General features: G+C 38.5%; 194 protein-coding genes, 7 tRNA genes and 15 pseudogenes (2 of these 216 only partly in view). 89 read left to right on the top strand and 127 right to left on the bottom strand.

The annotated features are described in order from the left end of the window. From IPK31_13790 to IPK31_13760, 7 genes are all read right to left on the bottom strand, one after another. Positions 1–492, bottom strand: partial view of a TonB-dependent receptor gene (locus IPK31_13790; GenBank protein ID MBK8088921.1) — the start only. Its footprint begins 1,026 nt before the window's first position; the window shows 492 of its 1,518 coding nt (coding positions 1–492); it begins with the start codon at positions 490–492; its stop codon lies off the left edge, out of view. Further along, positions 375–1,922 carry a TonB-dependent receptor plug domain-containing protein gene (locus tag IPK31_13785; GenBank protein MBK8088920.1) on the bottom strand — a complete coding sequence of 516 codons (1,548 nt, stop codon included), beginning with the start codon at positions 1,920–1,922 and terminating at the stop codon, positions 375–377. Before IPK31_13785 ends, IPK31_13790 begins: the two co-directional genes overlap by 118 nt. A gap of 62 nt (positions 1,923–1,984) precedes the next feature. Further along, positions 1,985–2,125 carry a carboxypeptidase-like regulatory domain-containing protein gene (locus IPK31_13780; protein MBK8088919.1) on the bottom strand — a complete coding sequence of 47 codons (141 nt, stop codon included), beginning with the start codon at positions 2,123–2,125 and terminating at the stop codon, positions 1,985–1,987. A gap of 61 nt (positions 2,126–2,186) precedes the next feature. Continuing rightward, entirely contained in the window at positions 2,187–2,558 is a 372-nt protein-coding gene (locus tag IPK31_13775) for an STN domain-containing protein (protein ID MBK8088918.1), read from the bottom strand. A 106-nt stretch (positions 2,559–2,664) separates the two neighbouring features. Then, complete coding sequence (locus IPK31_13770) at positions 2,665–3,231, bottom strand: DUF4974 domain-containing protein (GenBank protein MBK8088917.1); 567 nt, start codon at positions 3,229–3,231, stop codon at positions 2,665–2,667. Between the two features lie 31 nt (positions 3,232–3,262). Further along, entirely contained in the window at positions 3,263–3,886 is a 624-nt protein-coding gene (locus tag IPK31_13765; protein MBK8088916.1) for a hypothetical protein, read from the bottom strand. 232 nt (positions 3,887–4,118) lie between these two features. Further along, on the bottom strand, positions 4,119–4,724 hold the full coding sequence (locus tag IPK31_13760) for an RNA polymerase sigma-70 factor (GenBank protein ID MBK8088915.1): 606 nt from the start codon (positions 4,722–4,724) through the stop codon (positions 4,119–4,121). A gap of 583 nt (positions 4,725–5,307) precedes the next feature. On the opposite strand from IPK31_13760, the gene IPK31_13755 reads away from it, so the two are divergent. Next, positions 5,308–6,315, top strand: a complete 1,008-nt coding sequence (locus tag IPK31_13755; GenBank protein ID MBK8088914.1) for a hypothetical protein — start codon at positions 5,308–5,310, stop codon at positions 6,313–6,315. Between the two features lie 98 nt (positions 6,316–6,413). Here the strand turns inward: IPK31_13755 and IPK31_13750 are convergent, their stop codons facing one another. Further along, on the bottom strand, positions 6,414–6,632 hold the full coding sequence (locus IPK31_13750; GenBank protein ID MBK8088913.1) for a hypothetical protein: 219 nt from the start codon (positions 6,630–6,632) through the stop codon (positions 6,414–6,416). 132 nt (positions 6,633–6,764) lie between these two features. Here IPK31_13750 and IPK31_13745 point away from each other — a divergent pair, with 132 nt between their 5' ends. From IPK31_13745 to IPK31_13735, 3 genes are all read left to right on the top strand, one after another. Then, entirely contained in the window at positions 6,765–6,983 is a 219-nt protein-coding gene (locus tag IPK31_13745; protein MBK8088912.1) for a helix-turn-helix transcriptional regulator, read from the top strand. A 55-nt stretch (positions 6,984–7,038) separates the two neighbouring features. After that, positions 7,039–7,560 (top strand): hypothetical protein, encoded by a 522-nt coding sequence (locus IPK31_13740; GenBank protein ID MBK8088911.1) that lies wholly within the window; start codon positions 7,039–7,041, stop codon positions 7,558–7,560. Between the two features lie 152 nt (positions 7,561–7,712). Next, a complete protein-coding gene (locus IPK31_13735; protein ID MBK8088910.1) occupies positions 7,713–7,988 on the top strand; it encodes a helix-turn-helix domain-containing protein in 276 nt (91 codons plus the stop codon). A gap of 248 nt (positions 7,989–8,236) precedes the next feature. Here the strand turns inward: IPK31_13735 and IPK31_13730 are convergent, their stop codons facing one another. Then, entirely contained in the window at positions 8,237–8,374 is a 138-nt protein-coding gene (locus IPK31_13730) for a hypothetical protein (protein MBK8088909.1), read from the bottom strand. Here IPK31_13730 and IPK31_13725 point away from each other — a divergent pair, their 5' ends adjacent. From IPK31_13725 to IPK31_13685, 9 genes and pseudogenes are all read left to right on the top strand, one after another. Then, the gene (locus IPK31_13725; protein ID MBK8088908.1) at positions 8,375–9,121 is read left to right on the top strand and encodes a hypothetical protein; all 747 of its coding nucleotides are present in this window, start codon (positions 8,375–8,377) and stop codon (positions 9,119–9,121) included. It abuts the gene before it with no gap. 114 nt (positions 9,122–9,235) lie between these two features. Next, complete coding sequence (locus IPK31_13720; GenBank protein MBK8088907.1) at positions 9,236–9,439, top strand: hypothetical protein; 204 nt, start codon at positions 9,236–9,238, stop codon at positions 9,437–9,439. After that, positions 9,429–9,872 carry a hypothetical protein gene (locus IPK31_13715; protein ID MBK8088906.1) on the top strand — a complete coding sequence of 148 codons (444 nt, stop codon included), beginning with the start codon at positions 9,429–9,431 and terminating at the stop codon, positions 9,870–9,872. Before IPK31_13720 ends, IPK31_13715 begins: the two co-directional genes overlap by 11 nt. A gap of 98 nt (positions 9,873–9,970) precedes the next feature. After that, a pseudogene (locus tag IPK31_13710) lies at positions 9,971–10,302 on the top strand (type II toxin-antitoxin system HigB family toxin). Positions 10,303–10,312: 10 nt separating this feature from the next. Next, positions 10,313–10,759 (top strand): transcriptional regulator, encoded by a 447-nt coding sequence (locus tag IPK31_13705; protein MBK8088905.1) that lies wholly within the window; start codon positions 10,313–10,315, stop codon positions 10,757–10,759. A gap of 336 nt (positions 10,760–11,095) precedes the next feature. Beyond that, complete coding sequence (locus IPK31_13700; GenBank protein ID MBK8088904.1) at positions 11,096–11,365, top strand: hypothetical protein; 270 nt, start codon at positions 11,096–11,098, stop codon at positions 11,363–11,365. Between the two features lie 793 nt (positions 11,366–12,158). Further along, the gene (locus IPK31_13695; protein ID MBK8088903.1) at positions 12,159–13,196 is read left to right on the top strand and encodes a hypothetical protein; all 1,038 of its coding nucleotides are present in this window, start codon (positions 12,159–12,161) and stop codon (positions 13,194–13,196) included. 878 nt (positions 13,197–14,074) lie between these two features. After that, positions 14,075–14,515, top strand: coding sequence for a hypothetical protein (locus IPK31_13690; GenBank protein MBK8088902.1), 441 nt, complete (start codon positions 14,075–14,077; stop codon positions 14,513–14,515). A 279-nt stretch (positions 14,516–14,794) separates the two neighbouring features. Then, the gene (locus tag IPK31_13685; protein MBK8088901.1) at positions 14,795–15,031 is read left to right on the top strand and encodes a hypothetical protein; all 237 of its coding nucleotides are present in this window, start codon (positions 14,795–14,797) and stop codon (positions 15,029–15,031) included. A 348-nt stretch (positions 15,032–15,379) separates the two neighbouring features. On the opposite strand, the gene IPK31_13680 is transcribed toward IPK31_13685, so the two are convergent. The 5 genes from IPK31_13680 to IPK31_13660 form a co-directional block, all read right to left on the bottom strand. Next, entirely contained in the window at positions 15,380–16,816 is a 1,437-nt protein-coding gene (locus IPK31_13680; GenBank protein MBK8088900.1) for a hypothetical protein, read from the bottom strand. Positions 16,817–16,936: 120 nt separating this feature from the next. Further along, positions 16,937–17,119: a hypothetical protein gene (locus IPK31_13675; protein MBK8088899.1), complete on the bottom strand. Its 183-nt coding sequence runs from the start codon at positions 17,117–17,119 to the stop codon at positions 16,937–16,939. Beyond that, positions 17,119–17,328 (bottom strand): hypothetical protein, encoded by a 210-nt coding sequence (locus IPK31_13670; protein ID MBK8088898.1) that lies wholly within the window; start codon positions 17,326–17,328, stop codon positions 17,119–17,121. The genes IPK31_13675 and IPK31_13670 overlap by 1 nt, the downstream gene beginning before the upstream one ends. Continuing rightward, complete coding sequence (locus IPK31_13665) at positions 17,328–17,729, bottom strand: hypothetical protein (protein ID MBK8088897.1); 402 nt, start codon at positions 17,727–17,729, stop codon at positions 17,328–17,330. Before IPK31_13665 ends, IPK31_13670 begins: the two co-directional genes overlap by 1 nt. An 85-nt stretch (positions 17,730–17,814) precedes the next feature. After that, positions 17,815–18,573: a hypothetical protein gene (locus tag IPK31_13660; protein ID MBK8088896.1), complete on the bottom strand. Its 759-nt coding sequence runs from the start codon at positions 18,571–18,573 to the stop codon at positions 17,815–17,817. 138 nt (positions 18,574–18,711) lie between these two features. Between IPK31_13660 and IPK31_13655 the strand changes: the two genes are divergently transcribed. After that, complete coding sequence (locus IPK31_13655) at positions 18,712–18,915, top strand: hypothetical protein (protein MBK8088895.1); 204 nt, start codon at positions 18,712–18,714, stop codon at positions 18,913–18,915. A gap of 78 nt (positions 18,916–18,993) precedes the next feature. On the opposite strand, the gene IPK31_13650 is transcribed toward IPK31_13655, so the two are convergent. The 3 genes from IPK31_13650 to IPK31_13640 are packed head-to-tail and all read right to left on the bottom strand — an operon-like array spanning position 18,994 to position 20,244. Continuing rightward, entirely contained in the window at positions 18,994–19,644 is a 651-nt protein-coding gene (locus tag IPK31_13650) for an integrase catalytic domain-containing protein (protein MBK8088894.1), read from the bottom strand. Further along, positions 19,595–20,014, bottom strand: a complete 420-nt coding sequence (locus IPK31_13645; protein MBK8088893.1) for a phage integrase SAM-like domain-containing protein — start codon at positions 20,012–20,014, stop codon at positions 19,595–19,597. The genes IPK31_13650 and IPK31_13645 overlap by 50 nt, the downstream gene beginning before the upstream one ends. Before the next feature lie 26 nt (positions 20,015–20,040). Further along, positions 20,041–20,244 (bottom strand): hypothetical protein, encoded by a 204-nt coding sequence (locus tag IPK31_13640; GenBank protein ID MBK8088892.1) that lies wholly within the window; start codon positions 20,242–20,244, stop codon positions 20,041–20,043. A 509-nt stretch (positions 20,245–20,753) separates the two neighbouring features. On the opposite strand from IPK31_13640, the gene IPK31_13635 reads away from it, so the two are divergent. The 3 genes and pseudogenes from IPK31_13635 (at position 20,754) to IPK31_13625 (ending at position 23,261) form a co-directional block, all read left to right on the top strand. Continuing rightward, on the top strand, positions 20,754–21,146 hold the full coding sequence (locus IPK31_13635; GenBank protein ID MBK8088891.1) for a hypothetical protein: 393 nt from the start codon (positions 20,754–20,756) through the stop codon (positions 21,144–21,146). An 8-nt stretch (positions 21,147–21,154) separates the two neighbouring features. After that, on the top strand, positions 21,155–22,006 hold the full coding sequence (locus IPK31_13630; GenBank protein MBK8088890.1) for a tyrosine-type recombinase/integrase: 852 nt from the start codon (positions 21,155–21,157) through the stop codon (positions 22,004–22,006). An 80-nt stretch (positions 22,007–22,086) separates the two neighbouring features. Beyond that, positions 22,087–23,261: pseudogene (locus tag IPK31_13625) on the top strand (DUF1016 family protein). 272 nt (positions 23,262–23,533) lie between these two features. Here the strand turns inward: IPK31_13625 and IPK31_13620 are convergent. The 23 genes and pseudogenes from IPK31_13620 to IPK31_13510 all read right to left on the bottom strand — a co-directional run bounded on the left by IPK31_13620 (position 23,534) and on the right by IPK31_13510 (position 54,675). Next, on the bottom strand, positions 23,534–23,965 hold the full coding sequence (locus IPK31_13620) for an HNH endonuclease (GenBank protein ID MBK8088889.1): 432 nt from the start codon (positions 23,963–23,965) through the stop codon (positions 23,534–23,536). Between the two features lie 63 nt (positions 23,966–24,028). Then, a complete protein-coding gene (locus IPK31_13615) occupies positions 24,029–24,847 on the bottom strand; it encodes a hypothetical protein (protein ID MBK8088888.1) in 819 nt (272 codons plus the stop codon). Further along, entirely contained in the window at positions 24,844–25,728 is an 885-nt protein-coding gene (locus IPK31_13610; protein ID MBK8088887.1) for an AAA family ATPase, read from the bottom strand. The genes IPK31_13615 and IPK31_13610 overlap by 4 nt, the downstream gene beginning before the upstream one ends. Further along, a pseudogene (locus IPK31_13605) lies at positions 25,728–26,236 on the bottom strand (hypothetical protein). Before IPK31_13605 ends, IPK31_13610 begins: the two are co-directional and overlap by 1 nt. Positions 26,237–26,241: 5 nt before the next feature. Continuing rightward, positions 26,242–27,234, bottom strand: a complete 993-nt coding sequence (locus tag IPK31_13600) for a nucleotidyltransferase (protein ID MBK8088886.1) — start codon at positions 27,232–27,234, stop codon at positions 26,242–26,244. Between the two features lie 262 nt (positions 27,235–27,496). Continuing rightward, positions 27,497–28,672 carry a hypothetical protein gene (locus IPK31_13595; protein MBK8088885.1) on the bottom strand — a complete coding sequence of 392 codons (1,176 nt, stop codon included), beginning with the start codon at positions 28,670–28,672 and terminating at the stop codon, positions 27,497–27,499. Further along, the gene (locus IPK31_13590) at positions 28,669–32,079 is read right to left on the bottom strand and encodes an ATP-dependent exonuclease SbcCD, C subunit-like protein (GenBank protein MBK8088884.1); all 3,411 of its coding nucleotides are present in this window, start codon (positions 32,077–32,079) and stop codon (positions 28,669–28,671) included. The genes IPK31_13595 and IPK31_13590 overlap by 4 nt, the downstream gene beginning before the upstream one ends. A gap of 17 nt (positions 32,080–32,096) precedes the next feature. Then, positions 32,097–32,663 carry a DUF4194 domain-containing protein gene (locus IPK31_13585; protein MBK8088883.1) on the bottom strand — a complete coding sequence of 189 codons (567 nt, stop codon included), beginning with the start codon at positions 32,661–32,663 and terminating at the stop codon, positions 32,097–32,099. 4 nt (positions 32,664–32,667) lie between these two features. Further along, positions 32,668–34,092, bottom strand: a complete 1,425-nt coding sequence (locus IPK31_13580; protein ID MBK8088882.1) for a DUF3375 domain-containing protein — start codon at positions 34,090–34,092, stop codon at positions 32,668–32,670. A 54-nt stretch (positions 34,093–34,146) separates the two neighbouring features. Then, positions 34,147–35,238 carry a Fic family protein gene (locus IPK31_13575; GenBank protein ID MBK8088881.1) on the bottom strand — a complete coding sequence of 364 codons (1,092 nt, stop codon included), beginning with the start codon at positions 35,236–35,238 and terminating at the stop codon, positions 34,147–34,149. 1,080 nt (positions 35,239–36,318) lie between these two features. Further along, positions 36,319–38,163, bottom strand: coding sequence for a glycoside hydrolase family 97 catalytic domain-containing protein (locus IPK31_13570; protein ID MBK8088880.1), 1,845 nt, complete (start codon positions 38,161–38,163; stop codon positions 36,319–36,321). A gap of 413 nt (positions 38,164–38,576) precedes the next feature. Further along, complete coding sequence (locus IPK31_13565; protein ID MBK8088879.1) at positions 38,577–39,782, bottom strand: glycoside hydrolase family 27 protein; 1,206 nt, start codon at positions 39,780–39,782, stop codon at positions 38,577–38,579. 198 nt (positions 39,783–39,980) lie between these two features. Next, positions 39,981–40,794: pseudogene (locus tag IPK31_13560) on the bottom strand (SDR family oxidoreductase). A gap of 12 nt (positions 40,795–40,806) precedes the next feature. After that, the gene (locus tag IPK31_13555) at positions 40,807–41,961 is read right to left on the bottom strand and encodes a DUF4861 family protein (GenBank protein ID MBK8088878.1); all 1,155 of its coding nucleotides are present in this window, start codon (positions 41,959–41,961) and stop codon (positions 40,807–40,809) included. Between the two features lie 9 nt (positions 41,962–41,970). Then, positions 41,971–42,813 (bottom strand): 5-dehydro-4-deoxy-D-glucuronate isomerase, encoded by an 843-nt coding sequence (kduI, locus tag IPK31_13550; protein ID MBK8088877.1) that lies wholly within the window; start codon positions 42,811–42,813, stop codon positions 41,971–41,973. A gap of 25 nt (positions 42,814–42,838) precedes the next feature. Beyond that, positions 42,839–44,005 (bottom strand): glycoside hydrolase family 88 protein, encoded by a 1,167-nt coding sequence (locus IPK31_13545; protein ID MBK8088876.1) that lies wholly within the window; start codon positions 44,003–44,005, stop codon positions 42,839–42,841. Between the two features lie 22 nt (positions 44,006–44,027). Further along, the gene (locus IPK31_13540) at positions 44,028–45,881 is read right to left on the bottom strand and encodes a heparinase II/III family protein (GenBank protein MBK8088875.1); all 1,854 of its coding nucleotides are present in this window, start codon (positions 45,879–45,881) and stop codon (positions 44,028–44,030) included. Positions 45,882–46,019: 138 nt separating this feature from the next. Further along, complete coding sequence (locus tag IPK31_13535; protein ID MBK8088874.1) at positions 46,020–47,234, bottom strand: glycoside hydrolase family 88 protein; 1,215 nt, start codon at positions 47,232–47,234, stop codon at positions 46,020–46,022. 12 nt (positions 47,235–47,246) lie between these two features. Further along, positions 47,247–48,428, bottom strand: a complete 1,182-nt coding sequence (locus IPK31_13530) for an exo-alpha-sialidase (protein MBK8088873.1) — start codon at positions 48,426–48,428, stop codon at positions 47,247–47,249. Between the two features lie 56 nt (positions 48,429–48,484). Continuing rightward, positions 48,485–49,522, bottom strand: a complete 1,038-nt coding sequence (locus IPK31_13525) for an acetylxylan esterase (GenBank protein ID MBK8088872.1) — start codon at positions 49,520–49,522, stop codon at positions 48,485–48,487. A gap of 177 nt (positions 49,523–49,699) precedes the next feature. Next, positions 49,700–51,931, bottom strand: a complete 2,232-nt coding sequence (locus IPK31_13520) for a hypothetical protein (GenBank protein MBK8088871.1) — start codon at positions 51,929–51,931, stop codon at positions 49,700–49,702. Positions 51,932–51,934: 3 nt separating this feature from the next. Next, positions 51,935–52,744 carry a hypothetical protein gene (locus tag IPK31_13515; GenBank protein ID MBK8088870.1) on the bottom strand — a complete coding sequence of 270 codons (810 nt, stop codon included), beginning with the start codon at positions 52,742–52,744 and terminating at the stop codon, positions 51,935–51,937. Between the two features lie 14 nt (positions 52,745–52,758). Beyond that, positions 52,759–54,675, bottom strand: coding sequence for a hypothetical protein (locus IPK31_13510; protein ID MBK8088869.1), 1,917 nt, complete (start codon positions 54,673–54,675; stop codon positions 52,759–52,761). A gap of 440 nt (positions 54,676–55,115) precedes the next feature. Between IPK31_13510 and IPK31_13505 the strand changes: the two genes are divergently transcribed. From IPK31_13505 to IPK31_13455, 11 genes are all read left to right on the top strand, one after another. Further along, on the top strand, positions 55,116–56,975 hold the full coding sequence (locus IPK31_13505) for an alpha/beta fold hydrolase (protein ID MBK8088868.1): 1,860 nt from the start codon (positions 55,116–55,118) through the stop codon (positions 56,973–56,975). A 76-nt stretch (positions 56,976–57,051) separates the two neighbouring features. Then, a complete protein-coding gene (locus IPK31_13500; GenBank protein MBK8088867.1) occupies positions 57,052–57,987 on the top strand; it encodes a hypothetical protein in 936 nt (311 codons plus the stop codon). A gap of 44 nt (positions 57,988–58,031) precedes the next feature. Then, positions 58,032–59,123, top strand: a complete 1,092-nt coding sequence (locus tag IPK31_13495; protein MBK8088866.1) for an electron transporter RnfD — start codon at positions 58,032–58,034, stop codon at positions 59,121–59,123. A 143-nt stretch (positions 59,124–59,266) separates the two neighbouring features. Then, positions 59,267–60,460, top strand: coding sequence for an Nramp family divalent metal transporter (locus tag IPK31_13490; GenBank protein ID MBK8088865.1), 1,194 nt, complete (start codon positions 59,267–59,269; stop codon positions 60,458–60,460). 45 nt (positions 60,461–60,505) lie between these two features. Then, on the top strand, positions 60,506–61,522 hold the full coding sequence (locus IPK31_13485) for an NAD(P)-dependent oxidoreductase (protein MBK8088864.1): 1,017 nt from the start codon (positions 60,506–60,508) through the stop codon (positions 61,520–61,522). A 9-nt stretch (positions 61,523–61,531) separates the two neighbouring features. Beyond that, entirely contained in the window at positions 61,532–62,620 is a 1,089-nt protein-coding gene (locus tag IPK31_13480) for a dihydrodipicolinate synthase family protein (GenBank protein ID MBK8088863.1), read from the top strand. Between the two features lie 49 nt (positions 62,621–62,669). Continuing rightward, positions 62,670–65,798, top strand: a complete 3,129-nt coding sequence (locus IPK31_13475) for a VCBS repeat-containing protein (protein MBK8088862.1) — start codon at positions 62,670–62,672, stop codon at positions 65,796–65,798. A 234-nt stretch (positions 65,799–66,032) separates the two neighbouring features. After that, on the top strand, positions 66,033–66,596 hold the full coding sequence (locus IPK31_13470) for an amidohydrolase (protein ID MBK8088861.1): 564 nt from the start codon (positions 66,033–66,035) through the stop codon (positions 66,594–66,596). Continuing rightward, entirely contained in the window at positions 66,597–68,123 is a 1,527-nt protein-coding gene (locus IPK31_13465) for a tagaturonate reductase (GenBank protein ID MBK8088860.1), read from the top strand. It begins immediately after the preceding gene. 15 nt (positions 68,124–68,138) lie between these two features. Next, entirely contained in the window at positions 68,139–69,782 is a 1,644-nt protein-coding gene (locus IPK31_13460; protein MBK8088859.1) for an altronate dehydratase, read from the top strand. A gap of 237 nt (positions 69,783–70,019) precedes the next feature. Then, positions 70,020–71,204: an amidohydrolase gene (locus tag IPK31_13455; protein MBK8088858.1), complete on the top strand. Its 1,185-nt coding sequence runs from the start codon at positions 70,020–70,022 to the stop codon at positions 71,202–71,204. Positions 71,205–71,455: 251 nt separating this feature from the next. Here IPK31_13455 and IPK31_13450 read toward each other — a convergent pair whose 3' ends face one another. From IPK31_13450 to IPK31_13380, 15 genes are all read right to left on the bottom strand, one after another. After that, entirely contained in the window at positions 71,456–72,406 is a 951-nt protein-coding gene (locus tag IPK31_13450; GenBank protein ID MBK8088857.1) for a hypothetical protein, read from the bottom strand. Between the two features lie 78 nt (positions 72,407–72,484). Next, positions 72,485–73,774 (bottom strand): hypothetical protein, encoded by a 1,290-nt coding sequence (locus IPK31_13445; protein ID MBK8088856.1) that lies wholly within the window; start codon positions 73,772–73,774, stop codon positions 72,485–72,487. A gap of 76 nt (positions 73,775–73,850) precedes the next feature. Continuing rightward, a complete protein-coding gene (locus IPK31_13440) occupies positions 73,851–75,089 on the bottom strand; it encodes a hypothetical protein (GenBank protein MBK8088855.1) in 1,239 nt (412 codons plus the stop codon). A 270-nt stretch (positions 75,090–75,359) separates the two neighbouring features. After that, complete coding sequence (locus IPK31_13435; GenBank protein ID MBK8088854.1) at positions 75,360–77,585, bottom strand: Ig-like domain-containing protein; 2,226 nt, start codon at positions 77,583–77,585, stop codon at positions 75,360–75,362. A gap of 91 nt (positions 77,586–77,676) precedes the next feature. After that, on the bottom strand, positions 77,677–79,263 hold the full coding sequence (locus tag IPK31_13430; protein MBK8088853.1) for a Gfo/Idh/MocA family oxidoreductase: 1,587 nt from the start codon (positions 79,261–79,263) through the stop codon (positions 77,677–77,679). 8 nt (positions 79,264–79,271) lie between these two features. Continuing rightward, positions 79,272–79,772, bottom strand: coding sequence for a DoxX family membrane protein (locus tag IPK31_13425; protein MBK8088852.1), 501 nt, complete (start codon positions 79,770–79,772; stop codon positions 79,272–79,274). Between the two features lie 37 nt (positions 79,773–79,809). After that, the gene (locus tag IPK31_13420) at positions 79,810–81,441 is read right to left on the bottom strand and encodes a Gfo/Idh/MocA family oxidoreductase (GenBank protein MBK8088851.1); all 1,632 of its coding nucleotides are present in this window, start codon (positions 81,439–81,441) and stop codon (positions 79,810–79,812) included. 37 nt (positions 81,442–81,478) lie between these two features. Next, positions 81,479–81,961, bottom strand: a complete 483-nt coding sequence (locus IPK31_13415; protein MBK8088850.1) for a DoxX family protein — start codon at positions 81,959–81,961, stop codon at positions 81,479–81,481. A 38-nt stretch (positions 81,962–81,999) separates the two neighbouring features. Then, positions 82,000–83,007, bottom strand: a complete 1,008-nt coding sequence (locus tag IPK31_13410; protein MBK8088849.1) for an FAD:protein FMN transferase — start codon at positions 83,005–83,007, stop codon at positions 82,000–82,002. Between the two features lie 119 nt (positions 83,008–83,126). Next, a complete protein-coding gene (locus tag IPK31_13405) occupies positions 83,127–84,497 on the bottom strand; it encodes a Gfo/Idh/MocA family oxidoreductase (protein MBK8088848.1) in 1,371 nt (456 codons plus the stop codon). A gap of 181 nt (positions 84,498–84,678) precedes the next feature. Continuing rightward, positions 84,679–85,611, bottom strand: a complete 933-nt coding sequence (locus tag IPK31_13400; protein MBK8088847.1) for a PmoA family protein — start codon at positions 85,609–85,611, stop codon at positions 84,679–84,681. A gap of 267 nt (positions 85,612–85,878) precedes the next feature. After that, on the bottom strand, positions 85,879–87,393 hold the full coding sequence (locus IPK31_13395; protein MBK8088846.1) for a SusD/RagB family nutrient-binding outer membrane lipoprotein: 1,515 nt from the start codon (positions 87,391–87,393) through the stop codon (positions 85,879–85,881). 24 nt (positions 87,394–87,417) lie between these two features. Beyond that, positions 87,418–90,579 carry a SusC/RagA family TonB-linked outer membrane protein gene (locus tag IPK31_13390; protein MBK8088845.1) on the bottom strand — a complete coding sequence of 1,054 codons (3,162 nt, stop codon included), beginning with the start codon at positions 90,577–90,579 and terminating at the stop codon, positions 87,418–87,420. Positions 90,580–91,222: 643 nt separating this feature from the next. After that, positions 91,223–92,008 carry a DeoR/GlpR transcriptional regulator gene (locus IPK31_13385; GenBank protein MBK8088844.1) on the bottom strand — a complete coding sequence of 262 codons (786 nt, stop codon included), beginning with the start codon at positions 92,006–92,008 and terminating at the stop codon, positions 91,223–91,225. A gap of 278 nt (positions 92,009–92,286) precedes the next feature. After that, the gene (locus IPK31_13380) at positions 92,287–93,642 is read right to left on the bottom strand and encodes a Gfo/Idh/MocA family oxidoreductase (protein ID MBK8088843.1); all 1,356 of its coding nucleotides are present in this window, start codon (positions 93,640–93,642) and stop codon (positions 92,287–92,289) included. 167 nt (positions 93,643–93,809) lie between these two features. Here IPK31_13380 and IPK31_13375 point away from each other — a divergent pair, with 167 nt between their 5' ends. From IPK31_13375 to IPK31_13350, 6 genes are all read left to right on the top strand, one after another. Then, positions 93,810–94,673 carry a DMT family transporter gene (locus IPK31_13375; GenBank protein ID MBK8088842.1) on the top strand — a complete coding sequence of 288 codons (864 nt, stop codon included), beginning with the start codon at positions 93,810–93,812 and terminating at the stop codon, positions 94,671–94,673. 205 nt (positions 94,674–94,878) lie between these two features. Then, the gene (locus IPK31_13370; protein MBK8088841.1) at positions 94,879–96,033 is read left to right on the top strand and encodes an SIS domain-containing protein; all 1,155 of its coding nucleotides are present in this window, start codon (positions 94,879–94,881) and stop codon (positions 96,031–96,033) included. Positions 96,034–96,038: 5 nt separating this feature from the next. Further along, positions 96,039–96,992 (top strand): hypothetical protein, encoded by a 954-nt coding sequence (locus tag IPK31_13365; protein ID MBK8088840.1) that lies wholly within the window; start codon positions 96,039–96,041, stop codon positions 96,990–96,992. A 9-nt stretch (positions 96,993–97,001) separates the two neighbouring features. Then, entirely contained in the window at positions 97,002–97,955 is a 954-nt protein-coding gene (locus tag IPK31_13360) for a carbohydrate kinase family protein (GenBank protein ID MBK8088839.1), read from the top strand. Next, positions 97,945–98,787, top strand: coding sequence for a class II fructose-bisphosphate aldolase (locus IPK31_13355; protein MBK8088838.1), 843 nt, complete (start codon positions 97,945–97,947; stop codon positions 98,785–98,787). Before IPK31_13360 ends, IPK31_13355 begins: the two co-directional genes overlap by 11 nt. 4 nt (positions 98,788–98,791) lie before the next feature. Beyond that, entirely contained in the window at positions 98,792–99,919 is a 1,128-nt protein-coding gene (locus tag IPK31_13350) for an amidohydrolase family protein (GenBank protein ID MBK8088837.1), read from the top strand. Between the two features lie 266 nt (positions 99,920–100,185). On the opposite strand, the gene IPK31_13345 is transcribed toward IPK31_13350, so the two are convergent. The 6 genes from IPK31_13345 to IPK31_13320 form a co-directional block, all read right to left on the bottom strand. Continuing rightward, on the bottom strand, positions 100,186–100,782 hold the full coding sequence (locus IPK31_13345) for a winged helix-turn-helix transcriptional regulator (protein ID MBK8088836.1): 597 nt from the start codon (positions 100,780–100,782) through the stop codon (positions 100,186–100,188). Between the two features lies 1 nt (position 100,783). Next, positions 100,784–101,047 carry a DUF2024 family protein gene (locus tag IPK31_13340; protein MBK8088835.1) on the bottom strand — a complete coding sequence of 88 codons (264 nt, stop codon included), beginning with the start codon at positions 101,045–101,047 and terminating at the stop codon, positions 100,784–100,786. 110 nt (positions 101,048–101,157) lie between these two features. Continuing rightward, a complete protein-coding gene (locus IPK31_13335) occupies positions 101,158–101,736 on the bottom strand; it encodes a protogloblin ApPgb (protein ID MBK8088834.1) in 579 nt (192 codons plus the stop codon). Positions 101,737–101,813: 77 nt separating this feature from the next. Next, positions 101,814–103,781 (bottom strand): YWFCY domain-containing protein, encoded by a 1,968-nt coding sequence (locus IPK31_13330; protein MBK8088833.1) that lies wholly within the window; start codon positions 103,779–103,781, stop codon positions 101,814–101,816. A gap of 17 nt (positions 103,782–103,798) precedes the next feature. Next, on the bottom strand, positions 103,799–105,079 hold the full coding sequence (locus IPK31_13325; GenBank protein ID MBK8088832.1) for a relaxase/mobilization nuclease domain-containing protein: 1,281 nt from the start codon (positions 105,077–105,079) through the stop codon (positions 103,799–103,801). Next, entirely contained in the window at positions 105,064–105,411 is a 348-nt protein-coding gene (locus IPK31_13320) for a mobilization protein (GenBank protein MBK8088831.1), read from the bottom strand. The genes IPK31_13325 and IPK31_13320 overlap by 16 nt, the downstream gene beginning before the upstream one ends. A gap of 316 nt (positions 105,412–105,727) precedes the next feature. Between IPK31_13320 and IPK31_13315 the strand changes: the two genes are divergently transcribed. After that, positions 105,728–105,997 (top strand): hypothetical protein, encoded by a 270-nt coding sequence (locus tag IPK31_13315; GenBank protein ID MBK8088830.1) that lies wholly within the window; start codon positions 105,728–105,730, stop codon positions 105,995–105,997. Between the two features lie 85 nt (positions 105,998–106,082). Here the strand turns inward: IPK31_13315 and IPK31_13310 are convergent, their stop codons facing one another. Next, a complete protein-coding gene (locus tag IPK31_13310; protein ID MBK8088829.1) occupies positions 106,083–107,921 on the bottom strand; it encodes a DUF262 domain-containing protein in 1,839 nt (612 codons plus the stop codon). Between the two features lie 102 nt (positions 107,922–108,023). Beyond that, a pseudogene (locus tag IPK31_13305) lies at positions 108,024–108,496 on the bottom strand (JAB domain-containing protein). 117 nt (positions 108,497–108,613) lie between these two features. Between IPK31_13305 and IPK31_13300 the strand changes: the two are divergent. Next, complete coding sequence (locus tag IPK31_13300) at positions 108,614–109,711, top strand: hypothetical protein (protein MBK8088828.1); 1,098 nt, start codon at positions 108,614–108,616, stop codon at positions 109,709–109,711. A gap of 96 nt (positions 109,712–109,807) precedes the next feature. Here the strand turns inward: IPK31_13300 and IPK31_13295 are convergent, their stop codons facing one another. The 3 genes from IPK31_13295 to IPK31_13285 all read right to left on the bottom strand — a co-directional run bounded on the left by IPK31_13295 (position 109,808) and on the right by IPK31_13285 (position 112,355). Then, positions 109,808–110,842 carry a DUF945 domain-containing protein gene (locus IPK31_13295; protein MBK8088827.1) on the bottom strand — a complete coding sequence of 345 codons (1,035 nt, stop codon included), beginning with the start codon at positions 110,840–110,842 and terminating at the stop codon, positions 109,808–109,810. 65 nt (positions 110,843–110,907) lie between these two features. Next, a complete protein-coding gene (locus IPK31_13290; protein MBK8088826.1) occupies positions 110,908–111,309 on the bottom strand; it encodes a single-stranded DNA-binding protein in 402 nt (133 codons plus the stop codon). Positions 111,310–111,851: 542 nt separating this feature from the next. Then, on the bottom strand, positions 111,852–112,355 hold the full coding sequence (locus IPK31_13285) for a gamma-glutamylcyclotransferase (GenBank protein MBK8088825.1): 504 nt from the start codon (positions 112,353–112,355) through the stop codon (positions 111,852–111,854). Positions 112,356–112,823: 468 nt separating this feature from the next. Between IPK31_13285 and IPK31_13280 the strand changes: the two genes are divergently transcribed. The 7 genes from IPK31_13280 (at position 112,824) to IPK31_13250 (ending at position 122,683) form a co-directional block, all read left to right on the top strand. After that, positions 112,824–113,393, top strand: coding sequence for a GNAT family N-acetyltransferase (locus tag IPK31_13280; GenBank protein MBK8088824.1), 570 nt, complete (start codon positions 112,824–112,826; stop codon positions 113,391–113,393). Positions 113,394–113,706: 313 nt separating this feature from the next. Next, positions 113,707–114,402, top strand: a complete 696-nt coding sequence (locus tag IPK31_13275; GenBank protein MBK8088823.1) for a response regulator transcription factor — start codon at positions 113,707–113,709, stop codon at positions 114,400–114,402. Between the two features lie 112 nt (positions 114,403–114,514). Then, on the top strand, positions 114,515–115,723 hold the full coding sequence (locus IPK31_13270) for a hypothetical protein (protein MBK8088822.1): 1,209 nt from the start codon (positions 114,515–114,517) through the stop codon (positions 115,721–115,723). A 97-nt stretch (positions 115,724–115,820) separates the two neighbouring features. After that, positions 115,821–116,285: a hypothetical protein gene (locus IPK31_13265; GenBank protein ID MBK8088821.1), complete on the top strand. Its 465-nt coding sequence runs from the start codon at positions 115,821–115,823 to the stop codon at positions 116,283–116,285. 110 nt (positions 116,286–116,395) lie between these two features. After that, entirely contained in the window at positions 116,396–116,728 is a 333-nt protein-coding gene (locus IPK31_13260) for a DUF4134 domain-containing protein (GenBank protein MBK8088820.1), read from the top strand. A gap of 11 nt (positions 116,729–116,739) precedes the next feature. Next, positions 116,740–117,225, top strand: a complete 486-nt coding sequence (locus tag IPK31_13255) for a hypothetical protein (protein MBK8088819.1) — start codon at positions 116,740–116,742, stop codon at positions 117,223–117,225. Next, complete coding sequence (locus IPK31_13250; GenBank protein MBK8088818.1) at positions 117,194–122,683, top strand: DEAD/DEAH box helicase family protein; 5,490 nt, start codon at positions 117,194–117,196, stop codon at positions 122,681–122,683. Before IPK31_13255 ends, IPK31_13250 begins: the two co-directional genes overlap by 32 nt. A gap of 105 nt (positions 122,684–122,788) precedes the next feature. Here the strand turns inward: IPK31_13250 and IPK31_13245 are convergent, their stop codons facing one another. Continuing rightward, entirely contained in the window at positions 122,789–123,523 is a 735-nt protein-coding gene (locus tag IPK31_13245; GenBank protein MBK8088817.1) for an ABC transporter permease, read from the bottom strand. After that, complete coding sequence (locus tag IPK31_13240; protein ID MBK8088816.1) at positions 123,520–124,386, bottom strand: ABC transporter ATP-binding protein; 867 nt, start codon at positions 124,384–124,386, stop codon at positions 123,520–123,522. Before IPK31_13240 ends, IPK31_13245 begins: the two co-directional genes overlap by 4 nt. 203 nt (positions 124,387–124,589) lie before the next feature. Here IPK31_13240 and IPK31_13235 point away from each other — a divergent pair, with 203 nt between their 5' ends. Genes IPK31_13235 through IPK31_13220 form a run of 4 tightly spaced genes read left to right on the top strand, consistent with a single transcriptional unit; the run spans position 124,590 to position 128,426 of the window. After that, positions 124,590–124,913, top strand: coding sequence for a DUF4133 domain-containing protein (locus tag IPK31_13235; protein MBK8088815.1), 324 nt, complete (start codon positions 124,590–124,592; stop codon positions 124,911–124,913). Further along, complete coding sequence (gene traG / locus IPK31_13230) at positions 124,910–127,354, top strand: TraG family conjugative transposon ATPase (protein ID MBK8088814.1); 2,445 nt, start codon at positions 124,910–124,912, stop codon at positions 127,352–127,354. Before IPK31_13235 ends, traG begins: the two co-directional genes overlap by 4 nt. Before the next feature lie 4 nt (positions 127,355–127,358). Continuing rightward, a complete protein-coding gene (locus IPK31_13225) occupies positions 127,359–127,739 on the top strand; it encodes a hypothetical protein (GenBank protein MBK8088813.1) in 381 nt (126 codons plus the stop codon). A 6-nt stretch (positions 127,740–127,745) separates the two neighbouring features. After that, positions 127,746–128,426, top strand: a complete 681-nt coding sequence (locus IPK31_13220; protein ID MBK8088812.1) for a conjugal transfer protein TraI — start codon at positions 127,746–127,748, stop codon at positions 128,424–128,426. A gap of 275 nt (positions 128,427–128,701) precedes the next feature. Here IPK31_13220 and IPK31_13215 read toward each other — a convergent pair whose 3' ends face one another. The 9 genes from IPK31_13215 to IPK31_13175 all read right to left on the bottom strand — a co-directional run bounded on the left by IPK31_13215 (position 128,702) and on the right by IPK31_13175 (position 136,273). Further along, positions 128,702–129,460: an SDR family NAD(P)-dependent oxidoreductase gene (locus tag IPK31_13215; protein MBK8088811.1), complete on the bottom strand. Its 759-nt coding sequence runs from the start codon at positions 129,458–129,460 to the stop codon at positions 128,702–128,704. Continuing rightward, positions 129,454–130,149, bottom strand: coding sequence for an SDR family NAD(P)-dependent oxidoreductase (locus tag IPK31_13210; protein MBK8088810.1), 696 nt, complete (start codon positions 130,147–130,149; stop codon positions 129,454–129,456). The genes IPK31_13215 and IPK31_13210 overlap by 7 nt, the downstream gene beginning before the upstream one ends. A 21-nt stretch (positions 130,150–130,170) precedes the next feature. Beyond that, the gene (locus IPK31_13205) at positions 130,171–131,115 is read right to left on the bottom strand and encodes an NADP-dependent oxidoreductase (protein ID MBK8088809.1); all 945 of its coding nucleotides are present in this window, start codon (positions 131,113–131,115) and stop codon (positions 130,171–130,173) included. 40 nt (positions 131,116–131,155) lie between these two features. Further along, positions 131,156–132,169 carry an alpha/beta hydrolase gene (locus IPK31_13200; GenBank protein MBK8088808.1) on the bottom strand — a complete coding sequence of 338 codons (1,014 nt, stop codon included), beginning with the start codon at positions 132,167–132,169 and terminating at the stop codon, positions 131,156–131,158. A 100-nt stretch (positions 132,170–132,269) separates the two neighbouring features. Next, positions 132,270–132,746: a hypothetical protein gene (locus IPK31_13195; protein ID MBK8088807.1), complete on the bottom strand. Its 477-nt coding sequence runs from the start codon at positions 132,744–132,746 to the stop codon at positions 132,270–132,272. 152 nt (positions 132,747–132,898) lie between these two features. After that, positions 132,899–133,594 (bottom strand): NAD(P)-binding domain-containing protein, encoded by a 696-nt coding sequence (locus IPK31_13190; GenBank protein ID MBK8088806.1) that lies wholly within the window; start codon positions 133,592–133,594, stop codon positions 132,899–132,901. 22 nt (positions 133,595–133,616) lie between these two features. Then, a complete protein-coding gene (locus IPK31_13185) occupies positions 133,617–134,630 on the bottom strand; it encodes an aldo/keto reductase (protein MBK8088805.1) in 1,014 nt (337 codons plus the stop codon). A gap of 15 nt (positions 134,631–134,645) precedes the next feature. Beyond that, positions 134,646–135,275 (bottom strand): SDR family oxidoreductase, encoded by a 630-nt coding sequence (locus tag IPK31_13180; protein MBK8088804.1) that lies wholly within the window; start codon positions 135,273–135,275, stop codon positions 134,646–134,648. A gap of 98 nt (positions 135,276–135,373) precedes the next feature. Further along, positions 135,374–136,273, bottom strand: coding sequence for an AraC family transcriptional regulator (locus IPK31_13175; GenBank protein MBK8088803.1), 900 nt, complete (start codon positions 136,271–136,273; stop codon positions 135,374–135,376). A gap of 383 nt (positions 136,274–136,656) precedes the next feature. On the opposite strand from IPK31_13175, the gene IPK31_13170 reads away from it, so the two are divergent. From IPK31_13170 to IPK31_13110, 13 genes are all read left to right on the top strand, one after another. Beyond that, positions 136,657–136,824, top strand: coding sequence for a hypothetical protein (locus IPK31_13170; protein ID MBK8088802.1), 168 nt, complete (start codon positions 136,657–136,659; stop codon positions 136,822–136,824). Then, positions 136,805–137,071 (top strand): hypothetical protein, encoded by a 267-nt coding sequence (locus IPK31_13165; GenBank protein MBK8088801.1) that lies wholly within the window; start codon positions 136,805–136,807, stop codon positions 137,069–137,071. Before IPK31_13170 ends, IPK31_13165 begins: the two co-directional genes overlap by 20 nt. Continuing rightward, entirely contained in the window at positions 137,071–137,301 is a 231-nt protein-coding gene (locus tag IPK31_13160; protein MBK8088800.1) for a hypothetical protein, read from the top strand. Before IPK31_13165 ends, IPK31_13160 begins: the two co-directional genes overlap by 1 nt. Further along, positions 137,298–137,924 (top strand): TerB family tellurite resistance protein, encoded by a 627-nt coding sequence (locus IPK31_13155; protein MBK8088799.1) that lies wholly within the window; start codon positions 137,298–137,300, stop codon positions 137,922–137,924. Before IPK31_13160 ends, IPK31_13155 begins: the two co-directional genes overlap by 4 nt. 14 nt (positions 137,925–137,938) lie before the next feature. Continuing rightward, a complete protein-coding gene (traJ, locus tag IPK31_13150) occupies positions 137,939–139,129 on the top strand; it encodes a conjugative transposon protein TraJ (protein MBK8088798.1) in 1,191 nt (396 codons plus the stop codon). Between the two features lie 104 nt (positions 139,130–139,233). Beyond that, the gene (traK, locus tag IPK31_13145; protein ID MBK8088797.1) at positions 139,234–139,851 is read left to right on the top strand and encodes a conjugative transposon protein TraK; all 618 of its coding nucleotides are present in this window, start codon (positions 139,234–139,236) and stop codon (positions 139,849–139,851) included. A gap of 1 nt (position 139,852) precedes the next feature. Then, positions 139,853–140,344, top strand: coding sequence for a hypothetical protein (locus IPK31_13140; protein MBK8088796.1), 492 nt, complete (start codon positions 139,853–139,855; stop codon positions 140,342–140,344). Positions 140,345–140,435: 91 nt separating this feature from the next. Further along, entirely contained in the window at positions 140,436–141,554 is a 1,119-nt protein-coding gene (traM, locus tag IPK31_13135; GenBank protein MBK8088795.1) for a conjugative transposon protein TraM, read from the top strand. A gap of 82 nt (positions 141,555–141,636) precedes the next feature. Beyond that, positions 141,637–142,401, top strand: coding sequence for a conjugative transposon protein TraN (gene traN, locus IPK31_13130; protein ID MBK8088794.1), 765 nt, complete (start codon positions 141,637–141,639; stop codon positions 142,399–142,401). Further along, on the top strand, positions 142,398–144,026 hold the full coding sequence (locus IPK31_13125; protein MBK8088793.1) for a hypothetical protein: 1,629 nt from the start codon (positions 142,398–142,400) through the stop codon (positions 144,024–144,026). Before traN ends, IPK31_13125 begins: the two co-directional genes overlap by 4 nt. Positions 144,027–144,168: 142 nt before the next feature. Further along, entirely contained in the window at positions 144,169–144,933 is a 765-nt protein-coding gene (locus IPK31_13120; GenBank protein ID MBK8088792.1) for a hypothetical protein, read from the top strand. Between the two features lie 2 nt (positions 144,934–144,935). After that, positions 144,936–145,235 carry a hypothetical protein gene (locus tag IPK31_13115; GenBank protein ID MBK8088791.1) on the top strand — a complete coding sequence of 100 codons (300 nt, stop codon included), beginning with the start codon at positions 144,936–144,938 and terminating at the stop codon, positions 145,233–145,235. A gap of 3 nt (positions 145,236–145,238) precedes the next feature. After that, entirely contained in the window at positions 145,239–145,547 is a 309-nt protein-coding gene (locus tag IPK31_13110) for a helix-turn-helix domain-containing protein (protein ID MBK8088790.1), read from the top strand. 229 nt (positions 145,548–145,776) lie between these two features. On the opposite strand, the gene IPK31_13105 is transcribed toward IPK31_13110, so the two are convergent. Then, positions 145,777–145,850: transfer RNA gene (locus IPK31_13105), tRNA-Asp, on the bottom strand. 178 nt (positions 145,851–146,028) lie between these two features. On the opposite strand from IPK31_13105, the gene IPK31_13100 reads away from it, so the two are divergent. The 8 genes and pseudogenes from IPK31_13100 to IPK31_13065 all read left to right on the top strand — a co-directional run bounded on the left by IPK31_13100 (position 146,029) and on the right by IPK31_13065 (position 153,825). Continuing rightward, positions 146,029–146,997: a Gfo/Idh/MocA family oxidoreductase gene (locus tag IPK31_13100; protein MBK8088789.1), complete on the top strand. Its 969-nt coding sequence runs from the start codon at positions 146,029–146,031 to the stop codon at positions 146,995–146,997. Between the two features lie 4 nt (positions 146,998–147,001). Continuing rightward, complete coding sequence (locus IPK31_13095) at positions 147,002–148,417, top strand: sugar transferase (protein MBK8088788.1); 1,416 nt, start codon at positions 147,002–147,004, stop codon at positions 148,415–148,417. A 43-nt stretch (positions 148,418–148,460) separates the two neighbouring features. Further along, a pseudogene (locus tag IPK31_13090) lies at positions 148,461–150,030 on the top strand (M1 family metallopeptidase). Positions 150,031–150,072: 42 nt separating this feature from the next. Then, entirely contained in the window at positions 150,073–150,597 is a 525-nt protein-coding gene (locus IPK31_13085; protein ID MBK8088787.1) for a hypothetical protein, read from the top strand. After that, entirely contained in the window at positions 150,542–151,678 is a 1,137-nt protein-coding gene (locus tag IPK31_13080) for a M1 family metallopeptidase (GenBank protein ID MBK8088786.1), read from the top strand. Before IPK31_13085 ends, IPK31_13080 begins: the two co-directional genes overlap by 56 nt. An 89-nt stretch (positions 151,679–151,767) precedes the next feature. Then, positions 151,768–152,907 carry a hypothetical protein gene (locus IPK31_13075; GenBank protein MBK8088785.1) on the top strand — a complete coding sequence of 380 codons (1,140 nt, stop codon included), beginning with the start codon at positions 151,768–151,770 and terminating at the stop codon, positions 152,905–152,907. Next, positions 152,907–153,056, top strand: coding sequence for a hypothetical protein (locus IPK31_13070; protein MBK8088784.1), 150 nt, complete (start codon positions 152,907–152,909; stop codon positions 153,054–153,056). Before IPK31_13075 ends, IPK31_13070 begins: the two co-directional genes overlap by 1 nt. Before the next feature lie 10 nt (positions 153,057–153,066). Next, the gene (locus tag IPK31_13065; GenBank protein MBK8088783.1) at positions 153,067–153,825 is read left to right on the top strand and encodes a hypothetical protein; all 759 of its coding nucleotides are present in this window, start codon (positions 153,067–153,069) and stop codon (positions 153,823–153,825) included. 33 nt (positions 153,826–153,858) lie between these two features. Here the strand turns inward: IPK31_13065 and IPK31_13060 are convergent, their stop codons facing one another. From IPK31_13060 to rplK, 13 genes and pseudogenes are all read right to left on the bottom strand, one after another. After that, positions 153,859–154,524 (bottom strand): 2-C-methyl-D-erythritol 4-phosphate cytidylyltransferase, encoded by a 666-nt coding sequence (locus tag IPK31_13060; protein ID MBK8088782.1) that lies wholly within the window; start codon positions 154,522–154,524, stop codon positions 153,859–153,861. Positions 154,525–154,619: 95 nt separating this feature from the next. Beyond that, positions 154,620–155,581, bottom strand: a pseudogene (locus IPK31_13055) (isoaspartyl peptidase/L-asparaginase). Between the two features lie 6 nt (positions 155,582–155,587). Further along, positions 155,588–156,583, bottom strand: a complete 996-nt coding sequence (locus IPK31_13050; protein ID MBK8088781.1) for a carbohydrate kinase — start codon at positions 156,581–156,583, stop codon at positions 155,588–155,590. Between the two features lie 2 nt (positions 156,584–156,585). Continuing rightward, a pseudogene (locus tag IPK31_13045) lies at positions 156,586–157,996 on the bottom strand (amino acid permease). 54 nt (positions 157,997–158,050) lie between these two features. Further along, complete coding sequence (locus IPK31_13040) at positions 158,051–158,341, bottom strand: OmpH family outer membrane protein (protein ID MBK8088780.1); 291 nt, start codon at positions 158,339–158,341, stop codon at positions 158,051–158,053. Positions 158,342–158,364: 23 nt separating this feature from the next. Then, positions 158,365–158,637, bottom strand: coding sequence for a hypothetical protein (locus tag IPK31_13035; GenBank protein ID MBK8088779.1), 273 nt, complete (start codon positions 158,635–158,637; stop codon positions 158,365–158,367). A gap of 150 nt (positions 158,638–158,787) precedes the next feature. After that, positions 158,788–163,075, bottom strand: a pseudogene (gene rpoC / locus IPK31_13030) (DNA-directed RNA polymerase subunit beta'). A gap of 88 nt (positions 163,076–163,163) precedes the next feature. Further along, positions 163,164–166,975, bottom strand: a pseudogene (gene rpoB / locus IPK31_13025) (DNA-directed RNA polymerase subunit beta). A 236-nt stretch (positions 166,976–167,211) separates the two neighbouring features. Next, positions 167,212–169,224: a gliding motility-associated C-terminal domain-containing protein gene (locus tag IPK31_13020; protein ID MBK8088778.1), complete on the bottom strand. Its 2,013-nt coding sequence runs from the start codon at positions 169,222–169,224 to the stop codon at positions 167,212–167,214. A gap of 165 nt (positions 169,225–169,389) precedes the next feature. Beyond that, entirely contained in the window at positions 169,390–169,764 is a 375-nt protein-coding gene (gene rplL, locus IPK31_13015; protein MBK8088777.1) for a 50S ribosomal protein L7/L12, read from the bottom strand. Positions 169,765–169,907: 143 nt separating this feature from the next. Beyond that, entirely contained in the window at positions 169,908–170,426 is a 519-nt protein-coding gene (locus tag IPK31_13010) for a 50S ribosomal protein L10 (protein MBK8088776.1), read from the bottom strand. 28 nt (positions 170,427–170,454) lie between these two features. Next, positions 170,455–171,147 carry a 50S ribosomal protein L1 gene (locus IPK31_13005; protein MBK8088775.1) on the bottom strand — a complete coding sequence of 231 codons (693 nt, stop codon included), beginning with the start codon at positions 171,145–171,147 and terminating at the stop codon, positions 170,455–170,457. Positions 171,148–171,172: 25 nt separating this feature from the next. Further along, positions 171,173–171,616, bottom strand: coding sequence for a 50S ribosomal protein L11 (rplK, locus tag IPK31_13000; GenBank protein ID MBK8088774.1), 444 nt, complete (start codon positions 171,614–171,616; stop codon positions 171,173–171,175). A gap of 279 nt (positions 171,617–171,895) precedes the next feature. Here rplK and IPK31_12995 point away from each other — a divergent pair, with 279 nt between their 5' ends. After that, positions 171,896–172,369, top strand: a complete 474-nt coding sequence (locus tag IPK31_12995) for a hypothetical protein (GenBank protein MBK8088773.1) — start codon at positions 171,896–171,898, stop codon at positions 172,367–172,369. 77 nt (positions 172,370–172,446) lie between these two features. Here IPK31_12995 and nusG read toward each other — a convergent pair. The 11 genes and pseudogenes from nusG to IPK31_12940 all read right to left on the bottom strand — a co-directional run bounded on the left by nusG (position 172,447) and on the right by IPK31_12940 (position 177,168). Beyond that, positions 172,447–173,012 (bottom strand): annotated as a pseudogene (nusG, locus tag IPK31_12990) (transcription termination/antitermination factor NusG). Positions 173,013–173,015: 3 nt separating this feature from the next. Then, positions 173,016–173,213 (bottom strand): preprotein translocase subunit SecE, encoded by a 198-nt coding sequence (gene secE / locus IPK31_12985; GenBank protein MBK8088772.1) that lies wholly within the window; start codon positions 173,211–173,213, stop codon positions 173,016–173,018. Between the two features lie 35 nt (positions 173,214–173,248). After that, positions 173,249–173,319 (bottom strand) — tRNA-Trp (locus IPK31_12980). Between the two features lie 98 nt (positions 173,320–173,417). Further along, a complete protein-coding gene (gene tuf, locus IPK31_12975) occupies positions 173,418–174,608 on the bottom strand; it encodes an elongation factor Tu (protein ID MBK8088771.1) in 1,191 nt (396 codons plus the stop codon). Positions 174,609–174,760: 152 nt separating this feature from the next. Beyond that, positions 174,761–174,832, bottom strand: a tRNA-Thr gene (locus IPK31_12970). A gap of 49 nt (positions 174,833–174,881) precedes the next feature. Beyond that, positions 174,882–174,954 (bottom strand) — tRNA-Gly (locus IPK31_12965). A gap of 59 nt (positions 174,955–175,013) precedes the next feature. Beyond that, positions 175,014–175,096, bottom strand: a tRNA-Tyr gene (locus tag IPK31_12960). Positions 175,097–175,158: 62 nt separating this feature from the next. Further along, positions 175,159–175,231: transfer RNA gene (locus tag IPK31_12955), tRNA-Thr, on the bottom strand. Between the two features lie 283 nt (positions 175,232–175,514). Then, positions 175,515–175,817: an HPF/RaiA family ribosome-associated protein gene (locus tag IPK31_12950; protein ID MBK8088770.1), complete on the bottom strand. Its 303-nt coding sequence runs from the start codon at positions 175,815–175,817 to the stop codon at positions 175,515–175,517. A gap of 187 nt (positions 175,818–176,004) precedes the next feature. Beyond that, positions 176,005–176,904, bottom strand: a complete 900-nt coding sequence (locus IPK31_12945; GenBank protein ID MBK8088769.1) for a tyrosine-type recombinase/integrase — start codon at positions 176,902–176,904, stop codon at positions 176,005–176,007. A 63-nt stretch (positions 176,905–176,967) separates the two neighbouring features. Beyond that, on the bottom strand, positions 176,968–177,168 hold the full coding sequence (locus IPK31_12940) for a 30S ribosomal protein S21 (protein MBK8088768.1): 201 nt from the start codon (positions 177,166–177,168) through the stop codon (positions 176,968–176,970). 213 nt (positions 177,169–177,381) lie between these two features. On the opposite strand from IPK31_12940, the gene IPK31_12935 reads away from it, so the two are divergent. From IPK31_12935 to IPK31_12920, 4 genes are all read left to right on the top strand, one after another. After that, positions 177,382–177,978 (top strand): riboflavin synthase, encoded by a 597-nt coding sequence (locus tag IPK31_12935; protein MBK8088767.1) that lies wholly within the window; start codon positions 177,382–177,384, stop codon positions 177,976–177,978. Positions 177,979–178,111: 133 nt separating this feature from the next. Next, on the top strand, positions 178,112–178,288 hold the full coding sequence (locus IPK31_12930; GenBank protein ID MBK8088766.1) for a hypothetical protein: 177 nt from the start codon (positions 178,112–178,114) through the stop codon (positions 178,286–178,288). After that, complete coding sequence (locus IPK31_12925; protein ID MBK8088765.1) at positions 178,219–178,869, top strand: glycosyltransferase family 2 protein; 651 nt, start codon at positions 178,219–178,221, stop codon at positions 178,867–178,869. The genes IPK31_12930 and IPK31_12925 overlap by 70 nt, the downstream gene beginning before the upstream one ends. Next, entirely contained in the window at positions 178,850–179,029 is a 180-nt protein-coding gene (locus tag IPK31_12920) for a hypothetical protein (GenBank protein MBK8088764.1), read from the top strand. Before IPK31_12925 ends, IPK31_12920 begins: the two co-directional genes overlap by 20 nt. On the opposite strand, the gene IPK31_12915 is transcribed toward IPK31_12920, so the two are convergent. Then, entirely contained in the window at positions 179,026–179,730 is a 705-nt protein-coding gene (locus IPK31_12915; GenBank protein ID MBK8088763.1) for a class I SAM-dependent methyltransferase, read from the bottom strand. The genes IPK31_12920 and IPK31_12915 overlap by 4 nt on opposite strands. A 171-nt stretch (positions 179,731–179,901) precedes the next feature. On the opposite strand from IPK31_12915, the gene IPK31_12910 reads away from it, so the two are divergent. From IPK31_12910 to IPK31_12900, 3 genes are all read left to right on the top strand, one after another. Then, positions 179,902–180,129, top strand: coding sequence for a hypothetical protein (locus IPK31_12910; GenBank protein ID MBK8088762.1), 228 nt, complete (start codon positions 179,902–179,904; stop codon positions 180,127–180,129). A gap of 46 nt (positions 180,130–180,175) precedes the next feature. Further along, a complete protein-coding gene (locus IPK31_12905) occupies positions 180,176–180,649 on the top strand; it encodes a hypothetical protein (protein ID MBK8088761.1) in 474 nt (157 codons plus the stop codon). A 171-nt stretch (positions 180,650–180,820) separates the two neighbouring features. Next, the gene (locus IPK31_12900; GenBank protein ID MBK8088760.1) at positions 180,821–181,885 is read left to right on the top strand and encodes a hypothetical protein; all 1,065 of its coding nucleotides are present in this window, start codon (positions 180,821–180,823) and stop codon (positions 181,883–181,885) included. Here IPK31_12900 and IPK31_12895 read toward each other — a convergent pair. The 3 genes from IPK31_12895 to IPK31_12885 form a co-directional block, all read right to left on the bottom strand. Further along, positions 181,869–182,885: a sulfatase-like hydrolase/transferase gene (locus IPK31_12895; protein MBK8088759.1), complete on the bottom strand. Its 1,017-nt coding sequence runs from the start codon at positions 182,883–182,885 to the stop codon at positions 181,869–181,871. The genes IPK31_12900 and IPK31_12895 overlap by 17 nt on opposite strands. A 536-nt stretch (positions 182,886–183,421) precedes the next feature. Beyond that, the gene (locus IPK31_12890) at positions 183,422–188,485 is read right to left on the bottom strand and encodes a hypothetical protein (protein MBK8088758.1); all 5,064 of its coding nucleotides are present in this window, start codon (positions 188,483–188,485) and stop codon (positions 183,422–183,424) included. Next, entirely contained in the window at positions 188,482–189,618 is a 1,137-nt protein-coding gene (locus IPK31_12885) for a PorV/PorQ family protein (GenBank protein MBK8088757.1), read from the bottom strand. Before IPK31_12885 ends, IPK31_12890 begins: the two co-directional genes overlap by 4 nt. A 216-nt stretch (positions 189,619–189,834) precedes the next feature. Between IPK31_12885 and IPK31_12880 the strand changes: the two genes are divergently transcribed. After that, on the top strand, positions 189,835–191,112 hold the full coding sequence (locus IPK31_12880) for a tyrosine--tRNA ligase (GenBank protein ID MBK8088756.1): 1,278 nt from the start codon (positions 189,835–189,837) through the stop codon (positions 191,110–191,112). Here IPK31_12880 and IPK31_12875 read toward each other — a convergent pair. Together IPK31_12875 and IPK31_12870 are read right to left on the bottom strand one after the other, a co-directional pair. Beyond that, positions 191,109–191,771 carry an SGNH/GDSL hydrolase family protein gene (locus tag IPK31_12875; GenBank protein MBK8088755.1) on the bottom strand — a complete coding sequence of 221 codons (663 nt, stop codon included), beginning with the start codon at positions 191,769–191,771 and terminating at the stop codon, positions 191,109–191,111. The genes IPK31_12880 and IPK31_12875 overlap by 4 nt on opposite strands. A 43-nt stretch (positions 191,772–191,814) precedes the next feature. Then, the gene (locus IPK31_12870; GenBank protein MBK8088754.1) at positions 191,815–192,711 is read right to left on the bottom strand and encodes a cyanophycinase; all 897 of its coding nucleotides are present in this window, start codon (positions 192,709–192,711) and stop codon (positions 191,815–191,817) included. 124 nt (positions 192,712–192,835) lie between these two features. Here IPK31_12870 and cphA point away from each other — a divergent pair, with 124 nt between their 5' ends. After that, positions 192,836–195,457: a cyanophycin synthetase gene (cphA, locus tag IPK31_12865; GenBank protein ID MBK8088753.1), complete on the top strand. Its 2,622-nt coding sequence runs from the start codon at positions 192,836–192,838 to the stop codon at positions 195,455–195,457. A 96-nt stretch (positions 195,458–195,553) separates the two neighbouring features. Next, positions 195,554–195,624: transfer RNA gene (locus IPK31_12860), tRNA-Gln, on the top strand. Positions 195,625–195,679: 55 nt separating this feature from the next. Here IPK31_12860 and IPK31_12855 read toward each other — a convergent pair. The 10 genes and pseudogenes from IPK31_12855 to IPK31_12810 all read right to left on the bottom strand — a co-directional run bounded on the left by IPK31_12855 (position 195,680) and on the right by IPK31_12810 (position 209,460). After that, a complete protein-coding gene (locus tag IPK31_12855; GenBank protein ID MBK8088752.1) occupies positions 195,680–197,167 on the bottom strand; it encodes a calcineurin-like phosphoesterase C-terminal domain-containing protein in 1,488 nt (495 codons plus the stop codon). Between the two features lie 24 nt (positions 197,168–197,191). Further along, positions 197,192–198,658: a SusD/RagB family nutrient-binding outer membrane lipoprotein gene (locus IPK31_12850; protein ID MBK8088751.1), complete on the bottom strand. Its 1,467-nt coding sequence runs from the start codon at positions 198,656–198,658 to the stop codon at positions 197,192–197,194. A gap of 28 nt (positions 198,659–198,686) precedes the next feature. Beyond that, a pseudogene (locus IPK31_12845) lies at positions 198,687–201,889 on the bottom strand (SusC/RagA family TonB-linked outer membrane protein). Between the two features lie 198 nt (positions 201,890–202,087). Beyond that, complete coding sequence (gene rfbD / locus IPK31_12840; GenBank protein MBK8088750.1) at positions 202,088–202,954, bottom strand: dTDP-4-dehydrorhamnose reductase; 867 nt, start codon at positions 202,952–202,954, stop codon at positions 202,088–202,090. 11 nt (positions 202,955–202,965) lie between these two features. After that, on the bottom strand, positions 202,966–203,520 hold the full coding sequence (gene rfbC / locus IPK31_12835) for a dTDP-4-dehydrorhamnose 3,5-epimerase (GenBank protein ID MBK8088749.1): 555 nt from the start codon (positions 203,518–203,520) through the stop codon (positions 202,966–202,968). A gap of 51 nt (positions 203,521–203,571) precedes the next feature. Then, on the bottom strand, positions 203,572–204,639 hold the full coding sequence (gene rfbB / locus IPK31_12830; protein MBK8088748.1) for a dTDP-glucose 4,6-dehydratase: 1,068 nt from the start codon (positions 204,637–204,639) through the stop codon (positions 203,572–203,574). Next, positions 204,636–205,892, bottom strand: a complete 1,257-nt coding sequence (locus IPK31_12825; protein MBK8088747.1) for a nucleotide sugar dehydrogenase — start codon at positions 205,890–205,892, stop codon at positions 204,636–204,638. Before IPK31_12825 ends, rfbB begins: the two co-directional genes overlap by 4 nt. 83 nt (positions 205,893–205,975) lie before the next feature. Next, positions 205,976–206,959, bottom strand: coding sequence for an SDR family oxidoreductase (locus tag IPK31_12820; protein ID MBK8088746.1), 984 nt, complete (start codon positions 206,957–206,959; stop codon positions 205,976–205,978). Positions 206,960–206,980: 21 nt separating this feature from the next. After that, complete coding sequence (locus IPK31_12815) at positions 206,981–208,294, bottom strand: UDP-glucose/GDP-mannose dehydrogenase family protein (GenBank protein ID MBK8088745.1); 1,314 nt, start codon at positions 208,292–208,294, stop codon at positions 206,981–206,983. Positions 208,295–208,308: 14 nt separating this feature from the next. Further along, the gene (locus IPK31_12810; protein MBK8088744.1) at positions 208,309–209,460 is read right to left on the bottom strand and encodes a DegT/DnrJ/EryC1/StrS family aminotransferase; all 1,152 of its coding nucleotides are present in this window, start codon (positions 209,458–209,460) and stop codon (positions 208,309–208,311) included. A 117-nt stretch (positions 209,461–209,577) separates the two neighbouring features. On the opposite strand from IPK31_12810, the gene IPK31_12805 reads away from it, so the two are divergent. Further along, the gene (locus tag IPK31_12805) at positions 209,578–210,804 is read left to right on the top strand and encodes a 3-deoxy-D-manno-octulosonic acid transferase (GenBank protein ID MBK8088743.1); all 1,227 of its coding nucleotides are present in this window, start codon (positions 209,578–209,580) and stop codon (positions 210,802–210,804) included. Here the strand turns inward: IPK31_12805 and IPK31_12800 are convergent. Then, positions 210,797–211,588 carry a hypothetical protein gene (locus IPK31_12800; GenBank protein ID MBK8088742.1) on the bottom strand — a complete coding sequence of 264 codons (792 nt, stop codon included), beginning with the start codon at positions 211,586–211,588 and terminating at the stop codon, positions 210,797–210,799. The genes IPK31_12805 and IPK31_12800 overlap by 8 nt on opposite strands. Before the next feature lie 74 nt (positions 211,589–211,662). On the opposite strand from IPK31_12800, the gene IPK31_12795 reads away from it, so the two are divergent. From IPK31_12795 to IPK31_12770, 6 genes and pseudogenes are all read left to right on the top strand, one after another. Further along, on the top strand, positions 211,663–212,229 hold the full coding sequence (locus IPK31_12795; protein MBK8088741.1) for a thymidine kinase: 567 nt from the start codon (positions 211,663–211,665) through the stop codon (positions 212,227–212,229). A 12-nt stretch (positions 212,230–212,241) separates the two neighbouring features. Continuing rightward, entirely contained in the window at positions 212,242–212,904 is a 663-nt protein-coding gene (locus tag IPK31_12790) for a heme exporter protein CcmB (protein MBK8088740.1), read from the top strand. 157 nt (positions 212,905–213,061) lie between these two features. Further along, on the top strand, positions 213,062–213,736 hold the full coding sequence (gene ccsA / locus IPK31_12785; GenBank protein MBK8088739.1) for a cytochrome c biogenesis protein CcsA: 675 nt from the start codon (positions 213,062–213,064) through the stop codon (positions 213,734–213,736). Continuing rightward, positions 213,729–213,935, top strand: a complete 207-nt coding sequence (locus IPK31_12780; protein ID MBK8088738.1) for a CcmD family protein — start codon at positions 213,729–213,731, stop codon at positions 213,933–213,935. Before ccsA ends, IPK31_12780 begins: the two co-directional genes overlap by 8 nt. Positions 213,936–213,969: 34 nt before the next feature. Continuing rightward, entirely contained in the window at positions 213,970–215,388 is a 1,419-nt protein-coding gene (locus tag IPK31_12775) for a Glu/Leu/Phe/Val dehydrogenase (protein MBK8088737.1), read from the top strand. A 277-nt stretch (positions 215,389–215,665) separates the two neighbouring features. Continuing rightward, positions 215,666–217,170 (top strand): annotated as a pseudogene (locus IPK31_12770) (trypsin-like peptidase domain-containing protein). A gap of 54 nt (positions 217,171–217,224) precedes the next feature. Here IPK31_12770 and IPK31_12765 read toward each other — a convergent pair. After that, positions 217,225–218,505 carry an alpha amylase C-terminal domain-containing protein gene (locus IPK31_12765; protein MBK8088736.1) on the bottom strand — a complete coding sequence of 427 codons (1,281 nt, stop codon included), beginning with the start codon at positions 218,503–218,505 and terminating at the stop codon, positions 217,225–217,227. A gap of 102 nt (positions 218,506–218,607) precedes the next feature. Here IPK31_12765 and IPK31_12760 point away from each other — a divergent pair, with 102 nt between their 5' ends. After that, on the top strand, positions 218,608–219,834 hold the full coding sequence (locus tag IPK31_12760; protein ID MBK8088735.1) for a 4-hydroxy-3-methylbut-2-enyl diphosphate reductase: 1,227 nt from the start codon (positions 218,608–218,610) through the stop codon (positions 219,832–219,834). Here IPK31_12760 and IPK31_12755 read toward each other — a convergent pair. Next, positions 219,831–220,508 carry a (d)CMP kinase gene (locus IPK31_12755; GenBank protein MBK8088734.1) on the bottom strand — a complete coding sequence of 226 codons (678 nt, stop codon included), beginning with the start codon at positions 220,506–220,508 and terminating at the stop codon, positions 219,831–219,833. The two genes, IPK31_12760 and IPK31_12755, sit on opposite strands and share 4 nt — an antisense overlap. A gap of 71 nt (positions 220,509–220,579) precedes the next feature. Further along, positions 220,580–223,115, bottom strand: a pseudogene (locus tag IPK31_12750) (ATP-dependent Clp protease ATP-binding subunit). 84 nt (positions 223,116–223,199) lie between these two features. On the opposite strand from IPK31_12750, the gene IPK31_12745 reads away from it, so the two are divergent. Further along, positions 223,200–223,574, top strand: a complete 375-nt coding sequence (locus IPK31_12745; protein MBK8088733.1) for an STAS domain-containing protein — start codon at positions 223,200–223,202, stop codon at positions 223,572–223,574. A 71-nt stretch (positions 223,575–223,645) separates the two neighbouring features. After that, on the top strand, positions 223,646–224,548 hold the full coding sequence (locus tag IPK31_12740; GenBank protein MBK8088732.1) for a ribonuclease Z: 903 nt from the start codon (positions 223,646–223,648) through the stop codon (positions 224,546–224,548). Here IPK31_12740 and IPK31_12735 read toward each other — a convergent pair. The 5 genes and pseudogenes from IPK31_12735 to IPK31_12715 form a co-directional block, all read right to left on the bottom strand. Further along, complete coding sequence (locus IPK31_12735) at positions 224,536–225,690, bottom strand: alpha/beta hydrolase (protein ID MBK8088731.1); 1,155 nt, start codon at positions 225,688–225,690, stop codon at positions 224,536–224,538. The two genes, IPK31_12740 and IPK31_12735, sit on opposite strands and share 13 nt — an antisense overlap. 20 nt (positions 225,691–225,710) lie before the next feature. After that, entirely contained in the window at positions 225,711–226,598 is an 888-nt protein-coding gene (locus IPK31_12730; protein MBK8088730.1) for a 4-hydroxy-tetrahydrodipicolinate synthase, read from the bottom strand. Positions 226,599–226,632: 34 nt separating this feature from the next. Further along, a pseudogene (locus IPK31_12725) lies at positions 226,633–227,606 on the bottom strand (acetyl-CoA carboxylase carboxyltransferase subunit alpha). Between the two features lie 260 nt (positions 227,607–227,866). Beyond that, a complete protein-coding gene (locus tag IPK31_12720; GenBank protein ID MBK8088729.1) occupies positions 227,867–229,303 on the bottom strand; it encodes a SusD/RagB family nutrient-binding outer membrane lipoprotein in 1,437 nt (478 codons plus the stop codon). Positions 229,304–229,350: 47 nt separating this feature from the next. After that, positions 229,351–230,686: the 3' portion of a TonB-dependent receptor gene (locus IPK31_12715; protein MBK8088728.1), read on the bottom strand. Its footprint extends 758 nt past the window's final position; only the last 1,336 of its 2,094 coding nucleotides appear in the window; the start codon falls outside the window, past its right edge; it ends in the stop codon at positions 229,351–229,353.

The raw sequence follows: 230,686 nt of genomic DNA, 5'->3' as shown, positions 1-230,686 counted from the left end.
TCTGGAATTAAACATTGCAAAGTCGATCCCTGCATCTTTCTGTAAGGTAGTTTCCCATTTGATTCTATCGTTACCTAGTTGAGTTGGCATAAGTGCATTGGTACCACCATATGCGCCAGGAGTATAAAGTGTGTAAAATAAATTATCGCCCAAATTTTGTGTACCGGTATAACCTGCGCTTACACGCAGTTTCAATTCATTAAGCCAACTCACATTTTGTAGGAATTTTTCATCGCTCGCTCTCCATGCTAAACCAAAAGATGGGAAATAACCTATACGATTGCTTTTGGGAAATTTCGACGACTCATCTGATCTACCGGTAAATGTGAGTAAGTATTTTTCTTTGAAAGCGTAATTAGCACGAAGATAAAAACTCAATAAAGAGCTTTGAAATTCACTCGCCTTTGGTGGCAAAGCCAAAGCTGCGGAAGAGAGACCGTTGAGGAAATAATCATCCGGAAATCCTTGGCCAGAAGCAGAGAAGCTTTGCATATTTGTTTTTGCCAAGAGGTGCCCACCAAGAGATTTAACCTGTTGTTTTGATCAAATTGCTTATCCCATGTGAGTGTATTCTCGTAAAATGCACCCACTTGTTGTGACTGACCCTGTGTACCAATGCCTCCCTGTGAACTTACTCCTACCTGTCCCGAAGCTGAATACACATCTACTGTTGCGGGAACATAGTTCAACTGATGATAGTTTGTGTAATTGAGAGATGCTGTACTTCTGAATTTCAACGACTTTAAAATATCATATTCCAATGCCAATGAACCCAGCAATAATAAATTCTTAGAGCGGTTTATTCCTTTCAGCAAGGAAAGAGGATTTTGGATACCAGAAGATGTTCCGATACCAAAAGTTACTTGATCAAAATTTGCCGGTGATCCATTAGCATTATATGGATTAAGTGTTGGTGGTGCATAAAGGGCTGATGAGTAGATTCCGTTCGTTATATTGTTTTTAGTAAACCCGTAATCCAGATTTGTAATTAACCTTAATCTGTTGGTTATTTCATTGTCAAGATTTATTTTGCCAGCTAGACGGGAAAAATCAGTTCCCAACAATGTTCCTGTCTGCTTCGTATAGGAAAGCGAAGTATAATAACGTGAACCAGTACCACCGCCACGAATGCTTAGATCAGCATTGTTTGTTACACCAGTTCGTGTAACTATGTCCATCCAATTAGTATTTGCAGAGCCTAAAAAGCTTGGATTATTAATAATGTTAGTGGCAATTGCATTTGCAGGACGGTTTTGTGACGCCAGAAAGGTATTCAAGTTTTTTGCACCTTCAAGCATAACTGCCCTGTATTGGTCGGCACTCAACAATTTTTCTGTTATTGCATTACTTATTCCTGTGTAATAATTAGCTTCTAAAATCGGCTTTTCATTTTTCTTTCCTTTTTTAGTAGTTATTATCACTACTCCATTGGCAGCCCTGGATCCATAAATTGCAGTAGCGGAAGCATCCTTCAGGATATCTATACTTTCAATATCATTAATATTGAGTCCTGCCAGCGTGTTTAAACCTCTTGCAAAGGAAGATCCTACAGCAGTATTTGCATAACCTCCATCATTACCAAGTTGTTCAACTGGATTAATTACATCTGCAGCACTTTGAATGTATTGGTTTTGAATTGTTACCTGCACACCATCGATGATATAAAGAGGATCATTACCTCCAATCAATGAAGAACCGCCACGTATGCGAATTCTTGCCACACCACCGGGTGAGCCATCGGCCTGTATTACTTGAACACCTGGTGCTTTACCTGACAAAGCCTGATCAACACTAGTAAATGGAATGTTTTTAATTTCACCAACGTCAATTGAAGCAACAGATCCCGTAAGATCTTTTCTTCTTACTGCACCATAACCAACTTCAACAGTTGCAAGTACACCTACTTTTGTTTTTACTTTCACTACACCAATATCTGTTTGGCCTGAAAGTTTTACCTCAAATGTTTCGATGTTTGTGGCACTAATTACAAGTGTTGCTTTTCTTCCACTCCACGAAGTACAAACTTACCTTGTGCATCACTCACTGCTCCTGCCGTTGTACCTTTTACACGAACACTCGCTCCCGCAACTGGCTCATTGTTTTCATTCACAATGCTGCCACGCACATCAATATTCTGCGTTTCAACTGTTATAGATTCAGAAGTTTGAGGATTGACTGGTTTAACTTTAACAACAATGGTGTTTTTGTATAATGGTATAGGTAAGCGGCTGGCCTGAAAAAATTCTGTTCAAGACATCTTTCAGATCTTCATTTTGTGCATCGATCGTGATCTTCTTTGCATTCTGGAGATCCTTATCGAAGTAAAGAAAGGAGTACCCGGTCTGCCGTTGTATTTCATTAAATACTTTCTTTAGAGTAAGGTCTTTCCCCGATACAGAAATGTTCTGTCCGAAACCGGAGGCGCTTACTTGCAGGCATGCCGCAACAAGAAAAATGGTTACTAGTTTCACGACCAAAAGAGTTTTGGTTTTACAGAAACGGTGTACGTGTTTAGAAAAAGTACCGTGCACTGTTTCAAAATGAGCAGTCAAATGCATAGCTTTGGTTGTTGGGTGAAGAAATAAGGATTCATGTCAAGAGTTTTTATGTTTGCTCAACCAGCCGGTAGTGTTCGAGCACTGCCGGCCTTTTTGTTTTAATATTCTAATTCGCTCTTACAACGATTTGTTTGCCGTTTACCTGAAATTTCACTTTCCCCGTAGCCTCCAGTACATTCAGGAGTTGTTGTACATTCTCCGAACGTCCTAACCCTCCCGTTATCGGTTCGTTAATTTTTTGCTCATAAACAATATCCACATCATACCACCTTGCTACCTGCCTCATGATGGCTTCAACATCAGCTCCATTAAACATGAATCTTCCATTCTTCCATGCTATCGCTTCTTCAATATCTACATCAGGTAGAATCCTAATATTCTGTTGTTCCGGTAAAACAACAGCTTGTTGACCGGGATTCAATAAAACAAATCCATCAGCTTTTTTCACCATCACTTTTCCTTCGAGTAAGGTTGTTTTTACGGATGGTTCATCATTATAACTGTTGATATTAAAATGTGTGCCCAATACAGCTACTTCCATATCATTCACCTTTACATGAAATGGTTGTTTTGTATTATGTGCAACTTCAAAGTAGGCCTCACCAGTTATCTCCACTTTTCTTTCATTGCCTACAAAAGCAACGGGATAAGTGATTGATGAGCCAGCATTCAACCATACACGACTTCCATCTGTTAGCTTTATATCAATTACCGTACTTCCTCTTGGGTTGCTTAAAAGTACTATAAACTATCTCGTCGCCAACTACATTCGATTCAAAACTATATTCAATTTTCCCATCTGCAGTCTTCACCAACTTCACTCCATTTATGCTACCCAATTCACCATTACTCGCACTATCTAGAAAAATTGTTGTTCCATCTGGCAGCTTAATTTGTGCACGGTTTTTATCGGGTGCTTGCACATCCTGAACGATAGTCAAAGGGCCGTCCGTAGTCCTGAGCGTAGTCGAAGGGCTATTCAAGAAACCAATAGCCTGCAAAAATAATACTCCAACAATCGAAGCAGCCACCGCAATACGTTTCCATAGTTGAATACTTTTTGTACCCTGAACGTCAGTCGAAGGGTCACCATTCACCCTTTCCTCCAGTTTCCCCATCAAATATGCCCTGTTCTTCTCAATATCGTAACGGTCAAATTTTTTCAGTTGTTGTTTTACAAATGCATCGTTATGCAATTGATCAAACAACGTTTTGTTAGCAAAAGAATTGTTTACCCATTCATCTAATACCCTTGATTCATCAACAGTAATGTCTCCGTTCAACTCTTTACCAATAAGCTCACTGATATAAAATAATCTTCCCCGCATGTATGATATTTAACAAAAGGATGGTCAAAACTTTACAAAACAATAACCAAAAAGTAATGCTCACTTTAAATAGAACGTTTCAAGAACAAGTTTGTACTTGCCGGGAGCAAAAGAATGATTCAGTAGAAGATTGGACGCCCTGTTTTGCATAGGTTATGGAAGTTTTTACCGTATCGTGGTAGCTTATAGAGCAAGAACCGAAAAGAATGAAATCAAACATTCAATCTGTTTCCTATTGCAACTTCTCACCAAAATAAACCAGGCTGCAGAAAAGGACAAAGGAACTGATGCTGCTATTCTTAAATAGTGAAATACGTAACAGTTTGATCGCTGCCGATTTGTGATTCCGCACCGTTTGGTAAGCTATCCCGGTTTGTGCCACAATTTCATCATTACTCAATCCTTCGATCAATGCCAGTTTAAGCACGGCTTTATATTTGTCAGGCAACTGATCAATGGCTGTATAAATAGCCTGTAATACTTCAGCCATAATAACGGCCTGTTCTGTTTCTTCCTCACTTATATCAGCGAGGTACTTCATTTCCGTGTGGGTTTGCTCATGCCGCTTTTGCATACGCAGGTAATCATAGCAGGCATTCTTTGTAGTAGTGTAAAGAAAAGATTTTAAATGCTGGAGCGTTTCAAAGTCGGGGTTCTTTTGCAACAGCTTCACAAAACTTTCGGTGGCAATATCTTCGGCTTGAGAACTGTCGCCGGTAATTTTTTCAGCAAAGTAACACAGGGGTTTATAGAACAAACCATACACCTCATTAAACGCATGGCTTTCGCCTTGCTTCAATGCATCAAGTAATTCAGTATCCCCGGTTAGTACCCTCATGTTTAAGTTTAGTGGCTTTTGGCAGAACTTGCTTGCTGCAAGTGATGATAAAATTATCAAATTAAAATAGAATCTGCCAAACTACATCAAAATCAAGACTATAAACAAACATCTGTCGCTGCATACAAAACAAATCCATTGTACAGGCTGTACAAATTGTCAAGTACAAAAACTGGTTCTAAACGTTATATTATATTGACATTTTTTTGGACACTCGATACCTATCGGGCACACTGAAAACAAATGCTACTTATGACAATTAAATCACTGCTATTCTTCTTTGAGCTGATGGGAAAGAAGATAGAGAATAAAACACTATGGCGCTACCTTACGAATTGGAATCGTTAGATACAATGATTTCAGAAAACCTTCATCCAAAACACTGGCTGCATGAAACAACAACACCCGAACTCGAAAAGCAATTGCTAATAATTGGACAACAGGCGCATGATGAAAATAACAGATTCCGGAAACGCATTAAACCTGTTGCTTATAGTTTAGAAAAGAGAAACATCGGGAACTGTTTATACGGCAACATATATCGGCTTTAATTCATTTGCTCGATACACTTACACATTTCCTGATGCCCGGCATACATGAAACCTTTGCCTCAAGCCCCGGCGATACACAGCTTTCCAAAATTTACAAATCCCTCTATCTTTCCTTCCGTGAAACTTTAGAGGAGCTTCAAACCTGTTTTCCGCAATATGTTAACTACGATCACAAAGTACCCGATCATGAATGGGCCTTATTACAAAACAAATGGAGCAATGAAATAAAAAACATCAAACAAAAACTCTCAAAGTTAAAAACAGACAAATCGCTTATCGATATGCTGCTGGCCTACCTCTACAACATTACTGATTCCACAATACAACCAACCATCTCATACCGCAAAATGCGGTACCTGAACGATCTGTTAATAGGCATCAGCAATCTGAAACAAACAAAGCGTATTGCAAACCAGTGTCCGCCTATCACAACCTTGCTCATTTATTTAGATTTCAATACAACAGAGTTTAAAGATTATCTCGTCGATTTCATTTGTGAGAATGCAGCGAGTTTGGTTGATCCCAAAGCAAGAATAGAACGTCTTTCATTTTTCTACAAACAAATCAGTCAATTACACATACGTCCCGGAGCAACCTTACGTCCTGCATCGAAATCAGTAAAAGAAGATCTGAAAGATTGGTTGGCACGGGAAATAAAATACCAGGAAAAAACACATACCATTGGTTTTATTACACCCGCCAACTTCAACCAGGATGTTTACAATAAAGGCATCTGGTACAATTACAGCATTGAAGAACTCGCATTGTTCAAACGTATAGAACACGAGGCAGGCTTGATCAGCAATAAAAAAATACGTCCTATGATTGATGACTTTGCAAAAATTGCACACACATCAACCCAACACAATATTTCTCCCAAGAATCTCTACAACCTTTTTTACAACATCGATCTTTCCACTATTAATTCCCTGCACGATAAATTATTCCTACTCATCAATCACCTGCAGAGAATAAAATCGGAAGTAGTACAGAAACAAAAAGACAAGATTACTACGAAAAGAAAAGTGAATAAATCCTGAGTAAGCCTGTGCTGAGCGAAGTCGAAGCATCGAAGGGCATTGAATCCTGAGCGAAGTCGAAGGATTCATCATCGACCACTCACTACTCACGGCTTTCCTTAACCCTTCCACAACTCCTTCAATCCATACTCGTTCACCAGCTTATAAAGCTCCAGTTCATCATGCAACGTTAACCCGTTCCGGTTACGAAGAAAACTAACTTCTTTCTCCAGCACATCACCGAGTGTATGATAGCCATGGAAAGTCAATAACTCCTTCAAGTCGTCATTGATTGAAAGTTGTTTGATTGGCATTTGCAAATAAGCTTGATGTTCCATTTCAATGCAGTATTAACGAAAGTCACTTTAATTTGGTTCTATCGCAGATACTTTGCCAAAAATAAAGAAAAGCTAACACTGGTATAGAATTATACACCAATAAATCTTCTGCTACTGCACACCTTGCCTTTCATGACCGAAAGACAAAAGGCACAAAAGGAGTTTGCAGATAACCTGCAGAAATGGCTGAAGAAAAAAGGCATGAGCCTTCACCAGCTTGCCGCAGCATCCGGCTTAGAATATGCCCAGGTCCAAAGAACTGCAAATGCCAAGGTCAATCCAACGCTCTACACCATCATTCGCCTCGCCGAAGGACTTGACATTCATCCTTCGGAATTGTTGAAATATTAATCTTCCTTCTGATTTTTTTAAAGAGCATGAAGCCGTTTCGTTTTAACTTTCCGAAATGGCAAATGATTCATCTGTTTATGCAAGAATTGGCATGGCATTAGTTTCAGCGCAAAGGGTTGAATATCTTACCAGAAGCCTTGTTACATTTTTGATTGATTTTAATAGCGACTTTAAATACATTACAACAGAAGACTTTTTAGATGAGTCCAGAAAATTCATAAAACTTAAAAAGCCAACTCTTGGCAACATATTTAACCAACTTCAAACTACTCCTAAATTAGTTTTAACTGATGACCTTGATACCTATTTAACCAAAAGGAATATATTGGTTCACCATCTTTGGAAGGATTATATGTTTGAAAGAACCTCCGGCCAGGCGGAGGCAGTCACTGAGTTTTGTAATGAATTCGGTAAACTCTCAGATAACCTGGAAAAATTTTACAAAGGATTTATCTATTTTCTTAAACTTCGATACAAACCTTCGCTTGAAACAATTGATACAGACAAAGATATTTGGGCAAATGAGTTCGAATACTTTCTGCAGGCGATAACACGTAAAAGTTTATTTACAGAATAATCCACTTTTGCACCACATTTTCAAATTAGCATATTCTCAAATTTTCAAATCAAAATCCTTATCCCTGCTACATTTCAACCAACTTGTACAAGGCTTGCAGTTTTGAAATCTGCAAACATCCTTCTCTTTTTGCTGTCATAAAATTTCACCACATGGCAGTAAACATTCTCACCAAAGAAGATCTTCAGCAATTCAAATCAGAACTACTTACCGACATCAAAGCACTTCTGCAGGAAGCACCCAACAAACCCAAGAAATGGCTGAAGTCCTATGAAGTCAGGGAGCTGCTCGGTATTTCACCCGGCACACTACAGAACATGCAGGAAAACGAACTACTCATCGGTTCTAAAATCGGCGGCCTCATGTTCTTCGATCACGACGACATCATGCAACTCATGGCCAAAAACAAAAAGCCCATTCGCCGCTAACAAGTCCTGAGCGCAGTCGAAGGACCTGAGCGGCCCTGAGCGCATTCGAAGGGTCGAAGGATGGATTTTGTTTCCATTAGCACATCAGCAAATTTTCAAATTATGTTTTCTCCTTACCGTGGCCGCAACCATACCAAAAAGCAAAAGTGTAACTGCAAGCCAGCACTATCCATTGCAGAAAAGAAAAAACGTAAACAACAAAAGCAGTTTATAAAAACATTCCCAACATGGAAGCACCTGTTACCATGTTACTCAATGAGAATGTTCAAAGCAGGTAAACCCAATTCACCACTCACCATTGACCATTCACCATCATGAACTATGTAAGGCACCTCAACGCCTTCTTTGCGCTTGTTCGTAGTGATCAAAGGCTTACATCTTCGCATGTGAGCCTTTATATGGCTTTATTCCAGTACTGGAACTTCAACCGCTTTCACAATCCTTTCTCCATTTACAGGGATAATATCATGCAGCTATCAAAGATCGGCAGCAAGAACACCTATCACAAATGCATCAAAGAACTGCATGAAGCCAAATACATTTTCTATCATCCCTCGATTAACAAGTTTCATCTGGTCCGTATCAGCATTATTCCTTTAGATGTTCAACCCGAACAGCCAACCAGGTACAAACAACTCGATCTCTTCGGTACCGATAATGATACCGGCAGTGTCCCAAAATCAGTACAAGCCAGTACCAATATCGATACTGCACCAGTCCCAAAATCGGTACACATTATAAAACCAAACAGTACTAAACAAAAAACAGTGTGTAACACACCCGCAAATTTTTTGAAGGAGAAAGGAAGAAATGAAGAAAAAAACAGTGACTTCCGCCGTGTCCCAAAATCAGTACACCAGTCGGGCAGCACCCTGAGCGTAGTCGATGGGGCGGTAGATGGCAGTATTGAGCACAGTCGAAATACACCATCGCTCTCAGCAGCCGAAGAGTTCTTTAATCAGCATTCATACCCACCAGACGAAGCAAAGAAATTCTTCTTCTACAACCAGGGGAAGAACTGGATGCTTACCGATAAACTAAAGATTAAAGATTGGCAAGCCTCTGCACAAGTGGATGCTCAACATAAAAATAAAACCAAACCAAGTAAACACAACAGATCAAACAAACATTGACTTGGTAAGAGATATACAGTTTCTCTATGAAAGCTTTTAGATGGCAAGAAAATCTTTCAGCACGTCACCGTACAACATTTTGAACAACTAAAACTTTTACTCGATGAAGAAACAATGCAACAGGCAAAACAGCAACGCATCAAAGACATTGAATGCTCAAATCAATATTCCATCGGACAAATCTGGCAAGCCTATTTAACCAATGATCCAAACAATCCACTTGTAAAAAAAGATGAACCCAATGTAATCGATCTGGCAAAACGAATAGCAGTAATAAAACATTTTCAATCACAAAAAAATCAAACCAATGAACATTAAGAACTATACCTCAAACATCGAAGCAAGTAAATCAATGGCACGTATAGAAGAATTGTTAGTTGAGATAGGAGCAACCAACATCAACAAGCAATACGCAAACAAAGTCTGCACCGGCATCACCTTTCTGCTGTATGATCAGCAGTTGCAACAAACCTTACCGTTTCATTTAAAAGCCCAAACCGAAGAATGTTTCCTGGTACTTTGGAAAGACGTAAAACGTCCCCGTCCCGATACCAAAGCAACACTGCAGGCCCAGGCAAATAAAACAGCTTGGAAAATCCTCAGTGATTGGACAGAGATTCAATGCAGCATGATTCTGTTAGGTCAGGCGAAGCCGTTACAAATGTTTCTGCCATTTATGTACGATACAAAGAATGATGAAACTTTGTTTGATAAAGTAACAAATGGGAAGGTGAAACTACTAATGCCATGAATTCCTATATTCGTAAACTATTGATTTATAAGAGAGTTCTCAAAATATGAAAAAGTTCTCATTTTGAGAACTTTTCAATAATTAATCTTATCTTTGTTATGAAAGTTCACCTGATTAGAAAAGAAACAATTGAGGAATTTGTCCGGCATAACCCACAAAGCAAACTGCCATTTGGTGATTGGTTGTCAAAATCAAATATGCAGATTGGGAAAAACCAACAGATATACAAAACACTTTCCCCAGTGCAGATTTATTGGGAAAAAGTTCAAACAGAGTAGTCTTTGACATTGGAGGCAATAATTACCGGATGATTTGTGGGTATGCCTTTGGAGATAAACAGGTGCACCTTTTTGTTTGTTGGATAGGAACACATGCAGAGTACGATAAACTTTGCGACAGCAACAAGCAATATACAGTTAGCATTTATTAAAATAGTAATCATGACAACATTGAAATACAAAGTTATCACAAGTAAGATGCAATACAAAGAGTATAGCAATGCATTGGAAGAGCTTGTTTTTTCCGGAGCCAAAGATCGTAATACAAAAGACGAGATTGCTTTGCTTACTTTATTAATTGAAAAGTGGGATGCAGAGCACAATAGCTTTGATGAGTTGGATCCAATTCAGATTCTTCATTCATTGATGGAAGACCACAATTTAAAAGCAAAAGACCTTGTTGAAATTTTAGACATCAGCAAAGGTTATGCTTCTGATATTCTCAACTACAAGAAGGGTCTTTCAAAAGAAGTCATTAGGAAACTTGCAACTCATTTCAAAATCAGTCAGGAAGCGTTTAACCGTCCGTATAAATTAGTTGTTCCTGAGAATACTCATTTTAAAAATGCAAGTGTGATGAATACAAGAAAGAAATTGGCCGTTGCATAGCAAACATGGGATTTTTCATGTTGATCAATTCGACATAAAAAATCTCTCATGTCGAAAAATCATTGAAAATTCGACATCAAATCACTTCCATTTATTTGCAAGGGTAGATATTTTACATGTTTCCGCAGCATTAGACTGACTATTAGAAACTTCGGCGGCATCGTTCCAAAGCATGGCGCTGTAAACGTTGCCATGCAGAAACTCAGCTGCCTACGCACCGCCAGGCCGTTTGCTTTATCCTGTACAAATACATAGTTGATTAAAATGCATACAGGATAAACCAAACCGCCTTCCGTCTATTAATCTTTTCCTCTCAATTGCCACTCCCGGCAGTACTTGCCCGGCCGCAGTGACGGCAACCCGATCAGCAGCGTCCGTGCAACAACTGCCGAAACCCAAGCTTCTTCGCCAGCTCACAATGCCAACCCTTCTTTTTCCATTTTGTCCCGCATGGCGGGAACTTTATTTAGTTGCCAGCGCCGTTTCTCTTTGCTGTCAAAGACCGGTAAAATGGTGTTCGTTATTCGTCGTCGGCAAGCAGATATGCCAAACCATTGCAGCAAAAAAAATGAATACAATGGTTATTCCTTACAGGCATTTTTATAGCTGCAATGCCCTTCGCATTCTTCGTTCCTCATCATGTCTTTGGGTGCTCCGTTTCACTTCGCAGTTTGTCATACTGCTTGCAGCTCCTCCTCATTCCTCACGGCAGCTCCTGTGTCCTTCACAGCCCTTCACTCAACCACTCCTTCATTACGTTTCATTCCACCTCGTTCGCTTCAACTTTACTGCTTCAGTGCCTTGCATCCTGATCTAACCACAAATCCACAACACGGCAGGATGCAAATGCACTTCCGCAAGCCAGCACACACCGCTCACCGGGTTACATTTCACTCCATTCCGTCGGGTTTCATTCAGTACTGTTCAGTCCACCCGCTGCCACACTTTTTTGCTCGCCGGCCGCCCCTTCAGGCTGCGTTCGCTGTGCGCTGCTAATTGCTTCTGTCGTACCTCCAGTTCGCAAAGCTGCACATCAGTTCACTTGCATACGTCCGCCGCCTCCGTACCCTGACGGGTAAATTACTACGGCGGCTTCCTATGTAGCCAGCATCTGCCGCTTGAAGGCGGCATTTACTACTGGCCCCTTTCGGGGGCTCGCCGTCACCTCCGTTCGTTCCTCTCTCCGGCTCCTTATGGCTCGCTTTGCTGCCCACCCTTCTCCGCCGTTACTACCGGCGGGCTATGCTTCTTTTTTGCCGCAGGCGCTTTTACCGGCAATGCGATAAACAATGCCTTTTTATTTTTCGTAAATACGAATTACATTAGCTTGATTTGATAAATCTGTTAATACGATTTCGTAACAAAAATATTACAGCTTACTTTTTACACTCTTCTTTAGATGAAAAATAATTTTACAATTTTTTATTCCTGGCAATCTGATATAAAATCTAATAGAAATTTTATCCTACAGTGTATTGAGAAAGCTATTAAAGAGCTTACAAGAAAACACAAGGCAGTTCTTAATTTGGAAATCAACCTTGATAGAGATACTAAAAACAAAAGCGGCAGTCCTGCTATAACTAAGACAATATTTGACAAGATTGATTTAAGTGACATTTTTATCTGTGATGTTTCAATTGTAAATAAATCGTTACTAAATATCTTCTCGAAAAATAGGGAAACACCAAACCCAAATGTTTTAATTGAATTAGGCTATGCAGTTCAACTTTTGGGATGGGAAAGGATTATTTGTGTGAACAACCTTAATTATGGAAAGACTGAAGATCTGCCGTTTGATATTAGAGGACATAGAATATCCACTTTTAATGGAAGTAGCAAATTTGAAAAAGATAAACTGATTCAAACTTTGATTCTTGCAATTGAAACTATCGTTATCAATTATGACAAAATAACTGTTGCTCAAGCAAAGAATGATCACAGAAAACACGACAAGGAAATATTTCACAGTTACACAGAAATATGCTCAGAACAAATTCTTTTTGATAGTATTTCTTTAGCTGTGAATAGCTTGTTCACAAACAAATACTATTTAGACATTTGGGATGACTTATCTGAATTTTACGACAGCACAGCTAATTATTTCATTGACTCCGAACTGGACAATTTAATTCGATTATTTATTATTGAATTAAATTCCTTTAATAGTATCTGCTCCACAAAATTTCATTTAAAAGACAGAAGTGGCACAGGCTATCCTTCTCAAATTATGACTGGTGAAGAACTGACAGAAGAAGAGTCATTTTCTTATAAACAAAGTCAAGTTTATACTATTCATAAAGATCCCTTTCAGAATGAAACTTGGCGAGAAGCTGACAATAGAGTTCTTAAGGTACAAGATCAGTTATATCTGCAAGGTGAGAAAGTCAAAGCCAGTTATAGAAACCTGGTAATGGGCGTTAAGAAAAACACACTATAACATACATTGCCGCTAATATTATGAATTTAAATATTTTCGAAATCTGGGATAAAATAGGTCGCCAAACCCCTTTTGCTGTAAGACGAGCGAACTGGACTGAAGAGTATTATACTATTGTGGAAAAGGTTGAGTGTGATAAAATGCCCTATGGGAAAGCATATGGCTACCCAACTATAAGAGTGATATAGTCTACTCACTATGAGTATGATAAGGAATGGATTTCTGAAAAACTGATTCCATGTTGTGGAAATTACCAGTGGTCACTTGCTGAAGATGCTGAAATAAATAAAGGCATAACAATTACCGCCCCGAAAAAGAAACCAAATAAATCTATTTACACTTTTAATTCAAAATTCATCTTTGGTAAATATAAGGGCGAAACAGTTGAAGCAGTCTTTCTTCAAGATCAGAACTACATTGAATGGGCATTGTGTAGTGTAGATAAATTCTGTTTAACTATAGATTCTATCGCTCATTTGCAAAATATAATTGTTGGCTTCCAATTCAACGAAGGAACTAAACAAATGAATGAATACAAGTTATCGGTATTCTTAAAATCCTGATAGCTCATCCTGTCAATCCTTTTAAGCTTTAGTAACCTTTCCGTTTCTTCTTAAATCACCCTGTCCAGCGAATAGGCAAGTTATGCTCCTTTAGTCGGCAAGGTCTGCACTACACTTCGTTCCGTTTGCCTTAAGGTTTTTGCAAAAAAATCTCCAGCCCTTCATTTCGTTTTTTGCTTCGCTAATTTATACTCACTCCGGGTAGTATTTTTTATGCAAAAAACCTTGCCTTCCTGCCCACCCTGCATTTTGGTTGCCTATCGCTGGCCAAATGTGGTGTCTTGCCGCATAGCAAAAAACAGCGTTACAAAATTTATGATGTATCCAATGGTTCGTTGCTATCATCAAAATGCTTCCATTCCGCAACACTCGTTTTTTATTCTTTGTAAAGGCAACAATGCTGGCAAACCTTCTTTAACTCCATGGCCTAATTCATTTATTGCCACTTGCTCAAATGAAGAGTATTACAAATTCTTCTTTTGGCTTGTTTATGGTTTACATCAATCAGGTAAGTTTAAAGTGTATCAGCGGGGTTCTGTTATTCCTTACATCAATTTGGAAGATGTCCGCACTTGCATCAGGGAGGTTGCCCAACTCATTCATCCAAATTGGAAACGCTTTCAGGAAATTCTTTCCTCACTTGAAAAGTGCAGCAAATTAAAAGCAACTCTCTTGCAGCAGGTTGCAGCAACAGAACACCTGCAAAAAACTTTGTTGCAACAGTACTTTCAGCAAATTAAAAATGCCCCTAAATAAGGGGCATACTTTGCTGATGTATGAGTACCTGACAACCGGACCTGGAAAGCAAATGAAGAAGGAGCAACCATACTGACTAACGGTGTGCCATAGTGCTTTTGCTGTGACCGTGTTTTTATTCAGCTAAGATAGTTTCGGCAGGCTGATAAACATACCCTGATAACAAAACAAAAAGACTACGGCATAAACACTGACCTATTCTCTGACCCTTCTTTTATTCCGTTTCCTTTTGGTTTTCGTTGCTGCCTTCACTGTGATATGCTTCTAAAAATCACTTTTATGCAAAAGCAACTTCGCATCATCACACGTCGCCGCATGTCGGTTTGTCCATTCAGCATTGCTTACATTCCGCTTCCTGTTCCTGCGGTTCCGGCCATTGCATTCAGCAGGCATTTTCAGCGGCATCCGGTTCACTATCGCCCATTGCCATTCATTAAGGTTTACCAGTTGGCATCAGGCTGGTTTATCTGGTGTTATCCTTCTGGCCGTCGTCAGCTTGCAGCCTTGCCATTTTAAGGCTGCAAATAAAAGTGCCCCATATTTTGGGCACTTTTATATTGTTGATATAATGATTTTGCTGGATACTCTCTCAAGAAGCTTTAAATCCATTTGTAGATATTGGGTCCAAATCCAATTCAGTGACAAGTGTTCTGAAGCTTTCTCTCGTTGGATAATCTTTAGTAATGACCCGCAAAAAATCACCGAATGTATTGCATGAATTATAAAACTGATTCGGATCACCTGAACGTTTAAAAGATTTTTTATTTGAAGAACACCTTCTCCAATAACTCCTAATCCATTCTTTAAGTATATGAGGGTTCTCTTTTATAACTGCCATTTTCTCAATTAATGTCGAAATGCTGATTAATGTAACTGGATGTATTTTATCGAATTTTTCGGTAATGTTTTTCGCTTCATTTTCAAAACATCTTGTAAATAACTGTTTACGCCTGCTATATCAATTGCCTTTTCTGTATGTATGATTATTGGGTATATCCTGTGTTTTCTTTTCTTCGTTGGATAGGTCAACAATGAATCATATTTATTGCTGTTAGCAATATCATCTAATGCCTTTGCAATTTGACAAACACCAAAATTTCGAAGTCCGTTTTCTTTGCTGGATGCAAAATTTTTATCCAGAAAATCCTTAAATCCATTCTCATCAATTTCCTCTAATACAATTCGTGGCAGGTCACTGCTTTTTACTTCTATAAGATAGATATCCCTGTCATTAACAATCATGAAATCAATTGGAGATCCTTCCTTATCATTCCATAATATAAATTCAGGTTCTTTAAACATACCCTTAAGTAATAATTCCGAAACAAACTCTTCGTAATATTTCTTCCCAAGCCAGCCCTTAAAATCACCAAATGTTTTCCACCTTTTTTCTTCCCGTATAGAAGTGTGTTTGTGAAAGTTGTAGGTTAAGGAGAGTTCAGCGATATAGGAAAGAAAATTAAAATCTAATATTACAGGATGTTCGTCCAGGATAAAGTAGATAGGATGAGTCATGATGTGTTTATGTATTGTAAACTCATCATTATTCGCCGGAAGATTACTTCTTCTATATGAAAATGCCTCCATTATCTTCTGCTGCTGCTCATTAAGTTCTAAGGACCATTTGGCGTTCTCATCCTCTTTAAACTGGTCCATACTTTGTTTCAAAATCTTCATAACTATTTTAGCATACTGAAAAAAATCACTGAGGCCAAGGTTTTGGATAAATTCACCAATAAATCTGCTGCCATTTGGAATTTCCCTTCTGATAAACTTATAAAATAGAAGAACCTCAACATTTCCGATATAATGCAATACAATAAATCTCCTGATATAAAATTGCTGCATCATCCCGAGTTTCCAAATTCCAGAGTAACTACAGATGTCATCGGAATCTGTTAGTTGGTCATAATAAATTTGATTTGCTAAAAGAATATTATCCCACAGATCGTTTTGCAAGTTACTTTCATCCGCTTCCTCATCAGGATATTCAGCTCGATAATTAGATAAACAAATACCTATTAATTTTGATATAGCTTGAGGTGAAAAGAAATGTGAGCCATCCTCCAATGATTCACTATCCTTCATCAATTCGGCAAGCCGGTTTCTTCTTTTATTATCTAAAAACGGGAAACACTGTAGAAGAATTTTCTTTAATGTTGATAAATTACTATCGCCATCCAGGAATATTAGCGCATTAATTTTCGATAAGTATAGAATAATAATATCTGTTGGATATTTTCGAATAAAGGCTAAACTGTCGGAAGGTGGTTGCGAATTGTAAAATTCTCGGTAACTCAAATACTACGGGCATTCATCATTGATTGGCTTTTTGTCTAAATTAAAACAGACATTTCGGAATACAAAAAGCCTCCTGAAGAATCAGGAGGCCATCACTTCAGATCACCACAATAGAAGCAATTATTTTTTCAGTCGTTTTGCAAGAAGCTTCAATAACAAAGTGACCGCAAAACTCACTACTGCACCAACTGCAGCTAACACTGCAGTCTTAATAAGATCTTCGCTGTTGATATTTGCGAAGATTGAAAGCAACGTTCCAGCGGCAGTTCCAGCTTTCGTTGTATTATCAAAATACTGTTGCATTATTCTCCCTCCACTGCAGTCTGACTAACTGCACTCAATACACCACTTGCCACAGCTAAGTAACCAGCTACTTTAATAATCACCGCTGGCAGCGCCACAGGTGCTGCAACAATTGTTGTGGCCACTGCAGCCAATGTAATCCCGATTGTTCGAAGCTTCTTGAAGAATTTTGGTGTTGGTGCTTGCACACGTTGAATAAGTTGTTTCATCAGTTTACAGATTTTATAGTTAGAAATACTTTGTTGCCTTTCTCAAACTCAATGGATGTAACTGCAAGCAGCTTTTTTAGTGCAAGCATTGAGTTGTTCCCTTTTCCTTCGCCGGTACAAACAGAAACCGGAGCGATACAGCCTTGCAGTTCTTTTAATGCATCATTTGCGGCATGCAGTAAAATCAAATGACGTTTAGCTACATTATTCACAAGTAAATGATGCCCGAACCTTGGACTGTATCGCTTAGTCAGTTCATATCTTCCTTCCGGAATACACGATGCTCTTTGTTTATGCGCAAGCCAGGGCAGTTCAATTGTAAAACATACCCGCTTGTTATTATGGAGCAACTCTCCGTTCGTGCCGTCAGGAAAATATGTTCTGATCAATTCCAGTTCCATCTTTCATAGGATTTTAAGATTAAAAAACGGACGGCTTTCATTCGCCACTCACGACTCACCATTCACCCTGAGCGAAGCCGAAGGGTTAAACACCACCATCCACCTTCACAAGGTTCAACGCATTGAATGCACCGTTTTTCAACGCATACATTTGACCATTCACTTCTTGGTAAAACTCAATACCAAGCGCAAGGAAAAGCGGCTTTGTGCTGTTTGGCGTTACTGCATTGCTCAGGTTGATCACGGCAGTAGCAACAGCATCCCATGGAAGGATTGCAGTTGATTGTGTATCCACCACAAACACTTCGTTTTCAAAATCAACTTCTGAACCGGCAGAAATAATTTTAAAATGTGTTGCACCGCCCGGTGCAGCAATCATGTTCAAAGGAACGAATGAAACCATGTTCACTACAAGTGTACCGGCCGCACGATCAATCGTTGATGTGAATGGTGCATAAATGGTGGTGCCAAGTTTACCATTTGCGTTGAAATCAAAACCTTGTAAGAGTTCTGCTTCACCATCGATCACATTGCGCATACCACGAGGGTTCGTTGCATCTTCCTGGATCACTTTTACAAATGCAGTTGTTAACCTGCTCACCATGCGACTGTCGGCAGTGTTTTGTAACAATGCACGTAATGAAGTCCGTAACATTTTTCCTGCTTTACCTGCACGGCCAAATTCAGCACCGTTTTCACGGGTCCGCTGAAACGCAGGATCATTGGCGATACGGTCAGCAGGTACACCGCCTTTCTCCCTGGCCAAGTAGCCATCCTTCGATTTGTAAAAAGTCAAGTCTCCGATCGTACCGTCGAGCTTGATAATTCCTTTTTGTCTTGCAATAAGATTTGGATTGTTTTAGTTTGATACATTTTGCAATTCATTTACCCGACGCCTGATAAATAACTTTGCATTGTTTACAACACAAGAATAGAATGAAGCTTTCAACTTTAAAAGCAAGCGTTCCGAACATGCAGGGTTATGCAGCAAACGATTCCCAATCGCATAGTCATTTATGCAAAAGACATTATGAATATCACCGGCCGTAAAGAACGGGCGGCCAGAAAACTCATTGCCAAAATCAGGAAGGAATACAACAAGCCAAATGGCACTTTTATTACAATAAAGGAGTTTTGCACTTATACGAAAATCGATGAACAGTTGGTCAACTCCTTTCTGATTTGACAATACAAAGCCATGTTCTAAGTATAGATAAAGCATGGATAGTGTATGGATGGTGCATGAAATATTAAAATGACTGGCCTATGAGCCAGTCAGTTCTTTTACTACTGAAGTTGATTTGAACTTATCACGAAGCGGCTGCATATCTGCACTCACTTTCTTGTCCAGAATCTTCGCATAATGCTGTGTGGTCTGAAGTTTCTTATGCCCAAGCATTTTACTTACACTCTCAATCGGCACACCATTCGTCAAGGCAACTGTTGTTGCAAATGTGTGCCTGGCTATATGGAAAGTCAGTTGCTTTTTGATCTCACATAAATCAGCTATCTCTTTCAGATATGCATTTACTTTTTGATTAGAAGGAATCGGTAACAGCTTCATTTTGTTACATGCTTGCGGATTGGCTTTGTATTTCTCAATGATTGCAAGTGCCGGAGGCAGGAGAGGTATCCTGCTGGCAGTTTTTGTTTTCTGTCTGCTTGTATAAATCCATCTTTCTCCATCAATCCCTATGGTGATTGAATCTTTCGTAAGATTAGATACGTCAATAAAAGCAAGCCCGGTATAACAACTGAATACAAACATGTCACGTACATGTGCGAGCCGCTCAATTGTAAATTCTTTCGCTTCAAGATTTTTTAATTCAGTTTCAGAAAGGTAAGGTCGCTCTGTTTGTTTTGTTTTAAGCTTGTATCCAAGGAAAGGATGTTTCTGTAACCAGTTCTTTTGCAACACATTCGTTAATGATCTTCTTTAAATTCTTTATGTACTTCGCATTGGTATTGAGATCAATCTTTTTTTGGGTTTTGAGATAGAAATCGAAGTCAGAGATAAATTCAATATTCAATTCCTTTAAACTGATGTCTGCACGTTTGTATTTGTGCTGCAGAAAGTCTTTGACATGCTTACGGGTAGTTTCATATTTCACCCAGGTAGCACGGGAATATTCCTGCCCGATTAAAGCTGCTATATCCTTGTTGTGTTGCGTAATGATCTCTAACAGCATCCGGGGCTTTTCAACAACACCGGTATAAGCTCGTTTAATTGCTTCAGCAGAAACAAAACTCGCTGGCAGATAACAGCCTGCTATAACAACCAACAAGTTTGCCTTTTATAACAGCAAGAAAGTTATTCAACTCTTTGCTTCAGAACCTTTGCGGTGCTGAGTTGATTTTTTGCATCCCATTCAAATGGCGATACGGTTCGATGTGTAGAGATTTCTGCTCGTTGCCCGTTGACAGTAATACGGACAGAGATGGGTGCTTTCCCATTTTTTGTTCTTGCTTTAGCAACCCGAAAAAGGATGCTGAAAGTCTGTGGTTGATTGGACATGTGGTGAACATTTAACTGTGAAAAAATTGGTTAAATGCACCTCAACTATTTGCGCTTGTTAGGTAGGATTGCAAACTGAAAATCGGTTAACTGTATCTGGTTTTTTAGTGATCAGCTCAACCAGCTATTTTGTCAGTTTCTCTTTTCAATTCGGGAGCAAATATATTTATCTGCTTTGCTCCCTCGATTGCTCCCTTTTAGAATAGCAGGTATTAGGTTGTAATTACAGTATAAAAGCAGAAAAGCCACTTAAAACTTGCGCTTTAAGTGGCTTTTGAACTGTTTGTAGTTCTTTCAGCGGACCGGACGGGAAATAAGAATCCAATTTCCCACAATCCTAATCTTATCTAACCTTATTCAACTTTATTTTAAGGCTTTGATTTTCAAAATACTGTAACAGTTTTGAAATTTAAGGCTTTCTACCTTACTCTCCCTGACTGCCCTTTAATAGAATAAAAATAGAATAAAGTTATGGGACAGCCTATTAAACTTATCATCAAAAAGGAGCAATTCGTAAAGATGGAACTGCATTAATTTTTCTGCAGTATTGCCACAATTCTGAACAAAGAATTTTATTAAACACCGATGTTGGTATTCCTCCTCAATTCTGGAATAAAAGACTAAACCGGATTAATGAAACGCTACCACTCCAGTTTGGCAATGTGGATAAACTGCAATCCATCCTCACCCAAAAACTCCGCAAAGCAGAAGATATGGTGAGCTATGCTTTAAAGCAAAAGAATACATGCCCCATGAAGTTCTTGAAAGAAAATTTCACCCTGGATGGTAAATGGGGTTTTGAACAAATGAGTGATGAAAAGAAATCATTAGATGTATTTTGGAATATTGATGAGTATGCAAAAGCCAAACGAGGTTCTGTAAAAAATGCACCCTCAATGTAATTAATGCAATGAAAGCGCATTTACAATTGTTTCAAGAATATAGAAATGAGCCCATCACATTTGATTCATTTGATGCACGGTTTTATGAAGATTTTGTTTTTTACTTGACTTATGAAATTCCGCAGGTAAGAAGAATTGATTTAATTAAGGGATTAAAAGCAAATAGTGTTGGTAAAACTATCAAGCACCTGAAATCATTTTTGAAAGACAGAATGCGGAAAAAGGTTATTCCCTTTATGGATTTAAGCGCTTTTAAAGTGATGGAAGAAGAAGTGGATGCTGTTTATTTAAGTTGGAAAGAACTGTCTGCCATTTATCATCTTAATTTATCGCAACAACCCCTGTTAGAAAAATACCGTGACTTATTTGTATTGGGTTGCCTAACCGGTTTTCGCTTTAGCGATTACTCTGATATCAAACCAGAAGAAGTAAGAGATGGAATGTTATACGTTAATCAAACCAAAACACTTTCAACAGTTGTAGTACCATTAAAGAAAGACGCAAAGCATATCCTTATTGAAAAATACAAAATGCAAATGCCACAGGTAAGCAATGTAAATTTCAACTACTACATTAAAGAAGTAGCAAAATTGGCTGGCGTTGACGAGCAAATTAAAATAACTCACAAACGAGGCAACAGTGTTACTGAGAAAATTAAACCTAAGTATGCATGGGTTACTTCTCACACCTGTCGCCGCAGTTTTTGTACCAACGAATTTTTGGATGGTACACCTACAAATTTGATTATGGCCATCAGCGGTCATAAAACCGAAAAGGCATTCAGAAGATACATTAAGGCTGACCAGGTGCAGAAGGCACACATGATTAAAAAACTGTGGGATAAAAGACCGGGGTTATAAAAATCAACACAGGTTTTGGCTGAGTATAAAAAGCCATACTCAGCCAAAACTCACTTTTTTAAACAAATAAAAGAAGCAGTATGAACACCGTGAAGAATCTGGAGCAATTAACCACCACCATTCAGCAAACCAATAAATATTTTCTTGCACAGGCGCAGAAACAGGTAAACACTGCCCTTACCCTGCAGAACTGGTTGATTGGGTACTATATTTCTGAGTATGAACTATTGGGGAAGGACCGTGCCACTTATGGTGAGGGACTGATAAAAGCCCTTGCTAAACGGCTTGCCGAAAAAGGAGTAAAGTCGCTACAGGAACGTAATCTTTACTTGTGCAGGGATTTTTGCTGTGCATACCCTCAAATTTTGCAGACACTGTCTGCAAAATCGTATTTAATTGATTTTCAACAGCCTGAAATTCTGCGGACAGCGTCTGCAGAATTACCAGACCCACAGAAAACAACCCAACTAAACAAGTTGCTTACCCAACTCAGCTTCTCCCACTTTATAGAATTATTAAAGGCTGAAAAGGGGGTAAAAAGACAGTTTTACGAAGCGGAGTCTATCCGAAATAATTGGAGTGTACGAACCTTAAAACGGGCTATTGAAAGCCTGTTATATGAAAGAACTGGGCTAAGTGTTGATAAGGCCGCAACTATGCGAGACTTTAGTAAACAAACCGACCCCTTGCCCGAAGCTGTATTCCGAAACACCTACCTGCTGGAGTTTCTGGGGTTGGAAGATAAAGCCCCTTATTCCGAAAGCGATTTGGAAGAACGCATTATTACCAACTTGCAGCAGTTTTTGCTGGAACTTGGCCGGGGTTTTTGTTTTGAACACCGGCAGCGCCGGATTACGTTTGACAATAAGCATTACCGCATTGACCTGGTGTTTTATTACCGTATTTTAAAATGCCATTGTTTACTGGATTTAAAAATTGGCGAATTTGACCATGCCGATGCCGGGCAAATGAATATGTACCTAAACTATTATAAAAAAACGAAAGCCACAATGGCGATAACCCACCTATTGGTATTATTTTATGCAGCGGCAAAAATGAAGCCTTGGTTAAATATGCTACTATGGGTTTGCCGCAGCAGGTTTTTGTGAGCAAGTACTTGGTGAATTTGCCGAGTGAAAAGGAATTACAAACTATTGTAGAAGCCGAAAAGAAATTTTTTGTAAGTTTTTTTGATACCAGCTTTAGTATTTCATGGCAGCATCGTTGTGTCGCAATCCTTTCATCTGTTAGTTAGAATGGCAGCAAAGTAAAGTATATAAATCTCACTATTGATGATTACAAAATTCTTGAAATGTTGAAAAAGTTTTAACCCTTTTGATTTATTAATTCTTCCAAGTTTAGTTTCTCCAATTCTTTTTTGCAAATAAAAACTAAGCGATTGAAACTGTTCAATTGGGATTTGAAAGGTACTTGCTTTAAATTCTTTCTTTATCATACCATGCACAGCGGCATAATTGGCATTCCCTTTTCCCAAATCATATTCTCTAAAAGTTATATACCGGTCAATTAAATGGTTGACATAATTTTTTTGAATGCATCATTCCCAATAGCGTTTTCAGCATAACTAAGTTTAGGCTTTTTACCATTGATTATTATTCTACTGGCCTGAATATTATTTGCGATTGTTGAGTTATTAACTGAACCATTTATTTTTATAATCTTAGCTGCTTGTGGAGACCTTCTCAATTTCGCCTTTAAAGTTATTGTTTGTTTAATTGCTGCTACTTCTTGTGGTGATATATCACCTTTTGTAATTCTTGAATGACAGATGGGGCATAGCATCAAAAGATTTGCTTGCTCATTATTCTCAGGATTTTCGTCCATGTGATGAAGTTCAAAATGGTCAACATCTAAGCTGTCGCATACAGGGCATTTGCTATCAATTTCCTGTTGAAGTAATGCCTTAGTTTTATTTGGAATTGTAATTCGCTTTTTCATATAGGAAACAATTTATTCAAAAATCTATTACGACATCTCCAAATTATCTAATCCATTTCATATTCAAGACCCATTTTGTATGCTGCCCAATTTTATAAAGAGATTTTTTTGTCTGTTATCATGCCCAAGGCAATTGATAAGTTCTTCATCAGCCCATTTTATATATTCGGTATCTCCTTGTACTAAAAGATTCTCTAACTCAATTTTTTGAGCTGATGTTGGGATTAAATCTAAAACGTCATATTGCAGTATTTCAGAACAATCCCAGCCTGGAGTTTTTTTGATGGGTGTGATAACTGTTCCTATATAACTATAGTTTACATAAGGGAAATTTTGTGATAATAATACTTTTGCTTTGCCATCAATTAGCTCCTCATAGAATTCTCTCCAATGAGAAATTTCTCTGTCTTTTCCTGTATTAAACCAATCAATAAATTTGATTGCCTTTTTTGCTGGAATAAACAGAGCAAAATCATCTTTCATTAATCCAGTTGTTTGTAATTTAAAATCGTCTCTTGCATCAAATTCTCTTTGTAAAAAAGATTGTGTCTGTTTTAGCCTCTTATACTTACCCCCTACAAACTGATAGTGGCTCCAATTTGAATTTTTAACTAAAAGATATTTATCGTTTACTTTTATTCTGTACTGATATGACATTGAGAAACGAATAGTTTTATTCAGAAGCCCCAGATAGAAGCAATGAGTCACAAGTTTTAACCGCCTCCAGTTCTTATATATATCGTATCCTAATTCAACGAAAATAAGGGTTATCAATAAAATAAGACCATTGCCTACAAATTCCGGCCTTAATTCATCACTTGTAAAATTCTTTCCTACAACGATGAAAATTATTGCTGCTATTATTTGTAAGAGATATTTCATTTAATTCTAGGGCTTGGTTTAATATTTTTAATAGTTTCGCATAAAATTTCAAATGTCAAAGGGTTATCTGGAAAACTTGATGCAATAGCTTCGGGCAAAATTTTTAGACGAATATCTGAAAATGAGTGACCAATTTCGTTATTTCGCTCTGGGCTCGTTAAATCTGCAAGCTCCTGTAATTCTTTCTTAGAAAATTCAATCCCTACAAGACTTTTTTCGAAAAGATCTTTTCTCTCTTGTTCAATTGGTCTTTCAAATTCTAAAATTACCGCAGCTCGTCTTACAATTGCTTCATCAATAAAATGTAGCCGGTTAGTGGACATAAAAATAATTGCTCTTCCTTTTAGTTCTCTAATTTCATCAATTTTCTGAATAAGAGTATTTACAGCAGCTTTTTCCTCTTGGTGCATTTGCGTAGTTGAACGAGTTGTTGCAATAGCATCAGCTTCGTCAATAAGTAAAAATGCTAACCGATTTTTACCAGCTTGCTTTTTTACTTCAGCAAAGGCATCATTCACCAAATTTCCCATTTGTCCATGTAAACCTTCACCTCTAACTCTTGTACTAAGTTTAAGGAAAAAGCCTTCTTTCTTTAACTCTCTTACCATTCTATCCGCAATTGCTTCCGCAGAAACAGTTTTTCCAGTTCCTGCATCACCAGCAAGAATAATTAAGGGATACCTTTCTGTAAGTTGGCTTATAACAGGCAGTTCTTTTTTATGATATTTTTTACTCCATACTATTAACCCTTCCTGATCAAGAAGCAGTTTTAGATTTCCGTAAATTCTTTGGAATTTTGCTTCAAATCCAATAAGATTTTCAGTTCTTTCTCTAATTGCTGAGTTGGGTAGTTCAATTGTATTATCAAAAATAGCTGCCATTATTTAAAATTTTCTTTTTGTAGTTCGTATCCTTTACTTGTATAAAGTTGTGCACTATCTTTAGATAGATGATTATATGAGTTATCAATTGGCGAAGGTCCCCAACTTACTTTAAAGCCATTAGCTTGTTTAAATTTACCTTGCTCCTCTGATGTCATATTATTCCAAGCACTTTTATTTTCTACAATAATCATCAATTTTGTATTGGGTATATTTTGCCAATCATTGTTACCTGCTCTGGCACTTTCAATTGCATTGCCATTTTCATCCACAGAATATCTTGCAGCTTTTACTGGCTTATTGTTTAGGTCAATCAGGGTGATATCTACATATTTTAAAAATTTGTTTTCAGCCCATACCATTATATCATGCAAGTAATTTTCAACTTCGGTGGTAGTTTTTTTCCTGTTCTGGCGGCAATCATTCGAAAATCTGCGCTAAAACCTTCAAAAGTTTTTCTAATATCTACCACAGTGTAGGTAGATGTATTTGTAACTGTGTTAAACATAATTATTATAATTTTGAAATATTAAAAGATGGGCCAAAAACATGTTTCCACTCCTCAATGGTTTCTCCTTCACCAGACTTTGATTGAGCAATGTATAAAGAATCAAAAGCATCATTCGCTTCCTTGATAATCTCTTTCCATACTGGCGCATCTATTTTTTTTGCAGCATTATTTTCATTATTTGTAGGGTCTGCTGCATAAACCGCTGTGTCAAAGGTTGCAGGAACAGAATTAATAGCATTTTTGAATTTAACAATAGGAAAATTCGGGTCACTGATAAAGCGGAAGAACCTGATTATACCTGCTTCAATTTCATTCTCAATTTTTTCCTCAATTTCAAGATGAGAAACAATTAGTTCAATTACAAAGGATGAAAGTCCAGGTTCATCATCAATTGGTTTCAATTCTTTATAATTTCTCCACCATTTGATTGCCCTAACAACAGAAGTGAAAGAAGAATTTCCATCTTTCCTTTCTTGTGCAAATTCTAATTGCTTTGCGACACTGGTAACGTACCGTTTTCCACCTCCGCCACGTTGAGGTTGCCAAACATAATCTTTGGGGGATGACACTGGAACAACTGGTACTATATCTAATTCAAGGCCAGTTCCTGTAAATTTTATTTTTATTGACTTTGTATTACCTTCGGCATCCACATCACGATTAATATTCTTGGTTGGATATATTTCTTCAAGATATTCAACAACAAAATCATGCAGTTTTTTTAAATCATCTTTTAGACTTTCGTCACCTTCAACAAAAAGAACCAAGTCAACATCAATCGGGTTTTCCCCTGTTGGTCGTAAAATTGTTTTTTTCTTCCATGAACCTGCAAGAATAAACTTGGTAACTTTTATTCCCGTTCGCTTATCATCTTTAATTTTAGCTTCTAATTTTTCTTTCAAATTAGTTATTTGGTCTCGGTACTTAGGCATATCTTCTTGCCTTAGTTTAATCCTATCAATAAAATTCTGGAGCTGGTAGTTAGTTAAACGCATCTACTAAAATATTTAGGATTTCTTTAGCAAATACCTTTCCAATACAAGAAAAAGAAAAAATGGCAGTTTAGCCTTTCAATTTGGGCTTAATATGACATACTATTGAGTTGCCACTTTGGCAGTATTAAATCAATTTCATTGAAATTCAGGTGTTTGTATTGTTTTACTAACCGGTAAAACAAGTTGCTCAATTAGCAGAATTTACTTTCTCCCCTTAACCTCCCGACCTCCTCCCCAATCCACCTTTTAATATTCATCTTTATTAGTGGTGACATTCTCCCCCAACTACACTCCGCAAAACCCCATCCACATACTCCTGCCTAATTTTTTCCTGCTCTAATCTGTAATTGTTTGTTTTTAAAAACTGAAACATTTCCAATTCGGTTTCTGTTAATGTGCTTAAATTTTCGGAGTTTATCTTTTCACCACTAACCAAGCCTTCTCCTTTAAATAGTTCAAAAGTGTTCATGTTCATCATTATCGCTTTGGTTTGTGGAAAGTAAGAACGCATTTGATGCAGTATTAAAAAACCATGTGCATCCAAATCGCCCCAATAAAAAATGTTTTTCATCTTAAGCCAATCAGTATTTTTTAAATGACTAATCATAAAACCACCGCCACTCCAGATGGCTATGGTAGAAAGCAACTCTGGCAAGGCAAGGAAGTTCATTTTATTTTCTGTAAGCAGTATATTACTACATTCAATAGAAAGTTTTCTAAACTCACTGAGTGGCAGTCCAACGTCAGATAAATTATCAATCAATAAACGGTTGTCTAAAATTCTTATCCGCATGGTGGGTTCATCAAACCGAAGATGGTATCGTTTGCTCAATTGCTTTTCCGTTGCATCTTTTATGTGCTCCGGGATAAGATAGTCAAGCAGTGATTTTAATAAAGCCTCATTTTGCTCAATGAATTTTGTATGCAAGTCAATTGGCAATTGCCTGATATATAAATCCGGCTGTGGATTTGCCAAAAAATACTTACATACTTTCAGTAAATCCTCCCACTTCTTATCATTTTCAACAACCAATAAAGGATTAATAACAACCCACTCAGTAAGTTGAGAGATTTGATGATGAATTAATGAACTGTTTTTCAGAAAAACATTCCAATCTTTCTTTTTGCCAATAAATTCAATATAATCTTCTGCTGTTTCAAAAGTGATTGATTGGGGTAAAGTATGACTTCCTGTTCTTCTGAAATTAACGTCTGCTTTATTTATTACATAACCGAAGCCAAGTTTTTCTTTTGAATTTGCATACAACTCATTTAGCTGAGTTTGCAGTTCCGTTATTTTTTCCCGTATAGCGGATGAGGTTATTTTTCCAATACGGTCAATCGTTTTTGGAAAGAAAGGTTCGTTTCGCAAATGACTTTGCAAAAATGGCTTCCACCATTTTATGGCCTGTGCTTTTATTTCCTGCGGACTAATCATTGTTCATTTATTTCAGATTTATCAACAGGCTGAAAAATAATATTTCGCTTTGCTTTTTCGTCTTTGTATTGCTGAACGGTAAGGTTACTTATTTGAGAATTGTTGCCATCCCGGTTGCTGATAAAATGAAAAGCGTTTACATGATTTTCGATTATATGGATTTTTTGAAGTGGTGTTACTATTAGTAATTGCAAATTGAGTTTGCGAAACAATTCAAGCCCATAACGGGTACTTTCATCGCTGCCCCTTCCGAATGCTTCGTCAATAACTACAAAACGAAAACTTCTGCTCTTATCCTCCCCAAACTGCAAACCAAACTGGTAGGCTAATGCAGATGCAAGAATTGTGTAAGCCAATTTTTCTTTTTGCCCACCGCTTTTACCTCCTGAACCTTCGTAGAATTCTTTCTCAGTGTTGTCGGACGAATATCGTTCGCTGGCATTAAACTCAAACCAGTTTCTTACGTCAGTTACAGTACTTGTCCATTCCCTGTCAACATTTTCCATACTGGCAAAACGGTCTAATATTTTCTTTACCTGCTCGTATTTTGCTTCATTGTATAATCCGCTTTCATCACCAAGGGTGTTGATGTAACATAAACGTAAATCCTCTTTAAACTGCCTGATGTCTTTATTAGTTGTTGCATCAATCAGTATAGTGATATACGTTCCTTTTGCTGAATCATATACTATTTCATGAAGGTGCTGATTGATATATATTATTTTTTGCTTGATATCTTTTTCATGTTTTTCCAACTGATTGTCAAAAACTGAAATACTGTTTATCACATTCCGGTTCAGTTCTTCTTTAAACCTGTCTTCATGCCGCTTTAAATCCTCATTTGCCAATTGCTCAAACTTTTTAATGTACTCCGGCCTTGCCTCCACATCTTCCGAAAATTCGCTGTATTCAGCTTTTGAATGGTCTTTAATATCCCTCATTTTCCTGGTTATTTTATTCCCCAGGATTGAAAGATTTGTACGCATTCTCTTCAGCTCCCCTGTGTCGCCCTCAAACTGTTTTTTAAACTGCTCCTGGAAAGAATCTGCATTGCTCAGCTTAAAGGTCTTATCACCAATTTTGTCCTCAATAACAGTGTAATACTTCTCTTTCCTAATTTCATCAATTGAACCTTTTAATGTATTTGCAACATTTAACTGATTGCTATAATTCTCTAATGTTTTCTGAAGCCCCCCTATATGCTGGTTCTGAGATGTTTCTTTTTCCTTCAGCATTTTTAATTCACTTTCAACTTCTCCCAAACTAATTTTTAATCTGTTTAACTGGTCATTTTTATCCAATAGTTCTTGCTGTTCCTTTTGAAGATCAAAGATTTTTCGTACTTCTGCCTGCCAGTCAATGATATTATAATCTCTCTGTTCAATTATTTTAGTTACGGCTGTTTTAATGTTAGTGTTAGTTTCCTGCTGTTTCTCAACACTGCTTTTTTGATTCCTTATTGAATGAATAGCTGATTGTATTTCAATAACATTTTCCTCCAGTGCTTTTATTTTGTCAACATTAGACCATCCTAAAATAAAGTTTCTTCTATCATTAATATTCCACCTGTCATCTTTGGTGTGTCTTATTTTGCCCCGTTTAATCAATCCTTGTTTTGTTATCGCATTGGGGATTTGCATTAACTCTTCCTGCTCTACACAGGCAAATTCAGCATAGTTGCGGTGCAAATAATTTTCCATCCATGATTCAAAAGCGGTATCCGGCTTTGTTTCAATTTTATGCAGTACACTATCGTGTGTTAATTGTTTAGTATAGTTATCAGAGCGATAAATATCAGCTTCCAGATAATTAAGTTTTCTACCTTTGCCATCTATGCTTCTTAATGTTTTAGCATTAACGTACCTGCTTACACTCCTGTAATGCGTGGAAGATACAAGCAGGTTCATTCCAAAATCGTGTAATAGTCTTTCAATGGCACCTTCCCATTCAGTTTCATCATCATGCACTTTTAGCAACTCACCAGCAAAAGGCAATTCGTCTTCTTCAATTTGCAAATCGTAACAAATTTGATTTCTTATTTCAACCAGCCAGGATGGTATCTGGCTTTTTCTTGCCTTTAAAGAATCTAATTCTGCCTGCTCATCTTGCAGTTCGTTTTCTTTTTCCCGAAGTTGAATAACGGTTTTGTCTCTTTCCTCCCTCAATTCAGTTTCTTTCTTTTCGCAATTTTCAAAAATGACTTGCCCATCTTGTAAATTCTTAGAAAAGCCTGTTTCATTTTCTACACTCATCAGACCACTTCGTTTTGCCAGCAAATCATAGTTATCCCATTCTTTCTTCTTCAGCACTTTAGCTTGTGACCGGTTTGAAATCTCATCAGCAATTTGTTCTAATCTTTTACCTCCATTATTATCTATATCCTGCTTTAAGCCAAACTTTTTATTTTCTAAACGCTTTAACTCATCCTCAATAGACTTTAAAGTATAATTTGCCTGTTCTAACTGGTTAGTAGTTTCAGCAATGGCATTTTCTATCAGGCTAATTTTCTTTTCAGCAAACCATGCCGGCACGGCGGTTAACATTTCTTCAATCTTTTCAATTTCGGAACTCAATTCTCCATACTGAACTGCAAATTCAACAAGTGGTTTCAGGTGGTTATATTGTTCCCTTGCATGTACAACAGCAGCATGTGCTTTATTCAATTCATCAAACCGTTTAAGCAGAATTGCAATTTGCTCTTTTACATCAGTTTTTTCCAGCATCTGCTCCCTCACAAAATCTGTTAAGCTACTAACGGATTTCATAGATACCGTTTGATAAAACAAATCAATCGCTTTATCACTCGTCATTCCAAACCTGTGACGGAAACTTTCACTATACCTGCTGAAATTATCATCAAATAAGCTTACTCCTTGTAAATTTCTGAGCCGCTTTTTTAACTCCGTAATTTCACTAAATCTACTCAGGTGCTGTTTAATATCAAGAGGCAGGCTGCTTCCAATCAGTAATTTTTCAACCTTTCCATCTTTTACCCAAAACACCTGTGCAAGGCAAACATTTTCCTGATAGCCTTCATTAAAAAAATTTGCAACTATAACGGTGTGTGTATTATCATCAGGCCGCAGGTAAATCTTTTTTGCAGTCTTGGTTATTTCTTCCTTTTCTTTTTTGTATTCACCCCGTACATAAGTCAGTAAATTTCTTTCTTTGCCTTCTGCCCCTGCGGCTTTATTGAAAGTTATTTTATATGATGGCACCAATAGAGTAGTAAGTGCATCAACCAGGGTAGATTTTCCAGAACCAATATCACCTGTTAATAAAGAATTAAACCCTTTAGGTTCTATCCTCCAAATATTATTATTAAAAGTACCCCAATTCAGTACTTCAAGGTATTGAAGCCTGAACCCGGCGTTTACAATAACAGTATCAAAGTTTATTTCATTCATTATTTAGCAAAGTCTTTTTATTCGGTAAGTTTTTTTTCTGCGGCATAACTTTCTAATCGTTTTAGTGCTGCATCTATTTCATCGGCATTTACAAAGCCTTTAATAATTCTATGTATTTCATAATTATCTGTATTGCCCTCTACCTTTCGCAGAAAACCAATATCAATAACCTTATTAATGGTAGTAATTATTTTGTCCTGCTGTTTTGCTTCATCTGGTGCAGAAGGCATAAATAGTTTTACCCTTGTTACAATTTCCTGCTGTGGTATTATTGCTCTTACCGTTCCTCCCTGTGCATCTATTTCTAATAAGTACTTACGCAGAACAAGGCAAAGCAGAGATGTGTAAAAATCCAATTGCCGCTTTTCAGCCAGCTTTGGAACATCTACTTCTTCTTCAAACTCTGTTTGTTTTAAAAAAGCATACCCTTCACTTTTATCCATGAATAATTCAAGCCCGATAGTTGAAAAATATTTTTTCACATCGGCTTCATGGTCAACAAGATTTGTCCATGCCGGTTTTTGATGGTCGTAAACCACACCTTTTAATAGTGAAATCAGCGAAAGTGAATATTCCTTTAGCATAATCTTATCTGTTAAATACCACTACAGGTACTTGTACTGTAAATTGTTTTTCTGTTTCAATGTTTTCAATAATTAATTCCTGGCTTCTTTCAAAATCAATCAGGTGTTTATTTTCTCTTGAAGCAATTTGCATATACCCCAAAACCTCTGCAATACCCTTCACCGGCTTATAATGCCGGAATACCTCATTTAATGAAACTTGCGATTTGTTTTTCAGCAACAGTCGGATATTTTCCTTCAATAATTCTATGTCAATAAAAAACTGTTCATAAAGTGCATCCGTTTCAGCATTCGATTCGCCTTCTGTTATTTCAATATCCTGAAAAATTACTTTGACAGGTGGTTTGAAAAGCGGACGTTCCATAATGAAAGACGGCTTAAATAAGCCATCAATTGTAAGCAAGGGAAAATTTGTATCTATGCTGTCTTTCAGTTCCAGTAAATGTGTTTCTATCCATTCTAAACCATTTAGGATTCTTTTACTTTCCAGCAAACTTTTCTGCTCTACAAATTTTCGTAGTTGTTCCAGCAACCCATCATTTGTGCGGTTTACTTTATCCCCGGCTTCTACCAGGTTTGTTTTTAACCTGTCAATCGTAACATCGCTTTTCAATTGTTTTATAGCAGGGAGTTCATTGATTTTTGTAATAAGCAACTCCAATTCTTCCTGCATGTTTCTGCTCATTAAAAACTCCCAAAAAGCTTTAAAACTTTTTCCCTGGTCGGTACTCCACAAAAAATCCTGTTTGCTGAATATATCATCCAGTAGTTTGCCTTTAGTAAGGCTGCTTTTAATAATGGCCTGCCGGGTATCTTTATCTAACTCCCTGAAGTTTTGTTCCACCTGCCTGAAATCCGCCAGTAACCTTTTAGCAGTTTCTTCTGCTAAAAGATAATCTTCTCTTATTCTTGTATCATCTGTTTTTTCATAAATACCTCTTTTCGCATCTTCAATTTCTTTATCCAGTTTTATCCTGTCTTCTTCCAGTTTTTTTACCCGGTCATATGGAGAGGCTGTGTTATTTACCAGTTGTTTTAAAATAGAAAACAATTGCAGCAACCGGCTGTGTGTACCAACAAATTGTTGTTTAGTCAAATCGTCTAACCACTTTAAAGCATTTTCGGTGGCAGGAGTAAGTTCATACACTGGTTCATCACCTACATCATAATATCGCCTTAAATAACCTTGCTTGGCCCATTGTTGCAGATAATCCAATGGGTCGTTCCTGAAGTCGTCAATTCCCTGTTGCTCTAAGGAATACAAGAAATCACTTAAAATATTTCTCAGGTCTTGCTGTTGATAGAATATTCTGTCCTGCTGCTTAAAAGCCAAATGAAAAAAACTAATCAATAATGGAAAATGCTCCGCCCTCAGTATCTGAAGGGTTTTATCATTTTTATAAAGCGAATATGCTTTTGCAAAATCCATAAGTAAGGGTTTAATACACTCTGTAATCTATAGCTATTATTACGAGTTCCATCATTAGTCGGTTGATAATACTTCCATCAACCGGTAATTAATATAATAAGTAGTTCTTCCTATTTTTTGAGGTTTAACAATATTCGCTTCCGTCATTTTCTTTAACCATACAGAAGCTGTTTGCCGATGGGCAATTTCTCTTTTTTCCAGCAATTCAATCTTTAGATAAGGTAGTGTAAACATCAACTGCAGCAATTCATAACTGAACGACGCACCTAATGTTTGCTTCATCTGTTTTTCATATTCATCTTTTAAAGCCAGCATACTTCTTATTTTTTTAGTGGTAAGCTGTGCAGTTTCTATTAATGCGGTAAGTATATACATTACCCAATCATGCCAGTTGTTTTTTTCTGTTATGCCTCTTAATAATTGATAGTATTCTGTTTTATATTTTACAATATAAGAACTTAGGTAGAGTACCGGCTGCGATAATAATTCCTGTTGTACCAGATACAGAGCATTTACAATTCTTCCTGCACGGCCATTACCATCAGCAAATGGATGTATGGCTTCAAACTGGTAATGGATAAAGGCCATTTTAACCAAGGGGTCTAATGCTGATAAATCGGGGTCGTTGATAAATTGTTCCAATGCAGCCAGTTTTTCCCTTAAAACATCTTCACAACATGGCGGCGTGTAAATTACTTCTCCGTTGATAGCATTTTTCAACGCAGTACCAGGTGTGGTACGAATGCCCGATTTATTCTGCTTGATGGTTTGTACAATGTCAACCATTGTATTTGTAAGTAGCAGGTTCTTTTGTGATGTCATTTTCTCCAACCCCACATATAAGGCTTCCCGATAACTTAATACTTCTTTAGCAGCATGGCTGGCCGTTCCTTCTTCGCTGGCGGCTTTGTATAGTTCATCTTGAGTGGTAACGATATTTTCAATGGCAGAACTATCTTTACTTTCCTGAAGAACGATTGTGTTTATCAGCAGTTGGGGGTTTGGTAAGGAAGCACAAAGACCATTTAATTCGCCTAAATGTCGGGCTGCCCTTGCCAGGTGCCGGAGTATTTCCGGTGACTCTGTAAAGTCTGCCGGGGGAAGATTCGGAAGGTCATTAAATGGTTGATTTTTATTGTAAGCCATTGATGTTGAGTTTTGCCTTTATTTTCACTATTCCCATAAACCTCATGCCTATGTTTCGACATGAATTTCTTTTGATGATGAAAATAGGTCATTTTTCCGACATAATATAATTTTAATGTCGAACTTGATAGTTAACCCAAGTTGTTAGTCAAAAAGAGCATCAAATAAAGAATAATTTTGAGTTACCCTTAAAACCCTCCTTACCGATATTCAGCTAAGATAAGATTACAGGTGTTTTCTGTTTTGTTGACGATTTATTAAAAGGCATTGGTCATTGTGAGGATACCAGAAAAAAGTAAGCAATAGTGAGGTTATCAGCACGGCGATTGTTTTCGCATTTTATTTTGGAGGCCATATAAATCAAGGCCGCCAGATGATGAAAATGAAAAGAATAATTCCGCAGATACTGCATAAAAGTCTTTTTTTCAGAAGGTTGCATCAGTTGGAGTATTTGCTTTGTAGCCTTTTTTTCAACTTGACCAGTAAATCAAATCAATTGCCGGAGCCAGTGATTATGTGATTGATTCTTTTCCGGTTGCAGTATGTGGTAACATCCGCATCAGTCGCAGTAAATTACTGAATGGGGAATAATGGATAGGGAAAAAGAGCAGTATGTGGCGATATTTTTCTGGAATAAAGGTGCATGTACTCACTACAAGTAGTAGCATTCCAGTGGAGTTTTGCTTTGTACCCGACAGCGAAAGTGATGTACAAGCTTTAAAATAATTACTCATGACTGTAGCACCCGAAAGTAAAATATATGGCGACAGTGCTTATACCGATTATACAATAGAAGATGAAGTAAGGTAAGCAGACTTGATTGAACGGATGATTAAGCGAAAAAGTAACAGCAAGAGACCGGATGAACCCTGGATAAGGTTTTTAAACCTGTAAATGAGAAAAGCTATCGAAACAACCTTCTCCCTGCTAAAAGGATTGCTTCTTCTAAAAATTCATGCAGTAACTTTTGAAGGGTTCTTGCTTAAAATTAGGATATTTATTATTGACTTTACCTTAAATAAACTTGTTTAATAACCAGCAACTTGAATTAAATAATAATTTGAAAGCAAATCACAACCTTTACTCTACGAGGGTACAAAATCCTCCGTTTTCCAACATTGTCACTGTTAAGGCAGCTCCGGATGCAATTGTTTCTTTACGAATGTGGAGGTTGGTCATTTTTTCGTTTGGATTATCTTCATATATTTCAATAGAATATTTTCCCGATGTGATAAAATTCAGCGGAATTGTAACTGTCCTTTCTTTTCCTGCATTAATTCCGGCAATAAACCATTTATTTGCTTTTCGCCGGGCTAAACATATAAATTTCCCGGGATAACCGTCAATAAAACGGGTCTCATCCCAGGCTGATTCCAATTTTTTCAGGAATTCCTTTGCAGGTGAATGGAGATATTCCTTCGGCCGATCGGCCATGACCTGCCATCCCGATTCAAATACCACAGATAAAGCCAGTTCATGCGCATATGTGGTTATCCGGGGATTTTCAGGCCGGATGGTAAAAGTAACCGGGGTATAATCCATGGGGCCCACTACATTCCTTGTAAAAGGAAGTGTACAATTATGTGCGGGGGTAGGTGCGGGTGAAAATATGTAAAACTCTGCTCCCCTTACTGCTTCCAGGGTTAATACATTCGGGTATGTCCGGCGCTGGCCATGCGGCAAGGTTTCACCATGAAAGCTAACCGCCAGTTTTTTAAGGGCAGCATCCTCCATGGCTTCTTTTCGAAAACGCATGGCATATTGTTTATCCGAATCGATATAATCAATTTTAATGCCTTTAATCCCTAAGCCCACATATTTCCCAAAAACATGCTCCCTGCCTTTGGAACTGTTCAGTACATTAATTTCATCCCAACCGTAAACACTTATCCCTTTTGCCTTTGCATAAGCTGTAAGTTCCGGTAACCATGCCGTAGTTTCCCATAGCTTAGAAGTCCTTAAAGGGGAACCAACCAGTGAAACATCAAACTCAATCCATTCCCAATTCATTTCTGAAGCAAGGTCAACATATGTTTTTAACGTATCAAGGTAACTGTTGGCCATAAAATTACCCCACCAGGGAAATACCGCTACACCCGGTCGGATCCAGCTCATATCAGAAATAACTGAAGGCGGGTTTAGATTTTCTACCATAACGGTTTCCACAATGGTAGCCAGCCTGGTACCTATAATGAAGGTTCGCCAGGGAGAAACCCATTTAGATTCAACAGAAAACTGTGGCTCCGGAAACTCAATTTTCAGTTCATTACCTGAACCGGCTTTCTGAATATGGGTGGCAGGCTGGTCGTAAACACTTGCTTCTGTAAATAAAACCCAGAGTTTTTTATCATTAAGCAGCAATGCAGGAAATGACAGGGGTCGAATGCCAATGGTATCGAGTGTTCTTTCGGGGTAAGAATTTTCATAATCCGGCCGGTAATCCATCATCCAGCTTTTTGTATTCTTCGGAAAGTTAAACCGTGTATTCTCCTTCTTGATGGTGATCTTCCCCGGATTCTCCACGATATAGCGGAATGCAACACCATCATCATAAGCACGACAGGTAACGTGCAGCAGCTTGTTGTGCTTATTTTTAAAAATGAAATCTGTTTCATTGGCTTTATTAGTGTAAGAAGAAGTCTTACCCGTGGGCAACGTATAGATTTCATTGATCACTGTTTTTTCTGCTTTCAAAAACTCTATTCCTGAATTAAAGTCAAGTGCCGCATCTTCAATATCCATACCCAACAATGACTTTTCTACCGCTGTGATGCTATTTGAATAAATTGAATAATATAATCTTCCCTGCTCATCCAATTCAAGTGAAATCCGGTTATTTTTTCCGGGTGAAATTACAGTCATGCTGCTTGTACAGGATGCCCCCATCAATATAATCAAACCGGCTTGAATAATTTCTTTGATCATCTTCTATGGTTTTATTTAAGGTAAATTTAATTCTACTTTTACTGGTTTGATAATTGCTTTAGATAGGCAAGGTTTATATCACTTTGTCGTCGTATATAACGGGTAAATAATCAATTGAATCATTACCTATTCGCTTTGCTCCCTTGCCAATACAAAGCACAACTGTCCAGGAGAACGGGTGCTATGATAAATTCGGCATGCACTTGTCAGATTGACTAAATTGAAGTGCTATCTGCTTATCTTGTAACAAAACATTTTCTATACATAGGATACTTTACCCTCTGCTCTTTCCCGCAGCTGGTTTTATGACTTCAATCTTCAAAGGGTTGTTCATCTTTTCTCTGTATTCTTTAACTATTCAACTTGTCTGGCGAAAAAGATATTGTCATGAAATCTTACAAGTGAATAACAATTTATTTATTCAATCTCAACATTAATATCTCATGAGAGGGAACAACTGTCATTAACGTTTTTTCAGTTGTTCCAATGTTTCGTTTATTCCAAATATCGAACAACTTGAAATTTTCTTGTGTCATAGCCAGTGATCTGCCGGTAAACGGATCTTTTACATTCTCCTTTTTCCACTCGAAATAAATTTTTTGTGCCCGGCTGCTGCGGTTTAAAAAACAAACTGCCCAATTACCATTTTGTAAAGGCCTGAGCCACGTTTGCACGCTGTCCCTATCGGAATATTTAAATGTCTGAACTCCTAAAGCATCTTGATTGATATCTATAGCATCTTTATTAGTAAGAATAGATAAAATTTCCTTGCTCATTTTCCGGATATCATTTCCTGCCATTAGGGGTGCTGCGAGCATACACCATATAGAGAAATGGGTACAGTCTTCGTTAACACTCATACCATTCCCCACTTCAAGCATGTCCGGATCATTCCAATGATCAGGTCCTGCATATTTTTGCAACGTATCCTGCTTGTCCACTATCGTCATTACTCCATTTGAATGCCAGTTCGTATATTGTTTAATTCCATCAAATACATTTCCGATATCACCGGTAGTGCGCCACAAGTGACCAACATTTTTTGCCCAGAGCCATGGTTTGTTATCACCCCATTCACACAAACTAAAAATGATGGGATGACCTGCTTTGCGCAATGCCTTACTCATTGTAGTATAAGCTTCTTTTGCGTTAATCCCTTCGGTATTGCAAAAATCAAATTTCAGATAATCAATACCCCATGATGCATAGAGTCGTGCATCCTGGAATTCATATCCCCTTGTTCCGGGATAACCTGCACAGGTTTTTGTTCCTGCACAATTGTATAAGCCGAATTTCAAACCTTTGGAATGTATATAATCGGCAACAGCTTTCATTCCGTTAGGAAATTTAACCGGATCGGCAATTAGATTTCCCGTAATACTATCCCTTTCCATTGCCATCCATCCATCATCGAGTACAATATATGTATAGCCGGCATTTTTCATTCCTGATGAAATAAAATAATCGGCTGTTTGCTTCACTAACTCTTCATTAATCTTTGTCTGAAAAGTATTCCAGCTATTCCAGCCCATTGGTGGACTCAGGGCAAGATCTTCAAACTTTTGTGAAAGTGATTGGACTGAAATAACCAATAATACAGCGACAAAAAGTTTTTTCATATTTACATTTTTAATTTGATCTCAGGGGATCGCCTTGCGTTTTATATCAATTGACTCTTATTTTACACTGATGCCATATATTCTACAGATGAAAGGAGCACCGCAAGAAACGATCATCCGTGTTAATGTCGATGGTATCAAGAATGTTTTTATCATATCTAACTAGTATTATTTATACGCTGCAATTTTTTATTCATTCTACACCCCCCCAAAAATGGAAAAGCCTCCGTCAACACATATCATTGCACCAGTTACAAATTTTGATGCATCACTAAGAAGCCAAATCAAAGCCCCTTTTAATTCAACCGGGTCTCCAAATCGTTTAAAAGGAGTTTGCTGAATCGCCTTGCCACCTCTTTCGGTATAACCACCAGCTTCATTTATTAGTAAACTTCTATTTTGTTCTGTAAGAAAAAAACCCGGCGCAAGAGCATTCATCCTTATTTTATCTCCATACCGGTTGGCTAATTCTACTGCAAACCATTGTGTATAGCAATCCACAGCAGCTTTTCCCATATTGTAACCTAATACTTTGGTGATAGCCCGTTTGCTATTCATAGATGAAATATTTACAATACTACCTGTCCCGGTAGCTGCAATAGATTTACCGAAAACTTGTGTGGGTAAAATCGTTCCCCATAAATTAATATCCATAGTTCTGCGCATGCCTTCTATGTTCATTTTGAATATATCTTCATGTGGTTGCAATACTCCTTCCGGTATATTTCCGCCTGCGGCATTAACCAAACCATCAATCCGCCATACTTATTCATTACCGCTTCTTTTGCTATGGCCAATTATCTTCTTTCAATACATCTGCCACTAATGGCATGGCATTTCCTCCGCTTCGATTTATATTTTCCGCCCTCTCGGCAGCAATTTTTTTGTTTCTTCCAAGAATTCCGACTATTCCACCAGCTTCAGCAATTGCATCAGTAAATGCTTTACCCAGAATTCCGGTTCCTCCTGTTACTATTATTACTTTGCCCTTTAGCGAAAACATTTGATTCATATATTAATGATTTTACTGGCTGCTGTTTTTTCCAACAACTGGTTTTATAACATCAATTTTCAAAGGGTTCTTCAGCCTTTCTTTGTATTCCTTTAAATACAAAAACCATTGCTCCGGGTTAATAATTTCATTTGCTTTGTTCCACACGGCGCCGGTATAATATCTTAAGAGTTTACCTTTTTGTTGAAATGTCTCAGATAACAGGTGAACCGGCGTTACAGTCATTTTTCCTATACTATCAGTTAGAATAACTCCCACACCGGTAATACCGTCATTTCCATACTGCGGTTCCCAATATCCCATAATACCTTCCTGCTCATTTATTAGTATGATCCCATGATCTTTTCTTTTTGTAATACCAATTGCAATTGGAAGTACATCTTCGCTGAAGTGGTATTCGACAGTAACTTGACTCAATTGCTCTCCTGCATTTAGCAACATCGTTTTAGTAACTGTTACGGGAATGTCTCCGGCTTTCCATTCTTTATAAATAAGCTGAAATGCAGTTCGCAAAGGTCCGTTGTCAAGAATTCTATATGTATCATAGTTTCCCGAAAACCATATACTGTCTGCTATATAAGGAGCACTATTTCCAGCGCCTAATGTGTGGCCAACATGATAATAATCCAGGCCATCACCGTGGTCGATATGATAATCTCCTGTTTTATATCTTTTATCTAACACCATGTCGGAAGTTCTCTTAACCCAAACATCTATACCATAGGCATCTTCACTTGTTCCTTCCAATGCTTTACCATACATTCTGAAAGCGATTTTATCATTTTCCCATGCAAAATCATCTTTTCGCTCGGGAACATAGCGGCCATAAGTTTTAGTTGCAAACAGAGTATGTTTACCTTGTCTCATTTCCAACTTAACCGAGGACCTCGCGGGAACGGAAGCCTGAATTAAAAGATTATGAATCTCATTTTCCCCTTTACACTCAAATTGAAACGCTAATTCTTGTTTTGTCCAGGCCCTATAAATTTTGATCTGGCTTGTGTCGATGTTCTCCCATAATGATTTAACCTTTACCCAAGGAACTTCAATGACCTTATCTATAAAGGAAAACGAACTGTTATTCGTAACCTCTATAAATAAGGTTTGAGCTGTAACGGGCAGGCTGCTAATGATAAAAACAAAAAGAGAGATAGGTGCAATTTTCATTTGAATGAATTATTTTAATGATGTAACAGCGCAATGATCCATGTCACTGTAATCCAAATTTTCCCCTGCCATACCCCAGATAAAAGAATAATGACTGGTACCTGCACCAGCATGTATAGACCAGGGTGGAGAAATTACTGCCTGTTCCTGTTGAATCCAGATATGCCGTGTTTCCTGTGGCTGTCCCATAAAATGGCAGACAGCCTGATCATTACTGAAGTCAAAATAAAAATATACCTCCATCCTTCGGTCATGGGTGTGAGGTGGCATGGTATTCCATATACTTCCGGGTTTTAGTTCTGTGATGCCCATCTGTAACTGACAGGTTTGTATTACAGGAGCTACCAACAATTTATAAATGCTCCGATGATTGGCCGTATCGGTTGAACCGAGAGTAACCATTTCCACATCGCTCTTTTTTATTTTCCTGGCAGGATAACTAAAGTGAGCTAGGGCTGAATTCACATAAAACTTCGCAGGAACTGAAGCATCTTTACTGGCAAAACTTATTACTTTCCTTCCTCTGCCGATATACAAAGCCTCTTTATTATTCAATTCGAAACTTTCATCATCCACATTTACTACGCCTACACCCCCTATATTAATTATGCCTATTTCCCTTCGTTCCAAAAAGTAATCCGATTTTAACACATCCATTGTTTCCAGTAAAAGAACAGTTTGAATGGGCATAATTCCACCTGCCATATACCGGTCATAATGCGTATATATCCATTGTATAGTATCCCTCTTAAAAATCTGTTCAATTAAAAAAGCTCTTCTCAACTGTTCAGTATTCATCTGCTTCACCTCTGCCGGATTGCAGGCATATCTTGTTTCAAAAAAAGTGCTCATACTATTTCTTTCATTAAATAACTCATTATCTTTTTAATTTTTCATACCGGAGCAACGCTTCGACATAATAGTAATCTGCATAAACCAGTGGTACATCTATTTCTTTGTTGAAAGGTTTAGCACCTACAGAATGTTTAAGCAGGAAATTTCCATTTTCACCAAGTGCGTTTCTGTAAGCCGGACCTGATAAGCTTTCCAGCATTTTTTCTGCAACATCAAAATATTCTTTGCGCTTTTCTTTTCTTACATAATTGTAAAGCTCAAGTAAGGCGCTACATGCAATAGCCCCTGCAGAGGCATCACGTTCTTCGTTTGGAATATTTGGTGCATTAAAATCCCAATAGGGAATTTTATCTGCGGGTAAATTGGGATGGTGAATAAAAAAATCTGCGATGTCTGTTGCCTGCTGTAAATATTTCTTGTCTTTTGTTTCACGGTACATCAGGGTATAGCCATATAAACCCCATGCCTGGCCTCTTGCCCATGCCGAAGTATCGTTTGCACCCTGCGCCGTTTTTTTGGCAAGTACATTGCCGAGACTATCGTAACAAACTACATGATAACTACTATGATCCGGACGGTAATGATTTTTGATTGTATTATCAGCATGTGTGATGCAGATTTTGTAATAATCTTTATTGCCAGAAGCTTTTGCCGCCCAGAATAAAAATTCAAGATTCATCATATTATCAATAATGACCGGATAATTGTACCCCTTGAAGGTTTCCCATGATTTAATAACGCCGGTTCCCGGGTTAAATCTTGTAGCGAGGGATTGAGCGCCACGTAACATCACCTGCTTGTAATAAGAATTACGCGTTAACCGATAACCATTTCCAAATGGACAGTAAATCATAAAACCAAGGTCGTGTGTGGTTGTATTATACTGCTCTTTCTGCACAGCCATCGTCCAGAGATTGGCTGCGTTCTTCCACTTATTGTCATGTGTATATTGATATAGATACCACAAGGTTCCTCCATAGAAACCGCTGCACCACCACTCTGTTGGCATATCAATATATTTTCCGTCTGTAAAAGACTGTGGCGTTTTTGTTGTGTCAGGATGTGTTAAAAGCATTTGCTCATATTGTAGCAATGCCAGGTTCATCTGTTCTTTCACATTTACCTTTTGCTGACTTTGTACAATTAATGCAAAAAACAGCACTAACAACATGGCGAGACATTTTTTCATTACTTTTTATTTAAGTGGTTTCTTATTTATCTTCCAACCTGATGAACTTATATGTAAAACTTCCTTTAGCAGAAAGCTTTTTACTGGTTAACAATATGCGCCATATGGTACGGTGCTCCCAGTTATTTTCAAGCCTTTTTTCATCCGGTGTATGTGTCAACGCTTCCTCTTTCTTTATTTCCCATTGGTTGGCGTCATATTCCATCAAGACTTTTTTACCAGCTACATCAAAAAGCACTTTCCCTGGCTGCTCTATATCCGCGGGGCAAATAGTCATGAAAGTTTGTGTTATTTGCTTCAGTGAGTCATCCGAAACATAACTATCTTTTATAATCAGCCTGCTTAATTTTTTCTCTATACTTATTTTCCGTAGCCATTGTTTAATACCCGTTTCGGCAGGATAAGCCGCTGCAATATCCATCTGCAATTCTGTTTTGATGGCAGAGGTTTTGTAAAAAACATTCTTTGCTTCAAACTCTCTTCCCGCTTGTTGTTGAAAACCATTTACCAGGGGTAGGTTGTGATAAGCTGAAGTGTTATACCATAAAGTGTACCTCTCATTGGAAAAAGTTTTTGCTGTGTAGGTTCCGGAGCCAACATCAATAATCACAGGCTTACCATCAACATACAACATGATATCTCCAACGTCATTATGATTATGGCTTTCTGCGTTATGCCCCCCATGTGAAGCAACAAATAGTCCATCGTTGGTTCTTGCTATCATCATCTGTACATTTTTCAGCCAGATATCTTTCAGTAATGGTTCCTTCCCGGTTTGTTTTGCACAATCCCCCATTACAGAAAAATTCCAAAGCATATCAGCCATTGAAACATCTCTGTCAAACGGGATGTTATTTCGATGAAAAGCCCAGATGCCAAAATTTTGCATAACGGTATCGCCAACAGCTTTGCCAAAACGGTATAACAATAATCCATCGGGCTTTATGACAGGCGAAGCGTCCGCTACGGAAATAAAATAATCATCCGAAATATGCGCTTTATAGATATAGGAAGCCACTTCCCGGATAAATGGCTGCTTGAAAATGCTGATGCGTCCTCCTGTTGCACTTTCAATAATATTGAGCCCGGTAAATAATCTTCCCGCTGCATCAAACCAATACCCCGGGCCTTCATCAGAGGCGCCATCATCACCCAGCTTGTTTATATAAATATCCGTTAGTGTCATAGCATGATATAATTCTGACGCCCGTCGCTTTTCATCTTTCTCAATCAGCAAAAGACTTATTATCCAATTACTGGTTATCCATGGATTCCAGTTATTGGCGCGGTTGCTGAAATACCAATAGCGGCTGCTTTCTTTTTCCAAAGGCGTGAGTACTCTTCTGTTTATTTCATAATAGATGCGCTTACGTAAAAGTGGCGACACTATATCCAGCGCATTTCCGGTGAGATAATCTGTTAATGCAAGGGTGGCGGCAGTTTCCCCGGAGAACAGGTCAACTATCGGATCTTCTACGTCAGCCAGGCCCGTACCGGCTTTTTGCAAGCCGAGGTGCGCTGGAACACCCCAAAAACTTTCTTCGCAAATTGACCATATTCCATTCACGATGACATTTGTAAAACGCCCTTTCTGCTCAATTGATTCAGCAAGTGCCAGTTCAAATAAATGCTCACGTTTTTTAAAAGATACGGCTTCATAGCGGGAACGATTGCCGGTACGTACATATTCCAACATCAGCGAAGCGGGTAACGATTCAAACGGTATTTCTGCAATTTGCTCAGCATTCTCAATAAGTTTTTTACTTATACTATCGGGTAAGACTTTCTCCCATTCCTCCGTTGTTTGAGGAAATGGATGCCACTGCGACCGCTGTATCAACGCTTGTGCAATATCCTGTTCTGAAAACCTGCTCAAGAGATTTCTTTGTGATTGTGCGACGCAATTATTAATAATAAAAACTGCAATAGCTATTAACAAAAATTTCAAGGATTGCTTCACGTTGTCAGATATGTTTATTAAGAAATATTATGATCATTTTGTGTGGTCGGATTTTTAATGGTTCCTTCCGGTCATCATTATTTCTGTTCCGGCAAGAATTACTGCTCCTATGCCATGTAAGTCGTTTAATTCTGTCGGTCTGTCATAATAAAACTTCAGATTATCTTCAATCCCGGTACCAATACATATTTTCTCTACCTGCCCTTCAGGTTGAATCTTTGAGAGAAGTCCTTTCCAGCCATTTTGTGCAATAGATAAGTAACTTTTATCAATCCAACCCTGGTTTACAGCTCTTGCAATTGAATAAACAAACATGGCTGTGCAGGAAGTTTCAAGATATGAGTCCGGCTTATCCAGCAGTTGATGCCATAACCCTGTTGTATCCTGGTATCTCGATATGCCAGTAATTTGCTGCAACAATAATTTTATTAGTTCTTTTCTTTGGGGATGGTTTGAAGGAAGATGGTTCAATAATTCTGTTTGAGCCATCATTACCCATCCGTTGCAGCGGCCCCAGTGCGCCACTCCGTTAAGTTGCACATCACTATACCAGCAGTGATAGAATAAACTGCTGTTTTTATCATAGAGATATTTTGTAAAATTTTTCACCTGTTTGATCGCATCGGTAAAGTACTTCTGGTTCCCGGTAAGCTTTCCCATCCTGGCCAAAAAGGGAACACTCATGTATAGATCATCTGCCCATAGCGTCATCTTTCGGGGCTCAGGCCGGATAAAAGTACCATCGTTCAGCCGCTGTTGCTTAAAGGATACATAGTTTGCAGCCTTTTCAAGATAATTACTGTATTCTTTCTTCTGAGCAACCCTGTTTACATCAAAGAGCCCTGCACTCATAGCCCCATAATCGTCAAGCTTTCCAAGCCTGAAATATTGAAAGAAGGATGAGCCGGATACTTTTTCATCATATTGTCTTTTAAAATAATCAAGGTTGTTAAAAATAAATTCAATATTACGCAACGAATAGCTTGAATATTTTTTCTCGCCGGTGTAATCTGCCAATTGCATCATGGCAATATTAACTACACCATTCATATAATACCATTCGTTTTCCGGGCTTTGAACACTTACTGCCGGAGAATATTTTATATTTTTCGTTGATTCATAAATTTCGCTGGTTTCCTTATTAACGAATTTGTACGAAGTTGCTTTTATCAGGTTATCGGCAACCATCCTGGTTATTTCTTCTGTAGTTTGAGCATACAAACATACAGAGAGTATAGAAAAATATAAGACTGCGGTTAATTTTTTCACTTTATGTATCATTTAATTATTTGTAATTGCCTTAGCCGGTTTTAGTTTAATGCGCATGTTCCATTGGTCTACCTGGCAAAAAATAATATTCGGCTCTACTTCAATAATCGTAGAATAACATGTGCCGGAATTTTTAAGTACTTTATGATTTACCCAGCTTAATCCGCCATTGTCACTGATAGCAAGATTTGTATACCCTTCGCCTGGAAACCGAAATACACTCTTATCGCCTTCCCGTGTAATTTTTGACCAACCTTCGGGAAAACGCCTTCCCCAACTTAAAGCTACCCTGCCATCTTTCAATGTGATTAAGCAGGGATCGCAGCCTCTGTCGAAGCCTGTGTACAAAGGAGCGGTCCAGGTTTTTCCCAAATCATTACTCCACGATGCATATAAGGGGTAATGATGCCCCGTTCTCATTACACATAATAATCTGCCGTCTTTTAAAAGTGTAATCGCGGGTTCCACAAAACCTTCACCAATGGGCTCGCCGGCACGAGGTGTTGCAACAGTTGATAAATAATGCCATGTGCGGCCTTTATCTTTTGATGTAACAATAAAAGTTCGCATCATATACTTTAGTTCTTTTTGTGCATCCAGGTTGGCAGGAATAATAGTGTCATTGGTAAAATTGCCATACATGGTCATCAACCATGTTCCATCAGGTATTTCTATTATTGTTCTGTACACAAAAAGACCAAACCAGTCATCGGTTTTAATTCCATTTACGGGACCGTCGGGAACATAAATCGTGTCGTATTCCTCATGCATGGTTTTCAACCCATCGGTTGAGCGCCACGCTTTCACGCCATATATACCCGGCCGTATAATATCTGCAGTTCCGTTCAAAGCATAAAATAATTTGCCACGGGATACAGAAGCCCGTTCAGGCCTCCTGACAATCTCATCAACATCAATTTCGTTTTGATGAATAAAGGATTTCCCTTTATCAATGCTTTTGTACTTGCCATTAAGATATAGTGTTCCATCCGGAGCCTGGAAAGTACGTACCCACCGGCCATTGTTCAAACTGTCAAAAGAACTTATACTTGCTATTACATGTGGTTCTGCATGTTTATATCCTGTTCCACTGCTTTTTTGTGCATAGCCAGAAACATTAACTACCTGCAGCAATAAAACACTACACAATACATAATATGCCTTTATTAATCTGAAATCGAATCGCTTTTTCATACTTGCATTATAAATCTTTGCAGACATTTAGTTGCTACGAATAAACGGTAACCAATTTATTTAACCATTGCAAAGTTCCTTTTTATGAAAGGCCATGCACCCTCTTTGTAATATTGATGTCCTTCAGGGCCTTCATACAGCATCAGGTTTTCTGTTTTGTTTGCTGCATTATAAATTTCATTTAAATGAGCAAAAGCTTTCCTGGTTTCTGCAATCGGGAATATTTTATCTTTTATCCCATGTAGTACGCATAATGGACGAGGCGCTATCAAGCCTGCCACATCACCCATTTCACCCAAATCCAAAATGCCGGGAATATAATTGCAATCGCAATGCGGGATGCTGCCAATGCTTCCCTGGAAAGTACAGAAGTATGAAGATGGAACTGCAACGGTTATACGGGAATCGCAGGCTGCTGCAAACAATGAAACCGTTCCTCCTCCTGAATTACCCGTGATTGCAATTCTTTTTTCATCTACAGAAAAATTTTGAATAGCCCAGTCAAGTATCCTTTCCATGTCCCATACTCTGTCTCCAATGGGAGTTCTTCCTGTTAGCAGATCACGCATTAATTGCATATGGCATGAAAATGAGTTGTCATTTTTTTTATCATCTTCCGTACGTGTATCACCAAAGGCACGCATAGTAGGGGCTATAGCAATATATCCTTCATTTACTGCCTCCATGGCAATGCTCATTTCTTTTGTTAAAGGATTTCTTCCAAATACATTTGGGTAAATGCCGTCATACAAATCAGCATTCTTTCCATGACCATGCGTAGCAATAATCAAAGGAGTTTTTCCAGCCTTATTTTTGGGGATTAAAACTGATACTGGCAAAGGAACAGTCGGTTCAGTCCAAACTATCCATTTTTCAAAAATAAAACTCCCGCTATCTACAGTAGCCTTTTTTTCGAAGCGAAGTTTATAGTTGGCATATTGTACCCCCATTTTATCCAATCCAAGCGCTTGTTTTAATTGCGGCAGAAACGCTTTATGCCATTTACTGAAATCAGTTTTTGTTTTTCCTGCAAAGGCATATTGCTTTTTAGCAGATAGATATAACTGCCCAAAATACTGTGCAGAATTATAAATAGATGTATCCGATAAACTTTTATCAGCAGATGTGTTCTGATTTTGCACAAAGCCGTCGTAAGAAAATAAGATGAACTGTATAAAAAAGAACATGATAAGAATAATCCTGACGTTTCCTTTTGTATAACCGGCTCTATATATCATAAGATATTTAAAATTTAAGTTCAACTAAAAGCATTATTTTACAACACAGGTAATTTCCTTATTGCTGTCTAATACAATTTCTCTCTTGTAATCACCAATAGAAATTGTATAAGGCGATGAGGTTTTTCTCGACTTTCCATCTACTGCATATTCCGGTAACTCAGCTTTTAGTTTTCCCGTTTCATCTGTTTTTGTTTGCAGTACAACTGTATTGTTTTTATCAATAATGGTTATATCAGCATTTTTCACGGCTTCCGCTTTTGTATTAACAACCTTAATCTTCAACGTCCAGTAAATCGAATAACTATGATCCTGGTCCGTAACAGCTAAAGCAAACTTTTGATCTTTTATTACATTCGATCTGAACTCCACATTTTTTGCAACACAATCATCGCAACCTGCAAATCCCATCATGAATGTTTTAAACCTTGCTTTGTTTAACGGGATAATGGTATTTTCATAAAGCTTTGAATTGGATGCGCCGCCATAAATAGATGCTACCCATGCGGCAGGTACATTGGTTGTAATCTTGTTTTTATAAAATTGTCCCCCAAAATATTTCGGGCCGCCGCAGATATATAATGCAGCAGTTTTTACTTTGGAAATTGGTTCAACTTTATTGACTGTTATTTCATTATTGTAAACATAATTTTCCCCACCACTTGCACTGTAATAAATTCCCCAGGCCATAGGAATATATGCTTCCGGTGCAGCATGATTTTTTGCCGTGATATAAATTTTATTACCGTGTATGCGGTTACCAACTGAAGCCTTTGAAGAACCTGGTGCAGCATGATAATCGCCCAGCCTTATTCCTGCTACACTGTATTCCTCCCTGCCGTATTCACAGGTTGGTGGAGATGTTTCAATTCTAAAAATATTATTAAACACTTCAGTATATCTTGATACATAAATGCCCGATCCCTGTTTTGGTTCAAACCTGTTGTTATAAATTTTTGAGCTATCACCCGTACCCATAATACTGTAATGGTTTGTTACGGTTTGATGATTTACAAAAAAGTTATCATGTACAAGAGAATATTTTCCTTTAACAGATAAACAACCCTGCCCTCCATAAAATGCTGAACGAGCAACTTCCGAAGCATTCTCTCCTCTTGTAACAACAGCACAAAGATTCACATGCCGCTGAATAAGGAAAGGCATATCAACATCAAACCTGCAGTTATTGATTTTTACCCAGGATATATCAGCAGCGCCTGAGCTGATACCTCCCGTTTTTATTTTTACATTTTCTAAAATTACTTTAACGTTTGTTGCAGTTGACTGAATTCCCCATGAGAGTATGCCTGCAACACCACCTTCGATCACTCCGTTTTTTATAGTGATGGTTCCGGCGCCTTCCACCTGCGGCAAAGAAGATAATGGCTTTCCTGTTTTTACATCTTCAGTATAATCAAAGAAAGCGGGAAATACCGGTGGATAGGATTCACTGATTACATGATCGTAATGTGCAAGCGGAGTAGTATGCTCAATAATACTGATGCCGGCATCCATTGCAGGACGGATATCAATTTCATCAACAAGACAATCTGTATCAGCTTTAATTCTTACCCGGTATTTTCCTGCGGGTAAATTTGTAAGATGAGCATATACGAACCCACCGCCAAGCCGTGGTGATCTTTTTTCAACAGGGCAGCTTTGCATGGCAGTGTCTCCATACTTTGTGATGCACTTTACTTCGTTGCCCATTTCATCTTCTACATACACACTTACCTTCATCTCATCTTCAGGATATTTCTTCGCATCATGATAATATCTTCCTGTAATACCACACATAGCGAAATAAGAACGGTTAGCAACCGGAAGGTTGATGTATTGGGAAGTAACCTCGTCGCCTGCTTGTAAACTCAATAATTTTTTTCCAAGAAACACATGCACTTCTGCTGTATTTTTCAGCTTTGCTCCCGGAGCTTTCGAAATATCCCATCCTTTTAAACCCTCCTCAAATCCTGAATTGGGGATATGTTCATACCTGGCATCAGCATATTTTATTGCATACCCATTTAAATCAAGTATTACATCCTTACCAAGAAAAATTGTACTTGCTGCACTCGAAATATTATTCGCCAACACATACGTTGTTCCGGCTTTTGCATAGCTACCAGCAGTTTTTACAGCTACTTCATTTGCAGAAATTTTTCTATGAGGGACTATACGATACTGGCAGAAACAGTTTGCTGTTAAAACAAAGCAAACTGCTACGCTGATAAACCTGTAGATTGTTTTAAAATTATTCGTTACCATACGTTAGCGGCTTATTCTTTTCTTTCTTACATCAATTACAAAAGGTATCATCAACAGTACAGGTATAATCCATATAGCCCAATAAGAAAAAGATTCAAACCAGTTCTCAACGGTGTAAACATATTTTCTCTTCCCAAAAATCTCTACCATAAAGTTTGTAGTATAAGGATCCTTTGCATCAGGATAATACAGAGCTGCCATATTACTGTAGGGAGTTCTCACCAGTTCAGGATTGGAAGATATGGCGGCTGTATCATAAGGCACAACAACGCCAAAATCGGGATCGAGGATATAGGCTGATGTATCGCTGAGAACGGCCCTTACTACCACATGATGGCCGCCTACATCCAGCAGTTCTGCTTTCATTCCATTTTCCTTCAGCACACCCTGCACTACAAGGGAGTGACTTGAGCATAGTCCCACTCCCCTTTCAAGGTTTTTTTTGTAATTGCTGAATTCGTAACGCTCATACTTTTTTGGATTTATAAATGAAACTGTATATAACAGGTAATTTTCCCATACAGGCACTCTTAAATGATACTTCTGAATACCCTCAGGTTTCCAGTAATGAGCAAAGCCATCATTCACTACTTTATTTATTCTTACTGCAAAATCCTTGTTTGACTCCTGCTCTTTTTTTTTCAGTAATTCTTTTATTTGCGGGTAGTGAATCGTTACATCCCCTATCCGGTTTCTCAATGTATTTTCTTCTGTATAAATTGCAGGGTTCCGCATTGACCTGAACAGGCCATAAATAGTAATGAACAATAAAACAAGGCCGGTGAAAAAAATAATCTTTTTAAAAAGTTTCATAGCAAAAAAAATAGTTATTTAAAAGGAGTCGTCATGTAGTCTTCAATATCACGCCAATGATTGAGCATGATTTTTCTTTTTAGTTTTAGTTGCCCGATAATATTTGGACCCAATAAAAAACAATCTTCATGAGCAGCATCTTTTGCAAGACATAAAGCATTCACTCCACCCTTCTGTAAAATCGAAATCAGTTCGTCGGTATTATCCAGTTCATCTCTCATAACCGCATTGAATTTTAATAAATCCCTATCTCCCTCCCATGTTCCTTCTTTATCGGGTCGTTGTACAGTACCGTTCAGTTTTACTGCGTTACTGTCCCTGATTTGCTGTGCTTCTGCAAAATTGCCACAACTTTGCATCATACTTGCATGAACTCTTAATGCTATCGCCATTTTTTGTATGAACCCTTTTTTCGGCGCTGATACAGCTACGGCCTCAAGTTTCAAACATACCTGTTTAATTTTTTGTACATACCGTTTAACTGAATCGGGTAAGGTTGTCCATCGTCCTCCCTGTATATCCAAATAATCCATCCTTGCTTCTTCCAGCGAAACATTGAAAATGTATGGAAGAAAATAAGCCTCCTCCTCTTTTGTAAGCCGCTGCGGCACTGCTACCAGCGGGCGGTTTATCAATCTTGCAGCAACATTCCAGTTTAACCCAGATAAATTTCCGAGGTTGGTTTTTCTGAAACTATTTGCCTCATGTAAATTTTTAAATGCTTCGTATAAATTATCAGCATTTTTTTCGCCTGCCCAACCAGTACATATTTCATGAAGTTTTTTCAAAACAGGCAAACTGTCTTTCTCATTTGTTTTAAGATGATCGGCAAGCATACTCAGCAATAAATCTTCCACCTCAAAACTTTCATTTCCTCTTGCATAAGATGCATTGAAATTAATAAAAACGGCTTGTTCTTTCTGATGGTCAATCTTTCTTACATCTTTTATCATGGAAAGAATATCACTGGCACCTTTCACAGGATACATGGATGCGAAATCACCGCCAATAGATTTAATTTCATTGGCAGCAGTACTTCTGAAATAACAATTTTCAGGCAAATGATTTTGTATGTCTTCCCTTTCTGTATCTGAAAAATTAGAAGAACCCTGTGGATGCGAAAGATAAATTGCAAGATCATTGTTTGATTTTGCAGCGCCGGTTTTCATTGCACTCATTAACTGCTGTATTCTTTCTCCTGTTGATTCTGCCTTGCAATGCCCGGGGCCGTTTGGCCCGGCATACAGCCAGTCGGCCCAGCAATTGCCTGAGCCAGCATCGTTTGTTTTAAAATAAAATGTTTTAATTTCAGGCGCAGCCTTAAGCATTTCAGCCATCATATTAACATATATTCCCTGTGCTTCTTTTGTACTCATGCAGGGTGAAAATGCTTTTGCAATACTTCTTCGGGGATGATCAACACGGGGGCCAAGCAATTGGGGATATGCATCAAAAAAAGCAGCAGGCAAAAAGCCGGGTTCATTGGCAAAAAAAGCCGCCTCCATGCCATTTTCACGTAAGATTTTTGCTTTGTCTAAAAGCAATTGCCTGTTTTTTCTCACAAACTCAGCAGGTATAAAAGGAGCAACCTTAGCATCGGGAAAAAACTTGAATAAAGTAGCATTATTGCTCGCATATTCATTCCAGGGGTTACCTCCCTTTGGTATTTCATGAAAAGACTTATCAGCCAGTGTAGCAATATTGATCTGAACTTTGCCATACGGTTTCAAACGGCTGGCTGCTTTCACCAGGTTTTTAAACTCAACCAGGTCAGTAATACATACATTAAGAATAAAAACCTTTCCGTTGTTCTTTTCTTTTTTTACTTCGTAAGACCTTTCGCCTTTAGTTTCTGAATATTCACTTCCTGCTTTAGAAAATGACAGACTAAAAAGAGACACAATGAGGAACGAAATGCAATATTTGATCATTAGGAATACTGTTTTAAATGTTATTACTTCAGTTTTAGTTTTAACTGCATCTGGTACCGGCCGCCGTAATTAACCTTACAGATTTGCCTTTATGGTTGAAAACATATTTGTATAGCCACCTGGCACATTTTATTGGTTTTGCACAGAATGAAACATAACCGCCTTTCTTTATATTAACCAACTTTCTCTATCTATTAATTACAGATTTTATAAACCGCTTTTATCAAACTCCGCAGAAAATATAATCTGGCTTGAATGATTTTAAATTATTTTCATTACCTTTCTAAAAATAACTAAAAAGTTACACAACGAAAATAATATATTTACTTATACTTACAAAACTTTATTTTTGTAAGATTATTTTGCTAAAAGAAAGGTATTATATGTAAAGCCGGGTTTCTTAATTGGTTATTTTACCGGCAAAAGAAAACAACTCAGATATGAATGTAACGTACACAAACAGTCTCTTAGTAACTATTGCCCTTATATTGATCCTGGCGGGATTTACAGAAAAAACTTCAGCGCAAACTGATACGGCTCATTATAGCCAGGTATTCGGGGCGAAAAAACCTTACCGCATCTTTCTACCAGAAGATTATGCTTCTTCACAAAAAAGATACCCGGTCATTTATTTTTTACATGGCAACCAGGGAACCCACGAATTTACATTAGAAGGGATTCAGCAATGGGTAATTGAAAGCAATGTTATACTTGTAGCATGGAACGGAAGATCTGAACCTTCAGATATCCGGCCATATAATACAGGCTATCATTCAAATATTAAATACCAGGTTCAGTTTAAGGATTACTTTTTTGAGTTTGTGAGTCACATTGACAGTACCTACCGCACTTTAAAAGAACGTTCACAGCGTGCAGTAATGGGGCACAGCATGGGAGGATTCATGTCGTTTTACCTGGCTGGAAAATTTCCGCAGTTAATAGGTACTGCTGTAAGTACAAAGGGTTCATCTGAATTTTTTATCGGCTACCCAGATAATCATTCTTTATATCTGGTTAAATATATGTTCAAAAATTTTAATGGGGTAAGGGCGAGATTTCACAACAGTACAATTGACGAGCTGGTACATCTGAATACAGAAGTATATAACGGCGCTGTTCGTGAAAAAGACCTGAACCTCGATTACCATATTTACCCCGGAGGACACAGTTATTCACACGCCGAATTCAAAGATGCTTTTCAATATGTGATTGAATCATTCAAAAACCCATTACCTGATCCAACACGCTGGCACCATGCAGACTTGTATCCGAATTTTGAAGCATGGGGATACCAGGTCACCAGCACTCTCAATGAACCCGGTTATATTGAACTGAAGGGAGTAACAAAAGGCGGCCTGCATATAAGAACAAGAAAATGGCAACCCGATGGCCGTGAAATAAAAGGGGTAAACATGAGTGTGAAGACCGCTCCTGTTTATAAACCAAATTCGCCTTACACTCTTTTTGATTATAATGAAACAGAAGGCACAACCCAAACTTCGATGATAATAAGTGATGTAGCGGGATCAGTTAGTTTTACGGTGAATGGTCAACCCCATCAAATTGGAATTTATGAAAAGAAAAGCCCGCCAGAAATTGTATTTACTCAATACAAGGCAAATGATAACGGCAGCTTTCTTCTCCACAAAAAAGAAAACAATCTATCCATAAAATTATTAAACAGGGGCGCTTCAACAGCAAAAAAAATAAAAGTTACGTTAAGCTCCGAAGCAGAAGGAATACAGATTGCTAACCCGGTAATTGAATTGGAAACGCTTGCTCCTGGTGAGCTTTCCTGGCTGTCTGCAAACTTTAAAGTAACCGCTTCAAACAAACCAACAACAGATGGTTCGCCTTTCCGGGTAAGATTTAATCTTTCCATTTCTGATAGTAAAGGCAATATATGGAAAGATGAATTTGATGCGCCGGTGTTTTATGATGTACCTGAATTTTCCAATATCGGGATTGATGATGGCGATAGCGAAATTTTCGGCAGCGGGAATGGTGATAACATTGCCGATCCTGGTGAAACCATTATGATTTACCAGCACAGTAACCGTACCCGTTTATACTATGATGACCCCTACATTGACTGCGAACGTTTATATGATGAATTACAACCTGACAAATGGGGAGATGGTTATGCACTTTCATCCTTGATTCATATTTCAAAAGACTGCCCCGTTGGCCATCAAATCCGTTTCCTGGCCTGTTATGAAGTGAAAGAATGGAAAACAATCAAACGAAATGTAACATGGGGAGTTTTCACCATTACTGTTGGAAAAAATACGGATAAGTAGTTGGTGATCATCATGAATAAACTCAAGAATCTTTTGTTGAATTAAACTATTGAAAAAGTGAATAAACACAACAAACATGAAAATGATATTTATTATTCCAATAGCAATAAGCTGTTTAATCGCATGCAAAAGTAATAAAGACACATTGCCACCAACTCCTCCAGCCACTGACACAACAGTTTATGCCAGCACTGCATTTATTGCCGACACTGCCTGTACATTGGGATTAGTATTCTGCAGCAAGTTTGAAGAAACTACCTGGAGAAGCGTTTGGGATGATTACGATGGTAACCCGGCACCAATCAACCAGGTTATTGTAAATAACGGTCCTTTTAACATTGCCGGTAACCATGTAATGCAGTTGAGAGTGCCCGCAGGAAGAGGCGGCGCTGACCTTGTGAAAGTGTTTCCCCAAACCTACGATAAGTTATATGCAAGATGGTATGAATACTGGGAACCCGGTTATGATTTCAACGCAGCCAACCATGGAAGCAGCCTGGCCGCCGGTGATCGTAACTTCCTGGGACAATCAGGAATAAGACCGAACGGAAGTGATTTTGCAAGCTCCGGTTTCGAGCCACAGGTTAGTGGCAACTACACGGGGGTGCCTGCTCTTTATACTTACTACAGGGGAATGTACCAGGATTGCGTTGATCCGAACGGCCAATGTTGGGGAGATCATTTTCCCTGCTTTGTCGGTTCAAACTATTGCACCAATCCTGATCATGTAACCCAATCATCAAAACAACCTCCTGTATTAAAAACAGGAAGATGGTACCGTATTGAACTAATGATAGACATGGGTGCACCGGTAACAAATGCTGCTGATGCAAATGGCGTTTTAAATTTTTGGATAGATGGTGTTGAGTATGGCCCCTGGAATAAAATGTGGTTCAGAACAAGTGCTGATTTAAAATTAAGCATTCTTTCGCTTGCCCTGTTTCATCATGGCCAGCATAGCACAAAAGGTGTATTGATTGATAACGTTGCTGTATCGGTAAACAAATTATAAGCGCCATTTTACAATCATTAAACGATCCTGTTACAAGTTTACAAATGAGGCATAGCTACAAAAATTATTTTTTCCCAATCCTTGCAGTCTTTCTTTTTACAACCTGCAGGGTAAGCAGGCAAGCTACCTTCATAAACCCGGCTGATAAAAAAATTCTATCGGAAGGAAGGGTTGCAATAAAACAAAATGATGCGGCAGAAATTTACTGGCCCGGTTCAGGCTTTGTATTAAAATTTAAAGGCAGTTCTGTTAACGCATTATTGAAAGATGAAAGAGGATACAACTATTTCAATGTAGAGATTGATGGTAAACTCAATAATGTAATAAAGATTGATACGGTAAAAAAAATATACACGCTGGCAGAAGGGCTTTCAAATACGGTTCATACCCTTGAAATAATCAAACGTGCAGACTGGTACAGGGGTAAAACCTGGTTCTATGGTTTTGAACTCCCAAACGGTTCCGGCGTTTTAGATGTAACTGGCAAAAAAAGAATGATTGAATTTTACGGCAATTCAATTACAGTTGGCGCTGCCGTAGAAGACAACAACGGAGATAACGGCGACAGTATCTATACCAATAATTTTAAAAGTTACGCATTCCTTACAGCAAGGCATTTCAATGCACACTATTCCTGCATAGCATCAAGCGGAATTGGTTTGATGGTAAGCTGGGGATCGCTGATTATGCCTGAAATATATGATCGCTTAAATCCTGATGACAGCAGCAGCAAATGGGATTTCTCAAAAGCTACACCGGGTATTGTTGTTATCAATCTTTTTCAAAATGATTGCGGCCTCGTTACACTATCAGATCATCCGCAGTTTAAAAGAAGATTTGGTGATAAGGCCCCTTCAGAAGATTCAATAATTAATGCTTACAGCAATTTTGTGCAGAATATAAGAAGCCGTTACCCGGATGCGAACATTATATGTGTATTAGGATCAATGGATGCAGTAAAGCCGGGCTCACCCTGGCCGGGATACATTGAAAAAGCAGTTGCATCACTGAATGATAAGAAAGTATTTACCCATTTTTTTTCATATTCAAATTTACCCGGTCATCCAAAAAAACAAGACCAAATACAAATGGCCGAAGAGTTAATTTGGTTTATTGAACAACATATTAAATGGTAAAAGAAATCAATGAAGCAAATAGCTCAACTCAATAAGTTTATTAAAGTTAAAAATCATGGAACTGTTTCTGAGTAATATTGATTTAATATGCCTGAAGAATTATTGTATGCTGAATGTAATTTTTAAACCACGAAAGTTGAACTATGCGGAATAAATGGATTAGTCATCTTGGGCCTGGAATCATAACGGCAGCGCTGGTTTTTGGTCCCAGTAAAATAACCATTGCTACAAAACTTGGCGCAGAATATGGTTTTCAATTGTTGTGGGTAATATTGATTGCCATATTTTTTATGGTTGTCTTTACTTCCATGTCGGCAAGGATTGGTATTGCAACCAATCAATCACTGCTTGATACCATTAAGCAAAAATGGGGAAGGAAGGCAGGCATTGCAATTGGCTTTGGTGTTTTTTTAGTTACTGCTTCTTTCCAGGCGGGCAATTCAATTGGGGTTGGTATTGCTATGGCTGAATTAACCAATATGCCCCGTGTACCGTGGATTATCTTTTTCAATCTTGTAGGTATCGCACTGCTTTTTTTCAGAAGTTTTTATAAGGTACTTGAAAAAGCGATGCTCATTTTAATTTGTTTGATGCTGTTTGCTTTTCTTACAACACTCTTCTTATCAAAACCCGATGTAACAAAAGTAGCAACCGGATTTGTACCTGAAATACCCATTGGTTCACTTGGTTTAATAACAGCTTTTATCGCTTCGAGTTTTTCGATAGTGGCTGCCTTTTACCAGGCATATCTTATACAGGAAAGAAAACGCTTACAACCCGCAGGCACACAAACAAAGGATAAAAGTTTTACCGGCATTTTTATACTTGGCTTAATGACGGCCATTGTACTGATTTGTTCTGCAGTTGTATTGCAACCAAAAGGAATAAAAGTTACCAGCGCTACTGATATGTCAAAAGCATTAGAACCGTTGTTTGGAAATTATGCATCTGTTCTTTTCCTGTGCGGCTTATTCGGTGCTTCCTTTTCTGCCCTTATCGGAAATTCAACTTTAGGAGGTACAGTTCTGGGTGATGCCTTAGGATATGGAAGCAAATTAAGTTCAAAAGCGGTACGGCTGATTATTGCAATCATTATGATCCTCGGCGCTGCCATTGCAATCATTTTTGGCAACCTTCCCATTGAGTTAATTGTTTTTGCTCAAAGCATCACCATACTGATTGTTCCTTTTATCGGGATTGCCATGTATGTAATTGCAAACAATACTGAACTGATGGGTTCTTATGTCAATTCCAAAATGGTTAAGTTTTTTGGAGCCGCAGGATTGCTGTTGGTAATAGCACTTGCGTTGGAAAGCATCAGAACAATGTTATTCTAATAATGAATTATTATAAAATTTTCTTACAACTGAAATAAATAAATTATGGAAAATATAGAAGCAGGTTACAAAAATTTGTTATTGCCATCTGATGATTTAGTGACAGACATGGCTAAAATTGATGGGGATATTATTATCCTCGGCGTTGGAGGAAAAATGGGGCCTGCCCTTGCAAGAGTAGCCAAACAGGCAGTTGATAAAGCTGGTGTAAATAAGAAAATTATTGGTGTTGCCCGTTTCTCTGAACCCGCTTTACAGGAAGCGTTAAATAAAGAAGGAATAGAAACCATTGCGGCTGATTTGCTCGATGATGATCAGTTGCAACAATTGCCAGCGGTTAAGAATGTACTTTATCTCGCAGGTACAAAGTTTGGAACTACAGGCAAGGAATCACTTACATGGGCTATGAATGCTTACTTGCCCGGACGTGTTGCACAAAAATTTAAGGATTCCCGTATTGTAGTTTTTTCTACCGGTAATGTATATCCTCTAACGCCGGTTATTGCTGGAGGCGCAAGTGAAGATCAGCAAACAGGCCCTGTTGGTGAATATGCACAATCCTGCCTGGGAAGAGAACGGCTTTTTCAATACTATTCATTAAAGTACAATACGCCCACATTAATCTACCGGTTAAACTACGCCAATGATACCAGTTATGGTGTGCTGCTTGAAATTGCGAAGTCAGTTAAAGAAGGAAAACCAATTGATCTTAGTATGGGCCATGTAAATGTAATATGGCAGGGCGATGCAAATGAAATGGCTATTCGTTCATTGCTTCATTGCAGTGTGCCATCGAAGTTATTAAATATTACAGGCCCCGAAACCATATCGGTGAGAAAGCTGGCAGAAGAGTATGGCAAAATTCTCGGAGTAAAACCGGAATTTGTAAATGAAGAACAGCCAACTGCATTGCTTAGCAATGCTGCTGAATCATTCAGACTGTTTGGCTATCCAAAAGTGACATTGAAAAAAATGATGGAGCTGTTGGTAGAATGGATAAACCAGGGAGGCAAAACGCTGAATAAACCAACACATTTCCAGGAAAGAAAAGGACAATTTTAATTTACAATCATGCATAAAGAACTCAGTGAGTCTGTGAAACAATTGTTGATGTCGGGTACCGTTATACCTGCTCATCCTTTAGCATTAACGCAAAATCTTCAATTAGATGAAGAACGGCAGCGATTGCTTACAAAGTATTATATGGCGAGTGGTGCAGGTGGCGTGGCAGTTGGCGTTCATACCACTCAATTTGAAATACGCAAACCTGAAATAAATCTTCTTGAATCAGTGCTTCGGATTGCAGCCGATGAAATTGACAAAGCACAGTTACAACATCCTTTTCTTAAAGTGGCAGGTATCTGCGGACCTACAGAACAGGCATTGAAAGAAGCTGAACTGGCTGCTGAATATGGCTACCATCTCGGGCTTGTGAGCAACGGAGGTTTGAATGAATATTCAGAAGCAGAACTCATTAAACGTACCGAAGCTATTTCAGCAGTTATTCCCGTGTTTGGTTTTTATCTGCAGCCTGCAGTGGGTGGCCGGTTATTGAGTTATGAATTCTGGCGTGACTTAGCAGCCATTCCCAATGTACATGCTATAAAAATTGCCGCATTCAACCGTTACCAAACCATTGATGTTGTAAGAGCCGTTTGTGATTCTGCAAGAAGAAATGAGATTGCATTATACACTGGCAATGATGATAATATTATTGCTGATTTACTTACCCCCTATCAATTCACTGTTAACGGAGAAAAAGTTGAAAAAAGATTTGCAGGCGGCTTGCTTGGACATTGGGCTGTATGGACAAAAAAAGCAGTAGAACTTTTAAACGAAATAAAATATTGCATTGATCATGATTATGCAGGAGTTGAAACATTATTATCCAAAGGCATTGAAGTTACGGATATGAATGCGGTAATCTTTGATGCAAAGAATTCCTTTAAAGGCTGCATACCCGGTATTCATGAAGTGCTGCGCAGGCAGGGAATACTTGAAGGCAGGTGGTGCTTACATCCTGAAGAAGAACTTTCCGCCGGGCAGATGGAAGACATTAACAGGATCTATAAAAATTATCAGCACCTCACTGACGATGAGTTTGTAAAAGAATTTCTGGATGCCATATCAACTCATAGTGATGCATTATCCAATCACTAATAATTAAACTAATCAATAACGGTTTTTTACCACTTTAAATAAATTACAAATGAAAAAAATATATTTCGCTGCAGCATTAAGCATTGTAAGCCTCTCCTGTTTTGCACAAGTCCCTTTCGTAAAAAAAATACTGATGGACTCTGTTGCCCTGCATCCACAGATTGTAGATGTAAATAAAGATGGGCTGAATGATCTGGTGATTGTTTCCAATTATGTTGACGCCAAAGGCGATGATGCCACCAATATAAAAAACTTATGCTGGCTGGAAGCCCCGACTTTCAAATATCATTTAATTCAAAAGTTAGTTTACCGTTCATGCGGATTTGCAACTGCTGATGTTGACAATGATGGCTGGGAAGATGTTGTTGGCGCAGATGATATTGATGGCAAAGATGAAAATGAAAATGGTGGATTGTTCTGGCTGAAAAATCCCGGAAAAAATGAAACAGGTGAATGGAAATATTTTCGAATCGGGTTTACGCCTTATCCCAAAGACATACTTGTTGCTGATTTTGACGGTGACGGAAAAAAAGATGTCATATCAAGAAGCTCGGCTCACCGCATAGATATGTTTTACCAGGATAAAAACAATGTGTTCGCAAAGAAAATTATTCCTGCACCACCTTATGATGGCACTGCCCTGCTTGATGTTGACAGGGATGGCAGCACCGACATTGTTATCAATGGATGCTGGCTGCAAAACCCCGGCAAAGACAGGAATGCTGAATGGAAGAAATATGACTATGATTCCTCCTGGTATAAAATGAATGAAAATGGCAAAACAAAATGGTATCATAATAATTGCCGTGTGGCAGTTGGCGATATAGATAAAGATGGTTTACAGGACATCGTTGTAGCATCAGGTGAAACAAACGGCTATCCCATTAACTGGTACAAAGCACCCACTAATCCATTCACAGGAAAATGGATAAAGGGAACAATCGGGCTATCTGATTTTTGTCATACACTTCATTTAGCCGATATTGATAACGACAGTGATCTTGATTTGGTTACTGGTGAATTGATTTTTTACACAGATACTACTCCTGAAACAACGCCTCACAACGTAGCCGTTTATTTGAATAAAAATAATGGTTCCGTATGGGACAGGCAGTTGCTGAGTAATAAAGGAATATACAGCGGTACAGTTGGTGATTGGGATAGTGACGGAGACCTCGATATTATTGGCCCACGTAATTACAACATGACACCCTTACAACTTTGGGAAAATAAAAGCAACGATCATAAACTGCCCCTTTCATCATGGAAATATATTGAGGCTGATAGTTCCCGTGCAAAGTGGGGTGATTTTCAGCAGCCATCCTGGTTAAGATATTTTGGTACAGATGCAGAAGATATTAATAATGATCACTACGCTGATATTGTTGCAGGAAGATATGTTTATATCAGCCCCGGAGGCGATTTGACAAACAAGTGGAAACGCACCGACTTAAATGATAATATTGACGGCATGCTCTGGATAAATGCAGATAACGATGATCTGCCCGATATGATCGGAGAAGCTTTGCCTGCTGTTTACTGGCTTGAGGCAACAGATAAATCGCTTGCTAAGTGGAGTAAAACAAAAATTGGCTCGATCAAAGAAACAGATCATACAAACGGCCAGGGATACCTGAAAGCACAAATTATTCCCGGGGGCAAACCTGAAATACTGTTAAATGGCGGCGATGGATTGTATATGTTTCAAATTCCTGCAGATCCGCAAAAAGGTAACTGGCCAAAAACATTAATCAGTAACACAGAAATTATTGATGAAGGTATTAGTGTTGGGGATGTGGATGCAGATGGTGATATAGATATTATCGCCAGTCGTTCCAACCATAATGGTCCAAAATCAATAGTGTGGTTTGCTAACCCCGGTAGAGACAAAGAAACCGTTGTAAAATGGGAAGAGAACCTGGTGGGCACCGCCAATTTCTGGCCCGACAGAATTAAATGCGCCGACTTTAATAAAGATGGTCTGCTTGATATTGCGGTTACTGAAGAACGTTACCCAGGTGATAAGCCTGATGCCGCTTTGTTCTGGTTTGAGCAACGAAAGGAATTTGGTAATACTTTATGGCTCAGGCATACGATTGTTACGCAATACTCCATGAATAGTCTTGATGTTGCAGATATTGACAGGGATGGAGATGCTGATATCATCACGAATGAACACAAAGGCAGTACGCATGAAACACAGATATGGCAAAATGATAGTAAAGGTAATTTTACTAAAATTCTAATTGACACTGGTAAAGAAAATCATCTTGGAACAAGATTGTTTGATCTGGATAATGACGGAGACCTGGACATTGTAGGAGCGGCCTGGGATAATTATAAATACCTGCATGTTTGGCGCAACGAAGCTATGAATCCATCAATAAAAATTACAGAGGATAGCGACGAAGGGCAAGCCTGCTTTAAAATTCAAACGCCATCAGCAACCTATTACTATCAAAAAGAAGCAGGCGGATTTTCAAGCATCGTTGATAAATACGGCACTGACTGGATCGGCTATCGCAATTCAGGTAATCCACCATCACTTGCCTCTGCCGCTTCTGATTATCGTGGACTACCCAATTTGGTAGATGGTGAACCTGGTGGGGGAATCGGTCATCCCGGATTTGCAAAATGCAATTCCATCCAGGTAAATGCCAATACCATTGAAACAGAAAGCAAAGACGGAAAATGGAAATGGAGATGGAGGATTTTTGAAAATTATGCAGCAATGGAAATCCTTAAAATGGATGAAAGCAGGAAATACTGGTTTTTATATGAAGGCACCATAAATGGAAAATTCAATCCAAAACAACAAAGCTGGGGCAATGATAAAGATGGTCTCAGGAAAGATAAACCCGATTTCCTGAAGAATGAAATACAAGGCAAATGGGATTATGTATATTTTGGCGACAATAAAGGAAAAAACTCTTTTGTGCTGGCCCCCGGTGAAAAAGACGATCTCAATGATACATTTGGTTTCATGGGAACTTCTAAAGATGGGGTTGCTTCAAAAGATGGAATGGTTGTGTTTGGTTTCGGGCGTGGCAGAAACGTAACATCCCTTTTAGCAAAACCAATGAAATTTTATATCGGGTTTCTTGATGAGAATATTTTATCAGAAAACTTTCCGGTAAAATTATCCGGGTTAATTCAACTCTATCATGCAACAAAATAACCGAACATCTAAACAGGTGACACACTGATATGCTCCCTGGCTGGTGAGGCCACCAGCCAAGGCAGGTGGCCGTGGTCGGTGTCCTCACCGACCACAGCCTTCAGATTTTTTTAAAATACAATTTAACCATTGATGGCACTTGTATTTTATACTGATGAGTATTGTATAAGGGTGTACTTTCCCGGTCGCTTTAAACGTTAAGAGCAGATATGATTAAATCTTTCCAAATCAGTTATGTTGAAAAATGAGATACAGCAATTAGCAAAAGAAATATTCGGCACAGTTATAAAAAACAGAAGGCATCTTCATGCACATCCTGAATTATCTTTTTGTGAATATCAAACATCGGCTTTTGTAAAATCCACGCTTGATGAAATGAAGATACCGTGGAAGTCTTTAGCCAATACAGGAGTTGTGGCGACTATCACCGGTGAAATAGCTTCTGATAAAGTTATTGCATTGCGTGCCGATATGGATGCGTTGCCAATTTCAGAAGTCAACAATATTGTATATGCATCGCAAAACAAAGCTGTAATGCATGCCTGTGGCCATGATGCACATACCTCTTCTTTGCTTGGTACTGCAAAAATTCTGCAAACCATAAAAAGTAAATTTGGCGGAACAGTTAAACTCATTTTTCAACCAGGAGAAGAAAATCTTCCCGGTGGCGCCAGTTTAATGATTAAAGAAGGCGGGTTGGAAAACCCCAAACCTCATGCAGTCATCGGTCAGCATGTTATGTTTTTTATTGATAGCGACACTTTACAAATAAATCTGGCTCCATATAAATACTACTAAATGATTTTATCAAAACAAACCTTATCATCGGTTCAAAAAACTAAAGGGCTTGATATTCCTGTTGAATCGGTTTTTTCTTTACCGGAAAAAGTATTGCAATTTGGAACAGGTGTTCTGCTGCGTGGTTTGCCTGATTATTTCATTGACAAAGCCAACCGCCAGGGTATTTTTAACGGGAGAATTGTGATTGTAAAGTCAACTGCCAGTGGCGGGGCTGATGCTTTTGATCAGCAGGATGGCTTGTACACACTTTGTGTAAGAGGAATTGAAAATGGAAATACCGTTGAAGAAAACATTGTCAATTCATCCGTCAGCAGGGTTTTATCTGCCGTCTCACAATGGAATGAAATTTTGCGTTGTGCGTCTAATCCGGACTTACAGGTTATTATATCTAATACTACTGAAGTTGGTATTGTTTTGGACCTGGATGATGACCTGAATGCCGCTCCTTCCCGTTCCTTCCCGGTCAAATTGCTGGCTTTTTTGTATAAACGATACAGGACACTTAATGGTGATCAGGAAAAAGGGTTAGTTATTATTCCAACTGAACTGATACCTGACAATGGCGAAAAACTGGAAGCCCTCATTGAAGAACTGGCTCACCGGTACAATTTGGAGTATGCATTTATAGACTGGCTGGAGAATGCTAATTTTTTCTGTAATTCATTAGTAGATCGTATAGTGCCCGGCAAACTTCCTGCTATCATGCAGTCAAAAGTTGAAAAAGAACTTGGCTATACAGATGAGTTGATGATCATGAGTGAGGTATTTCGTTTATGGGCTATTGAATCCGATAAGAAAAAAGTACAGGAGATACTATCATTCAGTAAAGCGGATGCAGGTGTAGTAATAGCACCTGATATTGATAAGTTCGGGGAACTGAAATTGCGTTTGCTCAATGGTTCACATACGTTTACCTGTGCTCTGGCGATACTATTGGGTTTTACAACGGTAAAGCAGGCAATGGCCGATAACGATTTCATGGCATTTATAACCGGTCTTATGCTGGATGAAATTGTGCCGGCTATTGTCAGTGAAAAAGTTTCCCGGGAAGAGGGACTTGAATTTTCAGCGAAAGTGCTTGACCGTTATAGGAACCCCTTTATTGAACACCAGTGGCTGAGTATTTCTTTGCAATACAGTTCAAAAATGAAAATGCGTAACGTACCGGTGTTATTAAAACATTATGAAAAGACAGATGCTGTTCCGCAACACATGGCACTGGGTTTTGCCGCTTATTTATTATTTATGGAGTCTGTAATAAACGAAAGAAATGAAAGTGCCGGGGAGTTGGCCGGTAAGCAATATGTTATTAATGATGATCGGGCAGCTCAACTGCACGAGTTGTGGGGCATTGGCGGTACGGATGAATTTGTTAAAAAAGTATTGGAGGATAAAAGCCTGTGGGAAACCGATCTTACAGTTTTGCCTGGATTCTCAGAAGCAGTGACAGCCAGTTTTAAAACCATTCAAAAAGAAGGTGCACTGGCAGCCTTAAAAAAAATTAAAGCTCAAAAAATAGTTTAAAGAAGTTTAACTTATATGAAAAGAAGTATTTTAAAAGTTCATCCAGGTGATAATGTACTGGTAGCATTGCAAAATCTTGCCAAAGGAGAAACTGTTACGTATAATGGAGAAGAATTTATACTGCAGGATAATATTGCTGCCAAGCATAAATTTTTCGAATACGATATGAATACAGGGGACAGTATTATAATGTATGGCGTGTTGGTAGGTAAGACACAACATGCTGTCCCCAGGGGTGGATTGATGACAACAGAAAATGTAAAACATGCCGCTGAACCCTACGCTTACCGGGAAGCCAATTATAAATGGCAGGTGCCGGATGTAACTAAGTTTAAAAATAGAACATTCGATGGTTATCATCGGAGTGATGGCAGGGTGGGTACTGCTAATTACTGGCTTTTTATTCCTACTGTTTTTTGTGAAAACAGGAACCTGGATGTCATCCGGGAGGTATTAAACAATGAGTTAGGCTATGCAGTTACTGATAAATACAAACAAAAAACAAAACACCTGCTGGATTTATACAAAAGCGGGAAAGATATTTCATCGTTTAATTTTGAGATAGCTGAGTCAGCAGTTGCAACCAACCGTGTTTTTAAGAATGTTAACGGAATTAAATTTCTTAATCACCAGGGTGGTTGTGGTGGAACAAGACAGGATGCAGAAATATTAAGCAAGCTCTTGGCAGCGTATGCGAATCACCCGAATGTAGGAGGAGTTACCGTAATGAGTTTAGGTTGCCAGAACCTACAGGTACAGGATTTTTTGAATGACCTCAAACTGCACAATCCCAAATTTGATAAGCCGCTGTATATTTTTGAACAACAGCAATCGCAAAGTGAAGAACAACTGATACTGGAAGCAATAAGAAAAACATTTTTAGGTCTAATCGAAATTAATAAGATAGAAAGGCAACCTGCCGCATTAGATAAATTATGTATTGGTGTGAAATGCGGGGGCAGCGATGGTTTTAGCGGTATCTCAGCCAACCCCGCTGTTGGTTATTGCGCTGATTTGGTAGTAGCGCTGGGCGGAAAAATATTGTTGGCGGAATTTCCTGAACTCTGTGGTGTGGAACAGGAACTGGTGGATCGCTCCGTAGATGAAAGGACTGCAAAAAAATTTATTCACTTAATGAAGAGCTATGATGAAATAGCGCATAGAGCAGGATCTGGATTTCACATGAACCCTTCTCCGGGTAATATTAAGGATGGTTTAATAACAGATGCTATTAAATCTGCAGGAGCTGCAAGAAAAGGTGGCACATCGCCTGTTGCAGATGTGCTGGATTATACAGAGTCGGCTACCAGGCCCGGATTAAGCCTGGTATGTACACCCGGCAATGATGTAGAAGCAACTACGGGTAAAGCGGCATCCGGGGCAACGCTTATTTTATTTACAACCGGTTTAGGAACGCCTACCGGTAATCCTGTTTGCCCTACTATTAAGGTTTCTACCAATGCGGCATTAACAAAAAGAATGGGTGATATTATTGATATTGACACCGGGCCCATTATCAGTGGAGATAAAACTATTGAGCAAATGGGTGAAGATATATTGGAGTATTGCATTAAAGCTGCCAGCGGTGAAATAATACCTAAGGCAGTTCAATTAAACCAGGATGATTTTATTCCATGGAAACGAGGAGTATCGCTTTAGTAGCCGGGTAATGTTCATAAGATGAGATGTGAAAGCTGATAAGTTGCCCGCCCGGATGACACGGTCAGACGGGGATTTACTTCAAAGTGCCTTTCCTCTCTGAAACAGAGTGATAAGAGATTGAGGCAATAAGTTTCAAAAAAGTTTTATATCGTACAAGAATACGGAGCGACGAAACTAAAAATGTATATGAACCCATAGTGTAAAATTTCTACGTGATAAAATATAAATTGAAATATGCTAAAAGATGAAATAAAACAATTAGCAAAAGAAATATACAGCAATGTAATTGAAAACAGGAGGCATTTGCATGCTCATCCTGAATTATCATTTTGCGAATATCAAACATCCGATTATGTAAAAACTAAACTGGATGAAATAGGAATTTCATGGAATGCGATGGCCAATACAGGAGTGGTAGCAACTATTACTGGCGGGAAATCATCTGACGGAATTGTTGCTTTACGTGCCGACATGGATGCCTTGCCCATTACTGAAGCCAATGATGTTGCTTATGCTTCGCAAAATAAAGGAGTAATGCATGCCTGTGGTCATGATGCGCATACATCTTCTTTGCTTGGTACTGCAAAAATTCTGCAAACCATAAAAAGTAAATTCGGCGGAACAGTTAAACTCATTTTTCAACCAGGAGAAGAAAAGCTTCCCGGAGGCGCCAGTTTAATGATTAAAGAAGGTGTGCTGGAAAACCCAAAACCTCATGCAGTCATCGGTCAACATGTTATCCCTTCGATTGATTGCGGAAAAATTGGTATTCACAGTGGAAAATTCATGGCATCTATGGATGAAATATTTGTAACTGTATATGGAAGAGGCGGCCATGGCGCAATGCCGCATCAGAATATTGACCCCGTTTTAATCACTTCTCATATTATCATTGCTTTGCAGCAGGTTGTAAGCCGCATGGCAAACCCAACACTTCCCACCGTTTTATCATTTGGAAAATTAATAGCCAATGGCGCCATAAATATAATTCCTGATGAAGTTTACATCGAAGGCACTTTCCGAACCCTGGATGAAACCTGGAGGACTGAAGCGCATAAACGAATGAAAAAAATGGCGGAGACTATTGCTGAAAGTATGGGCGGCAGGTGCGATTTTAAAATTGTCCGGGGATATCCGTTCCTGGTAAATGAAGAAAAACTTACTGCGCAGGTGGAAACTTATGCAGAACAATATCTTGGGAAAGATAATATTCTTAATGTAGATACATGGATGGGGGCAGAAGACTTTGCTTATTATTCACAAGTTACAGACTCTTGCTTCTATTTTTTGGGTACCGGGAATAAAGAAAAAGGAATCACTTCATCGCTGCACACACCAACATTCAATATTGATGAAGATGCGCTGGCATTGAGTACAGGGCTGATGGCTTATATTACGCTTAAACAATTAGGAAATTAAATTGAGTGGAGCTTGCTCAATCTTAATAGTCCGTTCACTTGCAAGTTTGCCTTTAAGTTGCGCTTCCAGATTGATATATTTTTTGATTTTTTCTTGTATAGACTCCTGCAAACCCAAACCGATTGCATAAATGGATACTCGGTTCTTTTTGTTCAATCCTTAGCGGCCCGAATTTGTGTGTCTCTTTTACAAGCAGTTTTATAAGTTGAGTCACATCATGTTACTTTCAATGCTTCCTTCCAACCAAAGTTTTAATAAAACGTACCATCAGCTATACTTTTGCCCAGATTGACAATTTCATTAGCTTCACCCGTAACAATAAAAAGATATCCGGTAAAAGCCGGTCTGAGTCCTCTTTTCTTTCCATCTCCCATCCAATATGGGAATCCTTCAAATCCACGGTTCCATAATAATTTCAGATAGTTTATCGAATTTACTGGCATGACCCTGCCGAAACCTCTTCCATTTTTACTATTATACAGACCCATGATTATGTATCCCTTATAATTCATTGGAGTAGGTTCCAGTCCTTTCCAATCGGGTATATCAATAATAGGATTTGGATAAGCCGGATATAAAACACCAGTTAACTTGTGATGCTCGTTTGAATTATTGATCAGCGCTGTGTCTTTTATGGACTGTCTTAACTGTTGCCATTCTACTCCCCCGTAAAAAGAATATATTCCTTTACTACCGCCAGGTAATCCAATATCAACAATATTAACTCCATACTTGATATAATCTATTTTTATTACCGGATTATCAGGATAAATGGTCAGTTCCTGAATCACTTGTCCATTGCCCCATTCAAGATGGAGAATTTTCATATCATCCCCGTCATATTTAATGAAAGAACCATTACTTAATACCCCTCTTCCAATCCCATATCCCATCCATACTCCATCAACTTGACCCGACGAGTCTGCCTGATTTTCATTATTTGCACTTTTAATTAGGAGTTCAGTAATAATATTGTTGGTTGCGCTGTCTTTGAAAGTCCTTTGGGAATACTTTATTTTTAATAGACTATTCTCTAAAATGGCATAATTTTCAATTACGCTTACCTCCACTTTCATATCAGCATCGCTGCGCTGTGTTCCCGTTTGTGAATAACATACTGCTGATACTAAAAGAAAAAATAAAACCGCAAGGCTAATGCATCCGTTGCAGAATAAACTATTACTGTATGAAGATGGATTCATCTTGTACATTTTATATTTTATAATTATTTTATAACCGGAGGAATTAAATAGGTTCAGTTATTATCTGACTCACTATTTCTATTGCTTACTACTATTCTCCTTGTCGCTGAACCGGATCAGCATCGAAGGGCCGGGGTAATTCACTTCAAACACATGCTCATTCGTTTCTGAATAAATGAAGAAAGTATTTTCTCCATATTTTAAATATTCAACAGGCACGGGAATTTTAAGTAACACCCATTCATGTAATTTGCCCGGACTTTCAGCTAACACTTTTCCATTGATACCAACTACATGCACTGCACCATCGTCTGACTCAGCAGACCATGAAGAAAGAACCAGGTAAGCTGAAATAGCATTTGCAAGGCTGTCGGTAATAACAATTTTGCATTCTTTTTTCTTACCAACCCTCACTCCAAAATATTCCGGCACGTTCGTTGCCCGATACAATTTTACAATGGAGTTGTGCTGTTTTAACTGATTATATTCAACGGGCTGCGTAAGATAACTCAGCCCGTTTTTGGAATTTATTTTAGCAGCAATTTTTATTTTTCCATTTTGCTGAGGCACCCAATTGTTATTCCATTCGGCAGCGAAAGGCGGTACATATTTTCTGCTGATTATTCTATCCCATACTCCATTGTCAATAATATATTGCCATCCTGCAAGATTACCGTCACCATCAAGATCGTAATCTTCATAATATCCAATATATTCCACCGATTCAACCATTGTTGGATTATCAACATTTGTTTTTACCCCAACCAGGTTGTGGGCTGTATCGTTCTCCTTTGCTTTTTTTATTGACCCCTTCACACATTTTTTTAAATCCGGATTATAATAAACCCTAACGGTAAATGAATTAATAATATAGTGTGGCCAGTTAAAACCATAACAAATTTGTTTGCCACAAAAAAATGTAAATGTATTCCCGCCCTTCTTCAACTTTGTTAGTGGAATCTGAACAGGACTGTTCCCATTGCTGCTGCGAAAATAACAGTAAGGGCTACCAGGAGTATTCGGTTGGGGGAAGTTATATTTTTCACTTCCGTTAATTTTAAAAGTCTGGTCGCTGGTACCAATATGTCCGCCCCAAAAATTTATGGCAACTTCAGCTCCTGTTGCATCTTTTAAATCATCCATATTCAAAACAACCTGTACAGAATCATAATAATCGAATGCACCTTTAAACGGGCTAACCGTTTTTTTGTATGAATATTCCCGGAAAACACTTCCCGGTTCCAGGCTTTTATCCTGTGCAAAAACGATGTTGCCAGAGGAAAGAGACAGGAAAAGAACAATGGTGAAAATATTTTTAACGAAAACCAGCTTTTTCGTGATAAGATTATTAATATTACAAGACTTCATAATTCATTTTTAAGGTTATTGTAGTTTAATGTAGAAGGGGTTTTTTGATTCAACCTTTGACATAATTGCTGAATATCTAATTCTTTAATCTTATAATGTAAACCTGCCTGCTCCCATTATGAGTTGAATTAAAACCAATGATATCGCTGCCAGGGCTCCAACGGCAATGAATATCGCATCTCCAGTAACCCCGGAACTCTTCCGGTTCAGTAAATCTGCCAATTGAAATGACGGCCTGTGATTTCATGTCCATCAGGTAGATTTTTTGTTCCCTCATCCCTTCTCCCGGATAAGTGTCTGTTACCATCCATTTCTGATTTGGGGAGAAGGTACCATGTCCGTCATAATCCAAAATGCCATTACCAAGCCTTTTATATTTTTTGTCATCCACATTGAATAATATATGTGCAAATTGTTTTCCTTCCCATTTTGCTGTAATCATCAATTCATCATCATTCAACCAGTCGTAATGTGAACCTCCCCAATCATCCGGGAAACATCTTTGTAACCTGGAACCATCCCTGTTAACTGTAAAAGCGGTAGTAACCCATCCTATAGTATCTTTATGCCTGGATAGCCAGAATATCCTGGATCCATTACGGCTGAATAAAGTATGATTAAACCATTCGATTTGTCCTTCATTGATGGGAGGAACCAGATTCGCTATTTGTTCATAAGAAACCAATAATTTGGCATTTCCGGTTTTAAGATTAATAAGGAATAGACCATCCTCAGGTGGAAAAGGAATACTTTCACGGGAATTCTGCCCTTTTCCACCATAACCATAATCAGGACGAGTTATCCTTAGTCTTGAGAAATTAATACTTAAAGCTTCATTCCCATCAGGAGATACTGCGCTAATTGGGAAGGGAATTATTTTGACTTCCTTTTTTGTATATACATTCATAATAACTGAAACAAATTTCCCGTCTCTAAAATCATTGAAAATTATTAATGAATCCGGTGATGTTCCGAGCCAATGAGCCATACATCCCTGTTGAAAATTCCAGGCATGAGTTTTAGTGAGGGGAATAAACTCTTTGGTTACTAAGTCAACCAGACCTAATGTTGCAGGTTCAGTTTCACTCGGCAACCTGAATTTAATATCGGTCTCAAGTACAGTAACAAAACGTTCTGATTGGCTAAACGAATTTATTCCGTAATAACTTGCAAAAAGATGTTCCTTTTCATTATTTGTTATTTGCTCAATCCCGGATAATTCAGGAAAATCGACTCTTCCCGGTTTATGTTGCAGTATTTTGCATGAAAAGAATGAGATGACTGTAATTAAAAATGCAAGTTCTGTCAATTTCATACTTCACTTATTTCATTGGATAGATGTAAAGAATTATCTTTTCAATCAGCATACTTTTTATACCAGTACGGTATATTTATTATTCCCTTTCTATTATTATTTGCAAAATGTTCAGTACAAGCTCCGTTTCCACAATTCGTTTTGCAGTGGGATCCCATTCAACTCGTCTTTTTTCCAGGTATGCTGCGCTATGCAAAAGCAGCTTATCCAACCTGTGATAAATAACGGTAATAAAATTTTTATCTGCTTCATGCTTACTCTTTTCAAATCTTATTTTATTGTGCAGCTAATGTCTATGTTTTTATCTAGCTCCACTTTCTTTTCACAACCGCCCACTGAAACAGTATATGGTGATGAATATTTTTTTTCTTTTCCGTTAACTGCGTATTCAGGTAATTCTGTTTGCAGTTTGCCATATTCATCCGTTTTGGTTTGCAGTATCATAGCATTATTTTTATCACGAAAAGTCACTTCTGTATTTTTAGCAGGATTCCCTTTCTCATCGGTAATTTTTATGGTTAATGTCCAGTAAACAGTATAACTGTGATTTTGTTCTGTAGTCTCCACATCAAATTTTGCGCCTTCAATAGTATTTGATCTGAACTCAACATTTTTAGCAATGCATTCTTCACACCCTTGCCATCCCATCCTGAAAGGTTTAAATTGCGCATTGGCTAAAGGAGACTTGATAATGGTATTGTTGTATATTTTAGTGTTAGCAGTTCCTCCGTAAAATGAGGCTAACCATGCAGCAGGCACATTGGCAGTAATTCGGTTATTGTAGAATTGCCCGCCAAATCCTTCTGTCCCCCCACATATATAAAAAGCCGCAGCTATTGCTTTTGAAGAAAGAATCGGCTTTTCAACAACAATATCATTCCCGAATACATAATTTTCTCCACCCATCGCACTGTAATAAATTGCCCAGCACATGGGAATGTAGCTTTTGTGATCCGGATAATCATTTGCTGTAATGTAAATACTGTTATTATAAACTTTATTTCCCAGACAGGCATCAGCAGAACCAGGCTTTCTCTGGTAATCAGCCATTCTTATAGCGGCAGTGCTGTATTCTTCATGTCCATATTCGCAGGTAGGCGGAGAGGTTTTTATGTTGAAAGTATTATTGAATATTTCAATACCGCGGTGCACATATATTTCAATACCCGAACCGGTTTCGGGTTCAATTCTGTTTTCAAAAATTGTTGAGCTGTCTCCCATTGCCATGATGCTGTAATGGTTAGTAACCATTTGGCGGTTTACAAAATGGTTATGATGAATACTGGATTTATTTCCCTTAAACACGAGGCACCCCTGTCCGCCATAGAATTCAGAAAACGAAACTTCTGAAGGAGCATCTCCTCTTAAATCAACGGCATAAAAGTTAGAATAATGCCGGTTTATAATAAAGGGGTTTTCTACATCAAAGGTGCATTGCGTAATAGTTGCCTGCGGAAGATCTGCTGCTATTGCGTTAATACCAGAGGTTTTTATTTTCACATTGTCTAAAATAATTTTTACATTTTTTGCGGTTGATTGAATGCCCCATGAAAGTATCCCCATTGCACCGCTTTCAATTACTCCGTTCTTTATGATGACGGTACTTTCACCCTGAACTCTCGCAATAGATTCAAGAGGAGTTCCCGTGGAAACATCTTTTGTATAATCAAAAAAAGCTGAATATACATGGTTGTACAAGTGATCATAATGTCCGATAGGATAAGTGTTTTCCACAATGCCAATACCCACATCCATGGCCGGGCGAATATCAATTTCATCCACTAAACAATCTGTATCTGCTTTTATCCGCACCCGGTATTTTCCCGCAGGCAAATTATTAAGATGTGCATACACAAATCCGCCTCCCAAACGGGGAGATTTTTTTTCAACCGGGCAACTCACTAAGGTTGTGTCGCCATATTTTGTAAGGCATCTTGTGTCTCTGCCATGTTCATCTTCTACATATACGCTTACTTTCATTTGATTATTTATATCATCACCCTTCATGTCTTTATAATCACTTCCTGTTACACCGCACATCGCAAAATAAGAACGGTTGGAAAGCGAAAGGTTCACGTATGATGAAGTAACTTGATCACCTGCCTTCAAACTCAAAATCTTTTTACCAATAAACACATGCACATCTTTTGTGTTCACTACTTTGGCGCCTGGCGCTTTTGAAACATCCCATCCTTTCAGTCCCTGTTCAAACCCCGAGTTGAAGATGTGCTGATAATTCCCATCTGCGTATTTGATGGTATATCCATTCAAATCAAGCGTTACATCCTTGCCAAGAAAAATGGCGCTTTTAGCGCTGGTAATATTTTTTGTAAGCATATAAGTAGTGCCTGCCTTTGCATAACTTCCTGGTGCACTTACACCCACTTCATTATCCTTTGGCAGGCGGTGTTGCGAAGGAGTGTACTGTGCTTCACCGGGAACTGCAAAAAAAATCATCAGTAGATTAGGAAGCAGATATTTGGCAAGTAATTTCATGCTTAAAATTTAATATTGGTGAAGGTATTGCTGGTATATTTATCATTACCCCTCTATCATTTTTTCCAAAAGGTTCAGCACAACCTATCGTTTACACAATTCGTTTGGCAGCAGGATCCCATTCAACACGTCTTTTCTCCAGATATGCTTTGTTTGCCATAATGCAGGCTATTCCTTCTTCAAAGGCACGCTCAATATTCGCACTGGGTACTCCTCCAAATCGAATACAGTCCAGCCACTCTTTAATATGTAAATGAGTAATATCAACACTGCGTCCTCCTATATTAGTCGAATCTAATCCCCTTGAAGCATAATACCTCGCCGTAGCTGAAGCAACCGCATCCACTTTGTTTGATCCGGGTTGAATAGCGATCATCGGCGCAGTAACGTCAATGGTACCGGCTTCAATCATTTTTTTGTATCGTGTAGATTCCCTGTCTGCAGTAATTTTTATTGAAGCTCCTAACTCCATCGTTGCATCATGCCCCATAAATACCCGTCCACGATCATTGTTGGAAGCCAGGCAGGCGCTGTACATGAGTGATAAATCCCGAGCAGGATATTCAAGCACCAAATGCAATGTATCAGGAACTTCCCGGTTATCCTTCCAGTAATATATTCCTCCCGAAGCAACTGCTGATTTTGGGATGCCTATCCCCAACAGTTGATTAACCGCATCAAACTCATGTGTAAAAAGCTGGCCAATCATTCCCATATCATAATCAAACCACTTTGTCCAGTTATAATAACGGTCAATACTAAACGGAACTTTGGGAGTTGATCCAAGCCATTGCTCCCAATCAATATTTTTTTCATCTCCCGGTTTAGGTTTTCCATTTTTATCAAGATGCCTGATCCATGCGCCTTCAGCAGAATTACGGTTTGTTGTTGTTTCTATCAAAGTAATTTTTCCCAATACATCTTTTTGAATTAACTCCTTTGCCTGTTTAAAAACAACGTTCTGCGGAACCTGGTGACCCAACTGGTAAACACATTTACTGTTTGTTACCGCCTGATACAACTCATTTAATTCGGCTTCGGTTTGTGCTGCACTTTTTTCGCAATACACATGCTTACCCGCTTTCATTGCAGCAGTAGCCATAGGTGCATGATGATGATCGGGCGTTGCAATAATTACAGCATCAATATTTTTATCGTTCAGCATTTCATGGTAATGCCTGTATCTTTTCACTTCAAGATTTCCATGCCCGCCAGAGTGTACTTCACTCTTTGCAACTGTCATTCCTTTCTCTGCATGAAGATCAAAGACATCACATATACCGATCAATGCCACATTCAAATCTTCCTGCAGCAGATAATTGTCAAAGCTTTTGTTCTCCTTTCTTTTTTTAACCTCATCAGGGTGCATGTAACCCAATGCAATGGCCAGGTCATTTGCCCTGCTTCCAAAACCAACAATACCAATACGAATCAATTCTCCCTTTTTACCGGTTGTATTTTTTTTGACGGGATCTGCATTTATATTTTCAATTCCCAGTTCTTTCAGTACCACATTCCCCTTTTGTTGCTGATATGCTTTTTTCTCTGCTAACTGGTAACCAAAAAAACCAAGCACAGGCAAACCTGCCAATGCTTTTAAAATTGTACGGCGATCTTTACCTGCGCCTGTTACTTCATCTCCGGTACCCTTTTGATCAATATCTTTTTCGTTTGCCATAATAGAAATTATTTTTTATTTGCCCCGGTGATATTAAATTTTGTCCAGAAATAATCTAACCCGATTATATGACTGGTTGGAAATACAGCCAGCAGAATTAAAGCAACCGATTCGATTAATGTTTTGCTTACCACTAAATAGTTTCCTTCATTGGGTGTTGAATACTCCAAACCAATTAAGGGCGGGTTATTCAGGTAGTACATGAAAAGAAGTAACGCTCCCGATATGGCTGCAACTCTTGTAAACAGTCCCAGTATCAAACCTGATCCAATGGCAATCAGTCCCCAGCTATTTAAAAAATCTACAGCGCTCAGCACCGCAGGATTTGAAATGATCCAATTTGAAAACCCTTCCAGTATCCATTTTGATTCTCTTAAAAAACCAATGGATGACCAGTTGGATTGCAGAATTTTTGAGAACCCCTCATACAATAAATGCCAGCCAATTAAAAAACGCAATGCCACAAGTGTTGTTAACTGCAGCCTGGTAAATAGTACTTTGTCTCTCATGCTATCTGCTATAAGTTTTAAATATGATTGTGAGCATTTATGCTTTTACAAGGCTTTCTTTATTTGCTAACAACAAGGCATCAAGATCTTCGCCGGGCTTTGCTATTATTCGCTCTGTTACCCGATCCCAATCTATCTTTCTTCCCAATTTATAAGAAAGGCCTGCCATGTGTGCAGAAATAGCTTCTTCAAATCCTTCTTTAATGGAACAACTCGGTGTGCCACCGTTGCGGATACAACTTAACCATTCTCTGATGTGAAGAAATGTGCTGTCAACACGTTTGCCATCTCTGTAAGTCCACAGTAACCCTTTGTTGGCAAAATATTTTGCAGTAGCCGAAGTAACAGCATCTACTCCATTGGCAGCAGGGTCATACTGATAAAGCGGAACGCCTGGCTCTATTCTTCCCTCTTTCAAAAGTTCAGCATATTTGGTACTACCCGAATCAGCATATACCGTGATCTGGTTACCTAATTCCATACTGCCATCATGCCCCATCATCACAGTTCCCCTGTCAAACTGATTACCAAGTGTGGCACTATAAACAAAGGTCATTCCCTTTTCTTTTCCCTGCGTTTGACTTGATCCGTTAGTAAAATCCGGGTACTCCATATTTACCTGCAGCACATCGGGAACATTGCGTCCGTCACGATGTGTATAGATACCTCCCGAAGCAGTTACAGAATTTGGGATACCCATTTTCAAAATGCAGTTGATGCGATCAAAATCATGGGTAAGCAAATCACCGGATAATCCCGATCCGTAAGCCCACCACTTTCTCCAGCGGAAAAAATGCTCAGTATTAAATGGCACTTGCGGCGCATTCCCTATAAACTGGTTCCAGTCAATAGTTTGCTCACTGGCCTTTTCATGTATATCGTACTGCCAGGCGCCGTTATCATCATTACGGTTTGTGTTGGATACAACGAGTGAAACATGACCAAGGATATTTTTTTTGATAACATCCTGTGCGGTTAAAAAACTCTGCGTTTGGCGATGCTGATGGCCTACCGCAAAAACTGTTTTCGGATTTTTTTTAACCGTTTCCCTAAGTGTATATGTTTCCGAAATATTATGTGTCATTGGTTTTTCTACATATACATGTACACCGGCATTCAATGCATCAATGGAAATAGGTGCATGCCAATGATCCGGAGTAGCAATAATAACTGCATCCACTTCGCCGCTGTTTATTAATTCTGTATGCGTACGAAACCGTTTGATTTTATTTGTATTGTTATTGAATGAGTCTAAAGCCCGCTGTGCCTTTATATCAAACACATCGCATACAGCAACCAGTTTTACATTCAGGTTTTCCTGTGCTTTAAACTCCGCCAGTCTTTTATTATTTGGATTCGTGCTGGCAGCTTCCTGCATTTCTTTAAGCCACTCATTTGTTGCAAAACCGAGTGCCCTGCAAAGGTCTTCGCCCCTGCCGCCAAAACCAATTATGCCAATACGAAGCGGTTCGCCGCTCATAGGCCCGGTGGCAGGTGGCGGCGATGCTTCTATGTTTAATGTTTCTAACAGAAATTGTCTTTCACGTGATGCAGAACCGGCAAGGTCGGCCCCGGCATACCAAACTGCACCCAGAAGGGGAATTCCACCAAGGCTTTTGAGTATATCCCTGCGGTTCCATTTTTTAAAATGATCATTCTCGTTTGCCATTGTATTCAGATTAAAGTGAAGTAATAAATTCTTAGAATTATTGACCAGATGTTTTATTTTTCTTTTTAAACAAAGTTTCAATTCCAAACATTGGTGCAGCAGAGAATTGATAAATGATAAAAAGCGTTGCCATTTCAATGAGGTTCTTGTTTACGATCCAGTAAGAACCTTCCGCAATACCTGGTGGCAAACCCGGAAAAGGAGGATGGGCAAGGTAGTAAAACAACAATAATAACATCCCCGCAATACAACCCCAACGCACTTTAAACCCAATGATCAGGCTTATACCTACTGCAATTAAACCAACGATATTTAATGTATCAATAACAGAAATGATTGAAGCATCAGCAAGCCATCGAAAAAAAGGTTTTAGTATTGTTGCACTCAGGAGATAGCCTTTTGCCGTCCACAAAGGGTTATACAATTTTATGATTCCTTCGTATAAAAAATGCCAGCCTATTAAAATGCGTAGCACTACCAGGCCGTAGCGTTGTGCTGTTGAAAATGTTTGTGTTGTCATGCCATTTAAGTTGTTCTGTATAAATAGAAAGATATATTTTACTTTATTACTTCTACATTCTCTTTCAACTTTTCGGAAGTGAAAGTTTTCCAGGAGCCATCTTCATCATAAATAAAAAAAACATCAAGGTTTAATTCTTCATGTTCTGCTAAAAACTGTTTTGCTTTTTCTAATCCCATTACCATAAACGATGTAGCGTATGCATCAGCGGTCATACAACTGCCGGCAAATACACTGGCACTCAGTAAATTATTTTTAGCAGGGTATCCGGTAAACGGGTTAATGATATGCGTATATTTTTTCCCGTTTTCGATATAGTATTTTTTATAATTTCCTGAAGTGGCTAATGCCTTGTTTTTTAACTTAACAATTGCCTGTAAAACTGATCCGTCGCTCATAATTTCATTTGGCTGTTCAATGCCAACTGTCCAAAATGTGCCGTCCGCTTTTTTTCCATTTGCCTTTGTTTCTCCGCCCAATTCGATCATGTAGTTGCTGATGCCCTTACTTTCAAGAAAAGACGCTAAAACATCAACCGTATATCCCTGAGCGATTGCATTAAAATCAAGCATTACCTGCGGCATTTCCTTTACCAGTTTTTTTCCTTCGAGCTTTACTTTTTTATATCCGATGAAATGCAGAATACTGTCAACAAGTATGCTGTCAACTTTTTGTTTTTTGGTAAAACCGAACCCGTACGCATTGATGAGCGGGGCAACGGTGATATCAAAAACACCGTTGGTTTTTTCTGAAACTTCTACCGCTTTATTAAACACGTCTGTAAAATAATCATCTGTTATAACCGATGTATCGCCATTATTAATTCTCGAAATAATGGATGCAGGAACATAAGTTGACAGGGATAAATCAATTCTCCTGAGAATAGAATCAACTGCCCGTCTATAATTAGTATTTTGTTTTGCGTGATAAGTGATATGATAAGCAGTTCCCTGTGCAACTCCGGATATTTTAATGGTATCTTTTATACCAGGTTTACAACTGATAAGGAATAGAAATGTACCAAAGGATAAGAATATAAATTTCATTGCTGCTATAAATTTTCAAATCTCTCTTTTCGCTCCCGGATAATTAGTTGATTTGATGTAATTTTCCGGTGCATGATCGCCAGTATTTGGCAGGCTAATTTTTTATACAAGATGATTTTTTATAAATGAATATTCATCACTTTGCCTTTTTTCCTGCTTTGTTCCGCAGCAAATCCCATTAAATGACTTTCAATAGAAGCATCAATGGTGGATGTTAAAAGAGAGGCATCATTCTTTGCAACAGCCTCTACGAAGTTTGCAGCTAAACGCCAGTCGCCGCCACCATGCCCATCTGTTGCTGTTTTCCATTCTGTTTTTTTGCCAGTTTGAAAATCGGTATGCACAAAGCTGGTCATGTCACCAACCACATCACCTAAGCTTCCCATCACTCTTGTTCTTCTTCCTTCATAAGAAGTAAAGGCTTCCATACTGAAACTGGCTGTAACTCCACCGTCAAACTGAATATTGGTGATATAATGATCAGGTTGATCATTATCCATTTTATATACACACCTGCCGTAGTTGGTTGTTTTCAACTGTTCCAGCACATAAGCAGCCTGCTTGTCTTTCTCTTCCGGTAAATCAAACACATAATTGCGTCCACGTTCACGGTAATAAATTTTTAAAGCAGAATAAGGACAGCTTGCTTCCACTTTACATCCGTCACTGCAACGTGCCGTACTTCCTTCGGGTGCATTGGAATGATTGAACCAGCTCAGATCGCCCATTGCATGAATGCTCTTACTTTGTTTGTCGAGCATCCAGCGGAGAATATCCAGGTCATGACAACTCTTTGCAAGTATGATTGGTGTTGTTTCCTTACTGTTATGCCAGTTGCCACGCACATAAGAATGACTCATGTGAATATGTTCAATTGGTTCCAGGTGCTGTACACTTACCACTTTTCCTAAAACACCACTTTGTATAATCTTACGCAGCTCAACAAAATAAGGAGCATAACGAAGTACATGACAGACAGCAACGATCTTTCCTGTTTTCTTTGTCATGGCTAAAATATCACGGCATTCTTTTTCGCTGGGGGAGATGGGTTTTTCAAGCAGCACATTGTAACCCATTTCCAGTGCTTTCATACAGGGACCGTAGTGCAGATTATCAGGAGTGGTGATAATAATAGCATCGGCAAACTTTGGACGTTTGAATACATCTTCCCAGGTAACAAAACGGTTTTCATCTTTGATGTTATGTTTTTTTGCATAACGTTCATTGCGGATGGCAATGGGTTCAGCCACACCAACAATATCCAGCTGATCAGGGTATTCCAGTGAAAAACCTCCATACACATTACCACGGTTTCCTGCACCACAGGTGATAGTGGTAACAGCTTTGTCAAGTTGTAAACTGTTACTAAAATCGGGAAGAATAATTTTTTCACCCAGTTCATTGGTTGCCCAGGATGAGAGCGGCAATACAGTTCCACCAATGGAAATTCCCAATGCTTTTAATACATCCCGGCGTGATAAAGAAGACATAAGCTTTGATATTTAGTTTAATAACATTTTAGAATAAGCAAAATAAACACAAACCTTTTCTTGTTGATTACATACATAATAATTTCATTCTTCAATCATACCATCACATTTCGAAACAGGCATTTCCACCTATTTCTTTTGGTTAACAGCAAACAGACAAACACAGTAATCCTTGTAGAACTTACGATCCTTGAAAATATTTCTGATATAATTTTTCAATTTCATCATTACCCACCTCACCGTTATGAATGATGATACGATATTTCAGTCTCAAACCCTCAGATGGAATTACCACAGGTGTGTTTCCAGGATATGGAACGTTCTGCATACTTGCCTCCTTTCGTAAAATCCAACGCTGCTGAATACCGGGATTAGAAGGACTGCAAAAAACAACAATACCTGTTTTTGTGGAGGTTTCGCTTTCAAAAGATCCGCTGAAGTTCATCCATTCACCGGCTGTAACAGCAGTTTCCTGTGGTATCACCTCTTTATTGTCAGAAATAAATGAAACATCTTTAGGAAGTTTTAATCGCAAACAAAATCCTCCATAGCCTTTAGCGTCTTCTGATCCGCCAATTTTCAAACTGTCAACCAATGGTAACAGCATAATGTCAAAATCCAATACCCTGTACCGGTGGGTTGATTTATATACTGTGATGTTTGCAGCTTCTTTTATGACTGCAACAGGTTTATTATTCTCCAATACACATTCCCATAACATTTGTGAATGAAGCGTTACATACTTTTTTTTCTTTTTTATTGTAAGGGTTAACGGTCTCCAGGAAATATTTTCAGAAATCCATCCATCAGCAATTTTTTTATTATTCAATACCAGTTGATGCCAGGCCCAAAAGATTCCCCTGTGATAGGGATGATCATCTGGAAAATCTTGAGTGAGAGTATTTTCATTCAAACTGTAAAGAGGATGTATATAGCCTGCCCTGTTGTATTCTCCATTTAACGATTTTGGCTTTTGCTGAAAGAACAACACTTTTTTACCATTCTCTGATATTTCAACGCCTTCAGGTGTTTTGATTGTTACAAACCCTTGTGCAGATATGTTTGTATATGCAAAAACAAAACAGCAGAAAAAAATCAGCAGGAGCCTGATCATTGATGGCTTATAAAAAAAACATTCCATTTGCACTTATAGAGAATTTCAAAACTACTTACTTTTTGAACAGATTATTCAGTTACTAATCTTGATATACAGAAGATCAGGAACTTATTCTTACTACTAACGTTATCAAAGTAAAGGGCTGTCCATTGGGACAGCCCTTTCATCATCTAATTGCCTGCTATACCAAAACGAAATCGTTTATTTAATCTTATTGGTTTTATCAACATGGAGCTATTCCCCATTTTGCTCCTTCAAAAAACTTTAAAATTCAGGCGGAAACATTCCCTGCTTTGGATGAGCGAAAGGTAGTCCTGCTTTTTTATCCCACCATATCCTGCTCAATAATTCATCGCCACCAGTAAGCCTGCTGATGGCTTCCTGCACACTGGCCTGGTTTTGCAAGAATTCACTTCTTGGATAGGTGAACCTGCGGGGAACTTTACCTCCTGTATCACCCAATACATTACCCGTCCATATTCTTGGGTAACCGGTACGCCTGAACTCAGCCCAACCTTCATCACCATTATAATAAATGCCAAGCCATTTCTGTACAATAATCTGCTCCAGTTTTTGCTCGGTAGTTCCTGTTAATGTACCGGCAGCAGAAGCAAGGTAAGTTGTGGTAGCTGAAGAAGCAATTCCATACTGATCCATTGCTGCCTGAATACCTGCAGCATACATTAGCTGGGCGTTTTCAGAAGTTAAACTTGCCAAGGCAGCTTCAGCCCTCAGGAAATATACTTCAGCAGCATTCATAACAACAATATCGAATACTGGCTGCAAAAAATAATCACCCATCAGCGATACTGAATCTGTTCCGTATCTTGGTCTTTGGTCTCCACCGATCTGAAGTGGCGCTCCCCTGTACAAAGCGCCGGGTGCAGGTTTAACAGCAGGTTTTGCAAACAGGGATAATCTTGGATCATTTACCCTCAGTAAATTATCTGTTACTGTAAATGATACGGTCATATTATCGGGCTGCCGCAAATTTTTGGAATAAAGTTCATTCAGGTTGTCGCTTTGTCCATCATCCAAAGTTGATAATGTTACATTCTGAGAATTATTCTGAATCAATGGACCTGTTATAACCTCTGTGATATGCTGAGCAGCAAGCGTGGCATCTGCATAACGTACTCTGATAGCCATCCTTAAACGCAATGAATTGGCAAATCTTTTCCAACCATCTACACTACCACCCAAGAGAATATCCGCACTCCCAAATGATGCCTTAGCAGGATCAACAACTAATTGTGCGGCGGCCTCTTTTAATTCTTTCAGCAAATCTTTATAGATGTCTTCCTGTTTATCGTACTTAGGTTGAAGGACGATATTGTCTGCATCATGAACCGCATCTGTATAAGGGATATCACCGTACTTATCAGTAAGCCGTTGAAACAACCACGCTTTCCAAATTCTTGCAATAGCATTTTGATTGCTGAGAGCAGGATCGTTTGCAGTAAGCCGGATTATCTCCGCAATATTTATAAGATAGCTGCTGTAACTTCCAAAGTCGCCACCAAAATCACGATCCAAAAAAATATCACCTGAAGCAGGGTTTGTATAAAATCCCGCAAAGTTTGATGTAACACCCTGACTGGAAACTTCAAAAACAGAATTCTTCAGTACAGAGGTCAGCAGTAATGATGGTTTGATTTTATCCTTTGTAACCAGTGTTGGGCTTGTATTGATTTCTTCAAATTTTTTTGTACACCCTGTAATGAATGCTGCACAAAAAACAACGGTTACAATTTTTATTAATAGAGTATTACGCTTCATAATATTTCATTTTAAGCATGATGGTTAGAAAGAAAATGATAAATTAATACCTACACTCCTTGTGGATGGTATTCCTGTAGTTTCAAATCCCTGGGCAACAGTGCTGGGGCCATAAGCGCCTTCAGGATTTGCACCCATTAGTTTAAGCTCAGGGTTTCTATAGATGTATAAGAGGTTTCTTCCCACGATGGATAATTTTGCTGTGCGAAAAATACTTTTCTTTAAAATAGTACCTACATCGTATCCCACTGATATTTCCCGAAGGGCTGCATAGTCTGCAGGAAGTACAAAAGCTTCTGCAATATTTCCCCAACTCATGCTGGTATAATAATTCATTCTGCCAACAACCTTAGTACTCTTTTCAAATTTGCCAGTAGTTGAATTCAGGATAACCCCGTCTGATATCAGGTTCTCTCCATTTTCGGTAGTTTTTCCTGTTCCATTACTCCATTGCTGTTGTTTAGAATAAGAAAATATTTTACCTCCTTTTCTAAAATCAACCAGTACACTTATTGTAAATCCTTTATAAGAAAAACTATTGTTCAATCCACCTATAAAATCGGGCTGAATATTGCCTAGAACAGATACGCTGTCTTCCTGTTGATATCTTCCATCGTCATCTAACCATTTATCTCCATCCGGATTCCTTTTAAAAGCATAGCCTACAATGTTTCCATAGGGCAGGCCTGGCCTGGCTTCAATACTCATTTCACCAGTACTCGTTAGTGTAAGCGCATCAATACCCGGCGCAAGAGAAATTACTTTTGATCTGTTCCTGGATAAATTCAACGTAACATCCCAGGTAATGTTTTTTGTTTTAACAGGTGTGCCGGTCAGGAGGATTTCTATCCCCTGGTTCCTTATCTCACCAGCATTAATCAGTTTGGAATTGAATCCTGTTGCCTGTGGAATATTAATACCTACAATCTGATTTTTGGTTGATGAATTATAATAAGTTAAATCAAGACCAATCCTGTTATTCAAAAACCTTAATTCAGTTCCAACCTCAACAGAACCTGTCAGTTCGTTCTTAAGATCTAAGAGCGGGATGTCGCCCTGAATACCGGCGTATTGCTGTCCGTTAAAACTTCCTGGGTAAAGGTAATAGCCAATTTTAGTTCGGTAAGGACTTGCATCATTTCCAGCCTGTGCATAAGATACCCTGAGTTTACCAAAAGATAAAATCTTTGGATTGAAACTAAAGGCATCTGTAAAAGCAAAACTTGTACTGACTGAAGGATAGAAAAAAGAGTAATTATTTACACCAAGAGTAGAAGACCAGTCATTTCTGCCTGAAACATCAAGAAAAAGATAATTCTTATATCCTAACTGACCTGTAAAATAGGCTGAATTTATCTGCTTTCTTTCCAGATAAGTGGAGGCTACAACAAGACCTGCATTGGCAAGGTTATAAATACCATCAATGTTCAGGTTATTTCCCTGGGCAAACATATATTCTTCTCTTCTGTTCAAGTGGTTGGCACCAACAGAAAAAGATCCTGTAAACTGATTGGTAAGCTTCCCATCTGCTGTAAGCAGTACATCGCTGTTCTCCTCTTTAATATGTGCCTCTGAGTTATTTACCTGGCCACGGCGAAGATTGCTGAAACCAGTGGGTGTATTTACACCAATATGCGAATTCCTGATATCAGTATAAAAATCGGTTCCAGTCCTTGCCCGCAAAGTAAGCCAGTTATTGAATTTATATCGTGCCAAAACATATCCTATAATACGATCCCTGCTATCCTGCCCTGGCATTTCATAAAGAATCCAGTATGGGTTAAAGGGCCTTCCGTCAGTCCAGTTGTTGGATTGCCCATCAGCAGTTTTGTAATTTTTAAGCAAATCCAAACTAACAAATGCAGGGATCCTGTTTAATGACATAGAAATCGTGTTAATATCAAGACCGCTGCCAGGCCTGTTTTCGCCGTGTTGCCGTATATAGTTTATTTTACCTTCTACATATAATTTATCTGTTGCATTAAAACCAGCTTTTAAATTAATCGTTTGGCGGTCTAATTTGGATGTAGGATAAATTCCTTTATTTCTCAGATCATTCAATGATAATCTGAAATTGGCTTTATCATTACTTCCTGAAACAGCAAGAGTGTTGCTCAAGGTGCTGCCTGTACGGTAAAACTTGCTTACATTATCATCGCCAGCGCCACTATACTTTAATACTCCCGCATCAGGCCATTGTTCAATTGTAACGGCCCTTCCGTCAAATTTTGCTCCCCACATATCAGGTATCCAGTTTGGAAGCACTTTAACCGGCTGTCCCCCGACTGTGGCATCATACCAATAATCAATTACATCATCATAACCAGGGCCATACGCATTCTGACGTTTTGGTAAAACATTCGGTTTTTCGAACGTTGCGTTTATTGTGTAGTCAACACCAATTTTTTTACCGGCACTTCCCTTTTTTGTGGTAATTAAAATAACACCGGTTGCGCCACGGGCTCCATACAATGCAGCAGCATTGGGGCCCTTTAAAACTGTTACCGATGCAATATCATCAGCCAGTATATTACCAATACCGTCTCCATAATCCCGGCTTTGCCCCTTACTGTTATATAAATCCGGAGCTCCCAGGGTTTGGTTGTCAATTGGTACTCCATCTACAACATATAAAGGTTGGTTATTACCGGTAAATGAACTGGCGCCCCGTATATTAATATAAGTTGATCCCCCCGGGCCGGTGGAGGATGGACTAACAAACACACCAGCTACTTTGCCCTGCAGTGAATTTGCTACATTTATTTCTCTTGCTTTTAACAGTTCATCACCTTTTACTGTTTGTGCTGAATAACCAAGCGATTTTTTTTGTCTTTCAATACCAACCGCTGTAACAACTACTTCGGCAAGTTGACCATCGCTCCTTGTCAGGGTAATATCAATAGTGGATCTGTTATTTACATTCACCGTTTGGGAAATATAACCCGTGAAAGAAAAAACGATTATTACATTTCCAGAAGATACTGATATGCTGTATTTCCCTTTTTCATCTGTAACAGTACCAGTAGCTGCCCCTTGTACGGTAACACTAACTCCGGCTAATGGGGTTTTTTCACTCTCAGAAAATACAATACCAGAAACAGTTTGGCGTTGCGCCTGGAGATTAACAAGAAAAGCAAGTAAAAAACAGGTAAGCAGTATTACCCTTTGGTGCAGTTTTGATTTCATCGTTTATTTTTTTATAAACTAAGTATTTAATTGACAGTTAAAGTTAAAAGAAAGGTTTTGAAATAAAAAAATTTTCTTTTTATATTTTTCAACTTTTTTTTCTTACATATTTTTTCTTTTTTACTCATTTCTTTTATATATCCCACTTTCGTTTGAATAACCTTCTATTAATTAGCATGTTATAAATCCCGTTCTAAATACATTGGCTGTAGAAAAGTAATTTTCTGAATGCACTTTGTAAAAAATCAAAACCACTGAATAATAAGCCAAACAGTTCACGCCACCAGAATCCGAAAGCATAGCCTCTGTTGTTTTAAACAGTTAGGTACTCAAATTGGTGTTTAGAAGATCTTTTTACTATAATATTTGCTTTGTAAATCTGTAATTCGCATTAGATTATTCCTTGGTAAAAAGATAAGCGTTTGTGATAATTTATTTCTCGAAGAAATAATATTCCTTCTGTAGAGAAATTTCTGGTGCCAGTATCAGACTTTGTTAGATTTGCAAGAATTAGGTGGTAGTTTATGGGAGACAGTCAAAAAGAAGCCGCTGTGTTTTCACTGAATTAATGAGAGGCAGTTTTAATTGATTTAATTACCGACGTTTACCGACTGACAAATTGGTGCACTGTAAATGGTAAAGTTTATGCAATTACAACCTTAACGCCCATGCCTTCGAGTTTTAATTTGTTTTCAGCAGTAATGCCTTTATCAGTAACCACTGTATGAATTTTATTTACTGGAGCAATAAATGCAAAGCCTCTTTTTTGAAACTTACTGGAATCCGCCACTACAATCACTTCTTTCGATATTTCAATCATCACTTGGTTTAAATGAGCTTCTTCCGGATTGGGGGTTGAGATACCGAAACCCAAATCAAAGCCATCTACACCTAAAAACAGTTTATCGCAGAAATAATCATTAAACCCCTTTTCTGCCAGCATACCTACCAGCGACATTGAATTTTTCTTCAACATTCCACCCGGAACAATCACATTAACATTGCTATATTCGGCCAGCAGGGTGGCTACATTCAATGCGTTGGTTATAACAGTAAGATCCCTGAATTTTTTCAGATTTTTTGCCAACTCAAAAGTAGTAGATCCTGAATCTATAATGATTGTATTGCTGTCTTCAATTAATTCAGCCGCTTTTTTCCCGATCTCAATTTTTTCAACGAGATGTTTTTTTTGCTTGTCAGACAATGGGTAATCCTCGTCCGAACTGCTTTGTCCAACTTTTATTGCTCCACCTCTTGCCCTTATAAGCACGCCTTTTTTTTCCAACTGTTTCAAATCATTTCTTACAGTTACTACGGTTACGCCTAAAGATTCACTTAGTTCTGCTACATTCACCTGGCCGTTTAATTTGAGAGATTCTATTATTTTTATTCTTCGGCCTACTGTAGATTTACCCTGACCTTTTTCCATAATTATTCTTTAAAGAAAAATTGATAATTTAGTTTAGGAAATAAAAATCTGAATTACAAATTTTTGGTGTAATGCAAACTTAAAATATTGTATATCAGTCGCTATTTTTTACCTTTTCTATTTTATGCTCCAAAAGTAAGGAAAAATAAATTTGAATAAAATTTTCTGGTCAGCCTGGTGCATTTAAAATTGTCGCTGGCTGGTGGGGACAATTTTAAATACACCCGGTCAGCCACACAAAACAGTACAAAAAAGAATAGTATCACAAAAAGCATTCGTTAGAAATCTTCCGTTATCCCAAAACTGTTTTTCCTGTACATCCATTGCCCATTGGTAAAATCGGGGAAGTCAATGGTTTCATTACCCAGTTCTATACTCATTTCACTAAGGGGGGTTATGGCACTCCAAGCCGCCGCGTCATATACATCCATTTGTGGTGCAACACGGCGCTTAATTGATTCAATAAAACCATGAAGTACAAAAAAGTCTATTCCCCCATGACCTGCTGCATTTTCTATATCACTGCTACCCCATTTTTTCCATAATGGATGATCGTATTTTTCCATCCATTTTTTTTCGTCTTCCCATTGGTGTTTCGGAGATGAATCTTCAACATAAACAGAATGGTTTAGTTGCATCCACAACCCCTTTGTACCCTGCACACGGTAGCCAAGAGAATAAGGCCGTGGCAGGTTGGTATCATGTTGCAGTAAAATTGTTTCCCCATTGGCACATTTAATTTGAGTAGTTACAATATCACCCAGTTTAAATTTTACATTGGCATTAGGGTGATCTTTCCCTCCCTTTTTTACAATATATTCATGGAGCCCTCTTGACTTTGTTGCAAAAGAATTAAGTGATAAAAAACGATTCCCTTTATTAATATCAATCATTGTGGCAACTGGCCCTATTCCATGTGTGGGATATAAATCACCATTGCGGTGTATGGAATGATTTGTTCGCCATTTTGCTTCCGAAAAGCCTTTTTCTCCAAACTCGGCACCACTGTCATAAGGATCAACACCGTTATTGAATTTTACTCCTCTTAAATCGTGTTGATACCCCGCCTGCAAATGAATGATTTCTCCAAAAAGCCCCTGTCTTACCATATTAAGTACGGCCAATACATCTCTGAAATAACAGGCATTTTCCAACATAGACACATGAGCTTTCTGCTTTTCAGCTTCATGAACAACTTTCCAGTGATCATCAAGAGTAATGCCCAACATAACCTCGGTTCCAACATACTTTATTCCAGCCTGTAAACTATCAACAATCATCACAGTATGCCATTCCCAGGGAGTAGAAATGATAACTGCATCAATATTTTTCAGCTCCAGAAGTTTTCTGTAGGCGAATGGATCACCTTTGAACACCGGGGGCATTGACTTCCCGGATTTTTTAAATAGCTCTGCTGACATACTGAGCATCCTCTCATCTATGTCACATATAGCAACCACTTCTACATCATTTCTGCGAAGCAGATTATCCAAATGGCTTTGTCCTCTTAAACCAACTCCAATTAAAGCCAGCTTAACCCTTTTATCAGCATTTGCCATCAAACGTATTGAGGGAATGATACTAAAAGCTGCAGTAGCTAATGCGGCATCCTTTACAAATTTTCTTCTTTCCATATCATCTATTTTTAATTGTACTCTTTAATCAATAATTATTTTTACTTTTAGATTTACAAATTCATTTCATTTTAGCAAGATAAAGAAAAATACTATCAAATATATTTTCTTTACCTTACTTTTTTACTTTTTTTTATTGAATCATAGCAAAAATTAAACGCCTCATTATGAAACATAATTCCTGGTTCATTTATGCTTTAGTAACAACTGTTTTTTGGGGGGTATGGGGTGCCTTTATTGAAATTCCGGAAAAAGCGGGATTTCCGGCCACGCTCGGTTACATAACCTGGTCGTTAACCATGATTATTCCCGCAGTAATTGGTATGAAGCTGACAGGCTGGAAATTAGACACTCATAAAAAAGCGGTAACCCATGGTTTGATTATTGGTTTTTCCGGTTCTGTTGGCCAGTTATTATTATTTCAGGCACTCAGAACAGGTCCGGCTTATTTGGTTTTTCCATTTATTTCATTATCCCCGCTAGTAACAATTTTTCTCTCTTTGAAATTCCTGAAAGAAAAAGCTTCATCCAAATCCTGGTTCGGCATTGCATTGGCTATCATTGCCATTCCGCTGCTATCTTACCAGCCACCTGAAACTGGTCAAAGATTTGGTGTATGGTGGATTTTTCTTGCATTATTAGTCTTTTTATTATGGGGTATTCAGGCTTATTTTATGAAAGTTGCCAATAACCATACTACAGCAGAAAGTATTTTCTTTTATATGATGATTTCAGGCATTGGCCTGATTCCCGTAGCTGTATTAATGACAGATTTTAAGCAGGAAATCAATTGGGGATTTAAAGGCCCCTATTTAGCTGCAGCCATTCAAATCTTAAATTCTTTTGGGGCACTTTTTCTAGTGTACGCATTCAGACATGGACGTGCAATTGTGGTAAGCCCTTTAACAAACGCCGGGGCACCTGTTATTACAATCATTATATCACTTTTACTTTATGGGGTAACCCCTCATTTCATAATTCTTATCGGTATGGTATTAGCTGTACTGGCTCTGTTCCTTTTAGCCAATTAGGTAAAAGGTTACGAATTGAAGTATATCTCACACATTTTCAACAACTTCTTTGATTAAGTTTTCACGCTTTATAAACTTCTAAAACTCAGTTATTTCGTCATACAGGCATCAGTATTTTCATTTTTCGATAAAATAAATAAAAAATAAAGAAAGATAAAATAAATATTATACTTTTGAAAAGAAATGAAATGAAAATATTTTAGTTATGGAAAACAAAACTGTTCTGAACTTAATGGAATCTTCACACATGGCTAAAGAGATAACCAGCCAGCCAAAACTATGGGTTGATACGTATAATTCACTCTTATCGAATAAAAATCAACTCACTACTTTTTTAAATAAAATATTTGCAATTGATAAAGTACAGATCATTTTGACAGGAGCAGGTACTTCTGCATTTATAGGCCAGATTCTTCAGCAGGCATTTTACAGAAATACCGGGCTCACAACGAGGGCTATCCCTACCACCGATTTAGTAACTCATCCAGGTGATTTCTTTCAGAAATCAGTTCCAACCTTATTAATTTCTTTTGCCAGATCGGGTGATAGCCCTGAAAGCCTTGCTACCATTAACCTATCCGAAAAAATACATAATGTCGTTTATCATTTAATCATTACCTGTAACCCTGACGGAAAATTGGCAAAAGTAGCATCAAGCAAAAACAACTCATTTGTTTTTATACTTCCGGAAGGAACTAATGACCGGGCTTTAGCTATGACGAGTTCGTTTACATCAATGACATTAGCAGGTTTGCTGATTTCAGATATTGCAAATATTGAACAGAATGAAAGAAATGTTTTAAAGCTTGCCGATTTTGGAAAAAAAATCCTGAACGAATACTCCCGGGAACTCAGCAAAGTAGCTGACCTGAATTTCAAAAGAGTTGTATTTCTTGGATCGGGGCCTTTAAAGGGAACGGCAAGAGAATCGCATCTGAAAATAACTGAACTTACCGATGGGCAAATTATTTGTCAATACGATTCGTTTCTCGGATTCAGACATGGCCCCAAAGCGGTCATTGACGAATCTTCCCTTCTTATCTATTTGTTTTCATCTGATCCTTATGTTCGGAATTACGAGGTTGACCTTGTGAAATCAATTGATCAAAGCGAAAAATTCCTGTACAGCATCGGTATCGGGCAATACCTTAACGAAATAAGAGACTTCGAAAATTCAACCATTGATCTGGGGAGTGAAGCAGGCAAACTTCAGGATGATTATTTCGCTGTTTGCAGCATACTTCCTGCTCAAATCATAGGATTTCATAAATCCATTGCGTTAGGATTAACCCCTGATTCACCTTCGCAAAATGGAAGCATTCACAGGATCGTTCAGGGAGTGCATATTTACCCATACTGAACTTAATGATTTTATATATGATTCTTTGTTTATGTCCAAATCCTTCGGTTGACAAGTTCGTGTGGCTTGATGACTTTATTCATGGGAAAGTAAATAAAATAAAAAAAGAACTTGCATTTCCCGGAGGAAAAGGCGTTCATGTAGCATTGGGTTTAGCCGAATTGGGAGAACCTTGTGTATTGCTGGGATTTTGGGGAGGCGATACCGGAAAATATATCAAAGAATTTTGTGAGAGCAAAGGAGTTTATTGTTATGGCCCAGCAATTGATTCACCAAACAGAACCTGTTTTACATTTCGATCGAAGACAGACTTAAATGACACAGAGTTAGTAGAATGCGGCCCATTCATTACCGATGACCAAGTATATTTGTTTTGGCTGGAATTTATAAGGTTACTGGATAAAGCAACTGCTGTATGCCTAAGTGGCTCTTGGCCCATAACTCCCGACGAAATTGGCTATCCTGAGTTTATAGTTGCAGCAAAAAAGAAAGGTATTAAAACCTTTGTGGATTGTTCTGAAAAATATTTGTCTGCTGCCGTTAAAGTAAATCCTTATTGTATCCATATTAACAATGACGAAGGGGCTAAGGTCTTTCATGAAAACTCGCCATTGAAGATTGCAAGCAAGGCCCTCGAAAAATGTGAATTGGTGGCAGTTACTTCTGGTGCAGATGGTCTTCATCTTGCAAATAAAAACCATTATTATATTCATGCAACTTGCAGATTGAGCAACGTAATCAGCGCAGTAGGCAGCGGCGATGCGTTAATGGCGGGGCTCATAGCGGCAGACAGGAGAAGCTACGACCTTTTTGAAACAGCAAAATTAGCAGTTGCCTGCGGTGCTGCCAATTGCATCAGGGAAGAGTTGGGGTTCTTTTATCAAGAGGATGTTGAAACCCTCTTTTCAGAAATTGAACTTGCAACAATTGAATCTCGATTTATCAACCAGGAACCTTAACAAATGACCATGAGCAGTGAAAAAAAATTTGATGTTATTGTAATAGGTGAATTAAACGCTGATTTGATTTTAAACCAAATAGAATCATTCCCGGAAGTTGGAAAAGAAAAACTGGCCGAAAGTATGACACTGACACTGGGAAGTTCCTCTGCAATTTTTGCCGGTAATTTAAGTACACTGGGCATGCGTGTTGCCTTTATTGGCAAAATTGGCAATGATATTTTAGGTTCTCTTTGCAAGGAAGAGTTAGAACGAAAGAAAGTTGATACGTCAATGATCATATCCAGTACTGAATTAAAAACAGGAGCAACTGTAATTCTCAATTTTGGAGAAGACAGAGCAATGATTACCTACCAGGGAGCAATGAAACATTTAGGTATAACTGATATAACGAAGGAGATGTTAAGCATGTCGAAACATCTTCATTTCTCATCGTATTTTCTTCAGCCCGGGTTTAAAAACAGTTTGGCAGGTCTTTTTAAAATGGCAAAAGAAACCGGATTAACAACTTCACTTGATATACAATGGGATCCATCTGAACAATGGAATTTCGATTATGAAACCATATTACCGCATGTAGATATTTTCTTTCCTAATGAAAAAGAGATGCTGCATTTAACAAAAGCCCAATCGCTGGAAGCAGCAATAAGCACAATAGCAAAGTGGGGAAATTATATTGTAGTAAAAAGAGGAAAAGATGGTTCGCTGTTAAGTTATAACAATCAGCTTATACACGGCAGACCATTCGTTAATAAAACAATTGTTGATGCAATTGGAGCCGGCGACAGTTTTAATGCGGGGTATATTTTCAAATTCATAAAGGGATGCAGCCCTGAAGACTGCCAAACATTTGGTAATCTCACCGGTGCCATCTCTACTACTGCTTCAGGCGGCACTACCGCCTTCACAGATTTATCAAATACAATGAAAATAGCAAAAGAAATATTTGGGTATGAAGAATAAACTATCATTGCAGGAAAAGTTTAAGGAGCTTCAAAAAAGCAGGCAGGCATTATTGGCCACCAACTTCTATAATTTTGAAACGCTTAAAGGAGTACTGCAGGCAGCGCAGGCAGTAAAGCAACCGATCATACTTCAACTTACCAGGAGTTCGATAGAATATATGGGCCTTCCCATTGCCGCAAATCTTGCCCGGACGATGCTTAACTATTATAACGTGCAAGGATGGTTGCATCTTGATCATGGAGATTCGTATGAGCTGGCAGCCGATTGTCTTGATGCCGGTTTCGATTCTGTGATGATTGATGCAAGTGAAAAATCGTTTGATGAAAATATTAGAATTACAAAAAGCGTTGTGAAACTTGCAGAAAAATACGGAGCCAACGTGGAAGCAGAACTCGGTTATGTAGCCAAACTGGGACAAAAAACAGATAGGGTTGGCTTTACAGAACCTGCAGAAGCTAAATTTTTTGTAGAAGAAACAAGAGTAAATGCACTTGCTGTTGCTATTGGATCTGCACATGGTTTTTATAAAGAGGAGCCCAAACTGGATCTTTTAAGGCTTTCAGAAATTAAGGGAATGACCGAAGCATCTCTCGTACTACATGGAGCATCCGGTATTCCACATGATACGCTGAGGCAGGCAGTGCAAAGAGGCATCTGCAAAATAAACCTGGCAACTGAAATCAAAAATACTTTTATGAAAACCCTGAAAAGAAAGTTGACTTCAGAAGATGAAATTGATTTGCGTAAAGTATTTCCAACAGCAACAAATGCGGTTTCTGAACTTGTACAAGATAAATTGCTTGCCATACAAAATAAAGTTAACAGGTAATAAGATGAACAATTCGCAAAAAAGCCCCGAAGTAAACAGTTTAATATCACTTCTCCATTTTTCGACTTTCCTCCTGTTGTTAATTTTGACATCCTGTAATAATTCAAACAAAGATTCCAGCAGTTTTTATTCAACTGAAGATTTCTCAAAAGTAAAAAAGATTGATTGCCATGCCCATATCTATACAACAGACTCTTCTTGTATAGTCCAGGCTAAAGAAGATAATGTTGTATTAATCAGTGTAAACGTTGAAGTGCCGGGTGAAACGCCGATAGATAGTCAACAATTTTTTGCCATCCATCTGCAAAAAAAATTCCCTGCCACAATTTTTTATCTCACAACTTTTGAGACTACGACTATCAACCAACCAGGCTGGCAGGAACAGCAACTTAGTTATTTAAAAAAATCTTTTGATAATGGCGCTGTTGGAATTAAAGTATGGAAAAACATCGGAATGACCCTCAGGGACAGGGATAGCAATTTCATTATGATTGACAACCCTATTTTTGACCCTATATTAAACTACTTAGAACAAAATGAGATGCCGGTTCTAGGTCATCTCGGCGAGCCTAAAAATTGTTGGCTTCCATTAGATCAAATGACCACTATCAATGACAGGAATTATTTTAAAAATCACCCGGAATATCACATGTTTATTCACCCTGAATACCCTTCTTATGATGATCAAATCCAGGCTCGGGATCGTATGCTGGAAAGGCATCCAAATCTAAAGTTCATGGGGGCGCACCTTGCAAGTTTAGAATGGGATGTGGAAAAAATTGCCAAGTGTCTTGATCAATTTCCAAATATGACAGTAGAACCAGCCGAACGAATAGGGCAACTGCAATATCAGTCAATAAAAAACTGGCAGAAAGTACATGACTTCTTTATTAAATACCAGGATAGGATTATGTATGGAACTGATCTGTTCATTGTCCAATCTGATAATCCCGATAGTGTGAAGAAAAAGGCACATAATCTCTGGTTAAATGACTGGCTATATTTTACTTCAGATGATAGCCTCCAATCGCCGTTTGTTACAGAAAAATTCAGAGGCTTAAAATTGCCAAAGAATGTAATTGATAAACTTTATCATAAAAATGCTGAAAAGTGGTATTTCAGTAAAGATTGATAATACCTGGAAATTTCACATATAATTGAATTTGCATTACGAAATGTAAACAATTAGATACAACGGCAATATTACAGTATTGACTAACTTCCTCATTAGCTTTTCATGGCTATTAATAATCTCTGACTAAACATTTTGAGTTTTATGTTTCCATCTGGGTATCAGCAAAAGTACCCCAAAATTCACTTGAAGAAATATCCGCAATTTGGTATGTTGCGCTCAAATTGTTTGCAGTAGTTGATGAAACTGTTATAAGAAAGAGCTTGTTAGGCTACCTCAAACTCCACACAATCAATCCGTATATCCTGAACCTGCAGTTTTTGCTCTAACAACTTACAGTAAGGGGTACTATTTTTTTTAGAGAAATGCTTGCAATAATGGCAGGTACGTTGCACAGTAATAGCTCCTGACTGATGAAGTTTATTTATGAGAGTTGTTATGTTTTCCCATAACCCTAATTTTTCCGTCTGAGATATGCCTGAAATAATTTCTGTAAAGGGGTTCACAAAATGTTCTGTATCTAAAACAATATTTTTCCCTTGGGGTGTCAACTGAATAGTGTAGCTCCTGGTATCTCTTTTATCAGCTATTTTTTTAATTACCTTTTTTTGCTCCAACACTTTTATTGCATCACTAATGGTAGGTTTGGTTACATTAAATTCTTTTGCCAGGTAACTGACAGTGGATTTATCGGAAGCGTGGTGCTGAATAAAAATGAGTAACTGTATTTGTATCGGGCTTAATCCATGTTGTTTAGCCTTTTTCCAAAGTAAAACCCTGAATACCTGCGATAATCTTTCCAGACCAGCAACTATCTTATTATCAAGACTGGCGTTTTGATACTTTAGGTTAAATACCGACATGCTATTTGCAATTTTCCATTTCTACTATATAATACCCTTTTTCTGTAATCATTTTTTCCAGTTCTACTGTGGCCGCTTCTATATGACAAAAACGGCACTCTTTGGCTGTCAATTGTTGACCGGTCTGTTCTTTAGATTGTAAGTAATCCTTACCAAAGGTATGAATTATTGCTTCTTCTTTTAGAGTATCGGGGGCAATAATGTCAAAGTGCATTATGCTGCCATCATTTTTTGTTATATAAGTATCCCAAACAGAAACTTTCATTCTATTAAATTTTAGATTTTAGAAATAAAAAGATGAATAGCCAGATGACTCCTTTAAGCAGGAAGAAAATAAATCCGGCTATTCCGATTCTTTTAAAGTATGATTTTATGTTAGAACTCATCTTTATTGATGTATGGATAAGTCCATAGAATTACAGTAAGAGTTATAGCTTTAAACCATGCCGCATACATAGCTTCAACAACTTCTTCGCCATGACCTTTTTTTGTTAAGAAACTTTTAATAGTAGCTGTAATAGGAAAGATAAACGCCACCATATAGCGGTAGTGAATAATGGGCACAGTATCCACTCCATCTGTTTTATTCTTTTTAGTACTGTGGTGACGCAGTGCAACTTCATGCTGATAATTCAGCCAATCCTGGTCATAAGGCCGGTTGCACAAGTCCATAATCCACTGGCCGAACCTTGCCCTCACGGCAGCCAGGTAATCCATATTTGGCTGATTATTCTTAGTAAAATAGTGAACCAGATGTTCATTACCGCCAACAAAGCCATACCATAAGTCAAGCACATCATTGGTCTGGTCTTTTAGCACCTCTCCGGCCAACCGCAGGTTCTTTTCATCTTCCGCAGTAAACAAAACAGTTTTTTTTAGTAGTTCTAAATCGGCAATACTTACCGGTGATTGCCCAACTTGCCCGTAGGCATAACCTTTAATTTCTTCTGACATTGTATAAAGTTTATGTGAATGAAAGTTCAAATATAGTAAGGATTCCTAACTAAACAAATTTTAACTTCCCCCACCTATTACCCTGTTTCAGTTTTTTCCTCCTTCAACCTTCCTACTTCCTCCCCAATCAACCTTTTAATATCCATCTTCACCTGGTAATAATTATCCAGCACCTGCTGCTGGGTAACATTGCTAACAACAGGTATGTCCTTGTAGTTGCTTACTTCTGCATTCAGTTTTTCATGGTTGTTAATAATTTCTGAATGAAACATTTTGAGTTTTATTTTTTCCAGAGGATCATCAGCAACCATGCCCACGAACTCACCGGAAGAAAGAGCTGCGATTTTGCTGGCGGGTATGGCTGCATCCAATTGTTTACTGTGGCTGATAGAAGTATCGGTTCGGTTGATGGAAACACTTTGTCTATCCTGCATAATTTTTCCAAAACGTTCACTCAGCAACTTACTGGTTTCACCCATCACCTGGCCACTGATGATGTTGCCGGTAATATTTACAATCACATCAGCTTGCTCCCGGCCATAATCCTTTTTAAGCTGGCTAAAATCCTGCATGGCTAATGTAGTGGCAACTTTATTACTTCTTGCGGTTGCAATCAGGCTATCAATATTATTGAAATAAATGGTAGGAAATTCATCAAAAACTAAACTGCATTTCTGCATTCCTTTTTTGTTTACCTGCCTTACCAACCTTGAAACATAAAGCGATAACACTGCTCCATAAATTTGTTGCTTCTCAGGGTTATTACCCACACAAACAATCTTTGGATGTTTTGGATTGTTAATGTCCAATGTAAAATCGTTGCCGGACAATACCCAATAGAGCTGCGGAGCCGCCAACCTTGCCATACCAATTTTTGCTGAAGCCACCTGTCCTTCCAATTGCTCCATTGCATCGTTTTGATAAGCGGTGATGAATGGGTTTACCAACACTTCAATTTCAGGCTGTGTGTTCAACACTGGAAACAATTCATCATACTCTGCCTGCATTAATTCTATTACATGCGGCAGGGTGCAATATTTTCCATCAGCATATTTTCGCAGGAACCAGATAACAGCCGTAACAAAATTGATGGGTGACTCTACAAAGAAATCTCCCTGCTTGTTTATCCATTCTCTGTTCAATCCTAACAGAATAGTCCTTGCACTTTCAGTAGCATCAGTAATATCATTCATGCTGTTTGGGTCAAGGGGATTGCATCGGTGCGATACAGAAAGGTTATCAAAGTTGATTACATAGAATGATGGCTTAACTGAATAGTTGTGTTTATTTTTCTGTAGCCAGTTGTAAACAATGCGGCTCAAATCATCATACTTAAAATCATACACAAACATGGCAAAGCCTTTTTCAATATGCTGCTTGATGACATGCTGAATTACAAACCAACTTTTACCAGCACCAGGACTGCCAATAACAAGCAAGCCACGAAATGGATTGATGATATTTATCCAGCTTTTTCTTACACGACCTTTCAGGTTGTATCGGGCAGGCAGGTTGATAGAATATTCGTTACTGATTAACCGTTCTTCCTGCGGAAAGGTTTCATTTAGTGAATTGAAAACATCGTCACCCAAATTGTAACGGATTAAACGGCTGAGTAAATTACCACCAGCCAGTATCAATAGAAAACCAATTCCAGTGACGGTCATGTAAATGATGGCGACCGTTTGAATTTCTTTTTGCAATTGGAATAGCAGATAACTTCCAAAATATAGTAACAATCCAATCAGCAAATATGCCGTGATACTTCTCCAGTTTATCTTTTCATCTTTTTTTCCTTGTGAACCAAACAAAGAAATTGTCAATAAGCCTAATGCTAAAAACTTTGATGTCAGCAAACCGCTGAATAATCCTGTTTGAGAAATATTCTTCATCAGCCGGTCGGTAATAGTTGATTTTATTTCCCATTGCTCAAAAGCAACATAGCAGAAATAATAAAAGTGCAACAGCAAAATAAAGATGCTGGCAAATCTTGTGAGGTCTATTATCTTCCGCAACCCCTGTTCGTTCTCTCCTGTAACAGACATAGTAAAATATTTATCGGTTAAAAATTATTGTTGTTGCGTTTCTTTTTCTTCCGTTTCTTTTTCATCAGGCTTCCGGGTACGTTATCGTATTGCTCTTTAGTGGAAAGAAGCACATCCAAAATACCTTCTGTTTTTGCTGGCGGTAGAATTACTTTTTCTTGTTGCTTTTGATGCTGATTATCTTTTTGCAAAGAGCCGGATGAACTTCCCTTATTTGAATCTTCGTGATTAAGAGTGTTTTCATTTACTGTTGCCAACCTGCTTTGCAAAGCTGCAGCACTGTAACCTTTCCCTAAATCACTTCCATTAAAAACAGCTTTGGTTTGGTTGTCAACAAACGTAATTCCATACAACCTGCCATCTGCATTTTGCCGAAGCACTGTATAAACCTGTTGCTGTTCCAAAGCTTTCACCAAATCTTTCATTGATTTTGGAGAAGCTGCCAGGCAATTATCCAACGCTGTTTTTGTTCTTTGTTTTAGCGGTTCTTTTAACGGTTCGTTATTTTCAAATTTCTTTTCCAGGTTTGCTAAGATTGGTTTGCAGCCGATGGAACTTGCTTTGATAGGAACACCCACTTTATTTCCATCTGCATCAAGTATGCGATATACCAATCCACGGTTCTTATAAATCCTGCCTTCTTCTTTACCTCTGTCGGCTACGACATTGAACTGTTTGAGGGCTGCATTAAACTCCGGTAATGAGGCAAACTTGTATTGACTAAAAACTGCACCCACAATATTAGAGATTGCTCTCTTGGTTTCATCTTTTCCATACACTGCTTTTGTTGCATCTGCTGGTTTAATGCCGGGGTTTCTTAATTGGCCTTGCTTTTCTGCTCTCACTAATCCAAACAATTGCTCAATTTCTTTTCTTGCTTTTTCAGATTGATTCCTCCCAATGTTGTGAGTGTTTATTCTGGTGCCATTTTCCCTAATGGTGGTGCTGACGATATGAATGTGCGGATGACCTGCATCTTCATGCTTGTAAACCAAAAAAGGTTGTTCACCAAAACCAATTTTCTCCATGTATGCAGAAGCAATTTCAAGTAACCTGGTTTCAGATAGCTTTTCGGATGGGTCAAAATTGAGAGATACATGCAGGGTTTGGGTTGTTGCCCTTTCATTCAAACTATTCAGTCTTGCAAAGCCATTCAACTTTTGATAAAAATTCATATCCTTAGCATCTTTAAGATAGTTGGCTGCATGAAGGCAAACGGCGGTACCTTTTTGCACTTTATTTTCGTTGTAATTGAGTGCAGCTTCAATACTTTTAGGTGTGGTTATTTTTGCAACCATTGTTCATAGAGTTGATTCATCCGTAATTTTATTTCTTCTACTTTGCTGATTAGCACTTTTTGTAACCCATCATACTGTTGTACCCAAACCCTGAACTCCGGTATCTTATCCAGTATATGCAGTTTGTGTACTGCCTGGTTAAAATTGTTGCCGATGGCATTCAGTTCTTTTTTCAGGTTCAGCATATCCAACAAAAAATCATCGGCACTTTCGTTTCTGTACTTTACCGTAATAGGCTTTTGTAAACTCAGTTTTCTAACATAAGTACTCAGGTATCTTTCGGTAGTCTTTTTTCTGAATTTTTCTGCCTGTTCAAATTCAGTTTCATTCATTCTTACTACCACCATTTTGCTCCTCACTTCACTTTCTAACTTCTTCATGGTTTTAAGTTTTCTGTTTCAATACCCCGAAACGACTTCGGAGTGAAGGGCAAGATGCCCCAAACGTATAACGTTTGTACATCTTGCCATGTGCAAGACCGGGCACATTAAGCCCTTGTAAAATTTATCCGTTGAGAATTTTATTTCTTCTCGCAAACGCATAACAAAACAGGCGTAAAATCTGTACCAGTATTGATGTTTACATGGCTAATATTTAGTCAGGTAACACATAAAATTTCATTTGCAATAGAATGATTATTTTTCCTGCATGGAAACGGATATAAAGACTGAAGAAATTAAGAAGATTGTTTTGCAAGGTTGCAGCCGGTTTTCTTACACGATAAAGCAGGTAGAAATAACAAATATTTTAGGTGCTACTGTAGCTATTTTAGACGAATATTTTATTACTGATTCAAACGGCGAAACGTATAAATTATACAAGACTAATGAGGGTAACTGGTATGATATACCTGATATGAATAAAGGGGTAAATACATCCGTTTTACTGGCTTTGAAATTTGGAATTGATAAAGATTAAAATGTTTTCAAATTGCAAGTACCGGCTATACTCATCAGATAAAATCAGAATTACTGAGTAGAAAATAATTGATGTTTAGTTAAACCTATTTCCAGATAAAAGAAGCCATATCAAATAATAATTTGTGCCGTTCTTCCAATTCTGATTGTCCGAAATCTGAAACCGGTTTAAAGTTCAATTTATAAGTGGTCATCATATTTGAGAAATCCAATTTTTTTGTATAAGTATCTTCACGGAGAGTTTCGTTCCAGTAGAGGGTATTAGCGTAAGTTTTTAATTTCTTTTTATAAGTTTCATTATTGCTGGAAATATTGTCCTTACCTTTTAATAATAGTAATCCGCCAAGTCGGTTTCTTTCGCTTTTAAATTTATCTTCATCGCCACTAAATAAGCTTAAATTTTCTTCATTATCTGCAAGAATATGTTCAATATGAAAGCCATTTACTGACCCTGTATTTTGAACTAAATCGTAAAGCGAATGCTTTACGTTCATTTTGGTATTATCTGCAATAAATTTTTCAATCCTTGCAAAGAAATACCTCTTAAATCTTTTATCTAACTCAATACCTGTTTCTTTAAAAAAACCATATGACAGAGGTGCGGTGGCTTCTACACCTCTTGCCTCTGTTAATAATTCCATTAAAGTTTTATCGAAAGCTCCTCTGATTAGAGATACATCTTTGTTTCTGATTTCTATGCTGATTTTATAAATAGCTACTGCTAAGGCATTGCTTCCGTAGCTTCTTTGTATTTGTAAAAGGCAAAATAATCTGTCTAATTCATATGCTACTGCTGTTATTTTATCATCCTCTTGTGGGTCATTAATTGAACAGGCAGAAAGAATAAGAAGAAATTGATTATCCATCTCTGTCAAACTATTATAATAGACGCTTTCAAAACCTGTGTTTGAATCAGCATCTTTATAATAAGCATAAATTTTTGCGTAAAGGTTGGTGTAATACTTGAAATCGTTGAGCAGAAAATGTTTTACCTGCGTGGGGTTATGGTCTAATTTTAGTTTATTCTCAGAGAAAATAACCCGATGATAATCTCTGTCATATTTTCTGCCCTCGCCAATTGTATCAGCTAATTTTGCTTTAAGGTAATAAGTGAAAAATTGGTCAATTTCATCTTCTTTAAAGGAGTTTATTGAACCAACCTGATGCTCCCAAAGCTCATTTAAAGCCAATCCATCTAATTCTTCTTTTGAAATTTGACCTAATAATTTCCCTTTAATGATTTCATAAGGTTTAAGCTTTACTCCCCGGTCATTAATTACCTCAAAAACCATTGGAACATCTGTTTGCTCAACGTTAAGATTTATCAATACTAAGCGGTGCATATAATAAAAGACAAAACTCTCAAACCTGTGTAAATCTGTTAACTCATGGTCAAGTCTTGAAGATATTAGTTCGTAATTACTTACCATGTTTTGTGCAGTTAGACCCGTTGACGTATCAATGTTTTCATTTGATATTCCATCATAAAGTGATTGCATTGCTGTTTTGTGTGCTTCGTGATTCATCCAAAAGTCAGTCTTGTAACCAGATAATCCAACTATCTTACTACTAATCCATCCTTCTAATTTGGAGTTTAAATCTTTGGCAATATGCCTTAGTTTAATAAGTAAAAGTGTAAGAGTAGTTAGTCTTTGTTGACCATCCACAATATATAGTTTGCCATCCACATTGTTAGTAACATAAGTATTCAGATAATACCAACTATACTTACTTACGGTCTGGTCAAGTGGCAAACTCAGCTCTCGATACTTTTTATATTCTTCATTGAATTTGTAAAAAATGTCGTCAAGTAAACGTTTTACAGGTTCATCATTCCATTTATATTGTCTTTGGTAAAAATCGATATAAAATGTAGTATTTGAAAAGAGCTTATCTATATTCTGATTTTGCGGTTGTACATCCATTAGTAGGTGGTTTAGGGAATAAATATATTTCTTTTGTTATTGGTGTAAATATAGTTTATCGCATTCATTTTGCATATCATAAAGCTTGAAGGATAAAAAGGGCTACAGCACCCCTTCATCAGCAAAACTGAATACCCTTCGCTGGTTATGATGATATGGTCAATCACTCTAATATCATGGTAAGCGGCAGCTGCTTTTATTTTCTGTGTTAATTCTTCATCGGCACGGCTTGGTTTTAAATTTCCCCTGGGATGATTGTGAGCCAGCACTATACTTACTGCCAAAGATTTAATTGCAGCAGCTAATATCAATCTTGGGTCTGCTACAGTTCCTGTAAGTCCACCGGCAGATGCTTCATAAACACCAATCACTTTGTTGGCTCTGTTCAGCAATAGCACTTTAAATTCTTCCTGCATTTCAATTGTATTTTCATTCCATAATTCTTTCAGCAGTTTGTAGCAATCCTGTACACTGCCAATCTTTGGTCTTTCAGAAGGCTTTATTGTTGTTTTATAAACCAATTCTACTTCTGCTACTCTTGTCCACTCCGGAAATTGCATTTTCATCTGTTCCATAACATAACTTTTTAATTGTTTAAAAATTAATTACAGAACATGCCCTGCCTTTTGGCAATAAAGGCCATGAAGCAACGGAATAAATAGTATCTAATTAATAGCGGAGCAGTTTTCTTTATGCCGGAATTTCATGGCCACTTCAGCAGCCAAAAGGCTAAATTTGTGGAAGAATTAATGGAGAAATATGTTTTAAAATTATTGTTCATTATTTTACAAAAAGTGTTTAACCAAATGAGAGATTATTTTGAATTACTTGAAGAATTAAAAAGCAAAGGCATTAGTGCCCTTGAAGGCGATTTTTACGATTATCGTGGATTACCCTTAGAGAAGGAGTTTGAATTATTTTACCAGTTCTGCCAGGAATATCTTGACCGTGGTGATTTGGGTTTTAATATCAATCAAGCAAGGTTTTATTACAATACTAATATCGATGTAAATGGCTTGGCATTCTCAAAAGATGGTTACTTGCTTGTAGAAATCTATAAGGGAACAATATTTGGTTTAAAAGCATTTTTTGAGAAGAAAAAAGAGGCATTTAATTTGGAATCCCTAAGCAGCTATAAAAACACTATTGAAGTTGATGAAATTTCACCTGACTATTTCTTGTTTCAATATGTAACATTATATTTTCTCTATCATGAAGTCGGGCATCTTATTCAAAGAAGTATTGGTTCAGCAGATTACAAAGAATTTGCTGCAGTAAATTGCGAAGGGGATGACGTTGTTAGCCAGCATGTCAGGGAGCATGATGCAGATTGGTTTGCCGCAAACCAAATCGCATTTCATTTAAAACCATTTGCAACTAAAATAGCCGATAAAAGTAAAGGGGAATTCAAAACAGTTTTGGAAGATGTTACGGCAATTGCATTAGCCGGTATTTACATGTATTTTATACAAAGAGCCAAAAGCTATCCGGAAATATATTATCAGGAAAAATGTCATCCGCACCCTTCAGTCAGATTGAGTTATATGATAATTTACTTATTGGATGCACTTTCGGAAAACATATCGTTCAAAATTAATCAACAATCAGTCTTAAAGAATGCAATTTTAATCAGTGAAGGTTTAATGATAGAGCCTGATAGAAACATCATTGAAGAGTATAGTTTACAATTACAATCAGAAATAAACAATGTTGAAAAATATATTAATAAAATCAGGCATGATGCAGAGAGTTATCCATACACTTCCTTAAAAGTATTATTTCCGAAATAACCAAGCTGCCCCGCCATTTTGTAAACTCTGCCACAATGTTGCGGGGCAGCTTTTTTATAAGTTTAAGGGGCATTTTTCAATGCCCCTTAAAAATGATTAGCTCCAATTTTCTGCAAACTCACACTTTACAAAACTCTCACAAAGCTGAAAGGCTTTTTGTGTTCTTAGTTGTGCAGTTCCACCGTATAATAAGGATTTCATCTTGGCTTCCTCGTCATTGTAATTTCTTACATTTTGAAAATAGCCGGTAATAGAATTGTATGCACCAAAAACAGTTCCCTTTGTTGCTTCTGTTTGTTGTGTAGGGCTGGTGCAATTATATTCGTACACATCATCACACATATTTTTAAAACAGGTGCTTAGTTCATTCATTTCACCTTTTTCAATGTTCTGCAATACTTCTTTATTGGGAACCATTGCCATTTGTATCAATTTCTGTACTTCCTTATCGGTGATACGGACTTTTGCCCATTGGTTAAAAATCCCTTCTAACTGGATAGATAGCTGATTAGATATTCCCATTGCTTTATGGGCTTCTTCCAATCTGTCCTTAGCATTGGCAGTGTGCCTGATTTTAATAGAATTTGTATGGTTTCTCAAAGCTGCATTAAGCGTATTGTTGCAAACAATACGAATAGGTGTAAACGCCGCCATGATACTGCCAAGCCCATCATGTGAAGTAGTAAGGAATAGATACTTTTCACTCATATCATCGTTACCCACTTTGATATAGCCCGGCAATTTAGCAGTAATAAAAATCTTTTCGCCATTCCCCAAAGCGCCTGCGGTTTCGTATTGGATGCCATCACCATCTACAATAGCATCAAAAAAACTGAAAGCATCCGTATTTTGTACCACTTCATAATCTTTACCCAACCGGTCGCCTAATATGGCGTTGGTATCTGGCCGGTAAGTATAGAATGAATTGGTAGAGATAATTTCGTTGCCATTATCCAGTCTATGAATGTTTGGTCTTTTGCAAACTTCAAAATCAAGCCCTGCAAATTGCAATGCTTCTTTGCTGTTTGGATAATCTTCTACTATCTGTCCCAATCCATGCCATGCTTTTTCTTTTACACTAAAAAAACTGTGTTGCTGTGTTTGCTCATTGAAATTAATATTGTGTGCCATAATTGTAAATTTAGAAATGATTAAAAATGAAAAGCATCCTGCCATTTGACAGGATGCCATAAAAACTAAAATGGCAGGTCGTCTGCGACTGCTGAAAGGGCTGCCGCTGGTGCTGTGTTCATTAGTACTACTGGCGCAGGTGTTGCATTACCACCAGTAGAACGCCCATGCAATTTGATGCTGTTTACATGGAAAGTAAGGCTGGCTTTTACTTCGCCTTCTTTGTTTGTCCAGGCGTTTGCACCAACACGGCCATTGCACTCAACTAATGAGCCTTTGGTTAAATATGCCGCTACACCCGGATTTATCCAGTACGAACAGTTTACATAGGTTACAATTTTCTGAACCTCGGTATTGCCTTTTGTTTTGTAAGTGTCATTAATAGCAATGGAAAAGTTCACTACTTTTTTCCCTGCTTTGGTTTCGCTAACGGTTGCGTCTGCTGTTACTCTTCCGATGATGTCCATAACATGAAATTTTAATGTTTAAAAAATAATTATTAAATGAAGTCAGCTTCGCTTCATTCATTTACCCTTAGCGACCAGCCATTAGGACTGCGGCGGAGGAACAAGGTTTTTCAAATAAAATACTACCCCGTGTTGGATAGCATTGCATTTTCAGGTGGAGATTTTTTTGAAAACCCGTGGCGATTGACGGCTCTTTATAGTGTAGGAAGAAGACCTTGTTCCGCACAGAGCAGGACAATAATTTTGCGGCAGGGTCAGTTGAATGAGTAGTTTATTAATATCTTCTTTGTAAAATCTGCTTTGCAGTTTCTGGATTTGTGTTTGCCAGGATATACTTACTTAATCTTTCAGTAAGGCAATCTCAATTCCCAATTTCCTTATCCGGCGTAATGGTTCCGCCGTTTCGTTATGACGAAGGAGTAACGATTTATATAAACGGTGGAAGGATTGCGCCGGGTCTTTGATGATTGAAGAACAGAACGATGAACGGAGCGTCGCAACAGAAGATGAACAGAGAATAAAAAGTTGGTAACCCAAAAATATTACTTACCAGACAAAATAGAATATTGTTTTATCCTTCTTTCCTCATCGGGGTCTGAAATACAAATAATAGATTGAAGCAGCAAAATATAATCTGCAGGTAATTGATTCTGAATTGCACCTGTTACAATAAATTCTTTATACCAATCATAAGGAACCAAGTTATTGTTGATTGAATTAGTATCAGCAATATAAACCTGCGCAACATACTGCGAATTGCTCTCATCATAAAAGGTCAGGCAATCTTCATTGTAACCTTTACCTAATCCTTCAGCTTTATCAAGCAAGGATTTCTCTTTACTATCAATTTTAAATAGTACTCCCCAAACTATATCGCCCGGAATATCAGAGTTTAAAATATTTGCTTTAACAGAACCATCCTTACTTACTTTATTACAAACTAATTTATAGCCTGGAAGAAATACATTGGTAACCTTTGTAGCTGAAGGTACCCGTTGGGCGAGCCTGTTTATATTCATATTTGAGCCGTATGCAAAAATCAACATGCTGTTACCTGATTAATACCCTAAAGATAGAAAGCTTCATGGGTTGTCTGGAATTGTGGTTGGCGGAATACATGCAAATAATCTTGGTAATGCCAATCTCAATTCCCAATATCTTTATCCGGCGCAATGGTTCCGCTGTTTCGTTACGACGAAGGAGTAACGATTTATATAAACGGTGGAAGGATTGAGCCGGGTCTTTCTATTAACCCGCCAGTATAAACACTTAGTCAATCACTCATTGCTCCCAGTCAGGGATTGCAGTTGGAATCCTTGATAGAAGAAGGGTACACAACCATCTGCCATTTAAAGAAACGGTATTATAAACTTAACTGTGTCTGATTGTTGAATTAAAAACTTTTTAGATCAAGCGTAAATAAAACAAAATCAGCCAGATAGTAACGGTGTTGAAAATTTAGGTTTTAATCGGTATAAAAATTGATAGGTGTATTATAGGCGATTAATTTAACCATGACCAAGGCTTCCTATTCTGATAAGAAAACTGTCATTTCCATTCTGACAGCGTCTTTTGCTGACAACAAAAGCGTAAACTATATTATAAGGCAGGATAACCAAAAGAAAAACCGAATAAGGAAACTAATGGAGTATTCATTTGATCACTGTTTCTGGTTCGGTGAAGTATTACTTTCTGATGACAATAAAGGCTGTGCTCTCATTATTTTCCCCGATAAGAAAAAAACTACGATTAAATCAGTAGTTGCCGATATTAAATTGATAATAAGCTGCACCGGGTTACTCAATGCAAAGAAAGCTATGCGCAGGGAGGCTACTATTAAAAAAATTCATCCCTCTCATCCTTTTGCATACCTGTGGTTTATTGGTGTAAACCCATCGGAACAAAACAAAGGAGCAGGAACGGTTTTGCTGGAACAGATACTTGAGAAAAGTAAAGCGGAAGGTCGCCCTGTAATCCTGGAAACTTCAACAGAAAGAAATTTGCCGTGGTACCGGAAACATGGTTTTACAATATATAAAGAACTTGATTTTGGATACAAGCTTTTTTGCATGAAAAGCAATTAGAAAATGTAAGTAAACCGATATGCTGTTACCCGGTACCCAAATGCACATAATTACTTTTCTATTTGTTTGTATAGAAATTGTAATTCTTTTTTACCTGCTTATCTACCGGCTGGCCCGGCCAGATGACAAATCAGCTTACCTCAATATAATTTTAATTTTGCTTCTTATAGTTTACAACGTAACCGGCGGTTTATTGCCTGATGAAAACCTGCCCGGTTCCTTTTATCTTCAAACAAGTATTGCTTATGCAACCGGGTTTATTACGCCATGCTATTTCCCTTATTATGTTTATCATGCCTTCCATTTAGAGAAGATGAAGTTTCATGCTTATAAAGGTGTATTTATTTTTCTTATAGCTCCGTATGTCATCTTTGTAAGTTTATTTGTTTCGTCTGAAAATCTTGAATCCGCAAAAAATCTTCTAATCATTCCAACCGCATACGCTTTATGGGTAATTATCACATTGATAAAGGCTGTACGCCATAAGTATAAAAACAGCTTTGAAACGAAAGGGGCTAAAGAAGAAATGGCTGTGTCTTTTATAAGCCTTACACCGTGGGTCAGTCTTCCGGCAATTGATTATTATAATTTAGGACAGGCTGTTGAAGCAACAACTACAAATACAGGCTTTCTATTGCTGCTGGCACTACAACTAAAGCAGCATATAAGGATGGTAAAATCGGAACATCAACGGCTGATTGAATCTGAAGAAAAACTATCCCGTTGGAATGAAAAACTACAGGAAGAAGTAGATAAAAGAACCCGTGAAATAGAGCGGCTCAGTGCTGAAGAACGAATAGTTGAAAACTGTAAGCAATATCAACTAACAGTAAGGGAAAGGGAAATAGCCAGATTGATTTGCCGGGGAAGTTCGTATAAACAAATTGCTGACGGCCTGTTTATTGCTGAAAGAACGGTAACTAAGCATGCGCAAAATATATTCGATAAGGTAAAAGTATCCAGTAAGCTGGAATTGCTCAACAAATTGGGTGTTGTTCCAATAAATTAACCGAATCCACTGCCTTTTTAGCTTAAAATACGCTGAATTACTTATTAAAATACGCTACTTAACGTAATGTTATTGGTTTGCGGTTTGCAACATAACTACACAAAATGGTGTTATGAAAAGTGTAGTAAAGGCAAACGGGATTGCAAAGGGTTCTGGCATCAGCCAATCACTGCTTCTTCAGAATGAACAGTCATTTTCGGGCCCGAAATTATCTGTTCAACAGGCACTCGGTAAATGGTATTTTATACTTAGCAATGGGATGGATAATAAGGTCTGGAATGGCCAGTTTTTTCCTGAGTTATTGGAAAGTGATTTACTCAATAGCCTTCAAACAGATGTGGAATATATACCCTCACTGCTGATGGAAGAATTCATCGTCAATTCTTTCGTTTTTGATAAGGAGCAATATACAAAATTAGTTCAGGCATTATTGCGAAATATCAGCGATGAAATTTTTTGTAAGATGGAAAACCACAGCATTGTTTGTAGGCCAATTGAAACAACCCTTGCTTTTATACAAAATTTCTTTTATGAATATTATGATTTTGACAGCAGGATTACGAAGTTTCGATTCAGGGAAATATCGGAGTGCATAAAGATAAAGATTGATTACCTGATGTTAAAACATAATAACAGCAACCTTCTAAAGGTATTTCATCAGGCAGTGACAGAGCATTGTATTTTACAGGAGAATTGTGTTACTTACAGACAACTGGTTTATCTGCAAAACCTTATTCAGGAGATTGAAGCCGGGTCCGCCTCCGTCACTGAAAAGGTTATCAGAGACATGCTTTATTACAACAATTTCAATTCGGTATGTTTTGTTGAGTATGAAATTGATTTGATAAAAGCACAGGCAGAAAATACTGAATCAGATTCAGCTTGCATTTCACTTCTTCAACATCAGCACAATCTGGTTTCTCAATTAAAAGTAAAATCAACAACTTGTTTCGACCATAGAAAGCTATCCCTGAAAAAGCAAATTGAAGATTGGATAACAGATGAAATAAAACAAGTACAACAAAAGAATAAAAAGATTGCAGATAAAGACTTATTGATAGACCGGGAGTTAAAAATACAAACATCCTTGTCTGTTGCTAAGCTGGCAGTGCTAGTCAGAGTATTGGTGGTTGACAAAATTATAATCAATCGTACAGTTGCGCCAATGCTTAAAACAGTTTCTAAATTATTCACGACTCTTCAAAAAGATGATATTTCATTTGGTAGTTTGGAAACAAAGTATCATGCTCCTGATAAAGCCACATTAAACATGATGAAAGAAATAATGCAGAAGTGGATTGGGCTTTTAGGAAAGCTATGAATATGACATTCCAGTAGCCCTACCGTACTTACCCAGAATAATTTCAGCGTGGATAGATATTTGCGGCAGACATTCTATAACTCAATAATTAATCGCTATGCTAAGTACAATTTCATGGAGCCAATATGTCGCTTTCGTATGTGTGGTCTTGCTTTTTTATTATTGTTTCATTGGGTTTAAATATTATCGCTGGGAAATATTAAGCCTTATAGGTATTAGGAAAGTAGAGGATGAGAAGGTTTTAATTCCTGTTACTGATGCTACTCAGCATTTCAAGTCTGTAGAAAATCCCGACGACTATGTGCCAAAATCTGCCGCAGCTACAGATATATCTCCAGTTATGCAGTCTTTCGTTGGCGAAGTGCAGGCATACATTCAGGAGGCGAGGCCCAATGCTCACCAACCAGAATTATTGCATTCCCTGGTAGTAATCGCAGCAAAATACCCTGTACTAAACGGTGCAGGTTGCAAGGATGAGTTGGTGCAAATTGTTTTCAAGGAAGTAAATAATAAATATCCCGGGGTGCTCTCGTTAAGCGATTTAAGAACGCTATGGGAATGATTTGAAAAACTAATGCTTCGTTGTTGCTTTGGCAGTTATGATTATGTGGGATGGGTTAGCACATCGAAGCATTTTTCTTTTTTTTCGTTAATTAAAAATAAATGGCGAGTATGAAAAGTGTAAGAAAAGAAAATCAAGTAAAGAAGTCTTTGCTTTCTATTGCAGCAACTTCTCTAGCAATGCTTCTTAATATAGTTGCCGCCGCACAAGATGGCAACGCAGGTATTAATGAAGCCAATACCAAAGTGAGAAGCTACTTTGCTGCCGGTACCAACCTGATGTATGCCGTTGGTGCAATTGTTGGCCTGATAGGAGCAGTGAAAGTTTATCAAAAATGGAACAGCGGCGACCATGATACAGGAAAAGTAGCGGCTGCATGGTTTGGGAGTTGTGTGTTCCTGGTGATTGTGGCAACCGTTATCCGGTCATTCTTTGGCGTTTAAATTTTTCTGTTATGCAGGAAGTCATTGTAAGTAAATTATTAGAATATATACGGGACAATAACCCCGATTTGCTTTTTGAGTTAGAAGCAGAGGATAAACTAAGGGTTTGGTTGTATGAAAAAGCAGATAGTGTTAAGACCCTGTTTGAACAGAAGGAAACCGACAGGCAGCCTGAGTATATTATAATTGAAAAATGCATACTAGAAGCAACAGTAGAGTTACGGCCTTCCCGCTATAATTATATACTTAATCTGCTGGAACAGGAATTTGAAATCAACTATACCTCACTTCTTAATTCTGGGTTGCTTCAGCATGAAGTCATCAATATGATTGGATATTGCGAGCCGGTATTTACTGATTTAAACTTCTCTGAAGAAAACGAGGATAACCAGTTTATACATTATGCTATTACCGGAATGATTAGCGAGTACCTGCAAAGTAACAGTGAGAATGAAAAAGTGAGCAATGGGTTACAACAGCCAACAAAAGCTGAATGATAATATTGCTGCAATCAGGATTGCACTTGAATACAATCAGCAGCAAAAGCTTTCTGATAAACAGGTGCAATCCTTGCGGCAATATTCAGGTTTTGGGGGATTGAAAGCCATCTTATTCCCTAATGCACCAAAAAGAGAATGGATTAAATTTAATGCATCTAAAGCTGACCTGGCATTATATGACGACGTTATTCAATTGCACAATTTGCTGCAACAGCATCTCACTGAAAAGGAGTATAAAGAAACAATTGATTCATTACGTAACAGCATCCTTACTGCATTCTATACACCGGATATTATTCCCAAAGTATTGTTTGCAGAATTAAAGAGCCAGGGCATTGAACCAAAGAGTTTATATGAACCCAGCAGCGGAGCCGGGGTCTTTATTGCTGAGGCTGTAAACACTTTTCCATCTTTACAAAACATTACAGCTGTTGAAAAAGACATTCTTTCGGGACGGGTATTGACTGCACTCAGGAGTTCGATACCCGTTCCTGTTTCTGTGCAGGTGACGGGATTTGAAAACACAAGTAATGACGAAAATGGCAAAAACGATTTAATTGTAAGCAATATCCCATTTGGAAATTTTAAAGTGCTGGATGAACAATACACTGATGAAAATATTTCGGGCAAAATTCATAATTACTTTTTCGCAAAGGGGCTTGATAAAATAAAGGAAGGCGGCTTGCTGGCTTATATAACTACAGATGCCTTCACGAATAGCCCATCTAATAAGGAAGCCAGAGAGTATCTCTTTCATAACTCAAACTTTATAAGTCTTTCGGTGTTGCCTGACAACCTGATGAAAGATACGGGCAATACAGAAGCACCCTCACATTTGTTGATTGTACAAAAGCAATCCGGTAAAAAAGATATTACTACCCATGAGCAACATTTGATTGAGACAACTAAACAGCAGAATGAATTTGGCGAATATCATGTAAACCGGTACATCATTCTGCATCCTGAAATAATATCGGCTAACGAAATAAGGCCGGGAAAGAATCAATACGGCAGAGCTACGGAAACTATCTGGCAAAAAGGAGATATAGATAGTATTCAAAGTAAACTGTCAGCCACTATTGAAGAAGGTTTAAGAAAGAGGTTCAATCAAAAAGCTTTTGAACAAGAAATAGCGGTGCAATTAAAGCCAGTAGGCAAACAGCTTACCTATTTACCTGTTCCCGAAAATATCCCCGATAACAACTCTGTGCAATTGGGTTTGTTTGATGTTGCTCCTGCGGTTAATATTAACAGGGCAATGGCTTATATAAATCCACTGGATGCAACTGTGGTGGATAAGAAGACTGCAAGACTCCTTAATATCATTAAAACCAGGGATAACCCAGAGCATGAAGGCATTGTTATGGTCACCGCAAAATCTATTGCCTTCAAACAATATGCATATAAGCTTTACTCAAACTTCAATGAAATACAATTTGGTGCTAACTGGATGAATGCGGCTGCTTTTCAAAGCGAATTGAAAGGGCTTCCAAATTTATTAAAACAGTACGGCCATGAATTTTATAATGAAGGTGAAGCGGTCTTTCATATTTCTTTAGGAACTGAAGAAGATGACATATTAAAAGATGTCAACCCTTATCACAAAGAAGCTACTTTAATTGTACACAATAACCGGGTGGGCTTTGTTTCATTTCTCACTGGTGAAAAAGATAAACCTGTTTTTCTCCCAAGCATTTACGATAAAAAGGATTTAGCGTTTTATCAGCAATATACACTGGTAAGAGACTGGTATTTGTTGTTGGCAGATAAAGAACTCACTGAAAAGATTGACTTCCCCGAACTAAGAAAAGAATTGAATGAATCTTATGATGCATTAACAAGGGGATATGGGTTACTAAATTCTAATACTAATAAGCAACGAATATTAAAGGATGAAGCATTTGGTTTAACCATACTTGCATCGTTAGAAAGAAAGGAAGGCGAACAATTTGTAAAAGCAGATATCCTTACACAATCATTGGTGCAAAAGCAGGAAGCCTTTCATACATCCAATACACTGGAAGCATTGGCAAAAAGCCTGAATGATAAAGGCAAGGTTGATATCGAATTTATTGCCGTCGCTACCGACTCTACCGAAGAAGAAGCAATAACGACATTAGGCAATCATATCTACCTAAATCCAGCAACATTAAATTGGGAAACTGCCGACCAACTATTGAGCGGCAATGTGGTTAGCAGATGGCGAATAGCTGCTGAGGTTGCAGATAAAAATCCAGACAATGCTCAATTACTACGTAGCCTTCAAGCTTTGGAGAAAGTACAACCTGAGAAAATACCTTTTGAATTATTGGATTTTAATTTGGGAGAACGGTGGATTCCATTAGAGTACTACAATCGTTTCGCATCCCATCTTTTTGAAGTGAATGCTGAAGTTTCATATTTCGCTTCTGTTGATACATTTAAAGTAAAGGTATCATCCAGCAATGCAAAGATTGACCAGGAATATTCTGTGCAGCCAAAAGATGGCAGGCGGATGTTTGGCGATAAACTGTTGGAACATGCTTTGGAAAATACAACTCCCTTCTTTTCATATGAAGTTGATTTGGGAGATAAAACCATCCGGGTGCCGGATAATGATGCTATTCAATTGGGACACCAAAAAGTAGAAGCCATCAGAAATAGTTTTGTAGAATGGCTGAAAGAACTACCTGAAGCAGAAAAGACTGAACTGGTAAATCTTTACAACGATACTTTTAATTGCTATGTGCTGAGAGAATATGATGGAAGCCATATGCAGTTTCCAGGTCTGGATAAAAGGAGATTGGGAATAGATGATTTATACAGCTCACAAAAGAATTCAGTTTGGCGTATCATGCAAAATCGTGGTGCTTTGATTGACCATGAAGTAGGATTGGGTAAAACGCTTACTATGGTGGTGGCTTCTTATGAAATGAAGCGATTGGGTATTGCTAATAAACCAATGATACTTGCTTTAAAGGCAAATGTGAATCAAATTGCTGAAACATACCGTAAAGCTTATCCCAACGCAAGAATATTGGTGCCGGGAGAAAATGATTTTACTCCGGCTAAACGGTTGCGGTTATTTCATGAAATTAAAAACAATAACTGGGATTGTATTATTCTAACGCATGACCAGTTTGGAAAAATTCCGCAAAGCCCGGAGATACAACAACAGATATTCCAGGCAGAGTTGGATAACATAGAAAGAGATTTATATACGCTGAAAGATATGGGCGGCGAAATCTCCCGGCGTATGCTGAAAGGTTTAGAGATACGCAAAACAAACCTGGGAGTAAAACTGCAAGAGCTAAGAAAGGCCATTGATGAAAAGAAAGATGCCGGTATAAACTTTAAAGAGTTAGGCATTGACCATTTGTTTGTGGATGAAGCGCATAAATTTAAGAACCTCACTTTTACCACAAGGCATGACCGTGTAGCCGGATTGGGTAACCAGCAGGGAAGCCAGAAAGCACTCAATATGCTATTTGCAGTGAGAACGTTGCAGGATAAATACAAAAGTGATTTATGTGTAACGTTTTTATCTGGTACACCTATCAGCAACAGCCTTACAGAAATGTACCTGCTGTTTAAATACCTGCGGCCAAATGAAATGGAACGGCAGCGTATTGAAAACTTTGATGGCTGGGCTGCGGTCTTTGCCAAGAAAACAGTTGACTTTGAGTTTTCAGTTACCAATGAAATAATTGCGAAAGAACGTTTCCGGCATTTTATAAAAGTGCCGGAACTGGCTTTATTTTATAATGAGATTACTGATTATAAAACTGCTAAGCATATTAATTTAGATAAGCCTGAATTAGCTGAACAGTTAGTCAATATTCCGCCTACACCCGACCAGCAGGAATTTATCAAGAAACTAATGCAGTTCGCTAAAACTGGTGATGGTTCTTTAATTGGCAGGCCGCCACTAACCGATGAAGAAGATAAAGGCCGTATGCTCATTGCAACCAACTATGCCAAAAAAATGGCGGCAGATATGCGGTTGATAAATTCTTCTCTTTATGAAGACCATCCAAATCATAAAGTAAATGTATGTGCAAGAAAGATAAATGAAATATACAGTGACAGCGCAGACAAGAGAGGAACACAAATTGTGTTCTGTGATATTGGTACACCGAAACCTAATGAGTTTAATATTTATGATGCGTTAAAAGAGAAACTGGTTACAGATTTTGATATTCCCTCTAACAAAATCACCTTCATTCACGACTGGACAGACCGGCAAAAACCGGAACTGTTTCGAAAAATGAATAATGGGGAAATAAGGATTTTGCTGGGCAGCACAGAAAAGGCAGGTACCGGTTTGAATGTACAGTCAAAAGTGGTGGCCATGCATCATTTGGATATCCCCTGGAAACCATCAGAACTGGAACAACGCAATGGCCGTGGTGCCAGGCAGGGCAATAAACTGGCAAAAGAAAGCTATAATAATCAAGTACAGAATTTCATTTATGCAGTTGAGCAATCATTAGACAATTACAAATTTAACTTGCTGAAGAATAAACAAACCTTTATCAGCCAGATGAAGAATTGTGAACTCAATGTAAGAACGATTGATGAAGGCAGCATTGATGAAAAAAGCGGCATGAACTTTTCAGAATACATCGCTATCCTTTCCGGTGATACAACATTGTTGGAGAAATCAAAGATGGAAAAGAAGATAGCTATTTTAGAAAGCCTTCGCAATGCACATCATAAAGAAGTAATCAGGTCAAGGTTTCAGTTGGAAAATATGCAAAGAGATAAAGAAACGACAATACAAACTTTAGATAAATTAAAAACCGATGAAGCGGCATATAAAAAGGTATTGACATTTGAAAAAGATGGAACAAAAGCAAACCCTGTGCAAATAAAAGATTGTCCGGCCGCAACACCAGAAGCTATCGGCATTTATCTTATCCAACTATCACTTAACTGGAAACCTAAGCCTGGTGAAGATGATAGTATTAAAATTGGCAGTCTATATGGCTTTGATTGCATGATACGCCGTCAGAAAGAAACTTATGAAAACAACAGCCTGTTTGAATACCGCTATCAGAATACTTTCTATGCTGAAAGCAAAGCCACCGGTATAAAATACACCTGGAACCAAGGGCATCTAAACACTGACAACCCTAAACTGGCGGCCCGGCATTTTCTAAATTGTATTGACCGGGTAGATGCACTAAAGGATAAGTATGAAAAAAATATTGCGGAACTCGGACGAAATATTCCTATGCTTGAGCAGTTGGTGATGAAACCATTTGAGAAGGAATCTGAGTTAGCTGGCCTTAAAAACGAAGTAGCGAATTTGGAGAGGGAGATAACAATTAAAATTCAAAAGAACCAACTGGCAGCTGATACTGGGCTGGCTGTTAAAGAAGATATGAAAGTAGCTCCTATAGTGAAGATGGAAAAATCGCTGTTGCCAAAAAAGAAAATAGGTGAAGGCAAATCTAAGGGAATGAGAGTTTGAATTTGCAGAACAGACTGCCCTGCAGATTTCCGCAGCCTCAATTGCACAAAACCTTTAATATCGGTGTGTTTCATCCAAGAAGCTGATAGACATGGCTTGCACATATCACTCCGTTTCTTTTAGTGTTAGTGAAGCAAGAATCCATAATAGGAAAATATAGCCGATTAGAATTGCAAAATCCAAATACGTATTATGCAATGAATATTCCGGTTTTATGATTTCATGAATTATATTAACTGCATAATGCAAGGGAAGGCATTTTCCGATAAATGCAGCCCACCCCGGTAGAGTGTTTGTGTCAATAATTAGTCCTGTCAGAAAAAAGGAAGGGAGAATGATAAGGGGAATAAAAGGGAAAACATGTCCTTCGTTTTGTGCAAATGTAGATACAAAGATTCCAAGCATTACCGATACAACCGCAAGCAGCCAAATAACAATGAACAAAAGGAGAATCGTCTGTCCGCTGTAATCTAAATTAAAAAGCCAAAGTGATTCAAAAAGTACCGCCGCTGCCTGAATTGTTGCAAGCCCTATATACCCCAGTGTATAACCCCCGATAATTGATGTTCGCCTGTATCCGCTGATGAGCATTCTCTCTAATGTCCCTCTTGTTCTTTCCTGCACAAGAAGTATGGCACACAAAAGAAAGCTCAAAAAATGGACAATTAAAGCACCGATGGGGATAGTAAAGTTTGTTATCGGTACGTTTGGCGGAAAAGCATTAAAGAGAAGTTTTAGAAAATATATGATAATGAGTGGGGCAATAATGGAAAGTGCCAGGTATTTTTTATCTCCCTGCAATTGCTTTACTATACGCTTGGCGATAATGAATGTCTTCATTGCTTTGTTTCTGATTCTTCTTTTACCTTAATAATATCCAGAACGATACTTTCAATGTTAGAAGGATGAAAAGAGATGGATGTAATATTTTGATTTAATCCCAATTTTTGTAATTCTTTCGCAAGACTTTCGGGAGTTGAGTCTATAACACCTTGCTTCATTTTCCCATTTTCAGAAAATTTATACACTGTTTTGCCTCTTTCCAATATTTTCTGAGGTGTGTCAAGTGCAATAATTTGACCGTTTCCGAGGATAGTAACTCTATCGCATAATAAGGCTTCGTCCATTAAGTGAGTACTGATAAATAAAGTCACTCCTGATTTAGCAAGCTTGCGAAACAGGTTCCATGACTGGATTTTTAAATGTGGGTCAATAGCAGCCGTTGGTTCATCCAAAAAAACAATTTTTGGTTGATGAATAAGTGCACAACATAGCGAAACTCTTTTTTTCATTCCTCCAGAAAAAGTCCTTACAAGGTCATTCGCCCTGTTTGTCAACTCAGCAAAAGCTAAAATGTTGTCTGTCTTTTTTTCTAAATCGCTAACTTTTTGTGCTTCTCCAAAAAACATGATATTCTTTTTTGCAGAGAGGTCATCGTACAATGCAGGCGTCTGTGGCATATAACCGATTTGTCTGCGTAGTTCCCACTTGTTTTGCAATGGGTCTAATCCCAATACCCTTACTTGCCCCTTAGTTGGTTTCAAAGTTCCAACGAGTATTTTTATCAGAGTAGTCTTGCCTGAACCGTTTGGCCCAACCAAGCCATAAATAGAACCTTCGGAAACATTGAGTACAATATTATCTAATGCTCGGATTTTGCCGTAATCTTTAGATAGGCTGTCAATTTCTACAGCATTTGTCATGTGTGTCTTTTCTTTAAATGTTATTTAGAATCGTAGGGTCTCACAGCATATCCGACAACAATTGCATTGCCGAATCTTTGTCAACAAACCTTTCGGCAATACGCTAATTTAAGCTGTATTTTCGAAAGTTAAATGGTTGTTCTTCCTACCCCTCTTACCCCCAACTCTCTCTATCTGGAAAACTATTTGCTGCTACATGGCTAATGTCCAGCTCCGTCTATCAAATCAATAAAGGCATCAATAAGCCCATTGAGTTTAAAGGCTTAAAAGCACAATACATCTGGTACCTGGGCGGTGGGTTGGTAATACTCATGATAATCTTTGCAATACTCTATATCGCAGGTATCAATATTTTCATTTGCTTAATCATTATTTTCTCCGCAGGCACTGCATTGTTTATGTATGTATATAAAATGAGCCGCACTTATGGTCAGTATGGGTTGATGAAAAAGATTGCCCGGAAGGCTGTACCGAGAGTCATCAAGAGTTACTCTATTGTGAAACTGAAAAAGATTTTATTGAAATGAAGAACCTGTTTGATATACTGCCTGTTTATGGCATGGAGCATGATGCCATTCTCTCTAAAATGGGAGATGTTACCGTTGCCTTTAAAGTGGAACTGCCAGAGCTTTTTACGATGAGTAATGATGATTATGAGGCCTTCCATCATGCCTGGATAAAAGCGATAAAGGTATTGCCGGTTAATAGTGTATTGTATAAGCAAGATTGGTTTACTGAGGTAAAATACAAAGCAGGTTTCCAAAATGATGACAATAGCTTTCTCAGCCGCAGCAGCGAACGATTCTTTAATGAACGGCCATACTTAGACCATAGCTGTTACATCATGCTTACAAAGAAACCTGCTAACCGGAAACAATCTTCTTCTGTTTTCTCCGGCCTGTTGCGTAAATCAATTGTGCCGGAAGAAACGCTTCAGCCAAAACATTTTCATGACTTCATGAACCATGTAGGGCAGTTTGAAAAGATACTCTCTGACAGCAGTTTTATTTCCTTTACAAAATTAGATGATGCAGCGTTGTTTAAATTACTTGTTCAATACCTGAACCTGCAATCCAGCGATACATCAATAAGAGATATTGAGTTTAAAGACAACTGGAAGATTGGAGAAAATCATTGCCAGCTTTATACAATGGCGGACGCAGAATTTGTTCCGGCGCTGTGTGGCTCCCGGATTAACTATGATAAATATTCTACCGATAAAACAAAGTTCAGTGTGGGCTTTGCATCACCCATTGGTCAATTGCTTAGCTGCAATCATATCTACAGCCAATATGTGTTTATTGAAGATGTGCAGAAAACAATACAGAAATTGGAGAGTAAAAGACTGCGGCTGCAATCGCTGTCTGCATACAGCCGGGAAAACTTTATTTCAAAGGAGTCAACCGATGCATTCCTGAATGAAGCTATCAGTGAGCAGCGTTTGCCGGTTAAGGCACATTTTAATTTACTAGCCTGGACGGACAACAAAGATGAATTGAAAAATATCCGTAATCTCTGTTCATCTGCACTTACCCAAATGGACGCTACACCAAAATTAGAAACGGAAGGCGCTGCTCAAATATGGTGGGCAGGCATACCCGGCAATGCTGCCGACTTTCCTATGAACGATACGTTTGACACTTTCTCACCACAGGCTTGTTGCTTTTTTAATTTGGAAACAAATTACCGGTCTTCTATAAGTCCAATCGGCATACGGCTTGGCGACAGGCTTAGTGGGAAGCCGGTGCATGTGGATATTTCGGATGAGCCGATGGATAAAGGCATTTGTACCAATAGAAATAAATTCATTTTGGGGCCTTCCGGCAGCGGAAAATCCTTCTTTACCAACCACATGGTAAGGAGCTACTATGAAAAAGGCACACATATTGTGCTGGTAGATGTGGGTCATAGTTACAAAGGCCTCTGCGATATGGTGAAAGGTTACTATTTCACATACAGCGAAACTAAACCAATTAAGTTCAACCCGTTTTATATTGGGGAAGGCGATGTGTTGGATACAGAAAAAAAGGAAAGCATTAAAACCCTTTTGCTGGCTTTATGGAAAAAAGACAATGAAACCTTTAACCGCAGCGAATATGTGGCTTTGTCAAATGCCCTGCAATTGTATTTTGAAAAAGTGGAGAAGCATAAAAATATTTTCCCCTGTTTCAATTCCTTTTTTGAATTTTTAAAAGAAGACTTTGTAGAAAAACTAAAAGGGGATAATGTAAAGGATAAGGATTTTGATGTTTCCAATTTTTTGTATGTACTGAGGCCTTACTATAAAGGCGGTGAGTTTGATTACTTGCTAAATGCGGATGAGAACTTAGATTTATTGCAGCAGCGGTTTATAGTTTTTGAACTGGACAATATCAAAGACCACCCAATACTCTTTCCAGTTGTAACTATTATCATTATGGAAGTTTTTATTTCCAAAATGAGAAAACTGAAAGGCATCCGCAAAATGATTTTGATTGAAGAGGCCTGGAAAGCCATCGCAAAAGAAGGCATGGCAGAATACATCAAGTACCTGTTTAAAACGGTAAGGAAATTCTTTGGTGAGGCCATAGTTGTAACACAGGAAGTGGAAGACATCATTTCTTCCCCAGTGGTAAAGCAAGCCATCATTAATAATAGCGATTGTAAAATATTATTAGACCAAAGTAAATATCAGAACAAGTTTGACCAGATACAGGAATTGCTGGGATTGACGGAGAAAGAAAAAGCGTTGGTATTAAGCATCAACAAAGCAAACGACCCGACAAAAAAATACAAAGAAGTTTTTATTAGCCTTGGTGGCGTGTTAAGCAAAGTGTACCGGACTGAAGTTTCACCGGAAGAATATCTTGCTTACACCACAGAGGAGAAAGAAAAAGTGAGAGTGAATGCCTATGCGGCAAAGTTTGGTGGTGATATTGAAAAAGGCATCAGGGCTATGGCAGATGATATTATTCACTCTAAAAATTAATAGTATGAAAAACGTAACAGTTTTTGTTTTGCTCTTAATGGCTATTGCCAGCAGTTGTAATTCTGCAAAAGATGAAATTGCCGGGTTTATTCCGGGAACTTATGTAAGGGAAGGAACTAACGAATTTGGAAAAGAGTACGATACCCTGGTAATAAGTATCCAGAATAAAGAAGCGAGACAATTTAAAATTATAAACAAATGGCTCTTTGCAAGGCAGGTAGATGGCGAAGCAAAGGAGCCGGAATATAAAGTGAAAGAAACCTCCGGCATCTACAACACCGACAGCAAACTGTTGGAAGAATCCGAAACACTGGACCATTACTCATTTGATGTAAAAGAAAAAGTGCTTTTTGATGGCACTAATAAATACCAAAAAATAAAATGAACTTTTATGAAACGATTATTGGCAATGGCGGGTTTGATGATGTGCTGCATGATACTGCCGGTAAAAGAAACGCAGGCACAAATACCTATTGTAGATATTATCAAGGCTGCAGTTAAAAAGGTTATTAAAGCGGCTGACTTACAAATTCAGCGTTTGCAGAACAAGACTATCTGGCTGCAGAATGCTCAAAAGACATTGGAAAATAAAATGAGTCAGCTAAAGCTGAATGAAATCAGGGATTGGGTTCAGAAGCAAAAGAAACTCTATGAAGATTATTTTGAAGAACTGAAGAAAGTAAAATCAGCCATTGCCAATTACAAACGGGTAAAGGATATTATTGAAATGCAGGTAGCAATGGTAAATGAATACAAAGGAGCCTGGGCATTGTTCCGGCAGGATAAAAATTTTACTGCTGAGGAACTGGAATACATGCTCAGCATCTATATAGGCATGATGGACGAGAGCATGAAAAATATTGACCAGTTATTTATGGTTGTCAATGCTTTTGCTACTCAGATGGCAGATGCCAAACGGCTTGAAATAATTAATGGTGTAGCCGACAATGTGCAGCAACAGTTGCTGGACATGAAGGAGTTTAATTCTCAAAACAAAATGCTGAGCCTGCAGAGGGCCAGTGAGAAGGGTGAGATTGAATATGTGAAGAGATTATATGGGATTGGTATGTAGGTATTTGCACAGTTCATGTTACCTGCTGGCGTTCTGTCCACCGTGTCGATTTAAACCTTGTCAATGTTGGGTATGCCGTCCGCTGTCGAGAAGTTATTTTGTCTGCTGAAAAGTGGTTGGGATATTTTTTATTTTTCAATATGGAAGAAATATTTTTAATCCAATTTTTTCAGGCCTGGAAACTTGTAAGTTCTTTTGCAATTTTTGGACTGTGTGTTAGCTTGTGTGAAATAAAATTGACATTTCTGTCAACCTATTTCAGGACAAGTCAATTGTTATGTCTTACTACCCATTTTCCCCATTGTAGAAACTATTGCTTTTCGTGAATAAAACCGAAACAAAAACGCAAATAATCTGTCTGTAAAAACAGAAAGGACTGTTGGTTTTTTTCGGGATTCCAGTGCCTTTAATGCGATGCTTACAACCTGTTCCGGTGTTTGTGTCATCATTTTAGGTGCCTTGTTTACTCCGCCACCTGCATTAGTATTAAAGTTGGTTGAAATAATTCCAGGGCAAAGCCCCATTACATAAACGCCACGGGATTTTTGCTCATACCATAGCGATTCCGAAAAAGAAGTAACGAATGCTTTGGTGACTGCATAAAGTCCAACGGCAGGCATTGGCATAAAAGCAAGCGATGAAGAAACATTTATTAAGGCATCGCCTGCTTTGGCAGTTTTTAAATATGCATAAGAAAGTTTTACAACTGTTTGAATATTTAAGGTTAATACCTCCTCATATTTTTCAAGAGGGAGTTCTGTGAATTTCCCCACAGCGCCTATTCCTGCATTGTTTATCAGTAAATCAAAATGCTGTTCTAAAATTGTCTGAACAATTTTGTCTTGACCTTCAACAGTTGTCAGGTCTGCTACAATATAGGAATGATTATTTCCTATTTCATTCACCAACTGTTTCAATTTGTTTTCATTTCGGGCAACGGCAGTTATATTGTAACCATTGGTCACCAACTGCTTTGCAAACTCTCTACCCAATCCTTCACTTGCGCCTGTGATTAATGCTGTTTTATTTACCATGATATTTCAGTTTTATCGTATAAAAAGTTTCCTGTTAGTTTTTGTGCTGCTTCGGTTGCCAGCCACACCGGAGTTTCTGCGCCTTTCTCTACACTTCGTGGTGCGGTTGCTCCGCCCATATCGGTGCGAACCCATCCGGGACAAACAGCATTTACCGAAATATTTTTATCCCGAAGTTCGTAAGCAAGTTGTAGGGTTATTGCATTCAGCAGCGTTTTTGAAACACAGTAAGCAGGTGACCATTCCATCACATCCCGGCTTAATGCTCCGCCTGTGCTGGAAACCATTATTATTCTGCCGGGGGAATATATAAATGGAAGAAATGATTTTGTTACATACAGCGGACCATAACTGTTTGTAATGATGGTTTGTTCTAAGAGGTTCTTGTCATTTTGCAATAAGCGGTTATCGCCCTTTACAATAATACCTGCGTTATTGACCAACACATCAATTTTCAGATTTTTTGAAGAAAATTGTTTTGCCGCTTTTTCTATGCTTTCCCGGCTGCTGACATCCATAAGCAATGAATCTGCATTTATATTTTCTTTCAGAAGTCTTTCGAGTGCAGTATTCAATCGTTCTTCATTGCGCCCCGAAATTATTACATGGAAACCTGCTTTGCCACACTCTCTGGCGATTTCAAAGCCGATGCCTTTGTTTGAACCAGTGATAAGAATTACTTTGCTCATCCTATTTGTATTTTTGCTTATTTACTTTATTTCGATTCCTATTTTTCCTGCAATTTTTCCTGTTTCTACATGGCGATGTGCCTGTGAAAGCTCTTTCCAGGGATAAATTTTCTCAATTACGGGTTTTACCTCCCCTGACTCTATGAGGTCACTTAACCCTTCTAAAATTTGCCCATCAGTTTTTACAAAAAAGAATATTGATTTACGTGAGGAAAAGAGATTGAAAAATTTCATAAGCGGAATTTCGACCGGATTACCTGCGATGACAACAGATTTGCCCCGGGGTTTTAGCAGCTTTAAGAATTTTTTAAATCCAATTCCCCTTACACAGTTCAATACTACATCATAACGCACCTTAGTTTGCAGAATATCTGTTTTCCCGTAATCAATAATTATATCTGCCCCTAATTGCTTAGCGAGTTCAACCTTACCTGCGCTGCAGACTGCTGTAACTTCTGCACCAAAATATTTGGCAATTTGAATAGCATAAGTGCCAACTCCTCCCGTTGCTCCGTTTATCAGCACTTTCATTCCCGGTTTAACGGGGGCATGAATGGTAAATGCCTCATACGCTGTCATTCCGACACCCGGTACAGTTCCAGCTTCTGTGATATTCAAATTATCAGGGATTAGTGCAGCAAACGATTCAGGCATTGATATAAACTCTCCATATCCTCCATTTTTATTTATCCCCAGGTAAGCATAAGCCTTGTCGCCTGCTTTAAATTTGGTTACTCCTTTTCCAACTTCAACTACTTTGCCACTTACATCCACGCCCAAAACAACAGGCAGTTTCAACCTCACAAAACTTTTAAGTAAGCCTTTCCTGAGGCCTGTATCTACCGGATTCACACTTGAACCGAAAACTTTTACAAGTATTTCATCCTCTTTTATTTTCGGTTTCACTATCTCCCCAAAATAAAACACATCAGGGTTACCATATTTATTGATGAGCATTGCTTTCATTAGAATAGTTTTTTTGTTTCTAATAATGTAAGTTGCTTGTTCAGTTATTTAACGGCAAATATTTATTCATCCAGCTTACAGCTTTATTTATGGCCTGGCTTACATATTGCTCCTGGTCATATAAATCAATATGATTGGTTGTTTCAATCCAGAAAAAATCCTTAGTAGTTGTAAGCTTTTCGTAAAACTTTTCTGCTCCCGAAGGACTGCAATACAAATCTGTTTTACCATGTATTATCAATGAGGGGGCAATAATTAGCGGAGTACTTGCTATAACATCAAACTGCAACATGTCTTCGTAACTTTGGACTGCCATGCGATTAATATAGTAAGGAGAGTAACCTCTTTTGGTTCCGTAATAGGCAAAAGGTTCATTAGTTGCTTCCATTGCACTCATAGCTGCTTTCCGTTCATTAGCATCGCTCCATACGGCAGGCATATAGTCCACCTCACCGGTAGTTTCAAACTTTTTTCTGGCCGTTGCGGCATTAGCAATCATTTTCTTCAATCCATCTGCTCCGCCAAACCAATTCTTATACTTTGTTGAATCATTATAGTAGGCCGCTATACCAATAAAAATTTTATACCGATTATTTTCAGCAACTGTTTTGGCCATCAGGCCTCCTCCCGCACAAATACCAATGCCGCCAACTTTATCTTTATCAACAAAGGCCAGCGAAGTGATATAATCCATTGCACTATTATTGTCTTCCACTTTTTTAGAAGGAGCTTCAAACTGGCGGGGCATGCCCTCGCTTTCGCCATAAAAGCGATGGTCGTAAGCCAGTGTTATATAGCCTGCTTCCGCAATTTTTTGAGCGTATAAGCCGGCAACCTGGTCTTTTAACCCGGTTTGTGGGCCATCAAAAATAACAGCCGGATATTTTTTGTTTTTATCAAAGCCTGATGGCAGATACAAATGACCTGCCAATGCTAAGCCCCCGCTTTTAAAAGTAATCTTGTTTTTGCCAGGCTGAAATTCCTGTGCGGAAACAGTATTGACAGAAAGAATTGTCAATAGCATACTAAGGCTGAACAATGTTTTAGGTTTCATGTTTTTTATTTTATAATTGGATAATCTTTTTTCTCTATGTTTATTATAACTCCCCATATTGAAATTGAAAGCGCCAATTATTATTTTTAATTGCTGTAATTTATTTTGCACTGTTGATTTGTTGTAATAAATTTTTTAAAAGTATTAAAACTGTAATACCCTGTATTGCATAAGCTATAGTTCTAATCCAATTTGTACGAAGTAATAATTGAATTTTTGCAGCATCAAATCCTGTTTCTGCTAATTCAACGTGCAAACTTCTTTGCCAAATGAATGTAGATACTGTTACAATAACATTCAACGCAATAAACAGATAAACATTCCAATCAGGCAGATAAGCAGGTTTTAACCAAATGAGTATTAAACTCAAAAGTAAATTAGTAAATCCAGGCACTACTGCAGGCAGAACTGCAAACTTATTATTCTGTGTCATATAATCAGCAAAGCCATTGGGATTAAGATGTGAGTACAATGCAAAGTGTTGCAATTGGCTGTTAAGTATATATCCCAAATTATAAAGACTAAAGCCTATGAAAATAATAAAAACTAAATTATTGGTTGCTGGTTGAGTATTCATTCTTTTGTTTTTTATGTTTAAAATATTTGATGATGCTCAATTAAACAATTAAATAATCCTAAAATTGTTTTTGCGTAAGTCCTAATTTAAATTTTGAATAATAACCTGTTGTGCAATTAGAGTTTTTCATAATCGCACAACAGGAAATACATTTAGCTTACAATTTTGAAATTGAAAGCTCCGTTTTGCGTAGCTCCCCAAATTCTTAACCAAACAGGCAATACAGCTTCAGTTCCTCTTGCCGAACTGATGTCTCCCAAGTCAAGGATATTTTCATTCTTCCAGCCAAATTCGTTCATCAAGGATTTTACTTTTGTTTTGGCATCAGCATCATTTCCGCAGATAAAACTTGTATGGTTTCCACCGCCTATCATAGTAGGATTTACCATTAGTCCACACCACATTGTGTTTAATGTTTTTACCACTTTAGCATCGGGGAATGTTTTTTGAATTTCTTCGCCCAACGAATTTGTGTTGGATAGTTCAGGAACTAAACAAGGGGGCATTCCTTTGCTGAAATCTAAAGGATTGGCAACATCCATAATAATTTTCCCATTCAGATTTTTTGCCTCTGCCAATTTTAAAGCGTTAATAGAGTTTGCACCTTGCGAAGCGTTTAAAACAATTTCACCAAAAGCTGCTGCTTCTGCGAATGTTCCTAATTTGACATTTTTATTTTGAGCATACCATTCGCTGAATGGAGGATTTCCATAGCCGTCTTTTGCTGTGCTTGCCAATTTTTCTGACACATTTCGTGTGCCCATCATTACATCATAACCAAGTGTAACGAGTTTGGAAGCGAGGGTTTGACCAACGGTTCCTGTTCCGATAATTGCGATTTTTTTCATTGTTTTTCTTTTTGTTAATTCTTTATTTGATTATTAATTGTTTCGTTCCTCCGTAAACTACATTCTTCACATCTTCTCCAGCAAGAAAATCGTGAGGAAAACCCATTTCTATTTTACTAACCTCATTCAATATATTCATTTGTTCATCAGGAATAGAAAAATTTACACTGCCTAAACTTTCCTCTATTTGCAGGGCTTTATTTGCACCAACAATAGGTATGGAGGTTTGTTCTTTTTGCATCGTCCACCTTATAGCAAGTTGTGCAGGAGTTACTTCTAAAGTTTTTGCAACATCAACAAGAGCTTCTACGATTAGTGTTTTCTCTTCATTCCTCCTTGCACTATTTTCTGAAACCCTTCCTTTTTCTCCTTTTAAATATTTACCTGTAAGTGTTCCGCCTGCCAATGGTGCCCAAGGCGTCATTGCAATTTGCAGTTCTTTAGCCATTGGCAACAAATCTCTTTCAGCTGTGCGTTGTAATAAACTGTATTCAACTTGAAGCCCTGTAAATTGTGTCCAACTTCTTAACTCGGCAATGGCATTGGCTCTTGAAACTATCCAAGCCGGGGTGTCTGAAATACCGATGTAATGCACTTTTCCTGAACGGACTAAATCGTCTAAACCTCGCAGAACTTCTTCAGTTGGAGTTAAAAAATCCCAAGCGTGTAACCATAACAAATCAATATATTCGGTACAGAGACGCTTTAAACTTGCCTCAACCGACCGCATCATATTTTTACGATGATTGCCGGAATAGTTTACATCATTCGGTTTGTCATACAATGTATATTTTGTAGCTAACACAAAATGGTCCCGATCGCTCTGAATAAATTCGCCAACAAATATTTCACTTGTTCCTTCTGTATAACGATTGGCAGTATCAATGAAATTACCTCCGGCATTTGAATAAGCATCAAAACTTTTTTTGCTTTCATCTTTATCAGCACCCCATCCCCATTCAGTTCCGAAAGTCATTGTTCCAAGTGCCATTTCAGAAACTCTTAAACCACTTCTTCCAAATATTTTGTATTTCATTTTATCTCGCTTTTATTAATAAGTAAGTGTGGGTGTTTTTCTCAACCATTCATTTGAGTTCAGTTGTTTCAGCATAAATTGTGCAAGGTCGGCTCTTGAAATTTTTGAGCCACCTTTTGGTGCATACCTTGCAGATACTCTATAAACTCCTGTTAATGGAGTGTCAACTAAGCGAGAAGGGCGAACAATAATCCAGTCAATGTCATTAACTGATTGAAGATAACTTTCCAACTTTTTCATATTGTTGTAGGGCTTACGCAACAACCGTTTGAAAATGAGTTTATAAATAAATTCAAACGAGGGGTCATCGTCTTCTACGCCACCTGATGTAAGGCAGATAAATTTATTTACACCACTTTTACGCATTGCTTCAATAATGTTTTTTCCGCTTTCTGAATAAAGCGCTGTGTCTTTAAAACTTTGACCGATACCTAATGCAGATAAAACAACATCGTGCCCTTTTAAATGATTTTCAAAAGTTGATGGACTTAAAGCATCTGCTTTTATTACCGTTAAATCAAGATGCGATTGAGTAACCTTTTCAGGACTACGCACAAAGGCGGTTACTTTATGTCCTTGTTCTAATGCTTGCTGAACAACTAATTTGCCTGTTGGTCCGCTTGCTCCGAATATTGCTAATTTCATTTTTCTACTTTTAAATAGTTCGTTATTTAATTTAACGATACAAAAGTAGAACGCATTAGCTTATTGGGAATGGTCAATAACTTTGTTGTAATGGTAGATTATTTTTTTGTTGACTGCTTCCTGAATTCAAGCGGTGTCTGGTCGGTGTGCTTCTTGAAGAATTTTCCAAAATTGGCTGGGTCTGAAAAATTAAGTTGGTAAGCTATTTCGGCAATGTCGAAATCGGTAAACTGAATTATTGATTTAGCTTCTGATAATAACCTGTCGTTGATAAAACTCAATGCGTTTTTGTCAGATGCAGATTTAACAGATTGAGAAAGATGGTTTGCTGTTACATTTAATAGGGCAGCATAATCCTCAATTGTTCTTTTCTCTATGTAAAAGTTGTTTACCAATTGAACAAATTTTTGCAATAGAATTTGCTGCGGTGTTGTAAATCCTTCTTCCCATTGTTTGAAAGCATTTGTAAATTCTTTCAACTGATAAAGTAGAGCAAGAAATTTAATGGCTGCCACTTTATGTTGATTGTCAGTTGTGTTTTCATAAGCTGAAAACACATCTTCAAAGTGGGGGGCAAATCCCTGAAATTTTACTTCGTTAAGTTTAAAAAAGTTTGTGTGAAGAATGTTAAAGAATGGAAATTCCTTTTCAAAGTCGGGCTTGAAAAAAGACAGGCACTCCTTTTTAAAGTAAATCAAATAACCGCTTGCTGAATTGTCTCGGAGAAAACTATACAATAATCCTGGTGATTGAAAAACCAAAAACGAATTGAGTTTAGTTACATTGGTATTGTCGTAAGTGATTTTTGTTTTTCCTGCATTGGTAATAAGTCCGATGAAATAAAAATCTTTTCTGAAAGGTGCTTTATAATTATTAATTGCGATTTCATTTTCTTTTAACCTCAAACAGTAAAAATGCGGATTTGAAGTTCTGTAATCAGAGGGAATTGATTGCAGAAAGTCATTTATTTCTTTGTAATATGGAATGGTGTGTTTCATTGTCTCCAAAAGTTAAAAGCAAATGTGCCAAATGTGGGCAGACATAAAATTGAATTTAAAAAATGTGTGGTGGAAAAAATAAAAAATACAGAAGTGTTAGCTTGTCGGGTCGGCAAAAAGTCAGCCGAAAGTCAAGGTCAAATTGTCTGTAATATATCATTATCTTCCGTGTCATTGTCGTGTTGCTGTGTCAGGTTTTACGCTTACAGGTAACTATTGTATTTGCGAATGTTTAAATAGAAACATTTGACAATAAGCTAAGGTAAGTTGTATTTACGAAAGTTGGAGCATAGATAGTCCTACTTCCCATACCCCCAATTTACAAAATCCGGAAAGGGTTTTGTTATAACAAAACTCATTGTGAAGAGTGAAAATTGGAGTGTATGAAAAAAATAATCTTGCTTCCTGTTATTGCAACTTTTTTATTTAATGCAGCAAATGCCCAAACCCTCAACGAATGGGTCAATCAAAAATCTACCCAAAAGAAATACCTGTTGCAGCAAATAGCTGCCCTTCAGGTGTATATTGGCTATGCCAAAAAAAGGGTATAATATTGTAAGTGGTGGTATCAATACCATCCGGGATATAAAGAAAGGCGACCTGAACCTGCACAATACGTTTTTTAGTTCCCTCAAAACAATCAACCCCAAAATAAGCCGCTATGCTAAAGTGGCTGATATTATTTCCTACCAGGTACGCATCATTAAACTTGCCAGGCAAACATTGCAATCCGTCCGGGAAGCCAATCAATTTTCTGCTGAGGAAATTGAATATTGTAAAAGGTATTGGATGCACTGATGGATGATTGCATCCAATCCATTACTGAACTCATAGAAATTATTACCCCTGATAAATTACAGATGACCGATGATGAGCGTCTCGGTAAAATTGATAAGCTGTACCTCGATATGCAGGACAAATTCACCTTCTGCAATGTAATGAGTGAAGATATCAGCCTGCTGGCTTTGCAGCGGTTAACGGAGCAAATAGAAATCAACAGGTCTAAACTTATAAATGGCATAAAATGAAAAAAGTAATTATTGCTATATCTCTTTGCATTTGCTTTATTAGGAGCAATGCCCAGAGTGACGAGGCCCAACAACTTTTACTGAATGTTGAAAAACTGGCACAGTTCAAAAAGATATTGAAGAACATGAAGGATGCTTATACCATAATCTTCAAAGGTTATACAGCAGTTAAAGATTTATCGCAGGGAAACTTTACCCTGCATAAAACATTTTTAGACGGATTGATGGAAGTAAGCCCCGCTGTAAAAAAGTATAAACGAATTACCGATATTTTTAATTACCAGGTCAGAATTTTAAAGGAATATAAAGCAGCCTGGCAACAGTTCCGTGATGATAAACAATTTACCTTGACAGAAATTGATTATCTCGGCAAAGTTTATACAAACCTGTTTAATGAAACATTGAAAAGCCTGGAAGAATTGGCAATGGTTATCACATCTGGTAAACTAAGAATGAGTGATGATGAACGGCTGCAGGCCATTGATAGGATTTACACAAACGTAGTTGACCAGTATTCTTTTTTAAACGAGTTTAATAACAATACCGCCATACTTTCCCTGCAACGAAAATCGGAACAGGCAGAAATAAAGATGTCCCGAATCATAAACGGTATTAAGCAATAATTAAATAGTGAGATATGAAATTGTGTGTGAGATTAATCGGTATAGCTGTATTAATATTTTTAATTCCAAACTTTGCAGAAGCCCAGGGTGCGGCAGGCAGGATACGGAGCCTGCATGAAGTACTTGAAAAGTTGTACGATGATATGATGCCACTATGCAGTCGCCTGATTGGAGTAGGTCGTGGTATTGCTGGCTTTGCAGCCACTTGGTACATTGCATCAAGGGTGTGGGGGCATATTGCCCGTGCAGAGCCGGTAGATTTTTATCCATTATTTCGTCCTTTTGTTTTAGGCTTTGCAGTTTTAATATTTCCTTCCGTAATAGCGATGATTAATGGAGTTATGAAACCAACCGTTACAGCAACCGCTGCAATGGTTACTGATTCGGATAAGGCTGTTGCTCAATTATTAACTATGAAAGAAGAAGCCATTAAGAAAACCGCTTATTGGCAAATGTATGTGGGACCTAATGGTAGCGGAGACAGAGACAAATGGTACAAATATAATTACGCAGATAAAAAGGAAGGCTGGCTTAAAAGCATTGGCAACGACATTAAATTTGCTTTTGCAAAATTCTCTTATAACTTTCGCAATTCCATCAAGCAATGGATGGCAGAAGTTTTAAAAGTGTTGTTTGAGGCGGCAGCACTTTGTATTAATACTATACGAACATTTTATCTGATTGTATTGGCCATACTCGGCCCGTTGGTATTTGGTATTGCTGTATTTGACGGCTTTCAGCATACACTCACTGTTTGGATTGCCCGTTACCTTAATATCTTTTTATGGCTGCCGGTGGCAAATATCTTTGGTGGCATCATGGGCAAAATTCAGGAGAATATGTTGAAAGAAGATTTGCATCAGATTGCCACTAATGGCGACACCTTCTTTAGCACTACCGATACTGCCTATCTTATTTTTATGATTATCGGCATCATCGGATACTTCACTGTTCCTTCGGTTGCCAATTATATTATACATGCCGGTGGTGGTAATACACTGCTGTATAAAGTAACTAATATGATGAGTACATCCAGCCGCACTATTGTTGGCGGTGGCGCTTCAATGGCAAAAGATGCATTAGGAAGTGGCTACAATAAAATCAGCAGCAGTATGGCAGATGCTGGTGTATCGCAAGGGTATTTTAAAGAGGGTAATAGTGGTGGTGGAGGGTATATGAAGGATAAGTTGAGTGGGAAAAGTTAAAAGCTATACCCAATAAAGAGTAGGACTACCTCAGTTACCTGGTGTTTAGATGTACTTGGACGGGTTTTTGAAATGAAACAAGTGAGAAAAGATTAGTGTGAGTAATGTTCAAAAAAATGAAAAATATAGATTCTGCATTCCGTTATATACGGTTATTCTCAATAGCATTTATAGCTGGGTGTATTCTTATCTCTCTGTTTATAGCATACAAAAGCTACCAGTTAGCATCACAATCGCAGCAAAAGGTTTTCATATTGGCAAATGGTAAGGCATTAGAAGCTTTTGCTGCCGACAGAAAAGATAACATACCTGTTGAAGCAAAAGACCATGTAAAAATGTTTCATCATTTCTTCTTCACCCTCGACCCGGATGATAAGGTAATACAAACAAATATCACAAAAGCACTTTACCTGGCAGACAATTCTGCCAAGCAGCAGTATGATAACCTGAAAGAGAATGGTTATTTCTCCAATCTCATTGCCGGTAATATCAGCCAGGAAATTGAGATGGATAGTATTGAAATTAGTATCAATTCATATCCTTACTATTTTAAGTACAAGGGTAAGGAAACTATCATCCGCCCTACATCCATCATCACAAGAAGTTTAATTACCGAAGGGTATTTGAGAAACGTTTCACGGTCAGATAATAATCCGCATGGATTTCTGATAGAGAAATGGCAAACATTAGAAAACGCAGACATCAATACTCAAACCAGGTGATATGTGGTTATTTAAAAGACAAAAGAAGAAAGTTGAACCGGGCAATGCAGTTTCCGACAAAGTGGCCGGAAAGATTGCAAAAGCAGGTATAGCTGTTCAAATCAAATTTGCAAAAGGGATGAATAAAATAGTTGCAGGTATGAATACGAAAAGACTAAAACTGTACTTGATTATTTTCTGCATAGGCTGCGGCGGCTACAGCATTTATCTTTTTACAGATGCGATAGTAAATACTGATGCAAATAATAAGGCTCTGCAAATTGATAAAGCCAGTATTCCAAAACACTTTGAGAGTACCGGTGATGACATTATGGCAACGGATAACTCGGTTGATGAAGAAACCTTTAATCAAATACAACAATTTAAAAAGTATTTAGACAGCCTGAAGCAAAGCAAAAGTTATTTATACGACAGCATTGTTACTGCAAGGCCTTTCCTGATGGATACGGTGATAATGCTTGAACAGATTTATTACTCACAAAAACAAAAATGAGGTGTATGAAAAGTGAACAAAGGTCGCAGGCATTTCTGCGGAAACGAAAAATGATGCTGGTGTTACCATTGCTGGTAATTCCTTTTTAACAATGGCATTCTGGGCCCTGGGCGGTGGAGCTGGTGGTAAGAATAGAAATCCTATTGAAACAGCAGGGCTAAATCTCAACCTGCCTGATGCTCAATTGAAAGATGATAAAAGCGAAAACAAACTCAGCTTTTATGATAAGGCTGATAAAGATTCCTTAGAGCTTTTGGAGCAAATTAAAAATGACCCGTTCTATCTTTCAAAGCCGGATTCATTTGCAAGTCCGGTTAATGAAATTGAGCAATTAACTGTAAACTCTGCTTCTAAATTTAATCAGCGGTTAAATACTTCTCCTTACTCATCTGCGGCTACAAATCCTGAAGAAAAGCTGATGCAGAAATTAGCACAGCTTCAAAACCAGATTGACAAGCCTGAAAGTTCAACTACGGAAAAACCCGGTGATGAAAAATATGCGGCGTATGATGATGACTTTTCTCAACAGGTGAATCAGTTGCGGAATATGATGCAGGGAATGGCTGAAAACAATACAGAAGATACTGAAATGAAACAACTGAGCAACACCCTTGATAAAATTATGGATATACAACACCCTGACAGGGTAAAGGAACGGTTGAAGGAAAAATCACAAAAACAGAAGGCAACTGTATTTATAGTCAGTAAGTATCTGGCAAGTTTCAATATCAGTCTGCTCGACACTAATAAAAGAAAAACTAATCAAATCATTGGATTTTATGGATTGGAAAACACAGTAAATGATAATGATGCTGATAATGCAATAGAAGCCATAATACCTGAAAATACAATATTGGTAAACAATGCTGTTATTAAACTAAGGCTTGCTGCTGACATTTATATTAATGGCGTACTGATACCAAAAAACAATATGGTGTCAGGTTTGGTTTCGTTAGAAAATGAACGGCTGCAGGTTGAGATAAGTTCTATACGGTATAACAATTCTTTGTTCCCGGTAAAACTGGAAGTATATGATATGGATGGCCTGGCGGGTATTTACATTCCGGGGGCTATATCAAGAGATGTGGCTAAACAATCAGCCGACAACAGCCTTCAACTAATGGAACTTACTTCACTCGACCCTTCCTTAAAAGCACAAGCCGCTGCCGCCGGTATCAATACCGTAAAAAGTTTGCTCAGTAAAAAGTAAAGCAGGTGAAAGTAATGGTAAAAGCCGGTTACAGGGTTTTGCTGAGAGATCAAAATATTCAGGAAAAATAAAAACATTAAAAATGAAAAAGTATTTAATAACAGCATTTGCAATTGTGTTATTCACAGCTACGCAGGCGCAAACACAATTGTGTATTTCAACAGAAAAAACCACCAGTCTCATTTTTCCATTCGCCATCCGGCATGTGGACAGGGGGAGTCAGTCAATATTAGCGCAGCAGGTAAAAGAGGTGCCGACTATTTTATTGGTAAAAGCTGCTTCCAATAGTTTTAGTGAAACCAACCTGAGTGTGGTAACAGAGGATGGCAGTATTTATGCCTTTGATGTTTGTTATGATGGAAAGCCTGTTGTGCTGGTTCACTATCTGCCCATTAATAATAAGGCAACCACAGCCATGTATGCAAACGGAATCCTGGACAATCAACCAGTAACAAAGGGAATTGAAGACCATAAATGGAAAACCGATGCAGCCATTACGGGCATTTATATTAAGAATGATATGATGTTTTATCAGGTTTCAATTTCCAACAATAGCCCGGTTGACTACACCATTGAACTTATCCGTTTTTATATACGAGATAAGAAGAAATCTAAACGAACTGCCGTGCAGGAAATTGAACTGAAACCTGTTTATATAGTTGGTAATACTAGGCTGGTAAAAGCCAAAAATAATTCTGTTTTGGTGTTTGCATTAGAGAAGTTTACTGTGCCAGACGCAAAATACATGGCCGTTCAGATAAATGAAAAAAACGGTGGCAGGCATTTTTTAATGCGGATTAAGAACAGGAAAATAATGAAGGCGGTTACCTTACCTGATTATAAATGACTCTGCAAAATAACATAGCATTAAAAGAGAAGCTGGAGTCATTAGGTTTCGGTGAGGTTGCTAATGAAATAAATTCTGGTAACACAAATGACCTCGAAAACTTTACCATCTTTCATTACCGGGAAATAGCAAGGGACCAATTGATGTATGGGCTGGAAATTAAAAAGAACCAACAAAACGAGTTTACGCTTTATAAATATGTTTTGGGAATAAGACGTATTCCTATTCCCGAAACAATCATTGCCGGAATTAACACAAAGGAACTGGAAGCAAAAATGATAAAAGCCGATGAACTCTATAATCAATACTTGTCAGGTAATGAAGATACAAGCCAGAACTATATTATCAAAGAAGCAGATGATACATTAATAAAACTACTGAACAGCGGGGAAGCAGGAAAAGAATTAGCGCAGCTAATCATGTTTAAGTATTGGCCTGAAGACCAGTGGGAAAGGTTTATTCCTGATGCAGCGACGCTAAGAGACAACTATGAAACAAAACTAATCGTGACTTCGGAAGATGGAACCATCCTATCTGCAATGGAAGCGTATGAAAAAATAAAAGAAGCATTTTCAATACCAACAATAGACGGTATGTTTAAAGAGCATGTAATATCTGACGAAGCAATCGGGTGGGTGCAGTTTGAATTAGCTAATAACAGAAACTGGATTGCATATAACACAATTCCATACTTTCTTGAAAAGGAAGATATGCAGTTCTTTAAGATTAAGGATGAAGCAAATGAGTTTGCGGATAATAATATCAGTGAATTTGATGATTTTAAAGTCATTTATGCCCATTCTTTCAGGGATGTGTTGCTGCAAATACCTTATGGAATAAAATCTGAAAATGAACTAAACAATTTAATAACTAAAAATGTGTCAATTATGAACAACGAAAATTTTCAGTATTTGAGTGATAATCTTAAATACATGGGTTTTGGTGAGAACCTGAAACCGGAATTGGAGAAAAACCTGGGTGAAGGAAAGGCAGAATTTCAGTTGCAGTATAAGGCTGAGATAAACAAAAAGCCTTTTGAAGTAACCATGAATTTCCGTAAGTCTGATTCTTCAGACATGTATTTCTTCAATAATTATCATGCTTCATTGGAGCGGAACAATGGCGAAAAAGCGGAACAAACTTTCTATCTGAACAAGGGTAAAGGGGTTACCGGAAAGGAAGCATTTAACCTGCTGGATGGCCGGGCTGTGCACAAGGACCTTGTTACAAAGGAAGGTCAGCCTTACAAAGCCTGGATTCAACTTGACTTTGAAAACAAAGACAAGAACAACAATTTTGAAGTAAAGCAGTACCATGAAAACTATGGCTATGATTTAAAGGCTGCTGTAGAAAAACTTGCCGTAGTAGAACTGAAAGACCCTGAAAAAGAAAAGTCACTGATGCAATCGCTGCAAAAGGGCAATGTACAATCCATAACCATTGAAAAAGATGGCAACAGCCATAAAATGTTTATAGAAGCCGACCCTCAGTACAAAAAAGTGACCCTGTACGATTCTAACATGAAGATGGTTGCTAAGGAATCTTTGGAACAATACAAAACTGGTATTGATAAAGGCGGTAAGGCAATGGAAAAAGAACAGGAGCCTGATAAAAAAAAGATTTGAAACAGGAAGCCAAACCTGAAAAGGAAAAATTGGAGAAGAAAAATGGACAAAGCCTGCTGCCTAAAAACGGGAAAGTAAGGGCAAAGGTTTAGGAGTATCATAAGTACTCCTAAACCAATTTTGGAAAATTAAAAAAAGCATCATGAACGCTCAGAATATATCAGTATTGTCTGGTCAGTTAAAAGCTATTGGGTTTGATAATATGGGTTATCCATTATTAAAAAGAATATGCCTTATGCCAGAAGATTTTGTTATCACAGAAAAACAATTAAAAGACGATGGGCAAATTGTTTTCAATTTTCATTTTGAAAGAAATAAAAAATTGAATGGGTATTCTCTGATTTATTATGATGCTATTCTTCAAAAAGAAATATCCTTAGTTACACAGGTTATAAATGGGGTTGACATTTCAGAATTGCAAGAAGGCATGAATGCGGCTGACTGGAAAATGGCATTCGATTTCAATACAAAAAAATCATTTAATCCGGATGACAAATTATCTTATGAAAAGGAGCAAAATATTGAGCAATTAATTAAATCAATAACAGATTTGGAATTAACAGAGGAAGGAAAACAGGTTGCCATTTTATTTAAACAAAAGTACTGGTCAGAAATTCCATACAATGAACTGATGGGCAATATCAGCTCAATGAAGAGCAAAGCAGAACTAAGCCAGCGGTTTTATTATGCCGAGGGGCAAGCCTGTATTTCGGCAGACGAGGCATACCGGTTTTTACAAAACAAATGGCTTGAAAAACAAATCCAGGGGAAAAGGAAGCGACAAGAAAATTTAGATGAAGCAGATGCCGGGAGAGAATCTGAGGATTCGTCAGGTAGTGGTTTACTGAAAAAGAAAAGAGTGGGCAACTCTTCAAAAAATAAAAGAACGAAAATCAGTCATGATTAGTTATGGAACTCTTTCCACCATTATCACTTTTTTATAAAGCCATTGCTGATGATACCAGAATTGGAACAACGCATATCAGTTTGTATATGGCGTTACTACAGCAATGGAATTTGAGTGGCGGGTTGAACCCGGTTGAAGTGAAGCGTTCATCATTAATGAATACAGCAAAAATAAATGCCCGTCAAACCTACAATCGCTGCATGAATCATCTTCATGAGTTTGGGTATATCAGCTACCAACCTTCAACAAACGGTTCTGTTTGCAGCAGGGTGATTTTGAATTATTGTGAAATTTTAAAGTGAGTTATGGGAAACAATACATCAGTGCCAATTTTAATACCATTTGAGCCAGAAGAGTTCTGGTCGCAAATCCGGGTGATAATTAGGGAGGAAGTTTCCAGAAATCAAAAGGAGCAGTCGGCTCAAATTCCGATAATGGAAACTCCGGGTCTTACCGAAAAGCCTTTGTACAAAATCAAGGAAATCTGTTCCCTCTTTAAAATCACCAAGCCTACCATTTACGATTGGATAAAACATGGCAAATTAAAGAAGGTTAAAATCCGTTCGAGGGTTTACTTTTTAGGTAGTGATATTAAACATTTACTCCAGGCATAAACCAATAGTTGAAGCAGCAAAATTCGGCTGCTTTTTTGTGGATATTTTGAAGAATAGAATTATAACTAAAAGGATTAGCAAATGTACCTTTGTAATGCCAACACAGTCAGGCAGGGTAAAGTACAGTTAAGTAAGGCAAGATTATCACCAAACCGCTCTTTAGATAGAATAACAGATAGAATAAAAAAGAAGAAACCCGCTCTCAGAGCAGGTTTCAACCTAAATTAAGCGGACCGGACGGGACTCGAACCCGCGACCTCCGACGTGACAGGGCGGCATTCTAACCAACTGAACTACCGATCCAACTACCCTACTCCTGTATTTCAAATCAGCAAGCCGATTCTTATCCATTTTTGGGACGGCAAAGATAGGGGTTTGCAGGTTTTGGAAAAAAAGTTTTTCTCATTTTCCAGCCAAAATCTTTTCATTTTACATCGCCACACAAAGCTTGGTTATATTTGCGGCACTTAATCAAATCTGAATGCTCAAAATAGCAGTGTTTGGCGCAGGCCACCTCGGAAAATTTCACCTCAATAACTGGAAAGAAATAGAAGGCGTTGAACTGGTTGGCTTTTACGATCCCAGCGACCGTATTGCAAAAACGGTCGCAGAAAAATATCAGCTCAAACGTTTTATCAACCCCGAAGAATTAATGGCTTTCTGCGATGCAGCCGATATTGTTGCTCCCACTCCCGATCACTTTCATCTCTGCCAGATGGCTGTACGTCTCGGCAAACATGTATTTGTGGAGAAACCCATGTGCAATACAATGGAAGAGGCCAATGAACTGGTAAAGCTGGTTCGGGAAGCCAATGTAAAATTACAGGTGGGTCATGTGGAGCGTTTTAATCCTGCCTTCCTTGCTGTAAAGGACCTCGAACTCAATCCCATGTTCATTGAAGTGCATCGTTTATCACAATTCAATCCACGGGGAACAGAAGTAAGTGTGATACTCGATTTAATGATCCATGATATTGATATCATTTTAAAGTTGGTAAAGAGCGATGTGAAAAATGTATATGCCAACGGAGTGGCGGTAATGACCGATACACCTGATATTGCCAACGTTCGCATTGAATTCGATAATGGTTGCGTGGCCAATCTTACCAGCAGCCGCATCAGCATGAAAAAATGCGCAAGATCAGGCTCTTCCAGAGATGCTTATATTGGTATTGATTTCCTCGAAAAGAAGGCCGAGATCATCAAAATGAAAACAAACGACGACAAAGAAGAATTTTCCTTTGACATTGATACCAGGGATGGGAAAAAAACCATCGCTATTTCAAACCCTCCGGTGATTGAAGTAAATGCCATTAAAATGGAACTGGAACAATTCAGAGATGCCATTGTAAATAATAAACCTGTACCTGTAAGTGAAGTGGATGGATTACGTGCAATGGATGTTGCCCACCAGATACTTCAGAAAATACAACGTACTGCTTTAGCTTAACTGAATGACCTCATCGCCCCGTATACATATTGGCTGGTATGTAATTGCCGACTGGCTGGCTGCAACATTTGCATGGGGATTGTTTTATCTGCTGCGCAGGGTATTGCTGGGCGAAGCGGTATCCATTTTTGATCAGCCTTTCGATGCAACTTTTTTTTACGGAATTATTTTCATCCCGCTTTGCTGGCTTACACTTTATCACCTCTTTGGAAGTTATAAAAATCTCTACAGCAAATCAAGATTGCAGGAGCTTACACTTACGTTCTTCAGCTGCATCTTAGGCACACTCATTATTTTCTTTGCCATTCTTCTCGATGACAGGATCATTGCATATACATTTTATTATAAAGAAAGCTTATTGCTGTTTGGATTACAGTTTGGCTTTACCTGGCTGTTTCGCTGGCTTGTTTTAAACAGGATCAAACGGCAGTTGCTGAAAGGAATTGTGCAGATCAACACACTCATCATTGGTGCCAATAAAAATGCAATCAAACTGTATAAGGATATCAAAGGATCAAGCGAAACTCTGGGCTTTTGTTTTACCGGTTTCTTATATCCCGATGGAACATCCACAAACGGCTTAAGTAAATACCTTACTCCGCTTGGTTCTCTGAAAGATCTTGCACACATCATTCATGAACATAAAATTGAACAGGTAATTATTGCTACAGAAGAAAAGGAACGTCAGTCAATGGAGCAATCATTAAGCCTGTTAAGTGAACATGATATCATGATTAAACTTTTACCCAACACCATTGATATTCTCTCAGGTTCTGTAAGAACAAGCAATGTACTGGGCGCTGTACTCATTGATCTGCATACCGACATGATGAGCGAGTGGCAGCAGAATATAAAACGGCTCATAGATATTGTTGTCTCTTTAGTTTCACTCATCATATTATCGCCCTTGCTGCTGATGGTAGCCATCAGGGTAAAACTTTCATCTGAAGGTGCTGTTTTTTATTCACAGGAACGTGTGGGATTGAAAGGGAAGAAATTCTTTATCCATAAGTTCAGATCAATGCTCACTGATGCAGAGAAAGACGGCCCTGCACTTTCATCTGAAACCGATCAGCGCATTACCGCATGGGGCAAAACAATGCGTAAATGGAGGCTCGATGAACTGCCGCAATTCTGGAACATATTAAAAGGTGAAATGAGCCTGGTAGGTCCGAGACCCGAACGCAGATTTTATATTGATCAGATTGTAGAGAAAGCTCCTTACTATCGTTTTCTGCTGAAAGTAAAACCCGGTCTCACATCATGGGGCATGGTGAAGTTTGGATATGCAGAAACAGTGGATGAAATGGTGGAACGCAGCAAATACGATCTGCTGTATATTGAAAATATTTCACTGGCACTTGATATCAAGATCATCATCCATACCATCCGTTTGATTTTTTTAGGAAAAGGAAGATGATCTTAGGTTCTGTACGCAACCTGAAAATTAAATTTCAGCACATATGAAACCGCTTGCACTCTTAGCTGCATTGATGATCTGCTTATCCATTTCAGCCCAGCAAACCTACTGGCAACAGGAAGTTCATTACAAAATTGATGTATCATTAAACACAACAGAGAAATCTCTTTCAGCATTTGAAGAGATGGAATACATTAATCATTCACCTGATACACTTACTTACATCTGGTTCCACCTCTGGCCCAATGCGTATAAGAATGATAAAACAGCTTTATACAATCAGTATAAAGAAGGGGACAAACAGGGGTTGAGCAAATTTAAAAAATCAGTGAAGGGTTATATTGACGGTCTTGCTTTTAAAGTAAATAATGAGGCAATCACTGTTGAAGAACACCTGAGAATATTGATATTGTAAAACTCATTCTGCCCAAACCATTATTACCCGGTACTAAAATAACAATCAGCACACCTTTTCATGTAAAATTCCCAACCTACTTTTCAAGAAGCGGTTTTATTGATGATGCCTTTGCTGTTTGCCAATGGTATCCCAAACCTGCAGTGTACGACAGAAAAGGCTGGCACCCCATTCCTTACTTAAACATGGGAGAGTATTACAGTGAATTCGGAACATTTACAGTGAACATTACTGTTCCCTCAAATTATATTGTTGGGGCAACCGGCAGTTTACAGAATGAAGAAGAACTGAAAAAGTATAAAGAAAGCGGTGCGTTGAATAAGAACCGTACAGAAAATTTTATCGCTTATCAACCCAATGCATCAGCTGTAACAAAAACACTGCAGTACAAAGCAGAAAATGTGCATGACTTTGCATGGTTTACAGATAATGATTTTCTCATTCAGTACGACACCTTACAATTAGCATCAGGAAAAGTGATTGATGCCTTTACCTTCTTTTCAAAAAAAGACAATACAGGATGGAGTAAAAGTGTAGACTATGTAGAAGATGCAGTAAGGAATTATTCAAACTGGATTGGCGAGTATCCTTACCCGGTTGTGAATGCTGTAGAAGGTCCGGGCAATGTATCAAGCGGTGGCATGGAGTATCCAATGATTACCTTAATCACAAGTCCTGATGCTGATCCTGAAACACTCGATGCAGTGATTACACATGAAGTGGGTCATAACTGGTTTTATGGAATTCTCGGCAGCAATGAACGGGAACATGCATGGATGGATGAGGGGCTCAATACATTTTCCAGTTTCGTTATGAAGCAGAAAAATACAGGAGCAATTCTATTTTCGGCAAATCTCTTCCTGCCGATCTGAAACAGAAAGGACCGGCAGATTTCCAGGGAATCATCTACAATGCACTCAATGAAATTCCAATGGAAGAAGCTATTGAAACGGCTTCAGAAAAATTTAAAAACAAGGATGAATATGGCATGGTCATTTATCTCAAAACAGCCATCTGGGCCTATGTGCTTGAGCAGAGTTTGGGCAGGGATTTATTTGACAGGGGCATTCATGCTTATTATAATGAATGGAAATTCCGTCATCCTTATCCCGAAGACTTTGAAAATATTCTCGAATTAACAACCGGCAAAGAGCTGGATGATTTTTTTGCTTTGCTAAAACGAAAGGGGAAATTATAGGTGTAACCGAAAGAACACATTATTTTTGATAAAACCCACTGAGTGAAATATTTCATAGCTCTCCTGTTTTTATTTGTCTCATCTGTTACACTTGCACAGCAGCCGTACTGGCAGCAGCAGGTCAATTTTAAAATAGATGTTACATTGAATGATACTGAGCATACTCTCGATGGTTTTGAAAAAATAGAGTACATCAACCGTTCTCCTGATACCTTAACCTTTATCTGGTTTCATGTATGGCCGAATGCCTTCCGTACTGATAAAACAGCCTTCAGTGATCAGTTACTTGAAAATGGGCGTACCGATTTCTATTTCTCTAACAAAGAAGACCGTGGTTATATCAATCGCTTAGATTTTCGTGTAAATTCTGTTTTAGCAAAAACAGAAGATCATCCGCAGCATATTGATATCATTAAAGTACTACTGCCTCAGCCACTGGCACCGGGAGCTTCCATTGAAATTACCACACCCTTTCATGTACAGTTACCAAAGAATTTTTCAAGAGGCGGTCATGTGGGGTCAGTCATATCAAATAACACAATGGTATCCCAAGCCTGCAGTATATGATCAGAAGGGATGGCATCCCATGCCTTATCTCGACCAGGGAGAATTTTACAGTGAGTTTGGCAACTATGAAGTGAAAGTAACTGTTCCGAAAACTTACGTGGTTCTCAGCAGTGGTGATTTACAGAATGAAGAAGAAAAAAGCTGGCTGAAGGAAAGAGCAATCAATTACAAACCAGCAGCAGCTCAAAAAAAGCTGCCAAACACAAAAACAAAAAAAACGCTTAAGTCTTCATCTTTACCAAAACCAAAAGAAGAAACTAAAACGCTTCTTTACAGGCAAAACAATATTCACGACTTTGCATGGTTTGCCGACAAAAAATATCTTGTTGCTTACGATACGATTCAATTTAGCGCCACACATATTGTTGATGTGTACAGTGCATATTCTTCTGCAGGAAAAGAAGTGTGGAAGAAAAGTACGCAGATGATCAAAGATGCTGTTCGTTTCAGATCCAAAGCTATTGGCGAATATCCTTACAACACAGTTGCCGCTGTAGAAGCAAAAATGGGTTTTGAAGGCGGCATGGAATATCCCTGCATCACTGCTATCACTCCAATGAAAACAGAAAAAGATCTGGAAAGTGTTATTCAGCATGAAGTGGGTCATAACTGGTTCCAGGGCATGCTGGCGAATAATGAACAGCAGTACCCATGGTTTGATGAAGGCATTAATTCCTATTACGACAACAGATTTGATAAAGAAGAAAGCAGGTACCGTGCAGCAGCAAAAAAGAAGACATTATTTGATTTGAATTTTGATGACAACTTCTTCCTGCACAGTTTTGAGCGCTGGAAAAAAGACCAGCCACTAAGTACAACAAGCGACAGTTTAACTGAAGGCAATTATGGCCTGATTGCATACACGAAAGGCGCAAACTTTATGCAGTTACTGGAAGAACAGCTTGGACGCAGTGCAATTGACGCAGCCATGCAAAACTACTTTCAGCAATGGAAACTGAAACATCCTTATCCGCTTGATTTAAAAACATCACTCGAACAATCAACCGGAAGAAATCTTGATTCAACTTTTTCCTTATTAGATAAGAACGGACCGTTAAAACAGGAAGGAAAGAAAAACTAAAATTTGCTCCCATTGTTGGAGTAAATACGGCGACAGAAAATGTTGTAATAATCTCTCCCATTATTGGTAATAATTTGTACGACGGGTTAATGATTGGGGGAGCACTGCATAATTTCACATTACCCTCCACTCCTTTTCAATTCATTGTTGCACCGATGTATGCCACAAAAAGTAAACAGCTGAATGGTGTTGCACGGTTAGGTTATACATTCTATCCAAAGAAAACATTTCAACGGATTACAGTTGCAGTAAACGGGCTGAAGTTTAACACAGGCGATTTTATTGATACAGCCAATAACAAATACGTAACCGGCTTCAGGAAAGTATCTCCATCGCTGAAGTTTGTGCTGGCAGAAAAGAACCCAAGAAGCACAAGAGAACGTTTCATTCAATGGAAAACATTTTTTCTGAACGAAGATGAGTTACGTTTCAGAAGCGATACATTTCCTAATGGTAACCGGTTCACAGAAGTAAAAACAATTCAAACAAACCGGTACATTAATCAGTTTCGTTATGTTGTGCAGAATACAAGGGCTCTGTATCCGTACAAAGCTGAATTGGTGGCAGAACAGGGCAAAGAATTTATTCGCCTTGCAGTAACGGGAAATTATTACTTCAACTACAATGCTTCGCTGGGGGCTGATATCCGCATTTTTGCGGGCAAGTTTATTTACCTCGGTTCCAAAACCATCAGTAAACAATTCAATACCGATCCTTATCATTTAAACATGTCAGGACCAAAAGGCTATGAAGATTATACTTACAGCAATTACTTTATTGGCAGGAATGAATTTGAGGGCTTTGCCAGTCAGCAGATCATGATGAGAGATGGCGGCTTTAAAGTTCGTACAGATTTACTGGCAGCCAAAATTGGCAAAACAGATGACTGGTTAATGGCGATGAATTTTGTTACTGATATTCCTGATCAAATAAATATCCTGAAAGTTTTTCCTGTAAAAATTCCACTGAAAGTATATGTTGACATCGGTACTTATGCAGATGCATGGAAAGCAAATGCAAGTACCGGCAGAGTTTTATATGATGCAGGTTTGCAAATGTCATTCCTGAAAAATACAATCACTGTTTATGTTCCTTTATTATACAGCAAAGTGTACAGGGATTATTTTGAATCAACCATTACTGAAAAACGATTTTTGAAAAACATTGCTTTCAGTATCGATATACAAAACCTCAGTCTGAAAAAATTTGACAGGCGCATGCCTTTCTGATGCAGCAAATCAACTACATACCACATCCTGAAATAGATAAAACAAAATGGGATAACTGTATTGATCATTCAGTAAACGGCCTTATTTACAGTTACTCCTGGTACCTCGATGCGATGGCTGACCAATGGGATGCATTGGTGTTAAAATGACTATGAAGCTGTGATGCCACTCACCTGGAATAAGAAATATGGTATTCACTATTTGTTTCAGCCTTTCTTTTGTGCCAGTCTTGGTGTATTCTCAAAAGAGAAAATTACAAAAGAAACCGTTGAAGCCTTTCTGAAAGCAATTCCGCAAAAGTTTAAATATTTTGATATTTATCTTAACCAGCGGAATCTTTTCAGTGTAGCTGATTATCCGTTAACTGAACGGATTAACTATGTACTTCCTTTAAATAAAGATTACGAAACCATCAGCAGTGCTTACCGCTCTAATTTGAAGCGTAATATTAAAAAAGCAGAAACAGGTGGCTTAGTTGTAAAAGAAGAAATTGAACTGAATGAAATCATATCGCTGGCCAAAGAAACCATGCAACGCATTTCAGCAATTAGCGATGAACAGATCAGCAGGTTTTCAAAAGTAGTTGCAGAAGCAGAAAAAAATCAAACGATTGAAACGATCGGCATTTATTCAAAAGCTGCTGAGTTACTTGCTTCTGCCGTGTTTCTATACTCTCATTCCCGTTGGTATTATATACTTGTTGGCAATCACCCAAATGGAAAAACATTGGGAGCTTCGCATTACCTGATTGATTGCTTTATAAAAAAACATGCTGCAACCCCCACTCTGCTTGACTTTGAAGGAAGTGATATCCGTAACCTTGCATTCTTCTACAGCAGTTATGGTGCAACAGAAGAAAGATACCCTGCCTTACGCATGAACAGGTTGCCGAAATTATTAAGGTGGATGAAAGATTGATACGCCCCGTCGGACGGCCACGTCTGACGGAATTTAGTCTTCCAGTATCTTCTCTGCAATTACAAGGTCAATTGGGTTAGTGATTTTGATATTGGTTTCTTCACCCTGCACCAGGGTTACTTTCAATCCAAATGCTTCCACTACAGTAGCTTCATCTGTAAAGCGTTCTTTATAATCAATTGCAAAAGCAGGCAATAGTATTTTACTGTGAAAAGTTTGAGGTGTTTGAACAAGACGCAATTTGGTTCTGTCAACAGGATCATTGCCATCTTCTGTAATCATCCGTACACTATCCCTGCATTCAACAGCAGGTATTGCACTGCCTGTTTCCAGTGCAGTTGTATAACAACGCTGAATCAATTCTTCACTAACTAAACAACGAACACCATCATGCACAAAGATGATTGATTCTTCACTGATCAGCTTCAACCCATTCTGTACAGAATGAAATCTTGTTTCACCACCAACTGTTAACTGAATCTGTTGTTCATCAAAAAAACCATCCACAATTTCTTTTCCGAGTTCTAAATGTTCTTCAGGCAATACAATGATAACATGAATACCGGGAACAGCTTTCAGAAAAGCATCAATAGTATAATAGAGAACAGGTTTATTCTTCAGTAATAAAAATTGTTTGGGAAGTGCTGAACCCATTCTTTTACCGGCACCACCGGCCACAATTACAGCATATGTTTTCATTGTTCAAAGATACTACTTCGCTCTTTTGATAGAGCATTTCCACATAATCTTAAACGAAAAGCCTTTAGAGCAACGTAGTACAAAGCAGTTGAGAGTTAATATCTGTAGATGGCAATTTGTTTTTCACCATTACTGTTTTGCATTGCACGGTACATACCGTCGCTGTTAAATACAAGGGCTGTATTTCCTTTTGCATCCACACCAACCATTCCGCCTTCACCGTTTATTTTCACTAATTTATCAAGTGTAACAAAATCCATTGCTTCCTGCAAACTCATTCCTTTGTATTCCATTAAACAGCTTATATCATAAGCAGCAACTGCTTTTAAAAACAATTCACCGTGTCCTGTACAGGAAATGGCACAGGTTTTATTATTTGCATAAGTACCTGCACCAATAATGGGGCTGTCGCCAATGCGGTTATAATTCTTATTCGTCATGCCGCCGGTGCTTGTTGAAGCGGCTATATTTCCATAACGGTCGCAGGCAACTGCACCAACTGTTCCAAATTTCTTGCCCGCCGTAGTTTTAGTGGAGGAGGGCTTTTCAACCTGGATATTATGATCCAGTGCAATCTTATCTTCATCCTTCACCAGCTGCCATTGATCACACCGGAATTGCGAAAAAAATAAGCTTCATCTTCAATTTTCAATCCCTGTTGTTTTGCAAATTGCAAAGCTCCATCACCACTTAATAAAACATGTTCACTTTTTTGCATAATCGCCAATGCAAGCGCAACAGGATTTTTTACAGAACTTACTCCTGCAACCGCACCTGCATCAAGTGATTTTCCATCCATGATTGCTGCATCCATTTCATGTGTGCCATTTTTTGTAAACACAGAACCTTTCCCTGCATTGAACATGATGCAATTTTCTAATGAAACAACCGCAGCTGCAACTGCATTCAATGCAGTTCCGCCTTTTTCCAAAACAGAATAACCAGCAGACAATGCATCTTCCAAACCCTTGATGTAAGCAGCTTCCAGCTCAGCAGTCATATCCTGCTTCAGGATTGTACCTGCACCACCATGTATAGCAATTGAAAATGTTTGCATGAGATTTTAATTCAATAAGAGCTTGCATTCCTGTATCAGACGGTCTTTATTGATCGCAGCAGTTCCTACTTCTTCACATACCAATCCGCCGGCAATGTTAGCCATTTCAGCCATCAGCTTTACATCCTTCGTTGCTGCATAAACAAGTGAAGCAACAGCAATCACTGTATCACCTGCACCGCTTACATCTGCAATACTGCGGATATGTGTTGGAATAATTCCTGCTTCTGTTTCATTATTGTAGAACACCCCTTTTTCAGAAAGAGTAATGAATGATGTGTGGTGCTGTAATTTCTCTGCCAGTTTTGTATGAATCGATTTCAGTGTTTCTTCATTCACATCCTCAACAACTAAATTCAAACCTTCCTTTACTTCTTTTAAATTACGCTTGAAAATCTCCACTCCTTTATAATTAAAGAAATTCTTTCGTTTGGGATCAACTGCTGTAACGATGCCATGATGTTTGCACAGGTCAATTGCTTTCTGAATAATGAGTTCAGTTAATACTCCTTTGTTATAATCTTCAAAAATGAGTACATGCGGTTTTTCCTGTGCAATAAATGTTTGCAGTGCAAGTATCAGCCTGTTCTCATCTTCATACCAGAGATCATGAGTGATTTCATTATCCAGTCTCATCATTTGCTGGTTGCGGCTGATGACTCTTGTTTTACTGGTAGTAATGCGTTTGTTACTATTCAGCAAAAAATCTGTTTTGATTTTCTTCTCTTGTAACAATTGATTCAGCAGTTTTCCCTCCTCATCATTTCCTATTACGCTCAGCATAGAAACAGATGCACCGAGCGATGCAATATTCAGTGCAACATTTGCTGCACCACCAATACGGTACTCTTTTTTATCTAATGAAACAATGGGAACCGGTGCTTCGGGAGAAATACGATCTACATGACCCCACATATAGGTATCAAGCATTACATCACCAATCACTCCTACTTTTATCTGTGATAACTTTTCAAATAATTCATCAAAATTATAGCCACTCATCTTTATGCTGTTTTCTTTTTACTTGCCACTGCAAGATAATAAACAGGAATACCAATTAGTACAATGATCAAACCCGGCCATGTAAATTCAGGTTTGAAGACGATCAACAAAATACAAAACGCAAGCCCCATAAGAATATACATAATGGGCAATAACGGATAGCCGGAATGCTTTGTAAGGCCGTTCTATATCAGGTCGCTTTTACGCAGAATGAATATGCCGCCAATAGTTAACATGTAAAAACAGCACTACCACAAATGAAATCATATCCAGCAGCTGACCATACTTTCCACTTACACTCCATAAACAGGCAATGATACACTGTACCCACAAACTCCATTGCGGCACTGCAAATTTATTCAGCTCTCCGGCCTGTTTAAAAACAGTCCATCCTTTGCCATGGTATAATAAACCCCTTGCTCCTGCAAGGATCAACCCATTGTTACAGCCAAAAGTTGAAACCATAATCATCAATGCAATAATGATGGTTCCTGCATTTCCAAAGATCACGTTCGAAGCAGCAACTGCTACCCTGTCTTTTTCTGCTGAAGCAATTTCCTGCAATGGAAGTACGGCAGTGTACATTACATTGGCAGAAACATAAATGATTGTAACAATCAGCGTTCCTAAGAATAAACTTAAACCGATGTTTCGTTTTGGGTTTTTAATTTCACCTGCAATAAATGTAACATTATTCCATGCATCACTGCTGAAAATTGAACCAACCATGGCGGCAGCAATTGCTCCCAATGCAGCGATCGTTGTTAAACTGGCGGTTGAACCGTCTTTGCTTAAAGATTGAATCGTCCATGCATTCGACCAGTTGGCCGTCCACACATCGCCTTTCATTAAGATCAACCCGAAAATAATCAGGCCAAATAAACTCAATAGTTTTGTAACCGTAAAAGTGGTTTGAATATATTTCCCTTCTTTTACTCCTCTTGTATTTATAAAAGTGAGCAGGATGATCAATGCAATAGAAACAAGTTGTGCAGGAGAAATTTTAATGAAGCCAAGATCAAAAGCTACCAGGTCTTCACTTACACCCGGAATTAAATACGCCATAAATTTTGAAAAGGCAACGCCAACTGCTGCAATGGTTGCCGTTTGAATAACCGTGAAGAAACTCCACCCGTAAAGAAATCCAAGCAAAGGATTGTATGCTTCTTTCAGATACACATACTGTCCACCGGCTTTTGGATACATACCGCTTAATTCGCCATAACTTACAGCTGCGGTTAAAGTCATAAACCCGGTTAATAACCAAACAACAATTAACCAGCCGGCACTACCCACATTCCTGGTAATATCGGCACTTACAATAAAAATGCCTGAGCCGATCATGGATCCGGCTACAACCATTGTGGCATCAAATAAACTGAGCGATGGTTTGAATTCTTTTTCTGAAGACATAGCAGTGATTTCGTTTCAAAAATTGAAACGGAAGATAAGGATTAATCTGAAACCTTATTTCTTCTTTGATTGCTGGTATGCTTCGTTCAGTCCCTTTACAACCTGGGGGGTAATGTTAAATGCAGTGTCCTTGAAGTACAGAGTAGGGTTCCCTTGCTGAGTTGAAAAAATAAAATTGTATTGGCCACTCTTATTAAACTCCTTCAGGTAATCATTGATTTTTTTCTGAATATCGTCAATAGCTTTTGCCTGACTTTCAAGATGCTGGCCCTGCAGTGTTTGCTGGCGTTGACCGATCTGCTGATATCTTGTTTGATATTCCTGCTGAAACTTTTCAGCTTCCATTTGAGTAATCGCCTGTCCTTTCTTTAAAAACTCAATCCGGTCTTTTCAAGTTTATTCAACTCCGATTGAATTTGATTTTCAATCCGCTGTTTATCTCTTTCGATGTCGGCATTCTTGAGTTTAAAATACTCATAGTATTTCTGAATGGTATCCAGATCAATATAGGCAACATGTAATTGTTCAGGGCTTGTTGAAGCCGTGTCTCTCGAACTTTTTTTAACTGTTTCCAGGGGCGATTTCTTTCCGGAAAAATGCAACAAAAATAAAACCGCTACAGCAGCTGTCAATAACAGCAAAAGGATTGTTTGAAAATTTTTCATATCAGGTGAGCAAAGTAAAGGAATCTGATCGAGTAGAGGAAATGGAAATTAATTTTAAGAATGCATTAACAACATAAAAAAAGTCCCCCGGTAACCGGGGGACTTTGAGTATAATGATCTCATGAATTATTCTTCATCATCAAAGCTCATGGCTTCTTTGGTAGTAAGGAGCAATTCATACTCTTCCTTACTTCCTACGATCATGTTCTCGAATTCACGTAAGCCTGTACCTGCAGGGATCGGGTGACCGGTGATAACGTTCTCTTTCAAACCTAAGAGATCGTCGGTTTTACCTTCAATAGCTGCTGTGCTCAATACTTTCGTTGTTTCCTGGAACGATGCCGCAGAAATCCAGCTCTGAACGCCCAATGATGCTTTGGTAATACCCAGCAACACAGGTTGTGCAGTAGAAGGATGTGCATCCCTCACTTCAATCAGCTTCTTATCTGCACGACGCAACTGGCTGTTTTCTTCACGGTATTCACGAACAGTTACAATCTGACCAGGGCGTACTTTATTGCTGTCTCCCGGCTCAGTTACAACCTTCTTATCAAAGATGCGGTCGTTCTCTTCATTGAATTCAAAACGATCAACGAGATCTTCTTCCAGGAACTTCGTATCACCTGCGTCAATGATTTCAACTTTCTTCATCATCTGGCGAACGATTACTTCAATGTGTTTATCATTGATACGCACACCCTGCAAACGATATACTTCCTGAATTTCATTTACCACATATTCCTGAACGGCAAACGGACCTTTGATTGTTAAGATATCAGCTGGTGCAATTGCACCATCACTTAATGGAACACCGGCTTTGATAAAGTCACCTTCCTGTGCAAGGATCTGGCGTGTAAGAGGAACAAGATATTTCTTGGTTACATCATCCTTGCTTGTTACAATAATCTCCCTGTTACCACGCTTAATGGCTCCAAAAGTAACTACACCATCGATCTCAGATACAACGGCTGGGTTACCCGGATTTCTTGCTTCAAACAATTCAGTTACACGTGGCAGACCACCCGTGATATCACTGAAGTTTACCAAGTACACGTGGAATTTTCACCAATACCTGTCCTGCAGTTACTTCTTCACCTTCTTCAATTACAATGTGTGAACCAACTGGCAGGTTATATGATTTAATATCCTTTCCACCTTCAACTAAAATCGCAGGGATCTTGGTTTTATCTTTTGTTTCAATTACCACTTTCTCACGGTGACCTGTTTGTTCATCGGCCTGCTCACGGAAAGTAATACCATCAAGAATATTCTCTAACTTAATCTTACCTGCTATTTCAGCAACAATTACGTTATTGAACGGATCCCATGTACAGATCGCTTCGCCTTTCTTAATCTGCTGTCCTTCTTTAATATTCAATGTAGCACCGTAAGGAATATTGTTCGTGATGAGTAAACGGTCATTCTTTACATCCATGATCCTTACTTCACCTGTACGGCCAATAACCAACTGTACTTTTTTACCCTCGTTGCCTGTTGCAGTTACTGTACGTAACCCGTCAAACTGAATGGTACCATCAAATTTCGCATAGAGAGAAGATTCAACTGATGCTGAACCAGCCACACCACCAACGTGGAACGTACGGAGTGTTAACTGTGTACCGGGTTCACCAATTGATTGTGCAGCAATAATACCAACAGCATCACCTTTCTGTGCAATTACACCTGTTGCAAGGTTTTTACCATAACACTTCACACACACACCACGCTTGCTTTCGCAGGTTAATACAGAACGGATTTCAACTGTTTCAATTCCACTGTCTTCAATTTGCTTGGCAATAGCTGCGGTAATTTCTTCGCCTGCCGCTACAATGAGCTGATCAGTTTGCGGCTCGTATACATCATGTAATGATGTGCGGCCGGCAATACGGTCACTCAATGGTTCAATTACATCTTCGTTATCTTTTAATGCACTTGTTGCAATTCCACGCAATGTTCCGCAATCCTCATCTTTAATCACCACATCCTGTGCAACGTCAACCAAACGACGGGTTAAGTAACCGGCATCCGCTGTTTTCAGGGCCGTATCCGCAAGACCTTTACGGGCACCGTGTGTTGAGATAAAATAATCCAATACACTCAGGCCATCTTTAAAGTTGCTCAATACAGGATTTTCAATGATCTCGCTTCCGGTAGAACCAGATTTTCTTGGCTTCGCCATCAAACCTCTGATACCAGCCAGCTGTTTTACCTGCTGCTTACTACCACGGGCCCCACTATCCAGCATCATAAACACGGAGTTGAAACCTTGTTTATCAGTAGCCATTTCACGAATCAATGTTTCAGTTACACGTGTATCAACACGGCTCCAGATATCAATGATCTGGTTGTAACGTTCATTGTTGGTGATAAGACCCATATTATAACTGTCCCATACTTCATTTACTTCACCCTGTGCATTTTCAACCAGCTCTTCTTTGATTGCCGGAACGAGAAGATCGTTAATGTTGAACGACAATCCACCCTGGAAGGCTGTACGGAAACCAAGCGTTTTAATATCATCAAGGAACTTCGCTGTTTTTGGAACGTTGGTAATTTCAATGATATCACCAATGATTTCACGAAGGTTTTTCTTTGTTAATAAGGTGTTCACAAAACCAACTTCTTTCGGCACAAATTGATTGAAGATTACACGACCTACTGTTGTTTCAGTAAGCTTGTTTACAATCTTTCCATTTTCACGCACATTCAAACGAACCCTGATCCACGCATGCAGATCAACTTGTTTTTCGTTGTAAGCAATAATCACTTCTTCAGGAGAATAAAACGCCTTACCCTGTCCTTTTACAATTTCAGTATCAGTTGTTTTCTTTCCTTTAGAAATATAATACAGACCAAGTACCATGTCCTGTGAAGGAAGCGTAATTGGTGTACCGTTCTGCGGGTTAAGGATGTTGTGTGATGCAAGCATCAGTAACTGAGCTTCCAAAACAGCAGCATTACTTAACGGAACGTGTACGGCCATCTGATCACCATCGAAATCGGCGTTGAACGCAGAACATACGAGCGGGTGTAACTGAATGGCTTTACCTTCAATCAGTTTAGGCTGGAAGGCCTGAATTGATAAACGGTGCAGTGTTGGGGCACGGTTTAGCATGATCGGGTGACCTTTCAATATATTTTCAAGAATATCCCAAACAACTGCTTCTTTTTTGTCTACCAGTTTACGTGCAGACTTCACAGTTTTTACGATACCTCTTTCAATCAGCTTACGGTTAATAAATGGCTTGAACAATTCAGCAGCCATATCTTTTGGTAAACCACATTCATGTAATTTCAGCTCAGGCCCTACCACGATAACAGAACGACCTGAATAGTCAACCCTTTTACCAAGCAAGTTCTGACGGAAACGTCCTTGTTTCCCTTTTAATACATCACTCAATGATTTCAATGCTCTTCCGCCTTCAGCTTTTACAGCATTTGATTTTCTTGAGTTATCGAATAATGAATCAATCGCTTCCTGTAACATACGTTTTTCGTTACGAAGGATTACTTCAGGAGCTTTAATCTCCAGCAATCTTTTCAAACGGTTGTTACGGATAATTACACGACGGTATAAATCATTCAGATCAGAAGATGCAAAACGTCCACCATCCAAAGGAACTAACGGGCGAAGTTCAGGTGGTATAACAGGAATGTACTGCATCACCATCCACTCAGGGCGGTTGGTAATACGCAAATTCGCATCACGGAAAGCTTCTACAACGCTCAAACGCTTTAATGCATCTGCTTTACGTTGCTGTGAAGTTTCAGTTGCTGCTGCATTACGCAAATCATAACTCAACTGATCCAGATCAATGCGCTGTAACATATCATGCACAGCTTCAGCACCCATTTTGGCGATGAATTTCATCGGATCTTCATCAGGTAAGTACTGATTGTCCTTTGGTAATGTATCTAACAGATCGAGGTATTCTTCTTCAGTAAGAAGATCACCCATCTTCATGGTTTCTTTTACGCCTGGTTGTATAACCACATAACGTTCGTAGTAAACGATGGTCTCTAATTTCTTAGAGCTTACGCCTAACAAATAACCAATCTTTTTTGGTAATGCTTTGAAGTACCAGATATGAACAACAGGCACAACCAGTTTGATGTGTCCCATTCTTTCACGACGTACTTTCTTTTCCGTTACTTCCACACCGCAACGGTCGCAAACTATGCCTTTGTAACGAATACGCTTATACTTACCGCAAGCACATTCGAAATCTTTTACCGGACCAAAAATCCTTTCGCAAAACAAACCATCACGTTCAGGTTTGTAAGTACGGTAGTTAATGGTTTCTGGCTTTAACACCTCACCAAAGCTGCGTTCCAGGATTGTATCCGGAGATGCAAGTCCGATGGTGATTTTTGAAAAAACTGGCCTCTGACGATTTTCTTTTCTGAATGCCATATCTGTGTTTCTGTTTTTTTGTTTTTAGATGCCGGCTTTTGATTTTCAGTCAACACCGGTTGTGTCACTCACTTCAGGTTTCTGTTCCTTACTCTTCAAATTTAAGGTCAAGACCCAGGCCTCTTAATTCATGAACCAATACATTGAATGATTCAGGAATACCGGGACGTGGAACGTTGTCACCTTTAACAATGGCTTCATAGGTTTTTGCACGACCCATGATGTCATCAGATTTGAGTGTAAGTAATTCCTGCAAGATATTTGATGCACCAAATGCTTCCAGTGCCCAAACCTCCATCTCACCAAAACGCTGACCTCCAAACTGTGCTTTACCTCCCAATGGTTGTTGTGTGATGAGCGAGTATGGTCCGATTGAACGGGCGTGCATCTTGTCATCAACCATGTGATGCAGTTTGATCATATAAATGATACCAACAGTTGCTTTCTGGTGGAAGCGTTCACCTGTTTCACCATCGTATAAATAAGTATGCCCAAATTTCGGTAAACCTGCCTCAGTGATATGATTGGCAATTTCTTCTACACTTGCACCATCAAAGATTGGTGTTGCGAATTTCACACCCAGTTTTTCACCAGCCCATCCAAGTACAGTTTCGTAAATCTGTCCAAGGTTCATACGACTTGGTACACCCAATGGATTCAATACGATATCTACCGGAGTTCCATCTTCAAGGAACGGCATGTCTTCCTGGCGAACGATCTTAGCCACAATACCTTTGTTACCATGACGACCCGCCATCTTATCACCCACTTTCAGTTTACGCTTCACAGCTAAGTAAACTTTAGCAAGTTTCAATACACCGGCAGGTAATTCATCACCGATTGAGATGTTGAATTTCTCTCTCTTGTAACGGCCCAACTCTTCGTTGAACTTGATATTGTAGTTGTGTAATAACTGGTTGATCCATTCATCAGTTGTTGCATCACCTGTCCATCCTAACGGATTAACGTTGGCATAGTCAATTGTTGCAAGGTTTTTCTGATTGAACTTAGCGCCTTTCCAATCAATGATTCGCCAAAGTTGTTGTTAACACCAGCTGATGTTTTGCTTTGCAGCAAAGACAACAGTTTGCTTAATAACACATCGAGCAGATCAGTTGTATTTTTTTCGTGGATCTTTTCAACTTTTTCCAGTAATGCTTTTTCACGAATCTTACCATTCTTATCTTTCTTGGCACGCTGGAATAATTTTTTATCAATCACCACACCTTCAGTTCCGCTTGGAGCTTTCAATGAAGCATCTTTTGCATCACCTGCTTTATCACCAAAGATGGCACGTAACAACTTCTCTTCAGGAGTTGGATCGCTTTCACCTTTTGGAGTGATCTTACCAATTAAGATATCACCTTCTTTAATTGCAGCACCAATACGGATGATACCATTCTGATCCAGATCTTTTGTTGCTTCCTCACTTACGTTTGGAATATCAGGTGTCAGTTCTTCTTCACCTAATTTGGTATCACGTACTTCCAGTTCAAATTCATCAACATGAATAGAAGTAAACAAATCTTCTTTTACAACTTTCTCATTAATAACAATGGCATCCTCAAAGTTGTAACCTTTCCATGGCATGAACGCCACTTTCAGGTTACGTCCCAATGCGAGTTCACCATTCTTCACTGCATAACCTTCAGTTAAGAAGTCGCCTTCTTTTACTGCCTGACCTTTTAATACAGCGGGCATCAGGTTAATACAGGTACTCTGGTTTGTTTTAATGAACTTGGTGAGTTTGTAGATTTTCAAATCTTCTTCAAAGCTTACCAAACGTTGCTCTTCGTTTCTTTCGTAACGAACATGAATTTCATTGGCATCTACATATTCAACCACACCTTTACCTTCAGAATTCAACTGAATACGGCTATCTCTTGCTGCCATTGCTTCCAGACCGGTACCAACAATAGGAGCTTGCGGACGTACAAGCGGAACCGCCTGACGCTGCATGTTTGATCCCATCAATGCACGGTTGGCATCATCATGTTCAAGGAATGGAATTAACGAAGCACTCAAACCAACAATCTGGTTTGGAGCAACGTCCATATATTCTACATCTGCTTTATCAAGAATCGGGAAATCACCACTTTCTCTCGAACGAACTTTATCTTCTATGATATGTCCTTTATCATCAACAGCAATATTTACCTGTGCAATCTTAGCTGTATCTTCTTCTTCTGCACTCAGGTAAGTAAGATGTTTCATATCCACTTTACCATTGTCTACTTTACGGTAAGGAGTTTCAATAAAGCCCATATCGTTTACAGTAGCATGAACACAAAGGGTAGAGATCAAACCAATGTTTGGTCCTTCTGGTGTTTCAATTGTACATAGACGTCCGTAGTTAGAATAGTGAACGTCACGAACCTCGAAACCAGCTCTTTCACGACTCAAACCACCGGGCCCGAGCGCTGAGATACGACGCTTGTGTGTAATTTCAGAAAGAGGGTTTGTCTGATCAAGGAACTGTGATAACTGTGATGTACCAAAGAACGAGTTGATAACTGAAGAAAGTGTTCTTGCATTGATCAGATCAACAGGAGTGAACACCTCATTATCACGTACGTTCATTCTTTCACGAATGGTACGGGCCATACGTGCAAGACCTACACCAAACTGAGCATATAACTGCTCGCCTACTGTACGTACACGACGGTTGCTCAGGTGATCAATATCATCAATATCAGCTTTGGCATTTGTTAACCTCACCAGGTATTTAATGATGGAGATGATATCATCTTTCGTTAATACCTTCTTCTCAATCGGGAAGTTTAATCCAAGTTTACGGTTGATCTTATAACGGCCAACTTCACCCAGATCGTAACGCTTATCACTGAAGAATAATTTATCAATAATACCACGTGCAGTTTCGTTATCAGGAGCATCAGCACCACGCAATTGACGGTAGATATGCTGAACCGCTTCCAACTCACTGTTAGAAGTATCTTTATTTAATGTGTTGTAGATGATCGCAAAATCACCACTCACTTCTTCTTTCTGGATGAATACACTCTTCACTTCCATTTCGCTGATCATTTCAATTGCTTCAGCATCCAGAATGGAATCTCTTTCAAGCACTACTTCGTTACGTTCGATACTTACTACTTCACCAGTATCTTCATCAACGAAATCTTCAACCCAGCTGCGGAGTACACGGGCAGCCAAACGCTTACCTTCAAATTTCTCCAGTGCTTTTTTATCTGCTTTTACTTCATCAGCCATGCCAAACAGTTCAAGGATATCCTTATCTGTTTCAAAGCCGATTGAACGTAATAAAGTTGTTACAGGGAATTTTTTCTTACGGTCAATGTAAGCATACATCACGTTATTGATGTCTGTTGCAAATTCCATCCACGCACCTTTAAACGGAATTACTCTTGCAGAGTAAATCTTGGTTCCATTGGGGTGAATGCTCTGACCGAAGAATACACCGGGTGAACGGTGTAACTGTGATACCACTACACGCTCAGCACCGTTGATCACGAAAGTACCACGGGGAGTCATGTAAGGAATGTTTCCTAAAAACACATCCTGAACGATGGTTTGGAAATCAACGTGCTCCTCATCATTACAGCTCAAACGGAGTTTGGCTTTGAGAGGAACCGCATAAGTTAATCCACGCTCCATACATTCGTCAATAGAATAACGGGGCGGGTCAATAAAATAATCTAAGAACTCCAGTACGAAAATGTTACGGGTATCGGTGATAGGAAAGTTTTCCTTAAACACACGGAATAACCCTTCGATGTTACGCTTATCGGGAGTAGTTTCTAATTGAAAATACTCTTTAAAAGATTGAATCTGGATGCCGAGCAGATCTGGAATTTCTGCAAGATGTTTAACTTTTCCGAAATTAATTCTCTTGTTTGCTGCAACTCTTGATGAAGACATATGTTCTTACCGGTTTTAAAAGTTTGTGCACACGAATAGCTCACCGTCTTTCAGTAAAGACAAGTACATTGATTTTCAGTTATTTATGACTGTAAATGGGCGCCAATTTGCTATTCAGCCTAAATTTAGGGTGGCAAAGTTAGCGATAATGTGTGTTGGAACAAAATTTGATTACAGGGATTTACCCCCATTTTTGGCAGAAATGGGCAAAGCTGTCAGGATTTTAACAAAGCCTGTTACCTGATCAATTGAACAGTACCTTTCAGTTCAATGCTTTTTTTCGTATCCCGGTTGATATAGCTGAGTCTCCAAACGTAAGTGGTTGGTTCCTGATCAATGGATTTATATTTCCCATCCCAGCCTTTCAGCCAATCCTTGGTTTCAAAAATTAAATTACCCCAGCGGTTATAAACTCTGAAAATAAGCTGGTCAGCTTTGATTGCGTTTAACGGGCCAAAAAAATCATTCAGCCCATCTCCGTTCGGAGTAAACACATTTGGCACATCAATTCTGCAGGTCTTCACAACCGTAATTGTTTTTTCCATTGTATTGCTGCATCCCAAATCATTCGTTACAGTATAGCTCACTTTGTATTTAGCATCTGCAAATGTTACCGGATATAGATGCTGTAATGGTTGCTCATCTGTACTTGTTTGCCCGTCACCAAAACTCCAGAAATGTGTTACCGGCCGCTCACTTGTTGGTATCCCTGTAATTAAGACAGGCTCTGCAGGGCAATTGAAAGTATCTATAACAAAATCAGCTTTCAGGAAATTATCCAGGTAAATTTTTGCTGAAACAGAATCTCTGCAAAAACCATTTGAAACAACCAGTGTGGCAGTTTTTTCTCCAAAGGTTTTATAAATCACCTGCTCATTTTGATTAGTGGCTCCTGCACCGGTTCCAAAATTCCATAACCAGCTGTTTATTTCATTTCCACCGGGATGTGAATAATCAACTGTATCTGCTAAACATCCTAACCGGATATTGTAGCTGAAATCTGCATTGACAGTGTCTTTTACAGAAAAGCTCATTTGAGAAACGGGTGTATTCTGATTGCACTCATCAATGATTGTATTCCCATCAAATCCTGGTTTTAAACGTACGGTAAATGTCCCTTTTGTCTGAAGAGGTTGTGAAAATGATACAATAATTTCTGATGTCAATCCATCAGCACTGCAATTACCTCTAGCTCCTGTAACTGTAACTGGGTAAGTACCTGTAACATCAAAATCAGTTCCGTTGGGATCAATCGAACTGCAACGAATCAGTTTCTTAAATACAAAACGAACTTCTCCTGTTGCACAGGCTACAGGAACTAAGCTGTCAAGTTTTGTTGGCTGTAAAAGTTGAATCTGAAAATTTAATACATCAGTAAGAGGGATTGGTTTATCACACAAATCAACAATTGTATTATTATCACTTCCATTCTTTAATTGTAATGTGTAATTCCCGGCTGGTAATGGCTGCGATAAAGTAATCACAACAGAATCTGTTTCAAAATTGCTGTTGCAACCAATTGGACTTACACTGACTGCATTGATACCCCCGGGAAAAGCAACAATATCACTTCCATTTGCAGCAATAGAAGAGCATTTCATTTTCTTATTCAGTTTCACCCTTAACTGATCTCCGCCACAGTTTGGTTTTACATCTGCCATTAAAGGATCTTTTGGATCTGTGATCACTGCTGTTCCACCGCCAAAAGATAAACCGTAACCACTCTGAGAATCGGTGTAATGGCTGACTAACAATAAATATGTTCTTCCAGCAACAATGTTTGGCGACCTTGCAAACCTTGGGGTGCTGGTAGCAGGGTTGGAAGCACATTGAATAGTTGTAATGCCCGTTGCTGATGCTCCTGTTGTGCCTGAACTTCCGCTCCAGTTACCAGTAACAACAAGTGCAGGATTGGTAAATACATCATCTGGATTGCGGCCCGTAATATCGTACAACTGCCAGTCGTAATCATCATTCAAATCAGTGGGTGTAATTGTAAAAGCCAACGAGCCGGAAACAAAACAGGTAAACCTGTACCAGTAAGGATTTTTATCGCCGTAAGCTGCGCCGTCGTTACATCCCGGAACCACTAAAGTTCGTGTATAACAAATGGGAACGGTTGTTTGCTGAAATACAGTTGTACCACAAACGGGAAATGCAGTTGATGGTGTTTGTCCTAAGGTTGTGCAGGCCTGACCACTTACGGAATAGGATTGAAATAACCCTGCACCAATAAGCAAAAAGAACAGATAATATTTTATAAGTAAGAAAGACTTCACTGATTATTGTTTTCAGGCGGGTTATTTAGTGCAAAATAGAATTTATCATCCGAAAGACAAACATTGCTTTCAAAACGTTGCCTATAAAAAAACCCCGACGTATAAGTCGGGGTTGAATTTTCTTTACAAGAAGAATTATGCGATTTCTACATCAGCACCTGCATCTTTCAGCTTACCAGCGATTTCGTCAGCTTCAGCTTTAGAAACACCTTCTTTAACAGGCTTTGGAGCACCGTCAACTAAGTCTTTTGCTTCTTTCAAACCTAAACCGGTTAAGTCTTTAACGATCTTAACTACGTTCAGTTTAGATGCGCCAGCGCTCTTCAGAATTACGTTGAATGAAGTTTTTTCTTCAACTGCAGCAGCGCCATCCCCACCACCTGCAGCAACTACAACTGCAGCAGCAGCTGGTTCAATACCGTATTCTGCTTTCAGAACGTCTGCTAATTCCTGTACTTCTTTTACTGTTAAGCCTACTAATGATTCGGCTAATGCTTTAATGTCTGCCATTTTAATTCAATTTTTACCGTCTTCACTGCTTTTAGTTTGCTCCGACGGCGGTTTTAAAAAAATTGCCTTTGATTATAACCCTCAGGCCTGGGCTTTTTATGTTTACAGTAAGATGAAAACTCATCCAACTTTTTAACATCAACTTATTCAGCTGCTGCTACAGCTTCTCCTTTTGTTTCAGCGTTATGCAATAATGCAGCAATAACACGTTTTGCAGGAGACTGCAACAATCCAATTACTTCGCCGATCAATTCGTTCTTTGTCTTGATCGCCACAAGTGCTTTCAATTGATTATCGCCGGCATATACATCACCATTAATAAAAGCAGCTTTCAATTCTGGTTTTGCACCATTGCTTGCTTTACGGAATGAACTGATAATTAAAGCCGGTTCTTTTGGATTTTCTGAAAACATCAGGGCTGTTACATTATTCAATGCATCAAATACACCTGCATAACGTTCAGCATCCAGTGATTCCAGTGCTTTTTTAATCAGTGTGTTCTTAGCCACTTTCATTTCAACATTCTTGTCGAAACATGCACGGCGAAGTTTACCCACTTGTGCTACACTTAATGATTCGGTATCAGTAATGTAGAAATTATTGTATTGACTGAATTTGCCTTTCAGCACCTCAATCACTTCATTTTTTTGTTCTTTAGTCATGATTTTAGTTTTAATAACCCTGAAAGGATTAGTTCATGAATGATTTTGTGTCAACAGATACCGCCGGGCTCATCGTGCTTGCAATGAAAATACTTTTCAGGTAAGTTCCTTTTGCAGTAGAAGGCTTGGCCTTAACAATTGCATGAATAAACTCAGTTGTATTTTCAACAAGCTTTTCAGGAGCAAAACTTACACGGCCGATAGAAGCATGAATAATACCAGCTTTATCAACCTTGAAAGCAATTTTACCGCCTTTTACTTCATTTACAGCACCTGCAACATCATTTGTTACAGTACCTGTTTTAGGGTTGGGCATTAAGTTACGTGGACCTAACACTTTACCTAACTTACCGATCTTCGGCATTACTGATGGAGTTGCAATGATTACATCTACATCTGTCCAGCCACCTTCGATCTTTGTAATGAATTCATCAAGACCAACGTGATCAGCACCAGCTGCAGTTGCTTCAGCAACTTTATCAGGAGTACAGAGTACCAATACTCTTTTTGTTTTACCTGTACCGTGAGGTAATGTTACAGTACCACGAATAGCCTGATCAGCTTTTTTAGGATCAACACCCAAACGGATGTGAACGTCAACTGAGCTGTCGAACTTTGTGCAGTTAATTTCTTTTACGAGTGAAGAAGCTTCTTTGAGGGAATAAACTTTGTTATTATCCACCTTCGCTTGAGCTACTTTTCTTTTTTTCGTCAATGACATGATTAAAAAAATTTAAGGTGAATAATTAGTTTTCCCAAGGGGCTTTACCGTCAACAGTTAAACCAAGACTGCGTGCTGTACCTGCAACCATGCTCATAGCACTGTTCAGTGTAAAGCAGTTCAGATCAGGCATTTTGTCTTTAGCAATTTCTTCAACCTGTGCCCAGGTTACTTTACCAACTTTAGCACGGTTAGGCTCTTTAGAACCTTTCTGAAGCTTTGCTGCTTCTAATAATTGAACGGAAGCTGGTGCAGTTTTAATAACGAAGTCGAAAGACTTGTCGGTATAAACAGTGATCAAAACAGGTACTACTTTACCCATTTTATCCTGAGTTCTTGCATTGAACTGCTTGCAGAACTCCATGATGTTAAGACCCTTTGAACCAAGGGCTGGACCTACAGGTGGCGCAGGGTTTGCCTGTCCGCCCTTTACCTGTAGCTTTACAAATCCTGAGATTTCTTTTGCCATTGTAAAAGTTTTTTGGTGATAACGTCACGCTTTTGGCATGACTCCCAAACAAATAATTCTAACTGTAAGAACTTTTGGGACGGCAAAGGTAAGGCTCATAAGCTTACCGGCAAAGGATTTGAGCAAGAATTTCATTGCTTGATTACGTCATCTCTTCAGAAACTTGAAAAAAAGTTGAAAGAAATAGAGTAAAAAAATGCTGCTATCTTTTATTCGCAACAGAATTTGGTTTAATTTTTCATTCTTATTCAACTTTTCATTAAACCCATTTTATAACTCATGGCAAAAGCAAAGAAAAAAGCAGCTAAAAAGCCTGCTAAAAAAGCAATTAAAAAGAAGGTAGCTAAGAAAGCTCCTGCTAAGAAGAAAGCGGCTCCTAAGAAAAAGGCAGCTAAGAAAGCTCCTGCTAAAAAGAAGGTTGCGAAAAAAGCAATTAAAAAAGTTGTAAAGAAGGCTGCCAAGAAAAAAGTAGCAAAAAAAGCACCCGCTAAAAAGAAAGCAGCACCAAAAAAGAAAGCGGCTCCAAAGAAAAAAGTAGCAAAAAAAGCACCGGCTAAAAAGAAAGTTGCTGCTAAGAAACCAGCTCCTAAAAAAGTTGTAGCTAAAAAGCCAGCCCCAAAGAAAAAGGCAGCTTCTAAGCCTAAGCCAGTAATTATTCCTGTTCCTGTAGCTCCAGTTCAGGCTGAATTGCCATTACCGGAAGCCCCTGCTACTCCTGTAACAGAAACATCAACTGAAGAACAGACATCATAAGATTGTCAACTTCTGCTAAATAAAAAAGTCCCCACTCTTTATTGAATGGGGACTTTTAAATTATTCTATTATCTTACTTAAGAAAGTTTTTCTACCTGCATGTAATTTAATTCAACCGGTGTTGCACGGCCAAATACTTTTACAGCCACTTTCAATTTTTTCTTCTCATCATTTACTTCTTCAATTACACCATTAAAGTCATTGAAAGGTCCATCGATGATCTTGATGGTTTCACCAACAATAAATGGTTCACTCATTGTCATACCACCATTGTCAGCCATTTCATCAACTTTACCCAGCATTTTATTAACCTCAGCTTTGCGTAAAGCTATTGGGTTTTCTTTACCTAAAAAGTGGATTACATTACTTGTGTTGCTGATGGTTTCACGAATATCATCACCCATTTTACCATTCTCAACTTCAATCATTACATACCCGGGGTAGAAGTTACGTTCACGAACAACTTTTTTACCATTCGCAACTTTATAAACCTTTTCAACCGGTAAGAACACCTGCTTTACAACATTGTCCCATCCATTGCGTGCAATTTCTTTATCGAGGTACTCCTTTACTTTTTCTCTTTGCCGCTCACGACACGAAGCACATACCACTTACTGGTTTCCACGTTGGCAGTTTCTGACATGACTTATTTTTTGAAAAATGAATAAAAGAATTGAAGTGATGTGGCAATACCAAAATCCATCACCCAAATAATTGAAGTGATAATGATTGTTGCAATCAGAACAATCATGGTTGACTGCTGCAGTTGCTGCCAGGTAGGCCAGGTTACTTTTTCAAGCAACTCACGGTACGATTCTCTTAAATAAACGGATACCTTGTTCATTGATTTTTGATTTGTAAATGTTCAAATTTACTTTGCACGGGCACTAGGATTCGAACCCAGATCAAAGGTTTTGGAGACCCGTATGCTACCGTTGCACCATGCCCGTAGAAAGCTAAAAGCTATTCCGGAGAACCGGAACAGCTTTTAGTTATATGTTGCAAATGTAAATCATTTGCCTTAAGCTAAAAGCTTTTGGCTCAGAGCTTATTTTAAAATTTCAGTTACCTGTCCGGCACCTACTGTACGACCACCTTCACGAATAGCGAATTTCAAACCTTTCTCCATCGCAATCGGCTGAATCAATTTTACAGTAAGGTTCGTGTTATCACCAGGCATAACCATTTCAGTTCCTGCAGGTAATTCAACTTCACCAGTTACGTCAGTTGTACGGAAGTAGAACTGAGGACGGTATTTCTGGAAGAATGGAGTATGACGTCCACCTTCTTCTTTGCTCAATACGTAAACTTCACCTTTGAATTCAGTGTGAGGAGTGATTGATTTTGGAGCGCAGATAACCATACCACGACGGATATCTTTCTTCTCAATACCACGGAGGAGTAAACCTGCGTTATCACCAGCCTGACCCTGATCCAGTAACTTCTTGAACATTTCAACACCAGTTACAGTAGAGTTCATTGGAGCTTCCATCAAACCTACGATTTCAACGGCTTCACCAACTTTTACAATACCACGCTCAATACGACCGGTAGCAACAGTACCACGACCAGTGATTGAGAATACATCCTCAACACTCATCAGGAACGGAAGATCAACCGGGCGTGGAGGAAGAGGAATGTAGCTGTCAACAGCATCCATCAAATCTTCAACCGCTTTCACCCATTTTTCTTCACCAGCTAATGCGCCGGTAGCAGAACCCTGAATGATTGGAGTATTGTCACCATCGAAACCATAAGAGGTCAACAGTTCACGAATTTCCATTTCAACCAGTTCTAACAACTCAGCATCATCAACCAAGTCAACTTTATTCATAAAAACAACAATCTTAGGTACACCTACCTGGCGTGCCAAAAGAATGTGTTCTTTTGTTTGTGGCATAGGACCATCAGTTGCAGCTACAACGAGGATAGCTCCATCCATCTGTGCAGCACCTGTGATCATGTTTTTTACGTAGTCAGCGTGACCCGGGCAATCTACGTGTGCGTAGTGACGGTTAGCTGTTTGATATTCTACGTGTGCAGTGTTGATAGTGATACCACGCTCTTTTTCTTCGGGCGCACCATCAATTTCATCGTACTTCTTAGCAACATTACCCATACCTTTTTTAGACAGGATATCAGTAATTGCAGCAGTTAATGTTGTTTTACCGTGATCAACGTGACCGATAGTACCAACGTTTACGTGCGGTTTTTCCCGCTTAAAGGTCTCTTTAGACATCTTATTTGTTTTTAAATTGTGTTTACAAAACTGTTAAACTAACTATTTTATGTTATCAGCCTCAGTGCTGCAGTCAGCTGCTGTTGCGTCGCACACTTCATGTTTTTCTTCTTTACTCACCAATCTGAAGGCTTTACACTTCAAATAATCAGAGCCGTTAGTGAGAATCGAACTCACGACCTCTTCCCTACCAAGGAAGTGCTCTACCCCTGAGCTACAACGGCTGGCAGAGTGTGATGATATCTCACATCGACTTCATTAAAAGAACTTTTGAGCGGGAGACCAGGCTCGAACTGGCCACCTATAGCTTGGAAGGCTATCGCTCTACCAAATGAGCTACTCCCGCTTAAATTTTAAAACACTATGTAAAGAACTTCCACCTTCCTTAAACTACGGTGGATAAAGTGGGCAGAGCAGGGTTCGAACCTGCGTACTCGTGAGAGAACAGATTTACAGTCTGTCGCCTTTAACCGCTCGGCCATCTGCCCATATTTCAATTAAGAAGTTCAATCAATCATATTCATCAAACTTCATCTTTCTTACTTTCCTGAGCCACTTGTCGGAGTCGAACCCACGACCTGCTGATTACAAATCAGCTGCTCTACCAACTGAGCTAAAGTGGCTTATTACTTTTCTGCAAGCTTTTTTATCTCAATCAATTTACATTTCATCTAAAAAGACCAGCAGGTTTTCCTGATCCGGTTAAAATGACCTGATTGTCATAAAATCTGTATGAAAAAAAGAACTTCGCAACTGTGCATACTAATGCACCCCCTTTTTTGGGAAGGCAAAGGTAAAGGAAATCATGAAACGGAAAAATTTTTTAAACAGGAAAAATTATGATGTGGAAAGAAGTAGAATAACCCGCAAAAAAAATCCTCCGCTTGTGGCGGAGGATTCAATGTTTTAAAGGTCGTATTGTTTTTCTTTTTTTCGTTTTAGTTGAGTGATTAATGATTCCATTGCTTCATCAAATGACTGTTCAAAAGACTTGGATGATTGTTTTACAAATAAATGCTGCCTTGGCACATGCACCTTAATTTCGGCTACTTTGTCTTTAATGTTGTGCACCACATTGTCCAGTTTCAGAAAAACATCCACTTTCATAATCTTGTCGTGAAAATTCAAAAGTTTCTGTACTCTCTGCTTAACGTACTCAATGAGTTTTGCGTCTGCATCAAATCGAACGGTTTGGATCTTAACGGTCATAGCATTCCAAATTTTAGCTAGTTAAATAATAATGTGAAAGAACTGGTTTTTCGCTTTGGGTAACGGTATTTTCCAGTGACATCAAGTTACTACAGTAATATTGGTTTGCAAAATATTTTTGAAGATTGTTTGTATAATTTAACAGCTCAATCTGGCCAAAAAACAATACTTCAAAATATGATTAACTTCAAGCTTTGGGATGGGCTTTTTTATGTATGTCCTTCAGCTTCTCAATTGTATTGTGCGTGTAAATCTGTGTAGCAGCAAGGCTACTGTGACCAAGCAATTCTTTTACAGCATTGAGTTCTGCACCATTGTTCATTAAATGAGTGGCAAAGGTGTGGCGCAGCACATGCGGGCTTTTCTTTTCAATTGTAGTGATGAGTGAGAGGTATTTTTTAACAACCAGCTGTACGTATTTTGGATAGAGTTTATTCCCTTTTTCATTCACCAGTAAAAATTCAGCTGCTGTTTCTCCAAATTGATTCTTCTTTTCTTTTAAATACTGCTCCAGATCTGTTCTTATTTCATATGAAAAAGGAATGATCCGCTCCTTATTGCCTTTACCTAAAATCTTCAGGCTGTTTTTATGCAGATCGACCTGTGTTTCCTTTAGTGAAATTAATTCACTCAGGCGCATACCTGAGCAATAGAGTAACTCCAGTATCATTTTATTCATAAGCCCCTCCCAGTTATCAGGAAACTCAACATGTTCAAACAGTACCTCCGTGTCCTTTTGCTCCACATAATTCGGCAGACGTTTACTTTGCTTTGGAGACACGATCGTTGTCATGGGTGATGTTTCAATCACCTCCTGCCTTAATTGATATTTAAAGAAAGACTTTAGAGTGGAAATTCTGCGGTTGATCGTTTTAGCTGAAGCTCCTTTTTCCTTTTGCTTAGCCAACCAGCTACGGATAAAAGTGGGCTTAATGTCTTTTATTAACAATTCAGCATATTCTGCAGACAAGTATTCAAAAGAAAGTGAGATCATCCTGGTACGACCGGATGGTGTGGGAGAGTACCTTTTTTCGAATTTGAGATACTCCAGAAAAGAATCAGCCTCTGAGGGGAGTTGATGGGTCATAAATACAGATAGCCGTAAAGTTACAAAACCTTACGGCTATCAGCTATATTCTGAAAGAGAAGATTACTTCACTTCAATCTTACCGCTGGCGATCTGTTGCTTGTAGATTGCTTTCAATACATCGCCTCTGCGACGTACAGATGACTTAATGAAAGCCTGACGCTCACGCAACTGAAGCAGAGTTTTACTTTTTTCAAACTTCTTCTTGTACTTTTTTAGCGCTTTGTCAATGTTTTCGCAATCTTTTGAATCAATTATCAGCATAATATAATACCTCCTTTAAGGTTTTTAGAGGCGCAAAGATAAGGGGAATCGGCAAATATTGAAGAATTAGTCAAAGAATTTTTCTGGTTAATAATATCCTTCTAAAACTGAGTTTAATAATTGCAATAATTACCCTAATCTGCATCTAAAAAAGCACAACTCAGTTCCCTTAACTTTGTTCCATTCCCACACAAACCACTTTATTTCTACCATATGTTTACCGGAATTATAGAATCAGTTGGCTTAGTAAATGAAATTATTGAAACTGGAACCAATAAAACATTTTGGATCAGCTCTCCTGTTTCTAAAGAATTAAAGGTTGATCAAAGTGTAGCACACAGTGGTGTTTGTTTAACCGTAGAGGAAGTTGATGGAACCCGGCACAGAGTTACGGCTATCCGGGAAACCTTGGAAAAATCAAATCTTAACACCTGGTCTGTGCATGAAAAAGTAAATATTGAACGCTGCCTTCAATTCAATGGAAGACTTGATGGGCATATGGTTCAGGGGCATGTAGACACAACGGGCATATGCACAAATGTTGAAGAACAGAATGGAAGTTGGCTATATCAATTTCAGTTTCCTGAAAATTTTGCATCACTAATTGTTGAAAAAGGTTCGATTTCTTTAAATGGAATCAGTCTTACAATATTTAACGTTGGCACGAATGCATTCAACGTTGCAATCATTCCCTATACATACGAACATACGAATATGCAGGATATACAAACAGGATCAGGAGTAAACCTGGAGTTTGATATTATTGGCAAATATGTAATGCGCAGCAATCAGCTTCAAACAGCAAAGTAAAATTACGGAGCAGGAAAATTGGTTAAAATCACAGACTTTAATAATGCTTCTTACGTTAATATTGCAAAGCAAACCCGTGAAAATATCAATCTGTTCATTTCTACAGTAAAGCCTTAACCCAAAACAACGACAAATGCCGAGAATTTCCATTCTTATACCGGTATTGAACGAAGCTGAAAATATTCTGCCGCTTTTCTATGAAGTTAAAAAGTTTATACCGGAAGATTTTGAAGTCATTTTATTGATGATGGAAGCAACGATTCTACCTTTCTTGAAATACAGCAGTTATCAGAAAGAGACGAAAGGGTAAAATGTATTTCCTTTTCCAGAAACTTTGGTCACCAGAATGCATTGATGGCTGGCATGGATTACGCATCCGGTGAATATATTATTACTATGGATGGCGATCTGCAACATCCCCCATCCTGTCTACCAACAATACTTACGCATCTGCAAAACGGATATGATATTGTTTCCACACACCGCAGAAAAACCAATGATGTTGGATGGTTTAAGAAATTTTTTACAAAGATATTTTACAAGCTGATCAATTTTTTATCTGACATCCCAATTGAAGAAAACGTTTCTGATTTCAGGGGGTTTAACCGGAAGGTTTTATATACCATTCACAAGTTTGAAGAACGAGATCTTTTTTTAAGAGGAATTTTCAGCTGGATTGGTTTTAAAAAAATAACAATTCCATTTGATGCGCCTTCACGTATGTATGGCAGCAGTAAATACAGTTTCAGAAAAATGATCAAACTTGGGCTGAGAGGTGCGACATCTTTCAGCTTTAAACCGCTGCGTATATCACTTTTTTATAGGAACGCTGGTTTCTTTGTTATCATTTCTGCTGCTTATAATGGCCGTTGTGGCATATTACCAGGGTAAAACAGTTCCAGGATGGGCTTCATTGATGACTGTTGTAACTTTTATGGGAGGAATGCAACTACTTGTAATTGGCTTAATGGGAGAATATATTGCCAGCCTGTTTCGTGAAAGCAAAAAACGTCCGCTATATATTATTAATGAAAAAATTAATGTTGATTAGTCTTTTACTACCCGGAAATAATATTGCCCTCCAAACGGAATATTTCTCAAATATTTCTCCATCGGTATCATTAAATTAAAAAGTCGTTTGCGGGGAAAAAAAATAGTGTAGATCAGATTCTTAATTCTAAATCCACTTTTGCTTAAGAGTTTTTTGCATTCGTTACTGTACAGTAATTTAACCCCTTCATCAAATTCACAGGTATTGACAAGATATCTCGTTAGCGGATTGAGTGGATTATGTTCAAATAAATAAAGACGGCCACCGGGCTTTAAAACCCTGAATATTTCATCAACTACTTTCTGATGGTCAACTGCTTCAATATGATGCAATACTCCTGCAACAAAGACAATATCAAAGCTTTCTTTTCCATATGGTATCTGCTGACCATCATACAGCTGAAAGGAAGCATTGCGTAACTGTTTTTTTTGAGCCTCCTCTATACTTTTAGCCGAAACATCTATCCCCTGAATTTTGAATTGAGGGAAGTACTTTTCAAAGAAAATCTCAGTTGCACCATCTCCACACCCCAAATCAAGCACAGTGAGGTTTTTGTTTTCCTCAAACTCCTGCATTGCCATTACTTTATATTCAGCAAAATAATAGCTGTTTGTGCCGGATATATATTTAATGTTTTGCGTATGTGCTTCTCTGTAAGTTTCAGCAAATACATCAAAATTTTGTTCCTTTCTTTCTTTCATACAAAGTAAGTCCTGTATTTTTATCCAAACTTAGACAATCATTTTGAAAACAGGTTTTAAACCATATGTTCTTCTTTTTGTATTCTTACTTGTAAGTTACTTTCCGATTGCAAGTTTTATCGCTGGAGTAAAGAATGATATTTTAACCGGTTATCTTCCAGTTCGTTTTTTATGAGTGAAAGCCTTTCGGCAGGTTATATGCCCTGGTGGAATCCTTATGTAAACTTTGGAATTCCGCAATATGCTGATATGAGCAGCAGTTTCTGGAGCCCGGTTACATGGATTATTGCAGGTACTGTTGGATATAATATATACACCATCACACTTGAACTTCTGCTTTATATTCTTCTGGGCGCATGGGGCATGTATAAATGCGGCGAAGTTTTTTGGCTGGACTAAAGAAATAAAAATAATTGCCGCTATTTCATACATGTGCTGCGGCTATATGGTTGGCCATTTGCAGCATCTTAACTGGATTGCAGGTGCAGGATTTCTTCCCTGGTGTTTCTGGTCATACCATTTGTTATTGAATGGATATTCGCTGAAGCGTGTTTTCTTATCTGCAGTTATATTTTACCTGCTCATTTCATCTTCACACCCGGGCATCATTATCGGCAGTATTTACTTTTTTGCAGCATACACAATTTACTCATACTTCGCAAACAGAAAATCAGGCATTCGGCCCATTACACTTTGGAATTTCTCTAAACCAATTCTTCTGCTCATTGCATTGCTTCTCATTGTTAGCTCAGGATTGATCATCAGTTACACAGAAATTCTGCCTTTTATTACCCGTGGCGAGAAAATTATTTCGGCTACTCCAGTTATGAACTCAAATTCAATTCAAAGCTGGATTAGTTTTATTTTCCCCTTTTCAACAGTTAAAAATGATTCCTTTTTGGAAACGATATTTCTTTGAGAAACACCTATTTTGGTTTAACACTGCTGATTTTCTTTTTTACTTTTTTACAGGCAAGAAGAACCATACATATTTTTTTCTGATAGCCGGTTCCTGTTCCTCATTTTATCATCTAACAACTTCATTTATACCCTTTGTTTCAAATACCTCCCTTTATTAAATTATGTAAGATTGAATGGCGAGTTCAGGGTTTTTGCTTTATTCTCATTTATTCTTGTTGCCGCAAATAATTTACAGTATTATCAAAAAGGAGATGGGGATAGTAAGTTATTCAAAAGACTCAGTTTAGTTTTGGGATTGGTTATCTTATTTGTAGCTGCCTGGGCTGCACTAAATATCATTTTTACAAAAGACAGCATATTCTTTAGATCATTCGCAGATGGCCATTTATCTGTAATTGATTTATTTAAATCAATAGCAGATAACCTAAGCTTCTTTGATGCGCTGGTTATACAGAGTTTAATTCAATTGTCTGTACTCTTACTAATCAGAAAATATATTCTGCAGAAAAAAATCAACCGCCTTTTGCTGATTGTTGTTATAGACCTTTGTGTCGCCACATTGATTAACCTGCCATTTACAGGTGTTGGCACTAAAAGTACAAAACAACTCCAAACACTTTTGAATGCATCTCCCGTTGGAATCCCTGTTCCTGCAATACAGCCCGTTTCATTAAACGACTCAGGCATTGCCGGGATAACAAATGTGCTGGGTAAATGGAGTTTTTACAACAAACAGCCTGGAACAAACAAACAGGCTGCCTATCCTATTCAGTTTAAAAATGAACAATATATTTTTCAGCAACAGGTAATGCATTTTCTGGAGCAAAACCCTTTCTTATTCTTTTCATCAAATTTGCCAGATAGCAGCATCCTGATTCAACATACTACTGATTCTTCAACCATATCAGATACAAAAATTGAACTGCTTGCTTTTAATCCTAATAATATACGGGCAAAATTTACTGCCCATCACCCAGGGGGTATTGTTCTTTTATATCAAAACTATAGTCACTGGAAGTACACATTAAACGGCCAATCAGTTCAACCGGAAAATTACCTGAATGCATTCAGCAAGATCAATATTGCAAAACCCGGAACATATTCAGTATCCTATTCGTTCAGTCCAGACAAGATAAAAATATGGATGACTGTTTCCCTTATCGCTTTTGTCCTGCTCCTGATTTCTTTACTATTATTGCCGGCAACAATAAAAGATTCTATTTTACAACAATAGAATCTTTTAACAGAGGTATTCTTTTGTTCGTGATTGCAGAAAATAAAATACGGAATTGATTAACATTTGTTATGCCATCATATATCAGAGAATCTTTTCCCGGATAATACAGGGCATTTATTGAATTAAACCCTGATTCTGTATCATCTGCTGTCATAAGATCCCTTGAGCCATGATCACTAGTAAGTATTATGACAGCTTCTCCTTTTGTATTCTTCCTCAGTTTACTGATAAAACTGAGTATTACCTTATTTGTATGAATGAGATACTGAAAATATGCCTGCCGCTTTGTTTCAGTGTTCATTGAACTTGCTCCCAAAAAACTCATATTAATATTTCCACTGCTGTCAACCGCAAAAGGAGCATGCGGCATCATTAAATGCATGTAATAAAATGACGGAATACTATCGCTCTTTGAACTTTCATTAACCACTTTTTCAATCAACCGATAATTCGTCGCAATTTTTTCTTTAAACATGTTAGCCAGCCATTTTTTTTCTTTCATTTTCCTGGCAATATAAAATGGCAGCAGCTCAATAATTTCGTCAAACACAGTTGGGTGCAGCAGCAGTAATGATTTAGCCGGCAAATAACTGTTTGAATATTCTGACTCAGATCCTTCAATTTGGAACGGAGAATAGTTAACTGTTTTATATCCAAGCTTTTTGAACGTACGAAAGGTTTTATTCTGATAAATGGCATTCAGTGCATTCGTATAATTCTCATTACTGTAAACAGATTCCTTAGAGGGAAATTTCAGATATTCTCCATTCAGCATCGATGCAATAGATAAGACTGTATAATCATAATTTCCAAAAGCCTTCTTTGCAACAACAAACCCTAAGTCTTCCAATTGGCCAATAAATAACCGGTTATCAAATCCATAATACTTTTCCAGTGATTCAGCACCAGCGTATTCATCCAGCAAAATCAGATATACAGATGGTTTTGGCCTTAAAGAATCAGTCTTGCTTACTTCCATCATTAACTCATTTTGCAATTCTTTTTTTGAAACCCCCTTCCACATTAATTGAGTAATCTCAAAAAACTAAAACCAAAAAAAAAAAGAGCATTTAAATATACTGAGCCTCTAACCCTTTCCTTCTTCAGAAATAAAATGACAAAAAATAAAAGAAAAAGCAACCCGGCAAGAAATAACTTGGTACTTACATGAACTCCCGCCTTTCCAAGGAAGGCTGAACAAACCTCCACGAATGAAAAAAACAGAAAGAGAGAAAACGACAATAGTGTAAACAGTGCAGATTTATTCTTATTTCGGAAAATTACCTTGCCGGCAAAGAAGTAAATAAGAATCAAAATTGTCAGAGAGAACAATATTTTCGACACCTCCCAGAAACTTAAAAAGTCAAACACCTCATTCCATCTGTGCAACACAAAAAAAACAACCAGCCCAACAAAGTAGAAATAGCCGGAAAGTAATTTTTGAAAAAAAAAATTAATTGTCATTATATTATTCAGTATAAAAACACCTGGCAGTTAATTTAACATGCCGGGTGCAACTTATAAAAAAATTGTTTACCTCATCAGGTACATTTTTCCATAGCCCTTATTGAAGTATTGATCTGTGTTATCATCAGTAGCTTTGTATTTATCTAATGCCTTGCCATTATGATTTGTAATGACACGATAGAGATAGATGCCGTTCGCCAGTTTATTGCCATACTGATCAGTTCCATCCCACTTGAAGTCAGTGATGTTCCGGCCAACTCTTAACGCACCTAGCTCGGCCTTTGTTATTTCTCTTACAACCTTACCTGTTATAGTCAGAATCTGAATACGGATATTCTGTGGAACTTCAGAACCTGTTATTGTAAATACAAATGCAGTAGAGGTTGTAAACGGATTGGGATAATTCAGCAGGTTCGAGATCATTGGCTTATTGATTACCTGGAATGCAACCTTGTATTCCAGATCCCCTGCCTTGTTACCGCTTCTATCAGTACCTGAAACAGTGAGCTCGTATTCCCCGTCTTCATTTAGTGTTGGGAATAAATCAATTGTTGCAGCATTCTCACTATTATTTGTAAGATTAGCCGGTGTAAAGCGAACACTGTCTGAATTTGGTTTGTAATCAACTATTGCACCATTTGTACCGGGATAACGGATTTGAATTTTCATACCTGCAGTATCGCTTAATGCCATAAAGCGGCTTTCATCTTTCAACTTCACCAGAATATGTGGTTTCGACGATACGATATCCCGATTCAAAATGTGCGTTCCGTCAAATGTTACATCCAGCCATGGTTTATAGTTATCAGGTTTTACGTAAAACCCTTTGAACACAAAGTTGTTGAAAAGAAACTGTTCCTGCTGATCATTATCCGGATTCACCATTAAATAAAGAGTGTTCAATCCTGCCAGATCTTTTGTATCAATCTGATAACTTACAACAATTGAATCACCAGCCAGCAATGGTCTCTTTTTAGGAAGAATTATCTGCTTTGGCACATTGTTCCTGTCGGTAATAATCAGTTTTAATTTCAAACTGTCAAAGGCTGTTTCACTTACGTTTTTGAAAGCAATAGCAAAGTCGAGCGGCTGCCCTACTTCAACAGTATCCTGAAAACGGAAAGTAAGGTTTGGAGCAACAGCACCTTCAGGAACATAATCCGCAAGTATCATCCACGATTTCAGCTGATGTGGCGTTACGTTCATGTTATCCATATTATTCATGCGGAGTTTAATATATGGAAATGAAAGCGGATTAATGAATGCTAAACTGGTATCTCTCAATTGCTTCACAGTTGCCAGCAATAATTCAATTCCTGAACTGGTTTTACCAATAATGTCGATACTTGTAGTATCTGGCATCAACGGCTCTCTGTCAGTTCCTTTCCAGATTAATTCTTTCCAGCTTTTTGATGGCCCAAACCACGGGGACTCGATATTACCTGACGTATAGTAGCTGGGAATTTCAACAACTTCAGTTATCTGTTCATTTGTGATGCCAATGTGCTGTACTGGTGTAAATGATGGATCATTTTTCTTATAAATGAATATCATTGGTAACGTATTCTTAAAAGAATCAACTAAACCAAAACCGGCATTTTTGAATTTATGATAAATGGAGTTCCCTGCACCCAGTGTTACCTCATCTGATTTCAAAACAGAAGCGTCTACAAAAGGACCGGGTACCCATCCCAAATTTGTAACCACTACATAATCCCCATCTTTCACACTATCCATAAAATCCATTGCTCTTTTACGGTAAGCGGGGTCATGATAATAATATTCAAAGAATAAACGCTGATCAGTTGGCGAGTTACATGCCGGCGAAGCACTGCGATATCTTCCTTCACCACTTGGAAGTAACCAGTTTTTCCAATTCTGTAACGTTTTTCCGTCAAATACATAAAACTGGAAGGACCCATAACGGCAGCCATATCGCTCAAGGAAATTATAATTCAATGAAACGTCAAGGCTGGGTGAAGTGTGATATGGATAAATACCCGTTCTTACCTGCAACCTTGCAATTGTTGAATCAAATTTGTAAACTCTGTTGTCTGGCTCAAGGAAAAGTTGCCTGTAACTGCTTTGCTGATGCTGATAGTAATGCGACTGATTAAACCCTGTTTCGGTTCCGGCAATATATACAAAGCTGAAATTATTCCAGAGAACTGCAGAAGTTTCTGCTGGACGCATTCCCACTCTCCAGTAATACACTGCACTGTCAGTAAAATTAACACCAGAAGGTTTTATTGAAATAGAACCTCCAATAGAACTTACAGAATCAATCTTCTTTAAGGATGAATTGAAACTCTGTGTCGTATCAATTTCAAAATAGTACTTACGAATAGTTCCTAAAGGATTTGCAGTTGATGCGTAATAAGTAATATTCTGTTTGTTAATAATAGAATAGTTATATGGATAAACCGGCCGGATTTCATCTTCAAAAATAAAAAACTCTTTTGTGATAATATTATTGGTTTCGCAAATTTCATCCGAATTATTTTCGGGATCAATCGAGACATTTATCTTATTAGATCCTTTATCTGTAAATGGATTAATTGTCAATATCAGTTCAATAGAATCAGTATTTCGCACACCCCGTATCTTTTGATCATAAACAATGGTCTTTGTTCCATCGGGAATTTCTCTTGTTATTACCACATGTACAGAATCACTCACCGTTCTGCCAATATTTGCAATCTTTACATTTACTTTAAATTTATCTTCTGCTATAGAAATAAACTCAGGTGCCACTTTTACCATGGACGATTCTATCGCATAATCAGGTTTCTGAAAACTGTAAAACTTAATAGCAGGATCGCCATGAAGTGCAATTTCTTCAAGGTGCATCCTTACATAGAAATCATTAAAGGAATTCAGTCTGATCAAAGTATCGTTTACATTAGCCATGATATGACCAATTGACTGGCCATATGAATCATGTGCAACCTGATTATAAAATTCATCTGTATATAAATTCAGATAATTCACAATACCTAGATGTGTACTGGCTATGAAAGCAATTGAACCAAGTTGCGGCGTAAGCACCCAGCGTTCACTGATAATCATATTCCCTGTAAGTCTTGTTGCGTCAGATAAAAATAAATTACCAGCCTGACAGCCATTTACCATAAATACAGGATACTTACCTGTTACAGGATAAGCTGAAGGATTATCAAGATTATATTCTAATGTTGTTGGTGACGAGTGCCCGAAATAAGTGAGTAATGAAAACCCTTCCCGGAACAAGCGGCTTATATTTTCACTGGCAACGGTTTGTACTGTAGCAACTCCGGTTTTTTGTATAGAATAAACATCTCCGCCAAATAATGTATCCTTAACAATGTTTGAAAACTGGCTCAGGTAAAACATGATCTGCTCGCCCAGGAAATCATTTGCACCACCTACATGAATCACATTCTTTTTCCATATTTCATCTTCAATTTTACAGGAATTGGAATTGTAATAGGATTCGTATTGTTTTACTTTTTCAAGGTAATCTTTCACTTCTTTTCCGTTGATTACATTTAAACGACCTATTGGTATTCTTGGCACGATGTTTCCATCTTCTGAAGCCATCTGCATATCAGAAGCCGGACTTCCATACACAGGAACAAGGTTCAGTTGATCAATTGTTGAAGAGCTTTCAGCACTTCTGTAATTCGTATAAATCACCCCTTTCCCAATCAGCAAACAGTTCTCTGGTTTTACACTAAAACTGCTGTAAGCAAAACGGAGAAAATTCTTAATGGCATATGCATTGTTTTTTACCCCGTAACCAAACTGATCAATAATATCCTGTGCATTGAAAATTTTAGCATTAAATCCCCCACCAGTTGAAGTGTTTCTGTATAAACGGTATTGTTCTACCTGGTTTGCTCCAGTTCCATCATTATATAAGAGCGGGTTTGAAATAATAATATAATTTGCCTGGTTAGCAGTAAGACCGTAATTGGAAAATGTTCTTGCAGTAAAAGGCCCTGCAACGCTCTTGATATTAGCTGGCTCCTGGCTGATTAAAACTAATTTTCTTGTAATAGCAGAGGGCGGCAGCACTACTCTAACCTGTGTTGGTGAAAGTACTGCAGCTGTAATACGTAATCCATTTGTCAAATCATACAACACCGGTGGTTGTGAACCAAAATTAGCATTGTCAATTATGAGATTATTTCCGGTTGCGCTTGCTGCGACTTCAAATTCAAAATTTGCCTGCCCGTTAAAATTGAACTGACGGGGGTATGTTAATTCATACATCCCAATAACAATCGCATCAGTTACTTCTGCAGAAGTTGTTCTAAATTCAACATTAGCTGTATTTGAACTGATTACTGATAAGGGAATATTGGTTGCCGATTCATCAATTATGGCATTAAAATAATTCATCTGTATATCAGCAACTGCAGTTCCATTTATTGTGGCTCTTACTGTACGGGTGTTTAATGCTCTTCCTGCAGCAGAAAATTTCAAACTTGCGTTAGGCCCGCTCATAGCAACATATAAATTACTCTGTGTTGACACTAATGGGTTTGCCGGCCTGAAAGCTGAACTTGTCCAACTCTCACCTTCATCAAAAGATGATGAATACACAGTACTTCCCACTACAGCACCAAAACCAGGGTTAATAGTAGCACGGTAATAAAGTGCCGTTTTATGCATGAAATAAGATTCGGCAGGTAAAGCGGAACTTAAATCGTTATTTGTTTGAACAAGCCGCAGATTGGCCCCGGCTGAAGTATTAACTGTTAGAAAATAAGCAGCTGTATCTGTGTACAAACTCCATTTATCATTGATCTGGTACTGTGGCTCAATAAACATTCTCTTTTCCCATTTCCCGTCATTTGCCTCACCCCAAAACTCAATAAACCCATTTGCTGGTATCGTTCCTGCTGACACAGATGTATAAACAGGAATTTGCTTTCCATGACGCCAAAGCTGAAAATGTGCAGCATCTGCAGACTGAATACCCATTGAGGCAAGCTGTGCCTGAGAAATACGGTATACACCCGTTGACCCTATATTAAACTTATAATAAGTTTTATTGAAGTCGATCCATTCATTCATGAAGCTCTGGGCCCTGATGCCTGTGAAGGCAATCAGCAAAATGATGGCGGAGAGTAAAAATCGTTTCATCTTGATTTATTGGTTTTTTTCTTTGGATTCTTATTCGTTTTCAAAAGGTCGAGACGTAAAGAAACAATATGGGTATACAAAGGATTCGATTGATTGGCAAGATTGGTGAAGGCATAATCAACAAAAAAAGAACTGCCTAATTTAAATCCTGCTCCTGCTCCTGGCTGATAAATCCACACTTTCTTTTGATTGAGTGTATCTCCATCAGCAAGTGCTCTTTGGAAATTATAAACACCACCACGTAAGAAGAAAACATCTTTAATATTTAATTCTGCGCCAATACGTGGATCGCCACTAACTGCATCTGAACTGATCAGGTTACTGCGCTGTCCATCAAACGTTAATTCAAGGTTCGCTTCAGTTTTCAACTTAATTCCTTTTCCCAGTCTGAAATCGTAAGATCCTCCGATAACTAAACGTGGAGCAGTTAATTCAGTTGATTTTATTGGAATATCATTGTTTGTTAAGTACAGTACTTCTTTTTCACGCTCAGTAAATGTAAATGACCAGGAGTTGAAAGTTGTTGTAATATCTCTTGCTGCAGCGCCAAACGACCAGTTCTCACCTTTCATCTGAAAACCAAGATCCAAACCAAAACCCCATGCTTTTGCAAAACTGCCCACACTCCTGTGAATGACTTTTGCATTCATTCCCATACTGATCGTTTTATCTTTTGTTTCCCTGATTTTCTGTGCTACTGAAAGCAGAAATGCATAGTCAGCCGATGAAAATGACTTGATGTTATTATAATTAATGCTGCCATCAGGTTCAACCAGGAAAAGTGTATTCGGAATATCATCTACGGCAAAGCGCAGAAAAGAGATTCCAATTGTTCTTTTGTTATTTGCAACAGGGATTGCAAGTGCACCAAAATCATATTTACCGATACCGGCAAAATATTCAGCATGCATTAAAGAAAGTGTAGGATTGTTTTTAACGCCTGTTAAACCTGCGGGGTTCCAATAGCCAGCTGTTGCGTCACTAACGGAAGCAACCTGCGCTCCACCCATTGCCAAGCCACGGGCACCCGCACCTATATTTAAAAATTCGTTGGAATATTTTCTGAATTGAGAGTATACAGAACTGCAGAGAAGCAGGGTAACGGTTAAACAAGAGATGAATCGGTTTATCATCCGGTCAGTTTTCAGGTAAACAATTAGTTTTAAAGAGTCTCTTCTTATTAAGAAGGCTGCTTAGGGTAGAACAAATGTAAACATTATCTTCCCCAAAGTCAACTACTGTTTAAGAGACTGCCAGTTAATCGAAACGTTGATTTTCAATGTTTATTGCCCATTTTTACCAATATGAGCTCCTCTGCCCTACTTTTGCCAAAAAACAGACAAAAACACATGAATCTGATTGAAGAACTGAGATGGAGGGGTATGATCCAGGATATGATGCCCGGAACCGAAGAACAACTGACCAAAGAACCAACTTCTGGTTATGTTGGGTTCGACCCGACTGCCGACAGTCTGCATATTGGACATCTTGTTCCGGTTTTGCTGCTCCGCCATCTTCAAAACTACGGTCATAAACCCATTGCACTTGTCGGCGGGGCGACAGGAATGATTGGAGATCCCAGCGGAAAAAGCGAAGAACGAAATTTGCTGGATGAGGTAACACTGGCCCATAACGTTCAGGCATTAAAAGATCAGCTTTCACAATACATTGATTTTACACCCGGCAAAAGCAACAGTGCCGAGTTGGTGAATAACTATGACTGGATGAAAGAATTTTCATTCATTGGTTTTCTTCGTGACATTGGCAAGCACATTACGGTTAATTATATGATGAGCAAGGATAGTGTGAAGAAACGAATTGAAGGAGATACAGGAATCAGTTACACTGAGTTTGCCTACCAGTTGTTGCAGGGTTATGATTATCTCTGGCTCTATGAAAACAAAAACTGCAAGTTGCAGATGGGTGGAAGCGATCAGTGGGGAAATATTGTTACAGGTACTGAATTGATCAGAAGAAAAGCAAGTGGTGAGGCATTTGCATTTACCTGTCCTTTGATTACAAAAGCAGATGGTGGCAAGTTTGGCAAAACAGAATCAGGAACTGTTTGGCTGGGAGCTAACAGAACTAGTCCATACCAGTTCTATCAATTCTGGTTAAATGCTGGTGATGCAGATGCAGAAAAATGGATCAAAATTTTTACTTTCATTTCGAAAGAAGAAGTTGATGCATTGATCAATGCACACAAACAGGATGCTTCAAAAAGAATACTGCAAAAACGTTTGGCTGAAGAAGTAACAAAATTTGTACATGGCGAAGAAGAATTAATAGCAGCCATTGAAACAACAGAGAAATTATTCGCCAATCAAACTGCACCTGCAGAGAGCTTAAGCGTAGAAGACCTGGAAGGCATGGAAGGTGTGGTGAAATTTGACTTTGCAGCTGATAAGTTAACCGAAGGAATTGATATTGTTTCTTTCTTAGCTGAAACAACCATTTTCCCCAGTAAAGGTGAAGCAAGAAAAACAGTGCAGGGAGGTGGAGTAAGCATCAACCGGAAAAAAGTTGAAGGAATTGAATTTAAAGTGGATGCTTCCATTTTACTGCACAGCAAATACCTGCTTGTGCAAAAAGGTAAAAAGAATTACTATTTAGTAAAAGCACTTTAAAGGACCTGAATGGCTTTCCATATTTCATCGGCAACCAACTGGTTGCCGTTTGAATTTAAGTGAACACGGTCAGTAGTGAGAATACCTCTGTCTTTATTGGCCGCATTGTTTTTAAGATTGTAATCAAGAAATGCCTGTCGCAGATCAACAAGTGGTAAAGAGTTCTTTGTTGCTAACGAACGGATGATCTTGCTGTACTCATTCAAATCACCATCCTGTGAATTACTGAAATCAGTCTTCTCGCCTATTGCTGCAGGAGTACACAAAATAATTTTCGCATTTTGCGCCTTCAGTTTGTCAATGATGGCCTGGTAGAATTTTACAAATTTGTCTGCATCTGTTCCTGTGCCTGATGAACTTTTATGCCACACATCATTAACACCAATATAAATTACAACAACATCAGGTTTTTTGGAAAGCACATCGTTTTCCATACGGAGATACAGATCATAAATTTTATTACCTCCAATACCGGCACCAATAAATTCATAATTCGTTTTTCCCTGTGCTTTACTCATGCTGTCAATACGGACAACATATCCGCCCGGATTTACACCTGCCTGGGTAATGGAATCACCAAAGAAGATCACTTTTATTTTATCCTGTTTTGTAAAAGCTACGAGCATAAAAAGGGGCAGAACAAACATCAACTTTTTCATAAATAAAAATTCAAATAGTTATTAAACCAATACAACCTGTTTCTTATTCAACATCAACCTGTTTTTTAATTACTGAACCATCGCTTGCCTCCATTAAAAATAAACGCTCTTTTACGAGGTAACCATTTCCCTTTTCACATAAATGAACTTTCAGGTTCTCAATGCTGATCGGATTCCCGTCAGGAATATCAGCAACATTGCAATGCAGAATATCATGCCCGTCAATAATGATCACCAACCCACTTCCAATTGCTTCCATTCTATTTCCACCAGTAATCAGCATCCCTGTGTCTTCTCCCAAACCAATTCCGATACATGCCGGATTTGTTGCAACTGCCTGCGTCAATCGTACAAAACGACCACGCTTTTCAAAATGGCTGTCAATGATTACACTGTCAATAAAACCTAAACCCGTTGTCATTTTTACTTCGCCCTTCAGATAAGCACGGGCAGCATTGCCTTCATAAATCATCGTCTTGCTCATTGCCATGGCACCAGCTGAAGTTCCTGCAATTACAAATCCTTCTTCTTCCTGATAACGTTTTTTCAGAATGGTTAAAAATTCCGTTCCGCCATCAGTTACACTTAAACGCAACTGGTTACCTCCTGAAAACATCACTGCATCACATTTGCTGATACGTTCAATGTATTCGGGATTTGCCGTATCCTGCCTGTTACGGATATGCAGCACACCAATATTGGTACAGCCTATCTTACCGAAGGCATTCATATAGTTATCGCCCACTTCCAAAGGTATAGTTGAAGCAGTTGTAATCACTTCAATACGTGCATCAATGCCGCCTGCTTCTTCAACAACACGTTTGAGAATACCCAGTTCAAAAAAATTGAGATTGTTGCGGTTAATTTCACCCGCTTCCTGATCGGTTCCTTTATCTTCTGCGCCGCCTATTGCGATGAGCTTTCCTTTTGGATACTGCAATACAAGTATTTTGTGGTTAGGTACAAAATAAGGGAAAATATTTCGGATGAAGAGACTGTTTTCATTCACAGCATCGGATAAAATTCGATATATTCGGATTTCCCATCAACCTAAATTACTGAGTATGAAAATTCTTGAAATAAAAATCCTGCGTGGCCCCAATTACTGGAGTGTTCGCCGTAACAAGCTGATCCAGATGAAACTTGACCTGGAAGAGATGGAGCAAAAGCCAACCAATGAGATTCCCGGTTTTTTGGAACGTTTGGAAAAATTATTTCCAAGTATGTACGAACACCGTTGCAGTGTGGGCAAACCGGGTGGCTTTTTTGAGCGAGTAAAAGAAGGTACCTGGATGGGTCATGTAATTGAACATGTGGCGCTGGAACTGCAAACATTGGCCGGGATGGATACAGGCTTCGGACGCACAAGAGGTGCCAATGAAAAAGAAGGCGTGTATTATGTTGTGTTTACTTATTTAGAAGAAGATGCAGGTGTGTACGCCGCCAAGGCGGCGGTAAGAATTGCACAGGCATTGGCTGATGCTGTGGAATATAATTTAGATGAGGATATCCAGAAGCTGAGAGAGATCAGAGAAGATACAAGGCTTGGCCCATCAACAGGATGTATTGTTGAAGAAGCATTGAAGCGGAATATCCCTTATATCCGTTTGAATAAACAAAGTCTTGTTCAATTAGGATATGGTGTTCATCAAAAAAGAATCCGTGCAACCATCGCTTCCACAACTTCGAATATTGCCGTTGATATTGCCTGCGATAAAGAAGAAACAAAAATGTTACTGGAGGCTGCTGAAATTCCTGTACCAAGAGGAACGGTTGTGCGTACAGAAGTTGGTTTGGATGAAGCGATTGAAAAGTTTGGTTATCCTTTGGTGATCAAGCCCATTGATGGTAATCATGGGAAAGGAAATACCACCAACATTACCACAAGAGAACAGGCATTAAAAGCATTTGAAGCTGCTAAAGTGTACAGCCGCAGCGTGATTGTTGAACGGTTTATTACAGGCTTTGATTTTCGTATTCTTGTTATCAATCATAAATTTATTTGTGCTGCTTTACGTACACCTGCCAGTGTTATTGGTGATGGAGAACATACCATTCAATGGCTGCTGGATGAAACCAATAAGGATCCACGCAGAGGTTATGGCCATGAAAAAGTATTAACTCAAATTACGGTTGATGGCAGCACCATGAAAATGCTGGAAGAAAAAGGTTATACACTTGAAACTGTTCCGCCAAAAAATGAATTGGTGTTATTAAAAACAACAGCAAATCTGTCAACAGGCGGCACATCAACTGATGTAACAGATGAAGTACATCCTGCCAATATTTTCAGGTGTGAACGCATCAGCAAAATTATTGGTTTAGATATTTGTGGTATCGATATCATGGCTACTGATCTTCGAACTCCGGTAAATGAAAATGGCGGTGCTATTCTTGAAGTAAATGCAGCACCTGGTTTCCGTATGCATATTGACCCCGCAGTTGGTTTGCCACGTAATGTAGCAGAGCCGGTGATTGACATGTTATTTCCTAAAGGAAGTGTTGGGCGTATTCCTATCATAGCGATAACAGGAACAAATGGCAAAACAACCACAACCAGGCTAACAGCACATATTGCAAAAAGTGCCGGAAAAAAAGTTGGTTACACTACAAGTGATGGCGTTTATATTCAAAATCATTTAATGATGAAGGGTGATTGCACCGGACCAATATCATCCACGTTTGTATTAAAAGATCCAACAGTTGATTTTGCTGTACTCGAATGTGCAAGAGGCGGCATTTTAAAATCAGGATTAGCTTTTCAGAATTGTGATGTTGCAATTGTAACCAATGTAGCTGCCGATCATATCGGTCTTGGTGGAATTTATACCGTTGAGCAAATGGCAAAAGTAAAAGCGGTAGTTCCTGAAACTGTTTTCCCGCATGGCTACGCTATTTTAAATGCAGAAGATGATTTGGTATATGCCATAAAAGATAATCTGAAATGCAATGTTGCATTATTCAGTATGGATGAAAACAATCCACGCATTAAAGAACATTGTGCAAAAGGAGGTTTGGCAACTGTGTTTGAAAATGGATTTATCAGCATCATGAAAGGCACACGGAAAATAAGAGTGATGCAGGCAAAGGACATCCCATTAACCTATGAAGGGAAAGCAGTACATAATATCGCCAATTGTTTACCTGCTGTGCTTGCCACTTACCTGTACAGGGATATTTCAATTGATGATATCAGGCAGGGACTGCAAACATTTATTCCTGGTGAAAGTTTAACACCGGGTCGTTTAAATTTTTTCTACTTTAAGAATTATACTTTCCTTGCTGACTTTGCACACAATCCACATGGGCTTCGTTTGCTTTGTGATTTCATCAGTAAGCTGGATTATAAAACCAAGATCGGTGTCATTAGCGGAACAGGCGACCGAAGAGATGAAGATATCCGTGAACTGGGAGAAATCAGTGCGCATTGTTTTGATGAAATCATCATCCGCTGCGATAAAAATTTAAGGGGACGTTCAGCTGATGAAATCATTGCATTACTGAAAGAAGGAGTTGATAAAGTAAATCCAACACTTCCAACAAAAGTAATTGCCAATGAAAATGAAGCGCTGGAATATATTTATGCCAATCCAGTTCATGGTGCACTTTATACGATCATGTGCGATGTTGTTGCAGGAGCACTGGATAAAATAAAAGAATTAAAAGCAAGAGAAGACAATGTATAGGCTGATTCAGAAAATTTTGGTTCATCTGTCGAAGCCCCTTATTTTTGCAGCCCCCAACTACGCAAATGCTTCGTTGGGCAAGCCTGAAAGGGAGATTGGCCTATAGTATAATGGTAGTACGACAGATTTTGGTTCTGTTTGTCTTGGTTCGAATCCAGGTAGGCCAACAAAAAACCTCCGCAATGCGGAGGTTTTTTTGATTTTATATCGTTCCGGCTATTATTATACAACTATTTCTTCGCTGTATACATTTCCAAACCGGTCGGTTGCCCTTACAGTTATTTCTTTTGCATTTAGAGATGGCTTTGCAAAAAATATATGATCAGCCAGGGTTGGCTCTACAAACCTGTGCTTTTTTGGCAACTCGGGGCCGCCATACAACTCTACAGCCATTGGATCCAGTGCCACACGTTGTTCCATTTTTCCCTTCAGTACTCCATCTTCCAACCATTCTACTTTCCATTTGTCATCCCAGTTCCAAACATTAACTGCAATTTCATCAGGGAAATCTTTGGAGCTGCCTTTTTTATACACCTTCAACTGATGTGTTTTAGGCAATCCGGTTGATTTATAATACCAATGCACATCACTTCCCTTTACTTCATATACACCATAACCACTGGGAGTTCCGTCACCACAAATTGGCCCGGTCCACCATGCTCCGCACACAGTACCGTGGTTATGCTCCATTATATTTCCTGTTTCCCATGTATCATTGAAATGTGTATGCCCCGACATAATGTGTACTTTATATGGAGCAAGTATCTTAAACAACTGTTCCCTGTTCGCCACATTTGAACCAAGCTCTGCTTCTTTTTTATTGCGGCGTGCTGCTCCTGTGTTAGTAGGAATATGTAAACTTACAACAACAGTTGTTCCGGGTTTAATGTACCGGAGATCCTGTTCAAGCCATTGTAATTGTTCTTCAGTAATATAGCCAATATACTTTTTACCTGTGCCGATAAAGAATACATCATCTAACACTACATAATGCAATTCGCCACGATTGAATGAATAATAAGTTGGGCCGAATTGCTTTTTAAACGTTTTGGACGAAAGTTCATCTGTACGTGCATCCAGATCCATATCATGATTACCGATAACATTGAAGAAAGTAACACCAGTCATTTCAATGGCTTCTTTGTAACCCGCAAACAATTCAAACTTATCCCACACAAGGTCGCCACAACCAATACCATGAAACAAACTGTTCTTTGGGTAAGATGCAACAAGTTGTTGCAGATCAGGAACAGATTGTGCCTTCAACTGGGCTACATCATCTTGTGAAATCATTTGTGTGTCGGCCCACACAACAAAATAATGCTGCTTATCATCTATGGTCAATTGTTCCAATGCAAAATCAGCTTTAAAACCGGCAGCTTCAGTAATAACAGGTTCATAAAATCTTGCGATTCCTTTCTCATGATTAAATGCATAACCGGAAGGAACGCTGATATACACAAATAACGCAGTACTGATACTCAGTAATTCATAATTCCCATTCTTATCTGTTACTGTTACATTCAAGCCATCTGTTACTGCAACACCTGCAATACCGTTCCCTGATGCGTGTACTTTTCCACGCAGTGTTATGTTGCGTACATCTTTACCAATTGGCTGAACAATGCCGGCAGCTCCTGCAAACACAGGCGATAATGTAAGCGCTGTACCAGCCATGCCAAAGGCCTTTAAAAAATCTTTCCGTTTCATTGGTTGTATTTAGTTCTGTTCAATTTATTTTTCCCACCAAACCTTAGTTGTGTTTTCATCACCACCCATTGCTTCCACTGCTTTCTTGTAATTATCCGGATTCATTGAACGGATATTGACCGGGTATTTAAATCGTGTAGGCATTTGCTTACCTGCTATGCCTGCACTGACAGGGAGCACCGGCATACCCGTACGTCTGTGTTCGAACCAGGCCTGGTAATCTACAAAGAAAAGCGCATAATATTTTTGCAGTAAGATACGATGCAATGTATTGTTGTATGCTGTAGCTTCTGTATAAGTTGGGTTCGTAAAATAATCAGCCGGCATTACAGCACCCCATTGTTCTACTGAAGCCTTCACTCCTTTTTCATAAGCTGTTTTAGCAGCCGCATGATTACCCTGCTGAAACTCTACTTCGGCTTTAATAAATTCCACTTCAGCATAAGGCATCACCACCACACTCATAGGTATAACGGACGCAGAAGATGCAGTTACCAACGCTACGTTTACATTGGAAGGAATATAAGTGAATTGTGATTCACTGCCAGTGTAACCGCTGGGGATTCCCATATACCCAATATTTGTTGTACCACTTGAATTTTTTGCCTGCGTTGTAAATTTTGCCCGGCGTGGATCGTTAAAGGCATTTAAACTGTCGAGAAAAAATTTTGCTGCGGCACGGAATGTTGTAAAATCTATTGGTCTGCCCCAAGGTGATGCTAAGGGTGTAATACCAGTAAGTTTTAATGAAGCACCATCATCGTTGCTGCTGAATACCGGGTACTTTGATGGATTATCCATCATCGCTTTTAATAAAGTATAAGATCCCACTTCTGTACGTTTCGATAAGCGTAATAACAAACGCATACGCAACGAATTCGTGAATTTTTTCCACTTAGTTACGTTATTACCGTAGAGTATTTCTGTGCCATATAGCATACTCTTGGACGTATTGTACAGGTTGTTGGCAGAATCGAGGCTTGCAAGCAACGCAGTATAAATTTCCTTTTGTGAATCAAATTTAGGATGAAGGATACCTTCTTCTGCTTTTGACGCTTCTGTCATAGGCACATCACCAAAACAATCGGTGAGATTAGAATATATCCATGCATTGAGTGTAAGTGCAATGGCCTGATAGTTCTTATCTTCTACTTTTACAGATGCATTATACATTTCCCGAACATTGTTGAGCCAGAGATAATAAGTATTCCATGTACCATTACCTGCATTCTCAGAAATATCATAACGATGCAACCCACCGGTAGCACTGGGAAAAGGCAATACCACCTGCATGAGGTTAAAAGTAATATCATCACAACGCTGCATATTATAACCTGCAACGGTATAAATGATCGGGTTAAGCAGTGTCCCCGGACTGATCTGATCAATACGGTTCGGATCAGTATTAATGGTTTCAAAATCCTTTGTACATGAAATGATGCTGATGCTTGTAAGCAGAATGAATGCTGTAAGCTTTAAAGTATGTTTCATTTTAACTGTTGTTAATGTTTGATTGGTATCAGAATTTGAACGTGAGGTTTACACCCATTGTACGTGTTGAAGGCATTTGTCCCATTTCAACACCTGGCATTAAAGTAGAACCATTTAGTGCTGCAGTTTCAGGATCAAAGATGGGGAAGCTGGTGATCATTAAAAGATCACGGCCATAGATAGCAAAAGAAGCCCCTTTCACAAAACTCTTACCCAATGCTTTTGCGGGAATTGAATATTCAAACCTTGCTTCACGCAATTTGAGATAAGATGCGTCAAAAGAATTTGCTTCCACATTTGCACGACGGTAATACTCTACATAATAATCAACCGGTAACACTTTCTTTGTGTTTGGAACGTACTTGTTACTGCCTGCATCAAACACCACACCGTCACCAATAATATAATTTTCTTCCCTGCCTCTCAATGTATGTTTAAGCTTTCCCTGCTCAGTCATTTTATGATGTGTTTGCGAATAGATGATGCCACCATACTGCCCGTCAAAAAGAAAACTAAAGCGGAATGATTTGTAAGAGAACTCGTTTCTCCAACCGGCTTTCCAATCAGCATATGCATTACCGATGTATTGAATATCTGAAGGGCGGGCCGGTAAACCATCAGCTGTATAAACAACAGCACCTTCAGGCGAACGTACAAATCCAAAACCATATAAATCACCTGTTGTGCCTCCTACTTTTGCCTGTATAGTTGCATTACCACCGTATGCAAGATCCATCTTGCCTCCCATACCTTCAGCCAATTCTAAAACACGGTTCTGGTTTTTCGACCATGTAACAGTAGTACTCCATTTAAAATTGCGGAGCTTTACCGGTTGTGCAGTTATTACAACTTCAACGCCCCTGTTGCGAACTGCACCTGCATTCAACACAGCTTTTGTATATCCTGTTGTTGGATCAAGCGGCACTTCCAATATCTGGTTGCGGGTAATGTTATTATATACTGTGAGATCAATATTCAAACGGCTTTGCAAAAAACGTAACTCAAGACCAGCTTCTGTGCTTGTTGATATCTCAGGTTTCAGGTTTGCATTAGGTAATGTTGTTGGTACTGAGCCTGATGAAGCAAATTCACTTGTACCATAATATTTTCTTGTTTTATACGGATCAGTATCATTACCAACCTGTGCAAATGATACACGTGCTTTTGCAAACGAAACAAATGCCGGCAGCTTAAAAATATCACTCAGAATAAAACTGGTATTCACTGATGGATAGAAGAATGAATTATTAGCAACGGGCAATGTGCTCGCCCAGTCATTTCTTCCTGTTATATCAAGAAAATATTTCCCCTGGTAACTGAATGATGCCAGTCCGTACAAACTGTTTACTTTTTCGTTACGGTCGGTTGCCGTAACAATAGGCGTACCTGAGCCATTTGATAATTTATACACAGCAGGTATTACCAACCCATCAACATATGCATCTATACGATTATATTTATGACTCATGAGATTACCGCCAGCCGAAGCAGTAATATCTATAACACCGGCTATCTTATCCCGGTAAGTTAGCAGCACATCAGAGTTCACTTCATAATCGGTAATATTCTGTTGTTTAAAATATCCTCTTAAAAAATTTGCTGTGCTGAATGGACGACGTTGCTGACGTTGCTCTCCCGTCATATCAATACCTGAACGGATCATTACATCCAATTTTTTCGACACCTGGAATGTAGCAGCAAAATTTCCTATCATGTTATTGTTGTTAACAGAGTTGGTCATTTCATATGCAATCAAAAAAGGATTATCGATAAATGAACTGAATGGATGTACCTGATCAACCTGTTCCAAACCAAACTTCCAACGGTCACGATACCAGTTCAGATCCACATTAGGATTCTGGAAAATCATGAAGTAAGCAATGGATTGATTGTTATAGCCGGTACCCGGCACATTATCACTTTGCTTATTGGTATAATTTACTTTAGCTGTAATTTTTAAACGATCCGATACTTTATAGTTTGTGCTGAATGCAGCATTGATTCGTTCGAATCCGGTATTGGGCATGATCCATTCATTCTTTGTATGTGTAATGGATGCACGTGCAGAACCTTTGTCATTACCACCTTCAATTGATAGATTATTAGAGAGTGTATAACCCGTTCTCCAAAAATCGCTGATATTATTAGTATATGGTTGCCACAAACTGCGTGTTAAACCTGCTCCTTGCCTTGAAGGATCATATTGAAAATAATTCTGTCCATTAAACTTTGGTCCATAAGCGCTTGACGTGCCGCTGGTACTTGCACCATCGGCCGTTGCTCCATATGAATAATATTTTTCACCATTGCTGTTAAGTGCTTTACCAGTGCCCTGACCATATTCATATTGATAGTCGGGCCACCTTAATACAGTATTAACACTTGTATTGGAGTTGAAGGTTATACCAATTCCTTTATCTTTTCTTGCACCTGATTTCGTAGTAATGATCAGAGCCCCGTTTGCAGCACGGCTGCCGTACAATGCTGTTGCACCCGGACCTTTTAATACAGTGATACTTTCAATATCATCAGGGTTAAGATCAGCAATACCATTACCAAAATCAATTGGAATATCATTACCTGAACCTGCTCCATATGCATTACTTACACCACCACTTGTCATGCCACTATTCTTTGGAATGCCATCAATAACAATCAATGCATTGTTGCCATCCGGATTCAATGATACATCCCCCGCAAACTGATACGTGTTGAATTGAATGGGCCTGAACCAGGTGACAATAAACTTAACCCGGCCACTTTGCCTGATAATGCACTCGACCAGTTGTTTGATTTTGCGTCGGTGAGTTCTGCATTGTTGATATTCTGAACTGCATAACCCAATGCTTTTTGTTTTCGGGTTATACCTAGTGCTGTTACAACTACTCCTTCCAGCTCTTTTGATTCATGCGAAAGCAAAATTTCCCTGTCTGTTTCATTTCCTGTTGCTTTTACTCTTTGCTCAATATAAGACACAGCAGTAAAAACAAGCACTGCTCCTTTAGCAACAGTTACTTTAAATGTTCCATCTTCTTTAGTGCTGGCTAATGCTCTCTTTCCATCCTGGCTGATAGTTACGCCTGCTACAGTTGCATTTGTTTCTGCATCTTTTACGGTACCAGAAACAACTATTAAAGCTGCGCTGCTTTCTTTTTTTGTTACCTGCGAAAATGCATTAGCAGAAAAGAGAACAAGAAAAAAGAAAACTGATGTTGTTACCCGAAATTTCATCTTGTAAGTTTTGGTTTAAGAATTAATGCAGCATGTCTCACCTTCACATGCAATAAGGGCGCAAATTGCAGTTACAATGTTTACAGAGCGTTAAGGGATTGTTACGGGAAGATTAACAGTGATGAATGGCAGGGACACAGCAGAGCCAACGGGAAACAGTTAATTGTTTGTGTATGTAATAAACCGAAAAGAGAAATATTATTTTTTTAATAACAGATCAATGCAGGCTGCAAGACTCTCTTTCCAATCAGGAATGGATAAATGATAAGCAGACTTTATTTTTTCTTTATTCAGTAAAGAAAAATGGGGGCGCCTTGCCGGTGTTGGATACTGTGCTGCTTCAATTGGATGCACTATGGCTTTACTGCCTGTTATATTTTTAATAGCTTGTGCAAATTCATACCAGCTGATCTTTCCCTCATTACTGTAATGATAAATTCCTGACTGCCATTTCCCTGATGAAATAATAGAAAGAATTGCTTTTGCAAGATCAGCAGCATAGGTAGGGGAACCAACCTGGTCGCTTACAACATTTAACTCATTGCGTTCATTCATTAAACGCATCATCGTCTTTACAAAATTGTTTCCGAAAGAAGAATATACCCATGCAGTACGGATGATAATCGCATCAGGATCTTCCTGCATACATAATTGTTCACCCTTAAGTTTAGAAACACCATATGTATTGATAGGACTAGTTGAATCATCCTCTTTATAAGGAATTTCACTTTCTCCATTAAACACATAATCGGTAGAAATATGAATCAACTTTGTTTGATACTTTTTACAGACAGCTGCAAGGTTACCTACTGATTCTCCGTTCACCAGCGTGGCCATATCAACTTCGCTTTCTGCTTTATCAACAGCTGTATATGCTGCACAGTTGATACAATACTGCGGCTTTGTTGCTAAAAAGAAATTCTCAACCAATCCATAATGATGAAGTTTCAAATCTTCACGTGAAGCAAATACAAAACGGAATTGCGGATAGCTTTCTGCTAAAACCTGCAGCTCTTTTCCGAGCTGCCCATTACTTCCGGTAACAAGAACAGAGGGCTTTTCCATACTGCATATTATTAAAAGAAACTATCCTCTGCTAAATCAGCGAGCATGGGATTCAATTTGTCTTTATCTGAAACGATTTCTTTGCCCGAAGGGATTCCCCAGTCGATTTGTAAAGAAGGATCGTTATATAATAAACCTCCTTCACTTTCTTTACTGTACAGGTGATCACATTTATACATCACTTCAGCCATATCGCTCAATACAGAAAATCCATGTGCAAATCCCCTTGGCACAAGTAATGTATTTTTCTTTTCTGCCGTTAACTCAATTGAATAAACCTGTTTGAAGGTTGGAGAATTTTTTCTGAGATCAACCACTACATCTAAAATGGCACCTCTTAAACAACGTACTAATTTTGCCTGTGCATGTTCACCTTTTTGAAAATGTAATCCACGAATTACACCATAAACAGAGCTGGATTGATTATCCTGCACCCAGTCATGATCAAACCCTTTACTGGCAAACATCTGTTTATTATACGACTCAAAGAAATAGCCCCTGTCGTCACCAAATACTTTTGGTTCAAATACAACTAAATCAGGAAACTGTGTATGTGTAAATGGCATAAAACAAATTAAACATGATGAACACAAAAGCAAGTTTATTGAAAACAATAATTATCGCTTAACATACTGGTCAGCATAAAAATGCTGATAATCACCGCTGGTTACATGATTGATCCATTCTTCATTATTCAGATACCAGTCAATCGTTTTTTCCAGGCCTTCTTCAAATTGTAATGAAGGCGACCATCCCAATTCCTTATTGAGTTTGGTTGCATCAATTGCATAGCGAAGATCATGGCCTGCCCTGTCTTTTACATAAGTAATGAGCTTAGCGCTTTCTCCTTCTGCTCTTCCTAATTTTTTATCCATGATTTTGCAGAGTACTTGTACAAGGTCAATATTCTTCCATTCATTAAAACCGCCAACATTATAACTCTGTCCTAATTTTCCATTATGAAAAATTGTATCAATCGCTCTTGCATGGTCTTCCACAAACAACCAATCTCTTACATTTTCACCTTTTCCATAAACAGGAAGGGGTTTATTATTTTTGATATTGTGGATACAGAGTGGAATTAATTTTTCAGGAAAATGATGTGAGCCATAATTGTTTGAACAGTTGCTCATCACAACAGGAAGACCATATGTATCATAATATGCCATCACAAAATGATCAGAAGCTGCTTTTGATGCCGAGTAGGGTGAATGCGGATCGTAAGGGGTTTCTTCGGTAAAGAATCCTGTTTCACCTAATGAACCATATACTTCATCAGTTGATACATGATAGAAGAGTTTTCCTTCATGGTTACCGGCCCAATCTTTACGGGCTGCATTGAGCAGTATAGCTGTTCCCAGTACATTTGTTTTAACGAATGATAAAGGATCCATTATACTGCGGTCAACATGACTTTCAGCTGCAAGATGAATCACTGCATCAAAATGATACTGATCAAAAAGTTCTGCAACTTTTGCTTCATCAGTAATATCCATTTTCTCAAACACATAATTATCTTTTGCAGTAATGTCTTTCAGATTTTCAAGATTACCTGCATAGGTTAATGCATCGCCATTTACAATTTTGTATTCGGGATATTTATTAACGAACAGGCGAACAACATGGCTGCCAATAAATCCGGCACCGCCGGTTACTAAAATTGTTTTTTTTAATTGGTTTTTCATAAACTCCAGTATTTCAGTTTAGAAATTTTATTTCGGTAAATGCCTTTCAGATCGGCAAACAAAGCATTCTGATTAGAAATGCTTAACAGAAACTCTTCAGTAAACTCTTTATATTGATCATGTGCAACCGCCATTACTACAGCATCGTATCCCTTCCCTATTGCAGGAATCATTGTTAACCCATACTCATGTTTTACATCAGCCGCATCTGCATACGGGTCAACAAAATCAACTGATACATTATACTCCAGCAGTCCCTTCACCATATCTGCCACTTTTGAATTGCGGATATCAGATACATTTTCTTTAAACGTAGCTCCCAGCACCAGCACTTTTGCTGCAGAAGGATTGGGTGCATGCTTAATAATATGCTGAATGATTTTCTTTGCTACATACCTTGGCATTTCGTCATTTACAAAACGGCCACTTGCAATTACTTTTGAATTGTATCCCAGCTGTTGTGCCTTATAGGTTAAATAGTAAGGATCAACTCCAATGCAATGTCCTCCAACCAAACCTGGTGTGTATTTATGAAAGTTCCATTTTGTTCCGGCCGCTTCCACCACATCAAATGTGTTGATACCGATACGGTCAAAAATAATTGACAGTTCATTCATCAAAGAAATATTCAAATCACGCTGCGCATTTTCAATGATCTTACCTGCTTCAGCTACTTTAATATTCGGCGCCCGGTGAACACCAACCTTTACAACAGATTCATAAATGCTTGCAATTTCATTCAATGATTCTTCATCACATCCTGAAACAATCTTCACCGTGTTGGATAAAGTATGAAGTTTATCTCCTGGGTTAATCCGTTCTGGTGAATAGCCAATCTTGAAATCAACTTTTCCTTTGAGACCGGAAAACTGTTCCAGTATCGGCATGCAGTCATCTTCTGTACAACCGGGGTATGTTGTGCTTTCATACACAACATAATCTCCTTGCTTCAGCACCTTCCCAACTGTTTCACTTGCTTTTTCCAGTGGAGTAAGATCAGGAACTTTATATTCATCAACGGGAGTGGGTACTGTTACAATAAAGAAAGAAGCTTCTTTCAACACATTGATATCATCTGTAAAAACAATATCCTTGCCTGCAAACATATTCGCATCAACTTCTTTACTGGGGTCTTCGCTGTGCTGCATCATTTCAATACGCCTGCGGTTGATATCAAAACCAATCACCTGCATATGTGCAGCCAGTTCAAGAGCCAGAGGCAAACCAACATAACCTAACCCTACAACTGCGATTTTTTTTCTTTGTTGATCAGCTCTTTATACATTTCAGATTACAAATTTTATGTTTTGCTTCAGGTTATCCGTCAGCAGTTTTATTACATGATGCTTACAAACTCTTTAGGCAGTTTTGTCCATTCTTCCTTTGGAAGATTTTTAAAATACTCGTAAGTAATTTTTAAGCCTTCGCTCCTGTTTACTTTGGGCTCCCATCCAAGAATTTCTTTTGCCTTGGTAATATCGGGCTGACGCTGCTTGGGATCATCAACAGGCAAATCTTTGTATACAATCTTCTGGGTAGTGCCTGTTAATTTGATGATCTCTTCCGCAAAATCTTTCAAAGAAATTTCAGATGGATTACCAACATTCACCGGCATGTCATAATTGCTCATCAGCAAACGGTAAATGCCTTCTACCAGGTCATCTACATAACAGAAACTTCTTGTCTGGCTGCCATCACCAAAAACAGTGAGGTCTTCACCACGCAAAGCCTGGCCAATAAATGCAGGTAATGCACGGCCATCATTGAGGCGCATACGTGGACCGTAGGTATTGAAGATTCGGATGATCCTTGTTTCAACACCATGAAAGCGGTTATAAGCCATTGTAATACTTTCCATAAAACGTTTGGCTTCATCATATACACCACGTGGCCCAACAGGATTTACATTTCCCCAGTATTCTTCTGTTTGAGGATGTACCATCGGGTCACCATATACTTCAGATGTAGATGCGACCAGTATTCTTGCTCCTTTTGCTTTTGCAAGCCCCAAACAATTGTGTGTGCCATGAGCACCCACTTTCAATGTTTGAATAGGAATTTTTAAATAGTCAATAGGACTTGCAGGTGACGCAAAATGCAGGATATAATCAATCTTGCCTGGGATATGAATGAACTTGGTAATATCATGATGATAAAACTCAAACTGTTCCAGTTTAAACAGGTGTTCAATATTTTTCAGATCGCCGGTAATCAGATTATCCATGGCAACAACACGAAAGCCTTCCTTAATAGCCCTGTCGCACAAATGTGAACCAAGAAAGCCGGCTGCACCAGTGATTAGAATTCTTTTCCGATCCATACAATTAGTTTTAATAGTCTGTTATTTAATTACGGCTTCCCTTCCCACACTTTCATAATGATAACCGAATTGCTTCATTTGCTCCCTATCGTACACATTACGTCCATCAAAAATCACTTTGCTTTTCAGCAATTCACTGATCTTTTCAAACTCAGGAGTACGGAATTCGCTCCACTCAGTAGCAATAATCAGCGCATCTGCATTCTTTAATGCATCATACTGATTGGCAGCAAAATCAATCCTGTTACCCACTACCTGTTTTACATTCGCCATGCCTTCGGGATCATAGGCACAAACAGTTGCTCCTGCTTCTGTTAATGCATCAATCATGTATAAAGCCGGTGCTTCACGAATATCATCCGTATTGGGTTTAAATGCAAGCCCCCACATGGCAAAACGTTTTCCTTTCAGATCATTTTTAAAATAAGCATTGATCTTGGGCATGAGGAACAATTTTTGTTCTTCATTTACTTTCATCACTGCATTCAGTATTTCGAAATCATAGTTTACTTCAGTTGATGATCTCACCAATGCCTGTACATCTTTGGGGAAACAGCTGCCGCCATATCCAATGCCGGGGAAGAAAAAGCGTTTTCCGATACGATCATCGCTGCCAACACCTTTACGAACCATATCAACATCAGCACCAACTTTTTCGCATAAGCGGGCAATTTCATTCATGAAAGAAATTTTCACAGCAAGAAATGAATTGGCTGCATACTTGGTTAACTCCGCACTTTTTTCATCCATAAAAATAACCGGGTTACCACTGCGTACAAAAGGAGCATACAATTCTGTCATCACCTTTTTTGCTTTTTCATTGCTGGTCCCAACAACAACACGATCAGGCTTCATAAAATCCTCCACTGCCACACCTTCTCTTAAAAACTCAGGATTACTGACTACAGCAAATTCCACTTTACAGTTTTTTGCAATAGCAGCAGCAACTTTATCAGCTGTACCAACAGGTACTGTACTTTTATCAACAATCACTTTAAAGTCGGTGAGAATTTTTCCTAAATCATCGGCCACTCCCAATATATATTTTAAATCTGCACTTCCATCTTCACCGGGAGGTGTTGGTAAAGCAAGGAAAATAATGGCTGCATCTTTAATGCCTTCTGTAAGATTCGTTGTAAAATGCAGGCGGCCCTCATTTAAATTACGGAGAAAAATTTTTTCTAATCCCGGCTCGTAAATAGTGATCTGACCTTTTGATAATTTTTCAATTTTGGTTTGATCAATATCGATACATGTTACTCTGTTACCGGTTTCGGCAAAACAGGTTCCTGTTACCAAGCCTACATAACCGGTTCCTACTACTGCGATTTTCATGTGTTATTCAGGGTTTAATTTTTATGCGAAAGGAAATCCAATACATTTTTTGTAATGAAGCTCAATTGCTCTTCCTCTAATTCAGTATGCATCGGTAAAGAAATTACACGGTCAGTTAACCAATCCGTAATCTTTAAATCATAATCACCACCACCAAATGCTTCAAACATTTTCTGACGGTGAGCCGGTACAGGATAATAAATCATGGATGGAATTTTCTGCTCAGCCAAAAAAGCATTCAACCCGTTTCTTACAGCGGCAACATCTTCAAAGCCATCCAGGGTTAATGTATACTGGTGGAATACATGATTGCTGTAAGGAGCACGGTAAGGAGTTGTAATATGTTTATGACCTGCAAATGCAGCATCATAATAATCAGCTGCCTTTCTTCTTGCAGCAATATATTCATCCAGCTTTTTTAATTTGATATTCAACACTGCAGCCTGTATTGTATCCAACCTTGAATTACAACCAACCATCTCATGGTAGTAACGAACTTTCTGACCATGATTGGCAATCATCTTCAACTTATCAGCTAATACATCGTCGTTGGTAAACATTGCACCGCCATCGCCATAACATCCAAGATTCTTTGAAGGAAAAAAAGACGTACAGCCAATTGTACCAATTGAACCTGCTTTCTTTTTTGTACCGTCAGGATAAATATAATCGGCACCTATTGCCTGTGCAGTATCTTCAATTACAAACAGGTGATACTCTGCAGCAATGTCCATAATTTCTTTCATGTTGGCTACATGGCCATACAAATGAACAGGAACAATTGCCTTTGTTTTGGGAGTGATGGCTTTGCGGAGAGCATCAGGATCAATACAAAATGTTTTGGGATCCACTTCAACAAACACCGGTTTTAAACGTAACAAAGCCACAACTTCTGTTGTGGCGATATAAGTAAACGATGGAGTAATCACTTCATCACCGGGTTGCAGATTCAGAGCCATCATGGCAATTTGTAAGGCATCGGTTCCATTAGCACAGGGAATTGTATGCTTTACACCCATGTACGTACTGAGATCAGCAGCTAAGTTCTGAACAGCTTTACCGTTAATAAATGCAGAACTGTCAAGAACATCTAAAATTGCAGCATCTACTTCCTGCTTAATCGCAAGATATTGCTGCTTAAGGTCTACCATCTGTATAGGTCGCATAATAAGCTTGTTTAAACGGTGGCGAAAGTAAGCTAAAAAAGCCGTTTTTGAGCCTGAAACAGTTCATCAAACCCCAAGTTTTCGTTAGCAGTTACAATCCACTTAGATTTGTGGCCGATGATTTTCTTCTATAACATATTCCGCCTGGTTTTTAAATCAGGAATTTCCATAGCCGCCGGCTGGAACAGCAAGGCTAAAAAATGGGTGGCTGGCCGCAGAAACTGGCAGGACGGACTTTCTTCGAATTGGAAAATTGAGCCCGGCGATTTTGTCATTTGGATGCATTGTGCCTCACTGGGAGAATTTGAACAGGGAAGGCCCATCATTGAAAAACTGCAATCAGAAATACCTGCATCCAAAATAGTACTTACTTTTTTTTCTCCCTCCGGCTATGAAATCAGGAAAAATTATGAGAAAGCAGACTATGTGATGTACCTGCCGCTTGATTCAAAAGAAAATGCTGCTGCTTTCCTGGAACTGATAAAACCTCAGTTAGCCATTTTTGTGAAGTATGAATTCTGGCATTTCTATTTACAGGAACTGAGAAACAGAAAAATTGAAACCATTCTTGTATCCGGCATTTTCCGTTCATCCCAGCCATTCTTCCAATGGTGGGGAGGTTTTCACCGGAACATGCTGAATAATTTCTCTCATTTGTTTGTACAAAATAAAGCATCAAAAGAATTGCTGGATGAAATTGGTTTAGGCGATAAAACCACCGTTGCAGGTGATACAAGATTTGATCGTGTACTGGAATCCGTTCAGCAATGGAAACCTGTTCCGCATATTGATGATTTTTGTACGGATCAGTTTGTCATTGTTGCAGGCAGCACCTGGCCACAGGATGAAACCATCCTTTCTGAATTCATCAACGGCCACGGCAATAATCAAAAACTCATTATTGCTCCGCATGAAATTAAAGATGAAAATATAAGAAGAATAAAAAGCCTTTTTCCCGATTCTATTCTGTTTTCAGAATTGAGTATACAACAATCACCTGTAACATCTCACCGGGTGCTGATCATTGATAATATTGGCTATCTCTCCCGTTTATATAAATACGCATCAGTCTGTTATGTTGGCGGAGGCTTCAATAAAAGCGGGCATCATAATATTTTAGAAGCAGCTGTATATGCCAAACCTGTCATTACAGGACCAAATTTTCAAAAGTTTAAAGAAAGTGTTGATCTGAAAAAACTCAAAGCAAGTTATACAATTGAAAATACTTCCGAATTAAAGCAGGTAATGCTTACAATAAATATTGAAGAAGCAGGTAAAATTGCAGAAAACTATGTAAAGAAAATGGCGGAGCAACCAATACTATCTTCAACTGGCTTCAGGTAAAACGCCTTTTTACCAACGCATAAAATTCCTGCACCGCAGGCCGGGTTCCATCCCATCCCAATTTGGTTTTCAATTCCCGTTCCATCCAGTATTGAGCTTCGGCGTAAATAGAAAAGTTATTGATGGTTTTAATACTGCGTTCATACATTACTTCATCACCACGGAACAATTCATTAATGAATACAAAGCGATCATTGATGCCAATTGCTTTTTTTAAATCTTTTATCGAAGATGACTCAGATAGCTTATGCCCAACTTCTGTTTTTTCTTCTTTCAGCTGATCATTAATAGATCTTCCTTCAGCTGTTATTGCTTCATTTACTTCTTTTGAACCGTTTTGTTTCGGAGGGTCAGTATAATTGGGCTGATGGATAAGAGTGGGGATTCCCTGTTCATCTTCAAACAGCATGGGTGGTTTGTTTTGTGCCTGTTTTGCCTGCATCCGTTTGGCAAACTCTGCTTTCTGCCTTATTTCTTCCAGCTCAGCTTCCACTTCATGTTCATCTACCTGCAATACTTCAATAATTTTTTCATGTACTTCTTCCACTTTTGGTACGGCAGGTTGATACACTTGTGCAGGAGGTTGTAATGATGGGCTATTACTGCTTTTGGATGTTGGTAAAACCACCGCCACACTTTTTGAACTGAAGATTTCTGTTTTATGCTGGCTCTTCTTTTCCAGCTCAGCCTGAAGCATATTCGTAAGCACAAGAAGGTGAGCCGCATCGGCATTTCTTTGCAGGGCCTGTTGTAATTGTTCAATGAGAGATGCGATACGTTCCATGAATAGTCCTTACTTTTGGCGGTATCGAAAATTTGCTGTGAAAGTTACAAACAGTTTGGCATAAAATATTGATAATGTTTATAGAACCTAATATAAGAGGCGATCGAAGAGGCTGGATTGAAGTGATCTGCGGCTCCATGTTCAGTGGTAAAACAGAAGAGCTGATACGCAGGTTGAAACGTGCACGCATTGCTAACCTGAAAGTGGAAATTTTTAAACCGGCTGTAGATGTACGTTATCATGAAATGAAAATTGTTTCGCATGATGAAAACGCTATCCTCTCCACCCCTATTGATAATTCACAGAAAATTTTATTGCTGTCGCAGGATGTGGAAGTGATTGGTATTGATGAGGCCCAGTTTTTTGATGCAGAAATCACCAATGTATGCGAACAGTTAGCCTTGCGTGGCGCAAGGGTGATTGTTGCGGGGCTTGATATGGATTATAAAAAACAGCCCTTCGGACAAATGCCCAACCTGCTTGCAGTTGCAGATTATATTACCAAGCTGCATGCTATTTGTGTAGTGTGTGGCAATATCGCCAACTATTCATACCGTACTTCCAGTGAAGGTGGCCAGGTTGTATTAGGCGAAAAAGATAAGTATGAGCCGAGGTGCCGTCATTGTTATCATCATCAATAAAACAATTTCATTTTGCTTTCGTCCCAAAAAATAATTGCACTTTTTAAAAAGGATCTGCTGCTTGAAATAAGACAGCAGTACACTTTTTATGGAATACTATTGTATATCGCCAGTACCATTTTTGTATTGTTCTTAGCCATGGGGCAACCCGATGCAAGTGTTTGGAATGGTTTATTCTGGATGAACCTTCTGTTTATCTGTATTAACGCTGTTGCCAAAAGTTTTTTGCAGGAAAGCCGTGGACGAATGCTGTATTATTATTCAATTGCCGGTGCATTGGATTTCATTATTGCAAAAGTGCTGTATAATATTGTGCTGATGCTGGTGATGAGTTTACTCAGTATTTTACTCTTTAGTTTTTTCCTGGGCACACCTTATGGAAATACGCTGAACTTTCTTGGAATAGGTGTTTTAGGGGGCATCAGTATAAGTTTAGTATTTACATTACTGGCAGCTATTGCTGCAAGAGCCAATCAAAATGCTGCCCTCATGGCTATTCTTGGCTTCCCCCTTATCATTCCGCAACTGTTGCTGCTGGTAAAAATATCAAAGAGTGTATTTGGGGAAGTTTTCAGAGATGGAGCTTTAACACAAATGGTTTTATTATTAAGCGGACTGGACCTGATGGTTGTAATCCTGAGCCTTATTTTATTCCCCTTTTTATGGAAAGATTAGAACCAACTCCCTAACTTTGCCGCACGTAAAAAGGCAGAGAAAAGTATACAATAACCACTTCATATTTCTTTGAAGCATGAGTGATTATTGAATATTCAGCAGTCAATCAAAGTAATAACAAACCTCTTCCTTTCTGCATTAACTTTTAAAAAAGTTTATGAAAAAATCCTGGTGGAAGATATTAGCAGTTGTATTATTGCTCTATACATTTACCGCAGGACTCCTTATCAAAGTCCCTATTATTGGTAACCTGCATCAAACCATCCGCAATTTATTTTTCCATGTGCCCATGTGGTTTGGCCAGATGATTCTGTTACTGGTATCATTGATCTTTTCTATCCGCTATTTAAGAAGCGGCAATTTAGAAGATGATATTAAAGCCCGTGAATATGCACGCACAGGAGTAATTTATGGTTTGCTCGGATTACTGACCGGGGCCATCTGGGCAAATTTTACATGGGGGAAACCATGGAGCAATGATCCCAAGCAGATTGCAGTTGCTATTGCATTACTCATTTACCTTGCCTACTTTGTTTTGCGTAATTCAATGCCCGATATGGATAAGCGTGCAAGAGTGAGCAGCGTCTATAACATCTTTGCCTATTTTATTTATGTTCCATTGATTATGATCTTACCAAGACTGGTGCAATCATTACATCCCGGAGGAAAGGGTGTGGAAGGCAACCCGGCATTAGGCGGCCAGGATCTTGACCCGACAATGCGGTTGGTTTTTTGGCCCGGCGTTATTGGCTGGACTTTACTGGGAGTATGGATGACTACCTTACTTATCCGCCTTTATAAACTCAAAGAAAAAAACTGGATACATGCGTAAATTATTTTTATTAACCCTTTCCCTCCTGTTTTCTGCGTTTGAATTAATGGCACAAACCACTGATGATAATTCAGTAATGGCAAGCAATGGAAAAATCTATGTTGTGCTTGCTGTTTGCCTCACCATCTTCGCAGGCATTGTTCTTTATCTGGTTCGTATTGACCGGAAGATATCAAGAATGGAAAAAAAGAAAGATTAACGATTTGCTATATTAAAATTTAAAAAACGATTGTATGTCAACTACGAATTACAGTTTTTTCGGAGCAGTAGAACAAAGCTTCGATAAAGCAGCAGCCTTTACCAAATGGGATAAAGGTATCCTTGAACAGATTCAGCAATGCAACAGTGTGTACAGTATGAAATTTCCAGTAAAAATGGATGACGGCAGTATTGAAGTTATTGAAGCCTACCGTGTACAGCACTCACATCACAAAACACCCTGCAAAGGTGGTATCCGTTTCTCAATGGAAGTAAACCAGGACGAAGTAATGGCCTTAGCAGCACTGATGACTTACAAGTGTGCTATTGTAAACGTTCCGTTTGGTGGTGCAAAGGGTGGTATTAAAATTGAGCCGAGAAAGCACACCCCTTATGAATTGGAAAAAGTTACACGCCGTTACACAGCTGAATTGGTGAAGAAAAACTTTATTGGCCCTGGCATTGATGTTCCCGCCCCTGATTACGGTACAGGTGAAAGAGAAATGTCCTGGATCGTGGATACTTATCAATCACTCCGCCCCGGAGAAATTGATGCCGCCGGTTGTGTAACCGGTAAGCCGCTAACCCAAGGGGGGGTTCATGGCCGCAGAGAGGCAACCGGCCTTGGCGTATTTTACGGTCTCCGTGAAATGTGCAATATGACTGATGTAATGTCGAAGCTGGGAATGACAACCGGTATTGAAGGAAAGCGTATCATTATCCAGGGACTTGGAAATGTAGGCTATCATTCAGCTAAGTTTTTCCAGCAAGCCGGAGCTAAAATTGTAGCTCTTGCAGAATATGAAGGCAGTATTTATAACTACGACGGATTAGATGTTGATGCTGTAGTTCAGCACCGTAAAAACACAAAATCCATCTTAAACTTTCCGGGAGCTTCAAATTGTGAAAAAAATACAGATGCTTTGGAGCTTGAATGTGATATACTTATTCCAGCTGCACTTGAAAATGTAATCAATGGTGATAATGCACCAAGGATAAAAGCAAAAATTATTGGAGAAGCTGCTAATGGCCCTTTAACACCGGAGGCAGATGAAGAATTTGCAAAACGTGGTATACTGGTTGTTCCTGATATGTTCCTGAACGCCGGTGGGGTAACCGTTTCTTATTTTGAATGGCTGAAAAACTTAAGCCATGTACGCTACGGCCGTTTGGAAAAACGTTTTACTGAAAATCAGAATGCAAATATGCTGAACCAAGTGGAAGAATTAACCGGTAAAAGAGTGGAAGATAAAATTCGTAAAACGATTAAACACGGACCGGATGAAGTTGACCTTGTTTACAGCGGATTGGAAGAAACCATGATCAATGCTGTAAATGAAGTAATGGATTGCTGGAAGAAAAACCCCGCAATTCCCGACATGCGAACTGCAGCATATGTCGTTGCTATTGACAAAGTAGCCACCACATACCTGGAGCTTGGCATTTTCCCATAAATAAAACCAATTGCTTATTTATCAATCCCGTCACAAAATGGCGGGATTTTTTATACCTGTCAATCCCTTTTTAATCCAGCCTTTCGTCGTCCAGATTTCATGCTGACTAACTTGCAGAATTTCTGTAATTTTATCAGTCCACTACGAAACCCTTCATAACTGTTTGTTAATTTGGGTACGTGGTATATCTGAAATCATGTCAGCATTGTTATTTTACAGAACAAAGGCACAAGCTTTGATAAACTATCATTCAATAAAAACCCTAATCTGAGAAGAAATGAAAGCAAAACACATTTTCGTTACTATCCTGATCAGTGCTGTTACTGCGTTAACAAGTGTTTTCCTGTATTCAAAATTCACAAAGAGTAATCAGCTGATTTCACAAAGTCAGGCTCAGCTTCCTGTGAATTATGCAGGTTTTGATGGTGGTGGTGCTCCGGGAGGAGGCCCTGCTGATTTTGAAGCAGCAGCAAACACATCTACACCGGCAGTAGTACATATCAAAACAAAAACAAACCCTACTCAAACAAGTAATCAGCAAAAGAAAAAAAATCCTTTCGGTGAAGTATTCGGCGATGATTTTTTTGATGATTTCTTTGGCGGACCGAACAGAAACCAACCGCAAATGGCAAGCGGGAGTGGTGTATTTGTTACCGGCGATGGCTACATTGTTACAAACAATCACGTAGTAGATGGCGCAGACGAAGTAACCGTTACACTTCACAACAAAAAACAATATAAAGCCAAGGTACTTGCTACAGATGCCAATACAGATCTGGCAGTGATTAAGATTGAAGGAACCGGATTTCCTTATTTGTTATATGGAAATTCAGATGAAGTAAAAGTTGGTCAATGGGTATTAGCTGTTGGTTATCCTTTAACATTGGAAACAACGGTTACAGCAGGTATTGTAAGTGCGAAATTCCGTTTCTTAGGAATCAATCAACGTAATGCCGGACGAAATGCAAATATTGTAGAAAGCTTTATACAAACTGATGCAGCTGTAAACCAGGGTAACAGTGGTGGCGCACTGGTGAATACAAGCGGGCAATTAATTGGTATCAATGCTGCCATTGCATCTCCTACCGGTTCGTATGCAGGTTATTCTTATGCTATCCGGTTAACATTGTTAAGAAAGTAGTTGACGACCTGATTAAATTCGGAACCGTGCAAAGAGCATTCCTCGGTATCCGTCCGGAAGCAAATGGCGATGAAGGAACTGATTCAAATATTAAAGAAGGCGATGGTGTTGTAATTGGTGAAGTAATGAGTAACAGTGCAGCTGAAGCCGCCGGCTTAAAGAAAGGTGACAAGATTGTGAAGCTTGAAAATAAATCAGTAACCACATGGGCTGAATTAACAGGAACAGTGGCCAGCTACCGCCCCGGACAAAAGCTGGAAGTTACATATATACGTGGAGGAAAAGAAAATACTGCCACTCTTACACTTAAAAACAGTTCAGGTAATACAGAAATTGTAAAAACTTCTGCGCTTGATAAATTGGGTGCTGAGTTTGAAGTACTGTCTGCTGCTAAAGCAAAAGAATATGGCGTTGAAGGTGGTGTTACAGTAAAAACATTATCTGATGGATTGATCGCAGATCAAACTACCATCAAGAAAGGATTTATAATTGTTCGAGCAGGCGGTAAAGCCATTAAAACAATAGACGATCTTAAACACGCAATTGATGCAGCAGGAAACAGCATTATCATTGAAGGCATTTATCCCGGATATGAAGGCGTTTATCAATATGCAATCAATGATTTGAGAAATGAACCATAATACTATCAGATTTAAACGATAAAAAAAATCCCCTGAAAATTCAGGGGATTTTTTTTATTTCGTCATGATCTGGTATCCCCAGGGTTCAATTGTAAAATCGGATGAAATATCATTCTTCTCTGTAGTAAGCTCATTTGTAAACTCACCCCTTACACGATGATCCTGTAACCGGAAGCTCATTTTCTCTGGGGAGAAATTAAGTACAACAACTATTTCATGCTCTTTATTCTTTCGTACAAAACAAAATAACTGATCAGGATGATCTGTTGCAATGCGCCAGGTGATCACATCTTTATGGCCGCTTAATAATGCAGGCTGTTGCTTTCGTAACAGCAACAGCTTTTTATAAAACTGATGCAGTGCAGGATTTCCTGTCCATTCAATTTCATCCTTATCAAAAAACTGTAACCGTTTAAGATTGGGCAATTCCTGTCCGCTGTAAATAAGAGGAATGCCATTCCACATACAGCTGAATACTGCTAACGGGATAGCCATATCTCCGTACTTTTCATACTCTGATCCGTTCCAGCTGTTTTCATCATGATTACTCGTAAAAAAAGAACGGATATGCTGAAAAGGCTGTTTTGTTTGATAGCCGCTCAATGCTTTATCCAGCTCAACAATCGGTTGATGTTTCTGATAAAACTCCTGTGTTATATGCATCCAGTGCCAGCTGTAGCTTACATCAAATACATAAGCAAATGGTTCATCGTTCCATTGATCAAATTCACCCAGCCAGAATAATCCTTTCAGTTTGTCCAGCTCTGTTCTTGCTTCTGCCCAGAAATCTACCGGCACAAGCATGGCCATATCGCAACGGAAGCCATCAATAGCACAATCCTTCACCCAAAATTTCATGGCATCAATCATCGCCTTGCGTAAAGCAGGGTTGAGGAAATTTAAATGAATTACATCTTCCCAATTTTCAACAGGTGGTTTGAAGTTCCCCGAGTGATCCTGTGTAAAGTATTCCGGGTGAGAAATGGTCCATTCATGATCCCATCCTGTGTGGTTGGCAACCCAGTCAATAATCACTTTCATACCCAGCTCATGAATTTGATTCACCAGCTGTTTAAACTCATCAATTGTTCCAAACTCAGGATTTGTTTCTACATAACTGGCGCAGGCATAATAACTGCCCAGGCTGCCTTTCCTGTTCTTAACAGAAATGGAAGTTATCGGCATAAACCAGATTATTTCCACCCCCATATCTTTCAAACGGGGTAAATGTTTAGCGAATGCCGCAAATGTTCCTTCGGCTGTATATTGCCGGAGATTTACCTCATAAATATTCGTTGAATGAACCCAATCAGCGGGCTTAAAAGCAGTTGCCATATTAGTCGTAATTCGGATTCAATGATACGAACCAAAACGCAAACAGCCCATTCTGATTTCCCACTTTTAAACTCTTTACCTTTGCGGCTGTTATTCTGTAATATGAAGAAATTTGAAGTCCCTAATATTTACCGCAGTTCATTAATCACCGCTATCAAGAATAAGCGCAAACAGGAAGACAAGTTGAAGAAAGACTTTACTCCTACCCTTCTTGATCTTGGGGCTGTTCAGTTTTACCTGGCCCGTCATTTTGGATTTTGTTATGGTGTTGAAAATGCCATTGAAATATCTTTCAGAACAATTGAAGAAAACCCGGACAAGCGCATTTTTTTATTGAGCGAAATGATTCATAATCCGCAGGTAAATGCAACACTCAAAGAAAAAGGTGTACAATTTCTGCAGGATACCTATGGTAAGCAGGTGATTTCATTTGAAAAAATAACAAAAGATGATGTGGTGATCATTCCTGCATTTGGAACCACTCTCGACATTGAACAGATGCTGAATGAAAAAGGAATTGCAACGGAAAAATATAATACAACCTGCCCTTTTGTAGAAAAAGTATGGAACCGGAGTGAACAGATTGCAGCAAAAGGATATTCAATAGTTGTACATGGAAAACCAAAGCATGAAGAAACAAGGGCAACTTTTTCGCATGCCAGTTCACATATTGCGACTGTGATTGTGAATGATATGAAAGATACTGTTGAGATTGGAAAATATATTACAGGCGAAAAACCTTCTGCACAATTTTATGATGAGTTCAAAGGATTATATTCTGATGGATTTGATATTGAAAAAGATCTGCAGCGATTTGGAGTTGTGAACCAAACAACACAGCTCGCCAGCGATACCCAGGCAATTGCCGAATATCTCAAAGCACTTGTAATGCAGCATTACAGTTTGAATGAAACAACAATCGGTGAACGTTTTGCCGATACAAGAGATACGCTTTGTTATGCAACCAATGATAACCAGACAGCAGTAACTGGAATGCTTGAAACAGCTGCTGATCTTGCAATTATTGTGGGTGGTTATAACAGTTCCAATACAACCCACCTTGTAGAATTATGTGAAGAGAAACTACCGACCTATTTTATTAACAGCGAGGATAAAATTCTTTCTTCAACAGAGATCATGCATTTCAATTTTCATGATAAGAAAGAATATGTAACAAAAGATTTTCTTCCAACCGGCAGACCTGCTAAAATATTAATCAGCAGCGGGGCCTCCTGTCCCGATTCACTGGTTGAAGCAGTGATACAGAAAATTGCTTCCATCTATTCAGCAGAAGAACAACTGCTGAACCAGATTGATTTATTTGATTAAATCTTTTTCTTTACAAGGATGAGGGCCTGATCAAATTGTTCCTTCATTGTAAGATCTGTGTTATCTAAAACAATCGCATCATCGGCTTTTCTGAGAGGGCTTACTTCTCGGTGAGAGTCAATATAGTCACGCATTTCAAGATTTGCTTTCACTTCCTCAATTGAAGTGTTTGGATTCTTGGCAAACATTTCTTTAAACCTGCGTTCTACACGAACCATATTATCTGCAGTCATAAATATTTTCAGTTCTGCTTTGGGAAAAACAGTTGTTCCGATATCACGGCCATCCATTACAATTCCTTTGCCGGCTCCCATTTTCTGTTGCTGGGCAACTGCAAAAGTCCGTACCAATCCAATTGCGGCTACATCACTTACTTTTTCGGCTACCAAAAGATCACGGATCACATACTCAACGTTTTCATCATTCAGATAAATTTCAGACTCACCTGTTTGCAGATTAGGGAGAAATTCAAGTGTAATGTTTGCAAGTGCTTCCTTAACTTCCTCATCATTTGTCCAGTCGATATGATTGCGCAGAAAATACAGGGTAATTGCCCGATACATTGCTCCGCTGTCAATATAAATATATCCCAGTTCTTTTGCCAGTTGCTTGGCCAGTGTGCTTTTGCCACAGCTCGACCAGCCATCAATTGCTATAATAATTTTCTTTGCCATTCTTTAATCAAAAAGCAAATCTAAATAAAAACCCCGCTGTAAAAGCGGGGCTTACTATGAAGTTTTGAAAATTATGCTTCAGAAGACTTTGCAGATTTCTTTGATTTTTCCTTGAAGGAAAACTTGATCTTCTGATTCTCCTTATCCAGGTCGGCAATCAATACATCCCCTTCCTTAATATGCATACTCAGTATCTCTTCTGCTAAAGGATCTTCGAGGTATTTCTGTATGGCTCGGTGCAATGGTCTTGCCCCGAACTGTGCATCATATCCCTTATCTGTAATAAACTCTTTTGCTTCTTCAGTGAGCTCCATTGCAAAACCGAGGTTTTTTAATCTTACACTTACACACTTCATTAAAATATCAATGATTCGGAAGATATGTTCTTTAGAAAGTGAATTAAAGATCATCACATCATCAATCCTGTTCAGGAATTCAGGCGAGAAAGTTTTCTTCAACGCCTTTTCAATAACAGCTTTATTGTTTTCTTCTGCGTTCTGCATTCTTGTTGCAGTTGCAAAACCAACCCCTTCACCAAAATCCTTCAACTGGCGTACACCAATATTTGAAGTCATGATAATAAGTGTATTCTTGAAATCAACTTTGCGTCCCAAGCCATCCGTTAATTGTCCGTCGTCTAATACCTGCAACAGAATATTATAAATATCCGGATGCGCCTTTTCAATTTCATCAAGCAATACAACTGAATATGGTTTGCGGCGTACACGTTCTGTTAACTGACCACCTTCTTCATATCCAACATATCCCGGAGGTGCCCCAATTAAACGGCTTACAGTAAACTTCTCCATGTACTCACTCATATCAATACGAATCAAAGCATCATCACTGTCGAACATATAACGGGCCAAAGCACGGGCCAATTCAGTTTTACCAACACCGGTAGGTCCAAGGAAAATAAATGTACCAATCGGCTTCTTGGGATCTTTTAAACCGACCCTGTTACGCTGAATGGCTTTCACTACTTTGCTGATGGCTTCTTCCTGGCCGATTACTGCACCTTGCAGATCTTCTGCCATGCGGCGTAATTTATCTGTTTCAGCCTGAACCATACGTTTAACAGGAATACCCGTCATCATACTCACCACTTCAGCAATTGCCTCTTCATCTATCGGGTAACGTTTGTGCTTGCTTTCTTCTTCCCACTTCGCTTTTGCTTTTTCCAGTTCTTCACCTAATCTTTTTCTGTATCACGCAGTGAAGCAGCTTCTTCGAAACGCTGGCTCTTTACTACTTTATTTTTTCCTGCTTGATGTCTTCAATCTTCTTTTCAAGATCAAGTATTTCCTGCGGAACATTGATATTCTTTAAATGCACTCTTGCACCTACTTCATCCAGCACATCAATGGCTTTGTCTGGCAACAGGCGATCAGTCATATAACGGTCACTCAACTTCACACAGGCATTAATTGCTTCATCATTGTAGGCAACATTGTGAAACTCTTCATACTTTGATTTGATGTTCTGAAGAATTTGAATGGTTTCATCAATACTTGGCGGATCAATAATTACTTTCTGAAAACGACGGTCTAATGCACCATCCTTTTCAATGTACATTCTGTATTCATCCAAGGTAGATGCACCAATACATTGCAACTCGCCTCTTGATAAAGCCGGTTTGAAAATATTTGAAGCATCCAGTGAACCACTTGCTCCACCAGCACCAACAATGGTATGAATTTCATCAATGAATAAAATCACATCCCTGTTTTTCTCCAGTTCATTCATGATAGCTTTCATCCTCTCTTCAAACTGACCACGGTATTTTGTACCGGCAACCAATGCTGCCAGATCAAGTGATACTACACGCTTATCATATAATACACGGGAAACTTTTCGTTGTACAATACGTAAGGCCAATCCTTCTACGATAGCAGTTTTACCTACCCCGGGTTCACCAATTAAGATGGGATTGTTTTTCTTACGTCTTGATAAGATTTGTGATACACGCTCAATCTCAGTTTCACGGCCAACAATTGGATCGAGTGATCCGTTTTCTGCCATACGTGTAATGTCTCTTCCAAAATTATCAAGTACCGGTGTTTTGCTTTTTGCACCTGCCGGTTGTTTTGACCTGGGTTGAGAATACTTTGATTTTTCTTCATCAAATTCTTCATCACCAGTATCATCATACTCTGCTCTTGGTTCATTTGATTTTACCATACCTAATTCATTTCTGAAAATATCGTAATCAATTTCAAACTGGTTCAAAATCTGGGTAGCAATATTTTCTTTGTTTTTAAGAATTGATAACATGAGATGTTCCGTTTCAACCTGTGGGCTTTTTAAAGCTTTTGCTTCAAGGACCGTGACACGGATCACCTTCTCTGCCTGCTTGGTTAAAGGCAAGCTGTTGATATTGGCAATATTCTTACCTGTTTTATCTTTCACTGCGAGTTCAATTTCCTTTCGCAATTCGTATAAATCAACATTGAGATTCTTTAAAATTTTAATAGCGGTGTTTTCACCTTCCCTGATCATTCCTAAAACGAGATGTTCAGTTCCTATAAAATCATTTCCGAGCCTTAATGCCTCTTCTCTGCTGAAGGAAATAATTTCTTTTACCTGTGTTGAAAAATTATGATCCATATTGGATATGCGGTTTTTACAATTATAACGAATAAATTTGACCTGATTTTACTATAAGTTACACACTCTCTGTTAATAATCTATATGAACGTCAAAATTGATACCAAGGAGAAATTTCAGGTAATTACACCTGCCGAGGACACTCTTTCTGAAAATATGACAGAAGAAATCAGCCAATTGTTGCTTTCCTGTCTGAAAAAGGATGTAAAAAATGTAATTCTTAATCTGAAGGAGGTGAATGTGCTTCCAGAAACTGTGGCTGAGCTAATTCTCAATTGCCAGCAGGAGTTTTACGAACAGCAGGTTTCTTTTGTTATTTGCGAATTAAAGCCCGCAGTAGAGGAAGAACTTGAGAAGAATGAATTGCTCGAACTCATGAATTGTAAACCCACTGAAAGTGAAGCATGGGATATGGTACAGATGGAAGAAATAGAAAGGGAGTTGTTTGAAGATGAATAACAGTTAAAAGAAGATTATTCCATAAACTCGTTTATTTTTATACTAACAAAACCTAACCATAATTTTTACATATGCTGGCTGTTACAATTTTAGGGAATAATTCGGCCATCCCTGCCTTTGGAAGACACCCTACTTCCCAGATCATTACCACCGTAGATGATTTGCTGATGTTCGATTGCGGAGAGGGGACACAGATCCAGATCCTGAACTACCGCATTAAACGGAGCAGGATCAATCATATTTTCATTTCGCACTTACATGGTGATCATTATTTTGGTTTAATTGGTTTGCTGAACAGCTTTGCTTTACTAGGCCGTATTCAGCCTTTGCATGTATATGGTTCTGAAAGGTTGAAAGATGTACTTGATCTGCAGTTCAGCCTGTCAAATACAATTCTTCCGTTTGAATTTACTTTTCATCCAATTAAAGAAGCCGGCCTGCTGCTTGATTCAAAACATTATACTGTTGAATGTTTCCCTACCAAACACCGTATTGAATGCTGGGGTTTCCTGGTGAGGGAAAAGAGAAATCTCCGAAGAATAAATATTGAACAGGTAAGAGCATACAGGGTACCACCTATCTTCTTTTCAAAACTGCAGCATGGAGAAGATTATCTTTCACCTGATGGAGAAACAATCAAAAATGAGCTGCTCACAGATGAGAACACAAAAGCTAAGAGTTATGCATTTTGTGCTGATACCATTTATGATGAAACATTGGTGGAAATTATCAAAGAGGTTGATCTTGTATATCATGAAACCACTTACCTGTCGGCATTAGGTGATAAGGCAACTGAACGTTTTCACTCAACTACAACGCAGGCTGCCACGATAGCGTTAAAGGCAAAGGTTCATAAACTCATTATCGGTCATTTCTCAGCTAAATTTGAAAGCCTGGAACAGTTTGAAAAGGAAGCCAGAGAAGTATTCCCGAATACCGAGAATGCAACAGAAGGTATGACCTATCTAATTTGATTGGTGAAAAGCCACCTGTAAAAATTATACATCTCGGTTCGCCAGAAATTTTCGTTATGTCTTCCTTCTTTCACCTGTTTGTAATATAGTTTCTTCAGACCTTTCTGTTTTAACTGATCATACACTGACTTCATATCAGAAACCATTTCTTTACCTTCCAGTTCACCGCAAACAAAATAAACAGCTGAGTTAAGATTAGAAGAACTGTCAATTTTTTTCTTCAGATCAGGAGCAATCCAGAAAGCAGGCGAGAAAATGCCTGCAGCACCAAAAACAGAAGGATACTTAACCACTGCATATAAGGAAATCAATCCACCCATTGAACTGCCTGCTGTAAAGGTTGATTCTTTTGATGGCTTAGTACGGAATGTTTTATCGATATATGGTTTTAATGTGTTCACAAGAAAATCAACATATGCATCTCCTTCACCCGGTCCAAATCTTGATGTGTAAGGATTGTATTCCGTCATTCGTTTTGTATCACCGTGATCAATGCCAACTACAATACACTGTCTGCCCATGCGAATTGAATCCATCATTTCATCCACTCCCCATTCGCCATAAGAAGAAGTTTGTGCATCAAAGAGATTCTGTCCGTCATGCATATAAAGAACAGGATAATTCTTTTTGTTGAATGCATAATCTTCCGGCAGGTAAACCCAGATTCGTCTTTTCCTGTTTAACTGTGGAATTGAAAATGAAGTATCAATTACAAATACGTTTTTACTTCTTGTTGATACTGGCGGTCTTCCGGGAAAATCATCGGCCCATGCTTCAATACTAATGGAGACAGTTGTATCAGATTTTATCTGCAAAACACGGTTACTGATGGCATCTCCATTTTTTGCAGCTTCAACTGTGGCCCATGAACCACGGGTAATTTTATACTCAACAATCCCAGATGGAACAGCTTTAATTTCAGTATACTGAATTCCATCTGCCGATGTTTTAAATGAAAAAGGGTGTTCTCCGGGGTTCCATCCGTTAAAGGAGCCGGCAATGTATAAGCTGTCCTTCAAATGGCTGCCAGGCTTGCCTTTCAGCTCAATCCTCAGTAAATTTTGTGCAGCTGAATGATTGCTTTGAAGTACGGCAAAGCTTAAAAAAAAGAACAGCTTTATAAATTGAATTCTATGCAACATCGTTTTACCTCTGCAAAAACTTACCTATTCTTATGCAGATAATTTTTAACCCCTGCATGCAGTCCTGCAGATAATGGAACAACCGGTAACCGGAGATTATTTTCAATTAAACCCAGCTCTGTCATAAATGCTTTTACACCTGCGGGATTATTTTCAGCAAACAACAGATCGTATGCTTCCAGCATTTGATCATTCAGTTTTTTTGCCGCTGCAAAATTTCCTTTAAGCGATTGACGAACCATTTCACTGAATTGCTTTGGCAAACAGTTCGCTGCTACACTGATAACACCTTCCATACCGCAGGCAATCTGCGGCATTGCCAATGCATCATCTCCACTTACAACAAGGAAATCAGTTGGTTTATCTTTTAATATCTGCATACACTGAACCATATCACCACCCGCGTCTTTTATACCTGCAATGTTTGAAAAATCATTCGCAAGCCTCAACGTTGTTGAAGCATTGATATTTCTTCCTGTACGTCCCGGAACATTGTAAAGAATGATTGGCTTTGGACTTACTTCCGCCAATGCTTTATAATGCTGGTAAATCCCTTCCTGCGATGGTTTATTATAATAAGGGCTGGCACTTAATACCGCAACCGCTTTCTGTAAAGGAAATGTTTCAAGATCCTTGATCAGAGACAGTGTATTGTTTCCTCCAACACCTACAACAACCGGAACTCTTTCAGCAACTGTATCAACAGTAAAATGAATCAGTTCAATTTTTTCTTCCTTACTGAGCGTAGGAGTTTCACCGGTTGTTCCGAGTGTAACAACATATTCAGCTCCATAACTGATTACATAATTGATGACCTTCTCCAGTGCAACAAAGTCGATTTCCATATTTTTTTTAAACGGAGTAACCAATGCTACACCTGTTCCTCTCAATTGATCTTGTAAACTCATACAATAATTATATGCTTAAAGTTTAATTTGAAAATTACAGCTCATCCCAAAAACCCATTTTACTGTAGCGTTCTATTCGTTGATTGATCCGCTCATTCTCATCCATCTGTTTTAATTCGTGCAACATTGGAATCAATACTTTTTTCAGCATTTGAGCAGCTTCATCGTAATCCCAATGAGCACCACCGGCTGGCTCGGGAACAATACCATCCACAATTCCAAACTTATTCATATGCTCAGGAGTAAGCTTTAACTGCTCGGCTGCAATTTCTTTTTTATCCCAGCTGCGCCACAAAATGGAACAGCAGCTTTCAGGCGAGATAACAGTAAACCACGTATTTTCAAGCATCAGTACTTTGTCGCCTACACCAATCCCTAATGCACCGCCGCTGGCTCCTTCACCAATTACCACGCAAATGATTGGCACTTTCAACCTGATCATTTCATAAATATTTCGGGCAATAGCTTCACCCTGTCCTCTTTCTTCAGCTTCAAGTCCGGGAAAAGCTCCCGGTGTATCTATTAAAGTAATTACTGGTTTATTAAATTTTTCTGCAAGCTTCATCAAACGCAATGCTTTCCTGTAGCCCTCTGGATTAGCCATGCCAAAATTCCTCAACTGACGCATTGTGGTGTTAATCCCTTTTTGCTGTCCAATGATCATCACTGTTTCTCCATCCAGCTGAGCAAACCCGCCAACCATTGCCTTATCATCTTTTACACCTCTATCGCCAAATATCTCACGAAGTTGGTACACATTTTATCAATATACTTCAATGTGTAAGGCCTGTCTGGGTGACGGCTCATCTGCACTTTTTGCCAGCTGTTAAGACCCTGAGTAATTTCTCTGTGTTTACCAAGAATACTCTGCTCTAACTGATCAATTGTGGCCGAATAATCAACCTTACTGTTTTTCTCCGCCATTTTACGGAGTTCCTTTAACTGATCAACCAATTCTTTAATTGCCTTTTCTATTTCGATCAACTGACGGTTTTCTAATGATGGCATATATTGAAAAATATTGGAGGTAAAATTAAGCGATTGAAGTGCAATATTAATGAAAAAAGGCCGCCTGTTTACTTACAGCTGTCATGGAATACATTACCTCATTATTTTTCCCCTCAGTCATTCTATTACCCATATAAAGTTTGCCAAAAAAAAAGCTTTTCACTAACTGCCAGTTTTCACCAAACTATTGATTTTCCATAAAAAAGGCCCGGCTGAAATTTCAACCGGGCCTCTCTTCTATTAAGCAAACTCTTCATTACTTATTTAACCCACCACATTTTAGCGTAGTTGTCATCAGTACCACCCAAATTCGTAACTGCAGCTTTATAATTGTCGCCATTAAGTGCAGCTTCGTTTGTAGGATATCCTAAACGTAAAGGAATTCCTCTTGAATCAACCGCATCTGTAGCTGGAGTAAGAACTGGAAAACCGGTTCTACGCCAATCATTCCAAACCTCCCAACCGTTAATATACGAATGCACCCATTTTTCAGTCATGATTTGTTTATACCCATCTACCGGAGTATACGCAACTGCAGGATCTAAAATATAAGCCGCATATACAGGGGCTGAATAAACACCATACTGCTCAAATGAAGCCATTATAGCTGCTTCATAAAAGCTTTTTGCTGCAACATCGCCACCGGTAGCATACCCATTTTTCGCAGCTTCAGCCTGCATAAACAATACCTGGGCATAATTATAAATAGGCATTGGAGAACCCTGACCTCTAAAATTATTACCTATACGACTATACGCAGCAGGAATATTAATTGCTGCATTCCGTCCATATGGCAACCCTTTAACAATTCCACCAGCTAATACCTCTCCAAAAACAGGTAACCTTGGATCAGCCTTTGGCTCCATATAATCAGTCATTGTTTTGCTGATAGCATAATCATTTCTGTTACTTACAGTATAGTTATTATACCAGGGATTATAGTTATTTGGGTCTCCTGCCACATAAGCATAACTGATATTCTGTGCATTACTTGAAATAACACCAGCAGCCAACGCAGCAGCATATTCTGTTTTTCCTTTAGCAGCATCAGCTTTTGATAACCGTAATGCCATAATCATACGTTGAGTATTGGCAAAACGTTTCCAGGCTGCCATATCACCATTCAGTAACACATCTCCTACAACTCCTGCTTCGTTCTCTTTAATCTGCGCTACAGCTTCAGTTAATTCCTTAAACAAATCCGTATAGATATCCTGCTGTTTATCATAAGCCGGTGAAAAGGCATCGCTTCCTTTTAACGCACTTTTGTATGGAATATCTCCCCATCTGTCTGTCATCATTAAATAATAATGTGCTTTCAAAATTCTTGCAACAGCTATTTGATTATCCTTGGAACCATTTCCAACTGTAGCAGCATTCCCATCATTATTATATTTAATAATTGTTTCAAGATTATATAGAGGACCGGTATACCATGCTGCAAACGAAAGATTACGGTCACTGTATAATGAAGGCCCGGGATAAGGTCCTTCAGATAAATGCTGTACATACAGTGAGCCAAGTCGTGCAGAAGCGGCGTTGCCCTGTATTAAACTTGAGTAGGACTGTAAAGAATTTGTCAAAAGCGCTCTGGTAGAAGCAGCTGTTAATAGTGTGGGGTTAACATTAGTATCACCGAATTTATTACAGCTTACAAACACCAAGACAATTGTTATTATACTGAATATTTTTTTCATCTTATATGATTTGTTGTATAAATAGTTTAGGTATTATTTCGTATTGTTTAGAAACTTGCACGAAGATTAAAACCTATTTGTCTTGTTGCAGATAACTGTCCGCCTTCTCTCCAAAATACCTCGAGCTCGGATGGATCAACACCATATTGTTTTGTTGTTGCCCAAATTAACCATGCATTCTGAACGATAAAACCAAGGTTAATTGTTTTTGCAATCTTCGTCTTTTGAACAAATGAAGCAGGGAAGTTATAGCCAAGTCTCACTTCACGAAGTTTGATATAAGAAGCATCGAGTAAAACATTACGTGCATCACGTTGACGGGCTGTATACCAATAAGCTCTTGCAGAAATATAACGGTTATTTTCTGCTTTATTTGCAAATACACCAGGAATTCTGATACCACCATTACCAGTATTACCGCCAGCAAGTGTGTATGAACCAGGATAATCCCTCCAGTCATAACCTTTGTCATTTACACCAACTGTTTCTTCAGACAAACCTGTACCACTATTAAAGTTTCTTGTCTCTGAATAGAACATTCCACCGCTTTGGAAATCGATAGAGAAAGTAAGATCAAATCCTTTATAATGTAATGAGTTAAACATACCTCCCGTCCATCTTGGTAAAACCTGACCGATTTCCTGATTAATATCGTACTCAGGCTGGCCAGAGGCATTAATCAATGTTTTTCCGGTAGTTGGTTCAACCTTCCATTTTCTTCCATAAAATGTACCCCATTTTCCACCTACAGGATGTTCAAGCCTTGTATCATATCGGTTTGTACCATAAACATATGTTTTTAAGCCTGCTGCCAGTTCCTCAATATAATTTGCATTCTTAGCCCAGTTTAAGCTTACATCCCAACTGAAATCTTTTTTACTGACAGGAGTTCCTGTAATTGAAAGCTCTACGCCTTTATTAATGATTTTTCCTGCATTAATCTGAGCAGTTGAAAATCCACTGGCTGGAGAAACATCAATTCCCAAAATCTGTTGAGTATTGTTGTTTTGATAAACAGCAAACTCTACCCCCAGACGCTTGAAGAAACGTAATTCAATACCAGCTTCATAAGCTGTACTTAAAGAAGGCTTGATGCCACCACCTCTGAACTGATCACCAATTGCAGCAGAAGAATTTGTGCCATAAAATGAACCGTTCACAATTGCTAAATCAAGTTGGTGAGGCCCAAGATCTGAGCCAACCGATGCATACGATGCACGGATTTTACCAAAGCTTAACCATTTGAAAGCATTTGACCCTTTAAGGAGTTCTGTAAAAATAAAGCTTGAGCTAACCGAAGGATAAAGATAAGAATTTGCATTTGCCGGTAATGCAGAAGACCAGTCATTACGCAAAGTTCCTTCTACATAGATCATATCCTTA

It is taken from the genome of Chitinophagaceae bacterium (assembly GCA_016713085.1).
Classification (GTDB): Bacteria; Bacteroidota; Bacteroidia; order Chitinophagales; family Chitinophagaceae; genus Lacibacter.
Note: the sequence above shows the minus strand (reverse complement) of the source record. Positions and strands in the feature narration are given on the sequence as shown.

Excerpts from the sequence above, each read along its gene's own strand:
- IPK31_13405 (MBK8088848.1), bottom strand. The coding sequence starts at position 84,497 with ATGTCTTCTTTATCACGCCGGGATGTATTAAAAGCATTGGGAATTTCC.
- IPK31_13100 (MBK8088789.1), top strand. The coding sequence starts at position 146,029 with ATGCTCAAAATAGCAGTGTTTGGCGCAGGCCACCTCGGAAAATTTCAC.
- IPK31_13470 (MBK8088861.1), top strand. The coding sequence starts at position 66,033 with ATGTTGAAAAATGAGATACAGCAATTAGCAAAAGAAATATTCGGCACA.
- IPK31_13400 (MBK8088847.1), bottom strand. The coding sequence starts at position 85,611 with ATGATCAGGCTCCTGCTGATTTTTTTCTGCTGTTTTGTTTTTGCATAT.
- IPK31_13545 (MBK8088876.1), bottom strand. The coding sequence starts at position 44,005 with ATGAAAAAATGTCTCGCCATGTTGTTAGTGCTGTTTTTTGCATTAATT.
- IPK31_12875 (MBK8088755.1), bottom strand. The coding sequence starts at position 191,771 with ATGAAAAAGTTGATGTTTGTTCTGCCCCTTTTTATGCTCGTAGCTTTT.
- cphA (MBK8088753.1), top strand. The coding sequence starts at position 192,836 with ATGAAAATTCTTGAAATAAAAATCCTGCGTGGCCCCAATTACTGGAGT.
- IPK31_13580 (MBK8088882.1), bottom strand. The coding sequence starts at position 34,092 with ATGGATTTTGCAAAAGCATATTCGCTTTATAAAAATGATAAAACCCTT.
- IPK31_13345 (MBK8088836.1), bottom strand. The coding sequence starts at position 100,782 with ATGTCGGTATTTAACCTAAAGTATCAAAACGCCAGTCTTGATAATAAG.
- IPK31_13290 (MBK8088826.1), bottom strand. The coding sequence starts at position 111,309 with ATGGACATCATCGGAAGAGTAACAGCAGACGCAACCGTTAGCGAAACC.
- IPK31_12755 (MBK8088734.1), bottom strand. The coding sequence starts at position 220,508 with ATGGCAAAGAAAATTATTATAGCAATTGATGGCTGGTCGAGCTGTGGC.
- IPK31_13465 (MBK8088860.1), top strand. The coding sequence starts at position 66,597 with ATGATTTTATCAAAACAAACCTTATCATCGGTTCAAAAAACTAAAGGG.
- IPK31_12805 (MBK8088743.1), top strand. The coding sequence starts at position 209,578 with ATGATTTTCTTCTATAACATATTCCGCCTGGTTTTTAAATCAGGAATT.
- IPK31_13695 (MBK8088903.1), top strand. The coding sequence starts at position 12,159 with ATGAAAAATAATTTTACAATTTTTTATTCCTGGCAATCTGATATAAAA.
- IPK31_13390 (MBK8088845.1), bottom strand. The coding sequence starts at position 90,579 with ATGAAATCAAAACTGCACCAAAGGGTAATACTGCTTACCTGTTTTTTA.
- IPK31_13615 (MBK8088888.1), bottom strand. The coding sequence starts at position 24,847 with ATGAAATATCTCTTACAAATAATAGCAGCAATAATTTTCATCGTTGTA.
- IPK31_12815 (MBK8088745.1), bottom strand. The coding sequence starts at position 208,294 with ATGAAAATCGCAGTAGTAGGAACCGGTTATGTAGGCTTGGTAACAGGA.
- IPK31_13225 (MBK8088813.1), top strand. The coding sequence starts at position 127,359 with ATGAAAAACGTAACAGTTTTTGTTTTGCTCTTAATGGCTATTGCCAGC.
- IPK31_13245 (MBK8088817.1), bottom strand. The coding sequence starts at position 123,523 with ATGAAGACATTCATTATCGCCAAGCGTATAGTAAAGCAATTGCAGGGA.
- IPK31_12905 (MBK8088761.1), top strand. The coding sequence starts at position 180,176 with ATGGTTGGCCATTTGCAGCATCTTAACTGGATTGCAGGTGCAGGATTT.
- IPK31_13720 (MBK8088907.1), top strand. The coding sequence starts at position 9,236 with ATGCAACAGGCAAAACAGCAACGCATCAAAGACATTGAATGCTCAAAT.
- IPK31_12995 (MBK8088773.1), top strand. The coding sequence starts at position 171,896 with ATGGCAAAAGCAAAGAAAAAAGCAGCTAAAAAGCCTGCTAAAAAAGCA.
- secE (MBK8088772.1), bottom strand. The coding sequence starts at position 173,213 with ATGAACAAGGTATCCGTTTATTTAAGAGAATCGTACCGTGAGTTGCTT.
- IPK31_12855 (MBK8088752.1), bottom strand. The coding sequence starts at position 197,167 with ATGAAACGGAAAGATTTTTTAAAGGCCTTTGGCATGGCTGGTACAGCG.
- IPK31_13675 (MBK8088899.1), bottom strand. The coding sequence starts at position 17,119 with ATGCAACAGTATTTTGATAATACAACGAAAGCTGGAACTGCCGCTGGA.
- IPK31_13590 (MBK8088884.1), bottom strand. The coding sequence starts at position 32,079 with ATGAATGAAATAAACTTTGATACTGTTATTGTAAACGCCGGGTTCAGG.
- IPK31_12730 (MBK8088730.1), bottom strand. The coding sequence starts at position 226,598 with ATGAGTTTACAAGATCAATTGAGAGGAACAGGTGTAGCATTGGTTACT.
- IPK31_12740 (MBK8088732.1), top strand. The coding sequence starts at position 223,646 with ATGCTGGCTGTTACAATTTTAGGGAATAATTCGGCCATCCCTGCCTTT.
- IPK31_13295 (MBK8088827.1), bottom strand. The coding sequence starts at position 110,842 with ATGGCACACAATATTAATTTCAATGAGCAAACACAGCAACACAGTTTT.
- IPK31_13070 (MBK8088784.1), top strand. The coding sequence starts at position 152,907 with ATGCAGCAAATCAACTACATACCACATCCTGAAATAGATAAAACAAAA.
- traK (MBK8088797.1), top strand. The coding sequence starts at position 139,234 with ATGTTCAAAAAAATGAAAAATATAGATTCTGCATTCCGTTATATACGG.
- IPK31_13600 (MBK8088886.1), bottom strand. The coding sequence starts at position 27,234 with ATGCGTTTAACTAACTACCAGCTCCAGAATTTTATTGATAGGATTAAA.
- IPK31_13760 (MBK8088915.1), bottom strand. The coding sequence starts at position 4,724 with ATGAGGGTACTAACCGGGGATACTGAATTACTTGATGCATTGAAGCAA.
- IPK31_13060 (MBK8088782.1), bottom strand. The coding sequence starts at position 154,524 with ATGAAAACATATGCTGTAATTGTGGCCGGTGGTGCCGGTAAAAGAATG.
- IPK31_13210 (MBK8088810.1), bottom strand. The coding sequence starts at position 130,149 with ATGAGCAAAGTAATTCTTATCACTGGTTCAAACAAAGGCATCGGCTTT.
- IPK31_13370 (MBK8088841.1), top strand. The coding sequence starts at position 94,879 with ATGGAAAACAAAACTGTTCTGAACTTAATGGAATCTTCACACATGGCT.
- IPK31_13075 (MBK8088785.1), top strand. The coding sequence starts at position 151,768 with ATGATTGGGGGAGCACTGCATAATTTCACATTACCCTCCACTCCTTTT.
- IPK31_13775 (MBK8088918.1), bottom strand. The coding sequence starts at position 2,558 with ATGCATTTGACTGCTCATTTTGAAACAGTGCACGGTACTTTTTCTAAA.
- IPK31_13490 (MBK8088865.1), top strand. The coding sequence starts at position 59,267 with ATGCGGAATAAATGGATTAGTCATCTTGGGCCTGGAATCATAACGGCA.
- ccsA (MBK8088739.1), top strand. The coding sequence starts at position 213,062 with ATGAAAAAATCCTGGTGGAAGATATTAGCAGTTGTATTATTGCTCTAT.
- IPK31_13620 (MBK8088889.1), bottom strand. The coding sequence starts at position 23,965 with ATGAAAAAGCGAATTACAATTCCAAATAAAACTAAGGCATTACTTCAA.
- IPK31_13175 (MBK8088803.1), bottom strand. The coding sequence starts at position 136,273 with ATGAAACACACCATTCCATATTACAAAGAAATAAATGACTTTCTGCAA.
- IPK31_13435 (MBK8088854.1), bottom strand. The coding sequence starts at position 77,585 with ATGAAATTACTTGCCAAATATCTGCTTCCTAATCTACTGATGATTTTT.
- IPK31_12885 (MBK8088757.1), bottom strand. The coding sequence starts at position 189,618 with ATGATAAACCGATTCATCTCTTGTTTAACCGTTACCCTGCTTCTCTGC.
- IPK31_13595 (MBK8088885.1), bottom strand. The coding sequence starts at position 28,672 with ATGATTAGTCCGCAGGAAATAAAAGCACAGGCCATAAAATGGTGGAAG.
- IPK31_13755 (MBK8088914.1), top strand. The coding sequence starts at position 5,308 with ATGCCCGGCATACATGAAACCTTTGCCTCAAGCCCCGGCGATACACAG.
- IPK31_13140 (MBK8088796.1), top strand. The coding sequence starts at position 139,853 with ATGTGGTTATTTAAAAGACAAAAGAAGAAAGTTGAACCGGGCAATGCA.
- IPK31_12850 (MBK8088751.1), bottom strand. The coding sequence starts at position 198,658 with ATGAAACATACTTTAAAGCTTACAGCATTCATTCTGCTTACAAGCATC.
- IPK31_13110 (MBK8088790.1), top strand. The coding sequence starts at position 145,239 with ATGGGAAACAATACATCAGTGCCAATTTTAATACCATTTGAGCCAGAA.
- IPK31_12930 (MBK8088766.1), top strand. The coding sequence starts at position 178,112 with ATGCCGAGAATTTCCATTCTTATACCGGTATTGAACGAAGCTGAAAAT.
- IPK31_12945 (MBK8088769.1), bottom strand. The coding sequence starts at position 176,904 with ATGACCCATCAACTCCCCTCAGAGGCTGATTCTTTTCTGGAGTATCTC.
- IPK31_13730 (MBK8088909.1), bottom strand. The coding sequence starts at position 8,374 with ATGCGAAGATGTAAGCCTTTGATCACTACGAACAAGCGCAAAGAAGGC.
- IPK31_13555 (MBK8088878.1), bottom strand. The coding sequence starts at position 41,961 with ATGAAAATTGCACCTATCTCTCTTTTTGTTTTTATCATTAGCAGCCTG.
- IPK31_12720 (MBK8088729.1), bottom strand. The coding sequence starts at position 229,303 with ATGAAAAAAATATTCAGTATAATAACAATTGTCTTGGTGTTTGTAAGC.
- IPK31_13195 (MBK8088807.1), bottom strand. The coding sequence starts at position 132,746 with ATGAATACTCAACCAGCAACCAATAATTTAGTTTTTATTATTTTCATA.
- IPK31_13705 (MBK8088905.1), top strand. The coding sequence starts at position 10,313 with ATGACAACATTGAAATACAAAGTTATCACAAGTAAGATGCAATACAAA.
- IPK31_13170 (MBK8088802.1), top strand. The coding sequence starts at position 136,657 with ATGAAAAAAATAATCTTGCTTCCTGTTATTGCAACTTTTTTATTTAAT.
- IPK31_13480 (MBK8088863.1), top strand. The coding sequence starts at position 61,532 with ATGCATAAAGAACTCAGTGAGTCTGTGAAACAATTGTTGATGTCGGGT.
- IPK31_13765 (MBK8088916.1), bottom strand. The coding sequence starts at position 3,886 with ATGCGGGGAAGATTATTTTATATCAGTGAGCTTATTGGTAAAGAGTTG.
- IPK31_13180 (MBK8088804.1), bottom strand. The coding sequence starts at position 135,275 with ATGAAATTAGCAATATTCGGAGCAAGCGGACCAACAGGCAAATTAGTT.
- IPK31_13420 (MBK8088851.1), bottom strand. The coding sequence starts at position 81,441 with ATGGCAAACGAGAATGATCATTTTAAAAAATGGAACCGCAGGGATATA.
- IPK31_12880 (MBK8088756.1), top strand. The coding sequence starts at position 189,835 with ATGAATCTGATTGAAGAACTGAGATGGAGGGGTATGATCCAGGATATG.
- IPK31_13740 (MBK8088911.1), top strand. The coding sequence starts at position 7,039 with ATGGCAAATGATTCATCTGTTTATGCAAGAATTGGCATGGCATTAGTT.
- IPK31_13745 (MBK8088912.1), top strand. The coding sequence starts at position 6,765 with ATGACCGAAAGACAAAAGGCACAAAAGGAGTTTGCAGATAACCTGCAG.
- IPK31_12950 (MBK8088770.1), bottom strand. The coding sequence starts at position 175,817 with ATGACCGTTAAGATCCAAACCGTTCGATTTGATGCAGACGCAAAACTC.
- IPK31_13050 (MBK8088781.1), bottom strand. The coding sequence starts at position 156,583 with ATGAGTGGCTATAATTTTGATGAATTATTTGAAAAGTTATCACAGATA.
- IPK31_13575 (MBK8088881.1), bottom strand. The coding sequence starts at position 35,238 with ATGGCTTACAATAAAAATCAACCATTTAATGACCTTCCGAATCTTCCC.
- IPK31_13430 (MBK8088853.1), bottom strand. The coding sequence starts at position 79,263 with ATGGCAAACGAAAAAGATATTGATCAAAAGGGTACCGGAGATGAAGTA.
- IPK31_13640 (MBK8088892.1), bottom strand. The coding sequence starts at position 20,244 with ATGTCCAATCAACCACAGACTTTCAGCATCCTTTTTCGGGTTGCTAAA.
- IPK31_13455 (MBK8088858.1), top strand. The coding sequence starts at position 70,020 with ATGCTAAAAGATGAAATAAAACAATTAGCAAAAGAAATATACAGCAAT.
- rfbC (MBK8088749.1), bottom strand. The coding sequence starts at position 203,520 with ATGCCATTTACACATACACAGTTTCCTGATTTAGTTGTATTTGAACCA.
- IPK31_13120 (MBK8088792.1), top strand. The coding sequence starts at position 144,169 with ATGAACGCTCAGAATATATCAGTATTGTCTGGTCAGTTAAAAGCTATT.
- IPK31_13410 (MBK8088849.1), bottom strand. The coding sequence starts at position 83,007 with ATGAAATTTATATTCTTATCCTTTGGTACATTTCTATTCCTTATCAGT.
- IPK31_13165 (MBK8088801.1), top strand. The coding sequence starts at position 136,805 with ATGCCAAAAAAAGGGTATAATATTGTAAGTGGTGGTATCAATACCATC.
- IPK31_13395 (MBK8088846.1), bottom strand. The coding sequence starts at position 87,393 with ATGAAGCGTAATACTCTATTAATAAAAATTGTAACCGTTGTTTTTTGT.
- IPK31_13685 (MBK8088901.1), top strand. The coding sequence starts at position 14,795 with ATGCAAAAGCAACTTCGCATCATCACACGTCGCCGCATGTCGGTTTGT.
- IPK31_13485 (MBK8088864.1), top strand. The coding sequence starts at position 60,506 with ATGGAAAATATAGAAGCAGGTTACAAAAATTTGTTATTGCCATCTGAT.
- IPK31_13310 (MBK8088829.1), bottom strand. The coding sequence starts at position 107,921 with ATGGATGTACAACCGCAAAATCAGAATATAGATAAGCTCTTTTCAAAT.
- IPK31_13185 (MBK8088805.1), bottom strand. The coding sequence starts at position 134,630 with ATGAAATACAAAATATTTGGAAGAAGTGGTTTAAGAGTTTCTGAAATG.
- IPK31_13220 (MBK8088812.1), top strand. The coding sequence starts at position 127,746 with ATGAAACGATTATTGGCAATGGCGGGTTTGATGATGTGCTGCATGATA.
- IPK31_13670 (MBK8088898.1), bottom strand. The coding sequence starts at position 17,328 with ATGAAACAACTTATTCAACGTGTGCAAGCACCAACACCAAAATTCTTC.
- IPK31_13690 (MBK8088902.1), top strand. The coding sequence starts at position 14,075 with ATGATGTATCCAATGGTTCGTTGCTATCATCAAAATGCTTCCATTCCG.
- IPK31_13735 (MBK8088910.1), top strand. The coding sequence starts at position 7,713 with ATGGCAGTAAACATTCTCACCAAAGAAGATCTTCAGCAATTCAAATCA.
- IPK31_13010 (MBK8088776.1), bottom strand. The coding sequence starts at position 170,426 with ATGACTAAAGAACAAAAAAATGAAGTGATTGAGGTGCTGAAAGGCAAA.
- IPK31_13385 (MBK8088844.1), bottom strand. The coding sequence starts at position 92,008 with ATGGAAAAAGGTCAGGGTAAATCTACAGTAGGCCGAAGAATAAAAATA.
- IPK31_13285 (MBK8088825.1), bottom strand. The coding sequence starts at position 112,355 with ATGTTGATTTTTGCATACGGCTCAAATATGAATATAAACAGGCTCGCC.
- IPK31_13505 (MBK8088868.1), top strand. The coding sequence starts at position 55,116 with ATGAATGTAACGTACACAAACAGTCTCTTAGTAACTATTGCCCTTATA.
- IPK31_13450 (MBK8088857.1), bottom strand. The coding sequence starts at position 72,406 with ATGAATCCATCTTCATACAGTAATAGTTTATTCTGCAACGGATGCATT.
- IPK31_13630 (MBK8088890.1), top strand. The coding sequence starts at position 21,155 with ATGAAAGCGCATTTACAATTGTTTCAAGAATATAGAAATGAGCCCATC.
- IPK31_13280 (MBK8088824.1), top strand. The coding sequence starts at position 112,824 with ATGACCAAGGCTTCCTATTCTGATAAGAAAACTGTCATTTCCATTCTG.
- IPK31_13115 (MBK8088791.1), top strand. The coding sequence starts at position 144,936 with ATGGAACTCTTTCCACCATTATCACTTTTTTATAAAGCCATTGCTGAT.
- IPK31_13665 (MBK8088897.1), bottom strand. The coding sequence starts at position 17,729 with ATGGAACTGGAATTGATCAGAACATATTTTCCTGACGGCACGAACGGA.
- IPK31_12915 (MBK8088763.1), bottom strand. The coding sequence starts at position 179,730 with ATGAAAGAAAGAAAGGAACAAAATTTTGATGTATTTGCTGAAACTTAC.
- IPK31_13325 (MBK8088832.1), bottom strand. The coding sequence starts at position 105,079 with ATGGTTGCAAAAATAACCACACCTAAAAGTATTGAAGCTGCACTCAAT.
- IPK31_13380 (MBK8088843.1), bottom strand. The coding sequence starts at position 93,642 with ATGGAAAGAAGAAAATTTGTAAAGGATGCCGCATTAGCTACTGCAGCT.
- IPK31_13160 (MBK8088800.1), top strand. The coding sequence starts at position 137,071 with ATGGATGATTGCATCCAATCCATTACTGAACTCATAGAAATTATTACC.
- traM (MBK8088795.1), top strand. The coding sequence starts at position 140,436 with ATGGCATTCTGGGCCCTGGGCGGTGGAGCTGGTGGTAAGAATAGAAAT.
- IPK31_12795 (MBK8088741.1), top strand. The coding sequence starts at position 211,663 with ATGTTTATAGAACCTAATATAAGAGGCGATCGAAGAGGCTGGATTGAA.
- IPK31_13715 (MBK8088906.1), top strand. The coding sequence starts at position 9,429 with ATGAACATTAAGAACTATACCTCAAACATCGAAGCAAGTAAATCAATG.
- IPK31_13510 (MBK8088869.1), bottom strand. The coding sequence starts at position 54,675 with ATGATCAAATATTGCATTTCGTTCCTCATTGTGTCTCTTTTTAGTCTG.
- IPK31_13425 (MBK8088852.1), bottom strand. The coding sequence starts at position 79,772 with ATGAGAGACAAAGTACTATTTACCAGGCTGCAGTTAACAACACTTGTG.
- IPK31_13250 (MBK8088818.1), top strand. The coding sequence starts at position 117,194 with ATGGGTTACAACAGCCAACAAAAGCTGAATGATAATATTGCTGCAATC.
- IPK31_13530 (MBK8088873.1), bottom strand. The coding sequence starts at position 48,428 with ATGAAAAAGCGATTCGATTTCAGATTAATAAAGGCATATTATGTATTG.
- IPK31_12810 (MBK8088744.1), bottom strand. The coding sequence starts at position 209,460 with ATGCGACCTATACAGATGGTAGACCTTAAGCAGCAATATCTTGCGATT.
- IPK31_13005 (MBK8088775.1), bottom strand. The coding sequence starts at position 171,147 with ATGTCATTGACGAAAAAAAGAAAAGTAGCTCAAGCGAAGGTGGATAAT.
- IPK31_12775 (MBK8088737.1), top strand. The coding sequence starts at position 213,970 with ATGTCAACTACGAATTACAGTTTTTTCGGAGCAGTAGAACAAAGCTTC.
- IPK31_13415 (MBK8088850.1), bottom strand. The coding sequence starts at position 81,961 with ATGACAACACAAACATTTTCAACAGCACAACGCTACGGCCTGGTAGTG.
- rfbB (MBK8088748.1), bottom strand. The coding sequence starts at position 204,639 with ATGAAAAACCAATTAAAAAAAACAATTTTAGTAACCGGCGGTGCCGGA.
- IPK31_13355 (MBK8088838.1), top strand. The coding sequence starts at position 97,945 with ATGAAGAATAAACTATCATTGCAGGAAAAGTTTAAGGAGCTTCAAAAA.
- tuf (MBK8088771.1), bottom strand. The coding sequence starts at position 174,608 with ATGTCTAAAGAGACCTTTAAGCGGGAAAAACCGCACGTAAACGTTGGT.
- IPK31_13585 (MBK8088883.1), bottom strand. The coding sequence starts at position 32,663 with ATGCTAAAGGAATATTCACTTTCGCTGATTTCACTATTAAAAGGTGTG.
- IPK31_13270 (MBK8088822.1), top strand. The coding sequence starts at position 114,515 with ATGAAAAGTGTAGTAAAGGCAAACGGGATTGCAAAGGGTTCTGGCATC.
- IPK31_13750 (MBK8088913.1), bottom strand. The coding sequence starts at position 6,632 with ATGGAACATCAAGCTTATTTGCAAATGCCAATCAAACAACTTTCAATC.
- IPK31_13190 (MBK8088806.1), bottom strand. The coding sequence starts at position 133,594 with ATGAAAAAAATCGCAATTATCGGAACAGGAACCGTTGGTCAAACCCTC.
- IPK31_12745 (MBK8088733.1), top strand. The coding sequence starts at position 223,200 with ATGAACGTCAAAATTGATACCAAGGAGAAATTTCAGGTAATTACACCT.
- IPK31_13235 (MBK8088815.1), top strand. The coding sequence starts at position 124,590 with ATGTCCAGCTCCGTCTATCAAATCAATAAAGGCATCAATAAGCCCATT.
- IPK31_13205 (MBK8088809.1), bottom strand. The coding sequence starts at position 131,115 with ATGAAAGCAATGCTCATCAATAAATATGGTAACCCTGATGTGTTTTAT.
- IPK31_13365 (MBK8088840.1), top strand. The coding sequence starts at position 96,039 with ATGATTTTATATATGATTCTTTGTTTATGTCCAAATCCTTCGGTTGAC.
- IPK31_13520 (MBK8088871.1), bottom strand. The coding sequence starts at position 51,931 with ATGGTAACGAATAATTTTAAAACAATCTACAGGTTTATCAGCGTAGCA.
- IPK31_13570 (MBK8088880.1), bottom strand. The coding sequence starts at position 38,163 with ATGATCAAAGAAATTATTCAAGCCGGTTTGATTATATTGATGGGGGCA.
- IPK31_12780 (MBK8088738.1), top strand. The coding sequence starts at position 213,729 with ATGCGTAAATTATTTTTATTAACCCTTTCCCTCCTGTTTTCTGCGTTT.
- IPK31_13265 (MBK8088821.1), top strand. The coding sequence starts at position 115,821 with ATGCTAAGTACAATTTCATGGAGCCAATATGTCGCTTTCGTATGTGTG.
- traG (MBK8088814.1), top strand. The coding sequence starts at position 124,910 with ATGAAGAACCTGTTTGATATACTGCCTGTTTATGGCATGGAGCATGAT.
- IPK31_12940 (MBK8088768.1), bottom strand. The coding sequence starts at position 177,168 with ATGCTGATAATTGATTCAAAAGATTGCGAAAACATTGACAAAGCGCTA.
- IPK31_13655 (MBK8088895.1), top strand. The coding sequence starts at position 18,712 with ATGCAGCAAACGATTCCCAATCGCATAGTCATTTATGCAAAAGACATT.
- IPK31_13375 (MBK8088842.1), top strand. The coding sequence starts at position 93,810 with ATGAAACATAATTCCTGGTTCATTTATGCTTTAGTAACAACTGTTTTT.
- IPK31_13565 (MBK8088879.1), bottom strand. The coding sequence starts at position 39,782 with ATGAAAAAACTTTTTGTCGCTGTATTATTGGTTATTTCAGTCCAATCA.
- IPK31_13155 (MBK8088799.1), top strand. The coding sequence starts at position 137,298 with ATGAAAAAAGTAATTATTGCTATATCTCTTTGCATTTGCTTTATTAGG.
- IPK31_12735 (MBK8088731.1), bottom strand. The coding sequence starts at position 225,690 with ATGTTGCATAGAATTCAATTTATAAAGCTGTTCTTTTTTTTAAGCTTT.
- IPK31_13515 (MBK8088870.1), bottom strand. The coding sequence starts at position 52,744 with ATGAAACTTTTTAAAAAGATTATTTTTTTCACCGGCCTTGTTTTATTG.
- IPK31_12765 (MBK8088736.1), bottom strand. The coding sequence starts at position 218,505 with ATGGCAACTGCTTTTAAGCCCGCTGATTGGGTTCATTCAACGAATATT.
- IPK31_13445 (MBK8088856.1), bottom strand. The coding sequence starts at position 73,774 with ATGAAGTCTTGTAATATTAATAATCTTATCACGAAAAAGCTGGTTTTC.
- rplK (MBK8088774.1), bottom strand. The coding sequence starts at position 171,616 with ATGGCAAAAGAAATCTCAGGATTTGTAAAGCTACAGGTAAAGGGCGGA.
- IPK31_12820 (MBK8088746.1), bottom strand. The coding sequence starts at position 206,959 with ATGGATCGGAAAAGAATTCTAATCACTGGTGCAGCCGGCTTTCTTGGT.
- IPK31_13320 (MBK8088831.1), bottom strand. The coding sequence starts at position 105,411 with ATGAATGAAACTGAATTTGAACAGGCAGAAAAATTCAGAAAAAAGACT.
- IPK31_12800 (MBK8088742.1), bottom strand. The coding sequence starts at position 211,588 with ATGGAACGTATCGCATCTCTCATTGAACAATTACAACAGGCCCTGCAA.
- traJ (MBK8088798.1), top strand. The coding sequence starts at position 137,939 with ATGAAATTGTGTGTGAGATTAATCGGTATAGCTGTATTAATATTTTTA.
- rfbD (MBK8088750.1), bottom strand. The coding sequence starts at position 202,954 with ATGGAAAAGCCCTCTGTTCTTGTTACCGGAAGTAATGGGCAGCTCGGA.
- IPK31_13315 (MBK8088830.1), top strand. The coding sequence starts at position 105,728 with ATGGAAACGGATATAAAGACTGAAGAAATTAAGAAGATTGTTTTGCAA.
- IPK31_12890 (MBK8088758.1), bottom strand. The coding sequence starts at position 188,485 with ATGAAACGATTTTTACTCTCCGCCATCATTTTGCTGATTGCCTTCACA.
- IPK31_13215 (MBK8088811.1), bottom strand. The coding sequence starts at position 129,460 with ATGGTAAATAAAACAGCATTAATCACAGGCGCAAGTGAAGGATTGGGT.
- IPK31_13495 (MBK8088866.1), top strand. The coding sequence starts at position 58,032 with ATGAGGCATAGCTACAAAAATTATTTTTTCCCAATCCTTGCAGTCTTT.
- IPK31_13460 (MBK8088859.1), top strand. The coding sequence starts at position 68,139 with ATGAAAAGAAGTATTTTAAAAGTTCATCCAGGTGATAATGTACTGGTA.
- IPK31_12935 (MBK8088767.1), top strand. The coding sequence starts at position 177,382 with ATGTTTACCGGAATTATAGAATCAGTTGGCTTAGTAAATGAAATTATT.
- traN (MBK8088794.1), top strand. The coding sequence starts at position 141,637 with ATGAAAAAGTATTTAATAACAGCATTTGCAATTGTGTTATTCACAGCT.
- IPK31_13360 (MBK8088839.1), top strand. The coding sequence starts at position 97,002 with ATGAGCAGTGAAAAAAAATTTGATGTTATTGTAATAGGTGAATTAAAC.
- IPK31_13440 (MBK8088855.1), bottom strand. The coding sequence starts at position 75,089 with ATGAAATTGACAGAACTTGCATTTTTAATTACAGTCATCTCATTCTTT.
- IPK31_13300 (MBK8088828.1), top strand. The coding sequence starts at position 108,614 with ATGCCGGAATTTCATGGCCACTTCAGCAGCCAAAAGGCTAAATTTGTG.
- IPK31_12760 (MBK8088735.1), top strand. The coding sequence starts at position 218,608 with ATGAAGAAATTTGAAGTCCCTAATATTTACCGCAGTTCATTAATCACC.
- IPK31_13475 (MBK8088862.1), top strand. The coding sequence starts at position 62,670 with ATGAAAAAAATATATTTCGCTGCAGCATTAAGCATTGTAAGCCTCTCC.
- IPK31_13330 (MBK8088833.1), bottom strand. The coding sequence starts at position 103,781 with ATGTCTGTTACAGGAGAGAACGAACAGGGGTTGCGGAAGATAATAGAC.
- IPK31_12910 (MBK8088762.1), top strand. The coding sequence starts at position 179,902 with ATGAGTGAAAGCCTTTCGGCAGGTTATATGCCCTGGTGGAATCCTTAT.
- IPK31_13610 (MBK8088887.1), bottom strand. The coding sequence starts at position 25,728 with ATGGCAGCTATTTTTGATAATACAATTGAACTACCCAACTCAGCAATT.
- rplL (MBK8088777.1), bottom strand. The coding sequence starts at position 169,764 with ATGGCAGACATTAAAGCATTAGCCGAATCATTAGTAGGCTTAACAGTA.
- IPK31_13340 (MBK8088835.1), bottom strand. The coding sequence starts at position 101,047 with ATGAAAGTTTCTGTTTGGGATACTTATATAACAAAAAATGATGGCAGC.
- kduI (MBK8088877.1), bottom strand. The coding sequence starts at position 42,813 with ATGAGCACTTTTTTTGAAACAAGATATGCCTGCAATCCGGCAGAGGTG.
- IPK31_13040 (MBK8088780.1), bottom strand. The coding sequence starts at position 158,341 with ATGGAAGCTGAAAAGTTTCAGCAGGAATATCAAACAAGATATCAGCAG.
- IPK31_13125 (MBK8088793.1), top strand. The coding sequence starts at position 142,398 with ATGACTCTGCAAAATAACATAGCATTAAAAGAGAAGCTGGAGTCATTA.
- IPK31_13260 (MBK8088820.1), top strand. The coding sequence starts at position 116,396 with ATGAAAAGTGTAAGAAAAGAAAATCAAGTAAAGAAGTCTTTGCTTTCT.
- IPK31_13255 (MBK8088819.1), top strand. The coding sequence starts at position 116,740 with ATGCAGGAAGTCATTGTAAGTAAATTATTAGAATATATACGGGACAAT.
- IPK31_13080 (MBK8088786.1), top strand. The coding sequence starts at position 150,542 with ATGTGGGGTCAGTCATATCAAATAACACAATGGTATCCCAAGCCTGCA.
- IPK31_13350 (MBK8088837.1), top strand. The coding sequence starts at position 98,792 with ATGAACAATTCGCAAAAAAGCCCCGAAGTAAACAGTTTAATATCACTT.
- IPK31_13275 (MBK8088823.1), top strand. The coding sequence starts at position 113,707 with ATGAAGTTTCATGCTTATAAAGGTGTATTTATTTTTCTTATAGCTCCG.
- IPK31_13200 (MBK8088808.1), bottom strand. The coding sequence starts at position 132,169 with ATGAAACCTAAAACATTGTTCAGCCTTAGTATGCTATTGACAATTCTT.
- IPK31_13500 (MBK8088867.1), top strand. The coding sequence starts at position 57,052 with ATGAAAATGATATTTATTATTCCAATAGCAATAAGCTGTTTAATCGCA.
- IPK31_13240 (MBK8088816.1), bottom strand. The coding sequence starts at position 124,386 with ATGACAAATGCTGTAGAAATTGACAGCCTATCTAAAGATTACGGCAAA.
- IPK31_13095 (MBK8088788.1), top strand. The coding sequence starts at position 147,002 with ATGACCTCATCGCCCCGTATACATATTGGCTGGTATGTAATTGCCGAC.
- IPK31_13335 (MBK8088834.1), bottom strand. The coding sequence starts at position 101,736 with ATGTCAGAAGAAATTAAAGGTTATGCCTACGGGCAAGTTGGGCAATCA.